The sequence below is a fragment of the Bacillus cereus group sp. Bce041 genome (genome assembly GCF_052646455.1).
Genome location: NZ_JBQXON010000001.1, coordinates 461,374 through 692,059, shown reverse-complemented (window position 1 = coordinate 692,059; position 230,686 = coordinate 461,374). Strand labels below are relative to the sequence as shown.

Genomic DNA, 230,686 nt, shown 5'->3' with positions numbered 1-230,686 from the left:
TCTCAGTTATATTACAACCAATTGAAAAAAGTGTGGTGAAATAATGTTTGTAGATCAGGTCAAGATATATGTAAAAGGCGGCGACGGTGGTAATGGTATGGTTGCGTATCGTCGTGAGAAGTATGTACCAAAAGGTGGCCCAGCAGGTGGCGACGGAGGTAAAGGTGCAGATGTTGTTTTCGTAGTTGAGGAAGGCTTACGTACATTAATGGACTTCCGCTACCAACGTCATTTCAAAGCTGATCGCGGTCAGCACGGAATGAGTAAAGGTCAGCACGGACGTAAATCTGAAGATTTACTTGTAAAGGTTCCGCCAGGAACAGTAGTAAAAGATGAAAAAACTGGTCAAATTCTTGCCGATTTAGTAACGCATGGACAAACTGCTGTAATTGCAAAAGGTGGCCGTGGTGGCCGTGGTAACTCACGTTTCGCAACAGCTACGAACCCAGCGCCAGAAATCGCTGAGAACGGGGAACCAGGTCAAGAGCGTGATGTTATTCTAGAACTTAAAGTACTAGCAGACGTTGGACTTGTTGGATTCCCAAGTGTAGGTAAATCTACATTATTATCTGTTGTATCATCAGCGCGTCCGAAAATTGCAGAGTATCACTTCACAACAATCGTTCCGAATCTTGGTGTTGTTGAAACTGGTGATAACCGCAGCTTCGTTATGGCTGACCTTCCAGGACTAATTGAAGGCGCACATGCTGGCGTCGGACTTGGACACCAATTCTTACGTCATATTGAGCGTACACGTGTAATCGTGCATGTTATTGATATGTCTGGTTTAGAAGGCCGTGATCCATATGAAGATTACGTAACGATTAATAATGAATTGAAAGAATACAATCTTCGCTTAACTGAGCGTCCGCAAGTTGTTGTTGCAAACAAAATGGATATGCCAGATGCAGAAGAAAACTTACAAGCATTTAAAGAGAAAGTGGGAGACGAAGTAAAAATCTTCCCAATCTCAGCTGTAACAAGACAAGGTGTTCGTGACTTACTGTTTGAAGTAGCGAACTTAATAGAAACAACACCAGAATTCCCAATACATGAAGTTGCGGATGAGTCTGATACAAGTGTAATGTACAAATTTGATACTGAAGGTGTTAAATTTGAAATTACACGTGAAAGTGATGGCACGTTTGTTATCTCTGGTTACGATATCGAGAAAACATTCAAGATGACAGACTTCTCACGTGATGAATCTGTACGTCGTTTCGCTCGTCAAATGCGCGGAATGGGTATTGATGAAGCGCTTCGTGCACGTGGTGCAAAAGACGGAGATATTGTAAAAATTCTTGAATATGAATTTGAATTTATCGATTAAGACTGCCGAAATACGGCAGTCTTTTTTTTATATCGTAAAAATCGGATTTGTATAGGGAAAAATCCCCACTAATTAAATTTTCAATTTATAATAAAAAGGGGAGTGGTTTTTAGAAGAATTTTTTATGGGGAGAAAACGAACATGTATAAAATATTAATTGTAGAAGATGATGAGAAAATCGCGGGAATATTAGAAGAGCATTTAGAAAGATATGGCTATCAATCATTTAGAGCAAGTGATTTACGTCAAATAAAAGATGAGTTTGTAAAAGTGAATCCTCATCTCGTGTTACTTGATATTAATTTACCGTACTTTGACGGTTTTTATTGGTGTCGTCAAATTCGTACTGTATCGAATGCGCCAATTATTTTTGTTTCTGCAAGAACAGGAGAAATGGACCAAGTAATGGCGATTGAAAATGGCGGCGATGATTATATTACGAAGCCATTCCATTTAGATATCGTAATGGCAAAGGTGAAGAGTGCGCTTCGCCGTGGTTACGGAGAGTATGCTTCTGCTGCTGAGAGTGATTGTTTAGGTGTAAATGGACTGTTGTTATTCCCGTCTCAGCATATTGTTGAGTGGCAAGGACAACAAACTGAACTGACAAAAAATGAGTTTTACTTATTAGAGTGTTTAATGAAACAGGTGAATCAATATGTAACGCGCGAAGAACTGTTAGAAGCTCTATGGGATGAAGTAGCATTTGTGGATGATAATACATTAACCGTAAATGTAAAACGTGTAAGGAAGAAACTAGAGGAGTTAGGCATTAAAAATGCAATTGTAACGAAACGTGGATATGGTTATGCGCTTCTTACGGAGTGGGGCGAAGGGCATGAAGGTTAAAATTTACCTCATGGACCGCTTTTCTTTAATTCTTTCTTATATTGTTAGCCTTTGTTTATTTGGGCTCGTTTTACAGTTGCAAAGTCTTTTAGAAAAGCGATCCATTGATTGGAGTACATGGTTATATGGACTTTTATTAGGAACAGTTGTGTTTACTGTATACCTCATTTACGATTACCGAAAACGGAGTGTGTTTTTAAAGAGGATCGAAAAGTATGTTACTGGTGGAAATACATTACATGACTCTTTACTTATTGATGAATCTTATACATCAGAGCAAGAAATGGTCGTTGAATCTTTTACGTTATTAAGACAGCAATATATGAATGAAGTTCATAAACAGCATGCGAAAGAGCAACAGCAAATGATATTTATGAACCAATGGATTCACCAAATGAAAACACCAGTATCTGTTATTGAATTATTGCTGCAAAAGTTTGGCAAAGAGCATCGTGAGGCAAGAGCAACAGTTGAAAGTATTCGTGAAGAAAATAACCGTATACTAAATGGTTTAGATTTAGCGTTACATATGGCAAGACTAGAGCAGTTTGCGAAAGATTATAAGGTAGAAGTAGTAAATGTTATAGATGTCGTGCGAGGTATTATTAATGAAAATCGGAAATCCTTCATTCAATCGTCTGTATTTCCGAAAGTGATGTTTGAAGAAGATACTTGTATGGTTGCCTCTGATAGAAAATGGCTAAGTATTGCTATAGGTCAAATTGTTGTAAACGCAATTAAGTATACAAAAATTTCAGCGGCAGAGAAAAAAGAAATTCAATTTCAAATTGAAGAGAAAGACCAAAAGGTGTTATTACATATTAAGGACAATGGAATCGGTATTCCAGAGCAAGATGTAAAGCGTATATTTGATCCATTCTTTACGGGGGTAAATGGCCGTAAAACGAGAGAAGCGACTGGAATGGGTTTATATATTACGAAGGAAATTTGCGATAATTTACATCATGGAATGTATGTTCAATCGGATGAAGGAGAAGGGACAACATTCACGTTCCAATTTGCAAAAGATGAAGAATATCATACATTGATGAGAAAAATGACAAAACTGTAAGATAACAAAACGTTTTGTAAGGGAAATCACTCGTTTCTTTTTCTTATTTTTCTTATAGTAAATGTAAGAAGAAAACACGTAGGGGGATTAGAAATGAGTGTTCTTGAAGTAAAAGGATTAACGAAGGTGTACCAATCAAAAGGTTCAGTAGCGACGACTGCTTTAAACGATATAAATTTTAAAATAGAAGAAGGCGAATTTGTAGGGATTATGGGTCCTTCAGGAAGCGGGAAAACGACGCTTTTAAATTTATTAGCAACAATTGATAAGCAAACTTCAGGTCATGTGCTTGTAAATGGTGAAGAAATTAATCAAATGCGTGCTGCAAAATTAGCGGAGTTTCGCCGTACACATTTAGGGTTCATCTTTCAAGATTTTAATTTACTTGATACGCTATCGATTAAAGAAAATATTATTTTACCTCTTGTAATGGCGAAGAAATCTGTAAATGAAATAGATGCAAAAGTGCTTGAGATTGCAAAGTTCTTAAATATTGAAGAAATATTAAATAAAAAAGTATACGAAGTATCTGGGGGACAACAACAACGTGCAGCAGCAGCGAGAGCAATCATTCATGAACCGACGTTAATTTTAGCAGATGAGCCAACTGGAAACTTAGACTCGAAGTCAGCGAAATCGCTAATGGGCGCTCTGCAAGATTTACACGAGCAAAAGAAAGTAACGATTGCAATGGTTACGCACGATCCAGTAGCGGCTAGTTATTGTGAACGTATCCTTTTCATACGCGATGGGGAAATTTTCTCGGAAATACATAAAGGAAGAACGAAACAAGCCTTTTTCCAAGAAATTCTGGACGTACTTGCGATGCTAGGAGGAGAATATCATGAACTTTCGCCAGCTCGCGCTTAATAACGTAAAAGGAAATTGGCGTAACTATAAAGCGTTTCTTATAAGTAGTTGTTTATCGATTGTCGTATTTTTCATGTATGCTTCTTTTATTTATCATCCAGATGTCGTAAGCGGTAATATTAGTATGAGAAAGATGATCACAAAAGGATTAGAATCGATGAATTATATTGTGGTCATCTTCTCGGCACTCTTTATTTTATATGCAAATTCAACGTTTTTACGAGCAAGAAAAAAAGAGTTTGGTCTACTAACATTAATAGGCGGAACGAAATCGCAGCTCGGCCGAATGATTATATTAGAGCAACTGATGTTAGGTAGTATTGCAATTGTAATTGGTATTGGGGTTGGAATGCTTTGTTCAAAATTATTTTTCCAAGCGTTAAGCGTATTATTGAAAATAGATAAGACACTTCCACTTGTTTGGAATAGTAAAGCAGTTCTTATTACAGCTGGCGTATACTTTATCCTATTTTTAATCCTATCATTGTTTAGCGTTTGGACGGTAGGACGCTTGCAAATTATTGATTTATTAAGAGAAGCTAGAAAGCAAAAAGTAGAGCCGTTTGCATTTACATGGTTATGTGTAGTTGGTATAGGATGTATTATTGTTGCATATGTACTTAGCTTCCAAGTAACGTTTCTGAATTTCCTCATCCTCTTTTTACCGGTGGTAGGACTGACAATTGGCGGAACGTATTTATTATTTACACAAGGTAGTACAGTTGTATTAAAAGCATTACAAAAAAGAAAGCAATCTTTCTATACGTATCCAAATATGTTTGTTCTTAGCAATCTTATTTATAAAATGAAAGATAATGCTCGTTTTCTATTTGTAATTTCTATTATTACGGCGGTAGTATCTTCAGCAGTAGGTACACTGTACGTATATTTTGAAAATATGAGTGCGAAAACGGTAGAACTTACACCACATGCTATTTCATATGAGGAAAAGGGGTTAAATACGCATAATCTTATTAATGAAGAAAAGGTACAGGAGCTTGTGAAGAGACACGGGTTTGAAGATGCGCGAAAAGTAACCTACGTTAAACTACCGGCAACACAGAAAATAACGTTGTTTAATAGTGAACATGAAGTACCGATGACGATTATTTCAGAAAAAGAATATAATGCAGAAGTGCGCAAACAAAAGAGAGAGCAACCTACAGCAGTTCATAATGCACCAGGTAGTGCAACGATGGTTATGATTGATATGTCAAATGAACTGATGAAGATAGATCGTACGAAACCGTATGAATTTACAATTAACGGGCAAAAGCAGTCTGTTCAATTAAATAATCCAACGCAGTATTCTGTTTTTAATGATAGTGAATATCTTATTGTAAATGATCAAGATTTTGAGAAATATGCAAAACTCGTACCAGATGAAGAAAAGACGAAATATTACGGTTATTATATCGAGGATTGGAAAAATACAGAAAATCTTGTATTAGATTTGAAAAATGAAATTGCACCAGAAAAGCAAGGAGAATTGAGAAATTCAGTGTTTGCGTATAAGGATATAAGAGAAGGTGGAGCAATTACAATGTTCATCGGTTTCTTCGTAGCGGTACTGTTCTTCTTCTTCGCTTGTAGTATGACATACTTTAAATGGTTTAACGATAAAGAACAAGATCGTATTCAATTTAAATCGTTAAAGAGAATCGGTATGACAGATAAAGAAATTCGCAAAATTGCGATTCGACAAATGGGAGTTATCTTCTTTATCCCAATTTTAATCGGTTCCATTCATAGTGGAGTTGCTCTTCATACGTTAGGGAAAATGCTTTATATTGATTTATGGAAATCAGGTGCGCTTGTAATTGGAGCATACATTTTAGCTTCTGCCATTTACTTTATGATCGCGCAAAGAGGATATTTAAAACACGTAAAAAGCTAGGGGAACCTCTAGCTTTTTGCCTATGTAGTAAGTTACAGGAGGACGATAGATGAACATTTGGCAACTAGCGCTGCAAAATATAAAAGGAAATTGGCGTAATTATAAAGTGTTTTTCTTAAGTAGTTGTTTTGCAATATTTGCTTCTTACGCATATATGTCTGTCATTGTGCATCCGTATATGCAAGAGACGATGTGGTATCAAAACGTACGTTGGGGACTTATCATATGTAATGTTATAATCATTTCTTTTTTCGTCATATTTATTTTGTACTCTACTTCTATTTTCATAGAAGCACGTAAGAAAGAATTAGGGTTATATATGTTAATGGGAGCAACGAAATCTAACGTAATAGGAATGATTATGACCGAACAAATTTTAATCGGGGTCTTCGCGAATATTTTCGGTATTGTGCTCGGTATGATATTTTTAAAACTCTTTTTTATGGTATTTAGTATGTTACTGGGGCTTCCGAAAGAACTCCCTGTGATATTTGACGTAAGGGCGATTGGTGTAACATTTATTACATATATGGCCGTTTTTATTTTGTTATCTTTTATAAGTGCTTTACGTATATGGAATATAAAAATCATTCGGTTATTGAAAGAATTTCGAACAGATAAAAAAGAGAAGAAAACATCAAAGTGGCTTTGTTTATTCGGTTTTGCTTGTTTAGTGGGCGGGTATGCGTTGGCGCTACAAGTGACGATGACTACGATAGCAATATACTTTTTCCCTGTGTCTATACTTGTCTTTTTTGGAACGTACTTTTCTTTTACACATGGAGCTACCCAAGTGTTAGAAATGATAAAGCGAAATAAAAAGATTATGTATACATATCCGTATTTATTTATAGTGAATCAATTGTCACATCGAATGAAGGAAAATGGTCGCTTTTTCTTTCTGATGTCTATGGCAACGACGTTTGTAGTTACAGCAACAGGTACGGTGTTCTTATATTTTTCTAGCATGCAAGATATGTGGCGAACTGGAGGGGTACACTCGTTTTCGTACATAGAAAAAGGCATTTCTACTCATGAAGTCTTTGAGGAAGGTGCGGTTGAAAAATTACTGCATCAATCTGAGTATGATGATTTTCAATATATGAGTTTTGTTGGAGTTTATGCATCCTTTCAGTCTAATAAGGGAGAAACAACAATAGTACCGCTTATAAAAGAAAGTGAATATAACCAAGAAGCAAGGAAACAAAGACAGAAAACGTATCGTCCTAAAAAAGGTACAGTGACACTCGTTTATTATAATAAATACAATAATTCGAATGTATATAATCAAAAAGAGATTCAATTGCAAGTAATGAATCAACCATATCAATTCGTATTTAACGGTCAGAAAGAAGGGGTTCAATTTAACCATCACCCTTCGTACATTAATGGTCTGTTCTTCGTTATGAATGATGAAGATTTTGACAGTATAGCAAATCAGGTTCCTGATTCTGAAAAAATGATATATAGAGGCTACACATTATCAAATATCGAAAAGACGAAGAAATTAAATGAAGATTTACGGAGACATATAAAACAAGATAATAATAATGCATTTCGAAGCAATATGGAGTTGTATGTAAATATGAAAGAAGGCGGCGATATTACTCTATTTGTAGGCTCATTTATTAGTATATTATTCTTCCTCACTTCATGTAGTATCGTGTATTTTAAATGGTTCCATAATATTGCATCGGACCGAAAGCAGTATGGTGCACTCTCTAAACTTGGAATGACGAAGGAAGAAGTATGGAAAATTTCTCGTTGGCAATTATGTATGCTATTTTTTGCGCCAATTATAGTAGGGAGTATGCATAGTGCAGTTGCATTATATACGTTTCATAATACGCTTTTTATGGATGGATCATTAAGAAAAGTAGGTTTGTTCATTCTGTTTTATATCGCAGCATGTATCATTTATTTCTTCTTCGCTCAAAGAGAGTATAAGAAACATTTAGACTAGCGAATGCTAGTCTTTTTTAAATATTCGAAATTTACATAGAAGAATATAAAAAAGTATGGTATAACAGTAAGAAAACGAAAAAGAGGGGAAAAGACGATGATTCGAGTAGGATATTTAGGACCAGAAGCAACATTTACAAATATGGCGGTGAGTCGTTTTTTTCCGGAAGCAGAGCATGTACCGTATCGAACGATTCCAGATTGTATAGATGCAGCTGCAAATGAAAATGTAGACTTCGCAGTGGTACCGTTAGAAAATGCAATAGAAGGTTCAGTGAATATAACGGTTGATTACCTTGTACATGAGCAGCCGCTTTCCATTGTAGGAGAAATTACAGTACCAATTCAGCAGCATTTACTTGTACATCCGCAGTATGCAGAAGTGTGGGAAGAAGTATATGCAGTGCATTCTCATCCGCATGCCATTGCACAGTGCCATAAATTTTTAAATGAAGAATTAAAAGGAGTAACTGTTCGAGATATGACATCTACAAGTGCTGCTGCACAATATGTGAAAGAACATCCTGAAGAGAAAATTGCCGCTATTGCAAATGAAGCGGCTGCAGAAAAATACGGATTAACAATTGTGAGACGTAGTATTCATACGCATAAAAATAATCACACACGTTTCTTAGTACTCCATAAGAAAAAGAAAGCAGTACTCCCGAATAACGGAGAGAACCGCGGAGAGAAAACGACGCTTATGATAACGTTACCTGCAGATTATGCAGGTGCCCTATATCAAGTGTTATCAGCTTTCGCATGGAGAAAATTAAACTTATCAAAAATCGAATCGCGTCCGATGAAAACAGGTCTTGGAAATTACTTTTTCTTAATCGATGTCGATAAAGCATACGATGACGTATTATTGCCAGGCGTAACGATGGAACTTGAAGCACTCGGTTTTTCTGTTACTGTGCTGGGGAGTTATTCTTCTTATTGGTTGTAAGATGTAGATGGAATGTTGGTGTTTGTCTAATCGTCAATATCATTTCATTGCCTAATATATTTTTTAATAGATTAATAAAATCCCACCTGCAGAAGGTGGGATTCTTTATTTTAACTTCGCAAGACGATCTTCTAATTGACCACGCCAAATATCAGCTAGTTCTGGAACAGCAAGAATCTTCTCGATGCCATCTTTATCTTTTCTATTATGAAAATAAATTTCGTTAGAGAATAAAACAGAAACATTGCTTGATGGACGTTCTAGTAATGTAATTTTTGAATCTTTACGTACAGTACCTTCTTGAAGAACGCGGCATAGGTAGCCAGTAAATCCAGTTGCTACAATACGCGGCAGTATGCCAGGGATGCCAAGACGTTTTGAAATTGTGCTACAAGGTACGCGAGCTTGCGTTACTTGAATGATTGCTTCGCCTAGTTGATATGTATCTCCGATGCATACGTCATGCTCTAACATATTTGTTACGGTAATGTTTTCACCAAATGTGGAAGCGGGAAGCGTAGTTTGAAATTCCTCTTCCCATAGTGCGTAATGCTCGTGTGGGTACACACAAACAGCGCGATCAGGTCCGCCGTGATGTTTTAAATCCGCTACGTCATCACCACGAAATCCGTCTTTTGAGAGAAAGGCCTCTTCTGTAGGATCTTTACATATACCTGTTATCATTTCTTTATCTTCGCCATATTTCATTTGTTTCGGTTTGCCAATGCTAAAGTGAACGAGTTCAATTCCCATATTTGATCTCCTTTACGATTGATTACAATATTATAGCATTAAAAAAGCACAGAGAATGATAAAAACTCTGTGCTTTACATTAATAAACGAGAAATCCTGCTTTATCTAACGTCTCACAAGCAGCATCTAATTTTTCTTTAGAATCTGCCTCGATTGTATGTAAGTGAATACCATCTGTTAGTTGTGAAAGATAGGAAGCATTTGTGTTTTCGATTTTTTGTAAATATTGCTCTACATCAAAGCGATTGCTTACCATAATGGAGGCTGTTAAGTCACCGTATACAGGATGCTCAACTTTTACGTCTTTAATCGTAACGCCATGGTCAACAAGCATTGTAAGTTCCTGACGTACTTCTGCTGGTTTATGTTGGCATACGATTACGCGTTCAAAAGTTTGTTGCTTCTCTTGTGGCTTTAAATATAAATAACCTTGAGCAGTCGCAATAATTGGTTCGTTTCGTGCTTTAAGCAAGGAAATATCTTGCACGATAACTTGTCTACTTACGTTCGTCTTTTTCGATAGTTCATTCCCCGATAACGGTTCATTTGCAGCAAGAAGCCACTGGAGGATAAGTTGTCGTCTTTCTTCACCTAAAATCTTTTTTTGTTCATTTTGTTTCATTATGATTTAACACCTCTATAAAATTGATTTCCAATTGTGTGTAGTGCATGAATAGTAGTATCAATTTGATCTTTCGTTGTTTGTTGTCCGAAAGAGAAGCGGACATATTGTTTTGCCTCTTCATACGTTTTTCCAATTGCAAGCATAGTTTTCGAAGGTTCTTGTTTACCGACTTGGCAAGCACTTCCGGTGGAAATGGCAATACCATGGCGATTACATTCTAGCATAGTATATTGACCTTCTATTCCTTTTATTGTAACCCCAACAATATGTGGTAAACAAGAAGTAGAATGACCTTCTACTTCAATTTCTAGCGGAAGTGTTTGTATTTGCTCTAAAAAGTAGGATCGTAACTCTTTAAAACGTAAACTTTCTTCCCATTGAGTTTTTAATATATTTTCAGCAGCTGTTAAAAAAGATGCGATGCCGGGAACGTTCACTGTACCTGGGCGAAATCCTTTTTCGTGAGAAGTTCCTGGAAATACTTGTTCCCAGCGAGTTTGCGGATTTATGTAGCAAGCGCCGACACCTTTTGGTCCGTATATTTTATGTGCTGAAACAGAAAGACTATCAATCCCCATCTCAAAAACATGGATAGGCAGTTTACCAAACGTTTGCACACAATCCGTATGAAATAAAACATTATATTTTTTTAAAAGTGCCCCGATTTCTGTAATGTTTTGAACGGTTCCGATTTCAGAGTTTCCATGCTGTATACTTGCTAGCACAGTATCTTCCGTAATAGCTGCCTCTAAATCTACTAAACAAATGAGTCCATTTTTATCAACAGGAATTTCAGTGATCGTATAGCCTTTTGATTTTAGAGATTGAAAATAACTTCGAATGGATGCATGTTCCATAGGTGTCGTAATAATATGCTTCTTATTTCGGGCATTTAGAAGTGATTGAATCGCAAGATAGTTCGATTCCGATCCACCGCTTGTGAAAAATACTCCTTGTTCTTTGCCTCCAATCATTTCCGCAAATGTTTTTCGGCAAACTTGTAATAAAGAAGAAGCCGTTCCTCCAATATCATGTAAACTTTGTTCATTTCCGAAGTATTGTGAAGCTGCTTTCATATATGTTTGTAACGCTTCCTCGCTCATAGGTGTAGTAGCTGCATAGTCAAGATATATCATCATGTAAGTTCCTCTCTCTAGTAAGAGTTACATTTCTTTTACTTTTTAAATGGTAGTGAAAATAAGAATTATAAAAAAACTCTTGTCATTATTTTAAAACTATGTAAATATAGGTGTCAAGACAGTTGAAAAGTGTAAAGTAGGAGGCAACAATTATGCCAAGCGCAGATGTCTTAATTATTGGAAGTGGCGTTGCGGCACTTCGTGTTGCAAAAGAGATTTGTCACGAAAAGAATGTGATTATTATCACAAAGGAGACGAAACGTAATAATAATACACATTTAGCTCAAGGTGGAATTGCCGCAGCGGTAGCTACATACGACAATCCTAATGATCATTTTGAAGATACGCTAGTAGCAGGGTGTCATTATAACAATGAAGAAGTGGTCCGTTATTTAGTCGAGGAAGGACCGAAAGAAATTAATAACCTTATTGAAAATGGAATGAAATTTGATGGAGATGAAACAGGTCCTCATCTTGGAAAAGAAGGAGCGCATCGAAAACGTCGTATTTTACATGCAGGTGGCGATGCAACAGGAAAGAATTTATTAGAGCATCTTATTCAAGAAGTAGCTCCATACGTTACGGTAGTGGAACAGGAAATGGTGCTCGATTTTATTATAGAAAAAGATAAATGTGTTGGGGCTTTAACTCGCAACAATAAAGGAGAATTGAAACGTTACAATGCAGATTATACGGTGTTAGCTTCAGGCGGTATTGGCGGTTTATACGCCTTTACTTCTAATGATGAGACGATTACAGGCGATGGACTTGCAATGGTGTACCGTGCAGGCGGAGAGCTTGTAGATTTAGAGTTTATACAATTTCATCCGACGATGTTATACGCGGGTGGGCGTTGTTCTGGTCTTGTATCCGAAGCTGTTCGCGGAGAAGGAGCTGTCCTTATAAATGGAAAAGGGCAGCGTTTTATGATGGATATACATTCCGAACAGGATTTAGCGCCTCGTGATGTAGTCGCAAGGGCTATTCATGAACAGCTACTTGCGGGTGAAAAAGTGTACTTAAACATCGAAATGATTCAAAACTTTGAACAACGCTTTCCGACCGTGTCATCGATATGTAAAACAAATGGAGTCGATATAAATAAAAAACTTATTCCAGTCGTGCCTGGTACTCATTTTCACATGGGCGGCGTGAAAACGAACTGTGATGGAGAGACGTCTATTCCGAACTTATACGCAGTCGGTGAAGTAGCTTGTAACGGGGTTCATGGTGCAAATAGATTAGCGAGTAATTCATTATTAGAAGGTCTTGTGTTTGGAAAAAGAATCGGACGACACATTTTATCTAGAGAGACAAAAGAAAAGGTGAACATGCTAGCCGAAAAGGAAGCAAAGTTTATCGTTCTGAATCATTTACCGACGAAAGAAGAAATACAAAAATGCATGATGAAATATGTTGGGATTGTGCGAACAGAGCAAAGTTTATCTTATGCGAAGAGATGGCTTAGTAAGTATGGTGTTCGAAATATGATATTACAACATGATGTTCTTACGAATGAAGAGATAACGCTTATTAATATGTTAACGGTTTGTGAGCTTATAGTTGTGTCAGCCTTGCAAAGAGAAGAAAGTATTGGCGGGCATTACCGGAGTGATTATCCAGATAGAAATATAGGAAAGAAAGAGATTGTTCGAGTAAAGAGAAAACGACAACTTGTGTAATGAGGGGAAGAGGGGCTTTATGAACACGATAAAAGTTAAAGAAGCATTAAATCGATTTTTTTTAGAAGATATAGGGGAAAGAGATGTAACATCTCAGCTTATTTTTCCAGATAACTTGCTTTCGAAAGGAACGTTTCTTGCGAAGGATACAGGGGTCTTTGCAGGACGTTTAGTAATTGAATCAGGATTTAAATTAATTGATGAGAGAATTGAAGTAGAGCTTCATAAAAAAGATGGGGACCTTGTAGAAAAAGGCGAAATCATTGCAACTGTGCAAGGTCCAATTGCATCGTTATTAACAGCAGAGCGCGTTATATTAAATGTTATTCAGCGTATGAGCGGAATAGCGACGATGACGCGTAAAGCGGTTCTTGCTTTAGATAGCAGTCATACTCGCATTTGTGATACGCGAAAAACGATGCCAGGACTACGTATGTTTGATAAGCATGCAGTCGTGTGCGGCGGTGGATTTAATCATCGCTTCGGTTTATATGATGGTGTCATGATTAAAGACAATCATATTGTGTTTGCTGGTTCTATTACAAAAGCTGTTACATCAGTGAAAGAGAAGTTAGGACATATGGTGAAAGTAGAAGTAGAAACAGAAACTGAGGAACAGGTGAGAGAGGCTGTTGCTGCTGGTGCTGATATTATTATGTTCGATAATCGCACGCCAGATGAAATCCGGGAGTTTTCAAAAATTGTACCAAGTGCTATCGTTACAGAAGCTTCAGGGGGCATCACAATTGAAGATTTACCGAAATACGGAAAAACAGGGGTAGATTATATTTCACTTGGAGCGTTAACACATTCAGTGAAAGCACTTGATATTAGTTTCAATATTGAAGGATAAGGAAAGTGGCTTAGAGGGGAGAAACGTATATGAGTATTTTAGAACAAGTACAGCCAATTGAAACGATGTTACCAGAGCGTTATTACACGATGTCAACGGAAGATATGGAAAAGCGTGTTCGTGAAATTAAAGAGAAAATGGGGAAAATGTTATTCATTCCAGGGCATCATTATCAAAAAGATGAAGTGGTACAATTTTCAGATGCAGCAGGGGATTCACTTCAGCTTGCACAAATTGCAGCGAGCAATAAAGACGCAAAATATATTGTGTTTTGCGGGGTGCACTTTATGGCGGAAACAGCAGATATGTTAACGACAGATGATCAAGTTGTCATCTTACCAGATATGCGTGCAGGTTGTTCGATGGCGGATATGGCAGATATTGAACAAACAGAAAGAGCATGGAAAGAGCTCACGAAATTATTTGGAGATACGATGATTCCGTTAACATATGTGAACTCTACAGCTGCAATTAAAGCGTTTTGTGGTCGTAACGGAGGAGCAACAGTAACATCTTCTAATGCAAAGCAAATGGTATCTTGGGCGTTTACTCAAAAAGAACGTCTCGTCTTTTTACCAGACCAACATTTAGGGAGAAATACAGCGTACGATTTAGGTATCCCGTTAGATAAAATGGCAGTATGGGACCCACACACAGATTCATTAGAGTACGATGGGGATATAGAAGAAATTCAAGTAATTTTATGGAAAGGGCATTGTTCTGTTCATCAAAATTTTACAGTGAAGAACATTGAGAGCGTACGAAAAAATCATTCTGATATGAATATTATTGTACATCCAGAATGTTGCTATGAAGTTGTAGCTGCTTCAGATTATGCAGGCTCAACGAAATATATTATTGATATGATTGAATCAGCGCCATCTGGTAGCAAATGGGCGATTGGTACAGAAATGAATTTAGTGAACCGAATTATTCAGCAACATCCAGATAAAGAAATTGTTTCACTTAATCCATTTATGTGTCCGTGCTTAACGATGAACCGAATTGATCTGCCTCACTTATTATGGACACTTGAAACGATAGAAAGAGGAGAAGAAATTAACGTTATTAGCGTAGACAAACAAGTAACGGCAGAAGCGGTTCTTGCATTAAATCGTATGTTAGAGCGTGTGTAAAGCAACGGTATTCCTGTTGCTTTTTTTCATACATATAATCATAACGAGAACGAAATGGGCATACATTGTTTTGAAGAAATCATTGTGGTTCTTTATGCTTATTCCGCTTCGAATGATATTGAAAATCGAAGAAGTGATAAAAGTGAAAAGAAGTTAATGTTATTTAGAAAGAGTTACTTCATGAGATTTGTTACTTATAGATAAGTTATACAGGAGGGGGAAAATTTGAAAATTCATATCGTGCAAAAAGGGGATACCCTTTGGAAAATTGCGAAAAAGTACGGAGTGGATTTTGACACGTTGAAAAAAACAAATACACAACTTAGTAATCCAGATTTAATTATGCCAGGTATGAAAATTAAAGTGCCATCCAAGAGTGTTCACATGAAACAACAGGCTGGAGCAGGTTCAGCGCCTCCAAAGCAATACGTAAAAGAAGTGCAGCAAAAAGAATTTGCAGCAACACCAACTCCGCTTGGAATAGAAGATGAAGAAGAAGTTACGTATCAATCAGCACCAATTACACAGCAGCCAGCTATGCAACAAACACAAAAAGAAGTGCAAGTAAAACCGCAAAAGGAGATGCAGGTAAAGCCGCAAAAAGAAGTACAGGTGAAACCACAGAAGGAGATGCAGGTAAAGCCACAAAAAGAAGTACAGGTGAAACCGCAAAAAGAGGTGCAAAAAGAACAGCCAATTCAAAAAGAAAAACCAGTTGAAAAACCGTCTGTTATTCAAAAACCACCTGTGATAGAAAAACAAAAACCGGCGGAAAAAGAAAACACGAAGTTTTCGGTAAATGTATTACCGCAGCCGCCACAACCACCAATAAAACCGAAAAAAGAATATAAAATTTCAGATGTAATAAAAAAAGGAAGCGAGTTAATTGCTCCTCAAATTAGTAAAATGAAACCTAACAATATCATTTCTCCGCAAACGAAAAAAAACAATATAGTATCGCCGCAAGTGAAGAAAGAAAATGTAGGAAATATAGTATCGCCGCAAGTGAAGAAAGAAAATGTAGGAAATATAGTATCGCCACAAGTGAAGAAAGAAAATGTAGGAAATATAGTATCGCCGCAAGTGAAAAAAGAAAATGTAGGGAATATAGTGTCACCGCAAGTGAAAAAAGAAAGTGTAGGGAATATAGTGTCACCGCAAGTGAAAAAAGAAAACGTAGGGAATATAGTATCGCCAAATGTATCGAAAGAAAATGTAGTTATTCCACAAGTCATACCGCCAAATATTCAAATGCCAATCATGGATAACAACCAACCACCGAATATAATGCCAATCATGGATAACAACCAGCCACCGAATATAATGCCAATCATGGATAACAGCCAGCCACCGAATATAATGCCAATTATGGATAACAACCAGCCACCGAATATAATGCCAATTATGGATAACAACCAGCCGCCGAATATAATGCCGATTATGGATAACAATCAAATGCCGAATATGATGCCGATCATGGATAACAATCAAATGCCGAATATGATGCCGATCATGGATAACAATCAAATGCCGAATATGATGCCGATTATGGATAACAATCAAATGCCGAATATGATGCCAATTATGGATAACAATCAAATGCCGAATATGATGCCGATTATGGATAACAATCAACCACCCAATATGATGCCCTATCAAATGCCGTATCAACAGCCCATGATGCCGCCGAATCCGTATTATCAACAACCAAATCCATATCAAATGCCATATCAGCAAGGAGCGCCGTTTGGACCGCAATATACGTCTATGCCAAACCAGAATATGATGCCAATGGATAATAATATGCCGCCGCTTGTGCAGGGTGAGGAAGATTGTGGATGCGGAGGAGAAAGTAGACTATATAGTCCACAACCAGGCGGTCCGCAATATGCGAATCCTTTATATTACCAACCAACTCAGTCTGCATATGCACCACAGCCAGGAACGATGTATTATCAACCAGATCCACCGAATGTATTTGGAGAGCCCGTTTCAGAAGAAGAGGACGAAGAAGAAGTTTAAAAAGGCGGGAGTATTCCCGCCTTTTTTACATTCCTGTTAATTAAGAAAATGAAGTTTTTTTATGAAGTGCTAGAAAATTCCCAGTGAAATATTAACAGTGTAAAAACCTTCTCGGTTACTCATCATAAGAGGGAGCTTTTCAGTAGAGAAGCTCATTCTAACAGAGGGGGTTTTTGTATTGAATACGAAAGTAAAAGTGATTGCTGCTTCTTTGTTAGTTACCAGTGCATTAGCTGCATGTGGTACACCGAAAGATAACAATGCAATGGATGGACGTAACTACAATTACGAGCGTACATCTTATAATGATACACACCAGTATCGTGATAATGTGACACGTAATGATCGTTATACAGATTATGTAACATATAGAAATGGTCGTAACGATACAGGATACAATTATTATCGAGATGTAAATTACAATGGACAAATTGCTAATCCGCATCCAACTCGTAATATTACAATGAACAATTCATACATTAACAATGATGGTAAAACAGCTGAAAGAATAACAAATCGTGTGAAACGTATGAATAACGTAGACCGTGTGTCTACAGTTGTATATGGAAACGATGTAGCGATTGCGGTAAAACCACGTAACACAGTGACAAATGAAACGGCGATGGCTAACGAAATTCGTCAAGCTGTTGCAAATGAAGTTGGAAACAGAAACGTATATGTTTCTGTAAGAAATGATATGTTTACTCGTGTCGATGCAATGAGTACGCGTCTACGTAACGGTACAGTTACAAACGATTTTAATCGTGACATAGTGAATATGTTCCGAGACATTCGTTACGGTTTAACTGGTACAGTGCGATAACAAAACAAAAGAGGAAGGGATAGCCCTTCCTCTTTATTCATCGTTGTCTTGTAAGCGACGTTTTTTAATAAAATAACTAACGGAATAAGAAACTAAAAAGCATATGAAAAGAATACTACCTGTTGAAATAGCTTCAAATAGAGGTCTTTCTGGACTGAAAATAATATAAATAATAGCCGTAACGATTCCTACAATAAGGGAGTGGAAGACAAGTTTGTAATAAGGAGTTAACTGTATTTCCTTTCCGCCTTCTTCTACATCGATTGAAACACTTAACTGTAAATAAGCAAGTAAAATACTTGTAAACATAAATAATAGCCACAATGGAGATTTCGTAATTTGATCAATGCCTTCAGTGAATCCGATATAGCCTAAAATTCCAACTACGCCAATGTATTGAAAAAGAAAGACAATACGTATGTTTTTTAACATTTGAAGAATGAGGCGTTCATCCTTTATTTTTTTCATAATATTCATCCCCTGCTTATTATGATTTCGCTGTCACATTAATTGTAACATATATATTGCAATTATCAATTTATAATTTACATAAAATAATTTGGATGAAAGAGGAAATAAAATATTTTTATAAACATGTTGCACTTATACTTTATTAATGTTATATTAGCAAAGCGATGAGCTAATTTACGTAAGACGAGAGATATGCTTAAGTGCTAAACACGCGAATGTGGTCGCCTGGTCTCTCGCCGTAAACGCATCAAGACGCCTGCTTTGCAGGCGTCTTTCATTTTATATAAAAGTAAATGATACATGCAGATGAGGTAAACTCTTATCTGCATTTTTTATTTTTCGAAAGAAATGTAATATGGATAAAACCCCCATTTCCGGAAAAACTACTAATGAAAGTATGATCTTGCCTAAAAGAGGTGAACGGAAATGAAATGGATACTGATTGCGATGCAAGCTTTCGTTATGATGTTTTGTTTCGTTTATGGAACGAATGTGAAGGCGGAAGGGCCAGTACCAGAAGTAACGAAAAAAGAACCAGAGGTTACAATTTTATTAGAGCGTATGTATGTTGATGGCGAAGTAAGCGAAGAAATACTTACAGAAAAAGTGACGGATTTAGAAAAGTTTTTACAGCAGTATAAAGAATGGCAGCTCGTTGATCGTGATGATGTACAAATTGTATTGCAAAAGAAAGTTGATGATATTTCTCCGTTATTGAAAACGAGCGGGTATTTTGGTGTTTCAGAGGAAGGGATATTACAAATTTTCAAAGGTGTACCGAAAAGTGATAATGCGATCCATTCTTTCTTTCAAATTGATATGAAAAAGCTTGAGAGCTATGAACGTGCGAAATTGAAACGTGGCATTCGTATTAAATCAAAAGAAGGTTTTGTGAAGACGATTGAAAAAATGAAGCAATACGCAGTTCAAAGTAAGAAAAAAAGCAGCTCATGGTGAGCTGCTTTTTTTTCTTATTTGTTTTTAGCTAAAATTTCTTTTGCGATTTCATCAATTAGCATATCTTTTCCGATTGGATTGAATGCTTTCGTATTGAAGACTTCATTTGATACTTCATATACGTGATTATTTTTAACTGCTTTATTGTCTTTCCAAACGGCACTGTTTTTGTAGTCTTCGTAAACTTTATCAGCTTCGCCGCCGAAGTTTACAATAAACATTTGGTCAGGCTGGAATGCAACTAGACCTTCTAGTGATACTTGCGCCATCGTTTGTTTTAAATCCGTACCTTTTGTTGCTGGAAGTTTTAAGTCATTAAAGATGATGTCACCGTATCCGAAGCTACCGTATACACGGAAGTTTTGTGGTGTAACTGCAACGAACATAAAGTTCTCATCTTTTGTTTTCTCTTTAATTTTTTTAGATAAAGAGTCTGCTTTCTTATCGTAGTCTGCAATCCATTTGTCTGCTTTCTTCTCTTCGTCAAATAGCTTACCTACTTCTTTAAACTTACCACGCCAGTCTTCTAAGTTTGTTTCTAGAACAACTGTAGGTGCAACCTTTTCTAGTTGATCATAAATTTTCAATTGACGGTTGTTTAAAATAATTAAGTCTGGTTTTAAAGCAGTAACAGCTTCTAAATCAACTTTAGGTGCCCAGTACCAACCTACTGCTTTTACTCCATCTAACTTGTCTGTTAAGTGATTTTGGATTTTATCTTTATATGTATTTGCTGTACCAACAGGTTTGTGTCCAAGAAGTAATAGTTCTTCTGTTGATCCAGATAAGTCAACAATTCTCTTTGGATTTACTGGAATTGTAGCTTCACCTTTAGCATGTTTTACAACTTTTGTTTTCGGTTGTTCTTTTGCCTTCGATTCTTCTTTTTGAGAAGAACATCCAACGATAGAAAGAACAACGAGCATAATAGTAAATAAAATAAATAGCTTACGTTTCATCCTGATGTAACCCCTTTAATTAGTATTGATAATCATTATCGACTTCTGTATATTAAGGTGCTTTAACCTTTCTGTCAATGGAAAATAACAGAAGTTTCAAGTGGAGAACATTTGTTGGGGCAGTCTCGCTTTTCTATCATTAAATATGTTAAAATGGAATACATGATTTAAGAGGGAGAGATCGTATTTTGTTTGAATATGTTACAGGTTACGTGGAGTATGTAGGGCCGGAATATGTCGTAATTGATCATAATGGAATTGGTTATCAAATTTTCACACCAAATCCGTATGTATTTCAAAGAAGTAAGCAAGAAATCCGTGTCTATACATATCATTATGTGAGAGAAGATATTATGGCACTTTACGGGTTTAAAACACGTGAAGAGCGTTTATTATTTACAAAGTTGTTAGGCGTGTCTGGCATTGGGCCAAAAGGAGCTCTTGCAATTTTAGCTTCTGGTCAAACAGGACAGGTCGTTCAAGCGATTGAGCATGAAGATGAGAAGTTTTTAGTGAAATTCCCAGGCGTCGGAAAGAAAACAGCACGCCAAATGATTTTAGATTTAAAAGGAAAACTAGCAGATGTCGTACCAGATGCATTTGTTGATTTATTCTCAGACACAGAACGTTTTGATGAGAAGAAAGGTTCATCAGCTGAGCTTGATGAGGCACTGGAAGCTCTCCGCGCACTTGGATACGCAGAACGCGAAGTTTCTCGTGTTGTACCAGAGTTATTAAAAGAATCATTAACGACGGATCAGTATATTAAAAAGGCACTTAGTCTTTTACTAAATGGTAAGAGGTGAGTATAATGGACGAACGTCTCCTTTCAGGGGAATCTGCATATGAAGATGCGGATTTAGAATATTCATTACGGCCACAGACGCTCCGTCAGTATATTGGCCAAGATAAAGCAAAACATAATTTAGAAGTATTTATTGAAGCGGCGAAAATGCGTGAAGAAACGTTAGATCACGTGCTTTTATATGGACCACCAGGTCTTGGTAAAACGACGCTTGCGAATATTATTGCCAATGAGATGGGCGTTAATGTTAGAACAACTTCAGGTCCCGCAATTGAAAGACCAGGAGATTTAGCTGCTGTATTAACAGCGCTTCAGCCAGGGGATGTATTATTTATTGATGAAATTCATCGTTTGCATAGATCAATTGAAGAAGTATTGTATCCTGCGATGGAAGACTTTTGCCTTGATATTGTAATTGGAAAAGGGCCTTCAGCACGTTCTGTACGCCTAGATTTACCGCCATTTACATTAGTTGGAGCAACAACACGTGCTGGAGCATTATCGGCACCGCTTCGTGACCGCTTCGGTGTACTTTCAAGGTTAGAGTACTACACAGTAGATCAGCTTTCTGCGATTGTTGAACGTACAGCAGAAGTATTTGAAGTTGAAATCGATTCGTTAGCTGCATTAGAAATTGCAAGACGTGCTCGTGGTACACCTCGTATTGCGAATCGTCTTTTAAGACGTGTACGTGATTTCGCGCAAGTTCGTGGTAACGGAACGGTTACGATGGAAATTACACAAATGGCATTAGAGCTACTGCAAGTAGATAAATTAGGTCTAGATCATATTGATCATAAATTACTGCTTGGTATTATTGAGAAATTCCGTGGCGGTCCAGTTGGATTAGAAACGGTTTCAGCAACAATTGGAGAAGAATCTCATACGATTGAAGATGTGTATGAGCCGTATTTATTACAAATTGGCTTTTTACAACGAACGCCAAGGGGCCGAATTGTAACGCCGCTTGCGTATGAACATTTCGGAATGGAGATACCAAAAGTATGACGGAGATGCCAAAGCTGCTTATTACAGCCGGGATCTTACTCATCGTTGTTGGATTAGCTTGGAAGTTCATTGGAAGGCTTCCAGGCGATATTTTTGTGAAAAAAGGAAACGTTACCTTTTATTTTCCTATCATTACATGTATTGTGTTAAGTATTGTATTATCTTTTATTATGTATATAATAAATCGATTTAAATAAGAAATAGGTGGATATAGCTATGGATATAAATCTGTTTGATTTTCATTTACCAGAAGAACTTATTGCACAAGTCCCGTTAGAAGATCGTGAAACATCAAGATTAATGGTGTTAGACCGTGAAACAGGTGATATTGAGCATAAACATTTTACGGATATTCTTTCTTACTTACATGAGGGGGATTGCTTAGTTTTAAATGAAACGAAAGTTATGCCTGCTCGTTTGCACGGTGTGAAAGAAGATACAGGCGCGCACATTGAAGTACTTCTTTTAAAACAAGAAGAAGGTGATAAGTGGGAAACGCTTGTAAAGCCAGCGAAACGTGTAAAAGAAGGAACTGTTATCTCTTTTGGCGAAGGGAAATTAAAAGCAACTTGCACAGGAACTGCAGATCAAGGTGGACGCCAGCTTGAATTTTCATATGATGGCATCTTCTATGAAATTTTAGATGAACTTGGGGAAATGCCGCTTCCTCCATATATTAAAGAGACGCTGGAAGATCGCGATCGCTATCAAACAGTATATGCGAAAGAAATCGGTTCAGCAGCAGCGCCGACTGCGGGACTTCACTTTACAGAAGAGTTACTTGAGAAGTTAAAGCAAAAAGGCGTTCAGTTAGCATTCATTACACTTCACGTAGGACTTGGAACATTTAGACCAGTTTCTGCAGACACGATTGAAGAACACCATATGCACGCAGAATATTATCATATGTCTGAAGAGACAGCGGCATTATTAAATCGTGTGAAAGAGAATGGTGGACGTATTATTACTGTAGGTACGACATCAACTCGTACGTTAGAAACAATTGCAACAGATCATGACGGTAAGCTCTGCGCCGCTTCTGGATGGACAGATATTTTCATGTATCCGGGATATGAATTTAAAGCAATTGATGGTTTAATTACAAACTTCCATTTACCGAAATCAACATTAATTATGCTTGTAAGTGCATTTGCAAATAGAGATAATGTACTTCATGCTTATAATGAAGCAGTAAAAGAAAAATATCGTTTCTTTAGCTTCGGTGATGCAATGTTCGTTGCATCTCACGCTAAAATGAGAAACAAATAAAAGGAGTAAGTTATGACAGCAATTCGTTATGAATTTATTAAGACATGTAAACAAACGGGTGCCCGTTTAGGTCGTGTGCATACGCCGCACGGTTCATTTGATACACCAACATTTATGCCAGTTGGTACACTTGCAACAGTTAAGACAATGTCACCAGAAGAATTAAAAGCAATGGATTCTGGCATTATTTTAAGTAATACGTATCATTTATGGCTACGTCCAGGTCATGAAATTATTCGTGAAGCAGGCGGCTTGCATAAATTTATGAACTGGGATCGTGCAATCTTAACAGACTCTGGTGGTTTCCAAGTATTCAGTTTAAGTGACTTCCGTCGTATTGAAGAGGAAGGCGTTCACTTCCGTAATCACTTAAATGGAGATAAATTATTCTTATCACCAGAAAAAGCGATGGAAATCCAAAATGCATTAGGTTCAGATATTATGATGGCATTTGATGAGTGTCCACCATTCCCAGCTACTTTTGAATATATGAAGAAATCTGTAGAGCGTACGAGCCGCTGGGCAGAACGCTGCTTAAAAGCGCATGAACGTCCGCAAGATCAAGGTTTATTCGGTATTGTACAGGGCGGGGAGTACGAAGAGCTTCGTCGTCAAAGTGCGAAAGACCTTGTTTCAATGGACTTCCCTGGTTACGCTGTAGGTGGTTTATCTGTTGGTGAACCGAAAGATATTATGAACCGTGTTCTTGAGTTTACAACACCACTTCTTCCAGATAATAAGCCTCGTTACTTAATGGGTGTAGGTTCTCCTGACTCGTTAATCGATGGCGCAATTCGTGGGATTGATATGTTTGACTGCGTACTTCCAACTCGTATCGCTCGAAATGGTACGTGTATGACAAGTGAAGGTCGCCTTGTTGTAAAAAATGCGAAATTCGCAAGAGACTTCGGTCCGCTTGATCCAAACTGTGATTGCTACACATGTAAAAACTACTCACGTGCGTACATTCGTCACTTAATGAAATGTGATGAAACGTTCGGAATTCGTTTAACGTCTTATCACAACCTTCATTTTCTGTTAAACTTAATGGAGCAGGTGAGACAAGCTATTCGTGAAGACCGTCTTGGCGATTTCCGCGAAGAGTTCTTTGAACAGTATGGCTTTAATAAACCGAATGCTAAAAACTTCTAATACATAATTTAAAAGGAGGAACAAAAGATGAATGCAGGTATGATGAATATCGTTATGATCGTTGCGATGTTTGCGATTTTCTATTTCTTATTAATTCGCCCGCAACAAAAACGTCAAAAAGCAGTTGCTCAAATGCAAAGTGAGTTAGCAAAAGGTGATGCTATCGTAACAATCGGTGGTTTACACGGTACAATCGAATCAGTAGATGAGACAAAAATCGTTATTAAATCTGGTGGTTCACACTTAACTTTCGATCGCAATGCGATTCGTGAAGTTGTGAAAAACTAATGTGGAAGGCCCTGCATGAAATGTGCAGGGCCTTTTTTAGTTACTTTGCTTTGACATATTTACACCGAAAATACCACCGAGTGTACTCGCCCCCATTAATGCTAATTGATATAGTAATTGTGAGTTCGATAAGGTTTGAGAAAAGCCTAAATAGTTAACTAGAAAGACGAGTATAGTGAACGTGAGCCCTGTTGTGAAACCTACTAGCCAACCTTTTCCTTGAGCCTTTTTGCCGGCAGTAAATCCAGACATAAGCATAGATAAAAGAGCGAGTATAAAAATAGTAACGGTTAATGTCCCTTCATTTATATTCGTAAACTTTAATAAAAGAGCCATAATCATACTAGTAATAGATGCGAGAATTAGTAGCGTAACAATACCGAAGCCAATTGCAGTTGATAATTTTTTCGTTCCATCCATTTATGCATTCCCCCTTTTTAATACAAGCATATTTTCCTTTTGCTCAAGTTAGACTAGTTTCTTTTTTATAGGGGAGTCTATACGTAAAAAAGGAGATGTAGAAATGGAATGGATATCGGTAATTGGACGGACAATGCTTTTGTATATCATCATCTTAATTATTTTTCGTCTTATGGGTAAACGTGAGATAGGAGAGCTAAGTGTATTAGATTTAGTCGTATTTATTATGCTTGGAGAAATGGCTGTAGTAGCAATTGAAAATACCGATAAATCACTTTGGCATCAATTAGTTCCGATGACTTTTCTTATGTGCATACAAATCATTTTGTCAGTCATTTCATTAAAGTTTCAACGATTTCGGCATTTAATAGAAGGTGAACCAGCAATTATTATTAATGCGGGAAAGATTGATGAAAAAAAGATGAGAAACCAACGATATAATATTGATGATTTAATGATGCAATTAAGGGAACAAGGAGTTGGAGATATTCGGGATGTAGAATATGCTATTTTGGAACCGTCTGGGAAGTTATCTGTCTTTCAAAAACAAAAAAATAAACAAGATACATTGCAGTTTACGCTTCCTCTTATTATTGATGGAGAAATTCAATCTAGTCATTTACAAATGATTGAGCATACAGATGAATGGCTTATTGAGAAATTAAAAAACTTAGGTTATAACGATATAACACAAATTTTATACTGTAGTTTTCAAAATGGACAATTTTTTGTTGATGTAAAAGAAAATTAGAGACTTATCCTTTGGAAGAGTAAGAATGATTAGTATAACTAATAATCAGTGGAGATTACCCCACTGATTAAAGTTTCACCTTATTTCAAAAATGAAAGCTTACGAATGATAGGGAGACGACTTAACTCTTCTTTTCGAATGAGTTTGAAAGTGAAGAGAAGTACGATATAAACAATTGTTGTTAAAGTGATTTCCCATAATGTTTGTATGCCAAGGGAATGAGAGAAAATAATATATTTATGAAGATAAAAACCGAAGGCGCCTGCGATACCGATGGCAAGTCCGCCGAAAATATAGTCTTTTGCGTAAATGGTAAATGTAATCTTTTTTAAAACAGTAGCGTAGTGAAGAAATGTTACTGTTACAATATTTGCAGCAATAGCAAGTGCAACCCCCATCATTTGAAACTCTGGCCTTGATGCTAGTACAAAAATAACGATTAATTTCACGATGGCACCAATAAATGTATTCATCATTGCGGCTCTTGCTAAGTTTAAAGCCTGCAAAACAGAGGTAAGTGGACTTTGGAAATAATGAAATAAAAAACAAGGCGCAAGAAGTTGAATGAATGCTGTTGCGCTGTCTGATCCATACATAAGAGTTAAAACAGGAGAAGCGAATACGTATAATATAACGACAGACCATCCGCCGGTAATTAATGAAATTCGAAGTGCTTGTTGTAAACGGTGCTCTACTAATTTATGTTGTCTTTTTGCCATTGCTTCACTAATAGAAGGAACGAGCGCTGTAGAGAGAGCGTATGTAATAAAGGCGGGTAGTGATAGGAGCGGGAATGCATAACCGTTTAATATACCGTATTGCTGGGTTGCAACAGAAGCAGCGACACCAGCGATTGCTAAGCTTTGCATAACGACAATAGGTTCAAAAAAATATGAAACGGAGCCGATTAAACGACTTCCTGTAGTTGGAAGGGCAATATCCATCAGAGAATAAAATGTCCCTTTGCTTTCCTTTACAGTAGTGAAAAATCCAGAGCGTATTGATAAATGTTTTTCTCGCTGAAATAACGTGAGTAAAAATAATAAGGATGCAACTTCACCGAGAACAGCTGATAACATAGCGCCGGCTGCAGCATATTCTATGCCGTAAGGTAAAAATAATTGAATGCATATAGCGATAATGGTAATGCGGACGACTTGTTCTAGAACTTGCGCATAAGCGCTAGGTTTCATGTTTTGTTTCCCTTGAAAGTAACCACGCAACACAGAAGAAACAGCAATAACAGGAACAACGGGCAAAATGGCCATTAATGGATAGTAGGTTCTTTCGTCGGTTAATAATGTTTTTGCTAAAATAGGTGTGAGGAACATAATTCCGATTGTTAAAATGATACTAATAACGGATGTAACAGCTAGTGATACGGTTAATATTTTTTTAACTCTTTGTTTATCGTTCACAGCTTCCGCTTCTGCTACAAATTTTGCGATTGCGACAGGAAGACCAATTTGTGTCAATGTAATTGCTAAAATGAATGTAGGAACGGCCATCATATAAAGACCAACGCCTTCTTCTCCTAAAATACGTGCCATTACTATGCGGTTGATAAAGCCGAGTATTTTTGTAATAAAGCCGGCTATCATTAAAATAAATGCGCCTTTTAAAAAGCTTTGTCTCGTCATGTTCTTCTCCTACCTTCTCAAAATCAATGGAATGATTTACAATAATTTATATGCACGTACGAGACAAGAATGACAAGCATTTAAGAGAGTGAAGTATGATAGTGCTCTTGAAAGTAGTTATTGCTGTCCATTAGAGCGGGATTAAAGCGACTTTTTCGTGCTGAAATAAGAAGGAGATGTTTATAGATGTTAGATAGAGAGGCTTTGGTAGAATCATACCGCGGACAGTTACAAGTCGTTTTAGAAAGTAAAGTAGAAGAGTTTCAAATGTTCGGTTACGACCGAGTGACAGATGATGACATTTGGAAGTTTCTTAAAGTGAAAAAGTGGAAGAAGATAGACAGCGATGTTAGATTGTATGAATTAGTTAATGACGTATTAACAGTAACAGCTAATGAATATATGACATATTTAACTGTTGAAGCTTACCAAGCGCCACTTTGGTCATTTGATGAGTACGAAAATAAATAACCGACTGCAATTGGTTTGTTCTTCCTTTTGCAGTATAATGATATGTATTGATAAAGAGGAAATAATTATGTCTAAGATTATATATAAAGGAGGTAGTGAAGAGGAAAATAAATGATGGAAGTGTAGGTAGTGTAAAAGCTTACCTATAGAGCTAGTGATGAACTAGCAAAAATTATAGAAAGGAAGTCTACTAACTAGGCGTATGCACACGTATAGCAGTGAATCGTAAGAGATTTATTGAAAGTGTTAGTAGCAGAAAGAGGGTACATATGGCAAAGCGTGGTACGAGAATTGCCGCCTTTTTCCTCATCGTCTTATTAATCGGTGGAGTAATTGGTGCGGCAGGAAAAGACATAGCAAAAGGAATTAGTCTAGGACTAGACCTTCGCGGTGGTTTTGAAATTCTGTATGAAGTAAAACCAGCCAAAAAAGGTGATAAAATCGATCGAGATGTACTTGTAAGTACAGTAGGTGCTCTTGAAAATCGTGTCAATGTTCTCGGTGTAAGTGAGCCGAACATTCAAATCGAAGGGCAAGATCGAATTCGTGTACAGCTTGCTGGTGTACAAGATCAGCAAAAAGCACGTGAAATGTTATCAACACAAGCGAAATTAACATTCCGTGATGTGGATGATAACCTTCTTATGGATGGAACGGATTTAAAAGGCGGCGGAGCGAAGCAAACATTTGATGAGCAAGGCCGTGCGAGCGTAGGTCTTACACTAAAAAGCGCTGAAAAATTCCGTGAAGTAACTGAAAAAATTTCTAAAATGCCACCACCAACGAATTTAATGGTAATTTGGCTTGACTTTGAAGAAGGAAAAGATTCGTATAAAGCAGAATCTGCAAAACCGAATCCGAAATTCTTATCAGCAGCAACAGTAAACCAAGTATTTAACCAAGCTGAAGTATCTATCGTAGGTGGAAACTTCACAGTTGAAAGTGCGAAACAACTTTCATCTTTATTAAATGCAGGTGCACTTCCTGTTGATTTAAAAGAAATGTATTCAACATCTGTTGGAGCGAAATTTGGTCAACAAGCGTTAGAGCAAACGATTTTCGCTAGTGCGATTGGTATCGCTCTTATTTTCTTATTTATGCTTGTATTCTACCGTTTACCAGGACTTGTAGCGGTTATTATGTTAGGGTTATACATTTTCGTTACATTACTTGTCTTTAACTGGATGCATGCAGTTCTTACGTTGCCAGGTATTGCAGCGTTAGTGCTCGGGGTAGGTATCGCAGTTGATGCAAATATTATTACGTACGAGAGACTGAAAGAAGAGCTGAAAATTGGTAAGTCAATGATGTCGGCATTCCGTGCTGGTAACCATCGTTCATTAGCAACAATTCTAGATGCAAACGTTACGACTCTTGCAGCAGCTGGTGTGTTATTCGTTTATGGTAATAGCTCTGTAAAAGGATTTGCAACAAGTTTAATCGTAAGTATTTTAGTTGGTTTTATTACGAACGTATTCGGTACTCGTTTCTTACTAGGTCTACTTGTAAAGAGCCGTTACTTTGATAAAAAACCAGGATATTTTGGTGTGAAACAAAAGGATATTATTCCATTAACAAAAGGTGTAGTACATCCGCCAACAAGATTTGATCGTATTAATTTCGTAAATATCGGTCATAAATTCCTTATCTTCTCGATTGTAGTTGTAATTGCGGGTGCAATTATCTTACCAATTTTCAAATTGAATCTTGGTATTGACTTTGCGAGTGGTACACGTATCGACTTGCAATCAAAACAAGCCGTTACTGTGTCTGATGTTCATAAAGATTTTAAAGAATTGAACATTGATGTGAAGGAAGAAAATATTGTACCGACTGGAGATGACAATAAAGGTTTCGCAGTTCGTACATTAGGTGTTTTATCAAAAGATGAAATTGCGAAAACAAAAACATTCTTCCACGATAAATATGGTACAGATCCAAACGTAAGTACAGTTTCACCGACAATCGGTAAAGAAATTGCACGAAATGCATTTATCGCAGTACTGATTGCTTCTGCGGTTATCATTTTATACGTAAGTATTCGTTTCCGATTTACGTATGCGTTATCTGCAGTACTTGCATTATTACATGACGCATTCGTTATGATTGTTATGTTTAGTATTTTCCAACTAGAGGTAGACTTAACGTTTATTGCTGCAGTACTAACAATCATCGGTTATTCTATTAATGACTCGATTGTTACATTTGATAGAAACCGTGAATTATACAAACAGAAAAAACGAGTGCGCGATATAAAAGATCTAGAAGAAATCGTAAATGCAAGTATTCGCCAAACGCTTGGTCGCTCGATTAACACCGTATTAACAGTGTTATTCCCAGTAATTGCACTGCTTATCTTCGGTAGTGAGTCACTACGTAACTTCTCGTTTGCGCTACTTGTTGGATTAATTGTAGGTACGTACTCTTCTGTTTTCGTTGCCTCTCAAATTTGGTTAATGCTTGAAAACCGTCGTTTGAAAAAGGGAAAAAACAAGAAGAAGGTTGAGAAAGTAGAATCTGAACCGCAAGTATAGAAAAGATGATGTCTCTTTATGAGGCATCTCTTTTTTCGTTTGTGGATACAATAAGATAGCAACTTTTTAACAGAAAGAAGATGGAAGAAAGTGGTGGTGTTATCGCTGTTTTTGTTAAAATAAAAAGATAGGTTAAGAAAAGAAGGGATTTTAATTATGGAAAAAGATGAACGTTTTAAACAGGCCGAGTTTGGTGCTATTGTCGGGATCGTTGGTAATATTATATTAGCGATTGTAAAGGCGGTAATTGGTTATATTGGGAACAGTAAAGCGCTATTAGCGGATGCCGTGCATTCTGCATCAGATGTAATAGGTTCGCTAGCTGTACTTTTTGGATTGCGAGCGGCAAAGCAGCCACCTGATGAGGATCATCCGTATGGTCATGGTAAAGCGGAATCGATTTCAGCGATTATTGTTGCGGTATTATTATTTATTGTGGGACTTGAAATCGCGATTTCGTCTATAAAAGCTTTTTCGCAAGAACTAGAACCGCCGAAAGGAATTACGATATTTGCTGTTGTTCTTTCAATCGTCGTGAAAGAAGGAATGTTTCAATATAAATTCCGATTAGGGAAAAGAGTAAACAGTGATGCAATTATTGCAAATGCATATGAGCACCGTTCGGATGTATTTTCTTCAATTGCAGCTTTAATCGGTATTTGTGCAGCTATAATAGGTGGTAAGCTTGGTATAGACTGGCTTGTATACGCTGATCCAATTGCGGGATTAGTTGTTTCACTTCTTGTTGTAAAAATGGCATGGAGCATTGGAGCGGAAGCAATTCATGCAACGCTTGACCATGTTCTTCATGAGGAGGATGTTATTCCGCTTAGAGAAGCAGTTCTTCAAGTAGATGGTGTGAAAAAAATTGGTTCTTTATATGCACGGGAGCATGGTCATTATGTTATTGTCGATATTAAAGTGTCCGTAGATCCATACATTACTGTAGAAGAAGGACACCGTATTGGAAAACATGTGAAAGAAATACTTATGAAACAAGATAATGTACAAAATGTATTCGTACATATAAATCCGTATTCTCCAAATTAAACATCATTAACATTTTAGTATATAGATATTGCATCGTAGTTTGCATTATATTGTCACCCCTTAATCTGTCTTGTATAATGAACAGGTTAAGGGGTGATTTCGTGTTACAACCGAAGACGCGTTGGAAAGAAAAAGAATATAATGACGAGCGAGTGAGTGAATTAGCAAGTAAATTACAGTTATCGCCACTTGTCGTTTCGTTATTCCTCGGTAGAGGACTCGATACAGAAGATAAGATTTTAGATTTTTTAAATACAGAAAATCAAGAATTTCATGATCCATTTTTATTAGAAGGAATGGATAGAACGGTAGAACGTGTAAATAAGGCGATTCAAAATGGAGAGCAAATATTAATATTTGGTGATTACGATGCGGACGGAGTAAGTAGTACGACAGTTTTATATCTTGCTCTTCAAGAATTAGGTGCAGAAGTAGAATTTTACATTCCAAATCGTTTTACAGAAGGGTATGGACCGAACGAAGAAGCATTTCGTTGGGCGCATAGCGCAGGGTTCTCGCTAATTATTACTGTCGATACTGGTATTGCAGCGGTACATGAAGCGAATGTAGCGAAAGAGCTTGGAATAGATCTAATTATTACAGATCACCATGAGCCACCGCCAGAATTGCCAGAAGCACTTGCGATTATACATCCGAAATTAGATGGCGGTGTATATCCGTTTCACTATTTAGCTGGTGTAGGTGTTGCGTTTAAAGTTGCGCATGCACTATTAGGCCGTGTACCAGAACATTTATTAGAGATCGCAGTAATCGGTACAGTAGCCGATTTAGTATCACTTCATGGTGAAAATAGGTTGCTAGTGAAACGCGGTTTAAAACATATGCGTATGACGAGAAATATTGGTTTGAAGGCATTGTTTAAAGTTGCTAACGTTTCGCAAAGTGAAATTACCGAAGAGAGTATTGGTTTCTCAATTGCACCTCGTATTAATGCGGTTGGGCGTTTAGAAGATGCTACGCCGGCTGTACACCTTTTATTATCAGATGATCCAGAGGAAGCGAAAGAGCTAGCTGAAGAAATTGATGAGCTGAACAAACTGCGAAAAGATATTGTAAAGCAAATTACAGAAGAGGCTATCGCTGAAGTGGAAAATAACTTCCCACCAGAAGAAAATAAAGTATTAGTACTTGCGAAAGAAGGCTGGAACCCAGGGGTAATTGGAATTGTTGCTTCGAAATTAGTTGAACGTTTTTATCGTCCGACGATTGTATTAAGCATTGATCCTATAAAAGAAACAGCAAAAGGCTCAGCACGTAGTATTGCAGGATTTGATTTGTTTGCAAATTTATCAGATTGTAGAGAGTTATTACCACACTTCGGAGGGCATCCGATGGCAGCGGGAATGACGCTACATATGAATGATGTAGATGAATTACGTCGCCGCTTAAATGAACAAGCAGATGCAATTTTAACAGAAGAAGATTTTATTCCAATTACAGCAGTTGATGTTTTTTGTAAAGTAGAGGATGTAACGCTAGCGGCAATTGAAGATATGCAAAAACTAGCCCCGTTTGGTGTTGGAAATCCGAAACCACGTATTGCAGTAAAAGATGCAGAGTTAGAAAGCATTCGCGCAATCGGATCAGATGGCTCTCATTTAAAAATGGCTCTTCGTGATGGACAAGCAACACTGGATACAATTGGATTTGGCTTTGGTGCATATGCGAAAGAAATCTCTCCAGTTGCAAAAGTATCTGTAATAGGAGAAGCGTCTATTAATGAATGGAATAACTTTAAGAAGCCACAACTAATGGTACAAGATATTGCTGTAGAGGCGTGGCAATTATTTGATTGGCGTAGTATGCGTAATGCAGAAGCAAATTTAGCAGAACTTCCGAAAGAAAAAATAACAATGGTGTATTTTTCTGAAGAGGTATTGAATAAATTTTCTTTAGAGAGCTATAAAGAAAAGCTCATGCATGCTTCAGAAGTAACGCATTTAGATGATCAATATATCGTGTTACTTGATTTACCAAAAGGAACAGATGAATTACGTGAGCTATTTAAGGTAGGATTCCCAGCGCGAATTTATACGCTATTTTATCAAGAGAATAACCACTTATTTAGTACAGTTCCGACGAGAGAACACTTTAAATGGTACTATTCTTTCTTAAGCCAAAAAACACCATTTTCTTTAAGACAATATGGAGAACAACTATGTCGTCATAAAGGTTGGTCAAAAGATACAGTAAATTTCATGACACAGGTGTTTTTTGAGTTAGAATTTGTTACAATAAAAGATGGCGTCATTTTTATGGCAGACAAAAAACAAAAGCGTGATTTAATTGAATCGAACACATATCGTGAGAAAATGAACCACTTACAATTAGAAAAAGAATTGGTTTATAGCACATATCAGCAACTATATACATGGTTTGAAACGATTCGTAATCATAAAGAAGTAGAACAGTTAGGGTAAAGGATTTGTATTTACAAACCTTTTAGATCTGAGGAGGATTCAGAAATATGGATTTCAAGCAACATATCGCAATTGTACCGGATTATCCGAAAGAAGGTATTGTGTTTAAAGACATTACACCTTTAATGAATGACGGTAAAGCATACAAAGCAGCAACAGACGCAATCGTTGAGTACGCAAAAGAAAGAGATATCGATGTTGTAGTAGGACCAGAAGCTCGTGGTTTCATTATCGGTTGCCCAGTTTCTTATGCGTTAGAAGTAGGATTTGCGCCAGTTCGTAAATTAGGAAAATTACCACGTGAAGTAATTACAGTTGACTACGGTAAAGAATATGGTAAAGACGTTTTAACAATCCATAAAGATGCAATTAAGCCAGGTCAACGCGTATTAATTACAGATGATCTATTAGCTACAGGTGGAACAATCGAAGCGACAATTAAGTTAGTTGAAGAGCTAGGCGGAGTTGTAGCAGGAATTGCATTCTTAGTAGAACTTACTTACTTAGATGGTCGTAAAATGTTAGATGGTTACGATGTATTAGTATTAGAAAAATACTAATCACTATATAGGTAAAACTACGGTGATAAAAAGTACCCGTGAATCTCTTGGAGAGGAGCGGGTACTTTTGTATAATTGAACAAAAAATTATGGTGAAATGTCAGTAAAATCTTTTCCTTTTCACAATTCACAATCATTGGGTTATAATGATAGAATATAATTTATTCTATTAAATAAAGATAAAGTCAATTTTCAATAAAAGGTGATTCGATGGCAAATGAGCAGGTACTAACAGCTGAACAGGTACTCGAGAAAGCAAGTCAATATTTAGCGGATGAAGATATTGAGCTAGTGGCACGTGCCTATGAATATGCACGTGATGCGCATAGCGAACAATATAGAAAATCGGGTGAACCGTATATTATTCATCCGATTCAAGTTGCAGGTATTTTAGTTGATTTACACATGGATCCAGCTACGGTATCAGCAGGTTTCTTACATGATGTAGTGGAAGATACAGAGATTACGTTAGAAGATATTGAACGGGAATTTAACAAAGAAATTGCTATGCTTGTTGATGGCGTTACAAAGCTTGGGAAGATCAAATATAAATCTCACGAACAACAACAAGCAGAAAACCATCGCAAAATGTTTATTGCAATGGCTCAAGATATTCGAGTTATTTTAATTAAACTAGCTGATCGTCTTCATAACATGCGTACATTGAAACATTTGCCTCAAGAGAAGCAGCGTCGCATAGCGAATGAAACGTTAGAAATCTTTGCACCTTTGGCACATAGACTCGGAATTAGTACTATTAAATGGGAGCTAGAGGATACGTCACTTCGCTATTTAAATCCACAACAATATTATCGTATTGTAAATTTAATGAAGCGTAAACGTGCAGAACGTGAAGAATATTTAGACGAAGTAATGACTGGTATTCGTGAGAAATTAAAAGAAGTTGCAATTCAACCTGAGATTTCTGGAAGACCGAAACATATTTACAGTATTTATCGTAAAATGGCACTGCAAAATAAGCAGTTCAATGAAATTTACGATTTATTAGCTGTACGTGTCGTTGTAAATAGTATTAAAGATTGTTATGCTGTGCTTGGAATTATTCATACGTGCTGGAAGCCGATGCCAGGTCGTTTTAAAGATTATATTGCAATGCCAAAAGCAAATCTATATCAATCTCTTCATACGACTGTAATTGGACCGAAAGGTGATCCACTTGAAGTGCAAATTCGTACGAAAGAAATGCACGAAATTGCAGAATTCGGGATCGCGGCACACTGGGCATACAAAGAAGGAAAAACAGCAGAAACAACAGGTACATTAGAGAAGAAACTCACATGGTTCCGTCAAATATTAGAATGGCAAAATGAAGCTTCTAATGCAGAAGAATTTATGGAGTCATTAAAAATTGATTTATTCTCTGACATGGTATTCGTCTTTACACCGAAAGGCGATGTAATGGAATTACCACTTGGATCTGTTCCGATTGATTTCGCGTATCGTGTCCATTCGGAAATTGGGAATAAAACAATTGGTGCAAAAGTAAACGGGAAAATGGTGACGCTGGATTATAAATTAAAAACAGGCGACATCATTGAAATTTTAACGTCGAAACATTCATATGGCCCAAGCCAGGATTGGGTAAAACTTGCTCAAACATCTCATGCGAAAAATAAAATTCGTCAATTCTTTAAGAAACAACGTAGAGACGAAAATATTGAAAAAGGCCGTGAACTTGTTGAAAAGGAAGTACGTGGTCTAGAGTATGAGATGAAAGAAGTATTGGCGCCGGATAACTTAAAACGCGTCGCTGAGAAATTTAACTTTGCAAATGAAGAAGATATGTTTGCAGCAGTTGGATATAGCGGAATTACAGCTTCGCAAATTGTTACGCGACTAACGGACAAGTTCCGCAAACAACGCGAAGAAGAAGAAATTGTTGAAGTTAAAGAAGTCCGTAAACCGATGAAAATTCGAAAATGGGATTCTGGTGTAAAGGTAAGCGGTGCTGATAATTTATTAATCCGTTTATCGAAATGCTGTAACCCAGTTCCGGGCGATGATATCGTTGGGTATATTACGAAAGGCCGAGGTGTATCAATTCACCGCCGTGATTGTGTAAATGTTCATACAGAAGAAGCTGTAGAACGATTATTAGAGGTAGAGTGGGAAGGTAGCCCTGAAAAAGAAATTGAGTATAACGTTGATATTGAAATTTCAGGTTACGATCGCCGCGGTTTATTAAATGAAGTACTGCAAGCTGTTACAGAGACGAAAACATACATTTCAGCTGTTTCTGGTAGAAGTGACCGTAATAAGATGGCAACAATTAATATGTCAATCTCGATTCGTAACTTACAACACTTGAAAAAAGTAGTAGAACGCATTAAACGCGTTCCAGAAATTTATGCAGTACGACGCATGATGCATTAATAGGGAGTGTAGAAAGATGAGAGTTGTTTTACAACGATCAAAGAAAGCGTCTGTCACAGTAGACGGTGAGATCGTAGGACAAATTCCGTTCGGTTTAACATTACTAGTTGGCATTACGCACGAAGATACAGAAAAAGATGCAACTTACATTGCGGAAAAAATTGCAAACTTACGTATTTTTGAAGATGAGAGCGGAAAGATGAATCATTCTGTACTTGATGTAGAAGGACAAGTTCTATCTATTTCGCAATTCACATTATACGGAGATTGCCGCAAGGGCAGACGTCCAAACTTTATGGATGCTGCGAAACCTGATTATGCAGAGCGTTTATACGATTTCTTTAATGAAGAAGTTCGTAAACAAGGATTACATGTGGAAACAGGGAAGTTTGGAGCAATGATGGACGTTTCTTTAATCAATGATGGTCCGGTGACCTTAATTGTAGAAAGTAAATAGTGTTCATAAAAAAGAGAGGGTTATATAATCCTCTCTTTTTTATACATTGTTGTATGTTTTGTTCATTTATTTGGAATCAATAGCAGTTTCGGTTATGTATAACTCTCTCATCAATATGGAACAATAAAAAGTAAAACATCCATATTGAATGTGAGGGATATACGTATGCGTATGAATGAAAAAGGGCATTCTGTTACAAATGGTGCAAATCAACTGTTTAACGTGAATTTTCATGATTTTATTTCAAAAGAGCAAAACAATACTTCAATGGAGCTTGCTTCGGAGTTTGGGATTTCTCTTCAAGATGTAAAGCGTTTAAAGAAGCAGATTGAACGTTCTTAGAGCACTTGACAATCCTACTTAACAAACGTATAGTAATTTTATATTTACATATGAATATAACCGTTGATAGAGAAGAGTAAATGAGACACACATGGAAAGAGAAGGAATGTCTTAGGCTGAAAACATTTCTGCATGATGACTGATTGAATGACACTCTAGAGGTTTCAACTTGAACGGCATATATGCTTAGTAGGGATGAACGCATATTTAAGCGTTATTAAAAAAGTGGAAGCATACGTGCTTCAATTAGGGTGGCACCACGGGTATAATACTCTCGTCCCTACTGTTTAAACAGTAGAGGCGGGAGTTTTTTTATTTTTATTAAGATTAAAACAATTTGAGGAGGAACTGAATATGTCTATTCAAATCCCACGCGGAACGCAAGATATTCTTCCAGGCACTGTTGAGTTATGGCAGTATATCGAAGGGCAAGCACGCGAAATTTGCCGTCGTTACAATTATAAAGAAATTCGTACACCGATTTTTGAACACACTGAGCTATTTTTACGCGGTGTTGGTGATACGACAGATATCGTACAAAAAGAAATGTACTCATTCCAAGATCGTGGAGAGCGTAGCTTAACATTACGTCCAGAAGGTACTGCACCTGTTGTACGTTCTTACGTTGAAAATAAAATGTTTGGTGATGCGACACAACCAACGAAATTATACTATATCGGTCAAATGTTCCGTTATGAAAGACCACAAGCAGGTCGCTATCGTCAATTCGTACAATTCGGTATCGAAGCAATCGGCAGTAATGACCCTGCAATTGATGCAGAAGTAATTGCACTTGCTGTTGAATTTTACCGCGGCATGGGCTTAAAAAATATTAAAGTTGTATTAAACAGTTTAGGTGACGCAGCGAGCCGTCAAGCACACCGTGATGCATTAATCGCACACTTTGAGCCACGTATCGGCGAATTCTGTTCTGACTGTCAATCTCGCTTAGAAAAGAACCCACTTCGAATTTTAGACTGTAAGAAAGACCGTAACCATGAATTAATGGGAACAGCACCATCTATTACAGAATACTTAAACGAAGATTCAGCAGTATACTATGACAAAGTTCAAGAACTATTAACGATGATGGATGTTCCATTTGAAAAAGATCCGAACTTAGTGCGTGGTTTAGACTACTATCAACACACTGTTTTTGAAATTATGAGTGAGGCAGAAGGTTTCGGTGCGATCACTACATTAAGCGGTGGTGGCCGTTATAACGGACTTGTACAAGAAATCGGTGGACCAGAAATGCCAGGTATCGGTTTTGCAATGAGTATTGAACGTTTAATTATGGCGCTAAAAGCTGAAAACATTGAATTACCACTTGAACATAGCATTGATTGTTACGTTGTAGCGCTTGGCGAAAAAGCGAAAGACCATGCTGCAAAAGTTGCGTTCGATCTTCGTAAAGCTGGATTGTCAGTTGAAAAAGATTATTTAGATCGCAAAATGAAAGCACAATTTAAATCAGCAGATCGTCTAAAGGCGAAATTTGTAGCTGTATTAGGAGAAGATGAGCTAGATAAAGGCATCATTAACTTAAAAGATATGGCAACAGGTGAACAAGAAGAAGTAGCGTTAGATGTATTTGCTTCATACGTAGCAGAGAAATTAATATAGGGGGAACTTACAGTGGCTGAAAGAACACATGCATGTGGAAAAGTAACAGTAGAAGCTGTTGGACAAACAGTTCAATTAAAAGGTTGGGTACAAAAACGCCGTGACTTAGGTGGATTAGTCTTTATCGATTTACGTGACCGTACAGGTATCGTACAAGTTGTATTTAACCCAGAAACATCAAAAGAAGCGTTAGAAGTAGCAGAAACAATTCGTAGCGAATACGTATTACACGTAGAAGGTACAGTTGTTGAACGTGGTGAAGGCGCAATTAATGACAATATGGCAACTGGTCGTATTGAAGTACAAGCAACAAAAGTAAATGTACTAAATGCAGCGAAAACAACGCCAATTATCATTGCTGATGATACAGATGCATCAGAAGATGTGCGTTTAAAATATCGTTATTTAGACTTACGTCGTCCTGTAATGTTCAACACATTCAAAATGCGTCACGACGTAACAAAAACAATTCGTAACTTCTTAGATACAGAAGAGTTCTTAGAAGTAGAAACACCAATTTTAACGAAAAGCACGCCAGAAGGAGCTCGTGACTATTTAGTGCCAAGTCGTGTACATGATGGTGAATTCTATGCATTACCACAGTCACCACAGTTATTTAAACAGCTTCTTATGGTCGGCGGATTTGAGCGTTACTATCAAGTAGCACGTTGTTTCCGTGATGAAGATTTACGTGCGGATCGTCAACCAGAATTCACGCAAATCGATATCGAAGCTTCATTCTTAACACAAGATGAAATTTTAGATATGATGGAGCGTATGATGACGAAAGTTATGAAGGATGCAAAAGGTGTAGAAGTGAGTGCACCATTCCCTCGTATGAAATATGCTGATGCAATGGCTCGCTACGGTTCTGATAAGCCAGATACACGCTTTGAAATGGAACTAACAGACTTATCTGAGTTTGCAGCAGATTGTGGCTTTAAAGTGTTTACAAGTGCTGTAGAAAGCGGCGGACAAGTAAAAGCAATTAATGCAAAAGGTGCTGCAAGTAAATATTCTCGTAAAGACATCGATGCATTAACTGAATTCGTGAAAGTATACGGTGCAAAAGGTCTAGCTTGGCTTAAAGTTGAAGAAGACGGCCTAAAAGGACCGATTGCGAAATTCTTCGGTGAAGAAGATGCAAATGTGTTAATGAGCACATTAGAAGCTACTGCTGGCGACTTATTACTATTCGTAGCAGATAAGAAGAGCGTTGTTGCAGATAGCTTAGGCGCACTTCGTTTACGTCTAGGTAAAGAGCTTGAGTTAATTGATGAAAGTAAATTTAACTTCCTATGGGTAACTGATTGGCCACTACTTGAGTACGATGAAGATGCAGATCGTTACTTCGCAGCTCACCACCCATTCACAATGCCATTCCGTGAAGACGTTGAGTTACTAGAAACAGCACCAGAAAAAGCACGTGCACAAGCATATGACCTTGTATTAAACGGTTATGAGCTTGGTGGTGGATCACTTCGTATTTACGAGCGTGACGTACAAGAAAAAATGTTCAAAGCACTTGGATTCTCACAAGAAGAAGCGCAAGAGCAATTCGGATTCTTATTAGAAGCATTCGAATACGGTACACCACCACACGGCGGAATCGCATTAGGTTTAGATCGTCTTGTTATGTTACTTGCAGGCCGTACGAACCTTCGTGATACAATTGCATTCCCGAAAACAGCAAGCGCAAGCTGCTTATTAACAGAAGCTCCAAGCCCAGTTGCAGAAGCGCAGCTTGAAGAACTGAACTTAAAATTAAGCTTGAAAGAAGAGAAGTAAGAATAGGGTCTAGATGGTTATACTATAACCGTCTAGACTTTTTTTGAGAGGTTGTTTAAAAAGTTCGGTTTAGATAACTGTCGCATCTCATCGTTGCTTCGCCAGTCCGGTGCTCGAGTAGTGTTTCTACACTGCGCTCCTCCTGGCTTCAGCGCCTCGATCTGCTCGGTTCTCTAAATCCTCCTTTTTAAACGTGTATTGAAAGGAAGTTTAAAAAGTCTGGTTCAGATAACTGTCGCATCCCATCGTTGCTTCGCCAGTCCGGTGCTCGAGTAGTGTTTCTACACTGCGCTCCTCCTGGCTTCAGCGCCTCGATCTGCTCGGTTCTCTAAATCCTCTTTTTTAAACGTGTATTTAGGAAGAAATAAAATTCTGGTCTATGTTTTCATTCTCGAAATATGTATTTTTAGGAATTCTATAACTTTTTCTATACAAATAGTCGGAAAAACGCTAGAATACATGGTAGACCATTTTTGTAATAGGAGTGTAGAGCTGAATGTTACATCAATTTTCACGTAATGAATTAGCCTTCGGTAAAGAAGGACTTGAAATATTAAAAAATAGTACAGTCGGTATTTTAGGAATTGGCGGTGTAGGTTCTTTTGCAGCTGAAGCGTTAGCACGTTCTGGCGTAGGACGTCTCGTATTAGTTGATAAAGACGTTGTAGATATTACAAACGTAAACCGTCAAATTCACGCTTTAGTATCTACTGTAGGACGTTCAAAAGTAGAATTAATGAAAGAGCGTATCGCGGACATTAACCCAGAGTGTGAAGTAATTGGACTAGAAATGTTTTATACAGATGAAACATATGAAGAGTTCTTTAAGTACGGTTTAGACTTTGTAGTGGATGCATCTGATACGATTACGTTCAAAATTCATTTAATTAAACAATGTTTACGTCGTAAAATTAAAATTATCTCAAGTATGGGTGCAGCGAATAAAATGGACCCAACTCGTTTCCGTATTGCGGACATCTCTAAAACACATACAGATCCAATTGCGAAAGTCATTCGTACGAAGCTTCGTAAAGAGGGTATTAAAAAAGGTGTAAAAGTTGTCTTCTCTGACGAAAACCCAATCGTAATTCGTGAAGAAGTACGTAAAGAAATTGTACCAGACGAGAATGCAAAAATTCGTAAGGCGAAATTACCGCCTTCATCAAATGCATTCGTACCATCTGTGGCAGGCTTAATTATGGCAAGTCACGTTGTACGTGAACGCATTAAAAACGTAGAAGTGAAACGTGTAGGGCAAGAATAAAAGAAAAGCATATATCCATTTTGGATATATGCTTTTTTATATGTATTAAAGAAATATGAATATTTGCATCACTACTAGTTCAAATGTAAGTAAGGTTAGTAAGCAATAATCATATTTATCTGATTTATAGGCGGATGTCTTTTTTAGACTGTTAATGGTGAAAAGAGCTAAAGTTAGGACGAGAAGGCCAAGAGTTATTTTGAAGATTATTAATGAAATAGCAACCATCTCCCTTTAAAGGTATATGTTTATAATAACATTTTAGTAAAAAATATCCAATCTGTTTTAGGAGTTTCCTTGTATGACAAGGAGGAATGTTATTGTCAATCTTTGTCGTTAAATCGATATCCTTTATTGAATCGTTGATATATTGTAAGTTGTGATAGATATATTTGAAAAATCGTTGATATATTGCAAGTTATGATAGATATATTCGAAAAACCGTTAATATAATTTCATTTACCGATATCTATATATGATTCACCGAAAACAAACAGGGATGTCACTCAGTTAAAAAAGTGACATCCCTGTTTTTAATTCTCTGCAGAATAAATAATATCTAAATTCCCATTTTGATCGGTTTTGAAAATCGGGGCAATTTGCTCTTCTTGCTCTTCGACTGAAACAAGTTTTCGAGCACGATCCATAATTCGAACAAGCATCGCGTAATCTTCTTCGATTGCTTGTTGTTTTTTTGTGAGTACCGCTAATTTCGTTTCAAGTTCATGATTCGTTTTTTGCAGAGAGGTGAGTTGAGCTTGTAATACATCATTTTCAGTTTGCAACTTTGCAAGTGAAGGATTGTTATGTTCTAAATTTTGTAAAAATGAAATGACATTTTGCATTGTAAGATCTTGTTTACTTGGCGTAATATCTTCTGAAAAATCGGCGTCAATTACGAGTTGTTTCGTTTTCTTGAACCGATTTTTTTCTATATTAGCTTCAGAACGTTTTAATTCTTTACGTTGTTTTTTTGCAAGCTGCACCGCATCTTCGTAATTCGGTCTTACTTCAGCATTCCATCTAAAGCCGCAAGCTGCTGAAGTCCGGTTCAACGCATCGCCAACTTCATCAAATGCTTTTATTTGTGTACTTCCACTGCGAATATGTCGTAAAACAGTTTCTGCTAAAAGGAGATCATCTTCTTTTGTCCATGCATCTTGACGTGTTTTCATAAGCGAAGCCTCCATAATGGTGACGTTTTCGTTTATGTTACCCTTTATTTTTCGTTTTATTCGAAGTTTGTAATCTTTCATAAACAGTAGAAAGTGCTTGCTCAAATTTTCCTGTCGTTTTCGGTTTATAATATTGCTTGCTTTTTATTTTATCAGGTAAGTATTGTTGCCTTACCCAGCCGTTTGGATGGTCGTGCGGATATAAATATCCAATGCCTCTTCCAAGTGATTCTGCGCCTTTGTAATGACTATCTTTTAAATGGCTTGGAATGTCACCTGTTTGACCGTTGCGTAAATCGTGTAATGCAGCATCAAGTGCTTTATAAGCTGAATTTGATTTTGGTGATAAGCATAGCTCGATAACGGCATTTGCAAGTGGGATGCGTGCTTCTGGGAATCCAACTCGTTCAGCTGATTCAATTGCAGCTAGTGTACGTGGTCCAGCTTGTGGGCTAGCAAGTCCAATATCTTCATAAGCCATAATAAGAAGGCGTCTGCCAATGCTTTGTAAATCACCTGCTTCAATAAGGCGTGCTAAATAATGGAGTGCTGCATTTACATCACTTCCGCGCACTGATTTTTGAAATGCTGATAATACATCATAATGAGCATCGCCGCCTTTGTCGTGGACGAAGCTCTTCTTTTGTAAGCATTCTTCTGCAATCTCGAGTGTGATTTCAGCCGCTTGGTCGTCTGTAGTAAAGCTAGATAATACAGCAAGCTCAAGTGCGTTATAAGCGGAACGCATATCACCACCAGAGGCGTTTGCAAAGTGATGTAGTGCTTCATCTGTTACCGTTACTGCATATTCTCCAAGCCCTTTTTCTTTATCTTCTAAAGCTCTTTTTAACCCAATTAAAATATCTTCTTCTGTTAGTGCGTGTAATTCGAAAATTTGACACCTGCTTCGAATAGCGGAGTTTATTGCATGGAATGGATTACTTGTCGTAGCACCAATTAAAGTAAGAAGTCCGCTTTCTAAGTGAGGTAATAGAAAGTCTTGCTTTGCTTTATCTAGACGGTGAACTTCATCTAAAATTAAAACGAGGTGTCGATGCATCTTCGCTTCTTGTACGACAACTTCCATATCTTTTTTATTGTGAGTAACAGCGTTCAATAGACGAAACGGGGTACCGGTACTTCCTGCAATTGCACTGGCAATGGATGTTTTTCCTGTACCTGGAGGACCGTATAAAATCATAGATTGAAAATGATTGGCTTGGACCATTCGCCATAAAATCTTTCCTTCACCAACTAAATGTTGTTGCCCAATAATTTCTTGAATATTTGTAGGGCGCATTCGATGTGCGAGTGGTTGTTTCATTTGGACCGTCTCCCTTAATATATAATCTCGTTCTATCGTATCATTTTTTTCTACGGAATTTAAAATAGGATGCTGTTTTATGGGAAAAATGAAGGTTAATATTTTCATTTTTCTTTCAATTGTAATAATTTCCGAGTTTTTCAATGTGATTTTATGTTATCATTTTGATACACAAGTTGAAATTTCTTATAATACTATATTATGCTATAATTTCATAGGATTTTAAATTGTGTTCTTTTTATAAATAAGATATAACCAATAGAAGTGAAAATTTGAAAAGAGGTGCAAAATAGATGAAGATTTCAACAAAAGGCCGCTATGGCTTAACAATTATGATTGATCTTGCAAAAAAGTTTGGTGAAGGTCCGATTTCATTAAAATCAATTGCGCAGGCGCATGACTTATCCGAGCATTACTTAGAGCAATTAATTTCACCACTTCGTAACGCTCGTCTTGTAAAGAGTACGCGCGGGGCATACGGCGGATATGTATTATCTGATCAACCGGCTAACATTACAGCTGGGGATGTAATCCGTGTATTAGAGGGACCGATTAGTGTTGTAGAAATGATAGAAGAAGAAGAGCCAGCACAGCGCCAGTTATGGATGCGTGTTCGTGATGCGGTGCAAGAAGTGTTAGATAGTACAACGTTAGAAGATTTAGTACGTTATGAGGAAGAAAATCACGGGGGCTATATGTTTTACATTTAATTCCTTGTGAAACGATTTGGAAAGAAGGAGATTTAATGGAACGCATTTACTTAGATCATGCTGCGACATCTCCGACTCACCCAGAAGTGGTCGAAAAGATGATTCCATATATGACAGAAATATTCGGGAACCCGTCTAGTATTCACTTTTATGGACGTCAAACGCGCCATGCAGTAGATGAGGCGAGACGAGTGTGTGCACGCAGCATTCATGCGAATCCGAATGAAATTATATTTACGAGCGGTGGTACAGAAGCTGATAATTTAGCGCTTATCGGTGTAGCACGTGCGAACCGTCATAAAGGTAACCACATAATAACGACGCAAATTGAACATCATGCGATTTTGCATACGTGCGAATTGTTAGAGCGTGAAGGGTTTGAAGTGACATATTTACCTGTCGATGAAACAGGGCTTATTCAAGTTTCTGACATACAAAAGGCATTAACAGAAGAGACGATTCTTGTATCTGTTATGTTTGGGAATAATGAAGTAGGGACAATGCAACCAATTGTGGAAATAGGAAAGTTGCTAAAAGATCATCAAGCTTATTTCCATACAGATGCGGTACAAGCTTACGGTTTAGTAGAAATTAATGTGAAAGAGTTTGGAATTGATTTATTATCAATTTCAGCTCATAAAATTAATGGGCCAAAAGGTGTAGGGTTCTTATACGCTGGTGCAAATGTGAAATTTGAACCGTTATTAATAGGCGGAGAGCAAGAAAGAAAACGCCGTGCTGGTACGGAAAATGTGCCTAGTATTGCTGGGCTTCAGCATGCAATTCTTATAGCTGAAAAAACTCGTGAGCAAAAAAATGCCCAATATGAAGAGTTTAAAGATATAATGGTATCTGTCTTCAAAAATGAAGGCATTACTTTCGAGGTAAACGGAAACTTAGAACATCGCTTACCGCATGTACTTAATGTAAGTTTTACAGGAATGAACATTGAACCATTTCTTGTGAACTTAGACCTTGCTGGCATTGCAGTATCAAGCGGTTCTGCTTGTACAGCTGGTTCGATTGATCCATCACATGTATTAGTAGCGATGTTTGGAAAAGACTCCGATCAAATACGTTCATCCGTACGCTTTAGTTTTGGACTTGGAAATACGAAAGAGCAAATTGAAAAAGCGGCGTACGAAACAGTGAAAATCGTGAAGCGATTAACACAAAATTAGCATGGGAGGTGACATGATGAACAAACTACCTCACGAAACACGCGTTGTCATCGGAATGTCCGGTGGCGTCGATTCATCTGTAGCAGCACTTTTATTAAAAGAGCAAGGTTATGATGTAATCGGAATTTTTATGAAAAACTGGGATGATACAGATGAGAATGGTGTCTGCACAGCAACAGAAGATTACAATGATGTAATTGAAGTGTGTAACCAAATTGGTATTCCGTATTATGCAGTAAACTTTGAAAAACAATACTGGGATAAAGTATTTACGTACTTCTTAGATGAGTATCGAGCTGGTCGTACACCAAACCCAGATGTAATGTGTAATAAAGAAATTAAATTTAAAGCATTTTTAGAGCATGCAATTGCGCTTGGTGCGGATTATGTGGCAACAGGCCATTATGCACGCGTTGCTTATATGGACGGCGAATATAAAATGCTTCGCGGCGTTGATGACAATAAAGATCAAACATATTTCTTAAATCAATTAAGCCAAGAGCAATTATCAAAAACAATGTTCCCGTTAGGTGAATTAAAGAAACCGCAAATTCGTGAAATGGCGAAAGAAGCTGGCTTAGCGACAGCGGCGAAAAAAGATAGTACAGGTATTTGCTTCATTGGTGAGCGTAACTTTAAGGATTTCTTAAGTAACTACTTACCGGCACAACCAGGTGTAATGCAAACATTATCTGGTGAAGTGAAAGGGAAGCATGACGGTTTAATGTATTATACAATTGGACAACGTCATGGCCTTGGAATTGGTGGTAATGGTGATCCATGGTTTGCTGTTGGGAAAAATCTAAAAGAAAACATTTTATATGTTGATCAAGGATTCCATAACGAACTTCTATATGGTGATGAAGTTATTGCTACGAATGTAGGATGGGTAAGTAACAAAGAAAAAGAAACCGAATTTAAGTGCACGGCGAAATTCCGTTATCGTCAAGAAGACAATAAAGTAACGGTTCAAATCGTTGATGAAAATACAGTTCGTATTCTTTGTGATGAGCCAATTCGTGCAATTACACCAGGACAAGCAGTCGTTTTCTATGATGGAGATGAGTGCTTAGGCGGTGCTACAATTGATGAAGTATACCGTAGTGGTAAGAAATTGGATTATTTAGGATAAACGAGAAGCCTCTGCCGATTAGCGGTTAGAGGTTTCTTTTACATAAAGCGAATTTTCGTTCGCTTGGAAAATACATTCTTTGTTATAATTTGTTGTAGAGGTGAAGGACATGTCAAACAAACTTGAAACAGGTATTCAATATATGCAAGAAGGAAACTGGGAAGAAGCAGCTAAAAATTTTACAGAAGCAATCGAAGAAAATCCGAAAGATGCGCTTGGATACATTAATTTTGCAAATTTATTAGACGTATTAGGTGATAGCGAGCGAGCGATTTTATTTTATAAACGCGCACTAGAGTTAGATGATAAATCTGCAGCTGCCTATTATGGTTTAGGAAATGTATATTATGGCCAAGAGCAATTTACTGAGGCGAAAGCTGTATTTGAACAAGCAATGCAAGCTGGATTACAATCAGCTGATGTAACATTTATGTTAGGTATCACACATGTACAGCTTGGAAATGATCGTCTTGCACTACCATTCTTACAAAGAGCAACAGAATTAGATGAAAACGATGTAGAAGCTGTATTCCAGTGCGGACTTTGCTTCGCGCGATTAGAACATGTTCAAGAGGCGAAACCTTATTTTGAAAAGGTATTAGAAATGGATGAAGAGCATGCAGATGCGTATTACAATTTAGGTGTTGCGTACGTATTTGAGGAAAATAATGAGAAGGCTCTCGCTTTATTTAAGAAAGCAACTGAAATTCAGCCAGATCACTTTTTAGCGGGTAATGGCGTTCGTTTATTAGAGCAAGAAGCTGAATAAGATAAAAATATAGTTTAATGGGTAGTTATCCCTCATCTAAAAAGGTGGGGGATGTACTGCTCATTAAAGTGAAAATATCGGAAAGGAGAGGAAAGATGGGAAATCAACATGCAATGGATTTGTTTGAGGAAGAGAAAAAGTTTATAAAAGCGCAAGTTCTTCATACCATTTTCCACAACGAAGAAAACCTCTATTCCGTTGTCAGTATGAAAGTCATTGAAACGAATGAAACGTATGACGAAAAGAAAGTAATGATAAACGGTCATTTTCCCCGCATGCATGAAGATGAAGTGTTTACATTGACAGGTCATTTTAAGGACCATCCAAAGTATGGAAAACAATATATGGTTGAAACATTTAAAAAAGAATTGCCGCAAACAAAAGCAGGTATGGTGCAATATTTAGCGAGTGATTTATTTAAAGGGATAGGAAAACGTACAGCTGAAAAAATTGTGGACCATCTCGGAGAACATGCTATTTCTAAAATTATGGATGACCCTGAGGCGTTAAATGGTGTTGTTAATAAACAAAAGGCTCAGGAAATATATGAGACAATTGTTGAACATCAAGGATTAGAGAAAGTAATGAGCTTTTTAAATGGCTACGGTTTTGGAACGAAACTTTCTATTAAGATTTACCAGCAATATAAAGAGATGACATTAGAAGTGATTCGTAATAATCCGTATCAACTTATTGAAGAAGTGGACGGGATTGGTTTTGGAAGAGCGGATGATATAGGGCGTGCGTTAGGGATATCGGGTAATCATGACGACCGTGTACGAGCGGGATGTTTTTACACATTAGAGAATGTCTCATTACAACTTGGTCATGTTTATATGAGGAAAGATCAACTTGTAAGAGAAACGATGTCACTTTTAAACAATCAAGAAGGAAGAGTGACTGAGGAAGATATTATAGGTTGTATTGAAACGATGCAAAGTGAAGGGAAAGTCATCATAGAAGAAGAACGAGTGTATTTAGCGACGTTATTCTACTCTGAAAAAGGTGTTGTAAAGTCTATTCGCAGGCTTATGAATCAAGAAGAAACACCTTCATTTCCAGAAGCGGAAGTGTTAAAAACGTTAGGTGAAATTGAAGAACAACTGAACGTACAATATGCACCGTTTCAGCAAGAAGCAATTCAAACGGCACTTCATAAACCGATGATGTTATTGACAGGTGGACCAGGAACAGGGAAAACAACAGTTATTAAAGGGATTGTTGAAATGTATGCGTCACTTCACGGATTATCGTTAAATCCGAATGAATACAGTGATGATAATCCATTTCCAATACTATTAACAGCTCCAACAGGAAGAGCAGCGAAGCGGATGAGTGAATCGACAGGACTTCCAGCTTGCACAATTCACCGTTTACTTGGTTGGACGCCAGAAGGATCTTTCCAGCGTAATGAAACGGATCCTGTCCAAGGTAAGCTCCTTATTATCGATGAATTTTCAATGGTTGATATTTGGCTTGCAAATCAGCTATTTAAGTCGTTGCCGACGAATATTCAAGTTATCGTTGTAGGTGATGAAGATCAGTTGCCATCTGTAGGACCTGGACAAGTATTAAAAGATTTATTAAATGCAGGCGCAGTTCCGACAGTGAAGCTTACTGAAATTTATCGTCAAGCGGAAGGCTCATCAGTGATTCAACTTGCCCATGCGATAAAAAATGGAACTCTACCACCAGATTTAGCGCAAAACAAAAAAGATCGTTCGTTTATCAGCTGTACAGGGGCTCAAATTGTTGAGGTTGTGAAAAAAGTTTGCGAAAATGCTAAAACAAAAGGCTTTAGTGCAAGGGATGTTCAAGTATTAGCACCGATGTACCGCGGGCCTGCTGGTATTAATGTATTAAACGAAGCGCTGCAACAAGTATTTAATCCGAAGAGGGAAAAGAGTAAAGAAATTGCTTACGGTGATGTTGTGTACCGAAGAGGTGATAAAGTACTGCAACTCGTGAATCAGCCGGAGAGCCAAGTGTTTAATGGTGATATTGGGGAAATTGTTTCGGTGTTTTATGCAAAAGAAAACGTTGAGCAACAAGATATGATTATCGTTTCATTTGATGGAATTGAGGTAACGTATACGAAGCCCGATTTAAATCAAATTACGCATGCATATTGTTGTTCCATTCATAAATCACAAGGTAGTGAATTTCCGATTGTTATTATGCCAATCGTGAAAAGTTACAACCGTATGTTACGTCGTAATTTAATTTACACGGGTATTACAAGAAGTAAGAAGTTCCTTATTATTTGCGGGGAGGAAGCAGCTTTCCAATCTGGTGTAAATCGCCTTGATGATGCAATGCGTCAAACAACTTTAGCTAGTCGCTTGCAAGAATCACAAGGAGAAGTACAGATGGTCACAGTTAATGGCGAGGAAATGGACGTGGAAAACATTTCACCGTATGATTTCATGTAACAAGGTGAAATTATATAGTGAAACTTTCAAACGCATAGCGTTGAAAGGCTCCAGTAATGTATAAATGAATGCAGTTTGGACATAATGGCGAATAGAATCTGGGAGACTGTAAGGAGATGAAAGCCATATGTTCATTTGTCCAAATTGCAAAGGGAAAGACATTGGAAAAATAGGTGTCAACCAATTTTATTGCTGGAATTGTTATATCGAATTATCGGTTTCAAAGGGGAAAATCCATACACATCAAGTTGAGGAAGACGGTTCATTAAGCTCTCTTGATGATTTATTTGATGAGAATGAAAGAACGATCGGATAACGAAAAGGGGGATTTACTTTGAATCTACGCAATTCATTAATCGCATTAGGTGTTGGAGCTGCAGCATATCAATATGCTCGTAAACAAGATGTATTTTCAAAACGCAATATGAAAAAAGCACGTAAGATGATTAAGTCTTACTTATAATCATTTCGATAAATTGAAAAACTCCCTTGTAGACAAGGGAGTTTTTTTATGCACCCATATGCAAATAAAAAAGTCCGATCTCTGAGAAAAGATAAGATAGACCGTAGCAGCCAACGCCAAGTATTCCATACTGCCATAATTGCTTCGCTTTTTCTTTACGTGAGGAATGAATAAAGAACCCCTTCCAAATACCGAACCCGATACAAATCCATTCAAGAATCATAAAAAGTGCTGATAATCCAAGCATAAACAAAACCATAATTAGCCCTCCTGATTATATTAATTCATGCTGTATTCTCAGGGGTGGTTGTCCTTGTTATGTTATTTATATGTACGTCTTTAAAAAACAGTATGGTCCGTATGAAAAGATTTTAAAAGTTTCGCACATAACCTACCCCATTTATTTTCAAAATAAAGGTGGAGGAGGTTTTTCATGTGAAGAATCTTAAAATCATTTGGATATATCGTTTAGGATTATTGTTACTTGTTTTTCTTTGTCTGCTCGTCTTTTTAAAAATTAAGCCGCTATGGGCACCGATTATTTTTGTATTTAAAGTAGCAATCACGCCGTTTCTTATCGCGTGTTTTATTGCGTATTTATTGCACCCTTTAATTGAAAAAATTCATAAGGAAGGGATGCCCCGTACACTTGCCATTTTGCTCATTTATATCCTTTTCTTTGGCGGAATTGGTTATGGGATTTATAAAGGAACACCAGTTGTTATTAAACAGTTACAAGAGATTAATGAACAATTTCCCCAGTTTACAAAGATGTACGATTCGTGGATGGATGGCGTTACAGAACAAACAGCGAATTTCCCTTCGTTCATTCATGAAAAGGTGAAGCAACTTTTTGTGGGTGTGGAAACGAAGATTCAAGCGCTTTTAAATAAAGTGATGAGTACAGCTCGTGGTGTACTCGATTCATTGCTCATTATTTTCTTAATACCGTTTATTGTATTTTACATATTAAAAGATTATGGTGAGTTTTATCATATCTTTTGGAAACTAGTCCCAAGTAAATGGCGAGGTACGGGGCAAATGCTTGCGAAAGAAATTGATAAGTCACTTGGAAGCTATATTCGAGGACAGTTATTTGTTTGTTTAGTATTAGGGGGAGTATCAGCTCTTTCTTTTTGGTTTATCGGTATGAAATATCCATTATTGCTTGGCATTATTATTGGGGTAACGGATATAATCCCATACTTCGGTCCTATTTTAGGAGCGATCCCGACGTTAATGATTGCAGCAACAGTATCAACGAGTTTACTTATTAAGGCGGGGATTACGATTGCGATTTTGCAATTTGTGGAGAGTAACATTTTATCGCCTTACATCGTTGGTAAGTCACTTCGTATGCATCCCGTTATTATTATGCTTGCCTTACTAGTTGGGGGAGAGGTAGCTGGGATTGTAGGATTGCTAATATCGGTTCCGATTTTAGCAGTTATTCGCACTGTCATTGTTCATGTGAGACCGCTCTTGAAAAAAGAAGATGTGTAAGTATAGAAGCCCTCTATGTAAGAAATAGAGGGCTAATCATATATTTATTTAGAAAGTTGCTCGTGTATTTTTTGAACGAGGGAGCTCACATCATTTGTTTGAATATGTTTTATTTTTTTCCATTCGTTATCATACATAAATATAATTTGATTGTTGAAAAGACGCTTTTGTTCTTTTAGATTAGAAATTTTTGCGAAAGAGTACTCTTCAAATATTGGATTCTTACTTACATCTGGCCCATAAAAGAATAGTCTTTTGTTCGTTAAAATTAGCAATCCTGGCCTTGCGACGGAACGATAAATAAATATGTCTAATGAACATGCTGCGTAAAATAATATCGTTTCGTCAGTCGCTAATATGTTTTTAGCTTTGCTAAGTAAGGTTGTCATTGTGATCGCTCCTTTATTTTATTAACAATAATTTAATTGTAGCAAAAAAAGTAATATTTAGAAATTTTTATAAATCATTCTTATAAGGAGATTCCGATTTGTTAATAAACGCATAATATATGAAAAGGCTGTTAAGAATGAATAGTAGAATACCTATGATTAATAAGCAATTAATACAATATAAATGATTATCTACATTGACAAACTTAAGAGAATTCTATTATATTTAGTCATATAATACATTAAATCAATGACGGAACAAGTACGTTACAGTCCATTTATAGAGAGAAGCTTCCATATGGCTGAAAGAAGCTTTAAATGAAGGGTAACAGAAAGCTAATCCTGAGAGCAGCTAATCACTGCCGTCTTGCCACGTTACGGCACCATGAGGTGATGAATTGATTGTTATTGTAATCAATTCATAATTAGGGTGGTATCGCGAGTTAACTCTCGTCCCTTTTATAGGGACGGGAGTTTTTTATATTTAAGGAGGAAAATACAATGAAACAACTAACAGGCGCACAAATTCGTCAAATGTTTTTAGACTTTTTCCAAGAAAAAGGACATGCAGTAGAACCTAGTGCATCACTAGTTCCACATGAAGATCCATCTCTTCTATGGATTAATAGTGGTGTAGCTACATTAAAAAAATATTTTGATGGACGTGTAATCCCACAAAATCCACGTATTACAAATGCTCAAAAATCAATTCGTACAAACGATATTGAAAACGTAGGGAAAACAGCTCGTCACCATACATTCTTTGAAATGTTAGGAAACTTCTCAATTGGTGATTACTTCAAAGAAGAAGCAATTACATGGGCTTGGGAATTCTTAACGAGCGACAAATGGATCGGATTCGATAAAGAATTACTATCAGTTACAATCCATCCAGAAGATGAAGAAGCATTCACAATTTGGAATGAGAAAATGGGCGTTCCAAAAGAGCGTATTATCCGCTTAGAAGAAAACTTCTGGGATATCGGTGAAGGGCCAAGTGGACCGAATACAGAGATTTTCTATGACCGCGGAGAAGCTTACGGTAATGACTTTAGTGACCCAGAATTATATCCAGGCGGAGAAAACGAGCGTTACTTAGAAGTATGGAACCTTGTATTCTCTCAATTTAACCATAATCCAGACGGTTCATATACACCACTTCCTAAGAAAAACATTGATACAGGGATGGGTCTAGAGCGTATGACATCTATCGTTCAAGATGTACCTACGAACTTTGATACAGACCTATTCATGCCGATGATTGGTGCAACAGAAACAATTTCTGGTGAAAAATATCGTAATGGCGATTTAGAAAAAGATATGGCATTCAAAGTAATTGCTGACCATATCCGTACAGTAACATTCGCTGTTGGTGACGGTGCTCTTCCATCTAACGAAGGCCGTGGTTATGTATTACGTCGTTTATTACGCCGCGCTGTTCGTTATTCGAAGAAATTAAACATCAACCGTCCATTTATGTTTGAATTAGTACCGGTTGTTGGAGAAGTAATGAAAGACTTCTATCCAGAAGTACTTGAAAAGAAAGATTTCATTGCGAAAGTTGTGAAGAACGAAGAAGAGCGTTTCCATGAAACACTTCATGATGGTGAAGCAATTTTAGCTGAAGTAATTGCAAAAGCAAAAGAAGAAAAAACAACTGTTATTTCTGGAGTAGATGCGTTCCGTCTATATGACACATACGGTTTCCCAATTGAATTAACAGAAGAATATGCAGAAGAAGCTGGCATGACAGTTGATCATGAAGGTTTTGAAAATGAAATGGAAAAACAACGTGAGCGTGCACGTGCTGCTCGTCAAGACGTTGATTCTATGCAAGTTCAAGGTGGTGTCCTTGGAGAAATTAAAGTAGCGAGCGAATTCGTTGGTTACGGTACAGTTGCAACAGAAAGTAACGTTGTTGCACTTGTGAAAAACGGCGAATACACAGACAGCTTACAAGCTGGTGAAGAAGGACAGTTAATTCTTGATGTAACACCATTCTATGCTGAGAGTGGTGGACAAATTGCAGACCGTGGTTACCTTCTTGCAGATGGTGTGAAAGTTCTTGTAAAAGACGTACAAAAAGCACCAAACGGCCAAAACTTGCATAAAGTTGTTGTTGAAGAAGGTACATTAACGAAAGATGCGGCTGTAAAAGCTATTATCGATACGAAAAACCGTAGTAGCGTTGTAAAAAATCATACAGCAACTCACTTACTACACCAAGCATTAAAAGACGTACTTGGAACACACGTTAACCAAGCAGGTTCTCTTGTAACTTCTGAACGTCTACGTTTTGACTTCTCTCACTTCGGTCAAGTACAAGCTGACGAATTAGAAAAAATTGAGCGTATGGTAAACGAAAAAATTTGGGAAAGTATTGATGTTGAGATTTCTCAAAAAGCAATCGAAGAAGCGAAAGAAATGGGCGCAATGGCATTATTCGGTGAAAAATACGGAGATGTTGTACGCGTTGTACAAGTTGGCGATTACAGCTTAGAGCTTTGTGGTGGTTGTCACGTTGATAATACAGCTTCTATCGGTATTTTCAAAATCGTTGCTGAGTCTGGTATTGGTGCAGGAACTCGTCGTATTGAAGCAGTAACTGGTAAGTCTGCATACGAATTAATGAACGATCAAGTAGGTTTATTAAAAGAAGCAGCAGGAAAAATGAAAACAAATCCGAAAGATATTTTAACAAGAGTTGATGGTCTATTTGCTGAAGTGAAACAACTGCAAAAAGAAAATGAATCTCTTGCTGCGAAATTAAGCAATATCGAAGCTGGAAACTTAACTGATTCTGTAATGACAGTTGATGGTGTGAATGTATTAGCAGCGAAAGTAAATGTTGCAGATATGAACAACTTACGTACGATGATGGATGATCTGAAAAATAAATTAGAGTCAGCAGTTGTTGTATTAGCGTCTGTTAATGACGATAAAGTAAACATCCTAGCAGGTGTAACGAAAGACTTAATTAGCCAAGGTTACCATGCTGGTAAACTTGTGAAAGAAGTAGCTTCTCGTTGCGGCGGTGGCGGTGGTGGCCGTCCTGATATGGCACAAGCAGGCGGTAAAAACCCAGCTCAAGTCGAAGAAGCTTTAGCATTTGTACAAGAGTACGTTAAATCTGTTTCAAAATAAAGAGATAGTAGTGTACAATGGTAGGGAGAGGAGAAGTTCTTCTCCCTATACTTACTATATAAGTGAGGTGCTTGAAATGGACGGTTTTGATAAAACAATGAAGTTTAGCATTCAAGATGAAAAACAGAGTGTCCATGTAAATGATGTACTTTTAACTGTGTATGATGCACTTCAAGAAAAAGGCTATAATCCGATTAACCAAATCGTCGGTTATTTATTAAGTGGAGACCCAGCATACATACCTCGCCATAAAGATGCACGTAGCATCATTCGCAAGCTTGAACGTGATGAGTTAATTGAAGAGCTTGTGAAGTCTTACTTGAAACATCATCGTGAGGAGTAGTTTATGCGGATATTAGGTTTAGATGTAGGTACAAAAACAGTCGGAGTTGCAATTAGCGACGAGATGGGCTGGACAGCACAAGGATTAGAAACAATTAAGATTAACGAAGAACGAGGTCACTTTGGTTTTGATCGTATTTCTGAGTTAGTAAAGCAGTACAATGTGGACAAAATAGTAGTAGGTTTACCTAAAAATATGAATGGTACAATTGGCCCACGTGGTGAAGCGTGCCAACAATTTGCAGAAAACCTACGAGAGCTGTTACAATTAGACGTTGTAATGTGGGACGAGCGTTTGTCAACAATGGCAGCGGAACGTCTACTCATTTCAGCCGATGTAAGCCGTAAGAAGCGAAAGCAAGTAATTGATAAGATGGCTGCAGTCGTAATCTTACAAGGATTTTTAGATAGTAAATAAGAGGTGACCAAAATGGAAGAAAATCAAATTACAATTGTAGACGAAAAAGGTAACGAACATTTATGTGAAATTATTTTCACTTTTGACGCTGAAAAATTTGGCAAAAAATCATACGTAGTCTTCTCTCCAATCGGTGAAGTAGACGAAGATGGAGACCAAATTTATGATGCAATGGCTTATGAGCAAAATGAAGAAGAGGGCGGAACTTTACTTCCAATCGAATCTGAAGAAGAGTGGGAAATGGTACAAGAAATGTTCAACACTCTAGCTGATGAGCAAGAAGCTGAATAATAAGTACTGAAAAGATGGACGACATACAGTCCATCTTTTTTTTGTATTTATATGTAAAATGAAAGATTTTTTGTCGAAACTGTGTAAGTCTTTGTAGTATAATGAGACGGATTGTAGAAAAATAAAGTGTCAATTAAAAAAGATAAGTGAATTTGTTGCGTTTTTACATCGTGCTGTATAGAAAGGTGTACATACGGTCTACAATTAAGTAAGGAGGAAATGTTTTGATAGAGAATCAAGTGAAAAAGAAGCGTAGACGCATCTTTTTATTTTCGATTATTGCACTGCTTTTAGTTTGTGGTTCAGTCTATGCGTATATTTCATCCGCATTAGGACCAGTTGATAGCGGGAATAAAAAAGAGATTGAAGTAGAAATTCCGAAAGGATCATCTACAAGTAAAATTGGAGAAATTTTAGAAGAAAAAGGCGCTGTAAAAAACGGTACAGTTTTTAGTTTTTATACAAAGGCTAAATCGAAAAGTTTACAAGCAGGTACATATTTATTAAATCCTTCAATGAATGCTGAAGATGTGATCGAACAAATGTCATCTGGCAACGTGCATCGTCCAGCTCTTTATAAAGTGACGATTAAAGAAGGGGCGCAAGTAACTGAAATTGCAGAAACGATTGCGACAGAACTAAAGTGGAATAAAGATGATGTTACGCGTCAATTAAACGATAAAGCATTTATTCAAAAAATGCAGCAAAAGTATCCGAAGTTATTAACGGATAAAATCTTTGATAGTAATATTAAATACCCATTAGAAGGTTATTTATATCCTGCAACGTATTCGTTTTATAAGAAAGATACGACGTTGGAAGAAATTGTAATTCTGATGCTTGAGAAAACAAATGCAATCATTGTTCAAAATGAGGCGAAAATGAAAGCGAAGAATTGGGATGTTCATCAGCTTTTAACATTATCTTCACTTATTGAAGAAGAGGCAACAGGTTTTACAGATCGTCAAAAGATCTCTAGTGTCTTTTATAATCGTTTAGCAAAAGGCATGCCACTTCAAACGGATCCAACGGTATTATATGCACTTGGAAAGCATAAACAACGTGTATTATACGAAGATTTAAAGGTCAACTCACCGTATAATACGTATGTTGTAAAAGGATTGCCGGTAGGGCCGATCGCAAACTCTGGTAAACATTCAGTGGAAGCTGCGTTAGAACCTGTGCAAACAGATTATTATTATTTCTTAGCTGCACCAAGTGGTGAAGTGTATTATGCGAAAACATTAGAAGAGCATAATGCATTAAAGCAAAAATACATTACGAAAAAACAGTGAAATGGGGAGGGATAGCGAAAAAAGTCGCACATCCCTCTTTTTTGTGGTAAAATATATCGGGTTAAAAACTGGCAGAAGAATCGTTTTTAATATCAAAACGGGACGTACAAGCTAAGGGTAAAGCTGGCTTGTATTTTTATTGCATTCTATGTGTGAAAAGACGTCATAGAGGCACTTCTCCATGTAAATAAGGAGGACCATTTATGGAGGATGCAGTTAACGAGTACCTATTATCATTTATTGATCCGAAAGATAAATTAATTCTTGAAATGGAAGAATATGCAACAGAAAATCATGTGCCGATTATGGATCGACTTGGAATGGAATTTATGCTGCAATTTTTACGTTTAATTGGACCGAAAAGCATTTTAGAACTTGGAACAGCAATCGGTTATTCTAGTATTCGTATGATGCAAGCTATTCCAAATTCACGTATTGTGACAGTTGAGCGCAATCGTGAGCGATATGAAAAAGCACTTGAATATATAGAACGTTCCCCAGTAACAGATCGTATTTCAGTTATTTACGGTGATGCGTTAGAGACAGGTGAACAAGTAAAAGAACACGGGACATTTGACGTTATTTTTATTGATGCAGCAAAAGGACAGTATCGTCGCTTTTTTGACTTATATGAACCGTTATTAAATCCTGGTGGAGTAATTATTTCAGATAATGTTATGTACCACGGTCTTGTAACGACAAAAGAGAAAATTGAAAACAGACGTACACGTGGTTTAATCCGTCGTATTAAGACGTACAATGAGTGGCTTATGAATCATGAAGGATATGATACAACGATTTTCCCAATTGGTGATGGAGTAGCTGTTAGTAAAAAGAGAGGGTGACCAAAGTATGAAGAAAACTGAATTGTTAGTAACGCCAAGAGCGGTGGCGGATATCGAACCTCTTGCGAAAGCAGGAGCAGATGCGGTAATGATCGGTGAGCAAAAGTTTGGTTTACGTTTAGCAGGGGAGTTTTCACGTGAAGATGTAAAACAAACTGTGAAGATTGCACATGAAAATGGTGTGAAAGTATACGTAGCCATGAACGCTATGTTCCACAACGATAAAGTAGAAGAATTAACAGATTACGTTTCATTTTTAAACGAAGTAAATGTAGATGCAATTGTTTTCGGAGATCCAGCGGTATTAATGGCTGTTCGCGAAGTAGCACCAAATATGCAGTTGCACTGGAATACAGAAACGACAGCAACAAACTGGTTCACTTGTAACTACTGGGGACAAAGAGGAGCGAAGCGCGCTGTATTAGCTCGTGAGCTGAGCTTAGATGAAATTGTTGATTTAAAAGAAAATGCTGAAGTGGAACTAGAAGTACAAATTCACGGTATGACTTGTATGTTCCAATCGAAGCGTTCATTAGTAGGAAACTACTTTGAGTATCAAGGACGTAATCTTGACATTGAAAAGAAAAAATATGAAGAGAATATGTTCTTATATGACCCAGAGCGTAACAATAAATATCCAATTTATGAAGATGAAAATGGTACTCACATTATGAGTCCGAACGATATTTGTTTCATCGATGAATTAGAGGAACTAATCGAAGCTGAAGTCGATAGCTTAAAAATCGACGGTGTACTAAAAAGCTCTGAATACATTATTGAAGTAACGAAGAAATATCGTCAAGCGATTGATTTATGCGTAGAAGATCGTGATGCATATTATGACGTGAAAGATGATCTATATAAAGAAATAGAAGAAATGCAACCAGTAAATCGTCCGTTAGATACAGGATTCTTCTTTAAAGAAACGGTTTACTAAACGAGGAGGGTGTAGGAAATGACTGTACAAGAAATTTCACGAGTGATCGATGGCAAACGTGTTATTGTGAAGAAACCTGAACTGTTAATCCCTGCGGGTAACTTAGAAAAATTAAAAGTAGCTATCCATTACGGGGCAGATGCTGTATATTTAGGTGGACAAGAATTTGGTCTTCGTTCGAATGCAGGTAACTTTACGCTAGAAGAAATGGCAGAAGGCGTTGAGTTTGCAAAGAAGTATGGAGCAAAAATATACGTAACAACAAATATCTTTGCACATAATGAAAATATGGACGGGCTAGAGGAATATTTAAAAGGGATTGAAAAAGCTGGCGTAACGGGAATTATCGTTGCTGATCCGCTTATCATTGAGACTTGTAAACGCGTAGCGCCTTCTGTTGAGGTGCATTTAAGCACACAGCAATCACTATCCAACTGGAAAGCAGCACAGTATTGGAAAGAAGAAGGTTTACATCGTCTTGTATTAGCTCGTGAAGCAAGCTATGAAGAAATGAAAGAAATTAAAGAAAAAGTGGATATTGAAATTGAAGCATTCGTACATGGTGCAATGTGTATCGCATATTCAGGAAGATGCACATTAAGTAACCATATGACAGCGCGTGATTCTAATCGTGGTGGTTGTTGCCAATCTTGCCGCTGGGATTATGATTTAGTTCAAACAGTATCACAACATAAAGATGCAAAAGAGCTTCCTCTATTCCAAGAAGGAGATGCTCACTTTGCGATGAGTCCAAAAGATTTAAATTTAATTTTATCAATTCCGAAAATGATTGAAATCGGAATCGATAGCTTAAAGGTAGAAGGACGTATGAAATCAATCCATTACGTAGCGACTGTAGCAACTGTATATCGTAAAGTAATTGATGCTTATTGTGCGGATCCAGATAACTTTGAGTTTAAACAAGAATGGTTAGATGAGCTTGATAAATGTGCAAATCGTGATACAGCTCCTGCATTCTTTGAAGGGGTTCCAGGACATCAAGAACAAATGTTTGGAAATCATAGTAAGAAAACAACGTATGATTTTGCTGGTTTAGTGTTAGATTATAATGAAGAAACGGGCATCGTAACGATTGAGCAACGTAATCATTTCAAACCAGGACATGAAGTGGAGTTCTTTGGACCAGAAATAGAAAACTTTACGCAAACGGTGGAGAAAATTTGGGATGAGGATGGAAACGAATTAGATGCAGCGAGACATCCGTTGCAAATCGTGAAATTCAAAGTGGATCAACGAGTGTATGTGAATAATATGATGCGCAAAAGCATACTTCAATAAGAAAGAGTGATAGTCGAATGGGGACGAATAAGCCTGTTGTAATTGGAATTGCTGGTGGTTCGGGATCAGGTAAAACGAGTGTAACGAAAGCGATTTTTGACCATTTTAAAGGTCATTCTATTTTAATCTTAGAGCAAGATTATTATTACAAAGATCAAAGCCATTTACCAATGGAAGAGCGTTTAAAAACAAATTATGATCATCCGCTTGCGTTTGATAATGATCTGTTAATTGAACATTTGCAGCAGTTGCTTGCATATGAGCAAATTGATAAGCCTGTATATGACTATACATTGCATACGCGTTCAGAAGAAATTATTCCAGTTGAGCCGAAAGATGTAATTATTTTAGAAGGAATTCTTATTTTAGAAGACCCACGTCTTTGCGAGTTAATGGACATTAAATTATTCGTTGATACGGATGCTGACCTTCGTATTCTGCGTCGCATGCAGCGTGATATTAAAGAGCGCGGTCGTACGATGGATTCAGTTATTGATCAGTACGTAAATGTTGTACGTCCAATGCACAATCAATTTATTGAGCCTTCTAAGAAATTTGCGGATATTATTATCCCTGAAGGTGGACAAAACCACGTTGCAATTGATATTATGGTGACAAAAATTGCAACAATTCTTGAACAAAAAGTAAATTTGTAATAGCATAGTAAAAGATATACGGTAGGAAGGGATTTTTTCCCTTCCTATCGAATACAATGAAACATGCAACCTCATCTATATATAGGTGAGGGCATATTTATATCAACTTTCCATACATATCTTCTTTATATAAAGAAGAATTGGAAATACGGGGTTGTATGTGACAACTCCGCTAGTGCAAGGGTACTAGAAACCTCCGCTAACAATGGAAGCGGAGGAGTTTTCATATGGAACTCCTCTTTTTTTCGGGGGATTGGTATATAAAAGGAGTGGAAAATATGTCAACAGAAAAAACATACCCTATGACGCAAGAGGGTAAGCAAAAACTAGAGAACGAACTTGAGCAATTAAAAACAGTAAGACGTAAAGAAGTAGTAGAACGTATTAAAATCGCACGTAGCTTCGGGGACCTTTCTGAGAACTCTGAGTACGATGCAGCGAAAGATGAGCAAGCGTTCGTAGAAGGACGTATTACACAATTAGAAAATATGATTCGTAATGCAGTTATCATTAAAGATACTGGCGAAGTATCAACTGTTGTTACATTAGGTAAAACAGTAACATTTAAAGAATTACCAAACGGAGATGAAGAAGCGTACACAATCGTAGGTAGCGCGGAAGCTGATCCATTCGAAGGAAGAATTTCTAACGATTCTCCAATCGCAAAAAGCTTATTAGGTAAGCAAATTGGTGAGAAAGTAACAATCCAAACACCAGGTGGAGAAATGCAAGTAGAGATTGTCTCTGTAAAATAAAAAAAAAGATTCTCCTATCGGGAGAATCTTTTTTTTTTATCCCGCTATTTGCCAGGCAGTAAGACCACTATCTCAAAATTCAGCGGAAGCAGAGAAGTTAAGTGGGTGTTGGGCTGCTCGTAAACGCCCGATTGGTGAGGGGTGATTAAACTTTCACTTTATCTGTAGAATAGAAAAATTTGTGTAAACCTGGGAGTGATTCGACAAAAAATGTCAAAAAAACATTTTAAACTTTGATATCATAATTGGAGAATATAGGTTTCAAAAGGGAAAAGGGGCTAATTATGAAACATAAAATCTTTACAGGGTTGGTTTGTAGTATCTCCATATTAGGACTTGCTGCCTGCGGAACGAAAGAGGAAACTACATCATCAAAGGGAGAAAAAGTGAAGCAAGAAGAAAAACAGGATATTAAAGCAACGGAGAGTTCAAAAGCCTTAGCAAATCCACAAGATAAAAAGGAATTCAATAATTTTGATGTAGCGTATCAATTAGCTATTGTGATGAAAATATTTCAAGATGTAACGATTAAGTACGATTATGCGATTGGGAATCCAGATTATTTATTGCGAGATTCGATGGATCAAAAAACAATAGATGATATGAAGAATATGTTACAAGAACAGGCGAAGAATAATGATAAAATTTTAAAAGATGAAGTGAATCAAGCATATACATATTTAAAACAATCGAAAGTAAGTAATAAAGATGACGTTCAAAAAATAATAGATGCACAAAATAATTATTTACATATTGTAGATAAGATGATTACTTGTATTGATTCTGTAACAGTTGAGAATGCAAAAGAAAAAAGAAATGAAATGGATAATTTCAGTAAGGACTATTTAAAAGTAGCGGCTAATGTAACAACTACTGTAATTGAAGTTGCTAAAAACACTGGAGTGAGTGAAACTGAATTTAAATCGCTTCTTACGAAATTTTTAGAGAAGCCAAAAAAACAATAATAGCTTTATATAATATCTATTTTTGTTTTGGAGCTTGTATAAATAAAATAGTACCTCGTCTAAACTACAATAGACGAGGTGTTTTTTATGAAAATAAAATGGAGAATTACAATTGTTTTAATTTGTTTTATGAGCGTTATGTTTTTATTGCTTTGTCGTTTAATCCAAATTCAAATTATAGATACAGAATCATTTACTGATCGCAAAATAAATTTAATTGAAAAAAGTGTTACGCAACGCACACAATCCATTACAGTAGACGATGGACGTGGGCAGTTTATAGATCGTAATGGTAAAGAAATAGGTGAGGAAAAATATCCTGTTTTAATTATTTTTCCATTTTTACAAATAAAAAATGACATGTTAGAGAAAATCGCGCATATCATTGGTGTGTCGAGACAAGAGATTAGAAGACAAATGAAAAATAACAAAAATGCATTTACCCTACAAGGAGAAACTGCTCCATTTCGAGTGACACGAGAGCAGATGGAGAAGGTAAATGAATTACATGTATTAGGTATTGTAGCAGCTGAAGTGCGATTAAAACAAACTGGAGAAATCAGTCATTTAATTGGTGATGTAGGGGAGAACGAAAGGGAATTTCAAAATCGATATGGAGAATTGAAAAAAATTTCAAAACAAACGCCGATAGGTATTTCAGGATTACAGCAATCATTTGATGAATTTCTATTGACTGATGGAGAGGCAAAAGTATTATATCAAGTAGATCGGCAAGGAGAACCAATTTTCGGAAAGCAAGCGAAATACACTTCACCAGGAAATCCGTTTTATCCAGTTAGGGTTCAAACTACTTTACATAAAGAGTTGCAGCAAAAAGCAGAAGAAGTGATTGAAGCAAATGAAATAAAGAAGGGGGGATTAGTATTACTTGATGTAAAGACAAATGAAATATTAGCGATGGTTAGTAAGCCGTCTTTACAAGTAAGGGATGAGAATTTATATAAAACTACACTTGAAAATCAAATGTTAACGCCACATTTTCCAGGCTCTGTTTTTAAAACAGTAGTTGCAGCTGCAGTCATTGATCAAAAAGTAAATTTGTTTAATCGGACATTTAACTGTAATAAAGATTTATATGGTGAAAACGACCCGCAAGTTAGGATGGGTACACTTAACTTTAAAGAGAGCTTTGCTAGGAGCTGTAACAGAACATTTTCCGAGTTAGGTAACGAGCTATTACAAAAGGATAGGACGGTGTTAGAAACATACGTAGCAGCTCTAGGAGCAAATGAAAAGGTTGGATGGAAAGGTTCTGTATTTCATACACCTCATTTTGAGCAAATGTCAGAAGAGAAAGGCACTACTATTTGGGGGAATGAAGAAAATAAAAGTAATAAAAAAGCGGTAGAACAAACAGCGATTGGACAGAAAGATGTACGTATATCACCTCTAGCAATTGCCAATATGATGGCGACGATTGCGAGGAATGGAGAAAAGATGGAAGTGAAAGCTGTTGAAAAAATAGTATATAAAAATGGAGCGGATTTTTTTACATTTGAGAGCCATACGTTAAATGGAAAACAGCTTTCGTATGAAACAGTGAAAACATTACAAGAGTTATTAAGAGGCGTTGTAACAAGGGAGAAAGGAACAGGAACGGCATTCCGTTCGTTGCCACTAAGTGTCGCTGGAAAATCCGGGACAGCGCAAACGGGGAAAGGGACGAGGGTGAATCGCTGGTTTGCAGGTTATTTTCCGTATGAGAATCCAAGATATGCTTTAGTTGTTGTTGATCTAGAGACTGATAGCAAAGTGAATAAAGTTACACCTATTTTTAAAGATATGGTGGGAGCAATCTATCAATTGGAGAATGAAAAGTAATCTTGCAATTTATAGTGAAATGTCTTCATTTCATGAAAATATCATTGTAAATGTTCAACCTTTCTAGATTTAATGTTACAATAGCAATTAGGAAAAACTGCATGGAGGTTTGGAGAATGGCAGGAGGATCAAGATTCCAACAGAAACAACAAAAACGTCGTCAAAACGGTGTTTTAAATATTGCAATCGCTATTGTATTACTATTAGTAGCTATTGTAGCATATCAATTGTTCGTTCCTAGTACGAAAGAGCAAGCATCTTCTACTGATAAGAAAGTCTCTCAACAAACAACAAAGAATGAGAAAGCTGGAAAATCAGAAGATAAAGAATCTGCTAAGAAAAAAGAAAAAGAACAAGAGCAAGCAGAAGCTAAGAAAAAAGCTGAAGAAGAGAAGCTAAAGGCTGAAGAAGAACAGAAAAAAGCTGAAGAAGAAGCGAAAGCTAACGAGAAAGTATCAGCTGAAAAAACTGTATCTAAGGCAAAAGAGGCTTACACAAAACCTTCTTGGAAAGCTGTAGGAACAGAACAAGGTTCATCACCGGCGATGACGTTTAAACAAGGGTCATCAGATTGGAATGAGATGCAAAGTGCAATTGCTGCAGGTGTTGAGATACCGAAAGAGCAATTAGTATTCCATTTTGTTGGAAGAGACAAAACTGGAAAGAGCAAAGCTTATGGTGATGTTCAAGATAAGCAAAGTGGGAAAAGATATTACGTAAATATTGATTGGGTAGACAATGAGGGCTGGAAACCAGTACTTGTTCAAACTCTAAACTAAAAAAGAGAAGCTCCTTAGGAGCTTCTCTTTTTTGTTAACGCAATTTCTTTAATTTAAAATGAACAACCGCGCTATAATACGGTCTTTTGCTTTCAGGATCCATAACCATTTGATGAGAGATGTGATGAACTTCAAGCATAAGCGCTTTATTATTATCGATTTGTTCACTAATTTTTCGTTCTAAAGAAGCTAAGTCTCCCGCTTCAAAAAACTCTACTTTATCTTCTAACATTTCAAAGGTAAATGACATGAAGACGGCCCCTCTCCTATGTAATCAACTATAGTGTAACAAAGAAAAGAAGCAAATACCATGTACATTTCAATTGACATTTTTAGAAAGAGGGAATATCATACTGATAAAACCGATAAGAAAAAGGGGAATTTTTATGGGTACAGAATTTAATGGTTTATTTGATGAGTGGGCTCATACGTACGACTCATTTGTACAAGGCGAAGATATACAATATAAAGAAGTTTTCGCCCATTATGAGGACATTCTAGAGGATGTAGTTAACAAGTCATTTGGTAATGTATTAGAATTTGGTGTCGGTACAGGTAATTTAACAAATAAATTATTACTTGCTGGCCGCACAGTTTACGGTATAGAACCGTCGCGTGAAATGCGCATGATTGCAAAAGAGAAATTGCCAAAAGAATTTTCAATTACAGAGGGTGATTTTCTTTCGTTTGAAGTTCCAAATTCAATTGATACCATTGTAAGCACCTATGCATTTCATCATTTAACAGATGATGAAAAAAATGTAGCGATTGCGAAGTATAGTCAATTGCTAAACAAAGGTGGTAAAATAGTGTTTGCTGATACGATATTTGCAGATCAAGATGCATATGATAAAACTGTTGAAACAGCACAAGAAAGAGGTTTCCACCAGTTAGCAAACGATTTGCAAACGGAATACTATACACGTATTCCAGTTATGCAGACTATTTTTGAAAACAATGGCTTCCATGTAACATTCACGAGATTAAATCATTTCGTTTGGGTAATGGAGGCAACTAAGCAATAGAAAGAGGGATTAGATTGAGAATTGCTGTAATTGGAGCAATGGAAGAAGAAGTACGTATTTTACGTGACAAATTAGAACAAGCAGAAACAGAAACGGTTGCTGGTTGTGAATTTACGAAAGGGCTATTAGCAGGGCATGAAGTAATCTTGTTAAAGTCTGGTATTGGTAAAGTAAACGCAGCGATGTCAACGACAATTTTATTAGAAAAATATAAGCCTGAAAAAGTAATTAATACTGGTTCAGCTGGTGGATTCCATCATTCTCTAAACGTTGGTGATGTAGTTATTTCCACTGAAGTTCGTCACCATGACGTAGATGTAACAGCATTTAACTATGAATATGGTCAAGTACCAGGAATGCCGCCTGGATTTAAAGCTGATGAGGCGTTAGTTGCATTAGCTGAGAAATGTATGCAGGCTGAAGAAAATATTCAAGTTGTAAAAGGTATGATTGCAACAGGTGATTCATTTATGAGTGATCCGAACCGCGTTGCAGCCATCCGTGATAAATTTGAAAATCTTTATGCGGTAGAAATGGAAGCAGCAGCTGTTGCACAAGTATGCCACCAATATGAAATTCCGTTTGTTATCATTCGCGCACTTTCTGATATTGCTGGTAAAGAATCAAATGTTTCATTTGATCAGTTTTTAGATCAAGCAGCTCTTCATTCTACAAACTTTATCGTAAAAGTGTTAGAAGAGTTAAAGTAATGTAACAAAAAGGCAACTGTCTCATATAAAGAAAATACATACAGTTGCCTTTTCTTTATTGGCAAACAAGGGGGAGAACACGATGAATGTATATCGTGGAGTTCATGAGTTAATTGGTCATACACCAATTGTAGAAATTACTCGTTTTTCACTTCCAACAGGGGTCCGTTTATTTGCAAAGCTTGAATTTTATAATCCAGGCGGAAGCGTTAAGGATCGTTTAGGAAGAGAATTAATCGAAGATGCGCTAGAAAAAGGGCTTGTTACCCAGGGTGGAACAATTATTGAACCGACTGCTGGGAATACTGGTATTGGACTGGCACTTGCAGCATTAGAACATGATTTACGTGTTATTGTTTGTGTACCAGAGAAATTTAGTATTGAAAAACAAGAATTAATGAAAGCACTAGGTGCAACTGTCGTGCATACACCGACTGAGCAAGGAATGACCGGTGCAATTGCCAAAGCAAAAGAGTTAGTAAATGAAATACCGAATTCATACTCTCCAAGTCAGTTCGCAAATGAGGCAAATCCTCGTGCATATTTTAAAACATTAGGACCTGAACTGTGGGACGCATTGAATGGAGAGATTAACATATTTGTTGCTGGAGCAGGAACTGGCGGTACATTTATGGGGACTGCATCTTATTTGAAAGAAAAAAATATAGATATTAAAACAGTTATCGTAGAGCCAGAAGGATCTATTTTAAATGGTGGTAAGGCTGGTTCACATGAGACCGAAGGAATTGGACTGGAATTTATCCCGCCATTTTTGAAGACATCTTATTTTGATGAAATTCATACGATTTCTGATCGAAATGCATTTTTACGAGTGAAAGAATTAGCGCAAAAAGAAGGACTTCTCGTTGGGAGCTCTTCAGGAGCAGCATTTCATGCGAGCTTACTTGAGGCAGAGAAGGCAGCACCAGGTACAAATATTGTAACCATTTTTCCTGATAGCAGTGAGCGCTATTTAAGTAAAGACATATACAAAGGATGGGAATAAAAAATGAGAGCAAAGACAAAGTTAATTCATGGTATTCGCATAGGAGAACCTTCAACTGGATCTGTAAACGTACCGATTTATCAAACAAGTACGTACAAACAAGAAGCAGTTGGTAAGCATCAAGGATATGAATATTCACGTACAGGTAACCCAACACGTGCAGCTTTAGAAGAAATGATTGCTGTATTAGAAAATGGGCATGCTGGATTTGCATTTGGTTCGGGAATGGCTGCTATTACAGCGACAATTATGTTGTTCTCAAAAGGTGACCACGTTATTTTAACAGATGATGTTTATGGCGGAACATACCGCGTTATTACAAAAGTATTAAACCGTTTCGGTATTGAGCATACATTTGTAGATACAACAAACTTAGAGGAAGTTAAAGAAGCGATTCGTCCAAATACGAAAGCAATTTATGTGGAAACACCAACGAACCCACTACTAAAAATTACTGATATTAAGAAAATATCTACTCTTGCTAAAGAGAAAGACTTATTAACAATTATTGATAACACATTCATGACGCCATATTGGCAGTCGCCGATTTCTTTAGGAGCAGATATTGTGCTTCATAGTGCAACGAAATATTTAGGAGGTCATAGTGACGTAGTTGCAGGTCTAGTAGTTGTAAATAGCCCACAACTAGCAGAAGATCTTCACTTTGTACAAAACTCAACAGGAGGTATTCTTGGGCCGCAAGATAGCTTCTTACTACTTCGTGGTTTAAAAACATTAGGAATTCGTATGGAAGAACATGAAACGAATTCACGCGCTATTGCTGAGTTCTTAAATAATCATCCAAAAGTAAATAAAGTATATTACCCAGGTCTTGAATCACATCAAAACCACGAATTAGCAACAGAACAAGCAAATGGATTTGGTGCTATTATCTCATTTGATGTAGATAGTGAAGAGACATTAAATAAAGTACTTGAGAAATTGCAGTACTTTACACTTGCTGAAAGTTTAGGAGCAGTAGAAAGTTTAATTTCTATTCCATCTCAAATGACACATGCATCAATCCCAGCTGATCGCCGCAAAGAATTAGGAATTACAGATACATTAATTCGTATTTCTGTCGGTATTGAAGATGGTGAAGATTTAATTGAAGATTTAGCACAAGCGCTAGCATAATAAAAAAACGCACTGCTAATATAGAGCAGTGCGTTTTTTTATTACATCATTTTGTGAAATATTTCACAAAATAGACATACACAAACGAAATGATTTCATGTATATTGAATTCAGGAAATGTTACTCACGAACAAACTTGTGAAACATTTCACAAACAATGAAATTCATGTAGGAAAGCATCTCTATTTTTTTATGTTAATTGGGACTTATTTTGACCTATAGGGACATATAAGGACCGTGATAGTAGAATAGGAGGAAATTTACATGGTAGTCAAAGAGAAAGTTGTAAATGAAATGCAGGAAGTAAAAAAGATGATTGATACGCTAGTAAATAATGGTCAACAAGCTTTACAAGCATTAGAAAGTTTTACACAAGAGGAAATTGACAACATTGTTCATGAAATGGCATTAGCAGGTGTTGATCAACATATGCCGCTAGCAAAATTGGCAGTTGAAGAAACTGGCCGTGGTGTATATGAAGACAAATGCATTAAAAATGTTTTTGCCACTGAATATATTTGGCATAGTATAAAGCAGGATAAAACGGTAGGAATTATTCACGAAGATTCTCATGAAGAAATAATAGAAATCGCGGAACCTGTCGGTGTAGTAGCTGGGGTAACGCCAGTAACGAATCCAACGTCGACAACAATGTTTAAAGCGTTAATTGCGATAAAAACAAGAAATCCAATTATTTTCGCATTTCATCCTTCCGCACAAAAATGTTCTGTGGCAGCGGCGAAAACAGTATATGATGCAGCGATGAAAGCTGGTGCACCAAAACACTGTATTCAATGGATTGAAAGACCGTCTGTTGAAGCGACGAAACAATTAATGAACCATGATGGTGTAGCACTCGTTCTAGCAACTGGAGGCGCTGGTATGGTGAAATCAGCTTACTCTACTGGAAAACCAGCGTTAGGTGTTGGGCCTGGTAATGTACCGTGTTATATAGAAAAATCAGCACATGTAAAACGAGCTGTTAATGATTTAATTTTATCGAAAACATTTGATAACGGTATGATTTGTGCATCGGAACAAGCAATCATTGTCGATAAAGAAATCTATGATGATGTTAAAACAGAAATGATTGAAAACAATTGTTACTTTGTAACAGAAGAAGAAAGAAAAAAATTAGAAAAGCTTGTTATAAATGAAAATACATGTGCTGTAAATAGTGATATTGTAGGGAAATCAGCACAGTATATTGCCGATTTAGTTGGGATTACTGTTCCTGAACATACAAAAATGCTTGTAGCTGAAATTCAAGGTATCGGAGCAGCATATCCGTTATCTCGTGAGAAACTGAGTCCAGTATTAGCTTGTGTGAAGGCGAATTCATTAGAAGAAGGATTTACATATTGCGAAGAAATGTTGAACCTAGGTGGTTTAGGACATTCAGCAGTTATCCATTCTACAAATAAAGATGTGCAAAAGCAATTTGGGTTACGTATGAAAGCTTGCCGTCTCATTGTAAATGCACCTTCATCACAAGGTGGAATAGGGGATATATATAATGGATTTATTCCATCACTTACACTTGGTTGTGGTTCATACGGAAAGAATTCAGTTTCCCAAAATGTAACAGCCACTCATTTATTAAATATAAAAAGGCTGGCAAATAGAAAAAAGAATATGCAGTGGTTCAAATTGCCACCAAAAATTTATTTTGAAAAACATGCTACAGCTTATTTAGCAAATATGCCTAACATTTCACGTGCATTTATTGTAACGGATCCTGGAATGGTTGAACATGGCTATGTCGATACAGTCGCGCACTATTTAAACAAGCATGCAAATGATGTGAAAGTTGAAGTTTTCTTTGAGGTCGAACCAGATCCATCAGATGAAACTGTTTTTAAAGGTGCGGAAATGATGAGAAGCTTTAAGCCAGATGTAATTATCGCACTTGGTGGTGGTTCAGCTATGGATGCAGCAAAAGGAATGTGGTTATTCTATGAGCATCCAGAAACGACATTCTATGGCATTAAACAGAAGTTTTTAGATATAAGAAAACGTACATGTAAATATCCGGAATTAGGAAATAAGGCGCAGTTTGTTGCGATTCCAACGACATCAGGAACGGGATCAGAAGTGACACCATTTGCGGTTATTACCGATAAGAAAAATAATATAAAGTATCCGCTTGCAGATTATGAATTAACACCAGATGTAGCAATTGTTGATCCGCAATTTGTAATGACAGTACCACCACATGTAACAGCAGATACTGGTATGGATGTTTTAACACATGCAATTGAGGCGTATGTGTCTGTTATGGCAAATGACTATACAGATGGATTAGCATTAAAAGCTATTGATCTCGTATTCAAATATTTACCGAGAGCATATAAAGATGGAAATGATGAAGAAGCAAGAGAAAAAATGCATAACGCTTCTGCAATTGCAGGTATGGCATTTGCAAATGCTTTCCTCGGTATTAATCACAGCTTAGCACATAAAATTGGACCAGAATTCCATATTCCGCACGGACGCGCAAATGCCATTCTAATGCCGCATGTAGTCCGCTATAATGCTATTAAGCCAAGAAAACACGCATTGTTCCCAAAATATGAGCACTTTGTGGCAGATGAAAGATATGCACATATAGCGAGAATGCTCGGGCTTCCAGCAAGCTCGGCAGCAGAAGGGGTGGAATCACTCGTCAAAGCAATTATTGAGCTTGGAAAAAGCTTAAATATTAATATGAGTATTGCAGGACAAGGAGTAGATAAAGAGCAATTTGAAGAGGTTGTTGGAGTATTAGCAGAAAGAGCTTTTGAAGATCAATGTACAACTGCTAATCCAAAGTTGCCACTTATTTCAGAACTGAAAGAAATTTATATGGAAGCATATAAAGGTGAATAATGATTACAAAAGAGCCGCAGTAAAGCGGCTCTTTTTTTATTGGAAAACATCTCCCAGAATGGCTGTATTTACTGGTCTTTCAGTTTCATAGAATATGATACAGTGAAATGGAGGAGTGAGAATATAATGAAAGAATTAAAAGGAAAAATAGAAGACTATACTCGGTTCGGACAAATTCTTCTCGCTGTAAGTACATTGTTAATGGTTGGCTTGTTGATTCCGAATGGAGCAAAAGAGACAATCCAATTTTTTGTTATGATGGGGAGCATCGTTATATTTTTAAGTTTATCGTTCTTTTTCTTTCAGCGTGTGAAAGTGATGCGTGACCAGCTAGAGGAAAATGAATGTGAATAATATTGTTAAGTAGAGCGCGGCGAAAAGAAAAAATCTTTTTGTCACGCTTTTTGTTTTTTGTAGAAAAATGTATGCGTTTCGTGTTGACAATGATAATCCTTATCAATTAAAGTAGAATAGTAGTTAATGATTATCATTATCAATTAGAGGTGAAGGAATGAAAAAATCTATTACGCTATTTACAGCGATTTTATCTATTTTTTTCTTGTTAATAGGTTGCAGTGCCAAAGGGGACGAAAAAGCGTCTGCAACCAAAACAGAAAAAGGAAAAGAGAAAATCGAAATTACTGACCTATCAGGAAGAAAGGTAACATTCGATAAAGTGCCAGAAAATTTTGCAACATTAAGTATGGGGGACATGGATATTATTCATGCTTTAGGTGGAAAAATAGTAGGTCGCCCGGATACGAAATTAACTCTTCCAGAGGAGTTAAAGAAAGCACAAGTAATTGGGAATGCACATCAACCGAATTTTGAGCAAATTGCTAGTTTAAAGCCCGATGTACTTGTTGCTAACAATGGATTCCAAAAGAATGTGCCAACGGTTGAAGGACAAGGAACGCAAGTTATCATTTCTTCTGCGAATTCTGTACAAGATATTCAAAAGAATATTGAATTATATGGAACGGTAATGAAGAAAGAAGATAAAGCAAAAGAAATTAATCAAAAAATGAATGATCAAATGAAGAAATATGAGAAAAAGAGCGATGTGAAAGCATTGCTAGTGTATGGCGCACCAGGTACTTATTTAGCGGCATTACCAACATCTTTATCAGGTGATATTTTAGAAAAAACAGGCGGAAAAAATATTGCTTCTGATTTTCCAGAAACGAAAGAATATCCGCAATATGCACAGCTAAGTGTAGAACGTATTATTGAGGCGAATCCAGATGTGATTTATTTAATTACACACGGAGATCCAAAAAGTGTGAAAAAAGCATTCGAAGGCGAAATGATGAAAAATGAAGCGTGGAAAAATTTAGAGGCAGTAAAACAAAACCGCGTAGTTATTTTGCCACCTGATTTATTTGGATCTAATCCTGGTACAAAAGTTACAGAAGCAATGGATTTTATGTATAAAAGTATACAAGATGTAAGGAAATGATACGTATGGAAAGTAGTGAAGTAGTAAGAGAAAAGGAACATCCTTTTGCGAAAAAAAGATGGATAATAGCAGTTACTTTAGTTGTATTAACAATCCTAGGTCTCTTGTACGGTCTTTTCGCAGGAAGTTTATCCTTTTCTATACGAGATATTTTAACAGGTATACAAGAGGAAGGTTCGACAGTTCATCGAATTGTATGGGATCTTCGCATACCGAGAGTGCTTATTGGGTTTATAGTAGGAACATGTTTAGCTGCATCTGGTACACTGCTACAAGGGGTTATGAGAAACCCTCTTGCAGATCCTGGTATTATCGGAGTTTCATCTGGAGCAGGCCTTGTAGCAATTGTCATCATGATTTTATTCCCACAGCATCTAGCTTTTTTACCACTAGGGGCGTTTTTAGGAGCTTTCATAACAGCGATGGTTATTTATGCTTTATCATGGCAAAAAGGGGCACCACCTTCAAGAATCGTCTTAGTAGGGGTGTCGATCAATGCATTAATTGGTGCAGCAACGTCAGCATTAATGTTATTACATAGTGACAAAGTACAATCGGTGTTACCGTGGTTAGCGGGCGGTATTGGTGGTGTAAGTTGGGCACATTTAAACATGATTATTTATTATGCAATATTCGCCATTATATTAGCTTTCTTTGGTATTAAGCATATTCGAGTGTTAATGCTTGGAGATGAAATGGCAAAGTTATTAGGACATAATGTGGAAAAAAGTCGGTTTTATTTAATCGTAGTAAGTACATTATTAGCTGGAATTGCAGTAAGTGTGTCTGGTCTTATTGGATTTGTCGGTCTTGTCGTACCACATATGCTACGTTTATTAGTTGGAAATGATTATAGATATTTGCTACCTTTATCATGCCTTGGCGGCGGGGTATTACTTGTTTTTGCGGATGCAATAGCTCGAAGTTGGTTTGACCCAATCGAATTGCCTGTTGGTATTTTACTGTCCTTCTTAGGTGGTCCGTTCTTCTTATATTTAATTCATAGAGGAGGAAAACAAAGTGATTTCCGTTAACAAAGTGTTTTACGCACACTCTGAAAGATTTCAAATGCAAAATATGAATGTACATATTAAGGCTGGAGAAATCGTTAGTTTAATTGGTCCGAATGGATCGGGAAAATCTACTTTGCTTCGTTTAATAGCAAGGCTACTGAAACAAAGCGAAGGGGACATCATTTTAGATGGGAAAAATATTCATATGATGAAGAGTGCTGATGTAGCGAAGCAATTAGCAATGTTACCACAAATGCATGATCATCAATTAGATTTAACAGTGAAAGAACTAATTGAGTTCGGAAGAGGTCCACATAAATCATGGAGTAGCCGCTTAAATAAAGAAGATGAAGAAATTGTTGATTGGGCATTGTCTGTTACAAATCTTGAAGGGTATGAATATCGTCTTTTACATTCTTTATCAGGAGGGGAACGGCAACGTGCTTGGATTGCGATGACGTTAGCGCAACGTACAAATGTCTTATTATTGGATGAACCAACAACCTTTTTAGATATCGTTCACCAGTTGGAAGTAATGGAACTTGTGAAACGATTAAATGAGGAGTTTGGAATGACAATTATAATGGTTTTACATGACATTAACCAAGCTGCTCAATATAGCGATCGTTTACTTGTATTAAAGCGAGGAAAGATTCAGTATGATGGTATACCAGAAGAAGTACTATGCCATGAAATGTTTCAACATGTATTTGGCATAGATGTAGATATTTTTCAAGGAAGTGACAAGCCTTTTTTTACACCGAAACGAATTTCTAAAAGGGGAGAAGAGCGATGCAAACAGAAGAGCGTATTACCACGGAATTAGTAAGAGAATTTGTTATGGCAGCTCACGGGGATTTAGAGAAAGTACAAGAGCTATTGGTTGAATCACCAAGCTTACTTCACGCCTCTTATAATTGGGGTGGATCAGATTGGGAAAGTGCGTTAGGCGCATCGGCACATGTAGGTCGTAAAGATATTGCTCTTTATTTACTAGAAAAGGGTGCTCGGATGGATATTTTTGCAGCAGCTATGCTTGGTGAATTAGAAGTTGTACAAGCTATTTTAGTAGCTCAACCAGAAGCATTGCGTGCATCTGGCCCTCATGGTATTTCTCTTCTTCAACATGCACGAATGGGTGGAGAGAAATCTAAGCGTGTATATGATTATTTAGCAATACTATCTTAATGAACGAAGGAAGTTCTTATGTGCGGTAAACTTTTCACTTGAAACAATTGGAAAGTTTACCGCCCGTTAGAACGGGATAAGTATCTAGTATATTTGAAAATCCTACACCCCCCTCAATTGTAGTTTTCTTTATGCTAGTTATGATATGGATGCAGTGGACAATATTTGTCTACTGCTTTTTTTAGTTATTTAGAATGAATATTCTGTATTTTATCGCTGGTTCATTTATCCCGCTATTTTCCAGGCAGTAAGACTCTCGCCTAAAAATTCAGTTAAAGAAAAGAAGTTAGACGGGAGATCCACTGCCCGTAAACGTCGGATTGGTAAAGGCTAATAATCATTGGGGTGAACAAAATTCCCCACTGATTAAAGTTTCACTTTATAATAAATAGTAACATACCGTATACATACAAAACATGATCGTGAAATGAAGAATAAATTAGTGGAAAGGAGTGCCAGCATGTTTCATACAGAACGTTTACAAATTCGCAAATATACAATGGATGATTTACAGTTCTACGCTTCACTATGGGGGAACGAGAAGGTAATGCGTTATATTGGAAATGGGACATTAAAAACATATATGCAGTGTAAAAAAAGTCTGGAGGAATGGGTGATTCCTAGCTATAAAAACGGTCTCGGTTTATTTGTATTGATTGAAAAGGAAACGGGAACAAGAATTGGTCATGCAGGGCTGGTAAAGCAGAAAATAGATGGAAAAGAGGAAATTGAAATTGGTTATTGGTTACTTCCTCAGTATTGGGGAAAAGGGTATGCAAAAGAAGCGGCGGCAGCATTTCGTGACTATGGTTTCCAAGCATTACGAATGAATAAATTAATTTCTCTTATTAATCCGAATCATCCCGCCTCAATATTTGTTGCTAGAAAAACTGGGCTCAGCTACGAGAAAACAACGTCATTTCATGGAATCGATGCTCTAGTTTATTCTATTAAGCGTGTTGGATGAAAAAATTACTTTTTTAAAGGTAAATTGCATTTTTTGAAGAATGGTATATGAAAATAAAGGGAGGGGTTACATGTACATTTATCATAATGGACTTATTATTCGTGAGGGAACGAGTAGTGTACCAGCATATGCAATTAAAGCTTTATTTGAAGATGCCGGTTGGAGTAATGATAATATCCCTTCTTGGCAAATTGAAAAATTTACGATAGCATTCGAAAATTCAACATGGGCTTTCACAATTTGGGATGAGGAAGAGATGATTGCGATGGTTAGAGTCATTTCTGATGGAATTATGATTGCGAACATAGTAAATTTAGTTGTGAAGTGTGAATATAGAGGGAAGGGATTAGGTAAGAAGCTTGTAGCTCTTTGCCTGCAAAAACTTCCCCACGGTGATTGGTTTGCGCATACATCAGCGAACAATTTTGATTTTTATAGAAGCTGTGGATTTGAAGTTAGAGAGCTATCGAGAAATGGAACATGTGCGTATTATGGATATCAAGTCGCAAAAAGAGATGGTCACCGATAAATGAATGGAAAGTAAAAAAGTATAGCGAGGTAATTTTGAGACTTTTGATAATAGAGAATGGATTGAGGCTCGTTTTATGATAAAATAAAAGAAAATTCTGTTTATTATTAGGGGGATAAAAATGAGTGTAAAAGCTGGGGATGTATTTAAATATGAAAGAAGATTTACTGAGGAAGAAGTTTTTGAATTTGCAAATATTACAGGTGATAAAGGTAGACACCATGTGGAATACGATGAAAATGGAAGATTAATGGTTCATGGTTTATTGACTGCTAGCATTGGGACGAAAGTGGGAGAAGAGTTACATTACATAGCAAGAGAATTAGTAAGTGAGTTTATTAGACCAGTTTTCACAGGAGATACGATCACTTGTGAACTAACTTTAACAAATGTTGAGCAAATGGAAGGCTATAAAAAAGTTTCAATCGAGTCAGTTTATCGCAATCAGCATGAGAAGACTGTACTAGTTGGGACAAGTTATGGAATTATAAGGGGATAAAAAGAAGCCTGTTTAACAGGCTTCTTTTTTATTATTTAGTAAACACGTTTTCGATTTTCTGCATAACTAGAGATGAGTAATAATGCAGTTTCTTCTCCTATATTACGAACAATATGAGGAACGCATGCATTCCATGAGAAAGAATCACCTTCTTCTACAATTGCAATATCTTCACCGTGCTGAACTTCTAATTTTCCGCGTAATACAAGGTGACATTCTTCCCCTTCATGGGCATTTGGTGAATTTTCTTTCGGGAATCCAGTAGGGATTTCTACTAAAGATAGGCGAAGGCCCCCTTGCTCCGCAACATGTTCAATTCTTTGCTCATCTTTGCCGTATACACTGTATTTCCGTTCTTCTTTTTTGACAATTTTTAATCGATCTTTTTGCTCTAACAATAAATAGGGAAGGGGAACGTTTAAAAAATTGGAGATCGTTTCTAAAGTTGAGATAGATGGTGATGTTTTATTATTTTCAACCTGACTCATAAATCCTTTAGAAAGACCTGTTCCCTCACAAATTTGTGCGATTGTTATGCCCCTACGTTGACGAATTTCACGTATTGCAGAACCAATATTCATAAAATCAAGCTCCTTTTTGTAAACAACTATTTGTATCATAGCAAAAAAAATATATTTTTTCCCAGTGAAAATGAATTGACGAATAAAAAAAATTAGTGTATGTTTTGTAATGTGAATAAAAGTTTTGTATAAGGAAACTATAAAGGAGAGAATGAAATGAATCAACATATTGGTAACTTAATTATTCGTATCGTGTTAGGGGTAACATTCTTCATGCACGGTTTAACAAAATTCCAATCAGGAATTGACAATATTGCAGGATGGTTTACAAGTATTGGTTTACCAGGAGGACTTGCATACGGTGTAGCAACGTTTGAATTAGTTGGAGGTCTATTATTAATTCTAGGTTTAGGTGTAAGATATATTGGATTATTATTTGCACTTGTTATGGTTGGAGCAATCGTAAAAGTGAAATGGTCAGCTGGTTTATTGGGAGATGGAAAAAATCCTGGTTTCGAATTAGAACTTGCATTATTAGCAATGGGTGCATACTTATTTGTTGCAAAAGCTGATGGCTTTGTAGATAATTTCTTAAAAGAAAAAATGTCAAAGAAGAACTAATTTAAATGGGGGGGCTAACAAGATGAGTTTTCAACTTCATCCCGATACAACACTTGATGTTGTTCATTTATACGTATCTAATGTAAAGAAATCACTAGAGTTTTATACGGAAGTACTAAGTATGAAGGTGCTAAGAGAAGAAGAAGCAGTCGTTACATTTGGGAATGAAAATGATGAACCACTTCTTATCATTGAAGAAAAGAAAGAAGCTTTTCCGAAGCAAAGAGGAAGAACAGGGTTATATCATTACGCAATTTTATTACCAAGTAGACAGGATTTAGCGAATGTTCTTCGTCATCTTGTAGAGATGGTATATCCACTACATGGCGGAGCCGATCATTACTTTAGTGAAGCTCTTTATTTAGCTGATCCAGATGGAAACGGGATTGAAATTTATCATGATCGACAAAAAGAAGTTTGGCGTGATGAGAATGGAGAACTCCCATTTGTTAGTAACCCGTTAGCTGGTGAAGAATTATTACAGCAAGGAAGTACATGGAATGGCTTTCCAGCTGGTACTGTGATGGGGCATATTCATTTTCATGTAGCTGATTTAGAGGAAGCGAAACGTTTCTATGTTGATGGTCTTGGTTTTGAAGTAACGATCCCAGCTCGTAATGGAGCGTTGTTCGTATCAGCAGGTGGTTATCATCATCATATCGGTTTAAATACGTGGCAAGGTGAAGGGGTACCACCGCAAATGCCAGGTTCTGTTGGTTTAAAATATTTCACAATTGTACTAGCGGATGAAAAACAAAAAGAGCAAGTATGTGAAAGCTTAAAAAATATTGGCAAGATTGCTACGTACAAAGATGGAATATTACAAGTCGAGGATCCATTTGGACATTGTATCCATTTCAAAATAAAAGGAGAAGCCTAAAAAGGCTTCTCTTTTTTATTTTCTTATAATTGCATTTTCGTTTTGTAAAAATAGTTCGTCAAATTGTTTTGCAAGCTCAAAATCTAGTTTCGTTAAACCTTTTGCATTCCAAGATGACAAAGTAATAATAACTGCTTTATACTGGATAAGGATAAATGGATGGTGATTATGTTCTTCTGATAGTTTGGCGGCTTCAGAGACAAATTCGACTCCTTTTAAGTAGTCGGAAAACATATATTTTCGTTCAATCCATTTCTCATCTTTTACCATCCATTTATCTACCTTCAATAATTCCTCGTGAACTTCTTCTTCAGTTAATCTTAGCATCATTTTTCACATCCTTTACTGGAAGTAACGCAAGACCATTGTTAATAAGGCGTGTTACAGCTTCGTCAGTTGTGAAAGTAGAAAGTTGATGTAGTAATGCTGCAGATGTTTCATGCCCTTTGTTATGCTCTAAAAGTAACTCTAATACTTCAAGGCGCAGCAACCATTCTTTCTCATAAAATTTATTTAATACTTCTTGAATTGCTACTAATTGATCGATATGCGCGTCGTGTAAAATCCCCTCACTTCGAATATCTCGAACTGTTTGATACATACGTTCAAGTTCATTCAGTACAAGTGGAGCAGGAATTTCGTGAACTTCTTCATCCATTGGGAAAAATGCTGCGGCATCTGCGGCACCTGGGAATACTGAAGTGATTTGTGAGCCAACAGCCATATCAAATGCGCCCCATGAAGCATCAAATAAAACGCGGGCGTTATAAGTAACTGTGCAATCGATAAAGGAAATAAGAGCAATTTTCTTATCGTTTTTTACAATATCTGTTACTGTTCCTTTTACATGAATACCACTTGCAAAAGTAAACTCAGCGATAGTTCCAATTGTAATTCCTAATGATTGTAGTTGTTCGTCTGTACAATTTTCTAATGCAATATTTTCAGTGAGTAATCCAATCGGTGTTCCAAATCCGTCACTGTGTACAGAAGTAGAATGATTTGCTAACTGTTTATTATGAAGCGCTAATGCCGTTGGCGAATTTGTTCGCATGTAAATTAATTCACCTGCATCGTTTTCAATTGTCTCGCTAAATGTACCTGTAATTTGTAATCCACTATTTAGCTCAGCTGTTGCATAGTTCTCAGAGCGAATTGCTTTTTCTAAACCTTCTTTTCCACCTGTTTTAAAGGCCATTGTTTTAGAAAATGTTTCAAGCGCATCTGTTAATTCTTCAAAGGATTCACAAACAAATAGTTGTGGTTGCATTTTTGTTACGTCATAAGTTGTCCCTATACATGCTTCGATAGAAAATGGAACCTTTTCTACAGCGTCTGTTAAGCAATGTTTGCTTTCGCCAACAGAAGAAAGGAGACCAGCACCATATATCTTTGGATCATCTATATTTCCGATCAATCCATATTCTACTGTCCACCAGAAAAGACGTGAAATTTGTTCAGCTTCTGATAAACCAGAAACTAAGTTTTGTTTTTCAATTACAGCATTTTCAGCAGCCTTAACTTCATCAGGAGTAGAAGTAGGGCTTTCTTTCACTATCGTTAATGTACGAACAGCTTCAAATGCATCATGTTCTTCTTTTGTAGAGAAAGCTTTTGCACCAATTTGCCCAAAACGTTTCACATATTTTGCATATGTAGGATCAAGTAAAATCGGTGCGTGTCCTGCGGCTTCGTGTACAATATCTGGAGCTGGTGTGTACTCGATATTTTCTACTTTCCGAATATCTGTTGCGATCGGTAGTAATCCGTGTCCTTGAAAATCGAAGAATGCTACGCCGGGAATAAGTCCGTCAATCGTTACAGCGCCCCAGCCACTTGGTGCCAAACACTCATTCATTTCTTCTACTTTTGGAATTGCATCTATATTAATACCAGATGATTGTAGTCCGTTCACATAGGCTGGATGAGCAACGTCTTTTAAGAAGCTATGATTTTGTCTCATAATGTAACGCCACACAGCGTGATTCACCGGTGTGTATTGATCATAATGTTGTGTGGATACGAATGGTTTTAAATGCGATGGAATTTCTGTTTTCTTTGTCATTTAGACATCCTCCTTTTTTTCTATAAAATTGAATATCGATTTCGTATAGCTTGTATCACCTCCCTTCATTATTTGTAAGCGCTTATAAAATTTTATCATAAGATTCGGAATTATTTAACATCTGTTTCTGTGAGAAATAGAAAAAGCCCCTATCGGAAAATCCGATAGGGGCGAAAGAATCGCGGTACCACCCTATTTGTAAGTGAAAATATACTTACATCTCAATTAATGATAACGGAAAAATTCCGTCTTTTCCTTCATGCATAAAAGCACTACGAAAAAGAAGCTCCAGAATTGTAATTCATACTTATATATGTGCTAATTTCCACCGACCATTAGCTCTCTGTAACAGGGATATAAGATACTACTGCGATTCTTTCAACGCGTATATATGAAATTGTGTAAGAGGATGGACGCAAAAAAGTCCCTATCGGAAAATCCGATAGGGACGATAAAAATCGCGGTACCACCCTATTTGTAAACAACTAATTGTTTACCACTCACTTTACGATAACGGAAAGATCCGTCTTTCTCTTCATGCATAAAAAGCATTACGGGAAAGAAGCTCCAGAATTGTAATTCACGCTTGTATATGTACTGATTCGCACCAACCATCAGTTCTCTGAGACAGTGATATAAGTCGCTACTAGTATTCCTTCAAAGCCGATATATAATTCGTTCAACTAAACTATGTTTTGTATTATAAAACTATATTAAAAAAATTGTCAACAAAAATTTTTTATCCCGTGTTAATGAGCAGTAAAATTCCTACCTCAAAATTCGGTTGGAGCAAAGAAGTGAGATGGGAGATTAACTGCCCGTAACTCCCGATTGGTGAAGGCTAATAATCAGTGGGGATGAACGAAATCTCCACTGATTAAAATTTTACTTTATTTCACTTCTAAATTAACAGTTAAATTAGAGGTATTGCCAGCTGCATCAGTTGCTACAATGTGAATAGTATTTTTTCCTTCTTGTAATTGAGTGCGATCGAAATAAATGTCATAGCTTTTCTCCCAAGGGTTCAGGAATGCCTGTTCCCATACACCATTTCCGTTAATTTCATATTGCATTCTCACTGGAATACCAGGTGCTATCCAACCAGATTCTGACATCCAATCTAGTAGAATATCATCAACTTTTCCTCTAATTACGAGATTTTCTTGGTCAACCTCGTGTGTTAACTTAGGTGCAGTTCGATCAAGAAATACAGCAGCTGTTTGCTTTGTTTCCCCGCCAGAATTAGAAGCAACTGCTTCAATTTGATATAGCCCATCAGTTAAAGGAGTGCCATCTGCTTTTGTACCATTCCATTTGAAAGGTTTATACCCAGGAGTTGCATTTTTAGCTTGATGGATAATCCCTTGATACGTTACACGTTCTTTCGTAACTAAATTTGCATGCAATGTGATATCATCCACAGGCGCAACTAAATAGTAGTTGATGAGATTATCATCTAGTACGTGGTCGCCATTTGGGCTAAAAGTAGAATTAATAATTTCAAGTCCATCGATACGTTTATAATCTTTAGGATCGATACTAAATGTGAATGGAATTCGAATTTCTTCTTTTGCCCCTTGTTCTTTTACATATACATTTCCAGTATACACACCTTGTTGTAGTGAGCTATCTACAGTGATAGTAAATGGTTTTTCGGTACTACTATTCGGTTGAATGCTAATCGATGAAGGGACAGAAGCTTTTACTTTTGTTTTTGTGTTTGCATCTAGTAATTCCACACGAGTTGAAAAACTTTTCTTTTTACTAGAAAGGTTTTGTAATGTAACATTTTGCGTCAGTTTTACTTTTCCGCTATTGGGCTTAATAAGACCGAAGCTGACATTGTTAGGTTTTACTAATACATTTGTTTGAGCTGCTTTCGGAATGTTAATTAAACCAGATCCTTGTGCCATAACAGGGTATGTATTTTCATTGACATCATGTAATGTTTTGGCATTGTTGGCAAGAGCCGCTTTCAATTGTTCTGTCGTCCAATCAGGATGCATTTGACGCAAGAGGGCAACCGCTCCAGCTACTTGCGGAGCAGCCATACTTGTTCCGTTATGCGATTCATAGCCGCCTCGCGGTACTGTACTAGTAATTTGTACTCCAGGTGCAACAACATCAGGCTTTATTAGCCAACTTCCTTGTGATGGTCCTCTTGAACTAAAGTTACCGATAAGTTCTGTTTGCTTTGGTTGTCCAATTTTTATATTTTTCTTTCGTTTTGTAATTAAAGTTTTTAATTCTTCCCCATTTGTATTTGATAATTGCATTACTGGGACAGCTAGATGTTCACGTGAAAAATATTCCGGCATCATATTAATTTCTTTTTCGCTAGAGATTAATAACACACCAAGTGCACCAGCTTGCTTCGCTTGTCCTGCTTTTACTAATGTACTAGAAGTACCTTGTAAAATAAGTGCGAATTTCCCTTTCACATCTTGTTTTGCATAATCACTTGGATTGCCATAACCAACATATACAAGAGGAGAATCATTTCCTATTGGAAAATCGGATTTTGATAATGGTAATCCTTGATATGTTTTGCTGGAACCAGTTACTTGGAATGTTGGAAACGGGATAGAAACCGTAGATGCTCCAACAGAAATGACACTACTTGCGTTACCGGGAGCATCAACAGACCAAGGTTTTGGTCCGTCATTTCCATTTGAAACGACAGCAGTAACACCAAGTTTCGCTGCTCGTTCTAACGTTAATGTTACAGGCTGATCAGGTACATTTAAATCCTGCCCAAGGGAGAGGTTTAACACATCCGCACCATCTTGAATTGCTCGCTCAATTCCTTGGATAATATCATCTGTTGTACCAGTTCCACCGTCATTCATTACACGATAGGCTAGAATAGAAGCGTTTGGAGCAACGCCTTTAATTTTTCCGTTACCCGCAATAATTCCAGCTACATGAGTACCATGTACGTTACCATCCATTGGATCGTTATCTTCATCAACCGTGTCATATCCACCGATATAATTTGCCTTTAGGTCAGGGTGTGTATAGTCTACGCCAGAGTCGATAATGGCTACTTTCATGTCTTTTCCATCAAGCGGTTTGCCAAATGGATCTTTTAAATTCCACGCTTCAGGTGCACCAATTGTCGGTCCACCGATATTTGGTGCTTCTTCGTTAATAGCACTTTTTGATGTTTCATGCAATTTATATGTTAAGTTCGGATAGACTGCTTTTACTTCAGGTAAAGAGGCAAGAGAGGTAATTTGATCTCCAGGAATTGAAATAGAGAATCCGGAAAATAACGTATTATACACTTCTTTAATTTTTGCACCAGGTGCTTTTTCTTTTATTTTCTTAGTCGTATCTTCTTGTGCTTTTTTGAGCTCAGCATGATAAGACTGTGCATTACTATTTTGTAAATCTGGAGCATGCTGAATATTACTTTGAGCAGCGAGAGGTGCATGTTGTAATTCTACAATTACTGATATTTCTTTTGTTGTTTTCGTTTCAACATTTTGAGCGATTTTATGTTCTCCCCACTGTTCAATCGTTGTTTTTAATTGTGGACTAAATTGCTTCTCCTTTTGTAGTGATTCAGCATGAGCACTTAAAGCTCCAAAACTAGAAAAGACAAGCGCCATGCTTAATAGTGTAGATGTAGTTTTTTTCATTGATACTCCCCCTAATAAAAAATGCCAATATTCAGAAATAAAATCTTGCATTTTAGTTAGAAATTATACATATAAATGTTGGCTAAACTATACTTTCGACATATTGTAGGGATAAAGTGAGGAATGCTATGAGGGAAATGGAGTGATGGTATGAAAAGGCTAATAGTAAGTAGTAGTGTAGTGTTGTTTATGTTTTTATGTTCTATCACTATTACTAGTGCAGAAAATAATAGTGTGAAAGTTGCTTTTATTCGTCATCATAATCTTTGGATTAAAGTTGATGGGAAAGAAATACAGATTACAAAAGGAGAGTACATAACAGGGCCGAAGTGGTCATATGATGGGGAATGGCTAGCGTATGTAAAAGGGAAGAAACAAAGTATTCTTGAGTTATATCGGCTGAAAGATGGAAAGAAAGTTACGCCGTTTCACTCAGAAGCATCGAATTATCAATGGTCACCAACAGAAAATATAATTGCATTTATATTTACAGGTACATTAAATACATTTGATGTAGAAAAAAAGAATGCAGATTTTGAAAATGTATCGGCTGGTGTAGGGGATTATGCATGGTACCCCGATGGAAAGAACTTTCTTGTATCCTCTGAAGCGCACTTACTTCCAACAGGATGGACAGGGGCTCAGCTATATGAAGTGCAAAAAGATGCACATATGAATCCTCACAAAATGAAGCATTTGTATGCATTGCCAAATGAACACGATGATTTCCTAGCGCTAGTAGCAAGTGGCTTTAAGTGGTCACCAGATCAAAAGTGGATTTCATTTTTAGCAGTACCGACAGCTTCATGGTCAGCTGATAGTAATACGCTTTGCTTAGTTCGAGCAGATGGTAGTCGGTTTGAAATAGTAGATCAAATGCTATTAAATACAGAATGGTTCAAATGGGCGCCATCAAAAAACATATTGGCTTATATTGAAGGAAGCGGGAGAGTTGCATTAGAGAATAAACATTTAAAAATAAAAGAACTGCCAGCACTCCAGCAGCAAACATTTACGCCGAAAGGATATGTGGATTGGGATTTTACATGGAAGAACGATAATGTAATTATCGTTTCACGAGCAAAAGAGGGAGGGTTTGAAACTCTGCCAGAAAAAAGGCCATTCCCATCTTTATATGAGATAAATAGCACAAGCGATAAACAATATCAAATTACAAAGTCATCTAATAAGCAAGGCGATTATCATCCAATTTTCATGAAGAAGAGCAATCAATTAATATGGATACGTTCAGATCGTAAGAAAGCTAATATATGGATAGCTCATAGTGATGGAAAACATGAAAAAAAGTGGATTGAAAATGTAGATATACCAGAGTGGTATTATGAGAAATGGAATTGGGAAAATGTTATCTCGGTGAAAGAAGAATAAAAAACTGCCTAAAAGATCGTTTTAGGCAGTTTTTTACTGTTATTTATGTGTTTTATTTGGCTTCTTTTTCGCTGGGTTTCCGTTCCCTTGACGTTTTCTATTTTGTTCATCTTTTGCTTGTTTTTCATGTAGTGTATCTAAAAATTCATTCGAGTTACTCATGTTTATATCTCTCCTTTCATTTTGTCATGATTACTATAACCATTTAGGAGGATAATCATGAGTTAGAAGTTAGGCACTTAATTTTCTTCGATAATGTAAGTAAAATATTCCATACATAACAAATAGCATGAGTAAAACTTGTAACTCTACATTTTCTTTTAAAATAGCTGCGATAGTGTCTGGTAAGTACGGTGATTTATCGTTTGTGCTTAAACCTAACCATTTATTTAAGAGGCTAATGGTACAAAACATAAAAACACCGGACCAGCTTGCCGTAATTGCTTTTTGCTTAATTTTTGTTTCACGTTCATCATCTGTAATCCAAGGATTAGCAGTTTTATCACTACTAAAGAAGCCGTTTATATATCCCCATACAATCATTCCAATAAAGACAATTATCCATTTCATATATGTAATTCTCCTTTCTATGTAAAAAGTTTTTTACATATAATATTGTAATATTTTACAAAGTTTCATGTCAAATGTTTTTTACATATTGGTTTTCATATAGCAGGAATAAAGTATGAGATAGGGAAGAAATATGTAAGAGGATTTCATAATGAGAGGAGGAAGGGGATGAAAATCGTCTTTGTTCGGCACGGGGAAGGAGAACATACAAGGGATTTGCCATCAAGTTTAAAAGTGCTTCATCCGCCATTGACGGATGAAGGAAGGAATCAGGCTAAATTACTTCAATGCAATGTGCCATTACAAGAGGCGGATATATTAATTGCTAGTCCTACACTTAGAACTTTGCAAACGGCGACAATATGGAGTGCGAAAGTTGCTTGTCAAAAAATCGTTCATCCATATGTATCTCCGCGTATTTTTCCTTATCGAGAAGAAGCGAGAACATTACCGTGCGATTATATAGTAGATCAGGGAATGATAACAAAGTTATTTCCGCATTTTTCGATAGAGAAAAGCTCAAATAATCAGTTATGGAAGGAAGGTATAAACACTATTTCAGAGAATAGTTTTCAGCAAATAGTAGATAAATTTCTTCTTTGGTGTTATGAACTGGGTGCTGAAAGAATTTGCATTGTATCTCACGATGGAACAATTACAGCATATAGGCAATATTTACAGAAAGTCGTTTTAACTAGATCAGATTTTTTGAAAGAAACGGGCATATATGAAATGGATTTATCCCATAAAATTCTGATTGATAAGGGCTGATTATAGGATGGGGGTTGTATGTTGAATATTGCATTAGTAGTTGGTTTTAATTCGGATTTAGAGGCGCAATCAATCCGAGCATCTCTTGAATATTTTGGTGCAAGGGTTGTGACATATTGGATTGGTAGACCGAAAGATTTTGTGGAAGTTCTTTCTGGAAAGAACTTATTTAACGATATTAATTATATTATTTTTTGCTTTCATGGTGAAGAAGGGAAGTTTGTCATGGAAGAGTTAGGCGAAGAAGTATATGAACAAGATGAACCGAGAGGGTATTTTGGTACAGAAGAAATTTATAAATATGCAAAATTGCATAATACACATATTGTAAATAGCGGGTGCACGTTAGGGGAGCAAAATCTAGCAAAATCTTTTTTACATAGTGGTGCGAAATCATATATTGGATCGATTGATTATGTAGATGGAAATGCAGCACTTATGTTTACTATACGCTTATTTTATGGGGTTATTAACCATGGGAAAACGTTAGAAGAAGCCTTTCAAGAAGCGAGTTTAATTGATGAGGAGACACATACATTTCGATTCTATAATTAGTGTGAAACACGTTTATTCTATATTCGAATAAACGTGTTTCACATTTAACTCACATTTTTTTTACATTTTTTTCAATGAAAATGGTTATCACTTGTGGTATGATATGTTCAAGTTTTTACAGGTAATAAAAGTTACTATATAAACGTTAGTTTTTAATGTTTCATACGCATGTCACAGATTATTCATAATTAACGTTTGAAAAATAAGTAACTAATGTTATTATATTATCTGTAACTAACTTAATTACAACTTTAGGAGGAAGATATGGTTATTCAATTTTTAAGAGAAAACAAAGCAGTTTCTTTTGCATTAGCAGTAATTCGAGTATATCTTGGTTACACATGGTTAATGGCTGGAATCGGTAAACTACAAGGAAAAGGATTCGATGCAACAGGTTATTTGCAAGGGGCAATTGAAAAATCTAAAGGTGCACAACCGGCTGTTCAATCTTGGTGGGCATCATTCTTACAAGAATTTGCAATTCCAAATGTAGATTTGTTTAATACACTTGTAACATGGGGAGAAATTTTAGTCGGAATTGGTTTAATTGTAGGCTGTTTAACAAAAACAGCGGTCTTTTTTGGTCTTGTAATGAACTTTTCCTATATGTTTAGTGGGTCAATTGGTGTGAACCCTGAGATGGTTATCTTATCTATGTTTGTTCTTGTTTCCGGTATGAACGCTGGGAAATTTGGAATGGATGGCTTCGTTATCCCGAAAGTATTAGGATCAAAAACTCCAAAACGCCAAAAGCAAGCTGCTTAATATATGAAAACGGGTATCTCATTTTGAGATACCCGTTTATGTTATTTTTCAACTTTAATCGGATTGTTCTTAAAGAAATCTTTTACATACCCGACAAATTCTTGTGGTTCTTGGCGAAATGGTGCATGATAACCTTTTTCAATAATATGTAAAGTGCTATTTTTTAAGAATTGATGATACGTTTCTCCTTCTTTCCAGGAAACGCTACTATCATTTCTGCCCCATATAATTAAAGTTGGCTGTTTTATTTCATTTGCATTAATTTTAAGACGTCTAGGCCATAATTTCATTTTATTATAATGCTCTTCATCATTACGTTTGAATTTCACTTTGCTTTCATCATAATCTGTAATAGAAGAAACGGCATTTAAATCAGTCGACAATTGTGGTTTTGGTGAGCCTTGTTTATTAACGAATGTATGAGGGCCACCTGTAGCATCAGTTAAAATAAGGTGAGAAACTGCTTCAGGATATAAATATGTTAAATTTAGAGAAATTTCTCCCCCCATGGAATGCCCCAGTATTGCGAATGAATCATACCCTAGTTTTTTCATTAATTTATAATACAAATTTGCATGAGTTGGAAAAGAATAATAAAAATCCATTGGCTTAGATGAGCGCCCGAATCCTAAAGCATCTACAGAAATAATTGTATGATCTTTTGCTAAATCGGAGTAAATCTTTTGAAAACCATCTGATGACCCTCCAAAGCCATGAATCATAAGTAAAGGTGGTTTTTCATTACCAATCTTTTTAAAGTAAATGGTTTGACCATCTATTTCTACCATTTTTTCCTCGGTAGCTAGTTTCGCTGTAATTGTATTTTTAACTTGTTTTACTTGTTCTACTGGCTTTTCTGCTGCACTACATCCTACTAATAGTGTAAGAGTAAGACAACCTACCATAAAATAGCTAAATCGCTTCAATTAGGTGTCTCCTTTCTAACATAACGCTGTATCTATCATAGCAAATAGCATATTACGATTTCCAGGAAGTTGGCTACCATTTTTTATCATAAGAGGTGAAAGGAGCGTTTCTTGGAAATTTTCTGTTTGAAGAAATTGACGAAATGTAAATTGTGAGTGTGGAACATCAATTCGTACTATACCATTCCAACATTCACATATCTTTTTTAATAATTGGATAGCATCTTCTTCTTGCTTGGCGATAAGTGGATTGATACATAATATATTGCCCTTTTGTATGCATAATGAAAAAGCTTCTATACAGTTATTTCTTTCAATTTTAAAAGAGTATACGGCCCTTGGTAATAGCAAAGAGTAAAGTAGAGAACGATTCATACCAGTTGCAATTTGATCCAGAGAAGTAAGAGATATAAGGTCTTCTTCTTGTACTTGTTGTAAGTGAGAAGGATACGTCTTAATAGTCTGCTTTTCAAAACGATGAATCGTTGTTGCTGTTTGAAATCCACATGATGTGTATAGAGGTTCGCCAGCTTTTGTCGCAATAAGTGCAATGGGTTGTTTTGGATGAATTTGTTCCAAGCAATGATTTAGCAACATGCGCCCTAATCCGCGTCCTTGAAAATTAGGGTGAACGATTAACATACCAATGGAAGCGAAGTTACTTGGAAAGGGAAATACTCCTCCAGTCGCAATGAGTTTGTTTTCATGAATGTAACCTACAAGTGTGCCGATAGAAAGATACATTTCGAATTGTTTTTTCATAAAAATTTCATCGTGTAACCATCCAACAGATTTGCAAAGATTAAGTAATTCAAAAATAAAAGACTCATTTAGCTTTACTATTTTCATAAAGGCTCACCGCATTTCTATTTATTTTCATAAAAATAGAGTCAAAATGTAAAAAAAGAGATTTACGTTAAATGAAATCCAACTTGTTTATATTTAAATTGTAAAGGGCGGGATGATTGATACAAAAAGACAAAGTTATACAAATTATAACTGATATTTACATAAGTTAACAAAAAATTTACATACAGCTAATTTTCTCTTAATAGTCTTCCATTAAATTTGATAGTGGGAAATGAATAACCTAATTAGGGGGACAAGACAGTGAAAAAGTTTGTGAAAAAAGCATGGCCATTTGCAGTTGTGGCATCATTAGCAGTTACTTCGGTAGCAACATGGAATTTTACTCGTTCTAGTGAGGTTAATGCAGATGAGAACGGAAGCAATGCAAAGATTAAAAATGTTATCGTATTAATTGGGGATGGTATGGGTCCTTCATATATGACGGCTCACCGTTATATGAAAGATAATCCAAAAACCTTTGAAATGGAATCTACAGAATTTGATAAGCATCTTGTAGGAACACAAAAAACATACCCAGAAGATGAACATGAAAATATTACAGACTCTGCATCGGCAGCAACAGCTATGTCAGCAGGGATTAAAACATATAATGCTGCAATTGCAGTTGATAATGATAAAGCGGAAGTGAAAACAGTTCTTGAGCAAGCGAAAGAAAAAGGGAAATCAACGGGACTCGTTGCAACTTCTGAAATTACACATGCAACACCAGCTGCTTTCGGTGCGCATGACATTAGCCGTAAAAATATGGACGCAATTGCAAATGATTATTTTGATGAGAAGATTAAAGGGAAGCATAAAGTAGATGTTATGCTTGGCGGCGGCGTAAAGAACTTTGTTAGAAAAGATCGTAATCTTACAGAAGAGTTTAAGAAATCTGGTTATAGCTATGTAACGGATCGAGATCAATTGTTAAATGATAAAAATGACCAAATTCTTGGTTTATTTGCACCAGGTGGATTAGATAAAATGATTGACCGTAATGAGAAAACACCTTCATTAGAAGAAATGACTAATGCAGCAATTGAGCGTTTGAACAAAAATAAAAATGGTTTTTTCTTAATGGTGGAAGGAAGTCAAATCGACTGGGCTGGACATGATAATGATATTGTTGGTGCAATGAGTGAAATGGAAGACTTCGAAAAAGCTTTCAAAGCAGCGATTGAGTTTGCGAAAAAAGATAAAAATACGTTAGTTGTTGCAACGGCAGATCACGCTACTGGTGGCTTATCTTTAGGTGCCAATGGCGAGTATAACTTTAAAGTAGAACCAATTAAAGCTGCAAAGCGCACACCAGACTTTATGGCAAATGAGATTGCAAAAGGTGCAAATGTAGAAGAAACATTGAAAAAGTATATTGATTTACAATTAACTCCAGAAGAAATTCAAGCTGTAAATGATATAGCTCCGTCAAAAGATGTAACAAAGATTGATAATGCAATTGAAGATATTTTCAATAAGCGCTCGGTTACAGGCTGGACAACGGGTGGACATACAGGGGAAGATGTGAACGTATATGCATTTGGTCCAGGTAAATACTTGTTCTCTGGCGTTCAAGAGAATACAAATATAGCGAAACGTGTCTTTGATATTGTTGGCGGTGGCGATCCGAATAAAGGAAGACGCTAATTAAGAGCGAAAGTGAGGCGAAATGCCTCACTTTTCTTTTTAGGAGTTGGGAATATGAAAAAGTTATTTAGGAAATTAAGATTCCTTCTAGTGTTTGTAGTACTACTAGTTGGATGTCAACAAGAAGAGAATAACGTAGAACAAAAATCTACTACTAAAAAAACTGAGGAAAAGGTACAAATAACAAAAGAAGAAGAGAGATCTATTCAAGATGTTATTCATACATTTGTGCGAACGACGAATGAAAAAAATCTTGCAGAACATATGGAGTTATTTTCAAAGAAGATGCCTAGTGCTGAAGACTTAAAAACACAAAAAGAAGCCGCATTTCAAAAGGGAAATAAGAAAATTGAATTGGAACATATAGATATGAAAGTTAGTAAAGTAGGGTATGTTATTGTTGAAACGAAAGAAAAGGAAGTAGACGACAGTATCACTCTTCAAAAGAAAGTACAGTATGCTCTTGGGAAAGAAGATGATAAATGGAAGATTGAAGAGGTTCGAACGATAGAGAAAAAATAAAGTGAAACTTTAATAAGTGTGGAGTCGTACTTCCCAAAAATGATAGAAAAAAGGTTCTCATTGGCGAGAACCTTTTTTTATAGTGGTAGCATAATTTGATTTGAACATGCCTCAATATCATCAATATCTTGACGAATTGTGGCCATTTTATTATCCAGATCTTCAGCTTTCATTGCTGCATCATGTAGTTCATCTTTTAAATACTCCGGTATTTTCCCTTCATATTTATAATAAAGTTTGTGTTCTAAACTTGCCCAAAAGTCCATTGCCAGTGTACGTAACTGAATTTCTGCAAATACATCTTTTGTACCAGAATTTAGTGATAAAGGGTATTTAATGATCATGTGTAAACTTTTATATCCGTTTCGTTTTGGGTTAGCGATATAATCTTTTACTTCTATGACTTCCATATCTTCGCGTTTTTGAATGACTTCTTTCAAATGATAGATATCTTCTACGAAGCAACATGTAATACGAATACCAATAATATCTTGTAAATGTGTTTGAGCATTTTCAACTGTTGGTAATAAGTTTTTGCGCTCTAGTTTTTTAATAATACTTTCAGGTTGTTTTAGTCTTGTTTTTATATGTTCAAACGGGTTGTAATCCTCTAGAAATTGAGCTTCCCGGTTCATAATTTCAAATTTAGTTTTTAACTCTTCTAAAGCAAATGTATATGGTAATACAAAAGCTTTCCAGTAGTTAACTGTTGATTGATTATATTCCATTTATATACACACCTTTTCCTATTTGCAAGTGAGGTCGTTATTATACTAAATACCAAATCATATAAGCGCAAGCAGCAAATGATGAGATCATAAAGCGATATTTAGTTTTCATACTTTCAACTCCTTTCGAGTAAGATTTTATATTAATAAACATGATTGTTAATAAGTTCACTATGTACAGTTTCTATAGTAATAGATTCGTGTGAATTTCGTATGAACTAATTGTTTCAGCTTTTTGTCTTTTTTGCTGTTAATCATAATTATTATTCGGATTTAAAGTGTTTTTATTTGATTTATCTATTTTTATAAATTAATGTATATTTAAATTTATAGTTATTGAGGAGGATATATGGTGAACTTTGAAGAATTAGCAATTGCTAGACGTTCTGCAATGAAATTTATACAAGGTATAGAAATCCCTGATGAGGATTTTAAAAAAATATTTGAGTTAACTAAGCTTTCTCCATCTTGCTATAATTTGCAGCACACACATTATGTTGTAATTCGTGATCAAGAGCGAAAAGAAAGATTAAAAGAATTAGCTTTCGGTCAATATAAAGTATCGAGTGCATCAGCGGTAGTGCTCGTTTGTGGTGATAAAAAAGCATACCAAAATGTTGAAAATATTTACTTCGGTATGAAAGTTTTAAAAATGATTGATGAATGTGAATATGAAGATACAATTAGGCAAACGAAAGGTTTATATGAAGGAAAAGGAGAGCGTTTCATGGAGGATGAAGCGATTAGAAATGCTTCGTTAAGCGCGATGACTTTTATGTACGCAGCTAAATATTATGGCTATGATACATGTCCAATGATTGGTTTCGATGAAAAAGCAGTACAAAGTGAATTAAATATGCCAGAGCATATAGTACCTGTTTTAATGATTACGATAGGAAAAAGTGATATGACTAAAACTCGCCCACGAGGATATCGAAAGCCGATTAGTGAATTTGTTACATACGAATCGTTTTAATAAAGTGAAACTTTAAATCAGTGGGGGTCTTACTGCCCGTTAATGCGGGACAAAATTTATTTAACTATAAAAAACAAGGGGATTCTAAATGGAATCTTCTTGTTTTTGCAATTGACAAATAGAATGAAGTTTTATAATATATAAATCGTAATCATTACGTTTTAGTTGCAATCTTTGAAAGAAAGGAGAATTAAATATGCGTGTAAATATTACATTAGCTTGTACGGAGTGCGGCGATCGTAATTACATTTCTAAAAAAAATAAACGAAACAATCCAGAACGCATCGAACTAAAAAAATATTGTCCACGATTAAAGCGAGTAACGTTACATCGTGAGACGAAGTAAAAGACTAGAGATATCTCTAGTCTTTTTTTTATAGTTCTTTGGTTTTGTTTGTTATAATTACCTTAAAATGTAATAAAGGGAGCGGTATGATGAATCAAAAAGATAAAGAAAGAAAAGAGCGAGTGGCTCATATTATTAACATTCCAGATGAATATAGTCTTGTTGTAGATGATCAAGAAGGGGTTGATGACCCGTATCATCTATTATGGTGGGAGCATAAAGAGGATCAGGAGAGAACGATACAAATTACATTGAATAGACATACTGGTAATTTAATTGAGTTTAGGATAGATGATGAAAATTCTTTTTCAAGTGGTAAGGAAGCGATAGAGGAGAAGAAGGCAAGGGAGATTGCAAATGCGTTCTTGAAAAAATATACAAAAGAAGGATATGAATTCTATACATATGTAACGGTTAAGGACGACAGGCGTGGTTGGAAAGAAGTAAATTATATGCAAGAAGTGAATAGCTATCCATTGCCGAATACAGGGTGCGTTGTGCGAGTGAACCCTTCAGGTAATGTTGTGCAATTTCATTACAATGGACAAAAAGCTATAGAGAAAAAACCGTTATGGACAAGTGAAATTGTTGAGGAGAATATCGTTTTAGAAAATTTGAAAGCTAGACAAGATATGAGACTTGTATTTATAGATTTAACATACTCTTCATGTGAGTATGAAAGCGGGGAAGAAGTAAAAGGGTACCATCTTGTATATGAACCAGAGCCTAGTCATGCGTTTATTGATGCAAGTACAGGTAAAGATTTATATGAGCCAGATCATTATAAATTGTCTTCGGCTGTAGCTGTTGGAAAATCGAGAAAAGGTAGCCAACAAGATGATGTATTCGAATTATTTGACTGGAATAAAGAAGGTTTTACAAAAGTAGATGAGACGGAAAATGATGATGAAATAAGGATGAAATTTGTTCCGAAAGAGGAATTACAAAAACAGAAAGAAGAAAAGAATCCATATTTAATGAATGAATTCTTTAACAAGCATTTACCGATGTTGAAATATAATAATTTAGTTAGCGTTACAATTGATAAATTAACCAATGAATTAACTGGTTTTATAAAACTGACAGATGATAAAGAAGTAAAGCAAATACTGTCTAGAGAGGAATGTTTACAAAAAGCACTTCAATTTTTAGAACGAGTTATTCCAGATATCAAACAATATCTGCGTCTTTGGGAGGAACGTGAAGCAGAAGAAGATGGGATTGAAAGATTTATCTTTTCTGTATATATAAATGATATTCCGGCAGAGTATAACCAATTTATGATCAACATCAATGCAGAAAATGGTGCTGTTATGCACTACTCGGGGGAGTCTAGCAACTTTATAAAAAAATTACTTACATATGAAACAACACCAAAAGTAACAAAAGAAAAAGCGTTAGAAATATACAGAGCGGCTATCCGAGTTAAATTAGAATGGTTTGTAGATCATGATGCAGAGGAAACGAAATACAAACTACTGTACAAACAAACGACAGATGAAAAATATAAAGAACCTTTTGATTGTAGTCGGGAAATTCGTTATATTGATGCCCAAACTGGGAGAAAGATTTGGAGTAAGTAAAATAAAAAGAGTTATTTTTCAAAGAAAATAACTCTTTTTATTTTTATAATTTGCCTGTTCGCTTTTCAAAAGTAAATGTGATAGGAAGATTGGAATGAGAACTATCACTTTTAAATATTACTTTCCATTCTTTAGTATGGGCTTTAATTTCAAAATTAAGAAGATTTATCGCTCTACGTTTATCTATTTCTAAAAACATATTATGAATTTCTGGTTCTTGCTGTAAATTAAGAGCCTTTAGTGTGACTGTAAATGTGAAAAAATTCTGCCCTTCATATACTATTTTTGATATTTTTGTTTTTTGTGTATTTAACAGCACATAAAAACGGTCTGATGGAGTTAATTGTACAGAGTCATCAGTAATTTCATTCTCGCTATTATGAAGTTCAACTAAGAAAGATGTACTATGGGAAGAATCTTTTTTGCTTGTAATCTGTAATTCAGTAGGAATCATCGGTATTTCATAAAAGTCATTCCTTATTATGTTATTGTAATCCTCTGAAAATTTACGGACTTCTTTTGGAAAAGAGTCTTCTTGTGTACTTAAAAAAGTTTTATGTTGCTTTGGAATTTTTTTACTAAAATTTAATGTTTCTTTAAAGTAATAATTGGATCCAGTTAAAAATAAAAAACTACAAATTAATAAAAAAATTCGATACAGATTTTGAAAATGAAAGAACAATAGTATACATGTAATAATTCCAATTACATAGAAAATAAAGATAAGTAGTTCTAGTTTTGAGTGAAACGAGAAACCATAGTTATGAAAAAATTTTATTCCAGTTATAATTTGAGCTCCAAAAAATAAAGAAATTCCAAATTGAAAAAATAATAAATCAGGCCCTCTTTTAATAACAAAAGTAATGAACGAAATGAAAAGTAAAAATACTCCTAAATAAATTGTTACATTTAATAATCGTTCTAATGTAATCATGAATAATGTCCCCTTTAATAGCATATTCATATATAAATAACAATTTTATATAATTATAATATAACAATAAATTATTTTAAATGTTGGAAGTGTTGAGTTTTATAAATAAACTGTACAGACACAAACAACCTCACGCCCACATACACATAATAAAGACCACTATTTTGGCGGAGGTGAAAGGTTTGAGTCTATTCGCCGCAATTGGATATATGGTTCGAGAAGTGTTTGTCTTTGTTTCTTATGTGAAGAATAATGCGTTCCCGCAGCCGTTATCATCAGATGATGAGAGAAAGTACTTAGAGTTAATGGAGCAAGGTGATGCTCAAGCGAGAAATCTTTTAATTGAACATAATTTACGGCTTGTAGCTCATATCGTTAAAAAATTTGAGAACACAGGAGAAGATGCAGAAGATTTAATTTCAATTGGTACGATCGGGCTCATTAAAGCGATCGAGAGCTATTCTGCTGGAAAGGGAACGAAGCTTGCGACGTATGCAGCACGCTGTATTGAAAATGAAATTTTGATGCATTTACGTGTACTAAAGAAAACGAAAAAAGATGTTTCACTTCATGATCCGATCGGGCAAGATAAAGAGGGCAATGAAATATCGCTTATTGATATATTAAAATCAGAGTCTGAAGATGTAATTGATATGATTCAGCTTAGTATGGAGTTAGAAAAAATTAAAGAGTATATCGATATTTTAGACGAAAGAGAAAAAGAAGTGATTGTGAAACGTTTTGGACTTGGGCTAGATAAGGAGAAAACACAGCGGGAAATCGCTAAGGCGCTTGGTATTTCTAGAAGCTACGTATCACGGATTGAAAAGCGTGCTTTAATGAAAATGTTCCACGAGTTTGTAAGGGCAGAGAAAGAGAAAAAAGGGAAAGAGTAAAGTGTATTAGAAGCAGCCATATTTAAAATGGGCTGCTTTTCTTATTGTAAATAAGAAAAGAAAACGCGTTATGCTAAGAAGAAATACATGTTCACTGTTGAAAATGACGGATTCTATCTGTAATATTAGAAGGTGCTAAATAATTTAAGAATAATACCATACTTAGTTTTCTGTATGTATAATAAGGCTGCTTTATATGATATGTGGGAATAAGAACCAATTTTACATATGATATAGAAAGAAAAGAAGGGAAAACTAAAGTTATAGACTGATTAGGGGGTTTCGCAATTTGCGACGTACATTATATCGACTTATGATAGAACTTACAAATGGTCGCTTTACTTCTTATATATTACGTAAATTTGCACAATCTCGTTTGAGCTCTATTATTATTCCATCGTATGCGAAAGTTTTTCAAATTAATCAAGATGAGATGGAAAAGGGTTTGAAGGAATATAGAACATTGCATGAATTATTTACGCGTAAGCTAAAAGAAGGAAAGCGTAGTATTGATACAGATGCATCGAGTATCGTTAGTCCTGTTGATGGTGTTTTTGCAGATCAAGGTCCTATTGAGGATACAAAAACATTTGATATTAAAGGAAAGCGCTATTCAATTGTGGATATGCTAGGTAATGAAGAACGTGCAACGCGATATGCAGGCGGTACATATATGGTAATTTATTTGAGTCCAAGTCATTATCATCGCATTCATAGTCCGCTTTCTGGTTCTGTGACTGAAAGATTTGTACTCGGTAGAAAATCATATCCGGTAAATGCAGCTGGTATGGAATACGGGAAAGAACCACTGTCAAAAAATTATCGTTCTGTTACAGAAGTAAGCAGTGATGGCGAGCATATGGCTCTTGTAAAAGTAGGTGCCATGTTTGTTAATAGTATTGAGCTTTTGCATGAGAGAGACACTGTTCAAAAAGGTGAAGAAATGGCATACTTTACATTTGGTTCAACAGTTGTGTTATTGTTTGAAAAAGATATGATAGAAGTAGTGCAGGAATTAAAGAGTGGACAAGAGCTTCGTCTTGGTCAAAAAATAGCTACTCGCTTAGCTCATAAATAAAGAAAAGCTTTTATAACCGTAAGTAAGAGTTATGGGCAAAGATACTTAATGATGAAATCCCCTAGATGGGAGTACTTGTTTATTCGAGAGCCATCGTAGGATGGCTCTTTTTACAGGGCATCCAATAAATTATCCTTTAACTGTTTAATTGGTAAGGGCTGATTAAACTTTCACTTTATATGTAATCAAGATGATTTGACAAGCTTGTCCTCTAATGAGCGTCTAATGATTTCTTGTTTTATAAGTAAAATGAAGTCGGGATTTAATTTTAGTTCTTTTGCTTTATAATAAGACTCAGTGAGTAACTCAGTGGATAACTGTTCCATATGTTTTGTTTTCAAGGTGAGTCACCTCCTAATAATATAAGGATTGATTCGTTGATGCATTTAATGTACCAAAAAAATATGACAGTCACAAACGAGTGGTTATCCACATACCTAGGTGGATAAAGTGTGTATAGTTTGTTAGTAAATTCCAAATTAACTGAAAAATTAATGTGGAAAATGTGTACAATTTTATCCACAGGTTATATATCGAAAAATGTTGTCGAAAAATTTTATGAAAAATCCTCAAAGAGGTGAAAGAAATTGAAACTATTTTTACCAAATGAATATGTGAAAAATGTATATCATGTTCAACCAGAAGATTTAAAAAAACGTGGGATTAAAGGCGTTATTACTGACTTAGATAACACTTTAATTGAATGGGATCGTCCCAATGCAACACCGCAACTTGAAAAATGGTTCTTGGAAATGAAAGAGCAAGGCATTCAAATAACGGTCGTTTCAAATAATAATGAGCAACGTGTAAAAGATTTTGCTGATCCATTAGGTATTCCATTTATTCATAGTGCACGTAAACCATTTGTTCGCGCATTTAAGCGTGCGATACAAGAGATGCGTTTGCAGCCAGATGAAGTTGTAGTAATTGGAGATCAGTTACTGACGGACGTGCTTGGTGGCAACCGAGTAGGCCTTCATACAATTTTAGTTGTACCGGTAGCACAAACGGACGGATTAGTAACGCGCTTTAATCGAAAAATTGAACGAAGAATTATGAAAAATATGAAGAAAAAAGGTTTAATTAACTGGGAGGAATAAAGTTTGACTGAAACAATTAAATGTATTGGTTGCGGTGTAGAAATTCAAACAGAAAATAAAAACGAAGTGGGGTATGCTCCTGCCTCATCTTTAGAGAAAGAACAAGTTATTTGTCAACGTTGTTTTCGCTTGAAGCATTACAATGAAATTCAAGATGTATCGTTAACAGATGATGACTTCCTACGCATTTTAAATGGAATTGGAAAATCAGATGCATTAGTAGTCAAAATTGTAGATATTTTTGATTTTAATGGTAGCTGGTTACCTGGCTTACATCGTTTCGTAGGGAATAATAAAGTATTACTTGTTGGAAATAAAGCTGATTTAATTCCAAAGTCAGTAAAACATGATAAAGTAAAACATTGGATGCGCTATAGTGCAAAGCAGCTAGGATTAAAACCAGAAGATGTCTTTTTAATTAGTGCAGCGAAGGGACAAGGAATCGCTGAACTAGCAGATGCTATTGAGTATTATCGCGGCGGCAAAGATGTTTATGTTGTTGGATGTACGAATGTAGGGAAATCGACATTTATTAATCGTATGATTAAAGAATTTAGTGATGAGACTGAAAATGTAATTACAACATCTCATTTCCCAGGAACAACACTTGATTTAATTGATATTCCATTGGACGAAGAGTCTTCTTTATATGATACGCCAGGTATTATTAACCACCACCAAATGGCTCATTATGTTGGAAAGCAAAGCTTAAAGCTTATTACACCAACAAAAGAAATTAAGCCGATGGTATTCCAATTAAATGAAGAACAAACGTTATTCTTTAGTGGATTGGCACGTTTTGATTATGTAAGTGGTGGTCGTCGTGCATTTACTTGTCACTTCTCGAATCGCTTAACAATCCATCGTACAAAGCTTGAGAAAGCAGATGAATTATATAAAAATCATGCCGGGGATTTACTAAGCCCACCAACGCCAGAAGAATTAGCAAATATGCCTGAGCTAGTGAAATACGAATTTAATATTCGTGAACCTAAAACGGATGTTGTATTCTCTGGATTAGGATGGGTTACTGTGAACGAACCAGGAGCAAAAATTGTTGCACACGTACCAAAAGGAGTAAGTGTTTCACTACGTAAATCTTTAATTTAATATGGAGAGGGATTTATGAAACAATTATATGGTGTAATCGGAAATCCAATTGGACATTCATTATCACCCGTTATGCATAACGATGCATTTGAACACTTGAATATGGATGCCCATTATCATGCGTTCCTTGTTGAAGAGGAATTGCTAGGGGAAGCAGTAAGAGGTTTAAAAGCATTAGGTATTTCAGGATTTAATGTAACAACTCCGCACAAGGTTGCTATTATGGAGTATTTGGATGAGATTGACCCATTGGCAAGGAAAATCGGTGCAGTAAATACAGTGGTTCATAAGGATGGAAGATTAATTGGCTATAACACAGACGGGATTGGTTTTGTTCGAGCGCTGCAGTCAATTAGTAATGAACCACTTCAAGGGAAACGTATTTTGTTACTTGGTTCAGGTGGTGCTAGCCGAGCTATTTATTTTTCTCTTGCTGATGTAGGTGTAAAAGAGATTGATGTAGCCAATCGTACAGTAGATAAGGCAAAGGAACTTATTGCTGCACGTACGGCCGATGTTAATTCTGTTGCTTTGTCGTTAGAAAAAGCGACAGAAGAACAAGGAAATTATGATATTATCATTCAGACGACAACGATAGGTATGCATCCACACGTAGAACATACGCCATTACAAATTTGTTCGTTAAAAAAAGGAATGATTGTATCAGATATAATTTATAATCCATTTGAAACGAAAATTTTATGTGAGGCAAAAGAGCAAGGTGCAATCATTCAAAATGGTATTGATATGTTTGTTTATCAAGGAGCACTTGCATTTGAAATGTGGACAGGACGCACGCCAAATATCGAGAGAATGAAACAATTAGTTATAGAAAAGCTTGGAGGCTAACATATATGTTAACAGGAAAACAAAAAAGATTTTTACGTGCACAAGCACATCATTTAACACCAATTTTTCAAGTAGGAAAAGGCGGAGTAAATGAAAATATGATTAAACAAATCGCAGATACTTTAGAAGCTCGTGAGTTATTTAAAGTAAGTGTATTACAAAACTGTGAATTTGATCGCCGTGAGGTTGCGGAAGAACTTGCAAAAGGTGCACGTGCTGAAATCGTTCAAGTAATTGGAAGCACAATCGTTTTATACAAAGAATCAAGAGAAAATAAACAAATTAAGCTTCCTCGATAAAAAGACTAGCATGCGCTATTTTTATCGTTTATGCGTAATGATGTAGAGAGCGAAACCAATTGAACTTTTATTAATAGCAACTCTCTTCATTCCTAACAGAGGAGAGTTGCTGTATGTAAAAGGAAGGGGCGTTTCTTTTGAGAAAAATTGGCATCATTGGCGGTACATTTGATCCGCCTCACTATGGACATTTGCTAATTGCAAATGAAGTATATCACGCTTTGAACTTGGAAGAAGTATGGTTCTTGCCAAACCAGATTCCGCCACATAAACAAGGGCGGAATATTACAAGTGTAGAAAGTCGTTTACATATGTTAGAGCTCGCGACTGAGGCAGAAGAGCACTTTTCTATTTGTTTAGAAGAGCTAAGTAGGAAGGGCCCATCTTATACGTATGACACTATGTTACAATTGACGAAGAAGTATCCGGATGTGCAGTTTCACTTTATTATTGGTGGGGATATGGTTGAGTATTTACCGAAGTGGTATAACATTGAAGCTTTATTTAATCTTGTAACGTTTGTTGGAGTTGCAAGACCTGGGTATACATTGCATACACCATATAAGATTACTACAGTGGAAATTCCGGAATTTGCAGTTTCTTCATCCTTATTACGTGAGAGATATAAGGAGAAGAAAACGTGTAAATATTTACTTCCCGAAAAAGTACAGGTATATATCGAGAGGAATGGGTTGTATGAATCGTGAGAATGCACTGCATATTGTCAAACAACAAATGCATGAAAAACGTTATATACACACAATTGGTGTAATGGAGACAGCGATTGAGCTTGCTAAGTTATACGGTGTGGACGAAAAAAAAGCAGAGATGGCAGCTATATTCCATGATTATGCGAAATGTAGAGCAATTTCAGAGATGGAAGAGATTATTAAACGTGAAGATTTGCCGAAAGATTTACTTTGCTATAACAAAGAGTTATGGCATGCACCTGTTGGGGCATACTTAGTAGAAAAAGAAGTAGGCATTACGGATTCTGAAATTTTGCAAGCTATTACATATCATACAAGTGGTCATGAGAATATGACGATGTTAGATAAAGTGATTTATGTAGCTGATTACATTGAACCTGGGCGAAAGTTTCCAGGAGTGGAAGAGGCTCGTAAACTCGTATATACGGATATAAATCAAGCTTTATTATTTGCGTTAAAGAGAACAATTCAATTTTTAATGGAAAAAGATCAGACGATTTATCCATTAACATTCCAAACATACAATGCAGTTATCAAGGAGGAAATGAGTAAATGAACGATAAAGATTTATTAGTATTAGCGGCAAAAGCAGCTGATGATAAGAGAGCAGAAGATATGGTTGTCCTAAATATGCAAGGTATTTCACCAATTGCAGATTATTTCATTATTTGTCACGGGAATTCAGACAAACAAGTGCAAGCAATTGCACGTGAAATTAAATCAAAAGCACATGAGTTCCAAATCGACGTACAACGTATGGAAGGGTTTGACGAAGCACGTTGGGTATTAGTTGATCTTGGAGATGTAGTTGCTCATGTATTCCATAAAGATGAGCGTAATCACTATAATTTAGAGCGTCTATGGGGCGATGTGCCACGTGAAGATATTACAGAAGAGTTAGGCCAATGAAATACGAACAATTTGCATTGTTGTACGACGAACTAATGAATGATGTCCCTTATGATAAATGGGTGGAATTTACAGAGGAAAGTTTACAGCAGGCAGATATGAAAGAGGCAAAAATTCTTGATGTAGCATGCGGTACAGGTAATGTAACCCTGCCGCTTGTGCAAAAGGGTTACGATTTAATAGGTGTCGATCTTTCAGAAGAAATGTTAACAGTCGCTCAGCAAAAACTAGGAGGAGAGGGATACTTTATTCCTTTTTATCAACAAGACATGCGAGAGCTTGATGTTCCAGGTGAGTTTGATTGTGTAACCATCTTTTGTGATTCATTAAATTATGTATTGCAAGAAGATGGAGTACAAGAAACATTTAGAAGAGTATTTCATCATTTACGTCAAGATGGTTTGTTTTTATTTGATGTACATTCTTTATATAAAATACATCATGTATTTCAAAATGAAACGTATACAGTGAATGGAGAAGAAATATCTCTTATTTGGAATTGCTTCCCTGGTGAAGAATCAAATAGTGTAGAGCATGATTTAACATTCTTTGTTCAAGATCCGGAAGAAGATGTGTACCATCGGTTTGACGAATGTCACGTGCAACGTGCATATCAAGTGGAAGAGTTAACGAAATGGCTTGAAGAAGCAGGTTTTATAGTGCTTCGTGTAACAGGTGATTTTGAGCGACTTGAAGTTACAGAACAAACAGAGCGTATTTTCTTCATGGCGAAGAAAAACGGATAAAACAAAAGCAACCGAGAAGGTTGCTTTTGTTTTATAAAGAAGATGTATTTTTAGTTCTAGCATAATCTGAAGATTGTATGCGTAAAGTGTGGGAATAGTAGTTGAAGTGAAAATGTATTGTAAAAAAGTAAGTATTTATAAAAAGGATTTGGAATGAAAATGACGTATTTATTATGTGTGTTTATTGAATTGCTGATCAACGCATTCTAAATCTTCATCAAATTTTTCATGTGTTCGCTCGATTAACTTATGGAACATATCTCCAACGTGCTCTTCTAAAACCCGAATGCCTTCCCCAGTAACGCCGCCTTTCACGCAAACCTTTTCTTGTAAGGTAGGTAATGTGAAGATTTCTTTTTCAAGTAATTTCCCCATCCCCACGACCATTTCACTTACTAAAGTAGTAGCCTCTTCGTGTGTAATATTTGTTTTATCTACAGCAGCGTTAATGAAGCATTGTAGTAAATAACTAAAGAAAGCAGGACCGCAACTTGCTATATCAGATGAAACGCGCGTTATATCTTCTTCTATTACAAGAGGTGTAGAAATGTTTTTGAATAGACGAAGTAGTTTTTGTTGCCATTCTTCAGAGCAATTATCTCCAAATGTAAATAGTGAGGCGCCAGAGAGCGCGCGATTTGTGATACTTGGAATGATACGCGCGACGTGGCAAGGTACGAGAGTCTCTAATTGTGATGGAGATATTGGACTTGTAATAGAAACTAAGCACGTTTCATCAGAAAAATGTTCAGCGTATTTTTTTAGGATAGGGTATATATCTATCGGCTTGACACAAATAAAAATAAGTTGTGATTGTTCGATTACTTCCGGGATTGTTTTTGCTATATGAACAGAAGGGTATTTTTCTTTTATATGATATGCTTTTGCAGGCGTCCGATTAATGATTGTAAGGCACGAAGGTTTGACAGCACGGGTTTCTAAAAATGCATCGATTAGTATATTCCCCATGTTTCCTGTCCCTATAATTCCTATGTTCAAAGTTTCATCCCTCCTTCGTAACAGCTTTCTCCTAAACAATATGAATGATGTTATAAATTTATGATTAGAGGTGTAAAATGATGTGGGATTTTCCGAAAAAGTGGTTAGGTTTAGTAGCTATTATTGGAACTTTACTTTTTCTTGTTTTTTGGAAAATGAATCAGAGTGTAGAACGAATGCCTATTACAATGAATGTACAAGAGAAGGAGATCGAAAAAAAGGGTAAACCGAAAATATCGGATACAAAGGAACAGAAAAGAACAATTATAATTGATGTGAAAGGAGCGGTTAGTAAAGAAGGGGTATATGAAATGAAGGAAGGAGATCGCGTAAAGGATGCGGTTCAAAAGGCTGGTGGTTTTTTATCAGAAGTAGATATGAAAAAAGTGAATTTAGCACAAATTGTACAAGATCAAATGCTTCTTTATATACCGAGTAAAAATGAATCAGAACAAGGGGTGCTTACTTCTTCTAAGGAAGATGGCAAGATTCGAATAAATACAGCGGCGAAAGAACAACTAGAAAAAATTACAGGGATTGGCTCTCGAAAGGCAGAAAGTATTTTGAAATATCGAGAAGAACATGGTCCGTTTCAGAAAATAGAAGATTTATTAGAGATTGATGGGATTGGTGCGAAGTCTCTTGAAAAGATAAAAGATCAAATTATTATTCCGTAAAAGATTGACGAAGTTTTTCTTCTTTCGCTACACTACAAGTAGACAAAAAAGTAGGTGAAAAATATGGAACGAATTTCATGGGATCAATATTTTATGACGCAAAGCCATCTACTATCTTTGCGTAGTACATGTACAAGGCTTGCGGTAGGAGCGACAATCGTTCGCGATAAACGAATTATTGCTGGTGGATATAATGGTTCAATTAAAGGTGGCGTACATTGTATAGATGATGGTTGTTACGTAATCGATAATCATTGTGTTCGGACAATTCATGCCGAAATGAATGCTTTATTACAATGTGCCAAGTTTGGTGCGAAAACAGAGGAAGCAGAAATTTACGTTACGCATTTCCCTTGTTTACAATGTTGTAAGGCAATTATTCAAAGTGGTATTACAGCGGTTTATTATGCGCAGGATTATAAAAATCATCCATACGCCATAGAGTTATTTGAACAAGCGAATGTAACAGTGAAACACGTTCCGCTAGAATATGATATTGCTGCATTAGAGGATCAAAAACGTTATACAGAGTTGAAAGAATTATTTGTGTCTTTAGAAAAAGATAATTTATCAATGGAAGAATTACAGCATGTATTCACGAAAGCAAAAATGATGCTATAAGGAGTGAGTATAAGTTGCAAGAACAATGGGGGTATGTTGCAATCTCGTTTATAATAGGGATTGCAATTGCCTTTTCCTCGTCACTTTTATTGATAGTTTTTTGCCTCTTTTTAAATGTTTTCTTCTGTTTATATCGCACTTCGCGTAAAACCTTCATTTTTTGTATTGTAGCGTGCTTTAGTAGCGTTATATACACTTCCTATGTTCAAGTATGGAATAAGCCTCTAGGGAAGCCCTATGCAGTTACAAGAGGGGTTATACAAAACACACCGCTTGTTAATGGGGATCGCCTATCTTTTCAATTTGAAGATCAGAATAAAAATATAGTGCAGTTAAGTTATAGAATAAAATCAGCTTTGGAAAAGAAAAAAATGCAACAATTATAGGCAGGGATATCATGTGTATTCGAGGGTGAGAGGAAAGAACCGGAAACAGCTCGGAATTTTCATGGTTTTAATTACCGTGATTATTTATACAAGCAACATATTCATTTCACATTTGAGGCTACATATATTTCTGAATGCTATAAAACATCATTGTCGCTCACGCAATGGATTCTTCTTTTAAGGCAACAAGCAATCTCGAAAGTTACAGAAATGTTTCCAGAGCAATCAGGTGCTTTTATGAATGCATTACTCTTTGGTGATAGACAACAAATGACGTTTGAAGTGGAAGAGCAATATCAACAATTTGGTCTTGTACATTTGTTAGCAATTTCAGGTTCACACATTGTATTGTTGATGGTGATAGTATATTTTATTTTGCTAAGAAGCGGTGCGACGAGGGAGGTAGCAACAATTTGCCTTATCATTTGTATTCCTTTGTATATGGTTTTAGCAGGGGCTTCACCCTCTGTTATAAGAGCTTCTATAACAGGGGTTTTGATGTTGATTGCTTTTATGTGCTCGATTCGTTTATCTAGTTTAGATGCTTTAAGTGTAACAGCTATATGTATGCTTATATATGACCCTTATCCTGTTTTTAATATTGGATTTCAGTTTTCTTTTGTAGGTAGCTTCGCTTTACTTTTGTCTGCTCCGTTATTGTTAGGGAGTAGCAACGGAGTAATCCGAAATTCTATTTATATTTCTATCATTTCACAGCTCGTTAGTACTCCGATTTTGTTATATCACTTTGGTTATTTTTCTCCATATAGCATTCTCCTCAATCTCTTATACGTTCCGTTTTTATCTATCATTGTATTACCATGTAGCATTATTATTTTACTGTGTATGCCAATTGTCCCGTTTCTCGCAAAAGGATTTGCGGATGTATTATCAATAGGCTTGAGTATGTCTAATGATTTTCTAAGTTATTGTGAAAGTTTACCATTTACCCAGCTTATCTTCGGGGAAACGCCCTTCAATCTTGTAGCTGTATATTGCGCGAGTATTGTCAGTATATTGATGGTTTGGGAAAGAAGAGCGCCGAAAAAAATGGTTTGTATAGTTGCGAGTGTATTTATTTTTATTAGCACATGTCATTATGTATATCCATATTTTAGAGGAAGCGGAAGTGTAACATTTATTGATGTTGGACAAGGTGATGCAATATTAATTCGCCTTCCGTATGATAAAGGGATTTATCTTATTGATACAGGTGGAACGCTTCGTGTGAATAAGGAAGAATGGCAACAAAAAAAGCATGAATTTTCTGTTGGGAATGATGTTTTAATACCCTTTTTACAAAAAGAAGGTATTAAAACAATTGATAAATTAATCGTAACGCATGGAGATGCAGATCATATAGGTGCTGCGCAAGAATTATTATCATATATACCTGTAAAAGAAGTGGTATTTGGCCGAAAGGGAAAAGATGCAGTATTAGAAAAAGTAGTCAAGAAACAGGCATTAGAAAAGGAAATGAAAATAACTGAAGTGGGGGAAGGGGCGAGTTGGAGTGTAAATGAAGCGGAATTTTTCGTTTTAGCTCCAAAAGGAAAAGAAAAAAGCGAAAATAACGCTTCAATTGTAATATGGGCAAAATTTGGAGGGTTGAAGTGGCTATTTACAGGCGATTTGGAAGAAGAAGGGGAAAAGATTTTAGTAGAGGCATATCCAGATTTACAAGTGGATGTTTTAAAAGTTGCTCATCATGGGAGTAATACGTCATCTATAGAGCCTTTTTTGAACGTCATACAGCCTCGTGTAGCGATTATATCTGTTGGTAAGCAGAATAGGTATGGACACCCGCATAAAGAAGTGATAGAGCGTTTTGAGAAGATGGGGAGTGCGATATGGCGCACGGACAAGCAAGGTGCTATTTCCTATGTTTTTAAAGGGGAAAATGGAACCTTTAAAAGTAAAATCACATATGATAAAACACATAATAGATGAAAAAGAGAAGACTGCCACTTCATGGCAGTCTTTAAGAACCGATAAATTTAATAACAGTTGCAATGATGAAAAGTGTTGCGAAAAAACCAAATGAGACGATAAATCCTACCCCTGAATCAATAGCGTCATTGCGTTTACTTTGAACGTTTTGTTCAAAATCATTCATTTAGAATCCCTCCCCAACATTCCACTTTAGTATAAAATATTGTCAGAAAAAAATCTACAATTTCCATATGAAGAGAAAACGAGCTTTTTTGCTACTTTTAAATCAAGAAGTAATGTGAGTTTTTCGTTTCCAAGCATGTTAACAGTTGGCACTTATACTCAAATTTTTATTGCGAATAATAAAGGGAAGGTGATTACCGCACACCAATAAGAAACCCGGGGCTTATTGCGTGGCGTTTAATATAAATAAAGGGACGGGTTATAAAGCCTGTTCCTTTGTACTTGTAAAACAAAAGCTAGGGCATTAGTATAAATATATATTGCCAAGTTAGGGAGTAGGAAAAAGTATGAGTGATATACATAAAAAAATTAAAAAGAAACAGTTTGCTCCGTTATATTTACTATATGGAACGGAAGCTTTTTTTATAAATGAAACGATAAAGCTTATTACGACAGAAGCACTTGAAGAAGAAGATCGAGAGTTTAATGTTGTGACATACGATTTAGAAGAAGCGTATTTAGAAGATGTGGTTGAGGATGCGCGTACGCTTCCTTTCTTCGGAGAACGGAAAGTACTGTTAATAAAATCACCGCTATTTTTGACTTCGCAAAAAGAAAAGTTAGAGCAAAATATAAAAATTTTAGAAGAATACATTGGTGAACCTTCTCCATTTTCTATTCTTGTTTTTGTTGCGCCTTACGAAAAACTTGATGAGCGAAAAAAAATTACAAAACTATTAAAGAAAACAGCAGATGTAGTAGAAGCAAATGCGATGCAAATACAGGATGTTCAGAAGTGGATTGTTGCTCGTGCAGATGAAGTGCATGTGCATATTGATAACACGGCTGTTAGTTTGTTGCTAGAGCTTGTGGGAAGTAATGTAACAATGTTGGCGAAGGAAATGGACAAGTTAACGTTATACGTTGGTATGGGTGAAGAGATTACGACGAAACTTGTTGCAGAGCTTGTACCAAAATCCGTTGAGCAAAATGTATTCGCTTTGACAGAAAAAGTGGTGAAAAAAGATATTGCAGGTGCAATGCAAATTTTGGATGGATTATTTACGCAGCAGGAAGAGCCGATTAAATTGCTTGCGTTATTAGTGAGTCAATTCCGCTTGTTGTATCAAGTGAAAGAGCTACAGCAACGTGGTTATGGACAAAATCAAATTGCGTCTCATATTGGTGTACATCCGTATCGCGTGAAGTTGGCAATGAATCAAACGAAGTTTTTCTCTTTTGAAGAATTAAAAAAAGTGATTATAGAATTAGCGGAAGCTGATTATAGTATGAAGACGGGAAAGATGGATAAGAAACTTGTGCTCGAGTTTTTCTTAATGCGATTAAATCATATGTGATGACACAAAAAAGTTCATGTACTAAGTACATGAACTTTTTTGTATATAAAAAAACGATCCAAATGGATCGTTTTTTAAACGCCTTACGCGTTTACTTGTTTCGCTAAGCGAGATTTTTGACGAGCTGCAGCGTTTTGGTGGATAAGACCTTTACGAGCTGCTTTATCAAGTTTTTTAGAAGCAGTTTTGAAAGCTTCTTTAGCATTTTCAAGATCGTTATTAGTAACTAAAGCTTCTACAGTTTTAACAGCAGAACGCATGTCAGACTTGATAGAAGCGTTATGTGCACGACGCTCTTCGCTAAGTTTAGCGCGTTTGATAGCAGATTTGATGTTTGCCATACTTTTCACCTCCCTGGTGCAATCGAATGACTCGATTCTTACATAGAACAAGTGATATTCTATCAAACGGTGAAGAGAATTGCAATAGTATATCCATGAAATTTCACGTAAAGGAAAGAATGACCTTATATAACTTTGGGAAATCTAACGATATTTACTATGAATTACGGAGGAGATACGATGAAAGAACCATTAGATTTAAGTAAATATAGCATTAGAACTGACCTTGCTATAGAAGCCCATCAAATGTTGCAAGAAAGCCAAGAGGAACAAAAAGGGATACAGGGAGTTATTGTAAAAGAGAGAGAAGAAGAGGGGACTATAATTACAAAAGTAACAATTGATGAAGCTGCCTCTGAAGCAATGGGTAAAAAGCCTGGAAATTATTTAACGCTTGAAGTTCAAGGTATACGTCAGCAAGATACAGAACTTCAACAAAAAGTGGAGCGTATTTTTGCAAAAGAATTTTCTAATTTCTTAGAAGAGGTTGGCGTTACAAAAGAAGCAAGCTGTTTAATTGTAGGTCTTGGGAATTGGAATGTAACACCAGATGCTCTTGGACCGATAGTTGTAGAAAATGTATTAGTAACGAGACATTTGTTTCAATTACAGCCTGAAAGTGTAGAAGAAGGGTTTAGGCCTGTTAGTGCAATTCGGCCGGGGGTAATGGGAATTACAGGGATCGAAACGAGCGATGTTATTTATGGGATTATTGAGAAGACGAACCCGGACTTTGTAATTGCGATTGACGCATTAGCTGCCCGTTCTATTGAACGAGTAAATAGCACGATACAAATTTCTGATACTGGAATTCATCCCGGATCGGGGGTTGGGAATAAACGTAAAGAACTAAGTAAAGACACATTAGGTATCCCTGTAATCGCGATTGGTGTTCCGACTGTGGTCGATGCTGTTTCGATTACAAGTGATACGATTGATTTTATTTTGAAACATTTCGGCCGAGAGATGAAAGAAGGAAATAAACCTTCACGCTCTTTGTTACCAGCGGGATTTTCATTTGGAGAAAAGAAAAAATTAACGGAAGAAGATATGCCGGATGAAAAGAGCAGAAATATGTTTTTAGGTGCTGTTGGCACGTTGGAAGAAGAAGAAAAAAGAAGGCTGATTTATGAAGTGCTATCTCCTCTTGGTCATAATTTAATGGTAACCCCAAAAGAAGTAGATACTTTTATTGAGGATATGGCGAATGTAATAGCGAGTGGTTTAAATGCGGCGCTGCATCATCAAATTGATCAAGATAATACGGGAGCATATACACATTGAGGGGAACAGATGATTATCGTTTGAGTCGCTTTACGATTTTGTGTATATGTAGTGTGGCTTTATGTTTACTTATGATGATAGCAGGAGTGGCACTTGCTAATCATGGTTTGAAAAGTATGAAAGGCTATCAGCAACTGTCATATGAACAAATAGCTCATATGACAGGGACAGAAAGTACAGGTGCTGAATCAGAAATTTTGGGTAGCTCGTTTTCGGCCTCAGAAAAACAACAACAGTTAGAACGTTTAAGAAGTTTTAATGTTGTAGAAGGAATTGGGATGGCAGTAGCAAGTGTAGCTTATGAAATGACGAAGTTCGGAACGGATATCGTTGTTGGGAAAATAAAAGGAATTTTTAGCTAAGAGTAACATGGGAGGCGGTTGTTTTACTGGTTTGTAAGACAGTCGTTTTAAAATTTGAAAAGGGTTTGTCTCTTATGGTTTATTCGCATAAGATATAGATAGAATGATTTGTATCGTAAGCAGCACGAGTTTTCATTGAATCTTTGTTGCTCTATTGATATAATCAGTGCTAGTGTATATTGGCGAGACTATTAGGAGTTGAGAACATAGATGAATAAAGAAGAAAGAGCAAAAAGACAGTCCAAAATTCGTAATTTCTCTATTATTGCTCATATTGACCACGGAAAATCAACGTTAGCAGACCGTATTTTAGAGAAAACAAACGCGTTAACACAACGTGAAATGAAAGCTCAGTTGCTTGACTCTATGGATTTAGAGCGTGAGCGTGGTATTACAATCAAATTAAACGCAGTACAATTAAACTATAAAGCAAAAGATGGTGAAGAGTATATTCTTCATTTAATTGATACACCAGGACACGTCGACTTTACGTACGAAGTATCTCGTAGTTTAGCGGCTTGTGAAGGCGCGATTCTTGTAGTAGATGCAGCGCAAGGTATTGAAGCGCAAACGTTAGCAAACGTATACTTAGCGCTTGATAATAATTTGGAAATTTTACCAGTTATTAATAAAATCGACTTACCGAGTGCGGATCCAGAACGTGTACGTCAAGAGGTAGAAGATGTAATTGGTTTAGATGCATCAGAAGCGGTACTTGCTTCTGCGAAAGCTGGAATTGGTATTGAAGAAATTTTAGAACAAATTGTTGAAAAAGTACCAGCTCCGTCGGGTGATTCAGAAGAGCCATTACAATGTATGATTTTCGACTCTTTATATGATCCGTACCGCGGTGTAATTGCTTATATCCGTGTTGTAAATGGAACAGTAAAAGTTGGCGATAAAGTACGTATGATGGCAACGGGTAAAGAATTTGAAGTAACAGAAGTAGGTGTATTTACACCGAAAACTACGCAACGTGACGAGTTAACAGTAGGTGATGTAGGTTTCTTAGCAGCATCGATTAAAAATGTTGGTGACACACGTGTTGGTGATACGATTACACATGCGAAACGTCCAGCTGCAGAGCCGTTAGCAGGTTACCGTAAGTTAAACCCGATGGTATTCTGTGGTCTGTATCCAATTGACTCTGCTCGTTATAACGATTTACGTGATGCATTAGAAAAATTAGAGTTAAACGATTCTGCTCTTGAGTTTGAACCAGAAACATCTCAAGCGCTAGGATTTGGTTTCCGTTGTGGTTTCTTAGGGCTTCTTCACATGGAAATCATTCAAGAACGTATTGAACGTGAATTTAAGATTGACTTAATTACAACAGCGCCAAGCGTTATTTATAAAGTTTATTTAACTAACGGTGAAGATGTTATTGTTGATAACCCATCTAATATGCCAGATCCACAGTCTATCGATCGTGTAGAAGAGCCGTTTGTGAAGGCTTCAATTATGGTTCCGAATGACTATGTTGGAGCTGTAATGGAGATTTGCCAAGGTAAACGTGGAACGTTTATTGATATGCAATATTTAGATGAAACGCGTGTTACATTAACATATGAAATCCCGTTATCAGAAATCGTATATGACTTCTTCGATCAATTGAAATCAAATACGAAAGGGTATGCATCATTTGACTATGAGTTAATTGGCTATAAGCCATCTAAACTTGTGAAAATGGATATTCTTTTAAATAATGAACAAGTGGATGCTTTATCATTTATCGTACACCGTGATTCAGCGTATGACCGTGGTAAAGTAATCGTAGAGAAATTAAAAGAATTAATTCCGAGACAACAGTTCGAAGTGCCAATTCAGGCGACTATCGGAAATAAAGTTGTAGCACGTTCTACAATTAAAGCGATGCGTAAAAACGTACTTGCAAAATGTTACGGCGGTGACATTTCTCGTAAGCGTAAACTTCTTGATAAGCAAAAAGAAGGTAAAAAACGTATGAAGTCTGTTGGCTCTGTAGAAGTACCGCAAGAGGCATTCATGGCTGTACTGAAAATGGATGACAACTAATATTTGAAATAAAAAAGAAGTCGTTTGTGCGGCTTCTTTTTTCTGTATAATTACTTTTTAGACATCTGAGCAGCTCTCATTTACAATAATGAGAGAGCTTTTTAGTTCATATAGAGTTAGGAGATTGTTAATGTCCGAAAATATTCGAAAAGATATTCAAGATAAAATACAAAATGGTAATTTTAATTGTGAAAAGGAATTGACGCTTTCTATTATTAGTGGAAAGTGGAAAGTTGTGATACTGTGGCATCTTGGTGTGGAAGGGCCGCATCGTTTCAGTGAATTACAACGGTTATTCCCAAGCATTTCTCATAAAGTTTTGTCGAACCAATTAAAAGAGTTAATGGAAGATGGGATTGTTGATCGGACAGTATATCCCGAAATTCCTCCTCGCGTTGAGTATTATATGACGGAACTAGGCATGTCACTTTTACCGATCGTTGAAATGATGTATGATTGGGGAAAAATGCGAATGGAACAAATTCGTAATACGTTAGAGAAGTAGAGAACCCTCCGGAGTGCGGAGGTTTTCTTTTTAGAAAGGTAGGAGTTATATTTGGTACAAGCTGCATACATTCATATTCCATTTTGTCAGCACATTTGTCACTATTGTGATTTTAATAAAGTGTTTATTGAACGCCAACCGGTTGATCAATATTTAGATTATTTAGAGAAGGAAATAATAAATACGGTTCAAAAAGTTCCATTTGATAGTATGAAAACGATTTTTGTGGGTGGGGGAACTCCGACAGCGTTAAATATGGAACAGACAAAAAAATTACTCGAGATTATTAATCGTCATTTGCGTCCGTTCGCCCCGAATTGTGAATTAACATTTGAAGCGAATCCAGGAGATTTACCGAAAGAGAAGCTAAATGTACTGCTAGAAGGTGGAGTAAATCGAATTAGTTTTGGTGTGCAAACGTTCCGTGATGAACTTCTTGAGAAGATCGGGCGCAAGCATACGAGGGAAGATGCATTCCTCGCGATTCGAGAGGCACAGGAAGTAGGCTTTAAAAATATTAATGTAGATATTATTTATGCTTTGCCAGGACAGACGATAGAAGATGTAAAAGAAACATTAGATATTGCTTTTACGCTTGGTGTACAACATTTCTCGGCATATTCATTAATTGTGGAGCCAAAAACAGTGTTTTATAACTTAATGAACAAAGGGAAATTACGTCTTCCGGGTGAAGACCATGAAGCGAAAATGTATGAAATAGTAATGGATGAAATGGAGAAACACGGTTATAACCAGTATGAAATTAGTAATTTCTCAAAAGGTGACAATAAAAGTAGACATAATCTCACATACTGGAATAATGAAGAGTATTATGGATTTGGAGCTGGAGCTCATAGTTATGTGAACGGAGAACGTATTCAAAATGTTGGTCCTCTGAAGCAATATTTTAATAAAATTGATGAAACAGGATTTCCGTATTTAGATGTTCACAAAGTGACGGAGAAAGAAAGAATGGAAGAAGAGCTGTTCTTAGGGCTTCGAAAAACAAAAGGTGTTTCTAAAACGGCGTTCCGCAATAAATTTAATGTAGAGATGGATCAAGTTTTCGCGAAGCAGTTACAAAGCAACCAAGAGCAGGGATTGCTTGAAGAGGAAGATGGACATGTGCGTTTAACGCGAAAAGGAAAATTATTAGGGAATGAAGTATTCCAATCATTTTTGATTGACTAATTAAATGTTCCATAGGCGTGAAAAAGTTTCATTATTTCGTGACGTTTCCGTTGACAATTGAATGTCAATTTTGGTAAGTTATTAATAGATTTAGCACTCAAAGACAAAGAGTGCTAACAGAGGTGATGATGAGATGCTTACGGAACGTCAGCTCTTAATTTTACAAACAATTATTGATGACTTTATTGGATCAGCGCAGCCCGTTGGGTCTAGAACGTTGGCTAAAAAAGATGAAATCACATTTAGTTCAGCTACTATTCGAAATGAAATGGCGGACTTAGAAGAATTAGGTTTTATTGAAAAAACGCACAGTTCTTCTGGACGTGTTCCTTCTGAGAAAGGCTACCGATTTTATGTAGACCATCTTTTAGCGCCGCAAAACTTACCGAACGCTGAAATTGTACAAATTAAAGATTTATTTGCTGAAAGAATTTTTGAAGCGGAAAAAATTGCACAGCAATCTGCTCAAATTTTATCAGAACTTACGAATTATACGGCAATTGTTCTTGGACCGAAGTTAAGTACAAATAAACTTAAAAATGTACAAATTGTGCCGCTTGATCGTCAAACTGCAGTCGCTATTATTGTAACCGATACAGGGCATGTACAAAGTAAAACGATTACCGTTCCGGAATCTGTTGATTTATCAGATTTAGAAAAAATGGTTAATATTTTAAATGAAAAGCTATCTGGCGTACCGATGGAAGAACTTCATAATAAAATCTTTAAGGAAATTGTTACAGTTTTACGTGGGTATGTTCATAATTACGATAGTGCAATAAAAATGTTGGATGGTACATTTCAAGTTCCGTTATCGGAAAAGATATACTTTGGAGGAAAAGCAAATATGCTTTCGCAGCCAGAGTTCCATGACATTCAAAAGGTTAGATCTTTACTTACCATGATTGATAATGAAGCCGAATTTTATGACATTTTGCGTCATAAACAAGTCGGGATTCAAGTGAAAATTGGTAGGGAAAACTCTTCGACGGCTATGGAGGATTGTAGTTTAATTTCTGCAACATATTCGATCGGCGAAGAGCAACTTGGAACAATTGCTATTTTAGGTCCTACGAGAATGCAATATTCTCGTGTAATTAGTTTGTTACAGTTATTTACGAGACAATTTACTGATGGGCTTAAAAAGTAAATGAGAGTAATACATTCGCTCAAGTGATGAAATTTTCATTGCTGTGTGTAATATATAATGATTAGGTAATCATGCTATGCATGATACCTAATACCTTTTAAGGAGGTGAATATTGTGGAAGAGCGTAACGAACAAGTGGTAGAAGAAGTAAAAGAAGCGCAAGTTGAAGAAGCTGTCACGCCAGAAAACAGTGAAGAAACTGTAGAAGAAAAAAGTGAGGCTGCTCTTTTACAAGAAAAAGTAGATGAGTTACAAGCGAAACTAACGGAAACGGAAGGTCGCACATTACGTCTACAAGCTGATTTTGAAAATTATAAGCGCCGTGTCCAAATGGATAAACAGGCTGCTGAAAAATATAGAGCACAAAGTCTAGTTTCAGACATCTTGCCAGCTCTTGATAATTTTGAAAGAGCAATGCAAGTGGAAGCGACTGATGAGCAAACGAAATCATTGTTACAAGGTATGGAGATGGTGCATCGTCAATTGTTAGAAGCGCTGACTAAAGAAGGTGTGGAAGTGATTGAAGCTGTTGGTAAACAGTTTGATCCTAATGAACACCAAGCTATTATGCAAGTGGAAGATAGTGAATTTGAATCAAACGCGGTTGTGGAAGAATTCCAAAAAGGTTATAAATTAAAAGACCGTGTGATTCGCCCATCAATGGTAAAAGTAAATCAATAATTTACATAAAACTAGGAGGATTCGCCATGAGTAAAATTATCGGTATTGACTTAGGTACAACAAACTCTTGTGTAGCTGTTATGGAAGGTGGAGAACCAAAGGTTATCCCAAATCCAGAAGGGAACCGTACAACACCTTCTGTTGTAGCTTTCAAAAATGAAGAACGTCAAGTTGGGGAAGTTGCAAAGCGCCAAGCAATTACAAACCCAAATACAATCATGTCTGTTAAACGTCATATGGGTACAGACTACAAAGTAGAAGTTGAAGGTAAAGATTATACACCTCAAGAAATTTCTGCAATCATTTTACAAAATTTAAAAGCTTCTGCTGAAGCATACTTAGGTGAAACAGTAACGAAAGCTGTTATTACAGTACCTGCATACTTCAACGATGCAGAGCGTCAAGCAACGAAAGATGCTGGTCGTATCGCTGGTTTAGAAGTTGAGCGTATCATTAACGAGCCAACAGCAGCAGCACTTGCTTACGGTTTAGAAAAACAAGACGAAGAACAAAAAATCTTAGTATATGACTTAGGTGGCGGTACATTTGACGTATCTATCCTTGAGTTAGCAGACGGCACATTCGAAGTTATTTCAACTGCTGGTGACAACCGTCTTGGTGGCGATGACTTTGACCAAGTTATCATCGATCACTTAGTAGCTGAGTTCAAAAAAGAAAATAACATTGATTTAAGCCAAGATAAAATGGCGCTTCAACGCTTGAAAGATGCAGCTGAAAAAGCGAAAAAAGATCTTTCTGGTGTAACACAAACTCAAATTTCATTACCATTCATTAGTGCTGGAGCTGCTGGTCCATTACACTTAGAATTAACGTTAACAAGAGCGAAATTCGAAGAGCTTTCAGCAGGTCTTGTTGAAAGAACATTAGAGCCAACTCGTCGTGCATTAAAAGACGCTGGTTTTGCTCCAAGCGAATTAGATAAAGTTATTCTTGTTGGTGGATCTACTCGTATCCCAGCTGTACAAGAAGCTATTAAACGTGAAACTGGTAAAGAGCCATATAAAGGTGTAAACCCTGATGAAGTTGTAGCATTAGGTGCTGCAGTTCAAGGTGGCGTACTTACTGGTGATGTAGAAGGCGTTCTATTATTAGACGTAACTCCACTTTCTTTAGGTATTGAAACTATGGGTGGCGTGTTCACGAAATTAATCGAGCGTAACACTACAATTCCAACAAGTAAGTCACAAGTATTCTCGACAGCTGCTGATAATCAACCAGCAGTAGACATTCACGTATTACAAGGTGAGCGTCCGATGTCAGCTGACAACAAAACGTTAGGTCGTTTCCAATTAACTGACCTTCCACCAGCACCACGTGGTATTCCACAAATCGAAGTAACATTCGATATTGATGCGAACGGTATCGTTAACGTACGTGCGAAAGACTTAGGAACAAGCAAAGAGCAAGCTATTACAATCCAATCTTCTTCAGGTCTTTCTGATGAAGAAGTAGAACGTATGGTACAAGAAGCGGAAGCAAATGCTGACGCTGACCAAAAACGTAAGGAAGAAGTTGAACTTCGTAATGAAGCTGACCAACTTGTATTCCAAACAGACAAAGTTGTAAAAGATTTAGAAGGTAAAGTAGATGCAGCTGAAGTTGCAAAAGCAACAGAAGCGAAAGAAGCATTACAAGCTGCAATCGAGAAAAACGAGCTTGAAGAAATTCGTGCGAAAAAAGATGCTTTACAAGAAATCGTACAACAATTAACTGTTAAATTATACGAGCAAGCTCAAGCAGCTGCTGGTCAAGCAGAAGGTGCGCAAGGTGCACAAGACGCTGGCGCGAAGAAAGACAATGTAGTTGACGCTGAGTTTGAAGAAGTAAAAGAAGACAAGTAATTCAACTGTAAACATAATAAGTAAGATGACAAAAAGTCAAAGTCAAGCGTGCCTTGACTTTGGCTTTTTTCACGAATGAGAAGCGATGTGTGAGGATCTTAAGTTTTTCGCTTTGCATACTGTAAGTGAGGAAACTTTGTTGCAAAGCACTTTCTTTCGGTGTTAAAATTACGTTTATGTGAAAGATTCGGGGGTTGTAAATTTATGAGTAAACGAGACTATTATGAGGTCCTTGGACTTAGCAAGGGCGCTTCAACAGATGAAATAAAAAAAGCGTATCGTCGTTTGGCTAAAAAATACCATCCAGACGTAAGCAAAGAAGAAAATGCAATTGAAAAGTTTAAAGAAGTACAAGAAGCATACGAAGTGTTAAGTGATGATCAAAAGCGTGCGCAGTACGATCAATTTGGTCATGCTGGTGCAAATCAAGGATTCGGTGGATTTGGCGGCGGAGGAGACTTCGGTGGTGGCTTCGGTTTTGAAGATATATTTAGTTCTTTCTTTGGCGGTGGCGGCGGCAGACGTCGTGATCCAAATGCTCCGCGCCAAGGCGCTGACTTACAATATCAAGTCACTTTAGATTTTGAAGAAGCTATTTTTGGTAAGGAATTAAATGTGGAAATTCCAGTAGAAGATCCATGTGATACTTGTAAAGGTAGTGGAGCAAAACCAGGAACTTCAAAAGAAACATGTAAACATTGTTCAGGTTCTGGTCAAGTGAGTGTTGAACAAAACACACCGTTTGGTCGTATCGTAAACCGTCAAGCTTGTGGTCATTGTTCAGGAACTGGACAAATTATTAAAGAAAAATGTACGACATGTCACGGTTCAGGTAAAGTTCGTAAACGTAAAAAAATTAATGTTAAAATTCCAGCGGGTATTGATAATGGTCAACAAATTCGTGTGTCTGGAAAAGGTGAAGCCGGCGTAAATGGCGGACCAGCAGGAGACTTATATGTTGTTGTTCATGTAAGAAATCATGAATTCTTCGAGCGTGAAGGAGACCACATTATTTGCGAAATGCCATTAACATTTGCACAAATGGCACTTGGTGCTGAAGTGGAAGTTCCTACTGTTCATGGTAAAGTGAAGCTGAAAATCCCAGCAGGAACACAAACTGGAACAGAGTTCCGCTTAAAAGGAAAAGGTGCTCCGAACGTACGTGGATACGGTCAAGGAGATCAATATGTAGTCGTTCGTGTTGTTGTACCGACGAAATTGACTTCACAGCAAAAAGATTTATTACGTGAATTTGCAGGACAAGAAGAGCAGGATGATAGTTTATTCGGAAAGCTTAAACGTGCTTTCAAAGGGGAATAATGGAAATAAAAAATGGAGTTGGTAAATTGTGAAATGGTCAGAAATTAGTATTCATACAACAGAAGAAGCAGTAGAAGCTGTCTCTCATATTTTACATGAAGCTGGTGCTAGCGGAGTTGCGATTGAGGATCCAGCGGAGTTAACGAAAGAGCGCGAGCAACAATATGGTGAAATTTATGCATTGAATCCAGATGAATATCCGGCGGAAGGTGTATTAATAAAAGCATATTTCCCGCAAACCGATTCTTTACATGAAACGATTGCAGGTGTAAAATCATCTATTGATGTGCTTCCATCTTACGACATCGAAATTGGTACTGGAAATATTACCGTTAACGAAGTCAATGAAGAAGATTGGGCTACTGCTTGGAAAAAATATTACCATCCAGTACAAATTTCTGATACATTCACAATCGTACCGACTTGGGAAGAATATACACCATCTTCTCCTGATGAAAAAATCATTGAATTAGACCCGGGTATGGCGTTTGGTACAGGAACTCATCCAACAACAACGATGTGTATCCGTGCTTTAGAAAAAACAGTACAGCCAGGTGACGCTATTATTGATGTAGGAACAGGTTCTGGTGTACTTAGTATTGCAGCAGCAAAATTAGGTGCGTCTTCTGTTCAAGCGTATGATTTAGATCCGGTTGCGGTTGAAAGTGCAGAAATGAATGTACGTTTAAATAAAACAGATGATATCGTGTCTGTTGGACAAAATAGTCTTTTAGAAGGTATTGAAGGTCCTGTTGATTTAATCGTAGCTAACTTATTAGCAGAAATTATTCTATTATTCCCTGAAGATGCAGCAAGAGTTGTGAAGTCAGGTGGATTATTTATTACATCGGGCATTATTGCTGCGAAGGAAAAAGTAATTTCTGAGGCGCTAGAAAAAGCTGGATTTACAATTGAAGAAGTGTTACGAATGGAAGATTGGGTAGCAATTATTGCACGAAATGCGTAATATAGATTTTAGTCTATAATGAAAAGGGGAGTCTCTCACTATAAGGTGAGGGACTTGCCGTTTGTTATATGAAAAATGATAACGTTTCGTTCTTTTCGTAAGTGTTGACTTACGAAAGGAACGAAACTCTACTAAGGTGATTATATGCAACGTTATTTTGTAGAAGAGAAATATGTAAATGAGACAAGTATTCGCATTGTAGGTGATGACGTACATCATATCGCAAGAGTGATGCGTATGTCAGCTGGTGATCATATTTATTGCTGTGTAAATGGAAAAACAGCAGTATGTTCAATTGATGAAATTACCAGTGAATTTATTAATACGGCTATTGTAGAATGGGTAGAGGCGTCAAGTGAACTTCCTGTTTTCGTGACGATTGCAAGTGGACTGCCAAAAGGAGACAAGCTAGAGTTAATTTTTCAAAAAGGAACTGAGCTTGGGGCAGCTGCATTCTTACCATTTCAAGCATCTCGCTCTATCGTAAAATGGGATGCGAAAAAAGCTGATAAAAAAGTTGAGCGTTTAAGAAAAATTGTGAAAGAAGCTGCGGAACAATCACATAGAAGTGAAATTCCAGAAGTACATGCTCCAGCATCATTTAAGCAATTGCTTTCAATGAGTGGTGAGTATGATGCTTGTCTTGTTGCTTACGAAGAGGAAGCAAAACAAGGCGAGAAATCTAATTTTGCGAAAGCTTTAACGACAATGAAACCAGGTCAAAAGCTATTGATTGTATTTGGCCCAGAAGGCGGTTTAGCTGAGGAAGAGATTACAGCGCTTCGTGAACATAAATTTGTACCATGTAGTTTAGGACCAAGAATTTTAAGAACAGAAACGGCGCCGTTATACGCGTTAAGTGCTGCTTCGTATCATTTTGAATTGATGGGGTGATGATCAATGTCAACTGTTGCGTTCCATACGTTAGGTTGTAAAGTAAACCACTATGAAACAGAAGCCATTTGGCAATTGTTTAAACAAGGTGGTTATGAAAGAACAGAATATGAAAAGAAAGCTGATGTATATGTTATTAACACATGTACAGTAACGAATACTGGGGACAAAAAAAGCCGTCAAGTAATCAGACGTGCTGTGCGTCAAAATCCAGATGCAGTTATTTGTGTAACGGGATGTTATGCACAAACATCTCCAGCTGAAATTATGGCGATCCCGGGTGTGGATATTGTAGTTGGTACACAGGATCGTGAAAAGATGTTAGGTTACATCGAAGAATTCCGTAAAGAGCGTCAACCAATTAATGCTGTCCGCAATATTATGAAAACACGTGTGTACGAAGAACTTGATGTACCTTATTTCACGGATCGTACACGTGCGTCTTTAAAAATACAAGAGGGTTGCAATAACTTCTGTACATTCTGTATCATTCCTTGGGCGCGCGGTTTAATGCGTTCTCGTGATGGAAAAGAAGTTATTAAACAAGCGCAACAATTAGTGGATGCAGGCTATAAAGAAATCGTATTAACGGGTATTCATACAGGTGGATACGGCGAAGACATAAAAGATTATAACTTAGCTGGATTACTTCGTGATATGGAAGCGGAAGTAGGCGGATTAAAACGTCTTCGTATTTCTTCTATTGAAGCGAGTCAAATTTCAGATGAAGTAATTGAAGTGTTAGATAAATCTGAAGTAGTTGTACGCCACTTGCATATTCCGTTGCAATCTGGCTCTAATACTGTATTAAAACGTATGCGTCGTAAATATACGATGGAATTCTTCCAAGAGCGTTTAGATCGTTTGAAAGAAGCGTTACCAGGCCTTGCGATTACATCTGACGTAATCGTTGGTTTCCCAGGTGAAACAGAAGAAGAATTCATGGAAACATACAATTTCATTAAAGAGAACCGCTTCTCTGAGTTACATGTGTTCCCTTACTCAAAACGTACAGGAACACCTGCAGCGCGCATGGAAGATCAAGTTCCTGAAGATGTGAAGAACGATCGTGTTCATCGTTTAATTGAGCTATCTAATCAATTAGCGAAAGAGTACGCATCAGCGTTTGAAGGTGAAGTGCTTGAAATCATTCCGGAAGAGCAATTTAAAGAGGGCGACCGTGAAGGGTTATATGTAGGTTATACAGATAACTACTTGAAAATTGTATTTGAAGGATCAGAAGAATTAATTGGTAAGCTAGTGAAAGTGAAAATTACGAAAGCTGGTTATCCATATAACGAAGCGCAATTTGTTCGTGTTCTTGAAGATGATGTGAAAAAAGAATCAGCTAGCGCATAAAAAGAGCGTGCAACCGGAAACGGTTTGCATGCTTTCTTTATTTGAAGCGGTTAAGTAATAGAAGGTGGGGAGGCGTTTCATGCATCCCTGTATGAAAAAAGATGAAATGATAAAAATATAGTTGTCTTCATCAGTGAAGGATACTAGTTATTTGCATAACTTTTGAAAAGGAAATGCTTCTATTCTTCTTTTATTCTGCCAAATAGTTGACCTGAAGTGATAAAATGTATTATAATCGTAAAAGACATGCTGAAGAAGTGTTTCTTTTTGCATGCTGAAGTTAGTATGTAAGTGTGATGTTTCGGAGGGAGGGAAAGAGAATGTCAAAAACAGTCGTTCGTAAAAACGAGTCTTTGGAGGATGCACTTCGCCGTTTTAAAAGATCGGTTTCTAAAACTGGTACACTTGCTGAAGCAAGAAAGCGCGAGTTTTATGAAAAACCAAGTGTAAAACGTAAGAAGAAATCTGAAGCGGCAAGAAAGCGTAAATTCTAAGAGAGGGTGTAAGTTATGAGTCTTCTCGGTCGTTTAAACGATGATATGAAACAAGCGATGAAGAATAAACAAAAAGAAAAATTAACCGTTATTCGTATGGTTAAGGCTGCTTTACAAAATGAAGGTATTAAACTGCAACATACTCTTACTGAAGAAGAGGAAATAACAGTTTTAGCTCGTGAAGTAAAACAGTATAAGGACTCCCTCCTTGAATTTAAAAAAGCTGGTCGTGAAGACCTTGTTAATAAACTGCAAAGTGAAATTCAGATTTTAAGCGCATATTTGCCAGAGCAATTAACTGAAGAAGAACTAGTTGATGTAATCAAGCAAGTTATTTCTGAAGTTGGTGCGACTTCTAAAGCAGATATGGGTAAGGTGATGACTGCTGTTATGCCGAAAGTAAAAGGTAAAACAGACGGATCACTTGTGAATAAGCTGGTTATCCAGCTATTAGCATAAAAAAACGTCTCATTTCGTATGAGACGTTTTTTTATTGTTCTGATTAAGGAGAAACGCTATATTGCTTAAAAAGCGTTTCTGTAAGTGATAAAAACCCCTCTAGTTAAAGTTTCAATTTATTATTTCCTTGTATAATTCCGATTCTACACCTATTCTTACTTCCTTGACTAAAACTTCTTTCGCGAATAAAAGCTAAGTACCGAGCCTTCTGAAACTCAGATTGAAGTTTTATAGCTTGCTCTTCAGCATAATCCTCAAAGGTAACGAAAGAGATTCTAACTATTTTAGATTTTGCATCAGTTGCATAAAATGGCTGGATATTACTGTCGGTAACTTGTTTTATAACATTCAAAACTTCTTGACCAAAGCCGATTTCCTTTCGTATTTCCTCATTTATTAATTCATTTTTTAATGAACCCTAATATTTTTTGAAATTCATATAACAACCATCTATAAAATATTCTTACTTACAACGTAACATTCAGAGTGAAGAAATTTTCTTTTTTTTTGATTTTATCCCGCATTAACGGGTAGCCCGATTGGTGAGGATTGATTATAGTTTTACTTTATCTCAGTTGTCCAATAAATGACAACTACTTATTCTATGGTCAGTATGTCACGTCCAGAACGAATTGTAACAGGTTTTTTCAAGTTTCCCACTTCTCGCTAGGCTCAATTTCTTAATGTAACTTGTACTGATATCCTGTAGGGGCGCATATTCTTGTATTAATACTTCTATTATTAAAGGTAACATCCTCTGATCCATCATTATCCTGACAAATATGATTTCATATAGCGACTGTTTTAATTAACATGATATGAACTCTTGCAGAATATAGTTATGTTAGTGAAGTCGTTATAACACGATAGGCACTTGTGAAGAAATACATATATATGGGATGAGAGGGGGTCTTTCGAGATGAAGAAATTAGAACAAATGAAAAATTGGTTGACAAAACAAGTAGACCTACCAGTGGATGTGTTAATGGATCTACCTCGGATTACTCTTGTTGGGCAAATACATATTTATATAGAAAATCATCGGGGGTTATTAGTGTTTTCAGATAAAGAAGTGCGATTGCTTTTAAAACACGGTCAATTATTAATTAAAGGACAATCCTTTGTTATTAAAACGATTCTTCCAGAAGAGCTTTTACTCGAGGGGATAATTGAGCAAGTAACATTTTTAGAAAATGAAAAAAAAGGTGATTGAAGTGAAACTTCCATTTGTGAAGTTTTTCTTCTTTATCCTGTAAAAGTTCCGTTGATAGAGACTGATTACAGTTTTACTCTGTTTTATTTTAGTACGAGCTATTTTAATGCTTCAAATAAAAAGTAGTATATCTACTTTTAGAAAGGTAGTGAAGGTGGTAAATGAAAAATAAATGGTTTATAAAGTGGCTTGGATATGTAAAAGTGCGAATTGAAGGTAGAGGAGCGGAACGGTTTGTTAATGAATGTGTACGGAGGAATTTATTAGTTTGGGATGTTAAAAAGATAGCTGATGAAACGTTAGTTTTTTGTATGTTGTTACGCGATGTGAAAAAAATAAAACCAATTTATAGAAAAAATGAATGTAAATTATATTTTATTGGACGTTATGGTTTTCCTTTTTGGAATAAACGTTTAATTAAAAACAGTGGATTTTTAATTGGTTTTTTAATTTTCTTTTTTGGTGTGATTGCAATGTCAAATATGGTTTGGAAAATTGAAATTACAGGTGCTAAACCTGAAACAGAATATATATTGATGAAAGAATTGGATAAAATGGGTATTAAAAAAGGGAAACTACAATTTCAAATGCCGAATGTAGAAGATGTACAACGCCATTTGACAGATAATATTAATGCCATTACTTGGGCGGGACTAGAAGTAAGGGGAACGACTTATCATTTTAAAATTGTTGAAAAAAACGAACCGAAGAAAGAAAAGGAACAAAGGCCGCAAAATTTAGTAGCAAAAAAAGAAGCGATTATTACAAAAACGTTTGTAGAAGTTGGAAAGCCGGTTGTACTGAAAAATGATCATGTAGAAAAAGGACAGATTCTCGTATCGGGAATATATGGTAATGAGGAAAGTCCGACGATTGTTTCAGCGAAAGGTATTGTATATGGCGAAACGTGGTATACATCTAAGGTGGATGTCCCGTTAAAGACGCAATTCCAAGTGTATACTGGTAATGTATACAATGAACATTTTCTTAAATTTGGGGATACGAAAATAAAAATATGGGGATTTCAGCATGATAAGTATAAACGCTCTCGTACTGAAAGTGTAAAGCATGATGTGAAATTATTTGGTTTTACACTGCCGATTGCATATGAAAAAGATGTTGTGAGAGAAGAGGAAGAAGCGAATCGAGAATATACAGAAAAGCAAGCGCTGAAAGTAGCGAAGGAGATGGCCGAAAAAGAACTAAAGAAAAAATTGGATGAACATGCTATGATTGTAAGTGATAAGATTTTGAGTAAAGAGGTTGAGGCGGATCAACTAAAAGTTACATTGCATTATACTGTGGTTGAAAATATTGCAGAGCCACAACCAATATCCGAATCCGATATTCAAGGAGACTGAGTAATGGCAGAACAATTAGTAGAAATGAACCAACAATTGGAAAATGCTAACGAAGCAATCGCTCTTTTTGGAGTTAATGATGCGCATTTAAAAGTAATTGAACGAGAACTGAATGTATCGATCGTAACTAGAGGAGAAACTGTTCATGTATCTGGGGCAGTTGAAACGGTGGCACTCGTAGAAAAAATCTTACAGCAATTACTTGTTGTAATTCGTAAAAGTATATCAATTTCAGAGAGAGATGTTGCGTATGCGATTCAGCTTGCACAACAAGGGAAAATTGCTCAATTTGAAGAGTTATATGAGGAAGAAATTTTCAAGACTGCAAAAGGTAAATCCATTCGTGTAAAAACAATGGGGCAAAGAAGATATATTCATGCGATGAAGAAGAATGATATTGTCTTTGGGATAGGGCCTGCAGGAACTGGTAAAACATATTTAGCTGTAGTAATGGCTGTGAGGGCTTTAAAACAAGGATATGTAAAGAAAATTATTTTAACAAGACCTGCTGTAGAAGCTGGAGAAAATTTAGGTTTTTTACCAGGGGATTTGAAAGAGAAGGTAGATCCATACTTACGCCCGTTATATGATGCTTTACATGATATTCTTGGACAAGAATATACGCAGCGTATGATGGAGCGAGGAGTAATTGAAATAGCTCCGCTTGCTTATATGAGGGGGCGTACGCTTGATGATTCATTTGTTATTTTAGATGAGGCTCAAAATACAACGGGTGCTCAAATAAAAATGTTTTTAACAAGATTAGGTTTTAGTTCTAAAATGGTTATTACAGGGGACCCTTCACAAGTAGACTTGCCAAAAGGGGTAAAATCAGGGCTATCTATAGCTGCTAATATTTTATCTGGTGTATCAGGTCTGTCATTTATTACATTAGAACAAACGGACGTTGTGAGACATCCATTGGTGCAACGTATTATTGAGGCATATGATAAAATGGAATGATCCTATTTGTCAGGATCATTTCTTTTTGTATGATAAGGTTGGCGAACGTCATATTTTTTACTATCATGAAAGATAAGGAAAATAAACTATTGGTACTAGTGTATAAAATATTGCCTCAAAGTATCGTTTGGTAGAAGAAATGAAAGCTATAAATAGTTTCACTTTATTTCTGGAGAGGAGAAGGTATTGAAATCATGTCAAGATCTCAAGAAATTTCTAAGTGGTTTCGTAATTTACAACATTCGAAAAAACTAAGTTGGATTTCTTACGTTGTGTTAGGAGCAGTGCTGTTTTTTGCGCTTATGAATAATGTAAAACCAGAACAATTAGATGTTAATATGTATTCTATTGCGAAAAAGACAATCCATTCTCCTATAAAAATTGAAGATAAAGTTACAACGGATAAAAAGAAAAAAGAAGCCGCTACAAAAGTTGAAGATCAATATACATATAAAAGTGAGTATAAACAAAACAAAGTTGATATTGTGAATGACGTCTTTGCTAAAGTGGATGAAGTGGTGCAAGAGATTAAAGCTGTTGGACCGGATGATCAAAAAAAGATGACTGATGCTGAGAAAGTGGACAAGTTAAAAAAGAAACTACCCGCTGACTTAACGAAAGAGTTATCTGATTCAAACTTACTGAATTTGATTAATGCAGATCCGAGCCAATTAGTATTAGCGAAAGATGCTGCGGTCACAGCGATTAATAGTATCATGACTGAGCATATTAAAATGGACGAATTGAAAGATGCGAAAGAACGATATGTAAGTGAGATGAATAGTGTTAATGTTGATAATGGTTTAAAAGAATCAATTAAGGCGCTAGGAAGATATGCAATTTCAGCTAACTATTTTTATGACCCAATCTTAACGAAAGAGAAGAGAAAAGCAGAGGAAGATTTAGTTCCACCTGTTTATATTCTTCAAGGACAAGTTCTTGTTAGAGAAGGTGAAACAATTTCAAGTGATGTGTATAATCAGTTGAAATTAGTTGGTTTGTTAGAAAAAGGGAACGGTTTTCAACCTTATGTTGGATTAGCGGTACTCATTGGTGTGTTACTATACTTTATGCATAAACAATTTGAATTATTTTTAAAGAGAAAAAGAGAAGATAGACCGTATGTTTTAGCGTATATTACAATTTTGTCTATCACAATCGTCTTAATGAAAATCATTAGTTTGTTTCAAAAACTTGAATACGCAGGGATTGCATATGTTGTCCCAGTTGCGATGGGAACAATACTTGTAAAACTAATGATTGGTGATCGATTTGTCTTTTTAACGAGTATGATTTTTTCTGTATGCGGAAGTATTATGTTTAATGAAGGAGTAACGAGTACATTAAATTATAGTGTAGGGATTTACGTATTGTTAAGTTCGTTATCGGTTAGTATTTTCTTGCGAGAAAAAAATCGTCGTACAATGATTTTACAAGCTGGTATACTCGTTTCTGTATTAAATGTAGTCGTATTGGCGGCGCTTTTATTATTACGTAATGGGAATTTTTCGCCTCTTGAAATTGGTACGCAATTATTAATGGCTTCACTTTCAGGGATTATATCATCCGTTTTGGCTATGGGGATTTTACCATATTTAGAAAGTGGACTTGGAATCGTATCAAGTATGAAGCTTATGGAACTATCAAGTCCAAATCATCCGCTTTTACGCAGAATTTTGTTAGAAGCGCCAGGGACATATCATCATAGTGTAATGGTAGCGAATCTTTCTGAGGCTGCTTGTGAAGCAGTTGGGGCAAATGGTGTATTAGCGCGTGTAGGGGCATATTATCATGATGTAGGAAAAACAGTACAACCTCAATTCTTTATTGAAAACCAAATGGGAATTAAAAACCCGCATGATAAATTAGATCCTGTAACGAGTAAAGATATTATAATTGCTCACGTAACGGATGGAGTAAGAATGCTCGAAGAATATCATATTCCACAAGAAATTATTGATATCGCTGGGCAACATCACGGTACAACGTTACTGAAATATTTTTATTATAAAGCTATTAAAGAAGATAAAGAAAAATATACAGAAGAGATGTTCCGTTATCCAGGTTCAAAAGCAACTTCGAAAGAATCGGCAATTGTTGGTATTGCTGATAGTGTAGAAGCTGCGGTACGTTCTATGAATCACCCAACGCCAGAACAAATTAATAATTTGGTGCAAAGTATTATTAAAGATCGACTGCAAGACGGTCAATTTAGTGAATGTGATTTGACGTTTAAGGAACTACAAATCGTTGGAAAAACGTTGTGTGAAACGTTAAATGGTATTTTCCATTCGCGTATTACATATCCGGAACCTCCGGAAGAAAAGGAGAAAGAATGAGTTTGTTAATTGATTTTATTGATGAAACAGAAGAAGTAAAAGAAGAGTATATGAGTTTAATTCGTGAAGTGTTAGAAAAAGCAGCTCAAATGGAAAATATCGAGGATGGTGCGGAGGTATCGGTGACATTTGTAGATAATGAGCGCATTAGAGAAATTAATCGTGATTACCGAGATAAAGATCAACCTACAGATGTAATATCCTTTGCCATGGAAGAGATGGGAGAAGGAGAAATGGAGATTGTTGGTGCAGAGATGCCGCGCATGTTAGGGGATCTTATTATCTCTATTCCAAGGGCGAAAGAGCAAGCTGAAGAGTACGGACATTCTTTCGATCGTGAACTTGGATTTTTGGCGTTACATGGCTTTTTACATTTACTTGGTTATGATCACATGACAGAAGAAGATGAAAAAGAAATGTTCGGAAGACAAAAAGAAATTTTAGAAGCTTTTGGATTAGGACGATGAAAAAAGGAAAACTTATAGATAGTTTTGGATATGCTATAGCTGGTATATTCTTTTGTTTTCGTCATGAACGAAATATGAAAATCCATTATTTAGCCGCAGTCATTGTTATATGCTGCGGCTTTTATTTCCATATTACGAAAATAGAGTGGATGATATTACTTATTGTAATAGGGAGTGTAATGAGTTTAGAGATGGTAAATACGGCTGTGGAAAAAACGGTAGATTTAGCGACTGCCGATATTCATCCGTTTGCAAAAATTGCAAAGGATGTTGCGGCAGGAGCGGTTTTATTGTTTGCAATTATAGCTGTTATAATTGGTGCTATTATCTTTTTACCGTATATGGTATAGTTGCATTCCGAAGCTTTTATTAAGCTTTGGAAGTGCCGTAAGGGCCTTTAATGAGAGAGTGTATCTCTTCATAGCTGTGAACAGGAAGGATGCGGGAATATGAATAGTAAACAATTAATTCTAGAAGCAATCGAAGCGCGTAAACAAGCGTACGTACCATATTCTAAATTTCAAGTAGGTGCAGCATTATTAACGCGCGATGGAAAAGTGTATCGTGGATGTAATGTTGAGAATGCATCATATGGCTTATGTAATTGTGCTGAAAGAACAGCTTTATTTAAGGCGGTTTCTGAAGGGGATAACGAATTTGTAGCCATTGCGGTTGTAGCAGATACAAAGCGTCCAGTACCTCCTTGTGGAGCATGTCGACAAGTTATGGTAGAATTATGTAAACAGGATACGAAAGTATACTTATCAAACTTACATGGTGACGTTCAAGAGACGACAGTCGGAGAATTGTTACCAGGAGCATTTTTAGCGGAGGATTTACATGAATAGAAAAGGTTATAAATCAGGTTTTGTCTCTATTATTGGCAGACCGAATGTTGGAAAATCTACATTTTTAAACCGTATTATCGGCCAGAAAATTGCTATTATGAGTGATAAGCCACAAACGACTCGTAATAAAATTCAAGGTGTATATACAGAAAATGATGCACAAGTTATTTTCATTGATACACCAGGAATACATAAACCTAAACATAAATTAGGCGACTTCATGGTAAAGATGGCGCAAACGACATTAAAAGAAGTTGATATTGTTCTGTTTATGGTTAATGCAGTTGAAGGATTTGGTCGTGGTGAGGAATTCATCATTGAGAAATTAAAAGAAACAAAACAACCAGTATTTTTAGTCATTAATAAAATTGACCAACTTCATCCAGAGCAATTACTAGAGTTAATTGATCAATATCGTAAACTACATGAGTTTGCAGAGATTGTACCAATTTCTGCGTTAGACGGTAATAATGTGGACGCTTTAATTGGGACAATTAAAAAGTATTTACCAGAAGGACCACAATACTATCCAGAGAATCAAGTAACGGATCATCCGGAGAGATTTATTATTGCAGAGCTTATTCGTGAGAAAGTACTACATTTAACACGTGAAGAAGTGCCGCATTCTGTGGCTGTTGTTATCGATGCGATTCAAAAGCGTGAGGGCGGGGCAGTTTATATAAATGCAACGATTGTTGTTGAACGTGCATCACAAAAAGGAATCATCATCGGAAAACAAGGAAAAATGTTAAAAGAAGTTGGTAAGCGAGCTCGTTTTGATATTGAAGCGCTACTTGGTTCTAAAGTATTTTTAGAAGTATGGGTAAAAGTGCAAAAAGATTGGCGTAATAAAATGTCTCAGCTTCGTGACCTAGGTTTCCGCGAGGATGAGTACTAAAATAGAGTAAAGTTGTAATCAGTGGATGGTTGGTTCATCCACTGATTATTGGTTTTTATGAACTTTGATAAATTAGGAAAAATTTTTCTCACATGAAAATGGACAAAATGGGTCAATTTAATAACAACAAAGGAAATTGGTTTATAGGCTACGCTTATTGAGAAAGGTGGATTCTTATGCTAGATTTTACCTGGAAGTTTTTCTCCAAAACAGGAAGCATTGAAACGTACTTGCTTTTGAAAGAAATGGAAAAAGACGTAAACGATGAGATGGATCAACATGAAGAGGAGCTAGCGCATCTAGACTCTCCAATTTCTTGACCCGTTTTGTTCAAACCTTGGATGGTGACGAACATGTTTCAAAAAGTTGAGGGCATCGTTATCCGTACGACAGATTACGGAGAAACGAACAAAATTGTTACAATATTCTCAAGAGAACTTGGTAAGGTAAGTGCAATGGCAAGAGGGGCAAAAAAACCGAAAAGCCGATTAGCATCTGTGTCGCAATTAATGACACATGGCCATTTTCTAATTCAAATGGGATCTGGGCTTGGAACATTGCAACAAGGCGAGATTATTTCAACTATGAAAGAAATTCGCGAGGATATATTTTTAACTGCTTATGCATCATTTATTGTTGAGTTAACTGATAAAGCAACAGAAGATAAAAAACATAATCCGTATTTATTTGAAATGTTATATCAAACGTTGCATTATATGTGTGAGGGTGTTGATCCAGAAGTATTATCATTAATTTATCAAACGAAAATGCTTCCGGTATTAGGGATGCGCCCGTACTTTGATACATGTGCGATTTGTCATCAAGAAACAGACTTTGTCGCCTTCTCCGTCAGGGAAGGCGGTTTTCTGTGCTCACGTCATGCAGAGCAAGACCCATATCGTATACCGGTAGGAGAAGCTGTTCATAAATTATTACGTCTTTTCTTCCATTTCGATTTACATAGGCTCGGAAATGTATCGGTAAAGGATAGCACAAAAAAACAAATGCGTTTAGTATTGAATACATATTATGATGAATATTGCGGAATTTATTTGAAATCAAGACGTTTTTTAGAACAACTTGATAAGTTTCAAATATAATTTTGGGCCGTATACGGTCCTTTTTACATACTTTCTTTTTCGAATAGCATATTTAGTATATAATATTTAAGAGATAGTATAACTTTTTTCGTTGTGCATTAAAGGTGGTGATTATCATAGAGCTGAATAAACGGCAAGAACATATCATTCAGATTGTAAAAGATCACGGTCCTATTACAGGGGAATCAATTGCAGCGCAATTGGGTCTAACACGTGCGACGCTAAGACCAGACTTAGCAATTTTAACGATGGCTGGTTATTTAGAAGCACGTCCACGCGTAGGTTATTTTTATACGGGTAAAACTGGGGGGCAGCTATTATCTGAAGCTGTTAAGAAAATTAAAGTACAAGATTATCAATCTAGACCGGTTGTAATTGATAAAAATGTTTCCGTATACGATGCAATTTGTACGATGTTTTTAGAGGACGTTGGTACATTGTTCGTTGTAGATCAGATGACTCTATTAGTTGGTGTTGTGTCTCGTAAAGATTTATTAAGAGCGAGCTTAGGAAAGCAGGATTTAACCTCTCTTCCGGTTAATATTATCATGACAAGGATGCCAAACATTGCGATGTGTCGTAGAGAGGATTCTTTATATGATATTGCGATGGAATTAATAGAAAGACAGATTGATGCAATGCCAGTTGTAAAAGATACGAAACAAGGTTTAGAAGTGATTGGGCGAATTACAAAAACAAATATTACACGTGCGTTTGTAAATTTAGTAAATAACGAATAAGTGTAATTTGTTTAAAGTGAGGTAATGTAATGGATAATAAAATCGTATATGTCGTATCTGACTCTGTAGGGGAAACGGCTGATTTGGTTGTTCGAGCAGCAATGGGGCAATTCCCGTTTGCTCCTGATATTAGACGTGTACCGTATGTAGAAGATACAGGGACATTAAAAGAAGTGATTTCGATTGCTAAGAGTAATCAAGCACTTATATGTTTTACGTTAGTTAAGCCTGATATGCGCCAGTATTTAGTAACAGAGGCTGCAAAAGAAGGGGTAGAGGCATACGATATTATCGGCCCTCTTATTGATCAAATTGAAGAAATTACGGGGCAAGTGCCGAGATATGAGCCAGGTGTTGTCCGTAGGTTAGATGAAGAATACTTTAAAAAGATTGAAGCGATTGAGTTTGCTGTGAAGTATGATGACGGCAGAGATGCACGAGGTATTTTAAAAGCAGATATCGTGTTGATTGGTGTTTCGCGTACATCAAAAACACCACTTTCCCAATATTTAGCTCATAACAAACGCTTGAAAGTTGCGAATGTACCACTCGTGCCAGAAGTTGACCCACCTGAAGAACTATATCAAGTGGCAAAAGAAAAATGTTTCGGTTTGAAAATTACGCCAGATAAGTTAAATCATATTCGAAAAGAACGATTAAAATCACTTGGATTAAGTGATGGAGCAACATATGCAAATATTAATCGTATTCAAGAAGAAATTGATCACTTTGAGGAAGTAATTAGTAAAATAAATTGCCAAGTAATCGATGTATCGAATAAAGCGATTGAAGAAACAGCAAATATTATTGTGAATGCAGTGCAAAACCAAAAAATGTTTTAGCACATTTACCAAAGGTGAATGTGCTTTTTTCGCTCGTGTGAAATATGATACCTATGGATTTTGTAATAGATTGTAGTGTAATGGTTATACTTATACTCCTTTGTCTTTTAGTATATTCAAGGTGTGAGTTTGTCATCCTGAAATGTAAGATGAAAAAATAAAGGGATATGTAGCGTAGTTGAAGAAAATATATTATAATAAAAAATTGTGATAAAAACCTATATTTTACGTTTAGACTTTAATTTTTCAGAATAAACTAGGGATAGGATTTACGAAAAAGACATGTAATTACGTTAAATCGACAAAATCTATACAAGAAAACGCACATTATGGAAGGATTCACAGAAGGGATGTAGAATACAGAAATATGCAAAACATCAACAACATATTAGTCGGTGTAGATGTATATCCCGTGAAGGCTGAAATTGTGCAAGTTGGAGCGGAATTTCATGTCGGAATTTTGTTTGTCGCATCATATGCTCATCCTTTAAGGAAATAGCAAGGCAATTGGATCATTGTAGATACTGAACAAAATGGAGTTGATTGTTATATGGATCAACATGAAAAAGTTACAGATCTCAAGATCAAACAGTATATGTGGCTTGCTACTCTTCTTGTAAAAAGGTGTATATGTATTGTTTCTAAGAGATACATTTGTAACAGATGAGCAAATGTATACAATTTTATATAGCAAGTATGTATATGCGATTTATGCAGATAAAGGACCTATAGGAAAGGTTCAAAATCGTTTATACAATGTAATCGGCAACACTTTCTAACAAGTTTAGAAAAATATTGTCGAATTATAAAGGAATTTTTTAATTTATATCGAATACAAAATACGACACGGAGATGGAGTTATGGGGAACAGAATTCCCGAAGAAGTTGTTGAACAGATTCGGACATCATCCGATATTGTAGAAGTCATTGGTGAATACGTTCAACTTAGAAAACAGGGGCGTAACTATTTCGGCCTTTGTCCATTTCATGGTGAGAATTCTCCTTCATTCTCTGTTTCATCTGATAAGCAAATTTTTCATTGCTTCGGATGTGGAGAAGGTGGAAATGTATTTTCCTTTCTAATGAAAATGGAAGGACTGGCTTTTACCGAGGCTGTTCAAAAGCTAGGCGAAAGAAATGGAATTGCAGTTGCAGAGTACACATCAGGACAAGGACAACAAGAAGACATATCTGATGACACTGTCATCATGCAACAAGCTCATGAATTATTGAAAAAGTATTATCATCATTTATTAGTAAATACGGAAGAGGGAAATGAAGCACTTTCATATTTATTAAACCGTGGTATTACGAAAGAGATGATTGAGAAGTTTGAAATTGGTTATGCATCACCTGCTTGGGATGCGGCGACGAAAATTTTACAAAAAAGAGGTTTATCGCTGTCTAGTATGGAACAAGCTGGCCTTCTAATAAGAAGTGAGAAGGATGGTAGTCATTACGATCGCTTCCGTGGAAGAGTTATGTTCCCGATCTATACGTTACAAGGTAAGGTGATAGCGTTTAGTGGAAGGGCGTTAGGGGATGACACTCCGAAATATTTAAATAGCCCTGAAACACCGATTTTTCACAAAAGTAAATTGTTGTATAACTTCCACCAAGCAAGACCGTTTATTAGAAAGCGTGGGCAAGTGGTTCTTTTTGAAGGATATGCCGATGTACTAGCTGCGGTAAAAAGTGGTGTGGAAGAAGCTGTTGCGACAATGGGAACAGCTTTAACTGAAGAACAAGCAAAACTTCTGCGACGTAACGTTGAAACTGTTGTTCTTTGCTATGATGGTGATAAAGCAGGGCGAGAAGCGACGATGAAAGCAGGGCAATTATTGCTAAAAGTTGGTTGCCAAGTGAAAGTCACATCCTTGCCAGATAAGCTTGATCCTGATGAATATGTGCAACAATATGGGACTACCGCTTTTGAAAATCTTGTGAAATCAAGTGTGAGTTTTGTTGGTTTTAAAATAAATTATTTGCGTTTAGGGAAAAATTTGCAAGATGAGTCTGGCAAAGAAGAATATGTGAAAAGTGTTTTAAAAGAGTTATCGTTGTTACAAGATGCGATGCAGGCAGAGTCATATTTGAAGTCATTATCGCAAGAATTTTCGTATTCAATGGAAACACTTTTGAATCAATTGCACCAATATCGCAAAGAACAAAAGGTACAGCAAAAACAAATAAAGCAGGTTGCTAAACCGTCTCAAGTCGTTCAAACAAAACCGAAGTTAACAGGTTTTGAAAGAGCGGAAAGAGAAATTATTTACCATATGTTGCAAAGTGCAGAAGTAGCTGTTCGCATGGAATCCCATATAGAAGATTTTCATACAGAAGAACATAAAGGGATTTTATATGAACTATACGCATATTATGAAAAGGGAAATGAACCTTCAGTCGGAACATTTTTAAGTTGGCTCTCTGATGAAAAGTTGAAAAATATTATCACTGATATTTCGACGGATGAATTTATTAATCCAGAATACACAGAAGAAGTGTTGCAAGGCCATTTGGAGACGCTTAGGCGGCATCAGGAAAAACTTGAAAAGATGGAGATCATCTTTAAAGTGAAACAAATGGAAAAAACAGATCCTGTAGAGGCTGCTAAATATTATGTAGCATATTTACAAAATCAAAAAGCGAGAAAATAGCTTTTTTGATAAAGTTTTAGTATAATGAATGTTTGTATCTCGCGTAAGGAGGGGAACAGATGGCTGACAAACCAGCTCGTTCTAAACAAATTGAAACTGAAATGACCCTTGAGCAAGTGAAAGAACAACTCACTGAGCTCGGAAAAAAACGTGGCGTTCTTACATATGAAGAGATTGCAGAACGCATGAATGGATTTGAAATTGAATCCGATCAAATGGATGAATACTATGAATATTTAGGTGAACAAGGCATTGACTTAGTTGGTGATAATGACAACGAAGAAGGCCCTAATAATCGCCAAATTTCAAAAACAGAAGAAGAGTTTGACCTCAATGATTTAAGTGTACCACCAGGGGTTAAAATCAACGATCCTGTTCGTATGTATTTAAAAGAAATTGGTCGTGTAGACTTACTATCTGCAGAAGAAGAAATTCGACTTGCAACGCGTATTGAAGAAGGCGATGAAGAAGCGAAACGTCGTCTTGCAGAAGCAAACTTACGTCTTGTAGTAAGTATTGCAAAGCGCTATGTAGGCCGTGGTATGCTTTTCTTAGACTTAATTCAAGAAGGTAATATGGGTCTAATTAAAGCTGTTGAAAAGTTCGATTATCGTAAAGGTTTCAAATTTAGTACGTATGCAACTTGGTGGATTCGCCAAGCTATTACACGTGCCATTGCAGACCAAGCGCGAACAATTCGTATTCCAGTCCATATGGTTGAAACGATTAACAAGTTAATTCGTGTACAACGCCAATTATTACAAGATTTAGGTCGTGAACCGTCTCCTGAAGAGATTGGTGAAGAAATGGATCTTGCTCCAGAAAAAGTACGTGAAATCTTAAAAATTGCACAGGAGCCAGTTTCTCTTGAAACACCAATTGGTGAAGAAGATGACTCCCATTTAGGTGACTTTATTGAAGACCAAGAAGCAACATCGCCTGCGGACCATGCAGCCTATGAATTGCTAAAAGAACAATTAGAAGATGTGTTAGATACGCTAACAGATCGTGAAGAAAATGTTCTACGTCTTCGTTTCGGTTTAGATGATGGACGAACTCGTACGCTTGAAGAAGTTGGGAAAGTATTTGGCGTAACGAGAGAGCGTATCCGTCAAATTGAAGCAAAAGCACTTCGCAAATTAAGACATCCAAGCCGTAGTAAGCGTCTTAAAGATTTCTTAGAATAGGTTATTTTTTAAGTTTACTTCACCATTGTGAAGTAAACTTTTTTATTTTGTTAATTTTTGTTAAAATTTAGCTATCGGCAACGATTACAATTTCTTGTAATTTATTTTACAGAATTGTCTTTTGATTTGCAAATGCTCATTTTTCGATTTTTCGATTAATTTTGTTTATTCTATACAAAAATATATGTAGAAAAGCGAAAAATATGATGAGAAACGTTAATAATTATCGAAATAATAAGCGATATGACAATAAAAAACAATAAACTGAATTTATGGAATATTTTTAACAAGTGGTAGTTTACTCTTTTCTGATAGAGCGTTTTCAAGTACAATGGAAATGACTGAATCATCTAACTATTTAGGGGTATAGAGGGGGGAGAAGAGATATGAAACGTAATCCGCTGATTCCGTTCGCTCTTATTGCAGCATTGGGTATTATCGTTATGTTTGTATTTTCATTTCAGGGGCTAAATAAATCTAAAGAGTTAGCTGATGCAAAAAATGGCGGGAAGCCAGCACAAACGGCATCAAAACCAGAAGATATTGTGAAGCAAAGCTGTACGAGCTGCCATGGTGATCAGTTACAAGGGGCAGTTGGACCTAACTTGCAAAAAATTGGTGGGAAACTTTCAAAGGATGAAATTAAAGAAATTCTTTCGAAAGGAAAAGGCAATATGCCTGCCAATATAGTTCCAGCTGATCAAGCCGCTAAAGTAGCTGATTGGTTATCGAAGAAAAAATAAAGTTCCGTATGACAAGCCTTTTGCTTATGCAAAGGGCTTGTTTTTCTATATTTTCTAAAATACGATGAATGATAGAGCAGTGAATTGTTGTTATGGGCTTGCAACAACTACTATAAATTCATTATCATGGAGACAGACTGACAAGAGAAGGAGTAATGGAAATACATGAATGAAGTAAAGCTTTCAAAACGATTAGAAGAAGTTGTACGTGAAATACCAGTAGGATCTACAGTCGCTGATATTGGATCGGATCATGCGTATTTACCGTGTTATACAATTATAAATAATATTGCTACAAAAGCAGTTGCAGGAGAGGTCGTAGATGGACCATTTCGCTCTGCGCAAGCAACTGTAGCTGAAAGTGGTTTACAAGATAAAGTAGATGTGCGTAAAGGGAATGGATTAGCTGTTATCGCACCAGGAGAAGTAGATGTAATTACAGTTGCCGGAATGGGCGGAGCGTTAATTCGTGACATTTTAGAAAGTGGTAAAGAAAAATTAGAAGGTGTAACACGTTTAATTTTACAGCCTAATATTGCAGCGCATCATATTCGTGAATGGTTTATTGAGAATGGTTGGGAGCTTATCCATGAAAAAATCGTAAAAGAAGATGGGAAAATTTACGAAATTTTAGTAGGGGAGCGAGGAAATGTTGCAGCGCCTTACTCTGAAAATAAACAAGCTGAATTGTTTATGGGACCATTTTTAATAACAGAAAAAAGTGAAGCCTTCGTTGAAAAATGGGAAGGAGAATTAAAAAACTTCCAAAATATTTTAAAACAGTTAGAACGTGCAGCTGATTCTGAAGAAACAAAAGCGAAGCGTGGGGAAGTAGAAGCGAAAATGAAAATGATAGGGGAGGTTTTATCATGAGTAAAATTCCAAATGGCCATGAAATTATTTCTTTATTTGAAAGTATGTATCCGAAGCATTTGGCGATGGAAGGAGATAAGATTGGCCTGCAGATTGGAGCGCTTAATAAACACGTGCGGCACGTATTGATTGCGTTAGATGTAACGGAAGAAGTTGTGGATGAAGCAATTCAATTAGGGGCAAATGTCATTATTGCTCATCATCCTTTAATTTTTAACCCGTTAAAAGCGATTCATACAGATAAGGCGTATGGGAAAATTATTGAAAAGTGTATTAAAAATGATATTGCAATCTATGCAGCGCATACAAATGTGGATGTTGCTAAGGGCGGGGTAAATGATTTACTTGCTGAGGCGTTAGGATTGCAAAATACAGAAGTTTTGGCACCGACATATGCAGAAGAAATGAAAAAAGTTGTTGTGTTTGTGCCAGTCACTCATGCAGAAGAAGTAAGGAATGCATTAGGAGACGCAGGTGCTGGTCATATCGGCAATTATAGCCACTGTACGTTTAGTAGCGAGGGTACAGGCACATTTGTACCTCAAGAGGGGACAAATCCTTATATCGGGGAAACTGGACAGTTAGAACGTGTAGAAGAAGTGCGAATCGAAACGATTATTCCAGCTTCATTACAGCGGAAAGTGATTAAAGCAATGGTAACGGCGCACCCTTATGAAGAAGTAGCATACGATGTGTATCCGCTTGATAATAAAGGTGAAACGTTAGGCCTAGGAAAAATAGGATACTTACAAGAAGAAATGACGCTTGGTCAATTTGCAGAACATGTGAAACAATCATTAGACGTGAAGGGCGCAAGAGTTGTCGGTAAGTTAGACGATAAAGTGCGTAAAGTAGCTGTACTTGGTGGAGATGGTAATAAATATATAAACCAAGCGAAATTTAAAGGAGCAGATGTATATGTAACTGGTGACATGTACTATCATGTTGCTCATGATGCGATGATGCTCGGTTTAAATATAGTTGACCCAGGACATAATGTTGAAAAAGTAATGAAACAAGGTGTACAAAAGCAATTACAAGAAAAAGTGGATGCAAAGAAACTCAATGTACACATTCATGCTTCGCAGTTACATACAGATCCATTTATATTTGTATAAGAAAAATAAAAACCGTTGCTCATGCAAGCAACGGTTTTTATTATTGTTCTTTTTTCACTTTCACGCGAGGTAATATTTTTTGTAACGGTACTTTTCGAACTCTTTCCCATGTAGCGGGATTCATGGGGTTATATTGCTCTAAGAAAGCGATAACTTCTTTCGTAATTGGCGTTGGAGTAGAAGCACCTGCTGTAACAGCTACGTTTTCTACACCTTGTAGCCACTCTAATTGAATTTCGCTTACATCAGCAACTCGATATGCTTTTGTACCCGCGATTTCTTGTGATACTTGTGCTAAGCGATTTGAATTGTTACTTTTCGGATCACCAACAACAATTGTTAAGTCTGCAACATCAGCTTGTTTAGCGACAGCTTCTTGGCGAACTTGAGTTGCTAAACAAATTTCTTTATGGAATTCTGCTGTTGGGAATTTTTTTTGAATGTCCTCCATTAAATGTTGAACATCCCATTGACTCATCGTTGTTTGATTTGTTACTAAAATTTTATCTGTTGGGATTTCTAATGTTTTTAAATCATCGGCTCTTTCGATAAGGTGAACGATGTCAGGTGCAATACCAACTGCGCCTTCTGGCTCTGGATGATTTTTTTTACCGATATAAATGACATGATACCCTTCCGCTTTCTTAGCTTCGATAAGGTCATGCGTCTTGGTAACATCTGGGCAAGTAGCATCGATTGTTGTTAAACCTTTTTCTTTTGCGCGTTGTTTAACTTCTGGAGAAACACCGTGTGCAGTGAAAATAACAGTACCAGAATCAATTTTATCTAAAATTTCTAAGCGACTTGGACCGTCTAATGTGATGATTCCATCTTCTTCAAAAGCGTCTGTAACATGTTTATTGTGAACAATCATACCTAAAATATAAATGGGTCTCGGCAATGATTTATCTAATGCGGCGTTACGTGCAATTACCATTGCATCGACAACACCGTAGCAATAACCACGAGGGGAAATTTTAACAATTTTCATATGAGTAATCCTCTCCTTCTAAACAAGGGATACTTTTGTGCATAGTCTTTTACATTATAAAGGAGGAGTGGATAGAAAACAAAGGATTGTTACACATATAGTTTTGGTTTTGTTGCTGTTTGTTGAACTGGTTCTTTCGGTAACTCTTTTTCTATTACAGGTTCAATCACTATTTTCTTTCGTTTTCGTTTCTTTTTTTGAGGTGCAGGAGGCGGACTTTCTACTTCAACTGGCTCTGTTACATTTTCCGTTTGATTTTCTTCCGTGCTTTTTCCAGAGGTGAGGATTTTAACAATGCTTGGTAGACTACGCATAATAGGACCGTACTGTTCGACGACAGGACCTACAGATTGAACGACTTGGGATACTTTTTCGATGTTATTTATCATATTAGTTGGATTTGAAATTAAGTTCGAAAAAAAACTGCCGATGCCACTGCTTGCTGTTGCCGCAGCTGTAGTTGTGCCCCCGCGCGTTTCAGTTGATTCATACATTTGAGGCGGTATCATTTGCTCAGGATATTGCTGCATGTATGGTTGATATTGTGGATGTTGCTGCGGATATTGTTGTTGGTATTGCTGCGGATATTGCTGTTGATATTGGGGCGGTGGTGGTTGCTGATGCATCATCGGTTGCCCTTCCATTTGTCGGTAAGGTGGAACCATTTGCATAAAAGGCTCGGTTGGATCGTGTTTTTTAAAAAGCTTAGCAAGAAAACCTTTCTTTTTTTGTGCCATTGGTGGTAGTTGTGGAATTGGATATGGTGTATAAGGTTGCTGCCCTGGATTCGGATACATTTGCCTTGTAGGGGATTTCGGAAACATGTGAGAAATCCTCCTTTCTTCAGTTAGGTATATACACATACAATATGCAATAAAAGGGAAGAAGGTTAGTTTTTGAAGTGAAAACCTAAACTAAAGATGGATTTTACTTGTAGATTTCGATATAATGTAGACTTGACTGATTTGTGCGCGCAGTAGAAATTTTAGAAAGAAGGTGTAACTTATGACACAACAAACTTTTACACAGTATGATTTTAAACCATTTTTAATAGATGCAGTTCGTGAACTACGCTTTACAGAGCCGACAGGAATTCAGCAGAAAATTTTCCCAGTCGTGAAAAAAGGTGTAAGTGTAATTGGACAATCCCAAACAGGTTCTGGGAAAACACATGCATACTTACTTCCTACATTAAACAGAATTAATGCAAGTCGTGAAGAAGTACAACTTGTTATTACAGCGCCTACTCGTGAGTTAGCACAACAAATTTACGAAGAAATCGTGAAATTAACAAAGTTTTGTGCGGAAGACCAAATGATTACAGCACGTTGTTTAATTGGTGGAACTGATAAACAACGTTCAATTGAGAAATTGAAAAAACAACCTCATATTGTAGTTGGGACACCAGGACGTATTAAAGACTTAGTTGAAGAACAAGCATTATTTGTTCATAAAGCAAATACGATTATTGTCGATGAAGCAGACTTAATGCTTGATATGGGATTCATTCATGATGTAGACAAAATTGCAGCACGCATGCCTAAAAACTTGCAAATGTTAGTTTTCTCTGCAACAATTCCTCAAAAACTAAAACCGTTTCTGAAGAAATATATGGAGAATCCAGAGCATATTCATATCAATCCAAAACAAGTTGCAGCTGGAAACATTGAACACTATTTAGTGCCTTCTAAACATCGTAATAAAATTGATTTAGTGCATAAAATGCTACTTCAATTTAAACCGTATTTAGCAGTTGTTTTCACGAATACGAAAAAGATGGCAGACCAAGTTGCTGATGGATTAATGGAACGTGGCTTAAAAGTTGGACGAATTCACGGGGATTTATCACCACGTGATCGTAAAAAAATGATGAAACAAATTCGTGACCTTGAATTCCAATATATCGTTGCGACTGATTTAGCAGCACGTGGTATTGATATTGAAGGGATTAGCCATGTTATTAACTATGAGCTACCATCAGATTTAGATTTCTTCGTTCACCGCGTTGGAAGAACAGCACGTGCGGGGCATTCTGGTATTGCAGTGACGATTTATGATCCAGCAAACGAAGAAGCGTTAGATAGCTTAGAAAAACAACGTCATATCGAGTTTAAACATGTAGATTTACGTGGAGATGAGTGGGCAGATTTAGGTGAGCGTCGTCGTCGTAAGAGCCGTAAAAAACCAAATGACGAACTTGATGTTATGGCAACGAAAGTTATTAAAAAACCGAAAAAAGTAAAACCAAACTATAAACGTAAACTTGCAACAGAACGTGACAAAGTGAAGAGAAAATATAGCAATAAAAAAAGATAAGGGGTTTCCCTTATCTTTTTTTAATCCCGCTAATTTAAATGAAGAGTATAGTCTGTCTAAATAGTCATATGAATTTGTGTAGTGCGTCTTTTGTGAACAAACAATTCACTACATATTTCTACAAATTATGCTATCATTATATCTATTGTATATTGAAGAGGTGATTGTATGTTAAAGATTGGATCTCATGTTTCTATGAGTGGTAAGAAAATGTTATTAGCAGCAAGTGAAGAGGCTGTTTCATACGGTGCAACAACGTTTATGATTTATACAGGTGCACCGCAAAATACACGAAGAAAACCAATTGAAGAATTGAACATAGAAGCAGGAAGAAAACATATGGAGCTGAACGGAATTGAGGAAATTATCGTCCATGCGCCGTATATTATTAATGTTGGGAATACGACGAAGCCAGAAACATTCCAATTAGGCGTAGACTTTCTTCGCATGGAAATTGAAAGAACATCGGCATTAGGTGTAGCGAAACAAATTGTTCTTCACCCAGGAGCGCACGTTGGTGCTGGAGCAGATGCTGGTATTCAACAAATTATTAAAGGGCTTAATGAAGTGTTAACGCCAGAACAGACGGTTAACATTGCGTTAGAGACGATGGCAGGAAAAGGAACAGAATGCGGTCGTAGCTTTGAAGAAATTGCAAAGATTATTGATGGTGTAAAATATAATGAAAAGCTATCCGTATGCTTTGATACGTGTCATACGCACGATGCAGGATATGATATTGTAAATGACTTTGACGGCGTATTAAACGAATTTGATAAGATCGTTGGTATAGATCGTTTACAAGTACTTCATATTAATGATAGTAAAAATGTACGCGGAGCAGGAAAAGACCGTCATGAAAACATTGGATTTGGTCACATTGGGTATAAAGTATTGCATCACATTGTACATCATCCACAGTTAATGCATGTACCAAAAATTCTTGAAACACCGTATGTAGGGGAAGATAAAAAAGATAAGAAGCCACCATATAAATTGGAAATCGAAATGCTGAAAAACGGCACTTTTGATGAAGGGCTTCTTGAAAAAATTAAAGCGCAATAAGGAGGGGAAATCCCCTCCTTATTTTAGTAGTTGCTGAAATAATGTATTTACTTGTTGGGCAGTGGCAGGGGAAGTTACTTTTGCGATCTGTTTTAAGAGCTCTAGTCGCTCGTTGTTATCGTAAATATTAATATTTTTACCCTTCATAAGTAAAACGATTTGGTCAGCTTGTGCGGCTGTAATAGGAACTTCGTATTCTTTGCTATATTTTAATAACTCTTTTGTAGAAATATGATTTAATTTTTTATTAACAATTTGTTTAATGAGGTTCATCTTATTATCCTCCTTCACGCGTTCTTCTATCGAAATATATGAGCATGTAGCTTGTACATATTCGTATGGAGTTTCTTTTTTCATGAGGAAAAGAAGCGTATGTTATAATATAAGGACGAAACTACAGAAAAAGAGTACAGGGAGGGCTTATGGAGCAAAAGCAACATCGAAAAGAAAGTGTTATTCATCTCATTTATCGTTTAGTTATGATTATTTTTGGAGCAGCATGCGCGGCGGTGGCGATTGAACTATTTTTAATGCCAAATAAAATTATTGATGGTGGAATTATTGGTATTTCTCTTATATTAGATTATCTTACTCCTAACATTTGGTGGTTAAGTTTTTCTACTTTAGTCGTTGTTCTCAATATCCCATTTATGTATTCCGGTTATAAGCAAATTGGAAAAACATTTATGTTATCTTCGACATTTGGTATTGTAGCGTTAGCTTTCATTGAGTCAACGTTACATGCGGTGCCACCATTTACAACAGAACCTATTTTAGCGACAGTGTTTGGTGGGCTTATTTTAGGTCTTGGTGTAGGACTTGTAATTCGTCATGGTGGGTCGTTAGATGGAACTGAAATTATGGGGATTTTATTAACGAAGAAACTACCGTTCTCTGTTGGTGAATTCGTAATGTTTGTGAACTTATTTATTTTTGCATGGGCAGCATTTGTGTTTGGTGTGGAACAAGCGATGTATTCTGTTATGACGTACTATATCGCATTTAAAACAATCGATACAGTAATTCAAGGGCTAGATGAAACGAAGGCGGTTTTAATTGTATCTGATCAATATGAGGAAGTATCAAACGCGATTTTGCATCGTCTTGGCCGTGGAACGACAAAGCTTGTAGCAAAAGGTGGTTACACGGATAAAGAAAAAGAAGTTATTTATGCAGTTGTAACGCGTCTAGAAGTGACGAAATTAAAGTCAATTGTGCATGAAATTGATGAAAATGCGTTTGTTACGATTATGAGCACGCAAGAGACAAATGGTGGTAAGTTTAAATCGGCTATTCACTAAAAGTTTATAGGAATATTTTTTGAAAGCAGAGAATTTTTCTCTGCTTTTTGTTATAATAGTAAGGTTTCTTGAAAAAATAGATATATTTTAGGCAGATTGGTTTACAACTATAATAAGCTGTACTATAATTCAAATAGATATAAATCGGAATCATTCTGAATTAAAATAGGTGAGATGCTATGAATAATATATTAGAAATTGAAGGTTTAACATTCCGATATGAAGATCGGAATGTGTTAGAAAATATTAATTTGCAAGTTCCGAAGGGAGCTTTTTTAGGTTTAGTGGGACCGAATGGTTCAGGTAAATCAACTTTACTTAAGTGTTTATTAGGCGTTTTAAAGCCAAAAGAAGGAAGCATACGCGTGTTTGGCGTTGATAGTAAGAAGTTTAAGGAATGGAACAAAGTTGGTTATGTATCCCAAAAGGCAAATAGTTTCAATTCTGGTTTTCCAGCAACTGTTTCTGAAGTTGTCTCAATGGGACTTGTTTCGAAAAAAGGGCTTTTTCGCTTTTTTACAAAAGAGGATAAAAAAAAGGTAGAAAAAGCAATTGCTGATGTAGGGATGAGTGAGTTTCAAGGTCGTAACATTGGAGAGCTTTCTGGTGGACAGCAACAGCGTGTATTTATTGCTCGTGCGCTCGTTAGTGATCCTGAATTGCTTATTTTGGACGAGCCTACTGTTGGAATCGATGTGAAAAATGTGGAAAGTTTTTACGAAATATTAGAGGATTTAAACAAAAGGCTCGGGATCACATTAATTCTTGTTACTCATGATATGGGAGCTGTTACTGAAAAAGTAACACATGTTGCATGCCTAAACCAACATCTACATTTCCATGGAAATGTAGAGAAGTTCCGAGAGTTAGAAGATGCAGAAATGTCCGTCTTATATGGACATCATGTTCATCGTTTAGAACACGAACATGAGCATCACGGGAGGATATAATGATACAAGATTTTTTACAATATGACTTTTTACGTAATTCTTTATACGCAGGTATTTTAATTGGACTTGTTGCACCGCTAATTGGTGTGTTTGTTGTTATTCGTCGTTTATCTCTTATTGCGGATGCATTAAGTCACGTGACGTTATCGGGTATTGCAGCAAGTTTATTACTTGAAAAAACCATTTTTACAGGAGGATTTTTAAACCCCTTATATATGGGGATGATTTTCTCGATTGGTGGAGCGCTACTAATCGAAAAGTTACGAACTGTATATAAGCACTATCAAGAATTAGCAATTCCAATTATCCTTTCGGCAGGGATGGGGGTTGGAGTTATTTTCATTTCACTTGCAAATGGATTTAACACAGACTTATTTAGTTATTTATTTGGTAGTGTCAGTGCTGTAACAAGTACAGATTTAATTATTATTGGGATTGTAGCAATTGTTGTTGTTGCGACAATTATTTTATTATATAAAGAGCTGTTTCTATTATCATTTGATGAGGAATACGCAGTATCAACTGGTTTAAGAGCGAAATGGATTCACTTTATTTTCATTATATTAGTTGCTCTTGTCATTGCAGTATCAATGCGTGTAGTGGGGGTTCTTCTCGTATCATCATTAATGACATTACCAGTTGCAGCAAGTATTCGTATTGCTAAAGGATTTAAACAAACAATTTTCTTTTCCATTTTATTTGGTGAAATTGCAGTAATTGGTGGAATGTTTGCTTCGTATCAACTTGATCTAGCGCCAGGTGGTACAATTGTTATGATAGCAGTTCTTATTTTAATCGGTGCGATTTTATGGAAGAAGAAAAAAACTGCATAAAGTAGGGATAGGTATGAATCTAACAGAAGCTTTACGCCTAATGAAAGAAAAAGGATATAAACATACTGGAAAAAGAGAAGAGATGCTCAGATTATTTGCAGCACATAATCGTTATTTAACTGCGAAAGACGTTTTAGAACATATGAAAGACGATTATCCAGGGCTTAGTTTTGATACGATTTATCGTAACTTAACAGTTTTTGCTGAGATTGGTGTTTTAGAACAAACGGAATTAAATGGCGAAAAACATTTTCGTTTTACTTGTTCTATTATGGAACATCATCATCATTTTATTTGTTTGGATTGTGGGGGGACGAAAGAGATTACTTCCTGCCCAATGGATTTTATGAATAAAGATTTTACTGGTTATGAAGTAACGGGTCATAAGTTTGAAATATATGGTCGTTGTCCAAAATGTGCAAAGTAAAAGCTCGTCGGTTATGTAACTGACGGGCTTTTTTACGTAGAAAAGAAGGTTGCTCACAAATATTGTGGCAACCTTCTTTTTATTGTTCTTGTGCCTCTTTTTCTTTTTCTCGTTCAGCAGCCATTTCAGCAGCAATTACGTCGATTTCTTTTTTCAGTTCTTCTACCATTGTTTCTTCTGGTACTTTACGAACGACTTGCCCTTTACGGAATAATAATCCCTCTCCACGTGCACCGGCAATACCGATATCAGCTTCACGAGCTTCACCAGGGCCATTTACAGCGCAACCAAGTACTGCAACTTTAATTGGTACTTGAAGTGTAGAGATGTATTCTTCCACTTCGTTAGCAATGCTAATTAAATCGATTTCAATACGACCACAAGTTGGACAAGAGATAAGTGTTGCTGCATTAGACGCAAGACCGAATGATTTTAATAATTCGCGAGCAACTTTTACTTCTTCAACTGGATCAGCACTTAATGAAATACGTAGTGTATTTCCGATGCCTTTATTTAAGATTGCTCCAAGACCAGCAGCACTTTTTACAGTTCCGGCAAACAATGTTCCAGATTCTGTAATACCTAAATGTAATGGATAATCAAAAGCACGAGCAGCTTTCTCGTATGCTTCGATTGCTAAGTTAACATCAGAGGCTTTCATAGATACGATAATATCGTGGAAATCTAAGTCCTCTAAAATTTTAATATGATGTAGCGCGCTCTCAACCATACCATCTGCAGTTGGGTACCCGTACTTTTCTAAAATGTGTCGCTCTAATGAACCAGCGTTTACACCGATACGGATTGGAATACCGCGCTCTTTTGCTGCATTTACAACAGCTTCTACTTTATGGCGACGACCAATATTACCTGGATTGATACGTACTTTATCGATGCCACCTTCAATTGCTTTTAAAGCAAGGCGATAATCAAAATGAATATCAGCAACAAGTGGAATGTTGATTTGTTTTTTTATATCAGCAATAGCATCTGCTGCGCGTTCATCTGGAACGGCAACGCGGACGACTTGACAGCCGGCTTCTTCTAAACGCTTGATTTCAGCAACTGTTGCTTCAACATCATGTGTTTTTGTTGTTGTCATACTTTGTATAATTAATTCATTATTACCGCCGATTGTTAAATTACCGACTTTAACTGGACGTGTTTTTGTACGATGAGTCATTTCATTCACGAATAGATCGCTCTCCTTATAAAAGAAGTTTCTTATTTAGTCCCTCATATCAATGATAGTATACGTGATATAGGGCTATAGAAACCGAAGTACTCGGTTTCACTTTTACTATTGTATCAGCGCCTTTATGTAATTGACAAGGATTAAGTGATAGCTTATTGATATAACGGGAATTTATAAGACTTTCCAATTTGTATTTTTGTAGCAGATGTACTTTTGTTTAATTGTTTAAAGTCGTCAATGACTTTTTCTATGGAAGGAATTTTTTTCTTGTTAATTTGTTCTGTAATAGAAAGAACTGTCTCACCAGTTTTTACTTCAATTGTTTTATAAGATACATCCGTTTCTTTTTCTGTTTTGTTCGCTTTATTTTGTTGACTGTCTGTGTTTTCTTTTTTAATTGTTTGAGCAGCAGTTGTTTTTTTATATGAACTTAACATCGGTAAAGTACCGATTTTTATATCGTAATAAAATATATAACCGAGAACAAGCACGAATAGGAATATACCTAATCTCTTCATATTCTTCACTCCTTTGCTAGGAATATATGCTTGTCCAAAAAAAAAATGCCTATTTAGGCATTTTTTATTTTTCTTTCGGTTTGGGTACCTCTTTAATCGTTAAGTATAGAACGATTAAAACAACAGCGATATAAATGAACGTTGCTCCAGGTACGACGATTTTGAATAAATCCATAATCATGAAGAAAATGGTTGGGATCGTGTAGCTGTATGCAGTTAGTGTCCAAACTTGTTTATAGGATAGTTTACGTTGACCGCTCATAGCAGAACCGATGAACGCAAGTAAAGTCACGCCTACAAAAGTTATGAATAATTGGAATAGGTACACTAAGAATCCAATAACAAATAATAAAATTGGATAAATATTATCGAATAAAGAAATAAATTCTTGTAGATCTTTTTTCTCAAGAGATGCACCTAACAAATCGTTATAAGAATACGTTTGTGTTTGACCATTTCCCATAGAGACTACTTTATCTTTTAAAACAAATAAACCTGTTTTATTTTGATATTTTTCTAGGTCTGTTGAATTTGGATCAAATACGAAAAGTGTATTTCCTTCTTCTTTTTCAATAGGTTGATCAATATCAGCTTTTAGTTCGCCATTTTCGATTTTAAAATCAGGTAAATCTTTATCGATGACTTGATTTACCATGCCAACACCATCCTGGATAAAACTACCGTACAAAAAAGTTCTTGGAATAGTAGTAATTAAGCAAAGTAGCATAATATACAAAATGGTTTTACCGATTTTTTGAAAACGGAATAGCGCCATATCTTTAGGCGAGTATATGCTTTTTACGAATTGGGTAAATATGGACATAGATTCACTTCCTTTATGTATGTATAAAATCATTGTAACGTAGGAATCTAGAGAATCTCAAGATATATTATATTTACATATAGTGGAGATAACTAAATTTCTTTTATTAACTTTCTTCTTTTAAATAAGAAAAATACAATTGACACTTTTCTTTTCTATATGGTAAATTTATCTTACATTTCTTAAAGAGCATATCCGATAGGAATTCCTTTATTTGATATGTTGTTACATACATAATTGTGGACCCTTAGCTCAGCTGGTTAGAGCAGACGGCTCATAACCGTCCGGTCGTAGGTTCGAGTCCTACAGGGTCCATATCCATTTCGCATGTTTATTATGTTAGCAGGAAGCTTCCTTGTAGAAGGAAGCTTTTTTTACGGAATATATGAGCATTTTAATTGAAAAGAAGTGGGAATTTTGCTACTTTAATGATAGCAAGACAATGTGATTTATTTGTTTGCACCCTATGGCAATTAGGGTAGAATGAAGTTGTATGTCACTTAAGTGGCAATACATAAACTGGGAGGAATATAACAATGGCAAAACACGAATTACCAAATTTACCTTATGCGTATGATGCTTTAGAGCCTCACTTTGACAAAGAAACAATGAACATCCATCATACAAAACATCACAACACGTACATTACAAACTTAAACGCTGCTTTAGAAGGTCATGCAGAATTAGCTGACAAAAGCGTAGAAGAATTAGTTGCAAACTTAAACGAAGTACCAGAAGCAATCCGTACAGCAGTACGTAACAATGGTGGCGGACATGCTAACCATACATTCTTCTGGACAATCCTATCTCCAAACGGCGGAGGACAACCTGTAGGTGAACTTGCAACTGCAATTGAAGCAAAATTCGGTAGCTTCGATGCATTCAAAGAAGAATTCGCAAAAGCTGGCGCAACTCGCTTCGGTTCTGGTTGGGCTTGGTTAGTAGTAAACAATGGTGAGTTAGAAGTAACAAGCACTCCAAACCAAGATTCTCCTTTAACTGAAGGTAAAACTCCAGTTATCGGTTTAGATGTTTGGGAGCATGCTTACTACTTAAACTACCAAAACCGTCGTCCAGACTACATCGGCGCATTCTGGAACGTTGTAGATTGGAACGCTGCTGAAAAACGTTACCAAGAAGCAAAATAATCGTAATAAATATAGAAAAAGCTAGGGGAGAGCTCCTAGCTTTTTTCTATGCTTTCCTTTTACATAATTGGGCTTGTCTTTGGAAGACTAGAACATGAAGTAAAGGAGAGTTGTGTATGAAATGGAAACATATAATTGGTGACGTTGAAGTGAATCGGGATTTAGTGTTATTGCTCCTTATAGGAGGTTTATACACGCTCGCAATTTCTTTATCGAATACGTTTGTAAATATTTATTTATGGAAACAAACACAAAATTATGTGAATCTTGGCTTGTATAATTTAGCCAGCGTGGTATTACAGCCTCTCACATTTCTTGTAGGGGGAAAATTAGCGAAACGTATCGATCGCTCGATTTTATTACGAATAGGAGTAGGGACGCTCGCAATTTTTTTTATTGTTGTCTTAGTAGCAGGGAAAAGTGCTTCTCAGTATATTTTATTAATGGGGGCTCTTTTAGGAGTAGGATACGGTTTTTACTGGTTGGCTTTTAACTTATTGACATTTGAAATTACAGAACCAGAAACAAGAGATTTCTTTAATGGGTTTCTTGGACTTCTTACATCCTTCTCTGGAATGATTGGACCAATAGCAGCAGGATACACAATTTCACGTATGGAGAAATGGAGTGGCTATACTGTTATATTCTTTCTTTCATTAGTTCTATTTGCAATTGCTGTCGTCTTAAGCTTCTTTTTATCTAAAAGAGAATGTGAAGGGCGTTATGAAATCGTGCAAGTATTGAAAGAACGACGGATTGATAAAAATTGGGGAAAGATTACACGAGCTCATTTTTTCCAAGGATTGAGAGAAGGAACGTTTATTTTTGTCATTTCAGTATATGTTTATTTAGCAACTAATAGTGAGTTTGCATTAGGGAAATACAGTTTAGTGAACTCTGCTGTATCCTTTGTATGTTACTACTTAGTTGCTCGTATGTTAAAGAAGGAGTGGAGAAAAAAAGCAATTTTACTTGGAGGCATTATTTTATATGCTGTCGTCTTTTTAGTTATTTTCAATGTTACATACACGAAATTACTTATTTATGCGGCATGTATTGCAATTGCATATCCTATATTACTTGTTCCGTACGGATCAATGACATATGACGTAATTGGTAGAGCGAAAAATGCGAGAGAATGGCGTGTGGAATATGTCGTTGTTCGGGAGTTGTGGTTAAACGCCGGAAGAATCTGTTCCATTTTAAGTTTTTTATGTGCTGTACTATTCTTTCCACCTGAAAAAAGTTTACCTTACTTATTATGTATTTTAGGTGCTGGACATTTTCTTATTTATTTTGCAGTTAAAAATGTCAAATATGATGAGGGAAATGCGAGTAAAGCAAGTGTTGTAACGCAAGGGAACGCGCAAAATCAAACTGAACCAGAAGGTTAACTTCTCGTTTGTTTTATGCTAGAATAGAAAAAGATGTAAGACAGCAGTGAGGACACCTGTATGAAGGTGTCCCTTTCACATTACATAGCTGTTGGTAGAGGGGGTTTGTATGAGCAAGAAGCAGAAGCAAAATAAGAAAAAGACCCACGTTCCTTTTCGGTTAAACGTGCTGTTTTTCTGCGTGTTTTTAATGTTCTCCGCGGTTATTGTAAGGCTCGGATATGTACAAATTGTTCGCGGTGAAGAATATAAGAATGAAGTGGAGAAGAAAGAAAACTCAACGATAAGTAATCCTGTACCGCGTGGGAAAATATTTGACCGTTATGGGCGACCTGTAGTAGATAATGCAGCCGTTCGTACTATTACATTTACAAAAATGAAAGGATCAACTGCAGAAGATCGCTTAGAAACAGCGAAAAAGCTAGCAGATTTGATTGAAGTACCGACAGATAAATTAACAGATCGCGATAAAAAAGATTATTGGCTTGCTATGCATAAAGAGGAAGCTAAAGAAAAAATTACGAATAAAGATCGTCAAGAGTTTAAAGATAAAAAAATTGATGATAAAGAATTAGACGAGCGTCAGCGAAGTCGTGTAACAGAAGAAGAGATTAATCAATTATCCGCAAAAGATCTAGAAATACTAGCGATTAAAAGTAAGATGGACGGCGGATATGCAATGACACCTCAAGTTATTAAAAAGGATGCTACAGAAAAGGAATATTCGATTATTAGTGAAAACCTAGCAGCATTACCAGGTGTAGATACGAATGTTGATTGGGAGCGAAAATATACGTACGATGATTTATTCCGAAGTGTACTAGGTGGGGTGTCGACATCTGATGAAGGCTTACCGAGAGAAAGACTAGATTACTATCTTGTTCGTGATTATAATCGAAATGACCGAGTAGGAAAAAGTTATCTTGAACAACAGTATGAAGATAGTCTGCACGGTACGAAAGCAGAAGTTAGAAATGTTACAGATAAAAACGGTAATATTTTAGAAACGATTAATGTATCAAAAGGACAAAGTGGTAATGATCTGAATTTAACAATTGATATGGAATTACAAAAGCGTGTGGAAGATATTCTTGCGAAGAATTTAATGAGATTTAAAGGAAGCGAACCTCTTTTAGATCGCGCATTCGTTGTAATGATGAACCCAAAAAATGGTGAAGTTTTATCTATGGCGGGGAAACAATTAGTTAACGAAGATGGTCAAACGAAAGTAAATGACTTTGCATTAGGTACCATGACAAGTTCTTATCCGATGGGATCAACTGTAAAAGGTGCAACAGTACTTACTGGATATCAAACTGGTGCGATTCAACCAGGATCGGTGCAATTGGATGAACCAATTAAATTAAAAGGTACACCTACGAAGTCGTCTTGGAAAACGATGGGATACATTAATGACCTTACAGCTTTAAAAATGTCTTCTAACGTTTATATGTTTAAAACAGCGATGAATATCGCCGGTGTTAAATATGTGAGAGGTGGTACGTTAGATATACCTCAAAAAGCATTTGATACGATGCGTTATTATTTTGGACAGTTTGGACTTGGTGTAAAAACAGGAATTGATTTACCGAATGAATCTGCTGGTCAGATGGGTAGAAGTAGTCAACCAGGTTTCTTACTAGATTTATCAATTGGACAGTATGATACGTATACACCGCTTCAATTAGCGCAATATATTTCGACGATTGCCAATGGCGGATATCGCATGCAACCACAAGTTGTAAAAGAAATTCGTCAACCGGCAGTGAAACCAGATGAAGTTGGGAAAGTTGTTCAATCTATGGAACCGAAAGTATTAAATCGTATTGATATGCCGGAATCGCAAATTAAACATGTTCAAGAAGGATTTAGACAAGTGTATAATGATTCAGGTGGTACAGCTACAAAATACTTTACAGGTGCAAAATATAAAGCGGCAGGGAAGACGGGTACGGCGCAAACTGTGTATGGTGGAGATAAAGAGATTGGTAGAAATGCAAAAGGTGAACGTGTGGAAACATATAACTTAACATTAGTAGGTTATGCGCCACTTGAAGATCCAGAAGTAGCATTCTCTGTTGTCGTTCCATGGGTACATGATGATAAGACTGGTATTAATGGATATATTGGTCGTGAAATTATGGACGCTTACTTTGATTTGAAAAACAAGGAAGTAAATGGTGAAGCTCCAAAAGATGATAAAGACAATAAAAATAAAGAGCAAGATGATGAATAAAAAAGTTGTAAAAAAGCACACTATCTGAAAAGATAGTGTGCTTTTTTTTATGGTTTATGCATATCGTGTAATAAATGTGGACAAGTATACAACATTGAAAAAACGCGGCCGTATAAATGATACTTGTATATGATGGGATAGGGGATAACTGTTTTATAGGGAAATCATCAGAGGAAATGAATAGCTACTACTGAATTAAAATTGTACCGTATGTTGATTTTTGTGGAACTTTACAAAACTTTTACAAACAATTAAAACCGAATTAATAGTTTAGCAGTATTCTTATATCTGTAATCCTGTTATTTCCGGTTACTTCTAGGAGGAAGAACACGTGAAATGGATGCGTACACCGATTAAAGTTTTCGTATTATCAATATGGTTCCTCTGTTTTGAAATGTCTACTGCATTTGCTTTAAATGATACGGGAGAAGTGAGAGTTGATGGATCCTCAACGGTTTTTCCTATTATAGAAGCAGTAGCGGAGGAATATACAAAGGTGCATCCAGACGTGAAAATTTCCATCAGTATTTCTGGAACTGGGGGAGGATTTAATCGTTTCAGTAAAGGAGAAGTAGATATAAATAATGCTTCGAGAGTAATGAAACAAGTCGAGAAAAATGAAATGAAGAAAAACTCTATTCAGTTCACACCTTTTGAGGTTGCTAACGACGGTCTTACGATTGTTGTGAATCGCCATAATACATGGGTAGACGATATGTCAGTAGACGAGTTACGACTACTTTGGAGTGAAGATGGAAGAGAGAAGCGATGGTCACAAATTCATTCAACATGGCCACGTGAACAAGTGAAGTTTTATGCACCAGGCGTAGACTCTGGTACGTATGATTATTTTCAAAATGTCATCTTACAAAATCATCGCATTGTAAAAAAAGTCTCTTTGTCTGAAGATGATCAAGTTATTATGCAAGGGGTAATGAATGATAAACATGCCATTGCTTTTGTAGGATATGCTTATTATATGGCTAATCGAGATAAGGTGAAAGCAATAAAAGTAAATGGTGTATTTCCGACGAAAGAGACCATTCAATCAGGTAAGTATAAGCCGTTATCTAGGCCGCTACTTACTTATGTGAATAATGCATCTATCCGAAATAAAATGAATGTAGCAAACTATGTTGAGTTTATGATTCAGCATGTCGGTAACCTCGCTGAAGAGGTCGGATATGTAAAATTAAGAAAAGAAAAATACAATGAACAGCTGCGTATGTTAACAGAAATAAAAAGGTAATGTCAGGGTGGAAAGGGGTTTTCATCTTTGGCTCATAATGACAAAAGTCAAATTACATTTTCTGTACAACATTTGATTGAAAGAAATACAAAACAAAGAAAAAAAACGCAGCGAATCAATCGAATAGTGCCTTTATTACTAAAAATAATTGCTAGTGTTTCTATTGTGACGACACTCGGCATTGTTTTTACGCTCTCTAATGAAACAATCATGTTTTTTCAAAAAATATCATTATACTCCTTTTTAACGGAGAAAGAATGGTTACCATTTTTTGAAGATCCTAAATTCGGTATATTACCACTTATATGTGGAACGTTCCTTGTAACAGCAATTGCTATGTTTGTAGCAATTCCTATCGGTTTAGCGTGTGCCGTATTTTTAAGCGAATATGCTTCAAATAGTGCACGGAAAATATTAAAGCCGATGTTAGAGCTATTAGCAGGTATCCCGACAATTGTATATGGTTTTTTTGCATTAACAGTTGTTACACCGCTTTTACAAAGGATTATACCAGATTTACAGTTTTTTAATGCGATTAGTCCAGGAATCGTTATCGGATTTATGATGATGCCTACAATTGCATCTCTATCTGAAGACGCGATGAGAGCTGTGGCGAAAGGGACGAAAGAAGCTTCATTAGCACTCGGAGCGACGCGGTTTGAAATGGTAAAACAAGTGGTGTTTCCGTCCGCTTTTACAGGGATTATGGCAGCAATTATATTAGCAGCTTCTCGTGCAATTGGTGAAACGATGATCGTTGTAATTGCAGCAGGATCCACACCAAATGTATCGCTTGATCCGACACATTCTATTCAAACGTTAACAGCCTATATTGTGCAAGTAAGTTTAGGTGATGCTCCGCATGGAACGATTACGTATTACAGCATGTATGCTGTAGGCGCAACGTTATTTTTGTTTACCTTTATTATGAACATCATTTCGCAGTCAATTATGCGCCGTTTTAGGAGGATGACATAATATGCGAATGTTGAATCATAAAAAAATACAAAAAAATATGGCATCACGCTTTTTAAAAGATCGAATTTACAAATTGTTATTTTATATAGCAATTTTATTTTCAATCGTAATTTTGTTTTTGTTACTGTTTCAAATTGTTGAAAAAGGTATAAGTTATCTTTCAATAGATTTCTTTACAAATTTCGCTTCACGTAATCCGAAAGAAGCTGGTATTGCTGCAGCTTTGTCAGGGACAATATTATTTATGAGTATTGTTATACCTGTTTCTTTTATATTTGGAGTTGGAACAGCACTTTATTTAGAGCAATATGCGAAGGAATCTCTATTTAAAAAAATAATAGAGATTAATAATCAAACGTTAGCAGGAGTACCATCCGTTGTATTTGGATTGCTTGGTTTAACTATTTTTGTATATGCTCTTCATTTAGGAGAGAGTATAGTTGCAGCAGCATTGACGATGAGTCTACTCGTTTTACCAACAGTTGTTGTGGCGAGTCAAGAAGCAATTCGATCAGTACCAAGTGTTTTATTAGAGGGTTCTTACGGATTAGGTGCTACGAAGTGGCAAACGATGTATCAAATTGTATTGCCATATGCTTTCCCAGGGATTATAACGGGCTGTACGTTAGCGATATCAAGAGCAATTGGAGAGGCTGCACCACTATTAGTTATTGGGGCACTTGCGTTTGCAAATTATGTTCCATTTAGTATGTTTGATAGATTTACAGTTCTACCAATTCAAATTTTTAATTGGATGAGTAGGCCACAAGAAGAATTTCAGTATGTAGCAGCAGCTGGGATGATTGTTTTGTTAGGTTTGTTGCTATTTATCAATATATTTGTTTTATGGTTACGAAATCGAAAATAAGTTGGAAGTGGATGAAAGGGGAATTCAAATGGTAGCAACAGTAGTAAATGTACAGGTGAAAAACGAAGAGAAAATCGAGACTGCGCCAAAGAAGGTAGTATTTGATACGAAAAATTTAAATTTATGGTACGGGGAAGACCATGCTTTAAAAGATATTAATTTAAGTATTCATGAGAATGAAGTTACAGCCATTATCGGTCCAAGTGGCTGTGGTAAATCAACTTACTTAAAAACATTAAATCGCATGGTAGAGTTAGTACCGATCGTTCGAACTACAGGTGTAATTGAGTATAGAGAACGAAATATATTTGATAAATCATATCCAGTTGAAGAATTAAGAACGCATGTAGGAATGGTGTTCCAAAAGCCAAATCCATTTCCAAAATCTATTTATGAGAATGTAACATACGGTCCAAAAATCCATGGTATTCGTGACAAAAAGACATTAGATGAAATTGTTGAAAAAAGTTTACGTGGAGCGGCGATTTGGGATGAGTTAAAAGATCGTTTGCACGATAATGCATACGGTTTATCTGGTGGACAGCAACAGCGTCTATGCATCGCACGCTGCTTAGCTATTGAGCCAGACGTTATTTTAATGGATGAGCCAACATCGGCATTAGACCCAATTTCAACATTAAAAGTAGAAGAATTAATTCAAGAGCTAAAGAAAGATTTTAGTATTGTTATCGTAACGCATAATATGCAACAAGCAGCGCGTATTTCAGACAAAACAGCTTTCTTCTTAAGCGGGGAAGTTGTGGAGTATACAGATACAAACAAATTATTTACGACTCCTTCAGATAAGCGTACAGAAGATTATATTACAGGTCGCTTTGGTTGATATCGTTTCAAAGCTAAGAGCAAATGCCCTCTTAACAGAGGGCATTTCTTATTTTATCTTACTGTTAATAAAGAAGTAATACTTCTCCTTATCTTAAGTTTTATTACAAGCGTAAGAGGCTATGTAGGAGATTTACCCCGCTATTTGCGGGCAGTAAGACCCCCACCTTAAAATTTAGCGAAAGCAAAGAAGTTAGGGAGGGGATCTTGCTGCCTATCAAATCCCGATTGATGAGGGTTGATTAAAGTTTCACTTTTATATAATGGCACATAATATTGAGGGGGAAGAAAAATGGTAAGAGAACAGTTTCAAGGTGATTTAAAAGCGTTACAGCAAAAGGTGATTGAGCTTGGAGAATTAGCAAATGCGGCTTTATTGATTGCTATGGAAGGTCTGCATACAAGGGATGTAGAGAAAGCGTTAGAGGTCATTGATGGTGATTACCGCATGGATAATTTAGAAGAGGAAATAAACGATCTTGCGCTTATGCTCATTACGAAGCAGCAACCTGTAGCAAGTGACTTAAGAAGGATTTTTATTTCAATTAAAACAGCGACAGATTTAGAGCGCATTGCAGATCATGCTGTTAATATTGCAAAGGCTACAATTCGTCTTGGGGAAAAAGAAGTGGCTGTTAGTTTGCACAACCTAGATGAAATGTTTGCGGTTGCAAATGAGATGTTGCATTTAGCGTTAGAAGCATATGAACAAGAAAATTTAACTTTTGCGAAACAAATTGCTGAAATGGATGATTCCGTTGATGAAATATATGGAAAAGCAATTCGTGAGTTTATATCTTCAGTTCCGGAACAACCAGAAGCAATTACGCAAATTACACAATTATCATTTGTCGCGAGATATATTGAGCGTGTAGCAGATCATATTACAAATATTGCTGAAAATGTCTTTTATTTAGTAAAAGGAAAGCATTATTTATTGAATGAGTAGGAAAAAAGCAGGTGATGAGAAATCACCTGCTTTTTTTAGTCAAAACATGACAAAAAAAGCTCGTTGTTTCCTTTAGTTTATGATGATAAGATGTATCATAATGTAATGGAAAAATTAGTATATATGTTTGTCGTTAATAAGTATTATTTACCAATTTATAGTAAGCGCTTTCTTGTTGTTTGAAATGTACGTTTTTATAGGTTAGAAATTTAATTATATAGTCTTCTAAATGAGGATGTGTTTAACTAATCAAGTTTATGCTGCTAGTTCATGTGGGATAGGGAATATACATATGGTATATGGAGTTACTGAACATTATATAAGTGGAGGCTGAAGTATATGAAGGGGGTTATTTTAGCTGGAGGAAAAGGAAGGCGCCTTAGACCATTAACATGTAATACTCCAAAGCCGATGTTACCATTATTAGAAAAACCAGTTTTAGAATATAATATTGAGTTATTACGCCAGCATGGTATTCGTGAAATTGCAATTACTGTTCAATATATGAGTACGACCATTAAGCAATATTTTGGTGACGGTAGTAAATGGGGAGTTAACTTGTATTATTTTGAAGACTCTCCTCCGCTTGGCACAGCAGGGAGTATTAAACAAGCAGAACAATTTTTAGATGAAACATTTGTTGTGATAAGCGGGGATGCATTAACTGACTTTCAATTATCAGAAGGAATTAGGTTTCATGAACAAAAGAAAAGAATGGTAACAATGTTTGTGAAAGAAGTAGAAAATCCACTCTCATTTGGATTGGTTGTAATGAATAAAGACCAGGAGGTTACACGATATATAGAAAAGCCGGGCTGGAATGAGGTAGTATCTAATGTTGTGAATACAGGCATATATATTATGGAGCCAGAAGTCTTTTCTTACATACCGCCTAGGCAATTTTTTGATTTCAGTCATGATGTGTTTCCGTTATTGGCAAACAAAAATGTGTTATTCGCATATTTGTCAGAAGGTTATTGGTTAGATATCGGCACATTTAATCAATATCGACAAGCACAATTTGATTTGTTAACGAAAAAGTTACAAGTACCTATTCCTTATACAGAAGTATTACCGATGGTATGGATGGGAGAAGGGGTGACGATTGGTAAAGGGACGAAAATTCATGGCCCCTCTTTTATTGGAGAAGGAGCAAAGATTGGTACAGGAGCTGTAATTGAGCCATATTCTATTATTGGGAAAAATAGTATCGTTTCAAATTATTCTCATCTTCAAAAAAGTATTGTTTTTGCAAATGCCCACATTGGGAAGTATTGTGAACTATTAGAAACGACAATAGGAGAGCGTACAATAGTTGAAGATGATGTTACACTGTTTCAAAAAAGTGTTGTAGCGGATCACTGTCACATCGGAAGAAGTACGGTAATTAAGCAAAAAGGAAAACTATGGCCTTATAAGGCGATTGATAGTCATTCGATAGTAGGAGCGGCTGGTATTCAAGAGAGTGAAATGAGTGCAGGGTGGTTACAAAAAAGCCGCATTGTAGGAAGAGGGAATGTTGAAATTACTCCCCAGTTTATCGTGAAGATTGCGATGGCGTATGGTTCTCTTTTTAAAAAAGGAGAAAGTATATTAATTGGAAGTCAAGAAAATATAGAAACAACCTCTTATAAAAATTTATTTTTACATGCTATTCATGGTATAGGGATTCATACGATGGAATGTAAAGAAATGAACGAGTCACTTTTTCAATATAGTGTTCATCATTTGCAATGTGCAGGTGGGGTTTTCATTCAAGTGGAGAATGAGAATGAGATTGTTATAAAGTTGTATGGTCAAGCTGGCATGCCGTTAACGTATAAGCAGCAAAAAGAGATAGAACAAGTATATATGTCCGAATTGTTTTATTACGTGCATGAGAAAGAGATGGGGCGAAATAAGCTGGTTCATGTTTCTATGAATGAGTATATAGAAGTTATATTGGGGCATATTGATATCGAGAAAATACAGATGCAGAAGTTTCATCTTCTTATTAATAAGAGAAATGATACGTTGCAACATTTACTTATGCTCTTTCTACAAAGACTTGGTTGTACAGTTACATGGATTTATGCAAGCGAACAAAAAGATCATGTGAAAGCTTTGATGAAATCAAGTAAAGCGAATATGGCTCTTATGTTTTCTGAGCAAGGAAATCATTTCGAGTTATACGATAAACATAGTAATATTTACCAAGGTACAGATTTGGAAGAGGTCGATATTCCAGATTTCTTACTCGAATCGACAGGAAATATTTACCCAATGTCTTTGAAGTTAGGAGAATGTTATCTTCTATTTTATACGCAGGATGAAAGAAAGTCGTTTCAAGTAAGGTGGAAGCGAGATATTTTATATCGGATTGGAAAATTATTCGAGCTAATAGCATTGCAAGGAAAAACGTTTCTCAGCATAGTAGAGCAATCACCTCCGCTCTATTTACTTTATGATGAAGTGGTATGTTCATGGAATGAAAAAGGGGAAATTATGAGGAAATTATTGGATGATATAGAAAGGAAGGGAGAAGGTATATTTGAAGGAGTACAGTTCAAATATACTGAAAAAGAGTGGTCTTATATCGTTTCTGACACAAAACAACCAAAATTTTTGGTGTATTCACATGCTAGAAACCCAGTAATAGCAAGGGAAAATATGAAAAATCTTATAGAAAAAATTAGACAATATCAAAAGGTGTAGAATTTTTATTTTAAAAGTGGTATTATAGTATAGTCTGATTTAAGTTATTAGTACTGGAGGGAAATAAGAATGCGTGTGAATATTACTCTAGCATGTACAGAATGCGGAGATCGTAACTATATCTCAAAGAAAAATAAACGTAACAACGCTGAGCGTATCGAGCTTAAAAAGTATTGCAAGCGTGACAAGAAGTCTACGTTACACCGTGAAACAAAGTAAGCAGTAGGAATATTTTCCTACTGTTTCTTTTTTTATTCGATTCCTATGTTAAAAGTGATACACTATCAGCATAGAGTAAAGTGTCACTGTAAGGGGGAGAATGTGTGAAAGCAGAGAAAGTACGTTTACGTAAACAAATAATAGAACACATGAATTCTTTATCAGAAGAACAGTATACAACTTTATCAGAACAGATTGCATTTTCGTTGTATGCGCAAAAAGAGTGGGTTGAAGCTAAAACAATTGGAATTACTCTTTCAATGGAAAATGAAGTGAATACATATCCTATTATCGAAAAAGCTTGGGAAGAAGGAAAGAAAGTTGTAGTTCCTAAGTGTAATAAAGGAACTAGAACGATGTCCTTCCGGCAAATTAATGATTTTGATCAATTAGAAACGGTGTATATGAATTTACGTGAACCGATTCCCGGGCTTACGGAAGAAGTGAATATGGATGAAATTGATCTTCAAATTGTCCCAGGCGTAGCTTATACAGAACGAGGAGAGCGAATTGGGTACGGCGGTGGCTATTATGATCGTTATCTCGTGCATTATAAAGGGAAAACGCTGTCATTAGCGTATGATTTTCAAATGGTAAAACACATTCCAGTAGAGCCATTTGATAAAAACATAGAAAAAATTATTACAGAAAAAGGAACACTGCTTATAAATAAGCTTGTATAGACAAATAAAAATTGACGAGACTTTTTCTTCTTGATTATAATAAAATATGTGAACGTTTTCTTATTATAATTTTTTATAGTAAGTGAGCATAGAGGGTGATGAAATGGTATCTATTTATGATATTCAGCAATTGCTAAAGAAATTTGGTACGATTATTTATACGGGAGATCGAATTGCAGATTTACAATTAATGCAAGATGAATTACGTGAATTAAATCAATCACAGCTAATCGATCCACAAGACTATCAAACAGCTTTATTTTTATTGAAGCAAGAAATTCAAAAAGAGCTAAATAAGAATTAGATAAAGGTAGGTAAGCAACATGGAAGAGAAATGGTTAGTTGGTGTTGACCTTGGTGGTACAACGATTAAATTAGCATTTATTAATGTATACGGTGAAATTTTACATAAGTGGGAAATCCCTACGAATACAGGTGAGCAAGGAAAACATATTACACTTGATGTTGCGAAAGCAATTGATAAAAAGCTAGAAGAATTAGGCGAATTGAAGAGCAAATTAATTGGTATTGGTATGGGAGCTCCTGGTCCTGTACATGTGGCGTCTGGAATGATTTATGAAGCGGTTAATTTAGGATGGAAAAACTATCCGCTAAAAGATTTATTAGAAGTAGAAACAGGATTACCTGTTGTTATTGATAATGATGCGAACTTAGCAGCGCTTGGTGAAATGTGGAAAGGTGCTGGTGAAGGTGCAAAAGATTTAATCTGTATGACACTTGGTACGGGCGTTGGTGGTGGTGTAATCGCCAATGGTGAGATTGTACACGGCGTGAGTGGTGCTGCTGGTGAGATTGGACATATTACAGTCGTTACAGAAAATGCTTTCCCATGTAATTGCGGGAAGTCTGGTTGCTTAGAAACAGTAGCATCTGCGACAGGTATTGTACGTGTTGCTATGCAAAAAATACAAGAGACTAATAAAGAGAGCGTGTTGCGTTCTATGTTAGCTGAAGAAGGACGTATTACATCAAAAGATGTCTTTGAAGCACTTGGACAAGGTGATGAATTAGCAGGTGAAGTAGTAGAAAAAGTAGCTTCTTATTTAGGATTAGCTGTAGCGAACCTTTCTAGTACATTGAACCCAGAGAAAATTGTTATTGGTGGAGGCGTGTCTAAAGCTGGAGATGCGCTATTAGAACCAATTCAACGCTATTTCGAGCAATACGCTTTCTCACGTGCTGTAAAGAGCACGAAGTTAGCTATTGCAACACTTGGTAATGATGCAGGTGTTATCGGAGGAGCTTGGCTTGTAAAAAAGCACAAATACGAAGCGAAGATGATATAAGTTGTGAAATATGAAAAGAGGAAGGGGGAACCCTTCCTCTTTTTGTGTAAAATCTCGATGAAGAATAAAGTGTAAACGAATTAAGCTGCTGGTGGATACCCGTTATATAGAACAGTCATGATCGTAAACCATCCGAAAACGAGTACAGTTGCAATTGCAAAGCCGCTCGCGAAAAAGTTTTTTTCACGAAGTGTTCTAAGCGTAGCAAATACAGCTAACAGAGTGACAAGTGTAAAAATAATAACAAGGCCCATACAATATCCTCCTCTGTCTACCCATTTCTTATTATGAGTTTTTGGAATATTTACTCTTTTATATTGTACATGTTTTAAAAATGATTGTCGAGATAGCATCCTTTCTTTTCCTAAGAGAAAGAAATGTTGTATCATTAAAAGTAAGTTTTTAATAACTGGAGGAGATTTTTATATGAAATGGATACAAATGCCGTTAGGCCCATTACAAACGAATGCTTATATTTTAATGAACGATCAAAAAGAGTGCATTATCTTTGACCCTGGTCATGAAGGTGAAAAGCTCGTTACATATTTACAAGAAGAACAATTAAAACCATTAGCTGTTTTATTAACACATGCTCACTTTGATCATATCGGTGCTGTTGATGCGGTAAGAGACACTTTTCATATTCCTGTGTACGTACATAAAGAAGAAGCAGATTGGTTAGGAGATGCAACTGTAAACGGCTCTCAAATTTTTATGATGAACCGCAGTATTACAGCAAAACCAGCGGATCATATTATTGATGCAGAAGGTACATTAACAATTGGATCATTTAATTTTGAAATTTTTGAGACACCAGGACATTCTCCAGGAAGTATTTCTTATTATAGTAAAGAGGCGAATGCTGTATTCTCAGGAGATGTATTGTTCCAAATGAGCATTGGAAGAACAGATTTACCTGGTGGAAGTTTCGCTGAATTAATTGGAAGTATTGAAGAGAAATTATTTGTATTACCAGATGAAACAGCGGTTTTATGTGGACATGGTCCAGAAACAAGCATTGGCTTTGAAAAAGAAAATAATCCGTTTTTACAATAAGGAGTCATTATGGGAATGGAGCTCATTTTAAGAGAATGGATGGGGAAAGAAAAGGATTATTCAATTTCATATAGTACGTATATGAACCTTGTATTGTATACAGAAGGTCATGGATATTATATGAAAGAACGTGAAAAGATTGGAAGACAAGGGGATTTTTTTACAAGTAGCAATGTATCCTCTGTTTTTGCAAAAACTTTTGCTAAACTTTTTATTCGTCTTGTTGAAAATGGTGAAGTTGCTCCGAATATTTGTGAAATTGGCGGAGGAACAGGGAAGTTTGCCTATGATGTTTTACAAGAATGGAAGCAATTATCTCCAAACACCTTTATTAATTTAAACTATTCAATGATTGAAGTGAGCCCTTTTCATAGGAAATTACAGCAGGAGCAACTTGGCTCATTTTCTAATGTATCGTACTATACCTCCTATAGTGAAATGGGAGATTCTTTTGAGGGAATTCTTTTTTCGAATGAGTTGTTTGATGCATTTCCTGTTGAAGTAATTGAGAAAAGAAATGGTATATTGTATGAAGTACGTATTACATATACAGAGGAAGGAAACCTTTCAGAAGTATGTAGGCCGTTAAATAAAAGAATTGGTCGCTATTTATTGAAATATAATATTCATATTGCTGAAGGGCAACGTTTTGAAGTACCAATTGTTATGGAGGAGTATATAAAAGAAATTTCGAAATGGTTTCAAAAAGGTATATGTATTACAGTTGATTACGGATACACAAAAGAAGAATGGATGCATCCAGCACACCGCGAAGGAAGTTTGCGAGGATATTATCAGCATAAGCTAATGCGTAACCCACTAGCGCATCCAGGTGAAATGGATCTTACTACTCATGTTCATTGGGACGAGCTAAAGGAGATGTTTAGTATGCAAGGAATGAGTGCAGTATGGCATAAGAAACAATCTGAGTTCTTGTTAGCTGCAGGGATATTAGAACAGCTTACGAGCCATCAAGATACGAATCCTTTTTCTGAAACGCAAAAACAAAATCGAGCAGTTCGTTCTATGATTTTAAATGGAGGAGTAGGGAGTTCGTTTGATGTTGTTATACATACAAAAGATATGCAACATTTACATTTGGATCGGTATGTAACAATATAAAAAACAAGACACAGTATATACTGTGTCTTGTTTTTTAATACGACTTATGTAGTATTATATATTTCCTCTCATGATATATATTTATATTAAAGATATGAGATAAAAAATATAGAATACGTTCTTTTTCTGCGATTATTAGTCCCTAACCTAATAATACGCGAACGAGTTGAATGATTGTTTCATTCTCTACTTTGTAATAAATTTCCAATCCTTTTCTTTCACTAGAAACGATTTTAGCGCTTTTTAATTTTGCTAAATGCTGTGAAATTGTAGATTGTGGCATGTTTAAGCCAGTATACATTGTAGAAACGTTGCTTGGACCGCGCTCGATTAATCCTTTTACGATACATAAACGAACAGGATGAGCTAGCACTTTTAATAATTCTGCATTACTTTCATATAGTTCTAATTCTTTTTGAAAGGTTTCTAACATGTTCTTTTCCACCTCCGTGTGAGCTATTATACCATACTATACATACCAAAAATTTAAAGAAAAGAAAATAGTTGTTGCAGAAAAAAAGTCCTAAAGTAAAGAAATTGTAAGAAAAGAGACCCGGATGTAAATAAAATAGGTAAATTAGCATGTTTTTGTAAAATGACATTTTTGGGTGAAAATTTCGATGCGTTTTAAAAATTGAAAGATATAGATATATTTGTAACACAATTTTATCATGATTTTCTTATTCTTTCAAATGAATATACGAAATTTTTAAAATAATATGACAAAGGAATTATAATGATATATATAGAATATAAAACAGGTTAAAAGAAAAGAAGCTGAATGTCATTCGCTTCTTTATGGTGATAATGAAATATTTGATTACGGCTGATAAATCTTAGGATGATCAAGTCATTAGTCATTTATTCTAAAATTCATCTTTTAGCAACGTTAAAAATCTGTGATTCCATATGTTCTCATAAAAATCAATTGTCTCTTTTGCGGACATAAAAGGATTATTCAACGTAGAGGTTGTTTTCTGTCCCATAAAGTTTTCGTATCCTAGTCCGTGGGCAAACTTAATCGTTGCATCCATACAGTACTCTGTTTGGGCACCACAAAATTCAATGCGATTTACAGATAATTGATCTAAAATTTCTTTTAAGTTTGTTTTATAAAATGCATTTGCATGTGTTTTTCTTACAAAAAAATCTTGTTCTTGAACATCTAGATCGGTATGAATAGCCCAAAGTTCTTTCTCGGGTACTAAATCATCATCACAATGTTGAACAAAAAGGATTGGTTTATTTAATTTTCTATATGAAGAAATTCTTTTATTTACTTTTTTTAGTAAGTTCTGTAAATCAAATAAATGCTCCTCGCTATAACATACGCCATTTTGTAAATCGATAACGATTAAAATATCTGCACAAGTATCCATTATTTTCACCCCTTTTTATTTCTTAATATATCAATTAATCCATTATTTAGAAATAGATGATATACTTTTATTTTTTATGGACTATAAGAAAAGAAGAAATTCAAATGAATATAGCTAAACCGCATAAAAAGAAGATATGAAAACCTAATCTCATATCTTCTTTTTCTCTATGCATTTACAGGCTCTTCTACATAAGAAAGGGCATTTTCAAAATCGGATATTAAATCGTTAACATTTTCAAGACCGACTGATAACCGAAGTAATGAATTAGAGATTCCTCTTTTATCACGAGCTTCTTGCGACAGTGCTGCATGTGACATTTTTGCTGGATAAGAAAGAATTGACTCTACAGCTCCTAAACTAACTGCAAAAACAGGCAATTTTACTTTTGATAAAAATTTGCGGAGTGCATCTTCTGACTGCAAAGTAAACGATAAGACCGCTCCAGCTGATGTTGCTTGAGATTGTTGAATATCAAATCCGAGATGAGTTTGTAATCCCGGATAATAGACATTTTTTACTTTAGAGTGCTCTTGTAAATAATGTGCGATTTTATTGGCATTTTTAGCTGAATGTTCGAGGCGTACATGCAATGTTTTTAGACCGCGAAGTACGAGAGAACAATCTTGAGGTCCTAAAATAGCACCGAATGCATTTTGTAAAAATCCAAGCTTTTGAGCGAGTTCTGAATCTTTTACTACTGCTAATCCGGCAGTAACATCACTATGACCAGCAATAAATTTTGTAGCACTATGAAGAACGACATCAGCTCCAAGTTCAAGTGGTTTTTGGAATAGTGGTGTCAAAAATGTATTATCAACAAAAGTAAGAGCCCCAATAGATTTTGCGAGTTTAGAAACCTCGCGAATATCTGTCACTTTTAAAAGTGGGTTAGAAGGTGTTTCTACATAAAAGAGCTTTGTATTTGGTTTAATGTTTTGTTTTATTTCTTCTAAATTGGTCATATCAATAAATGTATGTGAAACACCGTAACGGGAGAGTACCTCAGTTATCACTCGGTAAGTGCCTCCGTACACATCTTCTGAAATGAGTACGTGATCACCTTGTGAAAGAAGGAGGAATGCAGTGGAAATCGCTGCAATGCCTGATGCAAAGGCGAATCCTTTTGTTCCGCCTTCTAATAAAGCAATGATATCTTCAAGAGCTTCACGAGTTGGATTTCCTGACCTGCTATAGTCATATTTTCCGAACGTATCTACATCAAACTGGTGAAAAGTTGATGTGTTATAAATAGGAACGTTCACAGCGCCTGTTTGCGAGTCGTGTTTATATTGGTTGTGTAGTAAGAGTGTATCTATAGAATAGCTCATATTCTTACACCTTCTTTTACGAGTTTAATTGCTTGCTTTAAGTCTTGAATTAAATCGTTACTATTTTCAATGCCAACTGAGAATCGAAGAAGACGATTGCATACGCCGTTTGCTGTTCTAATTTCTTCAGGAATATCAGCATGTGTTTGCGTTGCTGGATAAGTCATTAAACTTTCTACACCACCAAGACTTTCGGCAAATGTAATTAAGGATAAAGATTGTAAGAATGGATTAATCCAAGCTTCATCTTTAAGGCGGAATGAGATCATGCCGCCTCTTCCTGGATAAAATACATCTGTCACCCCGTCTTCATCATTTAAATACGCAACAACTGCTTTCGCATTTTCTTCATGTTGCCTCATGCGAAGCGCTAACGTTTTCATACCGCGAATTAATAACCATGAGTCAAATGGGCTTAAAACTGCACCTGATGCATTATGATAATGAGCGATTTCCTCGCAAAGTTCCTTTCCTTTTGCAACGACAAGCCCGCTTAGTACATCGTTATGTCCCCCTAAATATTTCGTTGCGCTATGAAGTACAATGTCAGCACCTTCTGTTAATGGTTGCTGTATATAAGGTGTGTAGAAAGTGTTGTCTACAATAAGGAGTAGTCCGTTCCTTTTCGCTACAGTTGCGACAGCAGCAATATCAGTAACTTGCATTAATGGATTAGTTGGAGTTTCTATGAAAATAGCCTTCGTTTCAGTTGTGATAGCTTGCTCAATTTGTTTAATAGACTGTGTATTTACGTATCTACATCGAACATTCCACTTTTTTTCATGCTCAGAAAATAATCGATACGTTCCCCCGTATAAATCTTCAGATACAATAAGTTCGTCTCCAGAGCGGAATAGAGAAAGGACGAGGAGAACAGCCGCCATCCCTGAACTACAGGCATAACCTTGTTCGCCATATTCTAAGTCTGCGATCGCCTGTTCTAAAAGACCTCGAGTTGGATTGCCAGTTCGTGAATAGTCAAAGCCAGTAGATTTACCAATTCCTTCGTGACGATAAGCGGTTGAGAAATAAACTGGTGGATTAACCGTTCCGGTTGTAGTTTCACTGCGATTTCCGATTTGTGCTAGTTTTGTTTCGATTGTTGACATATGAAAATTCCTCCTTTTTAAATTGAAACATTAAGTGAATATAAAATAAAAAAAGCCTTCTAAGAAGAAGGCTTTCGGTTTGAATAGAGTCTTCTTCTCATCTGTCAAATCTTTCACAATTTGCTGGAATTAGCACCTTATTAACAAAATGTTAATGGTTGCTGAGGCGTCACAGGGCCAGTCCCTCTACCTCTCTAGATAAGAATGTTCGTATGAAATTTTTATTATGTTTTTAACTTTACAATAAAATATAACTGAATTGCAACTTTATTTTAAATAATTTTTATTTTTCCGCAAGTGTCATTGACTTTTACTTTTGTGCATGCTAAATTTATTAAAAAATTTACAAACATTGTTAAAAGGGGAACGCATTTCCTTTTAGCTACATAAATAAAATAATAAAGACAACTCTTATTGAGAGCGGTGGAGGGAAAGGCCCTGTGAAACCCGGCAACCTTCAAACGAAATGTTTGAAACGGTGCTAATACCTGCAAAACGAATGTTTTGCATAATAAGAGGAGGAACGATTATGTCCCCCTCTTCAAAGTGAAGAGGGGGTTTTTATATTGATAGAAATGAGGGAGAGTCGTGAAATTACTAGATTTATTATCAAAAGGAATTGTAATAGGTGATGGTGCGGTTGGGACGTTATTGCATTCACATGGTTTGCAAAGTAGCTTTGAAGAATTGAATGTATCTGATCCAGACTTAATTATATCGATTCATAAACAATATGTAGCTGCTGGAGCAGATGTAATTCAAACGAATACGTATGGAGCAAATGAGGCGAAATTACGTATGTATGGTTTAGAAAATCAAGTTACAGAAATTAATAGAGCGGCAGTAAAACTAGCGAAAGCATCTGTGACAGATAAAAATGCAATTTTAGGAACAATTGGTGGTATGAAACATATCGGAGCTGTTACAACGACTGATATGGAAAGAGAGTTTATGTTACTTGAACAGGCAGGGGCTTTACTAGAAGAACAGGTTGATGGATTACTATTAGAAACTTTTTACGATGAATTTGAATTACTTCATGCCGTTAAAGTATTGCGTAAGCAAACGAATATTCCAATTGTTGCGCAATTAGCGTTACATGAAGCAGGTACGACTCAAAATGGAAATGATGTCAATGAAATATTAAAGCAACTTATAGATTACGGTGCAAATGTTGTTGGATTGAATTGTCAACTAGGGCCGCTTCATATGACGGAAGCTTTCAAAATGATATCGATTCCTCAAAATGGCTATTTATCAGCATACCCAAATGCAGGCCTCCCGAATTATGTGGATGGACGTTACGTATATGAGGGAAGCCCAGCTTATTTTGAAGCGATGACACCGAGATTTATTGAGCAAGGTATTCGGTTATTGGGTGGTTGTTGTGGTACGACTCCAGAACATATTCAAAGTATGAAGCGCGCTGTTGCGAATATTACCCCTGTAATAGAAAAAGACACGATTCAAAGGCCGAAAGTCGTTCATACGCATGAGAAACGTTCGAAGGCTCACGTCACTCTAGCAGAGAAAGCGAAAAAACAAACGACAGTTGTAGTGGAATTAGATCCACCGAAAACGTTAGATACACAGCGTTTTTTTGAAGGAGCAAGAGCGTTAAAAAGAGCGGGAGCAGATGCTATTACTCTAGCAGATAATTCATTAGCATCGCCTCGTGTTTCTAATATGGCGATGGGTGCGTTATTAACGAAGCATGATATCCCAGTATTGACGCATTTAACGTGTAGAGATCATAACGTCATTGGACTACAATCTCATTTGTTAGGTTTATCGGCGTTAGGGATGGAAGAAGTGTTAGCTTTAACTGGTGATCCAGCGCGCGTTGGTGATTTTCCCGGTGCCACTTCTGTATATGATTTATCCTCTATTGAGCTTATTAAAATGATTAAAGAAATGAACGATGGACGTTCAATTTTAGGGAAATCAATTGGACCGGCGACAAGGTTTTCTGTAGGCGGCGCATTTAATCCTCACGTGAGGCACTTAAAAGCAGCGGTTAAGCGAATGGAACGAAAAATAGATGCTGGAGCGGAGTATTTTTTAACTCAGCCAATTTACGATATCAAGTTAATTGAAGAAGTGTATGAAGCGACAAAGCATTTGGAACAACCTATTTTTATTGGAATTATGCCGTTAGTAAGTAAGCGGAATGCAGATTTTCTTCATTTTGAGGTGCCGGGTATTACTCTTCCTGAAGAAATAAGAGAGAGAATGGATGGACATGAAACAAAAGAGGCAGCAATTGAGGAAGGGATCCGCATTTCACAAGAATTGGTCGACGCAGCGATGAAATATTTTAATGGTATTTATCTTATTACACCATTTTTAAAGTATGAAATTACAGAACATCTTGTTAAATATGTAAGAGAAAAGCAAGAAGTGAAAGAAGGTATTAATTGATGAAGTGTATAGAAGAAAAATTAAAAAATAGCATTTTAATATTAGATGGTGCAATGGGGACAATGATTCAGCAAGAGGATTTAACTGCTGAAGATTTCGGAGGAGAAGAGTACGAGGGCTGTAATGAATATTTAGTGGAAACAAGACCAGACGTTATTTTAAAGATTCATAAAGCTTATATTGAAGCTGGAGCGGATATTATTGAAACAAATACATTTGGGGCAACGAATATTGTACTAAGTGATTATGATCTGTCTCATTTAGATGAAGAACTAAATGAAAAGGCAGCACTTTTGGCGAAGCAAGCTGTTAAAGAAAGCGGGAAGGAAGTATATGTTGCGGGAGCGATGGGACCAACAACGAAAGCAATTAGTGTTACAGGTGGTGTGACTTTTGAAGAATTGATTGAGGCTTATACAAGGCAGGCACGAGGATTATTAAAAGGAGAAGTTGATGTATTACTCGTTGAGACGAGTCAAGATATGCGTAACGTGAAAGCAGCTTATATTGGAATTCAAGCCGCTTTTGAAGAACTGAAAAAAACGGTTCCTATTATGATTTCAGGAACGATTGAGCCAATGGGAACGACTCTGGCTGGGCAAACAATTGAAGCTTTTTATTTATCAGTAGAACATATGAAACCATTATCTGTTGGGTTAAACTGTGCGACTGGTCCGGAGTTTATGAGGGACCATATTCGTTCACTATCTGATTTATCGGAGTGTTACATTTCTTGTTATCCAAATGCAGGTCTTCCTGATGAAGATGGACATTACCATGAATCTCCATCTTCTCTTGCTGAAAAGGTGAAGCGATTTGCTGAAGAAGGATGGATTAATATTATTGGTGGTTGTTGTGGCACGACACCAGAACATATAAAAGCAATGAAATCCGCGCTAGCATCTCTTAGGCCTCGTGACCATCATGAGAGAGAAGGACATGGAATTAGTGGATTAGAAGCACTGCAATATGATGAGTCTATGAGACCGTTATTTGTAGGTGAAAGAACGAATGTTATTGGGTCACGTAAATTTAAACGCTTAGTAGCAGAAGGGAAATTTGAAGAGGCTGCTGAAGTGGCAAGAGCGCAAGTGAAGAAAAATGCTCATATTATTGACATTTGTATGGCAGATCCTGATCGCGATGAAATAGAAGATATGGAAAACTTCTTAGCAGAAGTTACGAAAGTTTTAAAAGTACCGATTATGATTGATTCAACAGATGAAAATGTGATGGAGCGAGCTCTTACTTATATTCAAGGAAAAGCTGTTATTAATTCAATTAATTTAGAAGATGGAGAAGAACGATTTAAAAAAGTGACACCGCTTCTTCAGAAGTATGGTGCCGCTATAGTTGTAGGAACAATTGATGAAGACGGTATGGCGGTTAGTGCGGAACGAAAGATAGAAATTGCGAAAAGAAGCTATGAATTACTTACAAAGAAGTATGGGATACGCCCGTCAGATATTATTTTTGATGCACTTGTGTTTCCAGTAGGGACAGGTGATGAAGAATATATTGGCTCAGCGGCAGCGACTATAGAAGGAATTCGCCTTATTAAAGAAGCGTTACCAGAGTGTTTAACGATTTTAGGTGTAAGTAACATATCATTTGGTTTACCACCGGCTGGACGTGAAGTATTAAATTCAGTTTTTTTATACCATGCTACGAAAGCAGGATTAGATTACGCGATTGTGAATACGGAAAAATTAGAACGCTATGCGTCGATTCCAGAGGAAGAAAAACGCCTTGCAGATGCATTACTGTTTGAAACGACGAAAGAGACGTTAGAAGAATTTACAAACTTTTACCGAGTTGCTAAAAAGAAAGATGTCGTTGTACAAGAAACGTTAACGCTTGATGAAAGACTAGCAAATTATATTGTAGAAGGTACGAAACAAGGATTACACGAGGATTTAAGTCTTGCACTTGAAGAAGGAAGAAAACCTCTTGATATTATTAACGGTCCGCTTATGACAGGGATGGACGAGGTAGGACGACTATTTAATAATAATGAACTTATTGTTGCTGAAGTATTGCAAAGTGCCGAAAGTATGAAAGCCGCTGTAAGCTATTTAGAGCCACATATGGAATCTAGTGATAGTGCGAAAAAAGGGAAAGTATTGTTAGCAACTGTAAAAGGTGACGTGCATGATATTGGGAAAAATCTCGTTGAAATTATTTTAGCGAATAACGGATATGAGATTATTAATTTAGGAATTAATGTACGTTCGGATCGAATTGTTCAAGAAGTACAAGAAAAGAAGCCGGACATTATAGGCCTTTCAGGTTTATTAGTAAAATCAGCGCAACAAATGGTAACGACTGCTGAAGATTTAAAAGCGGCAAATATTGATGTGCCCATTGTTGTAGGTGGTGCAGCGTTAACGAGAAAGTTTACAGATAATCGGATTTCACCATCATATAAAGGACTCGTTTGTTATGCGAGTGATGCGATGACGGGGCTCGATATTATTAATAAGCTTCAAAAAGAAGAAGAGCGTGAGAAGATGAAGCAGGATAAAAAAGAACGTCATCTTCATATCGTAAAAAAAGAGGAGAAGAAAGTAGAAATTCCAGCAGTAATTGAGCCATTACCAAAATCAGAGGTTATGGTGCCTGATTCAACAAAACGAATTGTATTACGAGATGTTCCAGCCCTTCATCTCGCACCATTTCTGAATAGACAAATGCTACTTGGGCATCACCTTGGATTAAAAGGAAATGTGAAGAAGCTTTTGAAAGAGGGAGATAAGAGAGCACATGAATTAAATGATTTAATAGATGAATTATTGCAGGAAGGACAATCTTGGTTAAAGCCGAAAGCAGTGTATCAATTTTTCCCAGCGCAAAGCGACGGACAAAACATTGTAATATATGATCCAGAAGATCATACGCGTGTTATAGAGCGTTTCACATTCCCTAGACAAGGAAAGGCTCCCTATCGTACTTTAGGTGATTATTTGCGCCCAATAGGAGATGAGATGGACTATGTTGCTTTCTTATCTGTTACGGTTGGGGAAGGAGTTCGGGATATTGCTGAAGAGTGGAAGGCGAAAGGTGATTACCTACGTAGTCATGCCATTCAATCGTTAGCGCTTGAATTAGCGGAAGGACTTGCTGAAAAAACACATATGCTCATTCGTGACCGCTGGGGCATTCCGGACTCACCTGAACTGACGATGGAAGAACGTTTCCGTACGAAATATAGAGGAATACGAGTGTCATTTGGTTATCCGGCGTGTCCAGAACTTGCAGATCAAGAAAAGCTATTTCGCTTAATTCATCCAGAGGAAATAGGTATTTCATTAACAGAAGGATTCATGATGGAGCCAGAAGCGTCCGTAACGGCTATGGTATTTTCTCACCCTGAGGCAAGATATTTTAGTGTATTATAGTCTAGAAGGGGGAGACGTATGAAGAAAATAGTCTTTACAGGTGGCGGTTCGGCAGGACATGTAACACCTAATTTAGCCATTATCCCATATTTACAGGAAGACAACTGGGATATCTCTTATATTGGTTCTCACCAAGGTATTGAGAAAACGATTATAGAAAAGGAAGGCATTCCCTACTATAGTATTTCGAGTGGAAAGCTACGTCGTTATTTTGATTTAAAAAATATAAAAGATCCTTTTCTTGTAATGAAGGGTGTTATGGATGCGTATGTAAGAATTCGAAAACTAAAACCAGATGTGATTTTTTCAAAAGGCGGTTTCGTATCTGTACCAGTCGTAATTGGCGGATGGCTAAATAGAGTACCAGTTTTATTACATGAATCTGATATGACGCCAGGACTAGCAAATAAAATTGCGCTTCGTTTTGCTTCGAAAATATTTGTTACATTTGAAGAAGCAGCGAAACATTTACCGAAAGAAAAAGTAATATATACGGGGTCTCCTGTACGTGAAGAAGTGCTGAAGGGAAATCGTGAAAAAGGTTTAGCGTTTTTAGGTTTTTCACGTAAAAAGCCAGTTATTACGATTATGGGAGGCAGCTTGGGCGCGAAAAAAATTAATGATACGGCTCGAGAAGCATTACCAGAACTTCTTAAAAAGTATCAAATTGTTCACCTTTGCGGAAAAGGTAACCTTGATGAAAGTTTACAAAATAAAGAAGGATATAGACAATTTGAATATGTACATGGAGAACTGCCAGATATATTAGCGGTAACAGATTTTGTTATTTCACGCGCGGGCTCCAACGCAATTTTTGAATTTTTAACATTACAAAAGCCGATGGTTTTAATTCCATTATCGAAATTTGCAAGCCGTGGAGATCAAATATTAAATGCAGAGTCCTTTGAAAGACAAGGATATGCCTCCGTATTATATGAAGAAGATGTAAATGTAAAATCTCTTATAAAGTATGTCGAAGAATTAAATCAAAATAATGAGAAGTATAAAATAGCATTAAAAAAATATAATGGAAAAGAAGCAATTAAAACAATCATTCAAAATATTTCAGAGGCATGATGAAATAATCATGCCTCTTTTAGTAGGGTGAAAGATTCCAAGAATTGATATTTTTATGTTACAATAAAGTGAAACTTTAATCAGTTGGGTGCATCCCACATCTAACTTCTTTACTGTTACTGAATTTTGAGGAGGGAGTCTTACTGCCCTCAAATAGCGGGATAACAAATGGGTTAATAGGGAAATTCCAATTAATGAGGCGTGAAAATACGAATGGATTAGGAGTGACTGTGTTGGAGCTAAGTCTCTATGAAAATACTGCACTTATTATATGCTTTGTGTTGTACGTTGGTAGTGTTATTGTTTATATTTCAAGGAAATTTTCGCAAGAAAGAGAGCTTGAAAAGTCAGAGATAACAGCTGAACTAGAAATGTTAGCTGATGAAAGTTATAAAAAACAAAAAATAAAAGAAGACCATGAAGCATCCCATCATTTAAACGCAAATAAGTTTTAAAGATGGGGATTTTTTTTGAAGTTGTTCTTTATTGTAGCTATAACAAATAACGCTAAAAAGGAGTTTCCCCATACATAATGAAGGAGTGTATATAAATGAATTTTTATATCGCCTCAGGTTTCCAAAATAAACATCTTGTACGTTCCGTAGCAAATGAACTGAAACATGCAGGATGGCACCATACATATAATTGGACCAAAAACGAAAAAGCAGCAAATGAAGAACAATTAAGAGAAATTGGTCAGGCAGAACAAAATGCTGTAAAAGAAGCGGATGTATTTTTACTTATATTAGATGGCGGAAATGGGAGCCATACAGAGTTTGGAATGGCGATTGCACTAGAGAAAACGATATATGTATATCATGCAGGAAACCCGCTCCAAACAACGTTCTATCACTTGCCAGAAATAAATATTTTTGAAGGAGATGTAGCTGAGTTTGCATCTTATGTTATGAATCATATGAAATAATAGTAACTACCTAAAAGGTTATAAAAGTGATCTTTTGGGTACAGTGATGATAAGAAACGTATATAAAGGAGTACATAATATGAAATTAGAAAATGGATGGGAAACGAGCTTTTTAGAAGTCGTACAAAATAGTGAATTTAAGAAAGAGGCACTTCTTAGTCAATTGCTTTGTCAGGATAGTGAAGAAGTAGAAGAGCTTGTGGATGATTACGGCTACGAAGAACTTGTTGAACGTGAACATGATGATGAGTTAGCTGAAATCTTAGGAGAAGAACTTTTTAGTGAGATGGAACGCCAAGTATTCTTATCTTCAAATCCAGAAGAAAAATTGATTTCATTCGTCAATGGATTAGGTTTTCATGTGTTAGATTGGATCGTTCTTCTTGAAACAGAATTTGGCATTGATAGTGCAAACTTTACATCAGATGCTGTGAAGGTGTTAGAAAAGCGTTTCAGACAGTTTCCATACATAGAGGACAAGACAATTTTTGATATGACATTTGGAGAATCGATGGATGTATTAGAATCTGTTACAGGATTACAACTAAAGGAAAAGATGAACGTATAATGAAAAAAGAACGTGATTGGATCACGTTCTTTTTTTACATAATAATAATTTTATCATCTAGTTTTGTCTGCCCGGTAAGAAGTGCGTTTAAATATTCCACTTTTCTTATACAAGCTTGTATATGTCTTTCAATCTCTTGTAACTCTGCTTGGTGATGCGTTTCAATTGGATGAATTTGTACGTTGAATTTTTCAAATTGACTACTATATGTTATTTCTGCATAGCCGCTCATAATATCAGTTTCGTTATGAAATAAAAATTGCTTCGTTTTGTCACAGAATGATACATCCTGAAAGCCATATACTTTTAATGCTTCAATTACTTTTTTAATCATTTTTGTATTCATTTTTTAACCCTCTTTACGAAGTTCTACTTATATATTATAACATAAAAAATTACATAGAAAGCGCTTCCAAGTGTATTTTATTATAAACTTTACGTTTCAATCACAAAAATGAAACAAAGAAAAAATAATTGTAAAGAAGGAAGGACTCTTTTATTGTTTCGTCATATATATAGAGAAATAGTGCAATGAAAGGAAATTTTCCGAGGTGGAGATCGTATTTCCAATTTGAGCGCAGTAAAAGAGGTGAGAATTTTGAACTTTGATATTGTAGGACAAAAAGCATATATAAAAGATGGACCGCATCGGAACCGAATTGGAATTGTAAAGAAAAATGAGACAAAATTAGCATCGCAGTTTGCTATTGTAATTGGAGAACAAGTCATTGATGTAGAGCTAAAGGATATCGTGTTAGTTGGAGTAGACGTAGGACAATTTCATAAATGGTGCGAACAAAATGGTTATTTGTGAAAAGGACGGGCTGTGAGATAATGAAATATATTTGAGGAAAGAGGATATGTTATTGTATTCTCTTTTTCTATGTTTAAGGAGGCGAAAATGAAATATAAAGAACAGGAGTTTACGTTGGAGTTAAAAGAGAACATTCAATGTATGGAGAAGGAAATAGAGCGAATATCACTTAAACTGCATAAAGAGTATTCACATTTATACATAGAAAAACACATGGAATTAGATATGGGATTTGCAAGAGAAAAAGAGAATCCCTTTGAGGTGGGTTATTATTCATCAGTTGCTATAGCTATATTAGATGAAGAAAAAGAGCTGATTGGATTTCATAATATTCCAATTTGGAAATGTGAAAGAATCTTTTTAGGAATGCCAATTCAATCAAACATTTTGGGGAGTAAGAAAGTAGGAGAACTCGCTGATGAATCTTGTTATGAGATTGAGGAAGAGTTAAAAGAGCAACTAGAAGAATACTTAGAGTGATAATTCTCAAGATAAAATCTATAAAGAGGGGACGGAATAAAAAAGACGCTAACAATTGTATGTTAGCGTCTTTTTTCATTATGAAGCAATTTCACCAGTTTTTGTATCATCTTGATTGTACGTATCTTGATCTAATTCACCAAGCCATTTACTTGAAATAAGACCTGCTGTCATAGAGCCACTTACGTTAAGAGCTGTACGCCCCATATCGATTAATGGCTCAACCGAGATAACTAGAGCAACAATACCGATTGGTAAGTTCATTGTAGATAGTACGATTAAAGCTGCGAATGTTGCGCCGCCACCAACTCCGGCAACACCGAATGAGCTAATAGCAACAACAGCGATTAAAGTTAAAATAAATTGTGGTTGTAATGGATCAATTCCTACAGTTGGAGCGACCATCATTGCAAGCATTGCTGGATAAATACCTGCGCAACCGTTTTGTCCGATAGATACCCCAAATGAAGCTGCGAAGTTTGCAATTCCTTCGGAAATACCAAGCTTTTCTTTTTGCGCTTCAATATTTAATGGCATCGCACCAGCACTAGAGCGAGATGTGAATGCAAATGTTAATACAGGGAACACCTTTTTTAAATATTGAATTGGATTTAAACCAGATAGCGCAATTAATAATAAGTGGATAACGAACATTACGATAAGTGCTACGTAAGACGCTAACACGAAGTTGCCAAGTTTTAAAATAGCATTTATGTCGCTACCAGCAACTGTTTTTGCCATAAGAGCTAATACGCCGTATGGAGTAAGGCGTAAAATTAATGTTACCATACGCATTACGATTGCATATACAGCATCAAGCATCTTCTTAAATAGCTCTGCTTGTTCTGGATATTTTCGTTTTACACCTATAAAGGCAATGCCGATAAAGGCTGCAAATATTACGACAGAAATTGTTGATGTTGGACGAGCGCCTGTTAAATCAAGAAACGGATTTGTAGGTAATAGCTCTAATAATTTATCTGGAATTGTTGTCTTTTCAATAGAAGTAAATCTTTCTTCAACTAGTTTCAGACGAGCAGATTCTGCATCACCTTGTTGTAGGCCGGTTGCAGATACATCAAATCCTGCACTTGCAGCGATACCGACAGCTGCAGCGATTCCTGTAGTAAGAATTAAAATACCGATAATAAGGCCACTAATTTTACCAAGGTTTTTCGTTAACTGTAATTTTGTAAATGCTGAAATAATAGATACTAAAATAAGTGGCATAACGATCATTTGAAGTAATTTTACATAACCGTTACCGATTAAGCCAAACCAAGTATTTGATTCAATAATTACTTTAGAAGTTGGCTCATAAATAAATTGTAATATAAGACCGAATAAAATTCCGACTCCTAAAGCGGTAAATACACGTTTATTAAAAGATACATGCTTACGTTGCATATAATATAATACGCCAACTAAGATGAGCATGACTGCAACGTTAATTCCGACAAGCAGTGTATTCATGTTGATTCCCCCTAATTCCAATCTGTTATATAGAATATAAGGTAATAAAACCTATAAGTCAACTAGGAAATCCCGGAATTAAAAAAAAGATGGCAAAATGCCATCTTTTAATGTCCAGCCCCAGGCACAAGTAAGAATGTCGTGTAGTATGTAAATCCTATGAAGAAAACAGTTAAATATGCCCCAAATACGTATATATACATACGCTCTGTTAATTTTAAATAGCTTAAAAGTACGAAGAAACCTGTTTGTCCTAAAAATAGTAGTGCGGCCGGTTGCATATCCCCTACGTAAAACATAACCGAGAAAATTCCAGTCCAAAAGCCGAGAACGCGAAACATGCGCTCCATGCCATCTCCCTCCTTTTCTAAAAAAAGTAAACCTCACCTCATTATAGTTTATTTTTCTTACTATTGTAAATGTTCGTTCATATAAAAAGAAGCCAATTATTATTGGCTTCTTTTTATATGAAAAATTAAATTGTTAGTTTATAATTACAAGATTTACATCCATCTAATAGACTATCATTTCGAGTTAATTCCATGTTAGGGAATAGGATTTCAAAAATCCCTTTCATCATATCTCCGTGCATGTTACAAATTTCAGTTGGATGATGAACAGCAACTTCTTTAAATGGACAATTGTGTACATCATAGAAAATTTTTGTTCCATCTGCACTTAATTCAAATGCAGGTGATAAGCCAGCTGTTGAGAAAGCTTCTTTTGCAATTTGAACTTTTTGTTCCACTGTTAAAGCATCTTCACTCACATTTAAACGTTGCATATGTTGTTGCATTAATTCAGCTCCGAATTGTTTTCCTGTTTCGTATAGCGCTTTCTCACCAGCAGCACCAAGACTAAGTAAAGAATTAAATGCGATTCTTGCTAACAATTGATAATCACGGAATGGAAATTGTAATTGGATAACATCTTCAGATAAGACATACAATCTGCTCGGTCGTCCGCCTTTTCCAGTTTTCTTCGTTTCCGATTTTAGCATATGAACATCTTCTAATTTAGATAAATGTAAACGCGCTACGTTTGGATGAATGTCAAACTCATCTGCAATTTCTTGTACCGTCACGTAACTATGTTTTTGCGAAATATATTTATAAATGTAATAACGAGTTGGGTCAGATAATACACCTGTAATTTTTAAAGCTTGTTCCATGAGGATCTCCACCTTTATCACTTTATCCAAGATAATAACATTATAATACAGATAAACATGAGTATAGGTAATTTCAGACAATAATTCGGAAATTGTTCATAATTTCACAAACATATTTTTCCTTTTTCCTCTATTGAAAATACAAAAGTCCAAATTTTTATTGCGCATGTTTTCATGCTATATACATAGTGAGGAGGGAAAAGTGATGAATGGGATTGAAATTTTTGCGAATGCAATTTTAAAAGAAGCGTGTAGGGTACAAGCGTCAGATTTACATATTGTGCCCCGGCAGAAGGATGTAGCGGTGCAACTACGTATAGGAAAAGATTTAATGACGAGACAGTGTATTGAAAAGGAGTTTGGAGAAAAACTTGTCTCACATTTCAAATTTTTAGCATCTATGGACATAGGCGAGAAACGGAAGCCACAGAATGGTTCGTTGTATTTGCAAATTGATGGACAAGAAGTGTATTTACGCCTTTCAACACTTCCAACAGTATATCAAGAAAGTCTCGTTATTCGCCTTCATTTACAAGCATCTGTTCAGCCCTTATCACATCTTTCGTTATTTCCAAGTACGGCAGCAAAACTACTCTCGTTTTTACGCTATTCACAGGGGCTACTCGTGTTTACTGGACCGACTGGATCTGGGAAGACGACGACAATGTATGCATTATTAGAGGTAATTAGAAAAAAGAAAACACGTCGCATCATTACACTTGAAGATCCAGTTGAAAAAAGAAGTGACGATGTATTACAAATTCAAATAAATGAAAAAGCGGGTCTCACATATGAAACAGGATTAAAGGCTATTTTACGTCATGATCCAGATATTATTTTAGTCGGTGAAATCCGTGATGAAGAAACAGCAAAAATAGCTATAAGAGCAAGTTTGACAGGACATTTAGTAATGACAACACTGCATACGAATGATGCGAAAGGAGCAATCATTCGCTTCATGGATTATGGTATAACGAGGCAAGAGATTGAACAGTCTTTATTGGCTGTAGCTGCACAGCGACTTGTCGAATTGAAGTGTCCGTTTTGCAGAGGAAAGTGCTCAACTTTATGTAAATCAATGAGGCAAGTAAGGCAGGCTAGCATATATGAGCTACTATATGGATATGAGTTAAAACAAGCGCTTAAAGAAGCTGGTGGAGAATGTGTTACTTACAAACATGAGACTTTAGAATCGTCAATACGAAAAGGATATGCTTTAGGTTTTTTAGAAGAAGATGTTTATATTTAAGAAAACTTGGAGTTTAAGTGATCAAGTAGTATTGTTGAAACGTTTAGGAGAATTATTAGAAAAAGGCTACTCTCTTTTACAAGCATTAGAATTTTTACAGTTTCAATTACCTGTAGAAAAGAAAGTACAATTGCAGCGCATGATTGAGGGGTTAAAAGATGGGAAAAGTCTACACGATTCTTTTCATCAGTTAAAGTTTCATCAGGACATGTTAAGTTATTTATTTTATGCCGAGCAACATGGTGATATTTCTTTTGCTTTGCAACAAGGAAGTGCACTTCTTTATAAGAAAGATAAGTATAGGAGAGACATGATGAAAATAATGCAGTATCCTATGTTTTTGATGTTTTTTCTACTAATCATGCTCTTTATTTTTAAACTCATTTTATTACCTCAGGTTGAAATGGTTTATAGTTCGTTCGGTTCTAATACACCACTACTTACAGAATAAATTTTAAGTGCAATAAAACTGTTACCTTACATTATTTTAACTGTTATTATTGGAGGTATTTTATACATGTTGTATTTTAGGAAACTTCCACATATTAGACAGGTAAAAATTATGCTTCGTATTCCCCTCATCAAAACATTTCTTATTTTAAAGCATTCACATTATTTTGCTACTCAGTTGAGTGGTTTATTAAATGGTGGACTATCAGTATGTGAAGCTTTAACAATAATGATGGAGCAAAGATATCATCCGTTCTTTAAATATGAAGCGAGCCGGATTGAAAGACAATTAATTGGAGGAGAACAGTTACAATCTATCATTGCTAAAAGTGGGTATTACGAGAAAGAACTTTCTTATGTTATTACGCATGGACAAGCAAACGGCAATTTAGGGATTGAATTAGGTGACTATAGCGATCTTATTATGGAAAAGATGGAACGGAAAATTAAACATATGTTAGTTATCATTCAGCCTATTTTATTTACATGTATTGGAGGAATCGTTGTCCTTATGTACTTAGCGATGATTATGCCGATGTTTCAAATGATGAATTCTATTTAGGGGGCATTTGTATGCAGAATGAGGAAGGGTTTACTCTGTTAGAGATGCTATTAGTAATGGTTGTCATAACTATATTATTACTATTAATTATTCCGAATGTAGTTACACAGCGCTCATCGGTCCAAGGAAAAGGTTGTGCAGCTTACGTGAAATCTATAGAAGCGCAAATACAAGTATATCAATTACAACATAATAAAATTCCATCGTTAAAAGAACTGACAGATGAAAAGTATATTACAACTGATAAGTGCCCGAATGGCGAATCTATTCATATTTCAGATGATGGCGCAGTATCAATTAGGGCATTGTGAAACAACAGGGGTTTACTTTTTTAGAAATGTTACTCGTTTTATTTGCTATTTCTGTATTAAGTATAGTTACGTATTTTAGTGTTCATTCCTTATACGAGCGACAAAAAGTTGAACAATTTTTGAGACAGTTTTCAAATGATATTTTGTATATGCAGCAATTAGCGATAAACCGTCAAAAGCACTATACATTACGTTGGCATAAAGATAGAAATATGTATGCTATAAAAGAGTCAGGTACAAAGTATTATATCGTCAAGCGAGAGTATGAAGAAGATATACAAATTGATTTGCATACGTTTCCAAATCCGATGACATATAATCCAAGTGGAAATATTAATAGAGGTGGTACGATTATAATTTCGTATCGAAATTATAAATATGAAATTGTATTTCAGCTTGGAAGAGGGAGATTTACGTATCGTGAAATGTCAAAAAGGATCCATAATGGCTGAAATGATTGTATCGTTAAGTGTTTTAATGATGGCTGTATCGTTACTACTACCGCAAACAGTATTAGTTATGCAAGAAAGAAAAAATATACAAATTCGTTATAAGGCAACTGGATTATTAAAAAAAGAAGCAGTTATATATATGTATGGAAATGAAGACAAGCGAATAATAGAAAAGAATATAAATGGAATTGTGTATTACACATATTGGGGAGGCAATGAAGTTTGTACTGTGTGGAGAGATGTGAAAGACAGAATGATGGAACAATGCTTTTATGTAGGAGAAAAAATAAATTAGAATTTGGTTTTTCATTAATAGAAATGATTGTATGTCTGTTTCTATTATCAATATTTTTTTTGCTCTTTCCCCGCCTACATTTCATTGAAATGGAAAATAAACAGTCGAAAGGGTTAAATGATTGGGAGTGGGATGTGTATTTAGGGCAAATGCAATTGGAGTTTCGTGAAGTATCATCTGGAGAACAGCTAGCATTTGAAAATGGAGAAAGTATTTTACGATTCCGATCGCGTAATGGGAGTGAAGTATCGTATGAAAAAGAGAATAGTCGTCTTATAAGAAAGGTAAATAGGCGCGGGAGGGAAGTTGTTTTACAAAATATTGGAACGGTTTCTTACAAACTAACACCTCATGTACTCATTATAAATGTGAAAGATACTAGTGGGAAAATATATGAAGGTGTAGTTATGCGATATAGCGAAATAGGAATAAACGTATGAGAAAGCAAAATGGATTTACAATGCCTGGGACGATTATCTTTCTTATTTTATTAACTTCTTTTTTTTATATACGAAACAAATATGTTGTTTACAGATAAAAATTTTTATATAGAAATAGAACAAAAGTTTTTATTGGATGAACTACTTAACCGATCTATTACAGATATAAAAAAGATTTACAGCAAAAAGAAAAAGAAGGTACATTTTTCTTTCAGTATGAAAAGGGAGAAGCGAGTGGAAATTATGTCTTTGAAAATGATTTAATTCTCGTTGCGTTACAGTGCACACTCAAACAGGAAGCTTTCTATACGGTGGGTTTTCGGTATAGAAAAAAGGATGGGAAAATAGTCGATTGGATAGAAGGATAATATGTAAAATATATGTAAATAAACCAAGGTTTCCTATTGTAAATTAAATTGATTTTTTAGAAGAAATGGATAAATATAATGGTTAAAAGTTTAAATTTTCTCAAAAAAGAGAAAGGTAGAAAGAATATGATATATTCATGCTATCCAATCATTATTTTTAGGGAGAATAGGGAAATGACAAACAACAATCAAATAGGTGAAAATAAGGAACAAACTATTTTTGATCATAAAGGAAATACGATTATGACAGAAGATAGAGAAATACACATTATTTCAAAATTCGAAGAACCTCTTATTGTCGTATTAGCAAATGTACTAAGTGATGAAGAGTGTGATGAATTAATTGAAATGTCTAAAAATAAAATGAAGCGTTCTAAAGTTGGTTCATCACGTGATGTAAATGATATTCGAACAAGTAGCGGTGCATTTTTGGAAGACAATGAACTTACTTCAAAGATTGAAAAACGAATTTCATCTATCATGAATGTTCCTGCGTCGCATGGTGAAGGATTGCACATTTTAAATTATGAAGTGGATCAACAATATAAAGCACACTATGATTATTTTGCGGAACATAGTAGATCAGCTGCTAACAATCGTATTAGTACGCTTGTAATGTACTTAAATGATGTAGAAGAAGGCGGGGAAACGTACTTCCCGAAATTAAATCTTTCTGTACATCCTAGAAAAGGAATGGCAGTATACTTTGAGTATTTTTATCAAGATCAATCACTAAATGAGCTTACGTTACATGGAGGGGCACCTGTAACGAAAGGCGAGAAATGGATTGCAACGCAGTGGGTGAGAAGAGGTACTTATAAGTAAAAGCGAGTGTTACGTTTTGTTCTTCATAGTATAAGAACAAAACGTTTTTTATTAAACAAAGTAGCATCTTTCGTTATAATAACAATTAATAAATGACGATTGAGAGGTCAGAAAATGAAATCTATATACATAACCGGCTATATGGGAGCAGGGAAAACAACAATTGGAAAAGCATTAAGTCAAGAACTTCAAATGGATGTTGTAGATACTGATCAAAAAATCGAAGAGAAGCAAGCGAAGGCAATTCGTGATATTTTTGCCGAAGAAGGCGAAACGGCTTTTCGGGAATATGAAAGCGAAATGTTACGTGCGCTACCAGTCCATAATGTCATTATTACAACTGGTGGGGGAATTATTGAACGAGCGGAAAATCGCAAGTGGATGAAAGAGAACGGAACTGTCGTGTATTTATATTGTGATCCGCACGTAATTGCAGAAAGGCTTCGTGAAGATACGACACGTCCACTATTTCAAAAGAAAGATATAGATGCATTTGTAACGAAATTTGAATCACGTCGAGCTTATTATGAAGAGGCTCACATTCATATCGATACGACAAATAAGTCTGTAAAGCAAATTATGAATGAATTAAAGGAAAAGATTAATGTATAAAAAAGTGGACATACTAATCAAGTAGAGGTGATGATAATATGTCTACTAATGATTATGTTCGCTTTGTGACGCAGCAGTTTGTGTCATATATGGATGCTCCAAAAGAAGATCGAAAACAAAAGAAAGAACAACGCCGTGCTGAAAAAGAGCCATTTATGAATAAGTGGTTTGGGGTTATGCCGCTGAGTGCTGCTTTGTTTTACCGAAATGTAAAAAGTAAAAGAAAAAAATCAAGTTGAATTTTAGTCATATGTTTAGCAAATCAAAAATCCCCTAGTGTCGTATTACACTAGGGGATTTTTATTTACTGCACGGATTCTTGTTCTTCCGTAACGGCATGTATTTTATTGTTCACCCAGACAAATCCAATTCCGATACAAATGGAAATGCCCCATCCAACAGCGGTCATAATCGCTCTCATTTCACCATAGCCATCTACACCAAAAACAGAGATGAAATAAATTTTTAAAAAGCTTTTTAATATAAATTGTAGCCCGAAAAATAACGTTAAATATTGCAGTGCTGGATATATACGACTATCACGATACAGCTCACGACTTTTATCGCGATCATGGCCTTGCAGCGCTGCAATATCTGCTGCGAAATATAACATAAGTGGTTTTTTTATAAAAATTGTACATATAACAATAATGCCGAGTACGATGTGATAATACGCATCGTTCCATAACATTCGTTCAGCTGATCCAGATAATAGATCTACCGTTGTATTAGAAATGAGTGTAATTAAAATAAAGAACCCTGTTACGTTAAACTGTTTTTCTTTTTTAAAGGTATACAGTGTATAAATAATCCCCGGAACAGAGGAAAGTAACATCGCGTAATAAGGATCGATATAAGGTTTTGCAAATTTCCAAATGAGGAATGGGATTACGAGATAAAAGACAAGATCTAATATAGCTTTTTTATTTTGATTCATACAAAGCCTCCTTAAGTCATACATATATTTTATAATATAATTTCTGAAAATTGTATAAGGTTTAATGGGAAAAGAAAAAATATATCAATTTTCGAGGGGGTAGTAGATTGAAAAAAATTGCCCCTAGCGTAGTAAGTTTTTTTAGTATATAATAAAGGAAACGCTTTCATTTTTAATTTGTTCACAAAATGGACGGAAAATCACATATTTACTATCGATATGTTGCTTTATAATGAAACTAATTAAATATACATGCATACAATATTGTGAAATAAATAACATAAATAATCTATATAAATGTAAACGTTATCAAAAGAGAGAGGTGGAGACAATGAGTAAATTTTTCTTCAATCATAATCCAGCAACAGTAGAGGATGGAAGGCTTGTTAAATATGCTGAAATTATTTATGGAGAAGGTGGCCGTTCTGTATTAGAAAATTTAATGGTGAAGGCATCTATCAGATTGCGTGATCGTTATCCGAATAAATCTGACGAGCAGATCTCGAACCTAGTAAATAAAGGCATCCATGATATGTTTCAAAAATATGTGAGCGAGTAAGAGTGGCCAATGGCTGCTCTTATTTTTTTGTATAAGGATTGTAACTCTAGCTGAAAATAAACATGTATTCTGAAAAACGTAAAAAGGAGTGGGAAAGATGAGCAATGGAATTGGACGTTCGAAAGAAAATCTTCCAACTGATGCAAATCATGTGAGCGCGAAGGATCGTGCGTATCAAAAACGCATGGCAAAGCAAAAACAACAAGAGCGTAATGAGGATAGAGAGTAACTCGAAATAAAGCTCCTTCTAAAGCAGAAGGAGCTTTATTTTGATAGAAAATGATTCGCGGTAACATAAAAGAGTCCACCGTTAATAATTTGCACTGTAATACGTGGTTCATACTGTTCTTGCAGAGCTTGTTTTTCAATTTCATAGCTCTCAGGAAGTTCGTCACTTTCTTCATAAAAACGGTTTAAAAGGTCTAAATCATGATTCCAACGCACTCTTGCTTCTTTTGCCCACGTATGGTCATCTTCTGCAATTATATTTTTTAAAGCGTCTTCTATGCGTTGTAAACCGCTTTGAGGTTTAATGATGGGCGAGAGCGTAAAACAAAAATCAGGTATTTTTGGTGTAAGTTTAATGTTTGTTAATGTTTCATGAAAGTTTGCCATCATTGTTCCAGAAATGAGATGAATACCAATCGAGTGAAGGATGTCTTTTTTTCGATCACATTGATAGGAAACTTTTATATTAATACCGAGCCAAGGGTGGAGCGGTGTATGTGTTGCTCCATTATGTCTTACATCCTCATATAAACGTATGTATGAGCCTAATTCTTTTGTCGTTTGGAAAATTTGATGTAGACGTGGTGAACCGTAGTGAATAAGCTCACCATCATTTTCTTCATTTTCTGGATTTGTAATAAGAGTAAGGCGCATCGGATTCGGTACGCCTCCTGTTTTCTCAAGATAGTGCCAATAAAAAGGGCGATTCATTAATAATTTATCCATCTCAATTGTTAACTGTACATCTAATAAATGAGGAGAACGTTCTAAAATTTCACAGTTATTCGCCTCAAAGAAATTGTATAAGTAATTATGAATTTCATGTTGCTGCATAGCCTTGCACCTCAGCTTCATTTCGTTTCGCAAAGTCGATAATAGATGTTAAGTTTTCCATCTTAATTCTAATTTCACCTTCGCTTTTTGATTGCGCGAAAATTTCTTGAATGTGCGCGTCGATGTTTTTCATATTAATTCTCGTTAAAATTTCATCGAGTTCACCGATAACACGCTCGAATAAGTTGATTTTTTCATATAACAGTTTCAGAATATGTTCTTCAACAGTATGCTTTGTAGCTAAGTTATAAATATGAACATCATTCTTTTGACCGAGACGGTGAATACGTCCGATTCTTTGCTCAAGACGCATTGGATTCCATGGCAAATCATAATTGATCATATGGCTACAAAACTGTAAGTTAATGCCTTCTCCGCCAGCTTCCGTTGCAATTAACACTTGGGCACGATTTTGGAAAAGTTCCTTCATCCAATCTTTCTTCCCGCGTTTAAATCCGCCGCGGAATGGGACAGAAGAAATACCGTGTTGTTGTAAAAACCATTGTAAGTACATCTGTGATGCTCGGTATTCCGTGAAAATGACGACTTTATCGTCAATTTCTTTTATAAGCTCTAGAGCTTTAGTTGCTTTCGAGTTGAAAGGAATATGATTAATTTTGTCCATTAGCACATCGATATGTGGATCTTTTATATAATGTTCATTTTCTTTCTGTCTTTTTTCTACATGCTTTTTCAATGAATAGTAAACAGCCTCACGACTACTACACGCTTCCCGTTTTAACGTTAACGATGAGAAAGCAGATGTGAAGGCGTCTTGTCCTCGCCAATTTTCGATATCATTATATAGAGCTTGTTCTTGTTCATTAAACTCAACAAAAATTGTACGTACATGTCTCTTCGGCCAATCGATACCGGTATTATGTCGTCTATTTCGCACCATTACTTTGTTAATGAGAGCTTTTAAGTCTTCATCTGATTCGGCTGAACGATTTTTGGAAGCGTAATATTCTTCAAAGTTGGATTGATTGCCTAAATGTCCTGGTTTTAATAAAGAAACAAGGTTAAAAATTTCATCAATCTTATTTTGAACAGGAGTAGCGGTTAGTAATAAACAAAACTTCTTTTTTAATCGTTGTGCAAATTCATAGTTTTTTGTTTTATTATTTTTCAGTTTATGTGCTTCATCGATAATAATAAGGTCATATTCCAAGTTCAACACGATATCGCGATGTGGTGAACGTTTCGCAGTATCAATTGACGATACAATTACGTCAGCTTGTTCCCATGAGTAGCTTTTCTTTTGTGCTACAGCGGGAATGAAAAACTTTGTATTCAGTTCGTATGCCCATTGTGATACGAGAGAAGCTGGGACAAGTATAAGTACCTTTTTCACGAGCCCGCGGACCATGTATTCTTTCAAAATAAGTCCAGCTTCGATTGTTTTTCCAAGGCCTACTTCATCTGCTAGAATCGCTTTACCATTCATTTGTTCAATCACATTTTGAGCGACTTCTAATTGATGCGGAAGCGGTGTGAAATGGGATAAATGTTTCGGTGCTTGTAGTCCATCAAAAGTAGGAACAAGTAACGATTTTTCTGTTTCATAAGCTAAGTGATATAAATCCCAGTTTGTCCAAGGACCATCTTCGTCAATTCTATTTAAAAAATTGTTTTGCCACGTCCGATCTACGGAAATATCGACATTCATTACAACTCTCCCACCTTTTATAAACTAAAGTAATTATTTTTTAATGTATGATGATTTACCTTAAAAGAAGGCATAATTATCGTTATTAAAGGCTATATGATAGACAATAATAAAGTATTAAATCTCAAAAGCTGTATTTATTGTGTTTTAACATAAAAAATTCTAAATTATTTTTTATGCTAGAATATTGATGAAATATAGCGAATGATGTTAGGATAATGGTGTGAAATGTGTGGAATCTTTCGTATTTTATCCAAGAAAGTGATTTTTTATTTACGCTTTCATAAAAAAATATAATGAGATTCCGTATATCCTATCTTTTCAGAATGAAAATGTTTAGAAAAGGGAAGCAACTTTTATTGATTTGTCAAAGCATAAGGGGGAGAGAGCATGATTACATTACAACGTACACCGTTATTTGATGTATACGCGAAGTATGGTGGGAAAACAATCGACTTCGGTGGTTGGGAATTACCAGTTCAATTTTCAAGCATTAAAGAAGAACACGAAGCTGTACGTACAGCTGCAGGTTTGTTCGATGTGTCTCATATGGGAGAAGTTGAAGTAAAAGGTGTAGATAGTTTAGCATTTTTACAACGTGTTGTTACAAATGACGTATCTACCTTAAAGGTAGGGGGCGCACAATATACAGCTATGTGCTACGAAAATGGTGGTACAGTAGATGATTTATTAATCTACAAACGTGGTGAAGAAGACTATTTATTAGTAATCAATGCATCAAATATCGAGAAAGATTACGAATGGTTAGCAAGTCATGTAATTGGCGATGCGACAGTAGTCAATGTTTCTAGTGAAGTTGCACAGCTTGCAATTCAAGGACCAAAAGCAGAAGGCATTTTACAAAAAGTTGTGTCAGAAGATTTGAAAGAAATTAAGTTCTTTAAATTTAAAAACGATATTCTTGTAGATGGAATTCCAGCACTTGTATCTCGTACAGGTTACACAGGTGAAGATGGATTCGAAATTTACTGTAAGAGTGAAGATGCTGCAAAACTTTGGGAGAAACTTCTTGAAGTTGGAGCAGAAGAGGGCTTAAAAGCATGTGGTTTAGGTGCTCGTGATACACTTCGATTCGAAGCAACATTACCACTTTATGGACAAGAATTATCAAAAGATATTACACCGATTGAGGCTGGAATTGGCTTTGCGGTAAAAACAAATAAAGAAGCAGACTTCTTTGGAAAAGCAACGTTAAAAGAGCAAAAAGAAAACGGTGCGCCTCGTAAATTAGTCGGCATCGAAGTAATCGAACGTGGAATTCCTCGTACGCATTACCCTGTATTTATTGGTGAAGAGAAAATTGGGGAAGTAACAAGTGGTACACAATCTCCAACGTTAAAGAAAAGCATTGGTTTAGCACTAATTGATGTAAAATACGCAGCAGTTGATACAGAAGTAGAAATTGAAATTCGTAATAAACGCGTCAAAGCAGTAGTTGTTCCAACACCATTTTACAAACGTTCAAAGTAACGGGGAGAGGGGTAGATTTCATGTTGCATCGTTATCTTCCAATGACAGAAGAAGACAAAAAAGAAATGTTACAAACGATCGGCGTTCAAACGATCGATGAATTATTCTCTGATATTCCAGAGAGTGTTCGTTTTAAAGGGGATTTAAAAATTAAAGAAGCAAAATCAGAGCCAGAGCTTTTAAAAGAGCTATCTCAAATGGCTAGTAAAAATGCTAACTTAAAAGAATACGCTTCTTTCTTAGGAGCAGGCGTATACGATCATTATGCTCCAGTAATTGTAGATCATGTTATTTCTCGCTCAGAATTTTATACAGCTTATACACCATACCAACCGGAAATTTCACAAGGGGAATTACAAGCAATCTTTGAATTCCAAACAATGATTTGTGAATTAACAGGAATGGATGTAGCAAACTCTTCTATGTATGACGGGGGTACAGCTTTAGCTGAAGCGGCAATGTTAGCAGCTGGCCATACTCGCAAAAAGAAAATTCTTGTATCTAGCGCGGTTCATCCAGAATCAAGAGCAGTACTTGAAACGTATGCAAAAGGTCAAAATCTTGAAGTTGTTGAAATTAATCATAAAGATGGTGTAACAGATTTAGACGTATTACAAAGTGAAGTAGATGATACAGTTGCTTGTGTAATCGTTCAATATCCAAACTTCTTCGGACAAGTTGAAAAATTAGCTGATATTGAAAAAATCGTTCATCAACAAAAATCATTATTTATCGTTTCTTCAAATCCATTATCATTAGGCGCATTAACACCACCAGGGAAATTTGGTGCTGATATTGTAATCGGTGATGCACAACCATTCGGTATTCCAACGCAGTTTGGTGGACCGCACTGTGGTTACTTTGCAACAACGAAAGCATTTATGCGTAAAATTCCAGGACGTCTTGTTGGACAAACTGTAGATTCAGATGGTAAACGTGGATTTGTATTAACGTTACAAGCACGTGAACAGCATATTCGTCGTGATAAAGCGACATCTAACATTTGTTCAAACCAAGCGTTAAATGCATTAGCAGCTTCTGTTGCAATGACGGCACTTGGCAAACAAGGTGTGAAAGAAATGGCACGTCAAAACATTTCTAAAGCACAGTATGCAAAACGTCAATTTGAAGCAAAAGGCTTCACAGTAACATTTGCTGGACCATTCTTCAATGAGTTTGTTGTAGATTGCAAACGTCCAGTGAAAGAAGTAAACGATGCATTATTACAAAAGGATATTATCGGTGGTTACGATCTAGGCCGTGATTATAAAGAGCATGAAAACCATATGCTTGTAGCAGTAACTGAGCTTCGTACAAAAGAGGAAATTGACACACTTGTAAACGAAATGGGGGCTATCCAATGAAGAACCAAGACCAAGCACTTATCTTTGAAGTGAGTAAAGAAGGACGCATAGGATATAGCTTACCCAAATTAGATGTAGAAGAAGTGAAACTAGAAGATGTGTTTGAGAGCGATTATATTCGAGTAGAAGATGCAGAGCTACCAGAAGTATCTGAACTTGATATTATGCGCCACTATACAGCACTTTCAAACCGTAACCACGGTGTTGATTCTGGATTCTATCCACTTGGATCTTGTACGATGAAATATAATCCGAAAATTAATGAGAGTGTAGCTCGTTTCGCAGGATTTGCAAATATTCATCCACTGCAAGATGAAAAGACAGTACAAGGTGCAATGGAATTAATGTACGACTTACAAGAGCATTTAATTGAAATTACAGGTATGGATACTGTTACTTTACAACCAGCAGCTGGTGCACACGGAGAATGGACAGGTTTAATGTTAATTCGTGCATACCATGAAGCGAATGGTGACTTTAACCGTACGAAAGTAATTGTACCTGACTCTGCTCACGGAACGAACCCAGCATCTGCAACTGTAGCTGGTTTTGAAACAATTACAGTAAAATCAAATGAAAATGGCCTTGTTGACTTAGAAGACTTAAAACGTGTTGTAAACGAAGAAACAGCAGCACTTATGTTAACAAATCCTAATACATTAGGTCTATTCGAAGAAAATATTTTAGAAATGGCAGAAATCGTCCATAATGCAGGCGGTAAATTATACTATGATGGTGCAAACTTAAATGCGGTATTAAGCCAAGCACGCCCAGGAGATATGGGATTTGACGTTGTGCATTTAAACCTTCATAAAACATTTACAGGTCCTCACGGCGGTGGTGGCCCAGGTTCTGGTCCAGTAGGTGTGAAAGCTGATTTAATTCCGTACTTACCAAAACCGATTTTAGAGAAAACGGAAAGTGGTTATCACTTCAACTACGACCGCCCAGAAGCAATTGGTCGTGTGAAACCATTCTATGGTAACTTCGGAATTAACGTTCGTGCATACACGTATATTCGCTCTATGGGTCCAGATGGTTTGCGTGCAGTAACGGAGTATGCTGTATTAAATGCGAACTATATGATGAGAAGATTAGCGCCATTCTATGATCTTCCATTCGATAGACATTGTAAGCATGAATTTGTATTATCAGGTCGTCGTCAAAAGAAACTTGGTGTACGTACATTAGATATTGCAAAACGTCTGCTTGATTTTGGTTACCATCCACCAACAATTTACTTCCCATTAAATGTGGAAGAATGTATTATGATTGAGCCGACAGAAACAGAATCAAAAGAAACATTAGATGGTTTCATTGATAAGATGATTCAAATCGCTAAAGAAGTAGAAGAAAATCCAGAAGTTGTACAAGAAGCACCGCATACGACAGTCATTAAACGTTTAGACGAAACGATGGCTGCACGTAAACCAGTTTTACGTTATGCAAAGCCAGCTCCTGTACAAGTTTGATTAGAATAACAAAAGAAGAACTCGCTGAGGCGGGTTCTTTTTTTGTATGGATAATTTGTCCCGCATTAACGGACAGTAAACTTCCAACTCAAAACTTAGCTGGTGCAAAGAAGTCAGGTGGGAGATAAACTGTCCGTAAATGCCCGATTGGCTCAACTAATAATCAGTGGGGATGAACAAAAATCCCCACTGATTAAAGTTTCACTTTATGCAGAAATAGTGAAGAAAATGTTAAAAAAATATATTTTTTGTTTCCTAATGGTGTAAAGGTGTAGTTTTATAGGTAGTTTTGTTGAAAAAGTCGGTTTGATAAAAGTATTTATTTTTGTTAGAATTTTATTGAAATTAAGAAGATGTGATGAGGCAAAGATTACTCATTTTTATGTATATGTGAAAAAACGAACAAGACGGGGGTGAAAGTGTGGGATATCGATGTTATAGAATGGTATACCATTTAGAAAATGGAGAAACAATTAAAGATGTAAAAGAATTTTGCTATCGAGACCAAGGAAAAGTGTTAGAAAGAGTAGCAAATCGTGTAATGGATAATAGAGAAGTGACGGCGATTGATAAACAAGGAACAATCATTTCAATAGCATGTGAGGACATTGTAAAGGTAGAACTTGATTACATAACAGAAAGTTAACCTTGAGTCATATCGAATTATTCGATAAAATAAACTGTTGAATGGTGAAGTGAGAAGAGAGGAGTTTATCATGGGTAGTACAAGACACTTTTATATGTTTATCTTAGCGTTTGTTCTTGTTGTGGCATTAACGATTTACTTAATTGTTGACAGCAGCTGGTACAACACAGTTCATCCGGCATTCCTTCTGTTTATGTATATAGGAATTGCAGTAGTAAGTTTCGGAATGAGAGACGAGATGTTAGATCGCTTTGAAAAGTGATACATATACGAAAGACCAACAGGAAAATGTTGGTCTTTTTTTCTTGGGGAAATTTCAAAAAGGCACCTTCTTCAATAACGACAATACGAGAGCAGTAGTTTATAAAAAGAAACGCTATTTGGCACATCTTTCGGAGTATGTAATATAAAGCTGAAAACGATGATGAGAATAAGAAATAGGAAAAATAAAAATAGGATTTGCTTATGTATAGAATTTTGCATATTATCCACTCCTTTTTTAGGTAGTATGTCCAAAAGAAAGGAGTGTATGAAAAATGTTAGGAGGGGAGAATGATGAACAAAAGAAAATGGTTATATAGAATAGGAATATTTTTATTTTCAATCGGTCTCATATTAGCAAATGTTTACTCGGATATACCACCGTTATTTCCAAGTTTACATAAAAGGGTTGGTATAAGTATTGCCATAGTTGGTCTGTTTTGTCTTATCACATCTAACTTCTACAGAAAGTCTGAATGAATATAAAAAAGGACAGTTACTCTTTTTCAGAAGTACTGTCCTTTTTTAATAACTTATTCCATAGTTTGGCGATACTCCATATAATGACGATTGCAATGGAGGCGATAATGGACCAAACAATTGATATAATTTCAAGTGTCATGTTAGGAAGGAATGTGAGAATGGATAATACTTTATGAAACAATGATTCTATTATATGAAAACTTATTTGTAATAGAATGACGATACCAAGTGTGATCCATGCTAATATTTTCTTTCCTTGTTCTTTCCACATGACATTCACCTCACGTTAGCTTAATAGTTTTAAGCCAACAGCGCCGCATAGAATACAGCTTAAGAAAGCAAGACGACGCCAATCCGCTGATTCTCGGAAAATGAGAATGCCTAGAAGTGCACTTCCAGCAGTTCCGATTCCAGTCCAAATTGCGTAAGCAGTTCCCATCGGTAATGTGTTCATCGCAAGAGATAAGAAGAAGAAGCTTACGCCGAAGTTAGCGATTAAAATAACTTTTGGTGCCCAGCCTTTCTTTTCAGTGGCTACTTTCATAAAGAGTACACCAATAATTTCACAAATACCAGCTAGAATTAAAAATACCCAAGCCATTTTATGCGGCCTCCTTCGCTTCTTTTTCTTCTGTTACTCGTTTTAAACCAATTACTCCGAAGAAGATTAAACCGATTAATAAAACTTTTACGATAGAGAAAGGTTCTCCGAAGATGAAAATCTCTGTAAGAACGATTCCACCAGCTCCGATTCCTGTAAAGACTGCGTATACAGTGCCGACAGGTAAATCTTTATAAGCTCTAAATAATAAGACGAAACTAATTGTAATTAATAGAGCAACACCAGCCCATTCAAGTGGTGCCTCTGCTTTTTTTAGTCCAATCACCCAAAATATTTCAATAATACCAGCGATGATTACATAAATCCATGCCATATGTCATTTCTCCTTCCTACCAGTCGTTAGGTAAAGGGCTTAAAAACGACGCATTGCAAAGGAGCAATCCGTCAGTTTGAAAGTCCGCGCCAAAATACTTTCCAAGAAGCGTCTAAACGTGTCTCAAAACGATTTAAACCTGCGTATAATAGTTCAACCATAAGACCGTCGAGTAAGCATAGAAAAGCCTCTAAGGCGTCTTTTACTTCAATGTTATGCAGCTCATCTTGTTCGCTTGCTCTTTTAAATACAGGGAATAAAAGTTTTCCGACGTTTTCAATGTGTACATTTGCTTTATTAATAATTTGTTCGCGAAATGCATCAGGCGGAAAATAAGAAGTTCGTAACCAAAACATTGATTCTTCACTTTCACCAAATCGTTTTGCATACCCTTTTAATAATTTTAAAAGCAATTCTTCAGTGGACGAATTGGAAAAGCTTTCGATATCGCCTGTGAAGCTCTGCAAATCTTTTTGAAGAGCAGATTCTAAGCATATGAAATATAGCTCTTCTTTTCCTTTAAAGTGTGCGTAAATCGATGGTTTTTTAATCCCAACTTCTTGAGCAATATTTGCCAATGAAGTTCCTTCATAGCCGTAGCGTGCGAAATGAGAAAGTGCTACAGCTTTAATGCGGTTTGCTGTCATTTTCATCCCCTACCTACCGTTCGTTAGGTTCATTATATGAGATGGGAAATATAATGTCAATAGGTGAAGAGCTGAGAAAGAGCGTTATAAGTAACGCTCTTTTTAGACAGTCTCTCGCTCAATTAAATGGAATGAAAGTTCTTTTGCACTGCCGACAATTTGCTCGCTTTGGATCTGCTTATGGAATAAAGAAAAAGCATGTGAGCCCATTGCGAGACCGGGATGTTCAATTGTGGAAATTTCTAATGCCTTTGAAATTTCATGATTATCAAATCCAAGGATAGCAAGGTCTTCAGGTACTCGAATACCATGTTTTCGAGCCTCTGTTAATAAACCAGCTGCAACTTGATCGTTCGCTGTGAAAATAGCAGTTGGACGATTTTTCATATTTAAAATACGATGGAGTATTTGTGCTCCGTCCTGCATTGTATAGCATTGGTGGAAAATCCATTCAGGATGCAACGTTTTCCCTTCGTTACGAAGTGTATCGGCGAACGCTTTTTCGCGCTCCATGGAATTTACACTTGTTTTTCTTGCTAAACAAATTCCGATTTTTTCATGGCCTCTACTTAGTAAATAGGCAGTACCAAGACGGAAACCTTCATAATGATCTACGTAGATGGATGAAATGAGGGGATGCTTCATTTTTTCACATGAAATAATAGGGGCAAATTTTGCAAAAGGTTCGATTTGTTCCCAAGAGCTCGTTCGGGAGCAAATAATCATCCCATCAAATTGTTTCATTTTCATCATTTCAAGAACACGAATTTCTTCAATGCTATCGTAATTCGTTTGACATAAATTAATATGATACCCAGCTAATAACGCTTTGTTTCCGATTCCTTCAATAATCGTACTGAAGTAGGGGAGGTTAATGAAAGGAAGCATAACGCCAATTGTATATGTTTTCCCTCTTATTAAATGGACAGCATTTATATTTTTTGCGTAGTTTAATTCTTCAACAGCATCTAGAACACGCTTACGCTTTTCTTCTTTTACGTAAGGGTGATTATTCAGGACACGAGAAACAGTTGATATCGATACACCAGCAGTTTTAGCAATTTGTTTTATATTGGCCATATGTATCACCTCTTTCCCTTATTATAAAGGGAAAATAATAAGAAAGAAAAAATCTTGACCTGAAAAGCTTTTCACAAACTATGGTATTAATAAGACTTCTTTTTATTCGCGTAACCTTTTCACTTGGGCGTAAGAATGATAGGGGTCTTTTTTGTTTGCAAAAAGTGTTGTCAAAATGTGTGAGAATAACGTGGAAAGTTTTCAAAGGTGGAGTTTGGTGACAAAGCGAATATGAAGAGAATATCAACGCTTCGTTCGTTAAGAGAGCGGTATGAAAGGGCGGAAACAAATTGAAAAAAAGAATCATTTGTTTCGTGTTTTCTAGTTTCGTGCTTAGTTCGTGTTCGTTTCAGCAAACGATGCAAGAAGAAAAACACTTTGTGGGAACAACGGGAGGAGCTATGGATCGTGTTACGGATCCTATTCCGCTAAAGGAACTTCCAAAATATTTTCCGGTGAAGTTTAAAGTTCCAACGTTTTTACCGTACGATATTACAAGTGATGTGAAGGGGGAAGTAAGAACGCTTGGGAAAAAGAACACTGTCTTAACGATTAAATATAAACAGAAAGAACCAGGTAGGAATGAGTATATTGAGTTAAATGTCGCGAACTTTCCTTATAGTTTTCCGGATCTTGTGGAAGAGAAGCGATTTCAAGAACAAATGAAACTGAATAATGGAACGTCTGCTTATTTTAAAAATAAAGATGATTATGAACGTGGTGACGAATTTGCTACGCTTATATGGAAAGAGAAAGGAATTGAATATCAACTGCTGTATCGGAATGTAGAAGAGAACGATGAAAAGGTAATCAAGCAGAATTTATTATACATTGCGAATAAGATGAAATGAAAAAACTAGCTGATTTATTCAGCTAGTTTTTTGTATGTTATTATTTCTTTTTAATTTTGCCTGTCCAAGATTTAAATCCACCTTGTAATTGGTAGAAATCTTTGTAGCCTTGTTTTTTTAAGTATTGCGCTGCACGACCTGTACGGAATCCGCTTTGGCAATATAAGTAAACAGGTTGATCTTGACGAAGTTCTTTATGGCGAAGGCGAATTTGTGATAACGGAATGTTACGTGCACCTAAAATATGCCCTGCGTTATATTCGTCTGCTTCACGAATATCGATAAGCTGTGCTTTACGGTAGCCAGCGCGAAATTCTTCTTCTGTAAGAGTTTTAATTAATTTTTTCTGATAGAAGTACATCCATACAGTGTAGCCGATAAATGCTACGATTACGGCTAATAAAATAATCCAAGTTGTTGACACGATTCTATCGCTCCCTTTTTTCTTATCCTACTTTCAATATTATAATGCCCTTATGTATTTATGCAACAGATTCATTTGCATATAAGAAGAAATTTCGTATTCTTTCACAAATTTTGTCGAATTTGGTAGACTAGAGAATGTGAAAAATAATTGGTTATATGAGGTGCAGGATGGGAAAAGAAAAATGGTGTTATATTAACTCTGGTCAATGTTCACCGGCATTTAATATGGCGTTAGATGAATGTTTATTAAATTGGCAAAGTGAAAAGAAAATGCCACCAACAATTCGTTTTTATGAATGGGAAGTACCAACATTAACAGTTGGGTATTTTCAACGTGTTGAAAAAGATATTAATATGGATGTAGTTAACGAAAAGAAATATGGATTCGTTCGTCGTCAAACAGGCGGCAGGGGTGTACTACATGACAAAGAGTTAACGTATAGTGTTATTGTGTCTGAAGATCACCCGAATATGCCGAAAACAGTTACAGAAGCGTATCGTGTTATTTCGCAAGGTTTATTAGATGGTTTTAAGGCATTAGGGTTAGAAGCATATTATGCAGTTCCAAAAACAGAAGCAGATCGTGAAAATTTAAAAAATCCACGTTCCGGCGTATGTTTTGATGCACCATCTTGGTATGAAATTGTAGTGGAAGGACGAAAAATTGCTGGTAGTGCTCAAACACGTCAAAAAGGTGTTATTCTACAGCATGGATCGATTCCATTAGAAATTGATTTAGATGAACTATATGATCTATTTTTATTCCCAAATGAACGTGTGAAGGAACGCATGAAGAGTATGTTCTCTTCTAAAGCAGTAGCAATTAATGAATTAACAGACCGTACATTTACGATAGAACAGTTAATTAAAGCGTTTGAAGTTGGCTTTGAAAAAGGATTGGATGTAGAACTTGTTCCATATGAATTAACAGAAGAACAGTTACATGAAGTTCAAACGTTAGCGAAAGAAAAGTATGAAAGTAATGAGTGGAATTATAAAAAATAAGAGATGGCAATTGCCATCTCTTATTTTTTTTATAGTAAATTAAGTACTTTTTCTACTTTGATTCCTTTATCTTGTAAAGAACGAAGGCGACTTACAACGTCCATAATTTCTTTGTCAAATGTAACGCTAATACCTTGGCTTTGTAGTTCTTCTTTTAAGCTTTCAATAGAATCATCTATGTCGATGCCAAGCTCGTAATCTTGACAAACTTCAATTGTCTTTTTCACGAGTTTAACATAATTTTCTTGTAGTTTTGAATTTGTTTCAGTCAAAGCAGGCTGCTTCGGTTTTGCAGGAGCAACCGGTGCTGTCTCTTGCTTTGTAACTGGAGTAGGGACCGCTTTTTTCACAGGCGCTGGAGTAACTAGTTCTACAGCTGCTTCTACGCTTACTGGCTTCGGTGTCGGTACCGGAGTAGGCTTAGGTGCCATAGCAGGTGTTTCCACACGCGTAACAGGCTTAGGAGCAGGTGTAATTGCTTTTGGAGCTTCTACAACTACTTCTTTTTTCGGTGCTGCTTCTACCTGTGTTTCTTCTTGCTCGGCAGCTTCTTTATTTTCTTTACTCCACATAACGCGTTCAATTTCTAGAGAAACATTGTTTTTGTTCATCGCTGTTAATGTAACTTTACCAACTTCAGCGTTTCCAGTGAAATCAACAATTTTATAAATAACACTCTTGTTCCAATCCACGTTTCCGCTCAAAAATAATTCTTCGTTACATTTCGGCGTTAAGCCCTCGATTTTAATTTCTGCGTTTACACCGTTTTCACTATATACCATAATTAGCGAAGCATTTACATCTTCGTCTGCTAACATTAGTTCACGTACCATTTTGCCGGTGCGTACTTGCGTTTTCTTCTTAACTGACATCTAATTTCTCCTCTCAAAAATTCAGTAATAATAAAAAAATCGTATAACGAAAAATAATTGCTCACGAAGATTTATGATACCGATAATAAAAGCATCACGTCAACAATTAACTTTAATTATTTTGCATTTTTCTTATTTTCTTTATGAAATTTTTCAATTTGTAAAATTAGACAGAAGAAAAAACAGCCTTTTGAAGGGCTGTTAAAAATTTGATTTTTTATATAGTAATTTATATAAAATAAAAAATAAGATAGCAATTAAAGCATTTTGCCAAAAGTTTAGATGATAAATGAGATAAGGTTGCTTTTGGAAATAAATATTTAAGAATACAGCGGAACAAAATGGAGTAGCAAATGCGAATCCAAATAGAATTCTTCTTTTCCAATTCATTTTCTGATTAAAGGAGTAACGCTTTAATAAATATAAAATAAATAGTATACCTAGTATAATTATTGAAACAGACGAAGTAGTTCCAAGGATACTAAAAGGTGGACTTATTATTTCGGTGTTCTTTTCAAAAAAGAAAACGAAAAGAGAAGCAATGGTGTCCATTCCAAACTGTATAGCGAGAAGTAAGCTAATAACAAAGCCGATTAAAGAAGTTTTTTCTAACATTGTTTGAACCGGCAAAGCCGATATGAGTTCATCACAATAAGATTGTAAGTCATCACCAAAAATGTCATAAGCATTTTTGTTTTCTGTTTGTGCTTCGATGAGATGGTCTAATATTTCTAGTAATAGTTCTTCTACTTGTTGCTCTGGCACGTTAGATAAACGAAGATAAACTAACATATCGCTATAAGCAACTTCATTTTCAGGTGTTAGAAGCTCACGTTTTTTATTATTCAATTCAATCATGTCTTGTGCATTCATCCCTATCACTCCCCCTGTAATAAGTTATTTACCGTAGTTGAAACCATTCCCCAGCTTTGTTTAAATTCTTCAAGCTGCTCTAATCCTTTATCGGTTACGTGATAATATTTTCGTTTTGGACCGAGTGAGGAGGCTTTTAATGTTCCTTCAATCAATTTTTCTTTTTGCATACGTAACAATAACGGATATATGCTTCCTTCGCTTACGAATGTAAATCCGTGTTTATTTAATTTTGTGCTCAGTTCATATCCGTACACTTCTTCTTGTGAAATGATGTATAGGATGCAACCTTCTAGTACACCTTTTAACATTTGGCTGTGCATGATTTCACCACCTTTTACTCAGGTAACTTGCGTTGCAAGGTAGCTGTTATCCAAATTATAACATTCAGTAACTTGCAACGCAAGTTACTGAAGTGGAAAACTTTAATGCGTGTTAATTTTTCAACGTTTCCCATACTAACGAGAGGGAGGGAAGCACATGAAACCATTTATGCCAAAACTCGTTTACTTTGAACCAAAGGCACTTGAATATCCGCTTGGAAAAGAGCTTTATGAGAAGTTTACGAAGATGGGATTAGAAATTCGTGAAACGACATCACATAATCAAATTAGAAATTTGCCAGGAGAAAATGATTTGCAAAAGTATCGTAATGCAAAGGCTACACTTGTCGTTGGAGTAAGGAAGACGCTAAAGTTTGATACGTCAAAACCGTCAGCTGAATATGCAATTCCGCTCGCAACAGGGTGTATGGGACATTGTCATTATTGCTATTTGCAAACAACACTTGGGAGTAAGCCTTACGTTCGTGTGTATGTCAATCTTGATGAAATATTTGAGAAGGCAAAGCAATATATGGATGAAAGGGCACCTGAAATAACAAGATTTGAAGCAGCGTGTACATCAGACATTGTTGGGATTGATCATTTAACACATGCATTAAAGCGGGTGATTGAATTCATTGGAGAAAGTGAATATGGGCGCTTACGTTTCGTCACGAAATATTCGCACGTTGATCATTTATTAGATGCAAAGCATAATGGGAAAACTCGTTTCAGGTTTAGTATAAATTCACGATATGTAATTAAAAATTTTGAACCAGGGACATCGCCATTTGAGGAGCGAATTGAGGCGGCACGTAAAGTAGCAGGTGCAGGTTATCCACTTGGTTTTATAGTCGCGCCACTTTATATGCATGAAGGATGGGAAGAAGGATATCGTGAACTATTTGAGCGACTGTACAATGCGCTGAAAGATATGACGATACCAAATTTAACGTTTGAATTAATTCAGCATCGTTTTACGAAACCAGCGAAAAAGGTTATTCAAGAGCGTTATCCAAATACGAAGCTTGAAATGGATGAAGAGAAGCGGAAGTATAAATGGGGACGATATGGCATCGGAAAATATGTATATAAAAAGGATGATGCAGCAGTATTGGAAGAAACGATAAGAGGTTATATAAATGAATTTTTTCCTAATGCAGAAATACAATATTTTACTTAAGGGGGGTCTGTATGCAAATACAGATTCTTTTTTGTTTTATATATTTAGGCTCGTTTTCAACTTGTCACGTTATTCTTTCTGGTGTATCATTTTATTGATTGCTTCGTACGGAATAAGCAAAATGAACTTGGATGGAGGAAACCGATGCCTACCCCTAGTATGGAAGATTATATTGAACAAATTTATTTGTTGATTGATGAAAAGGGTTACGCCCGCGTATCTGATATTGCTGAAGCGCTTAGTGTACATCCATCCTCTGTAACAAAAATGGTGCAAAAATTAGACAAAGATGAATATCTAATTTATGAAAAATATAGAGGGCTTGTATTAACAACAAAAGGTAAAAAAATCGGAGAACGTCTCGTATATCGTCATGACTTGCTAGAGCAATTTATGCGTATTATCGGTGTGGATGAAAGTAAAATTTACAATGATGTAGAAGGAATTGAACATCATTTAAGTTGGGAAGCGATTGATCGCATTGGTGATTTAGTGCAATACTTTGAACAAGATACAGTCCGAGTGGAAACACTTCGCGGTGTTCAAAGAGCAAATGAAGAGAAAAGTAATTAAGGGGAACGTATGGCGTTTCCTTTTTTATTTCAATTCGAAAAGGATGGGAGAATTATGAAAGCAATTATTTTTGATTTTGATGGATTAATTGTGGACACAGAAACGATATGGTTTCACTCTTTCAGAGATGCTGTTCGTGAATACGGCGGGGAACTACCTTTAGAGGAATTTGCGAAATGCATTGGAACAACAGATGAGGTACTTTATACATATCTAAATGATCAATTAAAAGAGAAGTTTAACAAAAGTGTATTAAAAGAAAAAGTGGCAACTTTACATAAAGAGAAAATGAGAATACCAGAAGCTCGTGACGGGGTAAAAGAATATTTAGAAGAAGCGAAAGAAATGGGATTAAAAATCGCACTAGCTTCTAGTTCTTCTAGAGAATGGGTTATTCATTTTTTAGAAGAGCTACAAATTCGAGAATATTTTGAAGTAATTAAAACGAGAGAAGATGTTGAGAAGGTAAAACCAGATCCAGCTCTTTATCGAGTTGCAATAGAAGAATTAGGAATTAAGCCATCTGAAGCTGTTGTATTTGAAGACTCATTAAATGGATTGAGAGCAGCAGTTGCAGCGGGATTAACGTGCGTTGTGGTACCTAATGATGTGACACGGAATTTACCGTTTGAAAATCATCATCTTCGAATTGAAAGTATGAGAGAGAAAAGTTTAAAAGAAGTGCTTCAAAGTATAAAAAAAGACCGTATTTCCTAAAAGGAAGCACGGTCTTTCTTTTTGCTTTTTTTGCCTTCAATGACAGTTAAATGAGACTGTTTTCTTTTTCGTTTCAAAGTGGAAGAATTCCCTTTTTTACTTTTGTCATTAGAAGTATTTGACTTAAAGAAAGAATTGCCTAGGGGTGCTACATTTTGTTTCCCATGTTTGCGGTTCGATTGTTTTGCCGCACGCTTATATGAGCTTTGCGAATTTGCGGAACCACTGGAATTTGTAAACATCTTGTATAGCAAGTAAAAGATACCGACAACAAGTAACATGTACCCGATATTTCTTAATACACCCATGGGATTTGTAATAACAGATGAAACAAGGCCGAATATTGCCAATCCGATAATAAGCACAAATATAGCGAAAGTAAACGAACGACCGTTCATAAGGGACACCTCCTAAAAACATATATTGAAATTAGTATATTAACGATGAGGAAAGGAGTTGAACACCATTTTTAAATAATTATTGTTTGTTCTCTAAACGTAATAATTCTTCAAACGATGCAATTGCTACTTCCACTTGATCATCTGTTGGTTCTTTCGTTGTTAATAGTTGTAGCCATAATCCAGGATATCCAAGTACGCGTAATACGGGAATGTCTCGTAATCGATTTGTAAATTGCAATACTTCAAAAGAAATACCAAGTACAACTGGAATTAATAAAATTCTGTTTATAACTCGTGCCCAAAGAGGATCTGTAGGGACTAGGAAATAAACGAACATTCCAATAATGACTGTAAATATAATAAAGCTACTGCCGCATCTATAATGGAGACGAGTTTGCTTTTGAACGTTTTCTACAGTCAGAGGAAGGTTATTCTCGTAAGCATTGATTACCTTATGCTCTGCACCGTGATACTGAAATACCCGCTTAATAAGTGGGGTTAAAGAAATAAAGTATATATAGCTCAATAATAGCATGAGCTTAATGACACTTTCGACAATGATTTGCCCAGTATGAGATGGGAAAATCGGTCTCGTTAATTCAGCTAATAGTGCAGGAACTGCTGTGAAAATGACTTTACCGAATATAAAAGATAAAACGCCAACAGCTGCAACTCCTAATACCATCGTTAATTTTGATTGTTCTTCTTTTTTATTTGCAATTTGTTCATCATCTTCTGGGTGGACGTCAAATCGTTCTGAAGCGAAGTTTAAATGCTTTGCTCCATTCGCACTTGCATCCACAATAGCGGCAATCCCTCGTAAAAATGGAATTTTTTTTAGGGTAGATAGTACTTTATTACGAACGCGTGGTAATCGATAAAATTCAATCGATTTATCTTTACGACGAACCGCTGTAACAGTATATTCTCTACCGCCAAACATAACTCCTTCTATGACCGCTTGCCCGCCATATATTTGTTTTGACTCTTCTGCCATGTTAACACCAACCTGTATTTGTTTCTCTCTTATGTAGAAAAAGAGGCAATTGTCATACTGGGTTCTGTCGTTTTGAAATAAGACAATCACCGAGTTTCCTTTATTTTATCGGCAAATACAAGTAGATGACAAGGGAAAATGTTATGAGAGTCGGACATTTCTTATTCTTTTTATAGACAAATTTCGCAGGATTTAAACATGCTTCAAAATAGTTTCGGGCATACTATTGAGCGGAGGTGTCGATGTGAGTCAAGAACAATTAGGAACAAGGAATTTTGTGCAGATTGGTTTGTTTGGTGGAATCTTTTGGGGCGGGATCTGGTATTTCCTTCATATATTTTCATTCACGGAGGCGGGACCGAATTATTTCCTTTTACCATTTGCGTTTGGAAGTTGGAAAGAGGGGGTATGGGGCAATGTGTTCGGAATAGTGTGTATGGGACTTCTTTCAATTTTGATCGCCTTTTTGTATAAAGCATTTTTTGCGAAGTTTGAAGGGATTATAGCGGGAATTATTTATGGGCTATTTTGGTGGGCACTACTGTTTTTGGGGATGGGTTTAATGGCTCCTGTTATTAAAAGTGCGCTCCATTTACCAAAAGAGACAATTGTGACGACAATATGTATTTTTATATTGTATGGTGTGTTTATAGCATATTCTGTTTCTTACGCAGTAAATAGCAATAAAGCAGAACAAGAAGGGTAAGAGAAGACGAACTATTCAAATAAGTAACTCCTATGTTAAAATATTGTATAGATATTTAATATTAAGGAGTTTTAAGAATATGAAAAAGCTACTCCTCGTAAACGGTCCTAACCTAAATCGCCTCGGTGTTCGTGAGGTAAATGTATATGGAAAGGGCACGCTAGCGACACTTGAAGCAGATATGAAGCAAGAAGCAGAAACAATGGGAGTGGAGTTAGAATGTTTCCAATCGAATCATGAAGGTGCCATTATCGACATTATTCATGAAGCGGAAGATATATATGAAGGGATCATTTTAAATCCGGGAGCATTTACGCATTATAGCTATGCGATTCGTGATGCCATTGCGAGCATTTCGATTCCTGTTATTGAAGTACATATTTCTAACATTCATCAGCGTGAAGCGTTCCGTCATGAATCTGTGACGGCAGCTGTTTGTGCAGGTCAAATTGTAGGATTTGGTTTTTATGGCTATAAGTTAGCATTATTTGCATTAATGGAGAAATTGAGGGAGGCATAAAGTAATGGAGAAAATTGAAAGATTACGAAGTGCATTTGATGAGGCTGGCATTGACGGTATTTTGTTAACAAATGAACATAGTCGTAGATATATGGCTAACTTCACAGGAACAGCAGGCGTTGTTCTTATTTCAAAAGATCGTGCTCAATTTATTACAGATTTCCGTTACGTCGAGCAGGCAAGTAAACAAGCGGTTGGATATGAGGTTGTACAGCACGCAGGATTGATCATTGATGAAGTGGCAAAGCAAGTGAAAGAGCTTGGAATTCAAAAACTTGGTTTTGAGCAAGATACTCTTACATATAGTTCTTATTCAGTGCATAAGGAAGCGATTGATGCTGAATTTATCCCGACTTCTGGACTTGTAGAAAAGTTACGCTTGATAAAGACTGATTCAGAGATTAAGATATTAAAGGAAGCTGCACAGATTGCAGATGCTGCCTTTGAGCATATTCTATCATTCATTCGCCCGGGAGTATCTGAAATTGAAGTGTCAAATGAACTTGAATTTTTCATGAGAAAACAAGGAGCAACATCTTCTTCGTTTGATATTATCGTTGCTTCAGGTCTTCGTTCGGCATTACCGCACGGCGTGGCATCTGAAAAAGTGATAGAAACAGGAGATTTCGTTACATTAGACTTCGGCGCTTATTACAAAGGATATTGTTCTGATATTACTCGTACGATTGCAGTCGGTGAACCATCTGATAAATTAAAAGAAATTTATAATATCGTTTTAGAAGCACAACTACGTGGTGTGAACGGTATTAAAGCTGGTTTAACAGGTCGCGAGGCTGATGCGCTAACGCGTGACTACATAACGGAAAAAGGATATGGTGAATACTTTGGACACTCTACTGGTCATGGAATAGGTCTTGAAATCCATGAAGCACCAGGTTTAGCGTTCCGTTCTGATACAGTACTTGAACCAGGTATGGCTGTAACAGTAGAGCCAGGTATTTATATTCCAGGTATTGGCGGCGTACGTATTGAAGATGATATCATTGTGACAAGTGAAGGTAATGAAGTAATTACGAAATCACCAAAAGAACTTATTATTTTGTAATACACAGGAGGATTTTTTTACATGATTTCAGTAAACGATTTTCGTACAGGTTTAACAATTTCAGTGGACAATGCCCTTTGGCAAGTACTTGATTTCCAACACGTAAAGCCAGGTAAAGGTGCTGCATTCGTTCGTTCTAAACTACGTAATCTTCGCACAGGTTCTGTTCAAGAGAAAACATTCCGTGCAGGTGAGAAAGTAGAAAAAGCACACATCGAAAACCGTCGTATGCAATACTTATACGCAAGCGGTGAGGCTCACGTATTTATGGATAACGGAACTTATGAGCAAATCGAACTTGGTGAAAAACAAATCGAGCGCGAGCTTAAATTCCTAAAAGAAAACATGGAAGTAGCAATTATGACTTACCAAGGCGAAGTACTTGGTGTTGAACTTCCAAACACAGTTGAATTACAAGTTACAGAAACAGAGCCTGGTATTAAAGGTGATACTGCTTCTAACGTAACAAAACCAGCTACATTAGAAACTGGTCTTGTTGTACAAGTACCGATCTTCATTAACGAAGGCGAAATGCTTATCATCAACACTGGTGAAGGTAAATACGTTTCTCGTGCATAGTAAAAAAACACTCGTGATAATTCACGAGTGTTTTTTTTATAGGAAATAGGGTAGATAGTAAATAGCTGTTACTATAAAACTGACTAAAACAAGTGAAAGAGTACCCATAATAGATGGAGTCAAAACAATTTGAAATGGTTTTATTTCGCCAGTCTCAACGCCAGTTAATGTTTTGCTTATTGCGTGATCTGTAATGTTATTTCTATGGTTACTCATAATAATTAACCACATAATTGCAAATATTGCTAAACTACCAAGGAAAAAGGTCTCTATAAATGACCAACCGACTAATAATGAAAAAAGATAAATAAGAGCTAATTCTACTACAACGGTTAAACTAATTTTCAATGCCTTCATATTTTTCCTCCTCATTCTGTAATTTCAACCAGTTTAAAAAATTTTCACGTGACACGACATGCAGAGAGCAAGGTGACCTTACTTCTTTCTCTAGTGCAGCGTGTTCGTCTGGAAACTTGTTTTCCACATGCAATGAAATATAGGGTAGTTTTTCTTGTGCTTTTAGTGAGCGGATATTATTCGTTTTAGCACCAGCAAATACGTAGGAAAGTTGTAAGTCTAAAAAGGCGATTTTAAAGATTTCTTTTTTAGCAGCCTCGTTATAGCCTTTTCCCCAGTATGGATAGCCAATCCAACTACCAATGTGAGATTGCTTTTTTTCATTATTAATATGTTTAAGTGTGGTGAGGCCAATTATTTCATTTTCTTCATTCACAATCATTCTCGATAAGGATTTCTTTTGACGCTCTTCTTCTATTGCGAAAAGAAGAAATGTTTTCGTGTCTTCGATGTTTTCTACCGTTATCCCCAATGCATTTTTTATATGTGGATCACTTGATAGCTCGAAAATCACATTTGTATAGCATAAATCTAGTGGTAATAAAGTGACGTGCTGCATGGTTTAAACCCCTTTTAAACTAAATATACCATAATATAACATAAAATAATACGAATATTCAGATTCTAATTCAGACTTTAGAGAAAAATTATGTTTTTACTTCTGAAATAGACAACCTCTGCATATGGTTGTACAAATATATTCTTTTTTAGAATACGAAGTTAGTAACTGTTACGGGAGAAGGTGGAAGAATGAAACAGTGGCTAGCGGCAATGGAAACATCCGTGCTTGTTATGGGGGCACTTCGATTATTTTCAGGTAGTGCGGAGATATTTGCTGCTTTGCTTATGCTTTATGTGAATGATGCGAAGAAAGCGTTGTTTATAAATGGTATGTTGGCGTTTGTTGGACCTACCGTATTAATTTTAACAATGACAATTGGGATAGCGAGTGTAGCAAGTGAAATTTCTTTCTTGAAGCTCTTTTTTCTAGCGCTTGGAATTTGCTGTATTTTTATCGCATTACTGAAATAGTAAGTCGAGTATAGTGGGGAGAAGCCGATGAAAGAGGTATTAGAAGTTTTACCAAAAACGATGAAGTACTTAATTGAAGAATGTAAGCAATACGATGCTTTAGAGGAAATTCGTGTTCGAATTGGAAGGCCGCTAGAGTGTATTGCACACGGAAAGGTGTTTTTTTATGACTATATCACTACTGCAGAGGATGCTATTTACTTATTGAATAAATTAAGTCAATTCTCAATTTATACGATGGAAGAGGAATTAAAACGTGGGTATGTGACGCTTCGCGGGGGGCATAGAATCGGGTTAGCAGGAAAAGTCATTACAGAAAAAAGCGCAGTGAAAATGATTCGTGATGTCTCTTCCTTTAATATTCGTATTGCTCGTCAAAAAATAGGGATTGCTGAACCGCTTTTGCCATATTTGTATGAAAAAAGGTGGTTAAACACGATGGTAATTGGCCCTCCCCAAACGGGAAAAACGACACTTTTAAGAGATGTAGCACGTTGCATGAGTCAAGGGGTAAGTGCTTCGGAAATTCCTTCCTGTAAAGTGGGGATCGTTGATGAACGTTCAGAAATTGCTGGCTGTGTGAAAGGAATCCCGCAATATGATTTTGGTACCCGAGTCGATGTGTTAGACGCATGTCCAAAGGCAGAAGGAATGATGATGATGATTCGTTCTATGAGTCCTGATATTTTGATCGTAGATGAAATTGGCCGTAAAGAAGATAGTGAAGCAATTATGGAGGCAGTGCATGCAGGTGTTCAGCTTTTTATAAGCGCACACGGATTTTCCTATGAGGATGTTGTGAGACGTCCATCGCTCAAGGCAGTGCTAGAGCTTGGTATATTTGATAGGTTTGTGGAGTTGTCAAAAGCGAGGGGTCCAGGAACGGTTATGCAGGTGAAAGATAAATATGGAAAACCAGTGTTATCAAATAGAAAGGCTGAGGGCGTATGGTGAAAATATTTGGTGCAGTGTTAATCGTTGCGGTCAGCACCTTTTTCGGGTTTTCGTACGCTAAAAGATACAGTGAGAGGCCGAGGCAACTTAGGTTATTAAAATCAGCACTTCAATCATTAGAGGCAGAAATTATGTATGGACACACACCTTTATCTGAGGCTGCCGAGCGATTAGTTAAACAAATGCCAAAGCCATTAAATTGGATATTTCAAAGTTTCGCTAAAAAACTAGAAAGTGGAGAACAAACGGTAAGGGAAGCTTGGATAGATAGTTTGAAAGAGAATTGGAAGTTGACGGCTTTTCAACAAACCGAGTATGAAATACTGCAGCAATTTGGTGAAACGCTCGGGCAACATGATCGTGAATCACAACAAAAACATATTCGCTTATGTATTACACATTTGGAGAGAGAAGAAGAGGAAGCGAAAGCTTTACAACTGCAATACGAAAAAATGATTAAGAGCTTAGGGGTACTAGCAGGGCTACTAATTGTAATTTTACTGCTATAGGGGGGAGAAAGGCGATGTCCATTGATGTTGGATTAATATTTCAAATCGCCGGAATCGGCATTGTTTTAGCTTTCATTCATACTGTACTAAAAGAATTGAAGCGTGAGGATATTGCAAATTGGGTTATCCTTGTCGGTTTTGTCGTCATTTTATTTCATGTTGCATTTTTAATTAATACGCTATTCGACAAGATTAAAAGTGTCTTTCTCTTCCAGTAAAGGAGGCGGTTCGAATCGAAATTATACAAATTGTCGGATTAGGCCTCGTTGCTACGTTTTTAGCTGCTGTTTTGAACCAGCATAAATCTAGTATTACATCTTTATTTATTGTGTTCGTAGGTAGCGTGATGTTTCTTATTTTAATCGATCAAATTCATTCTATTTTACAAATGATTGAGAGAGTAGCGAGTGAAGCGAAAGTTAGTAACGTCTACGTGGAAACGTTACTAAAGATTATTGGAATTGCTTATATTGCCGAGTTTGGAGCTCAAATTACAAAAGATGCTGGTCAAGGTGCCATCGCTTCGAAAATTGAACTTGCTGGGAAAATCTTAATTCTCGTTATGGCAATTCCTATTTTGACGGTTGTAATTGAAACTATTCTCGGATTTTTACCGACGGGATAAGGGGGAGTGAATGTTGAGGAGGTTTGGAGCTAAGCTGCTATTTGCTTGCTTCCTTTTCTTTTCTTTACCGGTTGTTGTACAAGCTTCTCCTGTAGAAACAAACGTCGTTGATCAACAATTGGATAAGCTCGGAATTGAAGATGTGAAGCAATTTTGGGACGGGCTTGTTACAAAATATGGAGGCTATTTGCCAGAGAGTCAAAAAGGGAGTTTTATGGAGTTTGTAAAGGGAGAAAAAGAATTCTCTCTAAAAGAGTGGATGATAGGGTTATTAAAATATTTATTTCATGAGCTTGCAGCTAATGGAAAACTGCTTGGCACACTCATTATGCTCACAATCTTTAGTGCATTGTTGCAATCACTGCAATCCGCTTTTTCAAAAAGTAGTGTAAGTAAAATTGCTGATGCTGTTGTATATATGGTACTTATTATTTTTGCTTTAAATAGTTTTTATGTCGTTATGACATATGCAAGAGAAACGATACAAACAATGGTAGATTTCATATTAGCGCTATTGCCAATTTTATTGGCGCTTATAGCGACTGGTGGCGGGGTTGTATCTGTATCTTTCTTTCATCCGATTATCATTTTCTTAATGAATACAAGCGGGCTTCTTATGAATTATATCGTTCTACCGCTTTTATTACTGGCAACGATATTAAGTATTGTAAGTACAATGAGTGATCAATATAAAGTTACGAAATTGTCCAAGCTTCTGCAAAACGTTAGCGTTGGGATTATCGGTATTTTCTTAACGATTTTTTTAGGAGTATTATCTGTACAAGGAACAGCGACAGCCGTCGCTGATGGAATAGCTGTGAAAACTGCTAAATTTGTAACAGGGAACTTCATTCCAGTAGTCGGAAGGATGTTTACAGAAGCGGCAGATACTGTTATTAGCGCATCAGGATTATTGAAAAACACAGTCGGAATTATTGGACTCGTCATTTTATGTTTAATTGTTGCTTTTCCAGCGATTCAAATTTTCTGTATCGCATTTATTTATAAATTCGCAGCAGCAGTATTGCAACCGGTTGGCGGCGGAGCAATTATTCAATGCTTAGACATTATTGGACGAAGCATCATTTACGTATTTGCTTGCTTAGCTATCGTATCATTTATGTTCTTTTTAAGTATTACAATTATTATTGCTGCGGGGAATATTACACTTATGATGCGGTAGGAGGTGAAGAGTATGCAATTTGTTACAGAGTGGATCAGAAATATTATCGTTTTTTTGCTCTTAGCGACAATGCTTCATCTTATTCTTCCAAATTCGAATTTGCAAAAATACGTTAAATTCGTTGTAAGTCTTTTGTTAGTCGTATTAATTTTAACACCCCTTTTTAAACTATTGCAGACAGATGTAAATGAAGTAATTGCAAATTTTAATGAAGAAAAGTACGTAGCAGAAGGATCTGTAAAAAATTCAATAGATTCGAAGAAAAAAGAAATACAAGCTCTAACACGTGCATATAGTTTAGAAGAGATGGCTACCAAAATGAAAAAAGAAGTAGGAAAAGAGTTTGAGAAACAGTATGGTATGTCAGTCTCTGAAATACAAATAGTCGCAGCGGAAAGCACAGCGGAAGTAAAGTCAGCGAAAGATATTCAATCTGTTGTTGTGACGTTAAAAGAAAAAGAACGTAGTAAAAATGATGCAATCGAAACAGTAAAACCAGTTGAAATTAACACGAAAGAACCACCGAAAAAAGTAGAGGAAACGAATGTAGAAATGAAAGACTTCTTTTCAAGCAGGTGGCAACTAGAGAATAAACAAATCCAAGTTCAAATGGAAGGGAGGACAGGTAGAGTAAATGGACAATAAAGATAAAAATTCGAAGTTCTCATTTTTTCGAAACTTATTGAATGGAGATGAAAAAGAAAGTAATGAGAAGGGAAGAAAGGTAACACCTAAGTTCTTACTTGTCCTACTCATACTTGGAATTTTGCTTATGTTTTCTAGTAGTTTTTTTTCAAGTAAAAAAGAAGAAGTACCTGTATTTAAAGAACAAAAAACTCAAAACCAGGAAAAAGATGTACCAACTTTTGGACAAAAAAATAATGATAATATGTCAAATGTAGAAAAATATGAAAAAGCGTATGAACAAGAATTAAAAACTGCTTTAGAAGAAATAGCAGGAGTAAAAGACGTAACGATTAAAGTGAATTTAGATTCATCTGAAGAAAAAATTTTAGAAAAAAATACAGTGAAACGCTCACAAACAACAGGTGAAACAGATAAAACAGGCGGTAAGAGAGAAGTAGAGGACGAGTCTCTTGATGAAAAGACTGTCATTATACGTGAAGGGGATAAAGAAACTCCTGTTGTTTTACGAACAGAGAAGCCGAAAGTACGTGGTGTTCTTGTCGTAGCAAAGGGAGTGGATAATATACAAGTTAAAGCAATGGTAAAAGAAGCTGTGATAAGGCTGCTAGATGTACCGGCCCATCGCGTTTCAGTTTCACCGAAAAATTGATAGGGAGGAAATAAAGTGTTAAAAAAACAAACAGTTTGGTTATTAACGATGTTAAGTTTAGTTGTTGTACTATCTGTGTATTACGTGACAACTCCTGACAAAATGAATACAGCATCGCCGGCAACAGGTGAAAAGATTGGACAAGAAAAACAAGGTACTGATAAAGCAGTAACAAACGAAGCGCCTAAAGAAACTCCGAAAAAAGAAAATACAAGCAAGGAAACAACAAATAAAGAAACAGACAAAAAAGAAAATGCAAAAAAAGAAACAAGTAAAAAAGAGGGCAATGTATCAGTTCAATCAAGTGATGAAAATTTCACAGCTTTACGTATGCAAATGGAAGATCAGCGTAGTGAACAAAAAGCAAAATTACAAGAAGTGATGAGTTCAACAAAAGCTTCAGCAACAGAAAAGAATAAAGCGAAAGAAAATTTTGATGCCATTACGACAATGGAAACGAAGCAAGAATTACTTGAGACAGTAATTAAATCTCAAGGAGGATATCCAGATGCTCTTGTAAGAGCTGATGGCACTGATATTAGAGTAACGGTTAAAGCGGCAAAACATTCACAGAAAGAAGCAAATAAAATTATTCAACTTGTAAGAAGTGAAGGCGGATCAAAAGATGTAGGTGTGAAATTTGATCCACCAGCGAAATAAGTGAAACTTTAATCCGTAGGGATTTCCCTGCGGATTATTATCTTTTACTAAGCAAAGGGTATGCAAATAGTAAAATAGAGTATGTAAGTAAATTTGTGAATAGAAAAAAGCTATCATTTTCGATAGCTTTTTTCTATGTCGTCTTTGTAATTATTTTTACTATGTTCAACTCGGAATGGAGAAACACGTTGTGAGTAAAAGATTAATGGTTCATGGTACTGATGATTACTTTTTCCGGATTTGACGTGGATGAAAAGAACGCATGCCCAAACGATTACGGCAGGTAAAAAGAGAATGAGCCATATCATATTTCCACACCTCAACACAATATATTTTCTACACTTTGAACATACTATTCTTATATGAAGGAATGATGAACGGCGTGTAAACAAAAAAATAATATTTGGTAAAAATATGTTATTGACTATAGGTGTGGTGAAGAGTGAGGAGGGAATGGCATGTTTGCTTTGTAACGTTTTGCAAAAGTAGTGAATGTTTTTTAAGAAGTGGTCTTGCCAATTTCATGTGAAACTTGGTATTATTACTAGGTATTAAATTTTTATTGGAATAATATTTTTACAGGAATTTCGATTTATTATAAAGAAATATAAATTGGAATGTTTAAAAAATTTATCGTAAGATGGAAATAGTAAATATTTCTATTAGTTAATGAAATATATTTTCTAATAGAGTACATCGTATTTTTACAGTCAATCTAGTTTTCGTGACGAGAATCTGTAAAAACGGGACAAACAAGAGTATGGGAGTGGATTTTACATGTTTAAAATTCAAGAAGTTCGTGAATTAATTAAATTAATTGATAGCTCTAATATTGATGAATTTGAATACAAAAAAGACGGTACAACAATCAAAATGAAAAAGCGTGGTAATGAAGTTGTTGCTGTGCAAGCACCTGCAGCAAAACAAGCTATGCAACCAGTAGCGCCTGTTGAAGTTGAAACGACAGTAGCAGCAGCGCAAGCAGAAGTGCCAAAACAAGAAGAGAAGAAGGTTGTTCAAAATGAAAACCTACATAAAATCACATCACCGATGGTAGGTACATTCTATTCTTCTTCTTCGCCTGATACACCTCCATATGTAAGTGTTGGGGATAGAGTATCGAAAGATTCTATCGTATGTATTGTCGAGGCTATGAAGTTATTTAACGAAATTGATGCTGATGTAGAGGGCGAAATTGTTGAAATTCTTGTTAATAACGGACAGCTTGTTGAATATGGACAACCGCTATTTCTTGTAAAAGCGTAATAAGGGAGTCTTTGTGATGATAAAAAAAGTATTAATAGCCAATCGTGGGGAAATTGCTGTACGAATTATTCGTGCTTGTAAAGAAATGGATATTGAAACAGTTGCAATTTATTCAGAAGCAGATAAAGAGTCACTTCACGTACAGATTGCAGACGAGGCGTATTGTGTAGGACCAACGATTTCGAAAGAAAGCTATTTAAATTTGACAAACATTATTAGCGTTGCGAAGTTAACAGGCTGCGATGCTATTCATCCGGGATACGGATTTTTAGCAGAGAATGCAGATTTCGCAGAGTTATGCCGTGAATGTAACTTGATTTTTATCGGTCCAAGTCCAGAAGCTATTTCAAAGATGGGCACAAAAGACGTTGCTCGTGATACAATGAAAGAAGCAGGGGTTCCGATTGTACCAGGTTCACAAGGGATTATTAAAAATACCGAAGAAGCGATTGAGCTTGCTAATCAAATTGGATATCCAGTTATTATTAAAGCGACTGCAGGTGGCGGCGGAAAAGGTATTCGTGTTGCACGCCATGAAGAAGAGCTTATAAAAGGAATTCAAATTACACAGCAAGAAGCTAGTACCGCTTTTGGGAACCCTGGTGTATACTTAGAAAAGTACGTTGAAGATTTCCGCCATGTTGAGATTCAAATAATGGCAGATACACACGGAAATGCCATTCATTTAGGAGAGCGTGATTGTACAATTCAGCGCCGTTTGCAAAAACTATTAGAAGAAAGTCCATCACCTGCACTTGATGAAGAGATTCGCAAGCAGATGGGTGAAGCGGCAGTTAAAGCGGCGGTAGCGGTTGATTATACAGGTGCTGGTACGGTTGAGTTTATTTATGAATATAAAACGAAAACCTTTTACTTCATGGAGATGAATACGAGAATTCAGGTTGAGCATCCGGTTACTGAAATGGTAACAGGAATGGACTTAATTAAAGAACAAATTCTTGTTGCTTCAGGAGAAAAGTTATCGTTACAGCAAGAAGAAGTACAATTTAATGGTTGGGCAATTGAATGTCGAATTAATGCGGAAAACCCTGCCAAAAAATTTATGCCATCTCCAGGTAAAGTAGAAATGTACTTACCACCAGGAGGATTTGGTATTCGCGTCGATTCAGCTGTATATCCGGGATATTCAATCCCACCTTTCTATGATTCGATGGTTGCTAAATTAATTGTTCACGGAAAAACACGTGAAGAGGCAATTGCAAAAATGAAGCGCGCACTTAGTGAATTTGTCATTGAAGGCGTACATACAACAATCCCGTTCCATTTGCAATTGCTAGATCATCCTGATTTTGTAAAAGGTGAGTTTAATACGAAATTTTTGGAAGAGCATGAACTTGTGACGCAGTGATACATTAAAGGAGGTTTTTTTCATGGCTGAACATATGTTAGATATGGGTCAAGATACAACTCTTGGTAAAGTAGAAATTGCACCAGAAGTAATTGAAGTAATTGCAGGTATTGCAGCTGCTGAAGTAGAAGGTGTAGCGGCAATGCGCGGTAATTTTGCTACAGATGTTGTTGAGAAGTTAGGTAAGAAAAATCATGGTAAAGGTGTAAAGGTTGAATTAGCAAACGAAGATATTATCGTTGACCTTTATGTTGTAATGTATTTTGGTGTAGCAATTCCAGTTGTTGCACAAAAGATTCAAGACAATATTCGCCAAGCACTCTTTACAATGACAGGACTTGAGCCAAAAGAAGTGAATGTTCACATCGTTGGCGTAACATTCGAAACACAAAAAACAGAAATCGAACCAGTGTAAGAATGAAAAGGTGCCTAGTAACATAGGCATCTTTTTTATCGTTTCATTTCTTCACAAATTACAACCCTCTAATTATTATACTATTTCAAAAAATAAGAAATAAACAAGAAAATGTGTCGTTTTTCCAAAAAACGTACATTGTGATAAGATATGGAACTTGAAGTTAATCTTTTTATTATTTTTCAGCCTTGTAACCCGTGTGTGAAACGATAAATTGTGTTATTATCATTGTATTATAAGGTTGGAAAATCAATGAAAACTGTAAGAGTAAGTGAATTGACGGCTTATAAATTATAATAATATAACAAAGTATAAGGAAAGACTTGAAGCATAAAGGAGAGTTACAATGAAACGTAGGACGGCTAGAGAAAGAGCAATGCAAGCATTATACCAAATGGATATTACAGGTGAATTAGAACCGAAAGTAGCAGTGGAAAACACGCTAGATGAAGGCGAAGAAACAAATGAGTTTCTAGAGTCACTTGTAGTAGGTTTTGTAGAAAATAAAGAAGCAATCGATGAAGCGATTCGTCAAAATTTAAAAAAGTGGAAGCTTGAGCGTATTAGTATTGTTGATCGCAGTATTTTACGTGTAGCTGTGTATGAAATGAAATACATGGAAGAAATTCCACACAACGTAACAATTAACGAAGCAATTGAAATTGCTAAAACATTTGGGGATGAGGAATCTCGTCGTTTTATTAACGGCGTTTTATCTAATATAAAAGATACACTGTAAATTCTTTAAGGGGGAATCTTAAAATGGTAGCAGTAATCATCAAAGGAAATGAAGTTGCGGAGAAAAAACGAGCACAATTAACAGAAGAAGTTGTGAAGTTGAAAGAGCAAGGTATTGTACCAGGGTTAGCAGTTATTTTAGTTGGAGAAGATCCAGCATCTCGTTCTTATGTGAAAGGAAAAGAAAAAGGCTGTGAACAAGTAGGGATTTACTCAGAGCTAATTGAACTTCCTGAAACAATTACTGAGGAACGTTTGCTTGCTGAAATCGATCGCTTAAATGGCGATGACCGTATTAATGGCATATTGGTGCAATTACCTTTACCAAAACATATTGAAGAAAAAGCTATCATTGAAAGAATTTCACCAGAAAAGGATGTAGACGGATTTCACCCAATCAGCGTGGGACGTATGATGACGGGACAAGATACATTCCTTCCATGTACACCGCATGGTATTGTAGAATTAGTAAAAGAAACAAATCTTGATATTTCTGGAAAACATGTAGTAGTAATTGGAAGAAGTAATATTGTCGGTAAACCAGTGGGGCAATTGTTTTTAAATGAAAATGCAACTGTCACATATTGTCATTCTAAGACGCAAAATATGAAAGAGTTATCGAAGTTAGCTGATATTTTAATCGTAGCTGTTGGACGACCTAAAATGATAACAGCGGATTATATTAAAGAAGGAGCGGTTGTAATTGACGTTGGTGTTAACCGTTTAGAAACAGGAAAACTTTGTGGTGATGTTGACTTTGACAACGTGTTAGATGTTGCGGGTTACATTACACCTGTGCCAAAGGGTGTTGGTCCAATGACAATCACAATGCTTCTTCATAATACTGTTGAATCTGCCAAACGTGCAGGTGTCGTTTGTAAATAATTTGAGTCGGCTATGAGGAGAGAGAAATGGAGAAGCAATATTTAACCGTTACAGCGTTAACACGCTATATAAAAACAAAAATAGAATATGATCCGCATTTGCAGTCTGTTTGGTTAAAAGGTGAAATTTCCAACTTTAAAAATCATAGCCGTGGCCACATGTATTTTACATTGAAAGATGAAAATGCAAGAATCGCAGCGGTTATGTTTGCGGGTCATAATCGTAATATTAAATTCAAACCTGAAAATGGGATGAAGGTACTCGTGAAAGGGAAAATCTCTGTTTACGAGGCGAGTGGTTCTTATCAAATTTATATTCAAGACATGCAGCCTGACGGAGTCGGAAATTTACATTTAGCGTACGAACAGTTAAAAGTTCGTTTAGAAGAGGAAGGACTTTTTTCTCAAGTTTATAAAAAAGCGATTCCTCCTTACGCTAAAACAATAGGTGTGATTACGTCGCCAACAGGAGCAGCGATTCGTGATATTATAACAACGATTAAACGTCGTTATCCAATTGGGAATGTTATTGTATTTCCGGTACTTGTACAAGGGGAGTCAGCGGCTCCCTCGATTGTACAAGCGATTCGTACAGCGAATGAAATGGGAGAGATAGATGTACTAATCGTTGGTCGTGGTGGAGGTTCTATTGAGGAATTATGGGCTTTCAATGAGGAAATGGTTGCAAGAGCAATCTTTAAGAGTGAAATTCCTATTATTTCGGCAGTAGGCCATGAAACAGATTTTACAATTGCAGATTTTGTTGCAGAT

The 230,686-nt window shown here is 36.2% G+C and carries 250 protein-coding genes, 1 tRNA gene, 4 pseudogenes, 2 riboswitches and 4 other annotated features (2 of these 261 running past the window's edge); of the genes and pseudogenes, 196 read left to right on the top strand and 59 right to left on the bottom strand.

Annotation, left to right across the window (positions count from 1 at the left end):
* From ACUN13_RS03615 to pheA, 8 genes are all read left to right on the top strand, one after another.
* Positions 1–44, top strand: partial view of a sporulation initiation phosphotransferase B gene (locus ACUN13_RS03615; RefSeq protein ID WP_001003584.1) — the 3' portion only. The gene continues 505 nt to the left of window position 1, outside the view; only the last 44 of its 549 coding nucleotides appear in the window; the start codon falls outside the window, past its left edge; the stop codon is at positions 42–44.
* Entirely contained in the window at positions 44–1,330 is a 1,287-nt protein-coding gene (gene obgE / locus ACUN13_RS03610; RefSeq protein ID WP_000497128.1) for a GTPase ObgE, read from the top strand. Before ACUN13_RS03615 ends, obgE begins: the two co-directional genes overlap by 1 nt.
* Positions 1,331–1,471: 141 nt before the next feature.
* Positions 1,472–2,179, top strand: coding sequence for a response regulator transcription factor (locus ACUN13_RS03605; protein ID WP_000276723.1), 708 nt, complete (start codon positions 1,472–1,474; stop codon positions 2,177–2,179).
* Entirely contained in the window at positions 2,169–3,251 is a 1,083-nt protein-coding gene (locus tag ACUN13_RS03600) for a HAMP domain-containing histidine kinase (protein WP_445423663.1), read from the top strand. The genes ACUN13_RS03605 and ACUN13_RS03600 overlap by 11 nt, the downstream gene beginning before the upstream one ends.
* Positions 3,252–3,344: 93 nt before the next feature.
* Positions 3,345–4,121, top strand: coding sequence for an ABC transporter ATP-binding protein (locus tag ACUN13_RS03595; protein WP_000114529.1), 777 nt, complete (start codon positions 3,345–3,347; stop codon positions 4,119–4,121).
* Entirely contained in the window at positions 4,096–6,018 is a 1,923-nt protein-coding gene (locus ACUN13_RS03590) for an FtsX-like permease family protein (protein ID WP_088345827.1), read from the top strand. The genes ACUN13_RS03595 and ACUN13_RS03590 overlap by 26 nt, the downstream gene beginning before the upstream one ends.
* A 49-nt stretch (positions 6,019–6,067) precedes the next feature.
* Positions 6,068–7,981 carry an ABC transporter permease gene (locus ACUN13_RS03585; protein WP_089607648.1) on the top strand — a complete coding sequence of 638 codons (1,914 nt, stop codon included), beginning with the start codon at positions 6,068–6,070 and terminating at the stop codon, positions 7,979–7,981.
* A gap of 96 nt (positions 7,982–8,077) precedes the next feature.
* Positions 8,078–8,929 (top strand): prephenate dehydratase, encoded by an 852-nt coding sequence (pheA, locus tag ACUN13_RS03580; protein ID WP_000621705.1) that lies wholly within the window; start codon positions 8,078–8,080, stop codon positions 8,927–8,929.
* A gap of 105 nt (positions 8,930–9,034) precedes the next feature.
* Here pheA and ACUN13_RS03575 read toward each other — a convergent pair whose 3' ends face one another.
* The 3 genes from ACUN13_RS03575 to ACUN13_RS03565 all read right to left on the bottom strand — a co-directional run bounded on the left by ACUN13_RS03575 (position 9,035) and on the right by ACUN13_RS03565 (position 11,446).
* Positions 9,035–9,682 carry an MOSC domain-containing protein gene (locus ACUN13_RS03575; RefSeq protein WP_000510666.1) on the bottom strand — a complete coding sequence of 216 codons (648 nt, stop codon included), beginning with the start codon at positions 9,680–9,682 and terminating at the stop codon, positions 9,035–9,037.
* Positions 9,683–9,761: 79 nt separating this feature from the next.
* Complete coding sequence (locus tag ACUN13_RS03570; protein WP_098684214.1) at positions 9,762–10,304, bottom strand: transcription repressor NadR; 543 nt, start codon at positions 10,302–10,304, stop codon at positions 9,762–9,764.
* Positions 10,304–11,446 carry an IscS subfamily cysteine desulfurase gene (locus ACUN13_RS03565; RefSeq protein WP_000973777.1) on the bottom strand — a complete coding sequence of 381 codons (1,143 nt, stop codon included), beginning with the start codon at positions 11,444–11,446 and terminating at the stop codon, positions 10,304–10,306. Before ACUN13_RS03565 ends, ACUN13_RS03570 begins: the two co-directional genes overlap by 1 nt.
* A gap of 152 nt (positions 11,447–11,598) precedes the next feature.
* Between ACUN13_RS03565 and nadB the strand changes: the two genes are divergently transcribed.
* The 5 genes and pseudogenes from nadB (at position 11,599) to ACUN13_RS03540 (ending at position 17,962) form a co-directional block, all read left to right on the top strand.
* Positions 11,599–13,128, top strand: a complete 1,530-nt coding sequence (gene nadB / locus ACUN13_RS03560; protein ID WP_001138531.1) for an L-aspartate oxidase — start codon at positions 11,599–11,601, stop codon at positions 13,126–13,128.
* 19 nt (positions 13,129–13,147) lie between these two features.
* Positions 13,148–13,981 carry a carboxylating nicotinate-nucleotide diphosphorylase gene (gene nadC / locus ACUN13_RS03555; protein ID WP_017673424.1) on the top strand — a complete coding sequence of 278 codons (834 nt, stop codon included), beginning with the start codon at positions 13,148–13,150 and terminating at the stop codon, positions 13,979–13,981.
* Positions 13,982–14,010: 29 nt separating this feature from the next.
* Positions 14,011–15,117: a quinolinate synthase NadA gene (gene nadA, locus ACUN13_RS03550; RefSeq protein WP_089607646.1), complete on the top strand. Its 1,107-nt coding sequence runs from the start codon at positions 14,011–14,013 to the stop codon at positions 15,115–15,117.
* 225 nt (positions 15,118–15,342) lie between these two features.
* A pseudogene (safA, locus tag ACUN13_RS03545) lies at positions 15,343–15,499 on the top strand (SafA/ExsA family spore coat assembly protein); the annotation flags it as partial.
* A gap of 1,818 nt (positions 15,500–17,317) precedes the next feature.
* On the top strand, positions 17,318–17,962 hold the full coding sequence (locus ACUN13_RS03540) for a YhcN/YlaJ family sporulation lipoprotein (protein ID WP_001093536.1): 645 nt from the start codon (positions 17,318–17,320) through the stop codon (positions 17,960–17,962).
* Positions 17,963–17,995: 33 nt separating this feature from the next.
* Here ACUN13_RS03540 and ACUN13_RS03535 read toward each other — a convergent pair whose 3' ends face one another.
* Complete coding sequence (locus ACUN13_RS03535) at positions 17,996–18,430, bottom strand: branched-chain amino acid ABC transporter substrate-binding protein (protein WP_157797754.1); 435 nt, start codon at positions 18,428–18,430, stop codon at positions 17,996–17,998.
* Positions 18,431–18,859: 429 nt separating this feature from the next.
* Between ACUN13_RS03535 and ACUN13_RS03530 the strand changes: the two genes are divergently transcribed.
* The gene (locus tag ACUN13_RS03530) at positions 18,860–19,390 is read left to right on the top strand and encodes a BofC C-terminal domain-containing protein (RefSeq protein WP_000871192.1); all 531 of its coding nucleotides are present in this window, start codon (positions 18,860–18,862) and stop codon (positions 19,388–19,390) included.
* A gap of 14 nt (positions 19,391–19,404) precedes the next feature.
* Here the strand turns inward: ACUN13_RS03530 and ACUN13_RS03525 are convergent, their stop codons facing one another.
* Positions 19,405–20,349, bottom strand: a complete 945-nt coding sequence (locus ACUN13_RS03525; RefSeq protein ID WP_000823606.1) for an iron-hydroxamate ABC transporter substrate-binding protein — start codon at positions 20,347–20,349, stop codon at positions 19,405–19,407.
* A 188-nt stretch (positions 20,350–20,537) separates the two neighbouring features.
* Here ACUN13_RS03525 and ruvA point away from each other — a divergent pair, with 188 nt between their 5' ends.
* Genes ruvA through yajC form a run of 6 tightly spaced genes read left to right on the top strand, consistent with a single transcriptional unit; the run spans position 20,538 to position 24,871 of the window.
* Positions 20,538–21,155: a Holliday junction DNA helicase RuvA gene (gene ruvA / locus ACUN13_RS03520; RefSeq protein ID WP_000464511.1), complete on the top strand. Its 618-nt coding sequence runs from the start codon at positions 20,538–20,540 to the stop codon at positions 21,153–21,155.
* Positions 21,156–21,160: 5 nt separating this feature from the next.
* Positions 21,161–22,162 carry a Holliday junction branch migration DNA helicase RuvB gene (ruvB, locus tag ACUN13_RS03515; protein WP_000344449.1) on the top strand — a complete coding sequence of 334 codons (1,002 nt, stop codon included), beginning with the start codon at positions 21,161–21,163 and terminating at the stop codon, positions 22,160–22,162.
* Positions 22,159–22,359 (top strand): DUF2905 domain-containing protein, encoded by a 201-nt coding sequence (locus tag ACUN13_RS03510; protein ID WP_000138162.1) that lies wholly within the window; start codon positions 22,159–22,161, stop codon positions 22,357–22,359. Before ruvB ends, ACUN13_RS03510 begins: the two co-directional genes overlap by 4 nt.
* Before the next feature lie 19 nt (positions 22,360–22,378).
* Complete coding sequence (gene queA, locus ACUN13_RS03505; RefSeq protein WP_000354014.1) at positions 22,379–23,431, top strand: tRNA preQ1(34) S-adenosylmethionine ribosyltransferase-isomerase QueA; 1,053 nt, start codon at positions 22,379–22,381, stop codon at positions 23,429–23,431.
* A 12-nt stretch (positions 23,432–23,443) separates the two neighbouring features.
* Positions 23,444–24,583, top strand: coding sequence for a tRNA guanosine(34) transglycosylase Tgt (gene tgt, locus ACUN13_RS03500; protein ID WP_000125365.1), 1,140 nt, complete (start codon positions 23,444–23,446; stop codon positions 24,581–24,583).
* Positions 24,584–24,610: 27 nt separating this feature from the next.
* Positions 24,611–24,871 carry a preprotein translocase subunit YajC gene (yajC, locus tag ACUN13_RS03495; RefSeq protein ID WP_000991115.1) on the top strand — a complete coding sequence of 87 codons (261 nt, stop codon included), beginning with the start codon at positions 24,611–24,613 and terminating at the stop codon, positions 24,869–24,871.
* 36 nt (positions 24,872–24,907) lie between these two features.
* On the opposite strand, the gene ACUN13_RS03490 is transcribed toward yajC, so the two are convergent.
* Complete coding sequence (locus ACUN13_RS03490; protein WP_000349148.1) at positions 24,908–25,291, bottom strand: TIGR04086 family membrane protein; 384 nt, start codon at positions 25,289–25,291, stop codon at positions 24,908–24,910.
* A gap of 103 nt (positions 25,292–25,394) precedes the next feature.
* Here ACUN13_RS03490 and ACUN13_RS03485 point away from each other — a divergent pair, with 103 nt between their 5' ends.
* On the top strand, positions 25,395–26,042 hold the full coding sequence (locus tag ACUN13_RS03485; protein ID WP_000454838.1) for a DUF421 domain-containing protein: 648 nt from the start codon (positions 25,395–25,397) through the stop codon (positions 26,040–26,042).
* An 80-nt stretch (positions 26,043–26,122) separates the two neighbouring features.
* Here the strand turns inward: ACUN13_RS03485 and spoVB are convergent, their stop codons facing one another.
* Positions 26,123–27,682 carry a stage V sporulation protein B gene (gene spoVB, locus ACUN13_RS03480; protein ID WP_000198301.1) on the bottom strand — a complete coding sequence of 520 codons (1,560 nt, stop codon included), beginning with the start codon at positions 27,680–27,682 and terminating at the stop codon, positions 26,123–26,125.
* A gap of 186 nt (positions 27,683–27,868) precedes the next feature.
* On the opposite strand from spoVB, the gene ACUN13_RS03475 reads away from it, so the two are divergent.
* From ACUN13_RS03475 to ACUN13_RS03425, 11 genes are all read left to right on the top strand, one after another.
* On the top strand, positions 27,869–28,153 hold the full coding sequence (locus ACUN13_RS03475) for a post-transcriptional regulator (RefSeq protein WP_000886980.1): 285 nt from the start codon (positions 27,869–27,871) through the stop codon (positions 28,151–28,153).
* Between the two features lie 269 nt (positions 28,154–28,422).
* Positions 28,423–30,687: a protein translocase subunit SecDF gene (gene secDF, locus ACUN13_RS03470; protein ID WP_001119066.1), complete on the top strand. Its 2,265-nt coding sequence runs from the start codon at positions 28,423–28,425 to the stop codon at positions 30,685–30,687.
* Between the two features lie 156 nt (positions 30,688–30,843).
* The gene (locus ACUN13_RS03465; protein WP_000409743.1) at positions 30,844–31,737 is read left to right on the top strand and encodes a cation diffusion facilitator family transporter; all 894 of its coding nucleotides are present in this window, start codon (positions 30,844–30,846) and stop codon (positions 31,735–31,737) included.
* Between the two features lie 101 nt (positions 31,738–31,838).
* Positions 31,839–34,178 (top strand): single-stranded-DNA-specific exonuclease RecJ, encoded by a 2,340-nt coding sequence (gene recJ, locus ACUN13_RS03460; protein ID WP_000941231.1) that lies wholly within the window; start codon positions 31,839–31,841, stop codon positions 34,176–34,178.
* Between the two features lie 47 nt (positions 34,179–34,225).
* A complete protein-coding gene (locus tag ACUN13_RS03455) occupies positions 34,226–34,738 on the top strand; it encodes an adenine phosphoribosyltransferase (RefSeq protein WP_000346215.1) in 513 nt (170 codons plus the stop codon).
* 210 nt (positions 34,739–34,948) lie between these two features.
* Complete coding sequence (relA, locus tag ACUN13_RS03450; RefSeq protein ID WP_001262795.1) at positions 34,949–37,132, top strand: GTP diphosphokinase; 2,184 nt, start codon at positions 34,949–34,951, stop codon at positions 37,130–37,132.
* A gap of 16 nt (positions 37,133–37,148) precedes the next feature.
* Positions 37,149–37,589 carry a D-tyrosyl-tRNA(Tyr) deacylase gene (locus ACUN13_RS03445; RefSeq protein ID WP_001266965.1) on the top strand — a complete coding sequence of 147 codons (441 nt, stop codon included), beginning with the start codon at positions 37,149–37,151 and terminating at the stop codon, positions 37,587–37,589.
* Between the two features lie 165 nt (positions 37,590–37,754).
* On the top strand, positions 37,755–37,931 hold the full coding sequence (locus tag ACUN13_RS03440; RefSeq protein WP_001242605.1) for a hypothetical protein: 177 nt from the start codon (positions 37,755–37,757) through the stop codon (positions 37,929–37,931).
* 54 nt (positions 37,932–37,985) lie between these two features.
* Positions 37,986–38,216, top strand: a binding site (T-box leader).
* Positions 38,217–38,285: 69 nt separating this feature from the next.
* Complete coding sequence (gene hisS / locus ACUN13_RS03435) at positions 38,286–39,557, top strand: histidine--tRNA ligase (RefSeq protein WP_000027084.1); 1,272 nt, start codon at positions 38,286–38,288, stop codon at positions 39,555–39,557.
* A gap of 12 nt (positions 39,558–39,569) precedes the next feature.
* Entirely contained in the window at positions 39,570–41,345 is a 1,776-nt protein-coding gene (gene aspS, locus ACUN13_RS03430; RefSeq protein ID WP_445423662.1) for an aspartate--tRNA ligase, read from the top strand.
* Between the two features lie 496 nt (positions 41,346–41,841).
* Positions 41,842–42,609 carry a tRNA threonylcarbamoyladenosine dehydratase gene (locus ACUN13_RS03425; protein WP_000903179.1) on the top strand — a complete coding sequence of 256 codons (768 nt, stop codon included), beginning with the start codon at positions 41,842–41,844 and terminating at the stop codon, positions 42,607–42,609.
* A 533-nt stretch (positions 42,610–43,142) separates the two neighbouring features.
* On the opposite strand, the gene ACUN13_RS03420 is transcribed toward ACUN13_RS03425, so the two are convergent.
* Together ACUN13_RS03420 and ACUN13_RS03415 are read right to left on the bottom strand one after the other, a co-directional pair.
* Positions 43,143–43,784: an RsfA family transcriptional regulator gene (locus tag ACUN13_RS03420; protein ID WP_017657184.1), complete on the bottom strand. Its 642-nt coding sequence runs from the start codon at positions 43,782–43,784 to the stop codon at positions 43,143–43,145.
* Positions 43,785–43,821: 37 nt separating this feature from the next.
* On the bottom strand, positions 43,822–45,108 hold the full coding sequence (locus tag ACUN13_RS03415) for a replication-associated recombination protein A (protein ID WP_000812943.1): 1,287 nt from the start codon (positions 45,106–45,108) through the stop codon (positions 43,822–43,824).
* 293 nt (positions 45,109–45,401) lie between these two features.
* On the opposite strand from ACUN13_RS03415, the gene cymR reads away from it, so the two are divergent.
* From cymR to ACUN13_RS03380, 7 genes are all read left to right on the top strand, one after another.
* Positions 45,402–45,818 carry a cysteine metabolism transcriptional regulator CymR gene (cymR, locus tag ACUN13_RS03410; protein ID WP_000704116.1) on the top strand — a complete coding sequence of 139 codons (417 nt, stop codon included), beginning with the start codon at positions 45,402–45,404 and terminating at the stop codon, positions 45,816–45,818.
* 35 nt (positions 45,819–45,853) lie between these two features.
* Entirely contained in the window at positions 45,854–46,999 is a 1,146-nt protein-coding gene (locus ACUN13_RS03405; RefSeq protein ID WP_000439881.1) for a cysteine desulfurase family protein, read from the top strand.
* Between the two features lie 16 nt (positions 47,000–47,015).
* The gene (gene mnmA / locus ACUN13_RS03400; protein WP_001038010.1) at positions 47,016–48,131 is read left to right on the top strand and encodes a tRNA 2-thiouridine(34) synthase MnmA; all 1,116 of its coding nucleotides are present in this window, start codon (positions 47,016–47,018) and stop codon (positions 48,129–48,131) included.
* 109 nt (positions 48,132–48,240) lie between these two features.
* Complete coding sequence (locus tag ACUN13_RS03395; RefSeq protein ID WP_000066409.1) at positions 48,241–48,900, top strand: tetratricopeptide repeat protein; 660 nt, start codon at positions 48,241–48,243, stop codon at positions 48,898–48,900.
* A gap of 95 nt (positions 48,901–48,995) precedes the next feature.
* A complete protein-coding gene (gene recD2 / locus ACUN13_RS03390; protein WP_000528082.1) occupies positions 48,996–51,332 on the top strand; it encodes an SF1B family DNA helicase RecD2 in 2,337 nt (778 codons plus the stop codon).
* Between the two features lie 127 nt (positions 51,333–51,459).
* On the top strand, positions 51,460–51,648 hold the full coding sequence (locus ACUN13_RS03385) for a hypothetical protein (RefSeq protein ID WP_000469281.1): 189 nt from the start codon (positions 51,460–51,462) through the stop codon (positions 51,646–51,648).
* 18 nt (positions 51,649–51,666) lie between these two features.
* A complete protein-coding gene (locus ACUN13_RS03380; protein WP_001053553.1) occupies positions 51,667–51,795 on the top strand; it encodes a YrzQ family protein in 129 nt (42 codons plus the stop codon).
* Positions 51,796–51,841: 46 nt separating this feature from the next.
* Here ACUN13_RS03380 and ACUN13_RS03375 read toward each other — a convergent pair whose 3' ends face one another.
* On the bottom strand, positions 51,842–52,054 hold the full coding sequence (locus ACUN13_RS03375; protein ID WP_000242535.1) for a hypothetical protein: 213 nt from the start codon (positions 52,052–52,054) through the stop codon (positions 51,842–51,844).
* A gap of 176 nt (positions 52,055–52,230) precedes the next feature.
* Between ACUN13_RS03375 and ACUN13_RS03370 the strand changes: the two genes are divergently transcribed.
* On the top strand, positions 52,231–53,298 hold the full coding sequence (locus tag ACUN13_RS03370) for an AI-2E family transporter (RefSeq protein ID WP_000793128.1): 1,068 nt from the start codon (positions 52,231–52,233) through the stop codon (positions 53,296–53,298).
* A gap of 44 nt (positions 53,299–53,342) precedes the next feature.
* Here the strand turns inward: ACUN13_RS03370 and ACUN13_RS03365 are convergent, their stop codons facing one another.
* Positions 53,343–53,687 (bottom strand): PH domain-containing protein, encoded by a 345-nt coding sequence (locus tag ACUN13_RS03365; RefSeq protein ID WP_000209578.1) that lies wholly within the window; start codon positions 53,685–53,687, stop codon positions 53,343–53,345.
* Between the two features lie 241 nt (positions 53,688–53,928).
* Positions 53,929–54,148 (top strand) — a binding site (T-box leader).
* Between the two features lie 40 nt (positions 54,149–54,188).
* Here ACUN13_RS03365 and alaS point away from each other — a divergent pair.
* The 13 genes from alaS to ACUN13_RS03300 all read left to right on the top strand — a co-directional run bounded on the left by alaS (position 54,189) and on the right by ACUN13_RS03300 (position 67,255).
* Entirely contained in the window at positions 54,189–56,831 is a 2,643-nt protein-coding gene (gene alaS / locus ACUN13_RS03360) for an alanine--tRNA ligase (protein WP_000811825.1), read from the top strand.
* A 76-nt stretch (positions 56,832–56,907) separates the two neighbouring features.
* Positions 56,908–57,174: an IreB family regulatory phosphoprotein gene (locus ACUN13_RS03355; protein ID WP_000348590.1), complete on the top strand. Its 267-nt coding sequence runs from the start codon at positions 56,908–56,910 to the stop codon at positions 57,172–57,174.
* 3 nt (positions 57,175–57,177) lie between these two features.
* Positions 57,178–57,591: a Holliday junction resolvase RuvX gene (gene ruvX, locus ACUN13_RS03350; RefSeq protein WP_001221193.1), complete on the top strand. Its 414-nt coding sequence runs from the start codon at positions 57,178–57,180 to the stop codon at positions 57,589–57,591.
* A gap of 12 nt (positions 57,592–57,603) precedes the next feature.
* The gene (locus ACUN13_RS03345) at positions 57,604–57,882 is read left to right on the top strand and encodes a DUF1292 domain-containing protein (protein ID WP_000392247.1); all 279 of its coding nucleotides are present in this window, start codon (positions 57,604–57,606) and stop codon (positions 57,880–57,882) included.
* Between the two features lie 224 nt (positions 57,883–58,106).
* Positions 58,107–59,177 carry an endolytic transglycosylase MltG gene (gene mltG, locus ACUN13_RS03340; RefSeq protein ID WP_445423661.1) on the top strand — a complete coding sequence of 357 codons (1,071 nt, stop codon included), beginning with the start codon at positions 58,107–58,109 and terminating at the stop codon, positions 59,175–59,177.
* A gap of 203 nt (positions 59,178–59,380) precedes the next feature.
* Entirely contained in the window at positions 59,381–60,022 is a 642-nt protein-coding gene (locus tag ACUN13_RS03335; RefSeq protein WP_000389102.1) for an O-methyltransferase, read from the top strand.
* 7 nt (positions 60,023–60,029) lie between these two features.
* The gene (locus ACUN13_RS03330) at positions 60,030–60,959 is read left to right on the top strand and encodes a peptidase U32 family protein (protein WP_025686953.1); all 930 of its coding nucleotides are present in this window, start codon (positions 60,030–60,032) and stop codon (positions 60,957–60,959) included.
* 18 nt (positions 60,960–60,977) lie between these two features.
* Positions 60,978–62,258, top strand: a complete 1,281-nt coding sequence (locus tag ACUN13_RS03325; protein WP_000217974.1) for a peptidase U32 family protein — start codon at positions 60,978–60,980, stop codon at positions 62,256–62,258.
* 17 nt (positions 62,259–62,275) lie between these two features.
* A complete protein-coding gene (gene udk / locus ACUN13_RS03320; RefSeq protein ID WP_000537078.1) occupies positions 62,276–62,914 on the top strand; it encodes a uridine kinase in 639 nt (212 codons plus the stop codon).
* Positions 62,915–63,192: 278 nt separating this feature from the next.
* Positions 63,193–63,669: a transcription elongation factor GreA gene (gene greA, locus ACUN13_RS03315; protein ID WP_000102591.1), complete on the top strand. Its 477-nt coding sequence runs from the start codon at positions 63,193–63,195 to the stop codon at positions 63,667–63,669.
* A gap of 284 nt (positions 63,670–63,953) precedes the next feature.
* A complete protein-coding gene (locus tag ACUN13_RS03310; protein ID WP_025686954.1) occupies positions 63,954–64,634 on the top strand; it encodes a hypothetical protein in 681 nt (226 codons plus the stop codon).
* Positions 64,635–64,721: 87 nt separating this feature from the next.
* Positions 64,722–66,476: a peptidoglycan D,D-transpeptidase FtsI family protein gene (locus tag ACUN13_RS03305; RefSeq protein ID WP_025686955.1), complete on the top strand. Its 1,755-nt coding sequence runs from the start codon at positions 64,722–64,724 to the stop codon at positions 66,474–66,476.
* A 116-nt stretch (positions 66,477–66,592) separates the two neighbouring features.
* Positions 66,593–67,255, top strand: a complete 663-nt coding sequence (locus ACUN13_RS03300) for a YrrS family protein (protein WP_000897098.1) — start codon at positions 66,593–66,595, stop codon at positions 67,253–67,255.
* Positions 67,256–67,289: 34 nt separating this feature from the next.
* Here ACUN13_RS03300 and ACUN13_RS03295 read toward each other — a convergent pair whose 3' ends face one another.
* Positions 67,290–67,505: a YrzA family protein gene (locus ACUN13_RS03295; protein WP_000010984.1), complete on the bottom strand. Its 216-nt coding sequence runs from the start codon at positions 67,503–67,505 to the stop codon at positions 67,290–67,292.
* Between the two features lie 136 nt (positions 67,506–67,641).
* Between ACUN13_RS03295 and ACUN13_RS03290 the strand changes: the two genes are divergently transcribed.
* The 13 genes from ACUN13_RS03290 to ACUN13_RS03230 all read left to right on the top strand — a co-directional run bounded on the left by ACUN13_RS03290 (position 67,642) and on the right by ACUN13_RS03230 (position 79,656).
* Positions 67,642–68,280 carry a class I SAM-dependent DNA methyltransferase gene (locus ACUN13_RS03290; RefSeq protein ID WP_000536321.1) on the top strand — a complete coding sequence of 213 codons (639 nt, stop codon included), beginning with the start codon at positions 67,642–67,644 and terminating at the stop codon, positions 68,278–68,280.
* Between the two features lie 14 nt (positions 68,281–68,294).
* On the top strand, positions 68,295–68,990 hold the full coding sequence (gene mtnN, locus ACUN13_RS03285) for a 5'-methylthioadenosine/S-adenosylhomocysteine nucleosidase (RefSeq protein WP_001217024.1): 696 nt from the start codon (positions 68,295–68,297) through the stop codon (positions 68,988–68,990).
* A gap of 82 nt (positions 68,991–69,072) precedes the next feature.
* The gene (locus ACUN13_RS03280) at positions 69,073–69,996 is read left to right on the top strand and encodes an O-acetylserine dependent cystathionine beta-synthase (RefSeq protein WP_001103883.1); all 924 of its coding nucleotides are present in this window, start codon (positions 69,073–69,075) and stop codon (positions 69,994–69,996) included.
* A gap of 3 nt (positions 69,997–69,999) precedes the next feature.
* Positions 70,000–71,133: a bifunctional cystathionine gamma-lyase/homocysteine desulfhydrase gene (locus ACUN13_RS03275; protein ID WP_001201917.1), complete on the top strand. Its 1,134-nt coding sequence runs from the start codon at positions 70,000–70,002 to the stop codon at positions 71,131–71,133.
* Positions 71,134–71,397: 264 nt separating this feature from the next.
* Positions 71,398–74,001 carry a bifunctional acetaldehyde-CoA/alcohol dehydrogenase gene (gene adhE / locus ACUN13_RS03270; RefSeq protein WP_000260512.1) on the top strand — a complete coding sequence of 868 codons (2,604 nt, stop codon included), beginning with the start codon at positions 71,398–71,400 and terminating at the stop codon, positions 73,999–74,001.
* A gap of 126 nt (positions 74,002–74,127) precedes the next feature.
* Positions 74,128–74,355 (top strand): YrhC family protein, encoded by a 228-nt coding sequence (locus tag ACUN13_RS03265; protein WP_000661263.1) that lies wholly within the window; start codon positions 74,128–74,130, stop codon positions 74,353–74,355.
* A 157-nt stretch (positions 74,356–74,512) separates the two neighbouring features.
* Positions 74,513–75,460: an ABC transporter substrate-binding protein gene (locus ACUN13_RS03260; protein WP_000748452.1), complete on the top strand. Its 948-nt coding sequence runs from the start codon at positions 74,513–74,515 to the stop codon at positions 75,458–75,460.
* 5 nt (positions 75,461–75,465) lie between these two features.
* Positions 75,466–76,494, top strand: coding sequence for a FecCD family ABC transporter permease (locus ACUN13_RS03255; RefSeq protein ID WP_002024813.1), 1,029 nt, complete (start codon positions 75,466–75,468; stop codon positions 76,492–76,494).
* The gene (locus tag ACUN13_RS03250; protein ID WP_006926759.1) at positions 76,481–77,299 is read left to right on the top strand and encodes an ABC transporter ATP-binding protein; all 819 of its coding nucleotides are present in this window, start codon (positions 76,481–76,483) and stop codon (positions 77,297–77,299) included. The genes ACUN13_RS03255 and ACUN13_RS03250 overlap by 14 nt, the downstream gene beginning before the upstream one ends.
* Complete coding sequence (locus ACUN13_RS03245) at positions 77,266–77,661, top strand: ankyrin repeat domain-containing protein (protein ID WP_001192766.1); 396 nt, start codon at positions 77,266–77,268, stop codon at positions 77,659–77,661. The genes ACUN13_RS03250 and ACUN13_RS03245 overlap by 34 nt, the downstream gene beginning before the upstream one ends.
* A gap of 427 nt (positions 77,662–78,088) precedes the next feature.
* Entirely contained in the window at positions 78,089–78,628 is a 540-nt protein-coding gene (locus ACUN13_RS03240; protein ID WP_004408018.1) for a GNAT family N-acetyltransferase, read from the top strand.
* Positions 78,629–78,698: 70 nt separating this feature from the next.
* Complete coding sequence (locus tag ACUN13_RS03235; protein ID WP_000276126.1) at positions 78,699–79,157, top strand: GNAT family N-acetyltransferase; 459 nt, start codon at positions 78,699–78,701, stop codon at positions 79,155–79,157.
* 121 nt (positions 79,158–79,278) lie between these two features.
* Positions 79,279–79,656, top strand: coding sequence for a MaoC/PaaZ C-terminal domain-containing protein (locus ACUN13_RS03230; RefSeq protein ID WP_000111564.1), 378 nt, complete (start codon positions 79,279–79,281; stop codon positions 79,654–79,656).
* A gap of 35 nt (positions 79,657–79,691) precedes the next feature.
* Here ACUN13_RS03230 and ACUN13_RS03225 read toward each other — a convergent pair whose 3' ends face one another.
* The gene (locus ACUN13_RS03225; RefSeq protein WP_001020693.1) at positions 79,692–80,237 is read right to left on the bottom strand and encodes a helix-turn-helix domain-containing protein; all 546 of its coding nucleotides are present in this window, start codon (positions 80,235–80,237) and stop codon (positions 79,692–79,694) included.
* A 156-nt stretch (positions 80,238–80,393) separates the two neighbouring features.
* On the opposite strand from ACUN13_RS03225, the gene ACUN13_RS03220 reads away from it, so the two are divergent.
* Both ACUN13_RS03220 and ACUN13_RS03215 read left to right on the top strand, forming a co-directional pair.
* On the top strand, positions 80,394–80,798 hold the full coding sequence (locus ACUN13_RS03220; protein WP_001071553.1) for a DoxX family protein: 405 nt from the start codon (positions 80,394–80,396) through the stop codon (positions 80,796–80,798).
* 22 nt (positions 80,799–80,820) lie between these two features.
* Positions 80,821–81,678 (top strand): VOC family protein, encoded by an 858-nt coding sequence (locus tag ACUN13_RS03215; protein WP_000009847.1) that lies wholly within the window; start codon positions 80,821–80,823, stop codon positions 81,676–81,678.
* 15 nt (positions 81,679–81,693) lie between these two features.
* On the opposite strand, the gene ACUN13_RS03210 is transcribed toward ACUN13_RS03215, so the two are convergent.
* The 3 genes from ACUN13_RS03210 to ACUN13_RS03200 all read right to left on the bottom strand — a co-directional run bounded on the left by ACUN13_RS03210 (position 81,694) and on the right by ACUN13_RS03200 (position 87,387).
* Positions 81,694–82,008: a 4a-hydroxytetrahydrobiopterin dehydratase gene (locus tag ACUN13_RS03210; protein WP_000979538.1), complete on the bottom strand. Its 315-nt coding sequence runs from the start codon at positions 82,006–82,008 to the stop codon at positions 81,694–81,696.
* A complete protein-coding gene (locus ACUN13_RS03205) occupies positions 81,989–83,743 on the bottom strand; it encodes an aromatic amino acid hydroxylase (protein WP_088345847.1) in 1,755 nt (584 codons plus the stop codon). The genes ACUN13_RS03210 and ACUN13_RS03205 overlap by 20 nt, the downstream gene beginning before the upstream one ends.
* Positions 83,744–83,906: 163 nt before the next feature.
* Positions 83,907–84,134, bottom strand: a binding site (T-box leader).
* A gap of 50 nt (positions 84,135–84,184) precedes the next feature.
* Positions 84,185–84,413 (bottom strand) — a binding site (T-box leader).
* Between the two features lie 220 nt (positions 84,414–84,633).
* Positions 84,634–87,387, bottom strand: a complete 2,754-nt coding sequence (locus ACUN13_RS03200; RefSeq protein WP_410989131.1) for a S8 family peptidase — start codon at positions 87,385–87,387, stop codon at positions 84,634–84,636.
* A gap of 150 nt (positions 87,388–87,537) precedes the next feature.
* Between ACUN13_RS03200 and ACUN13_RS03195 the strand changes: the two genes are divergently transcribed.
* The gene (locus tag ACUN13_RS03195) at positions 87,538–88,776 is read left to right on the top strand and encodes a TolB family protein (protein ID WP_445423660.1); all 1,239 of its coding nucleotides are present in this window, start codon (positions 87,538–87,540) and stop codon (positions 88,774–88,776) included.
* A gap of 39 nt (positions 88,777–88,815) precedes the next feature.
* Here ACUN13_RS03195 and ACUN13_RS03190 read toward each other — a convergent pair whose 3' ends face one another.
* Both ACUN13_RS03190 and ACUN13_RS03185 read right to left on the bottom strand, forming a co-directional pair.
* Entirely contained in the window at positions 88,816–88,938 is a 123-nt protein-coding gene (locus ACUN13_RS03190; protein WP_000071866.1) for a DUF4023 domain-containing protein, read from the bottom strand.
* 69 nt (positions 88,939–89,007) lie between these two features.
* Positions 89,008–89,346, bottom strand: coding sequence for a hypothetical protein (locus ACUN13_RS03185; RefSeq protein WP_000871150.1), 339 nt, complete (start codon positions 89,344–89,346; stop codon positions 89,008–89,010).
* Between the two features lie 168 nt (positions 89,347–89,514).
* On the opposite strand from ACUN13_RS03185, the gene ACUN13_RS03180 reads away from it, so the two are divergent.
* The 3 genes from ACUN13_RS03180 to ACUN13_RS03170 all read left to right on the top strand — a co-directional run bounded on the left by ACUN13_RS03180 (position 89,515) and on the right by ACUN13_RS03170 (position 91,437).
* The gene (locus tag ACUN13_RS03180) at positions 89,515–90,117 is read left to right on the top strand and encodes a histidine phosphatase family protein (protein ID WP_000706238.1); all 603 of its coding nucleotides are present in this window, start codon (positions 89,515–89,517) and stop codon (positions 90,115–90,117) included.
* Between the two features lie 18 nt (positions 90,118–90,135).
* Entirely contained in the window at positions 90,136–90,672 is a 537-nt protein-coding gene (locus tag ACUN13_RS03175) for a hypothetical protein (protein ID WP_000931925.1), read from the top strand.
* Positions 90,673–90,936: 264 nt separating this feature from the next.
* Entirely contained in the window at positions 90,937–91,437 is a 501-nt protein-coding gene (locus tag ACUN13_RS03170; RefSeq protein WP_000236592.1) for a DoxX family protein, read from the top strand.
* A gap of 41 nt (positions 91,438–91,478) precedes the next feature.
* On the opposite strand, the gene ACUN13_RS03165 is transcribed toward ACUN13_RS03170, so the two are convergent.
* Positions 91,479–92,363, bottom strand: coding sequence for an alpha/beta fold hydrolase (locus ACUN13_RS03165; RefSeq protein WP_000819807.1), 885 nt, complete (start codon positions 92,361–92,363; stop codon positions 91,479–91,481).
* A gap of 15 nt (positions 92,364–92,378) precedes the next feature.
* Positions 92,379–93,212, bottom strand: coding sequence for a GNAT family N-acetyltransferase (locus ACUN13_RS03160; RefSeq protein ID WP_000706687.1), 834 nt, complete (start codon positions 93,210–93,212; stop codon positions 92,379–92,381).
* Positions 93,213–93,473: 261 nt separating this feature from the next.
* Between ACUN13_RS03160 and ACUN13_RS03155 the strand changes: the two genes are divergently transcribed.
* The gene (locus ACUN13_RS03155) at positions 93,474–94,859 is read left to right on the top strand and encodes an alkaline phosphatase (RefSeq protein ID WP_000714913.1); all 1,386 of its coding nucleotides are present in this window, start codon (positions 93,474–93,476) and stop codon (positions 94,857–94,859) included.
* Positions 94,860–94,913: 54 nt separating this feature from the next.
* The gene (locus ACUN13_RS03150; RefSeq protein ID WP_000732795.1) at positions 94,914–95,381 is read left to right on the top strand and encodes a hypothetical protein; all 468 of its coding nucleotides are present in this window, start codon (positions 94,914–94,916) and stop codon (positions 95,379–95,381) included.
* 77 nt (positions 95,382–95,458) lie between these two features.
* On the opposite strand, the gene ACUN13_RS03145 is transcribed toward ACUN13_RS03150, so the two are convergent.
* A complete protein-coding gene (locus ACUN13_RS03145; protein WP_000456219.1) occupies positions 95,459–96,109 on the bottom strand; it encodes a GTP pyrophosphokinase in 651 nt (216 codons plus the stop codon).
* A 349-nt stretch (positions 96,110–96,458) separates the two neighbouring features.
* Here ACUN13_RS03145 and ACUN13_RS03140 point away from each other — a divergent pair, with 349 nt between their 5' ends.
* From ACUN13_RS03140 to ACUN13_RS03130, 3 genes are all read left to right on the top strand, one after another.
* Positions 96,459–97,085 carry a nitroreductase family protein gene (locus ACUN13_RS03140; RefSeq protein WP_025686879.1) on the top strand — a complete coding sequence of 209 codons (627 nt, stop codon included), beginning with the start codon at positions 96,459–96,461 and terminating at the stop codon, positions 97,083–97,085.
* A gap of 196 nt (positions 97,086–97,281) precedes the next feature.
* A complete protein-coding gene (gene rpmG / locus ACUN13_RS03135; RefSeq protein ID WP_001265617.1) occupies positions 97,282–97,431 on the top strand; it encodes a 50S ribosomal protein L33 in 150 nt (49 codons plus the stop codon).
* A gap of 89 nt (positions 97,432–97,520) precedes the next feature.
* Complete coding sequence (locus ACUN13_RS03130) at positions 97,521–99,014, top strand: YcdB/YcdC domain-containing protein (protein WP_445423659.1); 1,494 nt, start codon at positions 97,521–97,523, stop codon at positions 99,012–99,014.
* A 43-nt stretch (positions 99,015–99,057) separates the two neighbouring features.
* On the opposite strand, the gene ACUN13_RS03125 is transcribed toward ACUN13_RS03130, so the two are convergent.
* Positions 99,058–99,978: a hypothetical protein gene (locus tag ACUN13_RS03125; RefSeq protein ID WP_002198192.1), complete on the bottom strand. Its 921-nt coding sequence runs from the start codon at positions 99,976–99,978 to the stop codon at positions 99,058–99,060.
* Between the two features lie 152 nt (positions 99,979–100,130).
* On the opposite strand from ACUN13_RS03125, the gene sigK reads away from it, so the two are divergent.
* Positions 100,131–100,844, top strand: a complete 714-nt coding sequence (gene sigK, locus ACUN13_RS03120) for an RNA polymerase sporulation sigma factor SigK (protein WP_071739171.1) — start codon at positions 100,131–100,133, stop codon at positions 100,842–100,844.
* A gap of 289 nt (positions 100,845–101,133) precedes the next feature.
* Positions 101,134–101,922, top strand: coding sequence for a phosphatidylserine decarboxylase (locus ACUN13_RS03115; protein WP_001255003.1), 789 nt, complete (start codon positions 101,134–101,136; stop codon positions 101,920–101,922).
* 185 nt (positions 101,923–102,107) lie between these two features.
* On the opposite strand, the gene ACUN13_RS03110 is transcribed toward ACUN13_RS03115, so the two are convergent.
* Positions 102,108–102,263: a sporulation histidine kinase inhibitor Sda gene (locus ACUN13_RS03110; protein ID WP_000850094.1), complete on the bottom strand. Its 156-nt coding sequence runs from the start codon at positions 102,261–102,263 to the stop codon at positions 102,108–102,110.
* A 246-nt stretch (positions 102,264–102,509) separates the two neighbouring features.
* Here ACUN13_RS03110 and ACUN13_RS03105 point away from each other — a divergent pair, with 246 nt between their 5' ends.
* The 8 genes from ACUN13_RS03105 to ACUN13_RS03070 all read left to right on the top strand — a co-directional run bounded on the left by ACUN13_RS03105 (position 102,510) and on the right by ACUN13_RS03070 (position 107,645).
* The gene (locus tag ACUN13_RS03105) at positions 102,510–103,022 is read left to right on the top strand and encodes a YqeG family HAD IIIA-type phosphatase (RefSeq protein ID WP_445423658.1); all 513 of its coding nucleotides are present in this window, start codon (positions 102,510–102,512) and stop codon (positions 103,020–103,022) included.
* Between the two features lie 3 nt (positions 103,023–103,025).
* Positions 103,026–104,132: a ribosome biogenesis GTPase YqeH gene (gene yqeH, locus ACUN13_RS03100; RefSeq protein ID WP_000140799.1), complete on the top strand. Its 1,107-nt coding sequence runs from the start codon at positions 103,026–103,028 to the stop codon at positions 104,130–104,132.
* Between the two features lie 15 nt (positions 104,133–104,147).
* Positions 104,148–104,981 carry a shikimate dehydrogenase gene (gene aroE / locus ACUN13_RS03095; RefSeq protein WP_000812075.1) on the top strand — a complete coding sequence of 278 codons (834 nt, stop codon included), beginning with the start codon at positions 104,148–104,150 and terminating at the stop codon, positions 104,979–104,981.
* A gap of 5 nt (positions 104,982–104,986) precedes the next feature.
* The gene (gene yhbY, locus ACUN13_RS03090) at positions 104,987–105,280 is read left to right on the top strand and encodes a ribosome assembly RNA-binding protein YhbY (protein WP_000955224.1); all 294 of its coding nucleotides are present in this window, start codon (positions 104,987–104,989) and stop codon (positions 105,278–105,280) included.
* A gap of 137 nt (positions 105,281–105,417) precedes the next feature.
* Positions 105,418–105,987, top strand: coding sequence for a nicotinate-nucleotide adenylyltransferase (gene nadD, locus ACUN13_RS03085; RefSeq protein ID WP_001226046.1), 570 nt, complete (start codon positions 105,418–105,420; stop codon positions 105,985–105,987).
* On the top strand, positions 105,977–106,546 hold the full coding sequence (yqeK, locus tag ACUN13_RS03080; protein ID WP_445423657.1) for a bis(5'-nucleosyl)-tetraphosphatase (symmetrical) YqeK: 570 nt from the start codon (positions 105,977–105,979) through the stop codon (positions 106,544–106,546). The genes nadD and yqeK overlap by 11 nt, the downstream gene beginning before the upstream one ends.
* The gene (rsfS, locus tag ACUN13_RS03075; protein WP_000998173.1) at positions 106,543–106,899 is read left to right on the top strand and encodes a ribosome silencing factor; all 357 of its coding nucleotides are present in this window, start codon (positions 106,543–106,545) and stop codon (positions 106,897–106,899) included. Before yqeK ends, rsfS begins: the two co-directional genes overlap by 4 nt.
* Entirely contained in the window at positions 106,896–107,645 is a 750-nt protein-coding gene (locus ACUN13_RS03070; RefSeq protein ID WP_151639831.1) for a class I SAM-dependent DNA methyltransferase, read from the top strand. Before rsfS ends, ACUN13_RS03070 begins: the two co-directional genes overlap by 4 nt.
* A gap of 171 nt (positions 107,646–107,816) precedes the next feature.
* Here the strand turns inward: ACUN13_RS03070 and comER are convergent, their stop codons facing one another.
* Positions 107,817–108,644, bottom strand: coding sequence for a late competence protein ComER (gene comER, locus ACUN13_RS03065; RefSeq protein ID WP_001020554.1), 828 nt, complete (start codon positions 108,642–108,644; stop codon positions 107,817–107,819).
* Between the two features lie 77 nt (positions 108,645–108,721).
* On the opposite strand from comER, the gene ACUN13_RS03060 reads away from it, so the two are divergent.
* From ACUN13_RS03060 to ACUN13_RS03050, 3 genes and pseudogenes are all read left to right on the top strand, one after another.
* A complete protein-coding gene (locus tag ACUN13_RS03060) occupies positions 108,722–109,321 on the top strand; it encodes a helix-hairpin-helix domain-containing protein (protein WP_445423656.1) in 600 nt (199 codons plus the stop codon).
* 63 nt (positions 109,322–109,384) lie between these two features.
* Positions 109,385–109,942, top strand: a complete 558-nt coding sequence (locus ACUN13_RS03055) for a ComE operon protein 2 (RefSeq protein WP_000439770.1) — start codon at positions 109,385–109,387, stop codon at positions 109,940–109,942.
* 14 nt (positions 109,943–109,956) lie between these two features.
* Positions 109,957–112,278 (top strand): annotated as a pseudogene (locus ACUN13_RS03050) (DNA internalization-related competence protein ComEC/Rec2).
* A gap of 31 nt (positions 112,279–112,309) precedes the next feature.
* Here the strand turns inward: ACUN13_RS03050 and ACUN13_RS03045 are convergent.
* Positions 112,310–112,444 (bottom strand): YqzM family protein, encoded by a 135-nt coding sequence (locus ACUN13_RS03045; protein WP_000997609.1) that lies wholly within the window; start codon positions 112,442–112,444, stop codon positions 112,310–112,312.
* A 346-nt stretch (positions 112,445–112,790) separates the two neighbouring features.
* Here ACUN13_RS03045 and holA point away from each other — a divergent pair, with 346 nt between their 5' ends.
* A complete protein-coding gene (gene holA, locus ACUN13_RS03040; protein WP_025687678.1) occupies positions 112,791–113,801 on the top strand; it encodes a DNA polymerase III subunit delta in 1,011 nt (336 codons plus the stop codon).
* An 83-nt stretch (positions 113,802–113,884) separates the two neighbouring features.
* On the opposite strand, the gene rpsT is transcribed toward holA, so the two are convergent.
* Positions 113,885–114,142, bottom strand: a complete 258-nt coding sequence (gene rpsT, locus ACUN13_RS03035) for a 30S ribosomal protein S20 (RefSeq protein ID WP_001274011.1) — start codon at positions 114,140–114,142, stop codon at positions 113,885–113,887.
* A gap of 180 nt (positions 114,143–114,322) precedes the next feature.
* Here rpsT and gpr point away from each other — a divergent pair, with 180 nt between their 5' ends.
* The 33 genes from gpr (at position 114,323) to ACUN13_RS02870 (ending at position 146,053) form a co-directional block, all read left to right on the top strand.
* On the top strand, positions 114,323–115,426 hold the full coding sequence (gene gpr, locus ACUN13_RS03030) for a GPR endopeptidase (protein ID WP_445423655.1): 1,104 nt from the start codon (positions 114,323–114,325) through the stop codon (positions 115,424–115,426).
* A complete protein-coding gene (locus ACUN13_RS03025) occupies positions 115,423–115,788 on the top strand; it encodes a YqxA family protein (RefSeq protein WP_063220094.1) in 366 nt (121 codons plus the stop codon). Before gpr ends, ACUN13_RS03025 begins: the two co-directional genes overlap by 4 nt.
* A 210-nt stretch (positions 115,789–115,998) precedes the next feature.
* Positions 115,999–117,822 carry an elongation factor 4 gene (lepA, locus tag ACUN13_RS03020; RefSeq protein WP_001030951.1) on the top strand — a complete coding sequence of 608 codons (1,824 nt, stop codon included), beginning with the start codon at positions 115,999–116,001 and terminating at the stop codon, positions 117,820–117,822.
* A gap of 130 nt (positions 117,823–117,952) precedes the next feature.
* Complete coding sequence (locus ACUN13_RS03015; RefSeq protein WP_001293539.1) at positions 117,953–118,327, top strand: winged helix-turn-helix transcriptional regulator; 375 nt, start codon at positions 117,953–117,955, stop codon at positions 118,325–118,327.
* Between the two features lie 51 nt (positions 118,328–118,378).
* The gene (hemW, locus tag ACUN13_RS03010; protein WP_000249433.1) at positions 118,379–119,518 is read left to right on the top strand and encodes a radical SAM family heme chaperone HemW; all 1,140 of its coding nucleotides are present in this window, start codon (positions 118,379–118,381) and stop codon (positions 119,516–119,518) included.
* Between the two features lie 133 nt (positions 119,519–119,651).
* Entirely contained in the window at positions 119,652–120,668 is a 1,017-nt protein-coding gene (gene hrcA / locus ACUN13_RS03005) for a heat-inducible transcriptional repressor HrcA (protein WP_000954941.1), read from the top strand.
* Between the two features lie 114 nt (positions 120,669–120,782).
* A complete protein-coding gene (gene grpE / locus ACUN13_RS03000) occupies positions 120,783–121,349 on the top strand; it encodes a nucleotide exchange factor GrpE (protein WP_000392711.1) in 567 nt (188 codons plus the stop codon).
* A gap of 26 nt (positions 121,350–121,375) precedes the next feature.
* Positions 121,376–123,211, top strand: a complete 1,836-nt coding sequence (dnaK, locus tag ACUN13_RS02995; RefSeq protein ID WP_000034700.1) for a chaperone protein DnaK — start codon at positions 121,376–121,378, stop codon at positions 123,209–123,211.
* A 204-nt stretch (positions 123,212–123,415) separates the two neighbouring features.
* The gene (gene dnaJ / locus ACUN13_RS02990) at positions 123,416–124,531 is read left to right on the top strand and encodes a chaperone protein DnaJ (RefSeq protein ID WP_000043946.1); all 1,116 of its coding nucleotides are present in this window, start codon (positions 123,416–123,418) and stop codon (positions 124,529–124,531) included.
* A 28-nt stretch (positions 124,532–124,559) separates the two neighbouring features.
* A complete protein-coding gene (gene prmA, locus ACUN13_RS02985; protein WP_000872097.1) occupies positions 124,560–125,498 on the top strand; it encodes a 50S ribosomal protein L11 methyltransferase in 939 nt (312 codons plus the stop codon).
* Positions 125,499–125,642: 144 nt separating this feature from the next.
* Positions 125,643–126,392 carry a 16S rRNA (uracil(1498)-N(3))-methyltransferase gene (locus ACUN13_RS02980; RefSeq protein ID WP_001190154.1) on the top strand — a complete coding sequence of 250 codons (750 nt, stop codon included), beginning with the start codon at positions 125,643–125,645 and terminating at the stop codon, positions 126,390–126,392.
* A gap of 6 nt (positions 126,393–126,398) precedes the next feature.
* Complete coding sequence (gene mtaB / locus ACUN13_RS02975) at positions 126,399–127,751, top strand: tRNA (N(6)-L-threonylcarbamoyladenosine(37)-C(2))-methylthiotransferase MtaB (protein WP_000108680.1); 1,353 nt, start codon at positions 126,399–126,401, stop codon at positions 127,749–127,751.
* Positions 127,752–128,071: 320 nt separating this feature from the next.
* A complete protein-coding gene (gene rpsU / locus ACUN13_RS02970; protein WP_000048061.1) occupies positions 128,072–128,245 on the top strand; it encodes a 30S ribosomal protein S21 in 174 nt (57 codons plus the stop codon).
* 15 nt (positions 128,246–128,260) lie between these two features.
* Entirely contained in the window at positions 128,261–128,704 is a 444-nt protein-coding gene (locus ACUN13_RS02965) for a GatB/YqeY domain-containing protein (RefSeq protein ID WP_000054562.1), read from the top strand.
* A 919-nt stretch (positions 128,705–129,623) separates the two neighbouring features.
* Positions 129,624–129,917, top strand: coding sequence for a sporulation protein YqfC (yqfC, locus tag ACUN13_RS02960; RefSeq protein WP_000732269.1), 294 nt, complete (start codon positions 129,624–129,626; stop codon positions 129,915–129,917).
* A 161-nt stretch (positions 129,918–130,078) separates the two neighbouring features.
* Positions 130,079–131,278 (top strand): sporulation protein YqfD, encoded by a 1,200-nt coding sequence (yqfD, locus tag ACUN13_RS02955; protein ID WP_000792498.1) that lies wholly within the window; start codon positions 130,079–130,081, stop codon positions 131,276–131,278.
* 3 nt (positions 131,279–131,281) lie between these two features.
* On the top strand, positions 131,282–132,241 hold the full coding sequence (locus tag ACUN13_RS02950) for a PhoH family protein (protein WP_000840501.1): 960 nt from the start codon (positions 131,282–131,284) through the stop codon (positions 132,239–132,241).
* 194 nt (positions 132,242–132,435) lie between these two features.
* Positions 132,436–134,580 carry an HD family phosphohydrolase gene (locus ACUN13_RS02945; RefSeq protein WP_000091510.1) on the top strand — a complete coding sequence of 715 codons (2,145 nt, stop codon included), beginning with the start codon at positions 132,436–132,438 and terminating at the stop codon, positions 134,578–134,580.
* Entirely contained in the window at positions 134,577–135,047 is a 471-nt protein-coding gene (ybeY, locus tag ACUN13_RS02940; RefSeq protein ID WP_000054684.1) for an rRNA maturation RNase YbeY, read from the top strand. The genes ACUN13_RS02945 and ybeY overlap by 4 nt, the downstream gene beginning before the upstream one ends.
* A complete protein-coding gene (locus ACUN13_RS02935) occupies positions 135,044–135,397 on the top strand; it encodes a diacylglycerol kinase family protein (RefSeq protein WP_000715464.1) in 354 nt (117 codons plus the stop codon). The genes ybeY and ACUN13_RS02935 overlap by 4 nt, the downstream gene beginning before the upstream one ends.
* A 99-nt stretch (positions 135,398–135,496) precedes the next feature.
* Positions 135,497–135,895 carry a cytidine deaminase gene (locus ACUN13_RS02930; RefSeq protein ID WP_001086283.1) on the top strand — a complete coding sequence of 133 codons (399 nt, stop codon included), beginning with the start codon at positions 135,497–135,499 and terminating at the stop codon, positions 135,893–135,895.
* A complete protein-coding gene (gene era / locus ACUN13_RS02925) occupies positions 135,888–136,793 on the top strand; it encodes a GTPase Era (RefSeq protein WP_001080230.1) in 906 nt (301 codons plus the stop codon). The genes ACUN13_RS02930 and era overlap by 8 nt, the downstream gene beginning before the upstream one ends.
* Positions 136,794–136,969: 176 nt before the next feature.
* The gene (locus ACUN13_RS02920; protein ID WP_000883924.1) at positions 136,970–137,113 is read left to right on the top strand and encodes a YqzL family protein; all 144 of its coding nucleotides are present in this window, start codon (positions 136,970–136,972) and stop codon (positions 137,111–137,113) included.
* 33 nt (positions 137,114–137,146) lie between these two features.
* Positions 137,147–137,893, top strand: a complete 747-nt coding sequence (gene recO / locus ACUN13_RS02915; RefSeq protein ID WP_000487009.1) for a DNA repair protein RecO — start codon at positions 137,147–137,149, stop codon at positions 137,891–137,893.
* 107 nt (positions 137,894–138,000) lie between these two features.
* Entirely contained in the window at positions 138,001–138,633 is a 633-nt protein-coding gene (locus ACUN13_RS02910) for a helix-turn-helix transcriptional regulator (RefSeq protein ID WP_000583756.1), read from the top strand.
* Positions 138,634–138,662: 29 nt separating this feature from the next.
* Positions 138,663–139,475, top strand: coding sequence for a pyruvate, water dikinase regulatory protein (locus tag ACUN13_RS02905; RefSeq protein ID WP_000368944.1), 813 nt, complete (start codon positions 138,663–138,665; stop codon positions 139,473–139,475).
* A 367-nt stretch (positions 139,476–139,842) separates the two neighbouring features.
* The gene (locus tag ACUN13_RS02900; RefSeq protein ID WP_002024806.1) at positions 139,843–139,974 is read left to right on the top strand and encodes a hypothetical protein; all 132 of its coding nucleotides are present in this window, start codon (positions 139,843–139,845) and stop codon (positions 139,972–139,974) included.
* A gap of 136 nt (positions 139,975–140,110) precedes the next feature.
* On the top strand, positions 140,111–140,254 hold the full coding sequence (locus tag ACUN13_RS02895; RefSeq protein WP_000479733.1) for a hypothetical protein: 144 nt from the start codon (positions 140,111–140,113) through the stop codon (positions 140,252–140,254).
* Between the two features lie 81 nt (positions 140,255–140,335).
* Complete coding sequence (dnaG, locus tag ACUN13_RS02890; RefSeq protein ID WP_000528221.1) at positions 140,336–142,132, top strand: DNA primase; 1,797 nt, start codon at positions 140,336–140,338, stop codon at positions 142,130–142,132.
* Positions 142,133–142,191: 59 nt separating this feature from the next.
* Complete coding sequence (gene rpoD, locus ACUN13_RS02885) at positions 142,192–143,319, top strand: RNA polymerase sigma factor RpoD (RefSeq protein ID WP_000764065.1); 1,128 nt, start codon at positions 142,192–142,194, stop codon at positions 143,317–143,319.
* 386 nt (positions 143,320–143,705) lie between these two features.
* Positions 143,706–144,062 carry a cytochrome c550 gene (gene cccA / locus ACUN13_RS02880; RefSeq protein WP_000828141.1) on the top strand — a complete coding sequence of 119 codons (357 nt, stop codon included), beginning with the start codon at positions 143,706–143,708 and terminating at the stop codon, positions 144,060–144,062.
* Positions 144,063–144,227: 165 nt separating this feature from the next.
* A complete protein-coding gene (locus ACUN13_RS02875) occupies positions 144,228–144,935 on the top strand; it encodes a tRNA (adenine(22)-N(1))-methyltransferase (protein WP_001006542.1) in 708 nt (235 codons plus the stop codon).
* On the top strand, positions 144,932–146,053 hold the full coding sequence (locus ACUN13_RS02870) for a Nif3-like dinuclear metal center hexameric protein (protein ID WP_414207820.1): 1,122 nt from the start codon (positions 144,932–144,934) through the stop codon (positions 146,051–146,053). The genes ACUN13_RS02875 and ACUN13_RS02870 overlap by 4 nt, the downstream gene beginning before the upstream one ends.
* A 40-nt stretch (positions 146,054–146,093) precedes the next feature.
* Here ACUN13_RS02870 and ACUN13_RS02865 read toward each other — a convergent pair whose 3' ends face one another.
* The gene (locus ACUN13_RS02865; RefSeq protein ID WP_000706662.1) at positions 146,094–147,044 is read right to left on the bottom strand and encodes a 4-hydroxy-3-methylbut-2-enyl diphosphate reductase; all 951 of its coding nucleotides are present in this window, start codon (positions 147,042–147,044) and stop codon (positions 146,094–146,096) included.
* A gap of 89 nt (positions 147,045–147,133) precedes the next feature.
* Entirely contained in the window at positions 147,134–147,868 is a 735-nt protein-coding gene (locus ACUN13_RS02860; protein WP_000484167.1) for a YqfQ family protein, read from the bottom strand.
* 181 nt (positions 147,869–148,049) lie between these two features.
* On the opposite strand from ACUN13_RS02860, the gene ACUN13_RS02855 reads away from it, so the two are divergent.
* Positions 148,050–149,360, top strand: a complete 1,311-nt coding sequence (locus ACUN13_RS02855; protein WP_000194017.1) for a DEAD/DEAH box helicase — start codon at positions 148,050–148,052, stop codon at positions 149,358–149,360.
* 168 nt (positions 149,361–149,528) lie between these two features.
* Positions 149,529–150,425: a deoxyribonuclease IV gene (locus ACUN13_RS02850; protein WP_242244864.1), complete on the top strand. Its 897-nt coding sequence runs from the start codon at positions 149,529–149,531 to the stop codon at positions 150,423–150,425.
* A gap of 18 nt (positions 150,426–150,443) precedes the next feature.
* Here ACUN13_RS02850 and ACUN13_RS02845 read toward each other — a convergent pair whose 3' ends face one another.
* A complete protein-coding gene (locus ACUN13_RS02845; RefSeq protein WP_001048954.1) occupies positions 150,444–150,698 on the bottom strand; it encodes a DUF2624 domain-containing protein in 255 nt (84 codons plus the stop codon).
* Positions 150,699–150,847: 149 nt separating this feature from the next.
* Here ACUN13_RS02845 and ACUN13_RS02840 point away from each other — a divergent pair, with 149 nt between their 5' ends.
* The 4 genes from ACUN13_RS02840 to ACUN13_RS02825 all read left to right on the top strand — a co-directional run bounded on the left by ACUN13_RS02840 (position 150,848) and on the right by ACUN13_RS02825 (position 153,936).
* Positions 150,848–151,726: a YitT family protein gene (locus ACUN13_RS02840; protein ID WP_000435963.1), complete on the top strand. Its 879-nt coding sequence runs from the start codon at positions 150,848–150,850 to the stop codon at positions 151,724–151,726.
* 179 nt (positions 151,727–151,905) lie between these two features.
* On the top strand, positions 151,906–152,676 hold the full coding sequence (locus ACUN13_RS02835) for a metal ABC transporter ATP-binding protein (protein WP_001059662.1): 771 nt from the start codon (positions 151,906–151,908) through the stop codon (positions 152,674–152,676).
* Positions 152,676–153,509, top strand: a complete 834-nt coding sequence (locus ACUN13_RS02830; RefSeq protein WP_000613815.1) for a metal ABC transporter permease — start codon at positions 152,676–152,678, stop codon at positions 153,507–153,509. Before ACUN13_RS02835 ends, ACUN13_RS02830 begins: the two co-directional genes overlap by 1 nt.
* A 13-nt stretch (positions 153,510–153,522) precedes the next feature.
* On the top strand, positions 153,523–153,936 hold the full coding sequence (locus ACUN13_RS02825) for a Fur family transcriptional regulator (protein ID WP_001054516.1): 414 nt from the start codon (positions 153,523–153,525) through the stop codon (positions 153,934–153,936).
* A 79-nt stretch (positions 153,937–154,015) separates the two neighbouring features.
* Here ACUN13_RS02825 and ispG read toward each other — a convergent pair whose 3' ends face one another.
* The 3 genes from ispG to yqgB all read right to left on the bottom strand — a co-directional run bounded on the left by ispG (position 154,016) and on the right by yqgB (position 156,472).
* A complete protein-coding gene (ispG, locus tag ACUN13_RS02820) occupies positions 154,016–155,119 on the bottom strand; it encodes a flavodoxin-dependent (E)-4-hydroxy-3-methylbut-2-enyl-diphosphate synthase (protein WP_179206955.1) in 1,104 nt (367 codons plus the stop codon).
* Between the two features lie 164 nt (positions 155,120–155,283).
* Positions 155,284–155,649, bottom strand: a complete 366-nt coding sequence (gene yqfZ, locus ACUN13_RS02815; protein WP_000825414.1) for a protein YqfZ — start codon at positions 155,647–155,649, stop codon at positions 155,284–155,286.
* A gap of 64 nt (positions 155,650–155,713) precedes the next feature.
* The gene (gene yqgB / locus ACUN13_RS02810; RefSeq protein ID WP_000021898.1) at positions 155,714–156,472 is read right to left on the bottom strand and encodes a protein YqgB; all 759 of its coding nucleotides are present in this window, start codon (positions 156,470–156,472) and stop codon (positions 155,714–155,716) included.
* 241 nt (positions 156,473–156,713) lie between these two features.
* Between yqgB and ACUN13_RS02805 the strand changes: the two genes are divergently transcribed.
* The 14 genes from ACUN13_RS02805 to glcK all read left to right on the top strand — a co-directional run bounded on the left by ACUN13_RS02805 (position 156,714) and on the right by glcK (position 171,040).
* Positions 156,714–156,787 (top strand) — tRNA-Ile (locus tag ACUN13_RS02805).
* A 221-nt stretch (positions 156,788–157,008) separates the two neighbouring features.
* Positions 157,009–157,620 carry a superoxide dismutase [Mn] gene (gene sodA, locus ACUN13_RS02800; protein ID WP_001052031.1) on the top strand — a complete coding sequence of 204 codons (612 nt, stop codon included), beginning with the start codon at positions 157,009–157,011 and terminating at the stop codon, positions 157,618–157,620.
* A 116-nt stretch (positions 157,621–157,736) separates the two neighbouring features.
* Positions 157,737–159,014 (top strand): MFS transporter, encoded by a 1,278-nt coding sequence (locus ACUN13_RS02795; protein ID WP_000871384.1) that lies wholly within the window; start codon positions 157,737–157,739, stop codon positions 159,012–159,014.
* 109 nt (positions 159,015–159,123) lie between these two features.
* The gene (locus ACUN13_RS02790; protein ID WP_000038992.1) at positions 159,124–161,250 is read left to right on the top strand and encodes a peptidoglycan D,D-transpeptidase FtsI family protein; all 2,127 of its coding nucleotides are present in this window, start codon (positions 159,124–159,126) and stop codon (positions 161,248–161,250) included.
* A gap of 331 nt (positions 161,251–161,581) precedes the next feature.
* Complete coding sequence (locus tag ACUN13_RS02785; protein WP_000871830.1) at positions 161,582–162,499, top strand: PstS family phosphate ABC transporter substrate-binding protein; 918 nt, start codon at positions 161,582–161,584, stop codon at positions 162,497–162,499.
* Positions 162,500–162,526: 27 nt separating this feature from the next.
* Positions 162,527–163,477 (top strand): phosphate ABC transporter permease subunit PstC, encoded by a 951-nt coding sequence (gene pstC / locus ACUN13_RS02780; RefSeq protein ID WP_000940918.1) that lies wholly within the window; start codon positions 162,527–162,529, stop codon positions 163,475–163,477.
* A 1-nt stretch (position 163,478) separates the two neighbouring features.
* Positions 163,479–164,345, top strand: a complete 867-nt coding sequence (gene pstA, locus ACUN13_RS02775; protein ID WP_001242557.1) for a phosphate ABC transporter permease PstA — start codon at positions 163,479–163,481, stop codon at positions 164,343–164,345.
* Between the two features lie 28 nt (positions 164,346–164,373).
* Complete coding sequence (pstB, locus tag ACUN13_RS02770; RefSeq protein ID WP_000226686.1) at positions 164,374–165,189, top strand: phosphate ABC transporter ATP-binding protein; 816 nt, start codon at positions 164,374–164,376, stop codon at positions 165,187–165,189.
* 291 nt (positions 165,190–165,480) lie between these two features.
* Positions 165,481–166,137 (top strand): phosphate signaling complex protein PhoU, encoded by a 657-nt coding sequence (gene phoU / locus ACUN13_RS02765; RefSeq protein ID WP_000251240.1) that lies wholly within the window; start codon positions 165,481–165,483, stop codon positions 166,135–166,137.
* A gap of 339 nt (positions 166,138–166,476) precedes the next feature.
* On the top strand, positions 166,477–168,831 hold the full coding sequence (locus ACUN13_RS02760) for a sugar phosphate nucleotidyltransferase (protein ID WP_000679342.1): 2,355 nt from the start codon (positions 166,477–166,479) through the stop codon (positions 168,829–168,831).
* A 69-nt stretch (positions 168,832–168,900) separates the two neighbouring features.
* Positions 168,901–169,050 carry a 50S ribosomal protein L33 gene (gene rpmG / locus ACUN13_RS02755; protein ID WP_001265616.1) on the top strand — a complete coding sequence of 50 codons (150 nt, stop codon included), beginning with the start codon at positions 168,901–168,903 and terminating at the stop codon, positions 169,048–169,050.
* A gap of 104 nt (positions 169,051–169,154) precedes the next feature.
* Positions 169,155–169,733, top strand: coding sequence for a 5-formyltetrahydrofolate cyclo-ligase (locus tag ACUN13_RS02750; RefSeq protein ID WP_000642749.1), 579 nt, complete (start codon positions 169,155–169,157; stop codon positions 169,731–169,733).
* A 103-nt stretch (positions 169,734–169,836) separates the two neighbouring features.
* Positions 169,837–170,037: a YqgQ family protein gene (locus ACUN13_RS02745; protein ID WP_000253699.1), complete on the top strand. Its 201-nt coding sequence runs from the start codon at positions 169,837–169,839 to the stop codon at positions 170,035–170,037.
* Positions 170,038–170,056: 19 nt separating this feature from the next.
* Positions 170,057–171,040: a glucokinase gene (gene glcK, locus ACUN13_RS02740; RefSeq protein ID WP_000391704.1), complete on the top strand. Its 984-nt coding sequence runs from the start codon at positions 170,057–170,059 to the stop codon at positions 171,038–171,040.
* 80 nt (positions 171,041–171,120) lie between these two features.
* Here glcK and ACUN13_RS02735 read toward each other — a convergent pair whose 3' ends face one another.
* The gene (locus tag ACUN13_RS02735) at positions 171,121–171,294 is read right to left on the bottom strand and encodes a DUF2759 domain-containing protein (protein WP_000524852.1); all 174 of its coding nucleotides are present in this window, start codon (positions 171,292–171,294) and stop codon (positions 171,121–171,123) included.
* Positions 171,295–171,466: 172 nt separating this feature from the next.
* Here ACUN13_RS02735 and ACUN13_RS02730 point away from each other — a divergent pair, with 172 nt between their 5' ends.
* Together ACUN13_RS02730 and ACUN13_RS02725 are read left to right on the top strand one after the other, a co-directional pair.
* Positions 171,467–172,096, top strand: coding sequence for an MBL fold metallo-hydrolase (locus tag ACUN13_RS02730; protein WP_000871233.1), 630 nt, complete (start codon positions 171,467–171,469; stop codon positions 172,094–172,096).
* Between the two features lie 9 nt (positions 172,097–172,105).
* The gene (locus ACUN13_RS02725) at positions 172,106–173,218 is read left to right on the top strand and encodes a class I SAM-dependent methyltransferase (RefSeq protein WP_025687683.1); all 1,113 of its coding nucleotides are present in this window, start codon (positions 172,106–172,108) and stop codon (positions 173,216–173,218) included.
* Positions 173,219–173,360: 142 nt separating this feature from the next.
* Here the strand turns inward: ACUN13_RS02725 and ACUN13_RS02720 are convergent, their stop codons facing one another.
* The 4 genes from ACUN13_RS02720 to metI form a co-directional block, all read right to left on the bottom strand.
* On the bottom strand, positions 173,361–173,651 hold the full coding sequence (locus ACUN13_RS02720; RefSeq protein ID WP_000894377.1) for an ArsR/SmtB family transcription factor: 291 nt from the start codon (positions 173,649–173,651) through the stop codon (positions 173,361–173,363).
* A 433-nt stretch (positions 173,652–174,084) separates the two neighbouring features.
* Positions 174,085–174,597 (bottom strand): cysteine hydrolase family protein, encoded by a 513-nt coding sequence (locus ACUN13_RS02715; protein ID WP_025687684.1) that lies wholly within the window; start codon positions 174,595–174,597, stop codon positions 174,085–174,087.
* A gap of 167 nt (positions 174,598–174,764) precedes the next feature.
* Positions 174,765–175,928, bottom strand: a complete 1,164-nt coding sequence (gene metC, locus ACUN13_RS02710; RefSeq protein WP_025687685.1) for a cystathionine beta-lyase — start codon at positions 175,926–175,928, stop codon at positions 174,765–174,767.
* Complete coding sequence (gene metI / locus ACUN13_RS02705; RefSeq protein ID WP_000103897.1) at positions 175,925–177,037, bottom strand: cystathionine gamma-synthase/O-acetylhomoserine thiolyase; 1,113 nt, start codon at positions 177,035–177,037, stop codon at positions 175,925–175,927. The genes metC and metI overlap by 4 nt, the downstream gene beginning before the upstream one ends.
* Positions 177,038–177,131: 94 nt before the next feature.
* Positions 177,132–177,242, bottom strand: a riboswitch (SAM riboswitch).
* 203 nt (positions 177,243–177,445) lie between these two features.
* Positions 177,446–177,555: riboswitch (SAM riboswitch) on the top strand.
* 70 nt (positions 177,556–177,625) lie between these two features.
* Between metI and ACUN13_RS02700 the strand changes: the two genes are divergently transcribed.
* The 6 genes from ACUN13_RS02700 (at position 177,626) to ACUN13_RS02675 (ending at position 185,426) form a co-directional block, all read left to right on the top strand.
* Positions 177,626–179,458, top strand: coding sequence for a bifunctional homocysteine S-methyltransferase/methylenetetrahydrofolate reductase (locus tag ACUN13_RS02700; RefSeq protein ID WP_000770352.1), 1,833 nt, complete (start codon positions 177,626–177,628; stop codon positions 179,456–179,458).
* Positions 179,458–182,856: a methionine synthase gene (metH, locus tag ACUN13_RS02695; RefSeq protein WP_000649677.1), complete on the top strand. Its 3,399-nt coding sequence runs from the start codon at positions 179,458–179,460 to the stop codon at positions 182,854–182,856. Before ACUN13_RS02700 ends, metH begins: the two co-directional genes overlap by 1 nt.
* An 18-nt stretch (positions 182,857–182,874) precedes the next feature.
* Positions 182,875–183,933: an undecaprenyldiphospho-muramoylpentapeptide beta-N-acetylglucosaminyltransferase gene (gene murG, locus ACUN13_RS02690; protein WP_000724775.1), complete on the top strand. Its 1,059-nt coding sequence runs from the start codon at positions 182,875–182,877 to the stop codon at positions 183,931–183,933.
* Positions 183,934–184,127: 194 nt separating this feature from the next.
* A complete protein-coding gene (locus ACUN13_RS02685; protein WP_001250699.1) occupies positions 184,128–184,388 on the top strand; it encodes a DUF3966 domain-containing protein in 261 nt (86 codons plus the stop codon).
* 95 nt (positions 184,389–184,483) lie between these two features.
* On the top strand, positions 184,484–184,858 hold the full coding sequence (locus ACUN13_RS02680) for a nucleoside 2-deoxyribosyltransferase (protein ID WP_445423654.1): 375 nt from the start codon (positions 184,484–184,486) through the stop codon (positions 184,856–184,858).
* Between the two features lie 79 nt (positions 184,859–184,937).
* Positions 184,938–185,426 (top strand): hypothetical protein, encoded by a 489-nt coding sequence (locus ACUN13_RS02675; RefSeq protein WP_000764267.1) that lies wholly within the window; start codon positions 184,938–184,940, stop codon positions 185,424–185,426.
* Positions 185,427–185,460: 34 nt separating this feature from the next.
* Here the strand turns inward: ACUN13_RS02675 and ACUN13_RS02670 are convergent, their stop codons facing one another.
* Entirely contained in the window at positions 185,461–185,772 is a 312-nt protein-coding gene (locus ACUN13_RS02670) for a hypothetical protein (protein WP_001093237.1), read from the bottom strand.
* A gap of 252 nt (positions 185,773–186,024) precedes the next feature.
* On the opposite strand from ACUN13_RS02670, the gene ACUN13_RS02665 reads away from it, so the two are divergent.
* Positions 186,025–186,240 (top strand): DUF3912 family protein, encoded by a 216-nt coding sequence (locus tag ACUN13_RS02665; protein ID WP_001008327.1) that lies wholly within the window; start codon positions 186,025–186,027, stop codon positions 186,238–186,240.
* Positions 186,241–186,327: 87 nt separating this feature from the next.
* Positions 186,328–186,720 carry a hypothetical protein gene (locus ACUN13_RS02660; RefSeq protein WP_000875394.1) on the top strand — a complete coding sequence of 131 codons (393 nt, stop codon included), beginning with the start codon at positions 186,328–186,330 and terminating at the stop codon, positions 186,718–186,720.
* Positions 186,721–186,798: 78 nt separating this feature from the next.
* Here the strand turns inward: ACUN13_RS02660 and ACUN13_RS02655 are convergent, their stop codons facing one another.
* From ACUN13_RS02655 to ACUN13_RS02645, 3 genes are all read right to left on the bottom strand, one after another.
* A complete protein-coding gene (locus ACUN13_RS02655) occupies positions 186,799–188,193 on the bottom strand; it encodes an L-cystine transporter (RefSeq protein WP_001094345.1) in 1,395 nt (464 codons plus the stop codon).
* 107 nt (positions 188,194–188,300) lie between these two features.
* Positions 188,301–188,543, bottom strand: coding sequence for a DUF2626 domain-containing protein (locus ACUN13_RS02650; RefSeq protein ID WP_000440716.1), 243 nt, complete (start codon positions 188,541–188,543; stop codon positions 188,301–188,303).
* Between the two features lie 125 nt (positions 188,544–188,668).
* Positions 188,669–189,364 carry a helix-turn-helix transcriptional regulator gene (locus ACUN13_RS02645; RefSeq protein WP_000434125.1) on the bottom strand — a complete coding sequence of 232 codons (696 nt, stop codon included), beginning with the start codon at positions 189,362–189,364 and terminating at the stop codon, positions 188,669–188,671.
* Positions 189,365–189,569: 205 nt separating this feature from the next.
* Between ACUN13_RS02645 and comGA the strand changes: the two genes are divergently transcribed.
* The 10 genes and pseudogenes from comGA (at position 189,570) to ACUN13_RS02595 (ending at position 195,167) form a co-directional block, all read left to right on the top strand.
* Positions 189,570–190,613: a competence type IV pilus ATPase ComGA gene (gene comGA, locus ACUN13_RS02640; RefSeq protein ID WP_445423653.1), complete on the top strand. Its 1,044-nt coding sequence runs from the start codon at positions 189,570–189,572 to the stop codon at positions 190,611–190,613.
* A pseudogene (gene comGB / locus ACUN13_RS02635) lies at positions 190,600–191,625 on the top strand (competence type IV pilus assembly protein ComGB). Before comGA ends, comGB begins: the two are co-directional and overlap by 14 nt.
* An 11-nt stretch (positions 191,626–191,636) precedes the next feature.
* Positions 191,637–191,936 (top strand): competence type IV pilus major pilin ComGC, encoded by a 300-nt coding sequence (gene comGC / locus ACUN13_RS02630; RefSeq protein WP_001178687.1) that lies wholly within the window; start codon positions 191,637–191,639, stop codon positions 191,934–191,936.
* Complete coding sequence (comGD, locus tag ACUN13_RS02625) at positions 191,933–192,388, top strand: competence type IV pilus minor pilin ComGD (RefSeq protein WP_000813141.1); 456 nt, start codon at positions 191,933–191,935, stop codon at positions 192,386–192,388. The genes comGC and comGD overlap by 4 nt, the downstream gene beginning before the upstream one ends.
* Entirely contained in the window at positions 192,381–192,683 is a 303-nt protein-coding gene (locus ACUN13_RS02620) for a hypothetical protein (RefSeq protein ID WP_025687688.1), read from the top strand. Before comGD ends, ACUN13_RS02620 begins: the two co-directional genes overlap by 8 nt.
* Positions 192,653–193,123: a competence type IV pilus minor pilin ComGF gene (comGF, locus tag ACUN13_RS02615; protein WP_000923101.1), complete on the top strand. Its 471-nt coding sequence runs from the start codon at positions 192,653–192,655 to the stop codon at positions 193,121–193,123. Before ACUN13_RS02620 ends, comGF begins: the two co-directional genes overlap by 31 nt.
* Positions 193,120–193,491 (top strand): annotated as a pseudogene (gene comGG, locus ACUN13_RS02610) (competence type IV pilus minor pilin ComGG). Before comGF ends, comGG begins: the two are co-directional and overlap by 4 nt.
* A 174-nt stretch (positions 193,492–193,665) precedes the next feature.
* The gene (locus tag ACUN13_RS02605; protein WP_000183863.1) at positions 193,666–194,316 is read left to right on the top strand and encodes a 2OG-Fe(II) oxygenase; all 651 of its coding nucleotides are present in this window, start codon (positions 193,666–193,668) and stop codon (positions 194,314–194,316) included.
* 114 nt (positions 194,317–194,430) lie between these two features.
* Positions 194,431–194,928 carry a shikimate kinase gene (locus ACUN13_RS02600; RefSeq protein WP_000836659.1) on the top strand — a complete coding sequence of 166 codons (498 nt, stop codon included), beginning with the start codon at positions 194,431–194,433 and terminating at the stop codon, positions 194,926–194,928.
* Positions 194,929–194,966: 38 nt separating this feature from the next.
* Positions 194,967–195,167, top strand: coding sequence for a YqzE family protein (locus tag ACUN13_RS02595; protein ID WP_000106083.1), 201 nt, complete (start codon positions 194,967–194,969; stop codon positions 195,165–195,167).
* A 65-nt stretch (positions 195,168–195,232) separates the two neighbouring features.
* On the opposite strand, the gene ACUN13_RS02590 is transcribed toward ACUN13_RS02595, so the two are convergent.
* Together ACUN13_RS02590 and ACUN13_RS02585 are read right to left on the bottom strand one after the other, a co-directional pair.
* Complete coding sequence (locus ACUN13_RS02590; RefSeq protein ID WP_001073111.1) at positions 195,233–195,865, bottom strand: VC0807 family protein; 633 nt, start codon at positions 195,863–195,865, stop codon at positions 195,233–195,235.
* Between the two features lie 141 nt (positions 195,866–196,006).
* Positions 196,007–196,123, bottom strand: a complete 117-nt coding sequence (locus ACUN13_RS02585) for a hypothetical protein (RefSeq protein ID WP_001987222.1) — start codon at positions 196,121–196,123, stop codon at positions 196,007–196,009.
* Between the two features lie 73 nt (positions 196,124–196,196).
* On the opposite strand from ACUN13_RS02585, the gene ACUN13_RS02580 reads away from it, so the two are divergent.
* Positions 196,197–196,424, top strand: coding sequence for a hypothetical protein (locus ACUN13_RS02580; protein ID WP_000032702.1), 228 nt, complete (start codon positions 196,197–196,199; stop codon positions 196,422–196,424).
* Positions 196,425–196,521: 97 nt separating this feature from the next.
* Positions 196,522–196,653, top strand: a complete 132-nt coding sequence (locus ACUN13_RS02575) for a hypothetical protein (protein ID WP_000064668.1) — start codon at positions 196,522–196,524, stop codon at positions 196,651–196,653.
* A gap of 35 nt (positions 196,654–196,688) precedes the next feature.
* Here ACUN13_RS02575 and ACUN13_RS02570 read toward each other — a convergent pair whose 3' ends face one another.
* Entirely contained in the window at positions 196,689–197,486 is a 798-nt protein-coding gene (locus ACUN13_RS02570; protein ID WP_001183964.1) for a YqhG family protein, read from the bottom strand.
* The gene (locus ACUN13_RS02565; RefSeq protein ID WP_001100040.1) at positions 197,473–199,155 is read right to left on the bottom strand and encodes a DEAD/DEAH box helicase; all 1,683 of its coding nucleotides are present in this window, start codon (positions 199,153–199,155) and stop codon (positions 197,473–197,475) included. The genes ACUN13_RS02570 and ACUN13_RS02565 overlap by 14 nt, the downstream gene beginning before the upstream one ends.
* A 390-nt stretch (positions 199,156–199,545) precedes the next feature.
* Here ACUN13_RS02565 and gcvT point away from each other — a divergent pair, with 390 nt between their 5' ends.
* The 6 genes from gcvT (at position 199,546) to ACUN13_RS02535 (ending at position 204,869) form a co-directional block, all read left to right on the top strand.
* Positions 199,546–200,646 (top strand): glycine cleavage system aminomethyltransferase GcvT, encoded by a 1,101-nt coding sequence (gcvT, locus tag ACUN13_RS02560; RefSeq protein ID WP_000631769.1) that lies wholly within the window; start codon positions 199,546–199,548, stop codon positions 200,644–200,646.
* 20 nt (positions 200,647–200,666) lie between these two features.
* A complete protein-coding gene (gene gcvPA / locus ACUN13_RS02555; RefSeq protein ID WP_445423652.1) occupies positions 200,667–202,010 on the top strand; it encodes an aminomethyl-transferring glycine dehydrogenase subunit 1 in 1,344 nt (447 codons plus the stop codon).
* Positions 202,007–203,482: an aminomethyl-transferring glycine dehydrogenase subunit 2 gene (gene gcvPB / locus ACUN13_RS02550; RefSeq protein WP_000795703.1), complete on the top strand. Its 1,476-nt coding sequence runs from the start codon at positions 202,007–202,009 to the stop codon at positions 203,480–203,482. The genes gcvPA and gcvPB overlap by 4 nt, the downstream gene beginning before the upstream one ends.
* 442 nt (positions 203,483–203,924) lie before the next feature.
* A complete protein-coding gene (locus tag ACUN13_RS02545) occupies positions 203,925–204,128 on the top strand; it encodes a DUF3929 family protein (protein WP_000262496.1) in 204 nt (67 codons plus the stop codon).
* Positions 204,129–204,198: 70 nt separating this feature from the next.
* A complete protein-coding gene (locus ACUN13_RS02540; protein ID WP_000535933.1) occupies positions 204,199–204,390 on the top strand; it encodes a hypothetical protein in 192 nt (63 codons plus the stop codon).
* 290 nt (positions 204,391–204,680) lie between these two features.
* The gene (locus ACUN13_RS02535) at positions 204,681–204,869 is read left to right on the top strand and encodes a hypothetical protein (protein WP_002164431.1); all 189 of its coding nucleotides are present in this window, start codon (positions 204,681–204,683) and stop codon (positions 204,867–204,869) included.
* Positions 204,870–204,885: 16 nt separating this feature from the next.
* On the opposite strand, the gene ACUN13_RS02530 is transcribed toward ACUN13_RS02535, so the two are convergent.
* The 5 genes from ACUN13_RS02530 to ACUN13_RS02510 all read right to left on the bottom strand — a co-directional run bounded on the left by ACUN13_RS02530 (position 204,886) and on the right by ACUN13_RS02510 (position 207,534).
* Positions 204,886–205,143, bottom strand: coding sequence for a DUF3975 family protein (locus tag ACUN13_RS02530; RefSeq protein WP_000265430.1), 258 nt, complete (start codon positions 205,141–205,143; stop codon positions 204,886–204,888).
* A gap of 15 nt (positions 205,144–205,158) precedes the next feature.
* Positions 205,159–205,473, bottom strand: a complete 315-nt coding sequence (locus tag ACUN13_RS02525) for a DMT family transporter (RefSeq protein ID WP_000312623.1) — start codon at positions 205,471–205,473, stop codon at positions 205,159–205,161.
* 1 nt (position 205,474) lies between these two features.
* Positions 205,475–205,807: a DMT family transporter gene (locus ACUN13_RS02520; protein WP_000312339.1), complete on the bottom strand. Its 333-nt coding sequence runs from the start codon at positions 205,805–205,807 to the stop codon at positions 205,475–205,477.
* A 71-nt stretch (positions 205,808–205,878) separates the two neighbouring features.
* The gene (locus tag ACUN13_RS02515) at positions 205,879–206,460 is read right to left on the bottom strand and encodes a TetR/AcrR family transcriptional regulator (protein WP_002005730.1); all 582 of its coding nucleotides are present in this window, start codon (positions 206,458–206,460) and stop codon (positions 205,879–205,881) included.
* A 96-nt stretch (positions 206,461–206,556) separates the two neighbouring features.
* Positions 206,557–207,534, bottom strand: a complete 978-nt coding sequence (locus ACUN13_RS02510) for a LacI family DNA-binding transcriptional regulator (protein WP_025687690.1) — start codon at positions 207,532–207,534, stop codon at positions 206,557–206,559.
* A gap of 314 nt (positions 207,535–207,848) precedes the next feature.
* Here ACUN13_RS02510 and ACUN13_RS02505 point away from each other — a divergent pair, with 314 nt between their 5' ends.
* Complete coding sequence (locus ACUN13_RS02505) at positions 207,849–208,385, top strand: hypothetical protein (protein WP_033666640.1); 537 nt, start codon at positions 207,849–207,851, stop codon at positions 208,383–208,385.
* Between the two features lie 40 nt (positions 208,386–208,425).
* Here ACUN13_RS02505 and ACUN13_RS02500 read toward each other — a convergent pair whose 3' ends face one another.
* A complete protein-coding gene (locus ACUN13_RS02500; protein ID WP_000108653.1) occupies positions 208,426–208,809 on the bottom strand; it encodes a rhodanese-like domain-containing protein in 384 nt (127 codons plus the stop codon).
* A gap of 170 nt (positions 208,810–208,979) precedes the next feature.
* Between ACUN13_RS02500 and ACUN13_RS02495 the strand changes: the two genes are divergently transcribed.
* A complete protein-coding gene (locus tag ACUN13_RS02495) occupies positions 208,980–209,816 on the top strand; it encodes a lipoate--protein ligase family protein (protein ID WP_000514081.1) in 837 nt (278 codons plus the stop codon).
* 29 nt (positions 209,817–209,845) lie between these two features.
* On the opposite strand, the gene ACUN13_RS02490 is transcribed toward ACUN13_RS02495, so the two are convergent.
* The 3 genes from ACUN13_RS02490 to ACUN13_RS02480 form a co-directional block, all read right to left on the bottom strand.
* On the bottom strand, positions 209,846–210,688 hold the full coding sequence (locus ACUN13_RS02490; protein WP_000111900.1) for a hypothetical protein: 843 nt from the start codon (positions 210,686–210,688) through the stop codon (positions 209,846–209,848).
* Between the two features lie 201 nt (positions 210,689–210,889).
* Positions 210,890–211,561: a DUF1129 family protein gene (locus ACUN13_RS02485; RefSeq protein WP_142292877.1), complete on the bottom strand. Its 672-nt coding sequence runs from the start codon at positions 211,559–211,561 to the stop codon at positions 210,890–210,892.
* A 5-nt stretch (positions 211,562–211,566) separates the two neighbouring features.
* Positions 211,567–211,884, bottom strand: a complete 318-nt coding sequence (locus ACUN13_RS02480; protein WP_000556083.1) for a PadR family transcriptional regulator — start codon at positions 211,882–211,884, stop codon at positions 211,567–211,569.
* A gap of 157 nt (positions 211,885–212,041) precedes the next feature.
* On the opposite strand from ACUN13_RS02480, the gene splB reads away from it, so the two are divergent.
* From splB to ACUN13_RS02465, 3 genes are all read left to right on the top strand, one after another.
* A complete protein-coding gene (gene splB, locus ACUN13_RS02475) occupies positions 212,042–213,067 on the top strand; it encodes a spore photoproduct lyase (RefSeq protein WP_445423651.1) in 1,026 nt (341 codons plus the stop codon).
* A gap of 144 nt (positions 213,068–213,211) precedes the next feature.
* Positions 213,212–213,640: a transcriptional regulator MntR gene (mntR, locus tag ACUN13_RS02470; RefSeq protein ID WP_001143085.1), complete on the top strand. Its 429-nt coding sequence runs from the start codon at positions 213,212–213,214 to the stop codon at positions 213,638–213,640.
* 54 nt (positions 213,641–213,694) lie between these two features.
* Positions 213,695–214,357 (top strand): HAD family hydrolase, encoded by a 663-nt coding sequence (locus ACUN13_RS02465; protein ID WP_025687934.1) that lies wholly within the window; start codon positions 213,695–213,697, stop codon positions 214,355–214,357.
* On the opposite strand, the gene ACUN13_RS02460 is transcribed toward ACUN13_RS02465, so the two are convergent.
* Positions 214,354–214,755, bottom strand: a complete 402-nt coding sequence (locus ACUN13_RS02460) for an SA1362 family protein (RefSeq protein ID WP_001014463.1) — start codon at positions 214,753–214,755, stop codon at positions 214,354–214,356. The genes ACUN13_RS02465 and ACUN13_RS02460 overlap by 4 nt on opposite strands.
* 79 nt (positions 214,756–214,834) lie before the next feature.
* Complete coding sequence (locus ACUN13_RS02455; protein WP_000807121.1) at positions 214,835–215,755, bottom strand: DUF1385 domain-containing protein; 921 nt, start codon at positions 215,753–215,755, stop codon at positions 214,835–214,837.
* 244 nt (positions 215,756–215,999) lie between these two features.
* Between ACUN13_RS02455 and ACUN13_RS02450 the strand changes: the two genes are divergently transcribed.
* The 4 genes from ACUN13_RS02450 to efp all read left to right on the top strand — a co-directional run bounded on the left by ACUN13_RS02450 (position 216,000) and on the right by efp (position 218,626).
* A complete protein-coding gene (locus tag ACUN13_RS02450) occupies positions 216,000–216,461 on the top strand; it encodes a YqhR family membrane protein (protein ID WP_000076880.1) in 462 nt (153 codons plus the stop codon).
* 79 nt (positions 216,462–216,540) lie between these two features.
* Positions 216,541–216,981: a type II 3-dehydroquinate dehydratase gene (gene aroQ, locus ACUN13_RS02445; protein WP_025687933.1), complete on the top strand. Its 441-nt coding sequence runs from the start codon at positions 216,541–216,543 to the stop codon at positions 216,979–216,981.
* A 4-nt stretch (positions 216,982–216,985) separates the two neighbouring features.
* On the top strand, positions 216,986–218,047 hold the full coding sequence (gene pepQ / locus ACUN13_RS02440; protein ID WP_000411040.1) for a Xaa-Pro dipeptidase: 1,062 nt from the start codon (positions 216,986–216,988) through the stop codon (positions 218,045–218,047).
* Positions 218,048–218,068: 21 nt separating this feature from the next.
* Positions 218,069–218,626 carry an elongation factor P gene (efp, locus tag ACUN13_RS02435; RefSeq protein WP_000626516.1) on the top strand — a complete coding sequence of 186 codons (558 nt, stop codon included), beginning with the start codon at positions 218,069–218,071 and terminating at the stop codon, positions 218,624–218,626.
* A gap of 36 nt (positions 218,627–218,662) precedes the next feature.
* On the opposite strand, the gene ACUN13_RS02430 is transcribed toward efp, so the two are convergent.
* Entirely contained in the window at positions 218,663–218,983 is a 321-nt protein-coding gene (locus ACUN13_RS02430) for a hypothetical protein (RefSeq protein WP_000645572.1), read from the bottom strand.
* Entirely contained in the window at positions 218,964–219,542 is a 579-nt protein-coding gene (locus tag ACUN13_RS02425) for a GNAT family N-acetyltransferase (protein ID WP_001164986.1), read from the bottom strand. Before ACUN13_RS02425 ends, ACUN13_RS02430 begins: the two co-directional genes overlap by 20 nt.
* Before the next feature lie 191 nt (positions 219,543–219,733).
* Here ACUN13_RS02425 and ACUN13_RS02420 point away from each other — a divergent pair, with 191 nt between their 5' ends.
* From ACUN13_RS02420 to ACUN13_RS02380, 9 genes are read left to right on the top strand one after another with little or no spacing between them, the layout of a single operon-like run.
* Positions 219,734–220,015, top strand: coding sequence for a YqhV family protein (locus ACUN13_RS02420; protein ID WP_000816050.1), 282 nt, complete (start codon positions 219,734–219,736; stop codon positions 220,013–220,015).
* 27 nt (positions 220,016–220,042) lie between these two features.
* Entirely contained in the window at positions 220,043–220,969 is a 927-nt protein-coding gene (gene spoIIIAA / locus ACUN13_RS02415; RefSeq protein ID WP_000665905.1) for a stage III sporulation protein AA, read from the top strand.
* Entirely contained in the window at positions 220,963–221,478 is a 516-nt protein-coding gene (spoIIIAB, locus tag ACUN13_RS02410) for a stage III sporulation protein SpoIIIAB (protein ID WP_000238702.1), read from the top strand. Before spoIIIAA ends, spoIIIAB begins: the two co-directional genes overlap by 7 nt.
* A gap of 14 nt (positions 221,479–221,492) precedes the next feature.
* Positions 221,493–221,696, top strand: a complete 204-nt coding sequence (gene spoIIIAC, locus ACUN13_RS02405; protein ID WP_000020914.1) for a stage III sporulation protein AC — start codon at positions 221,493–221,495, stop codon at positions 221,694–221,696.
* Between the two features lie 23 nt (positions 221,697–221,719).
* Complete coding sequence (gene spoIIIAD / locus ACUN13_RS02400; protein WP_077393170.1) at positions 221,720–222,103, top strand: stage III sporulation protein AD; 384 nt, start codon at positions 221,720–221,722, stop codon at positions 222,101–222,103.
* Positions 222,104–222,113: 10 nt separating this feature from the next.
* Positions 222,114–223,286, top strand: coding sequence for a stage III sporulation protein AE (gene spoIIIAE, locus ACUN13_RS02395; RefSeq protein WP_000946110.1), 1,173 nt, complete (start codon positions 222,114–222,116; stop codon positions 223,284–223,286).
* Positions 223,287–223,298: 12 nt separating this feature from the next.
* Positions 223,299–223,931, top strand: coding sequence for a stage III sporulation protein AF (gene spoIIIAF, locus ACUN13_RS02390; RefSeq protein ID WP_001161052.1), 633 nt, complete (start codon positions 223,299–223,301; stop codon positions 223,929–223,931).
* Positions 223,921–224,583, top strand: coding sequence for a stage III sporulation protein AG (gene spoIIIAG, locus ACUN13_RS02385; RefSeq protein WP_000368880.1), 663 nt, complete (start codon positions 223,921–223,923; stop codon positions 224,581–224,583). The genes spoIIIAF and spoIIIAG overlap by 11 nt, the downstream gene beginning before the upstream one ends.
* Before the next feature lie 15 nt (positions 224,584–224,598).
* Positions 224,599–225,243 carry a SpoIIIAH-like family protein gene (locus ACUN13_RS02380; RefSeq protein WP_000914710.1) on the top strand — a complete coding sequence of 215 codons (645 nt, stop codon included), beginning with the start codon at positions 224,599–224,601 and terminating at the stop codon, positions 225,241–225,243.
* Positions 225,244–225,356: 113 nt separating this feature from the next.
* Here ACUN13_RS02380 and ACUN13_RS02375 read toward each other — a convergent pair whose 3' ends face one another.
* Positions 225,357–225,551 (bottom strand): hypothetical protein, encoded by a 195-nt coding sequence (locus ACUN13_RS02375; RefSeq protein WP_002179810.1) that lies wholly within the window; start codon positions 225,549–225,551, stop codon positions 225,357–225,359.
* Between the two features lie 469 nt (positions 225,552–226,020).
* Here ACUN13_RS02375 and accB point away from each other — a divergent pair, with 469 nt between their 5' ends.
* The 6 genes from accB to xseA all read left to right on the top strand — a co-directional run.
* Positions 226,021–226,509, top strand: coding sequence for an acetyl-CoA carboxylase biotin carboxyl carrier protein (accB, locus tag ACUN13_RS02370; RefSeq protein WP_000472866.1), 489 nt, complete (start codon positions 226,021–226,023; stop codon positions 226,507–226,509).
* A 16-nt stretch (positions 226,510–226,525) separates the two neighbouring features.
* On the top strand, positions 226,526–227,878 hold the full coding sequence (gene accC, locus ACUN13_RS02365) for an acetyl-CoA carboxylase biotin carboxylase subunit (protein ID WP_000592871.1): 1,353 nt from the start codon (positions 226,526–226,528) through the stop codon (positions 227,876–227,878).
* Between the two features lie 22 nt (positions 227,879–227,900).
* The gene (locus ACUN13_RS02360) at positions 227,901–228,293 is read left to right on the top strand and encodes an Asp23/Gls24 family envelope stress response protein (protein WP_000807630.1); all 393 of its coding nucleotides are present in this window, start codon (positions 227,901–227,903) and stop codon (positions 228,291–228,293) included.
* Positions 228,294–228,639: 346 nt separating this feature from the next.
* The gene (gene nusB / locus ACUN13_RS02355; RefSeq protein ID WP_000830247.1) at positions 228,640–229,032 is read left to right on the top strand and encodes a N utilization substance protein NusB; all 393 of its coding nucleotides are present in this window, start codon (positions 228,640–228,642) and stop codon (positions 229,030–229,032) included.
* A 23-nt stretch (positions 229,033–229,055) separates the two neighbouring features.
* Entirely contained in the window at positions 229,056–229,916 is an 861-nt protein-coding gene (folD, locus tag ACUN13_RS02350) for a bifunctional methylenetetrahydrofolate dehydrogenase/methenyltetrahydrofolate cyclohydrolase FolD (protein ID WP_000226732.1), read from the top strand.
* A 26-nt stretch (positions 229,917–229,942) separates the two neighbouring features.
* Positions 229,943–230,686, top strand: the 5' portion of a protein-coding gene (gene xseA / locus ACUN13_RS02345; RefSeq protein ID WP_000415249.1) for an exodeoxyribonuclease VII large subunit. Its footprint extends 615 nt past the window's final position; 744 of the gene's 1,359 nt are visible here — the first part of the coding sequence; the start codon lies at positions 229,943–229,945; its stop codon lies beyond the right edge, outside the window.

Bases quoted from the DNA above. Each gene is read 5' to 3' on its own strand.
- relA (WP_001262795.1), top strand. From the start codon at position 34,949: ATGGCAAATGAGCAGGTACTAACAGCTGAACAGGTACTCGAGAAAGCA.
- ACUN13_RS03570 (WP_098684214.1), bottom strand. From the start codon at position 10,304: ATGAAACAAAATGAACAAAAAAAGATTTTAGGTGAAGAAAGACGACAA.
- spoIIIAE (WP_000946110.1), top strand. From the start codon at position 222,114: ATGTTGAGGAGGTTTGGAGCTAAGCTGCTATTTGCTTGCTTCCTTTTC.
- ACUN13_RS02360 (WP_000807630.1), top strand. From the start codon at position 227,901: ATGGCTGAACATATGTTAGATATGGGTCAAGATACAACTCTTGGTAAA.
- nadB (WP_001138531.1), top strand. From the start codon at position 11,599: ATGCCAAGCGCAGATGTCTTAATTATTGGAAGTGGCGTTGCGGCACTT.
- ACUN13_RS03440 (WP_001242605.1), top strand. From the start codon at position 37,755: ATGCGTATGAATGAAAAAGGGCATTCTGTTACAAATGGTGCAAATCAA.
- aroQ (WP_025687933.1), top strand. From the start codon at position 216,541: ATGAAAAAGCTACTCCTCGTAAACGGTCCTAACCTAAATCGCCTCGGT.
- recD2 (WP_000528082.1), top strand. From the start codon at position 48,996: ATGGGAAATCAACATGCAATGGATTTGTTTGAGGAAGAGAAAAAGTTT.
- gpr (WP_445423655.1), top strand. From the start codon at position 114,323: ATGAAAGAACCATTAGATTTAAGTAAATATAGCATTAGAACTGACCTT.
- ACUN13_RS03375 (WP_000242535.1), bottom strand. From the start codon at position 52,054: ATGGTTTTGTTTATGCTTGGATTATCAGCACTTTTTATGATTCTTGAA.
- ACUN13_RS02675 (WP_000764267.1), top strand. From the start codon at position 184,938: ATGAAATTAGAAAATGGATGGGAAACGAGCTTTTTAGAAGTCGTACAA.
- rpoD (WP_000764065.1), top strand. From the start codon at position 142,192: ATGGCTGACAAACCAGCTCGTTCTAAACAAATTGAAACTGAAATGACC.
- yhbY (WP_000955224.1), top strand. From the start codon at position 104,987: ATGTTAACAGGAAAACAAAAAAGATTTTTACGTGCACAAGCACATCAT.
- ACUN13_RS02600 (WP_000836659.1), top strand. From the start codon at position 194,431: ATGAAATCTATATACATAACCGGCTATATGGGAGCAGGGAAAACAACA.
- nadA (WP_089607646.1), top strand. From the start codon at position 14,011: ATGAGTATTTTAGAACAAGTACAGCCAATTGAAACGATGTTACCAGAG.
- ACUN13_RS03170 (WP_000236592.1), top strand. From the start codon at position 90,937: ATGGTTATTCAATTTTTAAGAGAAAACAAAGCAGTTTCTTTTGCATTA.
- ACUN13_RS02950 (WP_000840501.1), top strand. From the start codon at position 131,282: ATGGCAGAACAATTAGTAGAAATGAACCAACAATTGGAAAATGCTAAC.
- dnaJ (WP_000043946.1), top strand. From the start codon at position 123,416: ATGAGTAAACGAGACTATTATGAGGTCCTTGGACTTAGCAAGGGCGCT.
- ruvX (WP_001221193.1), top strand. From the start codon at position 57,178: ATGCGGATATTAGGTTTAGATGTAGGTACAAAAACAGTCGGAGTTGCA.
- ACUN13_RS03535 (WP_157797754.1), bottom strand. From the start codon at position 18,430: ATGAAAAAAATAAAGGATGAACGCCTCATTCTTCAAATGTTAAAAAAC.
- mnmA (WP_001038010.1), top strand. From the start codon at position 47,016: ATGAACAAACTACCTCACGAAACACGCGTTGTCATCGGAATGTCCGGT.
- ACUN13_RS03180 (WP_000706238.1), top strand. From the start codon at position 89,515: ATGAAAATCGTCTTTGTTCGGCACGGGGAAGGAGAACATACAAGGGAT.
- mtaB (WP_000108680.1), top strand. From the start codon at position 126,399: ATGTCAACTGTTGCGTTCCATACGTTAGGTTGTAAAGTAAACCACTAT.
- ACUN13_RS03405 (WP_000439881.1), top strand. From the start codon at position 45,854: ATGGAACGCATTTACTTAGATCATGCTGCGACATCTCCGACTCACCCA.
- ACUN13_RS02455 (WP_000807121.1), bottom strand. From the start codon at position 215,755: ATGGCAGAAGAGTCAAAACAAATATATGGCGGGCAAGCGGTCATAGAA.
- ACUN13_RS03265 (WP_000661263.1), top strand. From the start codon at position 74,128: ATGAAAGAATTAAAAGGAAAAATAGAAGACTATACTCGGTTCGGACAA.
- dnaG (WP_000528221.1), top strand. From the start codon at position 140,336: ATGGGGAACAGAATTCCCGAAGAAGTTGTTGAACAGATTCGGACATCA.
- ACUN13_RS02430 (WP_000645572.1), bottom strand. From the start codon at position 218,983: ATGAAGGCATTGAAAATTAGTTTAACCGTTGTAGTAGAATTAGCTCTT.
- ACUN13_RS02865 (WP_000706662.1), bottom strand. From the start codon at position 147,044: ATGAAAATTGTTAAAATTTCCCCTCGTGGTTATTGCTACGGTGTTGTC.
- ACUN13_RS03465 (WP_000409743.1), top strand. From the start codon at position 30,844: ATGGAAAAAGATGAACGTTTTAAACAGGCCGAGTTTGGTGCTATTGTC.
- ACUN13_RS03070 (WP_151639831.1), top strand. From the start codon at position 106,896: ATGAAATACGAACAATTTGCATTGTTGTACGACGAACTAATGAATGAT.
- ACUN13_RS03605 (WP_000276723.1), top strand. From the start codon at position 1,472: ATGTATAAAATATTAATTGTAGAAGATGATGAGAAAATCGCGGGAATA.
- ACUN13_RS02510 (WP_025687690.1), bottom strand. From the start codon at position 207,534: ATGGCCAATATAAAACAAATTGCTAAAACTGCTGGTGTATCGATATCA.
- ACUN13_RS03200 (WP_410989131.1), bottom strand. From the start codon at position 87,387: ATGAAAAAAACTACATCTACACTATTAAGCATGGCGCTTGTCTTTTCT.
- ACUN13_RS02575 (WP_000064668.1), top strand. From the start codon at position 196,522: ATGAGCAATGGAATTGGACGTTCGAAAGAAAATCTTCCAACTGATGCA.
- ACUN13_RS03455 (WP_000346215.1), top strand. From the start codon at position 34,226: ATGGATTTCAAGCAACATATCGCAATTGTACCGGATTATCCGAAAGAA.
- ACUN13_RS02850 (WP_242244864.1), top strand. From the start codon at position 149,529: ATGTTAAAGATTGGATCTCATGTTTCTATGAGTGGTAAGAAAATGTTA.
- gcvPB (WP_000795703.1), top strand. From the start codon at position 202,007: ATGAAGAACCAAGACCAAGCACTTATCTTTGAAGTGAGTAAAGAAGGA.
- tgt (WP_000125365.1), top strand. From the start codon at position 23,444: ATGACAGCAATTCGTTATGAATTTATTAAGACATGTAAACAAACGGGT.
- ACUN13_RS02935 (WP_000715464.1), top strand. From the start codon at position 135,044: ATGAAAAAAGGAAAACTTATAGATAGTTTTGGATATGCTATAGCTGGT.
- rpsT (WP_001274011.1), bottom strand. From the start codon at position 114,142: ATGGCAAACATCAAATCTGCTATCAAACGCGCTAAACTTAGCGAAGAG.
- ACUN13_RS02425 (WP_001164986.1), bottom strand. From the start codon at position 219,542: ATGCAGCACGTCACTTTATTACCACTAGATTTATGCTATACAAATGTG.
- ACUN13_RS02580 (WP_000032702.1), top strand. From the start codon at position 196,197: ATGAGTAAATTTTTCTTCAATCATAATCCAGCAACAGTAGAGGATGGA.
- ACUN13_RS02480 (WP_000556083.1), bottom strand. From the start codon at position 211,884: ATGCACAGCCAAATGTTAAAAGGTGTACTAGAAGGTTGCATCCTATAC.
- lepA (WP_001030951.1), top strand. From the start codon at position 115,999: ATGAATAAAGAAGAAAGAGCAAAAAGACAGTCCAAAATTCGTAATTTC.
- ACUN13_RS03310 (WP_025686954.1), top strand. From the start codon at position 63,954: ATGAAACATAAAATCTTTACAGGGTTGGTTTGTAGTATCTCCATATTA.
- ACUN13_RS02745 (WP_000253699.1), top strand. From the start codon at position 169,837: ATGGTATCTATTTATGATATTCAGCAATTGCTAAAGAAATTTGGTACG.
- ACUN13_RS03295 (WP_000010984.1), bottom strand. From the start codon at position 67,505: ATGTCATTTACCTTTGAAATGTTAGAAGATAAAGTAGAGTTTTTTGAA.
- ACUN13_RS03590 (WP_088345827.1), top strand. From the start codon at position 4,096: ATGAACTTTCGCCAGCTCGCGCTTAATAACGTAAAAGGAAATTGGCGT.
- ACUN13_RS03530 (WP_000871192.1), top strand. From the start codon at position 18,860: ATGAAATGGATACTGATTGCGATGCAAGCTTTCGTTATGATGTTTTGT.
- ACUN13_RS03355 (WP_000348590.1), top strand. From the start codon at position 56,908: ATGGACGGTTTTGATAAAACAATGAAGTTTAGCATTCAAGATGAAAAA.
- ACUN13_RS02900 (WP_002024806.1), top strand. From the start codon at position 139,843: ATGCAAAACATCAACAACATATTAGTCGGTGTAGATGTATATCCCGTG.
- ACUN13_RS03175 (WP_000931925.1), top strand. From the start codon at position 90,136: ATGTTGAATATTGCATTAGTAGTTGGTTTTAATTCGGATTTAGAGGCG.
- ACUN13_RS03045 (WP_000997609.1), bottom strand. From the start codon at position 112,444: ATGAATGATTTTGAACAAAACGTTCAAAGTAAACGCAATGACGCTATT.
- yqfZ (WP_000825414.1), bottom strand. From the start codon at position 155,649: ATGAAGAGATTAGGTATATTCCTATTCGTGCTTGTTCTCGGTTATATA.
- spoIIIAF (WP_001161052.1), top strand. From the start codon at position 223,299: ATGCAATTTGTTACAGAGTGGATCAGAAATATTATCGTTTTTTTGCTC.
- ACUN13_RS03055 (WP_000439770.1), top strand. From the start codon at position 109,385: ATGGAACGAATTTCATGGGATCAATATTTTATGACGCAAAGCCATCTA.
- ACUN13_RS03185 (WP_000871150.1), bottom strand. From the start codon at position 89,346: ATGAAATGGATAATTGTCTTTATTGGAATGATTGTATGGGGATATATA.
- rpmG (WP_001265616.1), top strand. From the start codon at position 168,901: ATGCGTGTGAATATTACTCTAGCATGTACAGAATGCGGAGATCGTAAC.
- ACUN13_RS03475 (WP_000886980.1), top strand. From the start codon at position 27,869: ATGTTAGATAGAGAGGCTTTGGTAGAATCATACCGCGGACAGTTACAA.
- ACUN13_RS03255 (WP_002024813.1), top strand. From the start codon at position 75,466: ATGGAAAGTAGTGAAGTAGTAAGAGAAAAGGAACATCCTTTTGCGAAA.
- ybeY (WP_000054684.1), top strand. From the start codon at position 134,577: ATGAGTTTGTTAATTGATTTTATTGATGAAACAGAAGAAGTAAAAGAA.
- ACUN13_RS02590 (WP_001073111.1), bottom strand. From the start codon at position 195,865: ATGAATCAAAATAAAAAAGCTATATTAGATCTTGTCTTTTATCTCGTA.
- ACUN13_RS03220 (WP_001071553.1), top strand. From the start codon at position 80,394: ATGAATCAACATATTGGTAACTTAATTATTCGTATCGTGTTAGGGGTA.
- metH (WP_000649677.1), top strand. From the start codon at position 179,458: ATGAAGTGTATAGAAGAAAAATTAAAAAATAGCATTTTAATATTAGAT.
- accC (WP_000592871.1), top strand. From the start codon at position 226,526: ATGATAAAAAAAGTATTAATAGCCAATCGTGGGGAAATTGCTGTACGA.
- ACUN13_RS02840 (WP_000435963.1), top strand. From the start codon at position 150,848: ATGGAGCAAAAGCAACATCGAAAAGAAAGTGTTATTCATCTCATTTAT.
- hrcA (WP_000954941.1), top strand. From the start codon at position 119,652: ATGCTTACGGAACGTCAGCTCTTAATTTTACAAACAATTATTGATGAC.
- ACUN13_RS03420 (WP_017657184.1), bottom strand. From the start codon at position 43,784: ATGAAAACACGTCAAGATGCATGGACAAAAGAAGATGATCTCCTTTTA.
- rpmG (WP_001265617.1), top strand. From the start codon at position 97,282: ATGCGTGTAAATATTACATTAGCTTGTACGGAGTGCGGCGATCGTAAT.
- ACUN13_RS03140 (WP_025686879.1), top strand. From the start codon at position 96,459: ATGGTGAACTTTGAAGAATTAGCAATTGCTAGACGTTCTGCAATGAAA.
- ACUN13_RS02685 (WP_001250699.1), top strand. From the start codon at position 184,128: ATGAGGCGTGAAAATACGAATGGATTAGGAGTGACTGTGTTGGAGCTA.
- pstA (WP_001242557.1), top strand. From the start codon at position 163,479: ATGCGAATGTTGAATCATAAAAAAATACAAAAAAATATGGCATCACGC.
- ACUN13_RS02565 (WP_001100040.1), bottom strand. From the start codon at position 199,155: ATGAATGTCGATATTTCCGTAGATCGGACGTGGCAAAACAATTTTTTA.
- ACUN13_RS02680 (WP_445423654.1), top strand. From the start codon at position 184,484: ATGAATTTTTATATCGCCTCAGGTTTCCAAAATAAACATCTTGTACGT.
- ACUN13_RS02980 (WP_001190154.1), top strand. From the start codon at position 125,643: ATGCAACGTTATTTTGTAGAAGAGAAATATGTAAATGAGACAAGTATT.
- ACUN13_RS02525 (WP_000312623.1), bottom strand. From the start codon at position 205,473: ATGGCTTGGGTATTTTTAATTCTAGCTGGTATTTGTGAAATTATTGGT.
- ACUN13_RS03240 (WP_004408018.1), top strand. From the start codon at position 78,089: ATGAAGAATAAATTAGTGGAAAGGAGTGCCAGCATGTTTCATACAGAA.
- ACUN13_RS03335 (WP_000389102.1), top strand. From the start codon at position 59,381: ATGGAGGATGCAGTTAACGAGTACCTATTATCATTTATTGATCCGAAA.
- ACUN13_RS03575 (WP_000510666.1), bottom strand. From the start codon at position 9,682: ATGGGAATTGAACTCGTTCACTTTAGCATTGGCAAACCGAAACAAATG.
- ACUN13_RS03300 (WP_000897098.1), top strand. From the start codon at position 66,593: ATGGCAGGAGGATCAAGATTCCAACAGAAACAACAAAAACGTCGTCAA.
- ACUN13_RS02730 (WP_000871233.1), top strand. From the start codon at position 171,467: ATGAAATGGATACAAATGCCGTTAGGCCCATTACAAACGAATGCTTAT.
- ACUN13_RS02585 (WP_001987222.1), bottom strand. From the start codon at position 196,123: ATGCATGTATATTTAATTAGTTTCATTATAAAGCAACATATCGATAGT.
- obgE (WP_000497128.1), top strand. From the start codon at position 44: ATGTTTGTAGATCAGGTCAAGATATATGTAAAAGGCGGCGACGGTGGT.
- ACUN13_RS03330 (WP_025686953.1), top strand. From the start codon at position 60,030: ATGAAGAAAACTGAATTGTTAGTAACGCCAAGAGCGGTGGCGGATATC.
- yajC (WP_000991115.1), top strand. From the start codon at position 24,611: ATGAATGCAGGTATGATGAATATCGTTATGATCGTTGCGATGTTTGCG.
- ACUN13_RS02570 (WP_001183964.1), bottom strand. From the start codon at position 197,486: ATGCAGCAACATGAAATTCATAATTACTTATACAATTTCTTTGAGGCG.
- holA (WP_025687678.1), top strand. From the start codon at position 112,791: ATGAGTGATATACATAAAAAAATTAAAAAGAAACAGTTTGCTCCGTTA.
- ACUN13_RS02540 (WP_000535933.1), top strand. From the start codon at position 204,199: ATGGGTAGTACAAGACACTTTTATATGTTTATCTTAGCGTTTGTTCTT.
- ACUN13_RS02930 (WP_001086283.1), top strand. From the start codon at position 135,497: ATGAATAGTAAACAATTAATTCTAGAAGCAATCGAAGCGCGTAAACAA.
- ACUN13_RS02725 (WP_025687683.1), top strand. From the start codon at position 172,106: ATGGGAATGGAGCTCATTTTAAGAGAATGGATGGGGAAAGAAAAGGAT.
- era (WP_001080230.1), top strand. From the start codon at position 135,888: ATGAATAGAAAAGGTTATAAATCAGGTTTTGTCTCTATTATTGGCAGA.
- ACUN13_RS02965 (WP_000054562.1), top strand. From the start codon at position 128,261: ATGAGTCTTCTCGGTCGTTTAAACGATGATATGAAACAAGCGATGAAG.
- alaS (WP_000811825.1), top strand. From the start codon at position 54,189: ATGAAACAACTAACAGGCGCACAAATTCGTCAAATGTTTTTAGACTTT.
- comGA (WP_445423653.1), top strand. From the start codon at position 189,570: ATGAATGGGATTGAAATTTTTGCGAATGCAATTTTAAAAGAAGCGTGT.
- yqfC (WP_000732269.1), top strand. From the start codon at position 129,624: ATGAAGAAATTAGAACAAATGAAAAATTGGTTGACAAAACAAGTAGAC.
- folD (WP_000226732.1), top strand. From the start codon at position 229,056: ATGGTAGCAGTAATCATCAAAGGAAATGAAGTTGCGGAGAAAAAACGA.
- ACUN13_RS02845 (WP_001048954.1), bottom strand. From the start codon at position 150,698: ATGAACCTCATTAAACAAATTGTTAATAAAAAATTAAATCATATTTCT.
- ACUN13_RS03195 (WP_445423660.1), top strand. From the start codon at position 87,538: ATGAAAAGGCTAATAGTAAGTAGTAGTGTAGTGTTGTTTATGTTTTTA.
- ACUN13_RS02870 (WP_414207820.1), top strand. From the start codon at position 144,932: ATGAGTAAAATTCCAAATGGCCATGAAATTATTTCTTTATTTGAAAGT.
- ACUN13_RS03490 (WP_000349148.1), bottom strand. From the start codon at position 25,291: ATGGATGGAACGAAAAAATTATCAACTGCAATTGGCTTCGGTATTGTT.
- ACUN13_RS02650 (WP_000440716.1), bottom strand. From the start codon at position 188,543: ATGGAGCGCATGTTTCGCGTTCTCGGCTTTTGGACTGGAATTTTCTCG.
- ACUN13_RS03205 (WP_088345847.1), bottom strand. From the start codon at position 83,743: ATGACAAAGAAAACAGAAATTCCATCGCATTTAAAACCATTCGTATCC.
- gcvPA (WP_445423652.1), top strand. From the start codon at position 200,667: ATGTTGCATCGTTATCTTCCAATGACAGAAGAAGACAAAAAAGAAATG.
- splB (WP_445423651.1), top strand. From the start codon at position 212,042: ATGAAACCATTTATGCCAAAACTCGTTTACTTTGAACCAAAGGCACTT.
- hisS (WP_000027084.1), top strand. From the start codon at position 38,286: ATGTCTATTCAAATCCCACGCGGAACGCAAGATATTCTTCCAGGCACT.
- ACUN13_RS02465 (WP_025687934.1), top strand. From the start codon at position 213,695: ATGAAAGCAATTATTTTTGATTTTGATGGATTAATTGTGGACACAGAA.
- recO (WP_000487009.1), top strand. From the start codon at position 137,147: ATGTTTCAAAAAGTTGAGGGCATCGTTATCCGTACGACAGATTACGGA.
- ACUN13_RS02605 (WP_000183863.1), top strand. From the start codon at position 193,666: ATGACAAACAACAATCAAATAGGTGAAAATAAGGAACAAACTATTTTT.
- ACUN13_RS02530 (WP_000265430.1), bottom strand. From the start codon at position 205,143: ATGTGGAAAGAACAAGGAAAGAAAATATTAGCATGGATCACACTTGGT.
- aroE (WP_000812075.1), top strand. From the start codon at position 104,148: ATGAAACAATTATATGGTGTAATCGGAAATCCAATTGGACATTCATTA.
- ACUN13_RS03130 (WP_445423659.1), top strand. From the start codon at position 97,521: ATGAATCAAAAAGATAAAGAAAGAAAAGAGCGAGTGGCTCATATTATT.
- glcK (WP_000391704.1), top strand. From the start codon at position 170,057: ATGGAAGAGAAATGGTTAGTTGGTGTTGACCTTGGTGGTACAACGATT.
- ACUN13_RS03225 (WP_001020693.1), bottom strand. From the start codon at position 80,237: ATGAATATTGGTTCTGCAATACGTGAAATTCGTCAACGTAGGGGCATA.
- nusB (WP_000830247.1), top strand. From the start codon at position 228,640: ATGAAACGTAGGACGGCTAGAGAAAGAGCAATGCAAGCATTATACCAA.
- ACUN13_RS03325 (WP_000217974.1), top strand. From the start codon at position 60,978: ATGACTGTACAAGAAATTTCACGAGTGATCGATGGCAAACGTGTTATT.
- ACUN13_RS03600 (WP_445423663.1), top strand. From the start codon at position 2,169: ATGAAGGTTAAAATTTACCTCATGGACCGCTTTTCTTTAATTCTTTCT.
- ACUN13_RS03260 (WP_000748452.1), top strand. From the start codon at position 74,513: ATGAAAAAATCTATTACGCTATTTACAGCGATTTTATCTATTTTTTTC.
- gcvT (WP_000631769.1), top strand. From the start codon at position 199,546: ATGATTACATTACAACGTACACCGTTATTTGATGTATACGCGAAGTAT.
- pheA (WP_000621705.1), top strand. From the start codon at position 8,078: ATGATTCGAGTAGGATATTTAGGACCAGAAGCAACATTTACAAATATG.
- greA (WP_000102591.1), top strand. From the start codon at position 63,193: ATGTCAACAGAAAAAACATACCCTATGACGCAAGAGGGTAAGCAAAAA.
- ACUN13_RS02875 (WP_001006542.1), top strand. From the start codon at position 144,228: ATGAATGAAGTAAAGCTTTCAAAACGATTAGAAGAAGTTGTACGTGAA.
- ACUN13_RS03060 (WP_445423656.1), top strand. From the start codon at position 108,722: ATGATGTGGGATTTTCCGAAAAAGTGGTTAGGTTTAGTAGCTATTATT.
- comGF (WP_000923101.1), top strand. From the start codon at position 192,653: ATGCTTTTATGTAGGAGAAAAAATAAATTAGAATTTGGTTTTTCATTA.
- yqeK (WP_445423657.1), top strand. From the start codon at position 105,977: ATGAATCGTGAGAATGCACTGCATATTGTCAAACAACAAATGCATGAA.
- ACUN13_RS02420 (WP_000816050.1), top strand. From the start codon at position 219,734: ATGAAACAGTGGCTAGCGGCAATGGAAACATCCGTGCTTGTTATGGGG.
- ACUN13_RS02945 (WP_000091510.1), top strand. From the start codon at position 132,436: ATGTCAAGATCTCAAGAAATTTCTAAGTGGTTTCGTAATTTACAACAT.
- sodA (WP_001052031.1), top strand. From the start codon at position 157,009: ATGGCAAAACACGAATTACCAAATTTACCTTATGCGTATGATGCTTTA.
- ACUN13_RS02485 (WP_142292877.1), bottom strand. From the start codon at position 211,561: ATGAATGCACAAGACATGATTGAATTGAATAATAAAAAACGTGAGCTT.
- ACUN13_RS02490 (WP_000111900.1), bottom strand. From the start codon at position 210,688: ATGTCAGTTAAGAAGAAAACGCAAGTACGCACCGGCAAAATGGTACGT.
- ACUN13_RS02520 (WP_000312339.1), bottom strand. From the start codon at position 205,807: ATGGCATGGATTTATGTAATCATCGCTGGTATTATTGAAATATTTTGG.
- cccA (WP_000828141.1), top strand. From the start codon at position 143,706: ATGAAACGTAATCCGCTGATTCCGTTCGCTCTTATTGCAGCATTGGGT.
- ACUN13_RS03415 (WP_000812943.1), bottom strand. From the start codon at position 45,108: ATGAAACAACCACTCGCACATCGAATGCGCCCTACAAATATTCAAGAA.
- ACUN13_RS02860 (WP_000484167.1), bottom strand. From the start codon at position 147,868: ATGTTTCCGAAATCCCCTACAAGGCAAATGTATCCGAATCCAGGGCAG.
- ACUN13_RS03230 (WP_000111564.1), top strand. From the start codon at position 79,279: ATGAGTGTAAAAGCTGGGGATGTATTTAAATATGAAAGAAGATTTACT.
- adhE (WP_000260512.1), top strand. From the start codon at position 71,398: ATGGTAGTCAAAGAGAAAGTTGTAAATGAAATGCAGGAAGTAAAAAAG.
- ACUN13_RS03385 (WP_000469281.1), top strand. From the start codon at position 51,460: ATGTTCATTTGTCCAAATTGCAAAGGGAAAGACATTGGAAAAATAGGT.
- ACUN13_RS02760 (WP_000679342.1), top strand. From the start codon at position 166,477: ATGAAGGGGGTTATTTTAGCTGGAGGAAAAGGAAGGCGCCTTAGACCA.
- ACUN13_RS02375 (WP_002179810.1), bottom strand. From the start codon at position 225,551: ATGATATGGCTCATTCTCTTTTTACCTGCCGTAATCGTTTGGGCATGC.
- metC (WP_025687685.1), bottom strand. From the start codon at position 175,928: ATGAGCTATTCTATAGATACACTCTTACTACACAACCAATATAAACAC.
- spoIIIAB (WP_000238702.1), top strand. From the start codon at position 220,963: ATGGTGAAAATATTTGGTGCAGTGTTAATCGTTGCGGTCAGCACCTTT.
- ACUN13_RS02515 (WP_002005730.1), bottom strand. From the start codon at position 206,460: ATGAAAATGACAGCAAACCGCATTAAAGCTGTAGCACTTTCTCATTTC.
- ACUN13_RS03150 (WP_000732795.1), top strand. From the start codon at position 94,914: ATGAAAAAGTTATTTAGGAAATTAAGATTCCTTCTAGTGTTTGTAGTA.
- ACUN13_RS03365 (WP_000209578.1), bottom strand. From the start codon at position 53,687: ATGACAACCTTACTTAGCAAAGCTAAAAACATATTAGCGACTGACGAA.
- ACUN13_RS02595 (WP_000106083.1), top strand. From the start codon at position 194,967: ATGTCTACTAATGATTATGTTCGCTTTGTGACGCAGCAGTTTGTGTCA.
- spoIIIAC (WP_000020914.1), top strand. From the start codon at position 221,493: ATGTCCATTGATGTTGGATTAATATTTCAAATCGCCGGAATCGGCATT.
- ACUN13_RS03290 (WP_000536321.1), top strand. From the start codon at position 67,642: ATGGGTACAGAATTTAATGGTTTATTTGATGAGTGGGCTCATACGTAC.
- ACUN13_RS02825 (WP_001054516.1), top strand. From the start codon at position 153,523: ATGAATCTAACAGAAGCTTTACGCCTAATGAAAGAAAAAGGATATAAA.
- ACUN13_RS02905 (WP_000368944.1), top strand. From the start codon at position 138,663: ATGGATAATAAAATCGTATATGTCGTATCTGACTCTGTAGGGGAAACG.
- cymR (WP_000704116.1), top strand. From the start codon at position 45,402: ATGAAGATTTCAACAAAAGGCCGCTATGGCTTAACAATTATGATTGAT.
- ACUN13_RS02735 (WP_000524852.1), bottom strand. From the start codon at position 171,294: ATGGGCCTTGTTATTATTTTTACACTTGTCACTCTGTTAGCTGTATTT.
- ACUN13_RS02835 (WP_001059662.1), top strand. From the start codon at position 151,906: ATGAATAATATATTAGAAATTGAAGGTTTAACATTCCGATATGAAGAT.
- secDF (WP_001119066.1), top strand. From the start codon at position 28,423: ATGGCAAAGCGTGGTACGAGAATTGCCGCCTTTTTCCTCATCGTCTTA.
- ACUN13_RS03565 (WP_000973777.1), bottom strand. From the start codon at position 11,446: ATGATGATATATCTTGACTATGCAGCTACTACACCTATGAGCGAGGAA.
- ACUN13_RS02920 (WP_000883924.1), top strand. From the start codon at position 136,970: ATGCTAGATTTTACCTGGAAGTTTTTCTCCAAAACAGGAAGCATTGAA.
- accB (WP_000472866.1), top strand. From the start codon at position 226,021: ATGTTTAAAATTCAAGAAGTTCGTGAATTAATTAAATTAATTGATAGC.
- ACUN13_RS02545 (WP_000262496.1), top strand. From the start codon at position 203,925: ATGGTATACCATTTAGAAAATGGAGAAACAATTAAAGATGTAAAAGAA.
- yqgB (WP_000021898.1), bottom strand. From the start codon at position 156,472: ATGTCCATATTTACCCAATTCGTAAAAAGCATATACTCGCCTAAAGAT.
- ACUN13_RS02655 (WP_001094345.1), bottom strand. From the start codon at position 188,193: ATGAATACACTGCTTGTCGGAATTAACGTTGCAGTCATGCTCATCTTA.
- ACUN13_RS03210 (WP_000979538.1), bottom strand. From the start codon at position 82,008: ATGATGCTAAGATTAACTGAAGAAGAAGTTCACGAGGAATTATTGAAG.
- ACUN13_RS02790 (WP_000038992.1), top strand. From the start codon at position 159,124: ATGAGCAAGAAGCAGAAGCAAAATAAGAAAAAGACCCACGTTCCTTTT.
- ACUN13_RS02495 (WP_000514081.1), top strand. From the start codon at position 208,980: ATGGGAAAAGAAAAATGGTGTTATATTAACTCTGGTCAATGTTCACCG.
- spoIIIAG (WP_000368880.1), top strand. From the start codon at position 223,921: ATGGACAATAAAGATAAAAATTCGAAGTTCTCATTTTTTCGAAACTTA.
- ACUN13_RS03485 (WP_000454838.1), top strand. From the start codon at position 25,395: ATGGAATGGATATCGGTAATTGGACGGACAATGCTTTTGTATATCATC.
- ACUN13_RS03305 (WP_025686955.1), top strand. From the start codon at position 64,722: ATGAAAATAAAATGGAGAATTACAATTGTTTTAATTTGTTTTATGAGC.
- ACUN13_RS02620 (WP_025687688.1), top strand. From the start codon at position 192,381: ATGGCTGAAATGATTGTATCGTTAAGTGTTTTAATGATGGCTGTATCG.
- ispG (WP_179206955.1), bottom strand. From the start codon at position 155,119: ATGACTCATCGTACAAAAACACGTCCAGTTAAAGTCGGTAATTTAACA.
- ACUN13_RS03345 (WP_000392247.1), top strand. From the start codon at position 57,604: ATGGAAGAAAATCAAATTACAATTGTAGACGAAAAAGGTAACGAACAT.
- ACUN13_RS03190 (WP_000071866.1), bottom strand. From the start codon at position 88,938: ATGAGTAACTCGAATGAATTTTTAGATACACTACATGAAAAACAAGCA.
- phoU (WP_000251240.1), top strand. From the start codon at position 165,481: ATGGTAAGAGAACAGTTTCAAGGTGATTTAAAAGCGTTACAGCAAAAG.
- ACUN13_RS02720 (WP_000894377.1), bottom strand. From the start codon at position 173,651: ATGTTAGAAACCTTTCAAAAAGAATTAGAACTATATGAAAGTAATGCA.
- ACUN13_RS03525 (WP_000823606.1), bottom strand. From the start codon at position 20,349: ATGAAACGTAAGCTATTTATTTTATTTACTATTATGCTCGTTGTTCTT.
- ACUN13_RS03280 (WP_001103883.1), top strand. From the start codon at position 69,073: ATGAATGTATATCGTGGAGTTCATGAGTTAATTGGTCATACACCAATT.
- ACUN13_RS03245 (WP_001192766.1), top strand. From the start codon at position 77,266: ATGCAAACAGAAGAGCGTATTACCACGGAATTAGTAAGAGAATTTGTT.
- dnaK (WP_000034700.1), top strand. From the start codon at position 121,376: ATGAGTAAAATTATCGGTATTGACTTAGGTACAACAAACTCTTGTGTA.
- comGC (WP_001178687.1), top strand. From the start codon at position 191,637: ATGCAGAATGAGGAAGGGTTTACTCTGTTAGAGATGCTATTAGTAATG.
- ACUN13_RS02830 (WP_000613815.1), top strand. From the start codon at position 152,676: ATGATACAAGATTTTTTACAATATGACTTTTTACGTAATTCTTTATAC.
- ACUN13_RS03445 (WP_001266965.1), top strand. From the start codon at position 37,149: ATGAGAGTTGTTTTACAACGATCAAAGAAAGCGTCTGTCACAGTAGAC.
- yqfD (WP_000792498.1), top strand. From the start codon at position 130,079: ATGAAAAATAAATGGTTTATAAAGTGGCTTGGATATGTAAAAGTGCGA.
- ACUN13_RS02795 (WP_000871384.1), top strand. From the start codon at position 157,737: ATGAAATGGAAACATATAATTGGTGACGTTGAAGTGAATCGGGATTTA.
- ACUN13_RS03585 (WP_089607648.1), top strand. From the start codon at position 6,068: ATGAACATTTGGCAACTAGCGCTGCAAAATATAAAAGGAAATTGGCGT.
- ACUN13_RS03510 (WP_000138162.1), top strand. From the start codon at position 22,159: ATGACGGAGATGCCAAAGCTGCTTATTACAGCCGGGATCTTACTCATC.
- ACUN13_RS02715 (WP_025687684.1), bottom strand. From the start codon at position 174,597: ATGGATACTTGTGCAGATATTTTAATCGTTATCGATTTACAAAATGGC.
- ACUN13_RS02855 (WP_000194017.1), top strand. From the start codon at position 148,050: ATGACACAACAAACTTTTACACAGTATGATTTTAAACCATTTTTAATA.
- mntR (WP_001143085.1), top strand. From the start codon at position 213,212: ATGCCTACCCCTAGTATGGAAGATTATATTGAACAAATTTATTTGTTG.
- ACUN13_RS03125 (WP_002198192.1), bottom strand. From the start codon at position 99,978: ATGAATATGCTATTAAAGGGGACATTATTCATGATTACATTAGAACGA.
- ACUN13_RS03145 (WP_000456219.1), bottom strand. From the start codon at position 96,109: ATGGAATATAATCAATCAACAGTTAACTACTGGAAAGCTTTTGTATTA.
- spoIIIAA (WP_000665905.1), top strand. From the start codon at position 220,043: ATGAAAGAGGTATTAGAAGTTTTACCAAAAACGATGAAGTACTTAATT.
- ACUN13_RS03275 (WP_001201917.1), top strand. From the start codon at position 70,000: ATGAGAGCAAAGACAAAGTTAATTCATGGTATTCGCATAGGAGAACCT.
- metI (WP_000103897.1), bottom strand. From the start codon at position 177,037: ATGTCAACAATCGAAACAAAACTAGCACAAATCGGAAATCGCAGTGAA.
- ACUN13_RS03160 (WP_000706687.1), bottom strand. From the start codon at position 93,212: ATGAAAATAGTAAAGCTAAATGAGTCTTTTATTTTTGAATTACTTAAT.
- ruvB (WP_000344449.1), top strand. From the start codon at position 21,161: ATGGACGAACGTCTCCTTTCAGGGGAATCTGCATATGAAGATGCGGAT.
- ACUN13_RS02670 (WP_001093237.1), bottom strand. From the start codon at position 185,772: ATGAATACAAAAATGATTAAAAAAGTAATTGAAGCATTAAAAGTATAT.
- rsfS (WP_000998173.1), top strand. From the start codon at position 106,543: ATGAACGATAAAGATTTATTAGTATTAGCGGCAAAAGCAGCTGATGAT.
- ACUN13_RS03235 (WP_000276126.1), top strand. From the start codon at position 78,699: ATGTACATTTATCATAATGGACTTATTATTCGTGAGGGAACGAGTAGT.
- spoVB (WP_000198301.1), bottom strand. From the start codon at position 27,682: ATGACGAGACAAAGCTTTTTAAAAGGCGCATTTATTTTAATGATAGCC.
- nadC (WP_017673424.1), top strand. From the start codon at position 13,148: ATGAACACGATAAAAGTTAAAGAAGCATTAAATCGATTTTTTTTAGAA.
- ACUN13_RS03215 (WP_000009847.1), top strand. From the start codon at position 80,821: ATGAGTTTTCAACTTCATCCCGATACAACACTTGATGTTGTTCATTTA.
- ACUN13_RS02660 (WP_000875394.1), top strand. From the start codon at position 186,328: ATGAAATATAAAGAACAGGAGTTTACGTTGGAGTTAAAAGAGAACATT.
- rpsU (WP_000048061.1), top strand. From the start codon at position 128,072: ATGTCAAAAACAGTCGTTCGTAAAAACGAGTCTTTGGAGGATGCACTT.
- ACUN13_RS02460 (WP_001014463.1), bottom strand. From the start codon at position 214,755: ATGAACGGTCGTTCGTTTACTTTCGCTATATTTGTGCTTATTATCGGA.
- pepQ (WP_000411040.1), top strand. From the start codon at position 216,986: ATGGAGAAAATTGAAAGATTACGAAGTGCATTTGATGAGGCTGGCATT.
- ACUN13_RS02535 (WP_002164431.1), top strand. From the start codon at position 204,681: ATGATGAACAAAAGAAAATGGTTATATAGAATAGGAATATTTTTATTT.
- udk (WP_000537078.1), top strand. From the start codon at position 62,276: ATGGGGACGAATAAGCCTGTTGTAATTGGAATTGCTGGTGGTTCGGGA.
- ACUN13_RS03015 (WP_001293539.1), top strand. From the start codon at position 117,953: ATGTCCGAAAATATTCGAAAAGATATTCAAGATAAAATACAAAATGGT.
- efp (WP_000626516.1), top strand. From the start codon at position 218,069: ATGATTTCAGTAAACGATTTTCGTACAGGTTTAACAATTTCAGTGGAC.
- pstB (WP_000226686.1), top strand. From the start codon at position 164,374: ATGGTAGCAACAGTAGTAAATGTACAGGTGAAAAACGAAGAGAAAATC.
- queA (WP_000354014.1), top strand. From the start codon at position 22,379: ATGGATATAAATCTGTTTGATTTTCATTTACCAGAAGAACTTATTGCA.
- ACUN13_RS02645 (WP_000434125.1), bottom strand. From the start codon at position 189,364: ATGGAACAAGCTTTAAAAATTACAGGTGTATTATCTGACCCAACTCGT.
- murG (WP_000724775.1), top strand. From the start codon at position 182,875: ATGAAGAAAATAGTCTTTACAGGTGGCGGTTCGGCAGGACATGTAACA.
- ACUN13_RS03595 (WP_000114529.1), top strand. From the start codon at position 3,345: ATGAGTGTTCTTGAAGTAAAAGGATTAACGAAGGTGTACCAATCAAAA.
- ACUN13_RS03395 (WP_000066409.1), top strand. From the start codon at position 48,241: ATGTCAAACAAACTTGAAACAGGTATTCAATATATGCAAGAAGGAAAC.
- ACUN13_RS03425 (WP_000903179.1), top strand. From the start codon at position 41,842: ATGTTACATCAATTTTCACGTAATGAATTAGCCTTCGGTAAAGAAGGA.